Source organism: Microbacterium sp. No. 7, assembly GCF_001314225.1.
In the GTDB taxonomy this organism is placed as follows: domain Bacteria; phylum Actinomycetota; class Actinomycetes; order Actinomycetales; family Microbacteriaceae; genus Microbacterium.
In genome coordinates this window covers 2211113-2434135 of the sequence record NZ_CP012697.1, presented here as the reverse complement: position 1 = coordinate 2434135, position 223023 = coordinate 2211113, and the positions used below count along the sequence as shown (strand labels likewise).

The 223023-nt window shown below is 71.5% G+C and carries 226 protein-coding genes, 5 tRNA genes and 1 other RNA gene (1 of these 232 running past the window's edge); 153 read left to right on the top strand and 79 right to left on the bottom strand.

Translation table 11 applies throughout. The features are described from left to right. Window positions 1–515, bottom strand: partial view of an MmgE/PrpD family protein gene (locus AOA12_RS11255; RefSeq protein WP_054682783.1) — the beginning only. It extends 904 nt beyond the left edge of the window; only the first 515 of its 1419 coding nucleotides appear in the window; the start codon lies at window positions 513–515; the stop codon falls past the left edge of the window. Window positions 516–772: 257 nt separating this feature from the next. On the opposite strand from AOA12_RS11255, the gene AOA12_RS11250 reads away from it, so the two are divergent. Further along, window positions 773–1276, top strand: a complete 504-nt coding sequence (locus AOA12_RS11250) for a DUF3145 domain-containing protein (protein WP_054682782.1) — start codon at window positions 773–775, stop codon at window positions 1274–1276. Between the two features lie 192 nt (window positions 1277–1468). Here AOA12_RS11250 and AOA12_RS11245 read toward each other — a convergent pair whose 3' ends face one another. The 6 genes from AOA12_RS11245 to aceE all read right to left on the bottom strand — a co-directional run bounded on the left by AOA12_RS11245 (window position 1469) and on the right by aceE (window position 9066). Next, window positions 1469–2707: a beta-ketoacyl-[acyl-carrier-protein] synthase family protein gene (locus tag AOA12_RS11245; RefSeq protein WP_054682778.1), complete on the bottom strand. Its 1239-nt coding sequence runs from the start codon at window positions 2705–2707 to the stop codon at window positions 1469–1471. 59 nt (window positions 2708–2766) lie between these two features. Continuing rightward, complete coding sequence (locus AOA12_RS11240; protein WP_054682777.1) at window positions 2767–3015, bottom strand: acyl carrier protein; 249 nt, start codon at window positions 3013–3015, stop codon at window positions 2767–2769. Window positions 3016–3089: 74 nt separating this feature from the next. Beyond that, window positions 3090–4091, bottom strand: a complete 1002-nt coding sequence (locus tag AOA12_RS11235; protein ID WP_054682775.1) for a beta-ketoacyl-ACP synthase III — start codon at window positions 4089–4091, stop codon at window positions 3090–3092. Continuing rightward, on the bottom strand, window positions 4088–5008 hold the full coding sequence (locus AOA12_RS11230; protein ID WP_054686977.1) for an ACP S-malonyltransferase: 921 nt from the start codon (window positions 5006–5008) through the stop codon (window positions 4088–4090). The genes AOA12_RS11235 and AOA12_RS11230 overlap by 4 nt, the downstream gene beginning before the upstream one ends. Window positions 5009–5111: 103 nt before the next feature. After that, window positions 5112–6335: a PucR family transcriptional regulator gene (locus tag AOA12_RS11225; protein ID WP_054682773.1), complete on the bottom strand. Its 1224-nt coding sequence runs from the start codon at window positions 6333–6335 to the stop codon at window positions 5112–5114. A 1-nt stretch (window position 6336) separates the two neighbouring features. Then, window positions 6337–9066, bottom strand: a complete 2730-nt coding sequence (gene aceE / locus AOA12_RS11220; protein WP_054682771.1) for a pyruvate dehydrogenase (acetyl-transferring), homodimeric type — start codon at window positions 9064–9066, stop codon at window positions 6337–6339. Between the two features lie 182 nt (window positions 9067–9248). On the opposite strand from aceE, the gene AOA12_RS11215 reads away from it, so the two are divergent. Continuing rightward, window positions 9249–9321: transfer RNA gene (locus AOA12_RS11215), tRNA-Val, on the top strand. Window positions 9322–9443: 122 nt separating this feature from the next. Here the strand turns inward: AOA12_RS11215 and AOA12_RS11210 are convergent. After that, window positions 9444–10142: a helix-turn-helix transcriptional regulator gene (locus AOA12_RS11210; RefSeq protein WP_054682769.1), complete on the bottom strand. Its 699-nt coding sequence runs from the start codon at window positions 10140–10142 to the stop codon at window positions 9444–9446. Between the two features lie 50 nt (window positions 10143–10192). Here AOA12_RS11210 and AOA12_RS11205 point away from each other — a divergent pair, with 50 nt between their 5' ends. Beyond that, window positions 10193–10894 carry an alpha/beta fold hydrolase gene (locus AOA12_RS11205; RefSeq protein WP_054682767.1) on the top strand — a complete coding sequence of 234 codons (702 nt, stop codon included), beginning with the start codon at window positions 10193–10195 and terminating at the stop codon, window positions 10892–10894. Window positions 10895–10969: 75 nt separating this feature from the next. Further along, the gene (locus AOA12_RS11200) at window positions 10970–11770 is read left to right on the top strand and encodes a flavin reductase family protein (protein WP_082406170.1); all 801 of its coding nucleotides are present in this window, start codon (window positions 10970–10972) and stop codon (window positions 11768–11770) included. Here the strand turns inward: AOA12_RS11200 and AOA12_RS11195 are convergent, their stop codons facing one another. Together AOA12_RS11195 and AOA12_RS11190 are read right to left on the bottom strand one after the other, a co-directional pair. After that, on the bottom strand, window positions 11771–12943 hold the full coding sequence (locus AOA12_RS11195) for a serine hydrolase domain-containing protein (protein WP_054682765.1): 1173 nt from the start codon (window positions 12941–12943) through the stop codon (window positions 11771–11773). After that, on the bottom strand, window positions 12940–13617 hold the full coding sequence (locus tag AOA12_RS11190; RefSeq protein WP_054682763.1) for a TetR/AcrR family transcriptional regulator C-terminal domain-containing protein: 678 nt from the start codon (window positions 13615–13617) through the stop codon (window positions 12940–12942). Before AOA12_RS11190 ends, AOA12_RS11195 begins: the two co-directional genes overlap by 4 nt. Window positions 13618–13692: 75 nt before the next feature. On the opposite strand from AOA12_RS11190, the gene AOA12_RS11185 reads away from it, so the two are divergent. The 4 genes from AOA12_RS11185 to rnpB all read left to right on the top strand — a co-directional run bounded on the left by AOA12_RS11185 (window position 13693) and on the right by rnpB (window position 17827). Further along, window positions 13693–14979: an MFS transporter gene (locus tag AOA12_RS11185; protein ID WP_054682761.1), complete on the top strand. Its 1287-nt coding sequence runs from the start codon at window positions 13693–13695 to the stop codon at window positions 14977–14979. Between the two features lie 26 nt (window positions 14980–15005). Continuing rightward, window positions 15006–15737 carry a zinc ribbon domain-containing protein gene (locus AOA12_RS11180; RefSeq protein ID WP_054682759.1) on the top strand — a complete coding sequence of 244 codons (732 nt, stop codon included), beginning with the start codon at window positions 15006–15008 and terminating at the stop codon, window positions 15735–15737. Window positions 15738–15750: 13 nt separating this feature from the next. After that, window positions 15751–17457: a bifunctional 3'-5' exonuclease/DNA polymerase gene (locus AOA12_RS11175; protein WP_054682756.1), complete on the top strand. Its 1707-nt coding sequence runs from the start codon at window positions 15751–15753 to the stop codon at window positions 17455–17457. A 9-nt stretch (window positions 17458–17466) separates the two neighbouring features. Further along, window positions 17467–17827: RNase P RNA component class A (rnpB, locus tag AOA12_RS21200), an RNA gene on the top strand. Window positions 17828–17865: 38 nt separating this feature from the next. Here the strand turns inward: rnpB and ppgK are convergent. Next, window positions 17866–18624, bottom strand: a complete 759-nt coding sequence (gene ppgK, locus AOA12_RS11170) for a polyphosphate--glucose phosphotransferase (RefSeq protein ID WP_054682754.1) — start codon at window positions 18622–18624, stop codon at window positions 17866–17868. Between the two features lie 98 nt (window positions 18625–18722). Here ppgK and AOA12_RS11165 point away from each other — a divergent pair, with 98 nt between their 5' ends. From AOA12_RS11165 to AOA12_RS11125, 9 genes are all read left to right on the top strand, one after another. Further along, window positions 18723–18950: a hypothetical protein gene (locus AOA12_RS11165; protein ID WP_054682752.1), complete on the top strand. Its 228-nt coding sequence runs from the start codon at window positions 18723–18725 to the stop codon at window positions 18948–18950. A gap of 33 nt (window positions 18951–18983) precedes the next feature. Next, entirely contained in the window at window positions 18984–20321 is a 1338-nt protein-coding gene (glnA, locus tag AOA12_RS11160) for a type I glutamate--ammonia ligase (protein ID WP_054682750.1), read from the top strand. Between the two features lie 7 nt (window positions 20322–20328). Continuing rightward, complete coding sequence (locus AOA12_RS11155; RefSeq protein ID WP_054682748.1) at window positions 20329–23325, top strand: bifunctional [glutamine synthetase] adenylyltransferase/[glutamine synthetase]-adenylyl-L-tyrosine phosphorylase; 2997 nt, start codon at window positions 20329–20331, stop codon at window positions 23323–23325. Window positions 23326–23539: 214 nt separating this feature from the next. Beyond that, window positions 23540–24472, top strand: a complete 933-nt coding sequence (locus tag AOA12_RS11150; protein ID WP_054682746.1) for a diacylglycerol/lipid kinase family protein — start codon at window positions 23540–23542, stop codon at window positions 24470–24472. A gap of 2 nt (window positions 24473–24474) precedes the next feature. Then, on the top strand, window positions 24475–24870 hold the full coding sequence (locus AOA12_RS11145) for a hypothetical protein (protein WP_054682744.1): 396 nt from the start codon (window positions 24475–24477) through the stop codon (window positions 24868–24870). Between the two features lie 367 nt (window positions 24871–25237). Then, window positions 25238–26332 (top strand): helix-turn-helix domain-containing protein, encoded by a 1095-nt coding sequence (locus AOA12_RS11140; RefSeq protein ID WP_054682742.1) that lies wholly within the window; start codon window positions 25238–25240, stop codon window positions 26330–26332. A gap of 137 nt (window positions 26333–26469) precedes the next feature. Beyond that, window positions 26470–27414 carry an alpha/beta hydrolase gene (locus tag AOA12_RS11135; RefSeq protein ID WP_054682739.1) on the top strand — a complete coding sequence of 315 codons (945 nt, stop codon included), beginning with the start codon at window positions 26470–26472 and terminating at the stop codon, window positions 27412–27414. A gap of 91 nt (window positions 27415–27505) precedes the next feature. Further along, a complete protein-coding gene (locus tag AOA12_RS11130) occupies window positions 27506–28447 on the top strand; it encodes an alpha/beta hydrolase (RefSeq protein ID WP_054682737.1) in 942 nt (313 codons plus the stop codon). Window positions 28448–28480: 33 nt separating this feature from the next. Further along, a complete protein-coding gene (locus AOA12_RS11125; protein ID WP_054682736.1) occupies window positions 28481–30157 on the top strand; it encodes a flavin-containing monooxygenase in 1677 nt (558 codons plus the stop codon). A gap of 124 nt (window positions 30158–30281) precedes the next feature. Here AOA12_RS11125 and glnA (AOA12_RS11120) read toward each other — a convergent pair whose 3' ends face one another. Then, entirely contained in the window at window positions 30282–31706 is a 1425-nt protein-coding gene (gene glnA, locus AOA12_RS11120; protein WP_054682734.1) for a type I glutamate--ammonia ligase, read from the bottom strand. Window positions 31707–31858: 152 nt separating this feature from the next. Between glnA (AOA12_RS11120) and AOA12_RS11115 the strand changes: the two genes are divergently transcribed. Beyond that, window positions 31859–32263, top strand: coding sequence for an RDD family protein (locus tag AOA12_RS11115; RefSeq protein WP_054682733.1), 405 nt, complete (start codon window positions 31859–31861; stop codon window positions 32261–32263). Window positions 32264–32271: 8 nt separating this feature from the next. On the opposite strand, the gene AOA12_RS11110 is transcribed toward AOA12_RS11115, so the two are convergent. Further along, complete coding sequence (locus tag AOA12_RS11110; protein ID WP_054682731.1) at window positions 32272–32982, bottom strand: DUF4191 family protein; 711 nt, start codon at window positions 32980–32982, stop codon at window positions 32272–32274. Between the two features lie 118 nt (window positions 32983–33100). Here AOA12_RS11110 and AOA12_RS11105 point away from each other — a divergent pair, with 118 nt between their 5' ends. Next, window positions 33101–34360, top strand: a complete 1260-nt coding sequence (locus AOA12_RS11105) for a hypothetical protein (protein ID WP_054682729.1) — start codon at window positions 33101–33103, stop codon at window positions 34358–34360. Window positions 34361–34375: 15 nt separating this feature from the next. Here the strand turns inward: AOA12_RS11105 and sucB are convergent, their stop codons facing one another. Genes sucB through AOA12_RS11090 form a run of 3 tightly spaced genes read right to left on the bottom strand, consistent with a single transcriptional unit; the run spans window position 34376 to window position 39022 of the window. Beyond that, window positions 34376–36130, bottom strand: coding sequence for a 2-oxoglutarate dehydrogenase, E2 component, dihydrolipoamide succinyltransferase (gene sucB, locus AOA12_RS11100; RefSeq protein WP_054682727.1), 1755 nt, complete (start codon window positions 36128–36130; stop codon window positions 34376–34378). 52 nt (window positions 36131–36182) lie between these two features. Then, entirely contained in the window at window positions 36183–37553 is a 1371-nt protein-coding gene (lpdA, locus tag AOA12_RS11095; RefSeq protein WP_054682725.1) for a dihydrolipoyl dehydrogenase, read from the bottom strand. After that, the gene (locus AOA12_RS11090) at window positions 37550–39022 is read right to left on the bottom strand and encodes a leucyl aminopeptidase (RefSeq protein ID WP_054682723.1); all 1473 of its coding nucleotides are present in this window, start codon (window positions 39020–39022) and stop codon (window positions 37550–37552) included. Before AOA12_RS11090 ends, lpdA begins: the two co-directional genes overlap by 4 nt. Window positions 39023–39129: 107 nt before the next feature. Here AOA12_RS11090 and AOA12_RS11085 point away from each other — a divergent pair, with 107 nt between their 5' ends. From AOA12_RS11085 to AOA12_RS11060, 6 genes are all read left to right on the top strand, one after another. Beyond that, window positions 39130–40056 carry a proteasome assembly chaperone family protein gene (locus AOA12_RS11085; RefSeq protein WP_054682722.1) on the top strand — a complete coding sequence of 309 codons (927 nt, stop codon included), beginning with the start codon at window positions 39130–39132 and terminating at the stop codon, window positions 40054–40056. Window positions 40057–40295: 239 nt separating this feature from the next. Continuing rightward, window positions 40296–41645: an RNA polymerase sigma factor gene (locus AOA12_RS11080; protein WP_054682720.1), complete on the top strand. Its 1350-nt coding sequence runs from the start codon at window positions 40296–40298 to the stop codon at window positions 41643–41645. Window positions 41646–41710: 65 nt separating this feature from the next. Further along, window positions 41711–43006: a diaminobutyrate--2-oxoglutarate transaminase gene (gene ectB / locus AOA12_RS11075; RefSeq protein ID WP_197280907.1), complete on the top strand. Its 1296-nt coding sequence runs from the start codon at window positions 41711–41713 to the stop codon at window positions 43004–43006. Continuing rightward, complete coding sequence (locus tag AOA12_RS11070; RefSeq protein WP_054682716.1) at window positions 43003–43728, top strand: coenzyme F420-0:L-glutamate ligase; 726 nt, start codon at window positions 43003–43005, stop codon at window positions 43726–43728. The genes ectB and AOA12_RS11070 overlap by 4 nt, the downstream gene beginning before the upstream one ends. Next, window positions 43725–44741: a sugar-transfer associated ATP-grasp domain-containing protein gene (locus tag AOA12_RS11065; RefSeq protein WP_054682714.1), complete on the top strand. Its 1017-nt coding sequence runs from the start codon at window positions 43725–43727 to the stop codon at window positions 44739–44741. The genes AOA12_RS11070 and AOA12_RS11065 overlap by 4 nt, the downstream gene beginning before the upstream one ends. Before the next feature lie 55 nt (window positions 44742–44796). Beyond that, a complete protein-coding gene (locus AOA12_RS11060) occupies window positions 44797–45816 on the top strand; it encodes a sugar-transfer associated ATP-grasp domain-containing protein (protein WP_054682713.1) in 1020 nt (339 codons plus the stop codon). A gap of 6 nt (window positions 45817–45822) precedes the next feature. On the opposite strand, the gene AOA12_RS11055 is transcribed toward AOA12_RS11060, so the two are convergent. Next, complete coding sequence (locus AOA12_RS11055; protein WP_054682711.1) at window positions 45823–46035, bottom strand: DUF7455 domain-containing protein; 213 nt, start codon at window positions 46033–46035, stop codon at window positions 45823–45825. Between the two features lie 201 nt (window positions 46036–46236). Between AOA12_RS11055 and AOA12_RS11050 the strand changes: the two genes are divergently transcribed. Continuing rightward, window positions 46237–48309, top strand: a complete 2073-nt coding sequence (locus AOA12_RS11050) for a DNA gyrase/topoisomerase IV subunit B (protein WP_054686975.1) — start codon at window positions 46237–46239, stop codon at window positions 48307–48309. A 451-nt stretch (window positions 48310–48760) separates the two neighbouring features. Here AOA12_RS11050 and AOA12_RS11045 read toward each other — a convergent pair whose 3' ends face one another. Next, window positions 48761–51211, bottom strand: coding sequence for a DNA gyrase/topoisomerase IV subunit A (locus tag AOA12_RS11045; protein WP_054682709.1), 2451 nt, complete (start codon window positions 51209–51211; stop codon window positions 48761–48763). Between the two features lie 78 nt (window positions 51212–51289). On the opposite strand from AOA12_RS11045, the gene AOA12_RS11040 reads away from it, so the two are divergent. Continuing rightward, entirely contained in the window at window positions 51290–52423 is a 1134-nt protein-coding gene (locus AOA12_RS11040) for an alkaline phosphatase family protein (protein ID WP_054682707.1), read from the top strand. 25 nt (window positions 52424–52448) lie between these two features. Here the strand turns inward: AOA12_RS11040 and sepH are convergent, their stop codons facing one another. Further along, window positions 52449–53516, bottom strand: a complete 1068-nt coding sequence (sepH, locus tag AOA12_RS11035; protein ID WP_054682705.1) for a septation protein SepH — start codon at window positions 53514–53516, stop codon at window positions 52449–52451. 208 nt (window positions 53517–53724) lie between these two features. On the opposite strand from sepH, the gene AOA12_RS11030 reads away from it, so the two are divergent. Beyond that, a complete protein-coding gene (locus AOA12_RS11030; protein ID WP_054682703.1) occupies window positions 53725–54018 on the top strand; it encodes a DUF4193 domain-containing protein in 294 nt (97 codons plus the stop codon). Window positions 54019–54021: 3 nt separating this feature from the next. Here the strand turns inward: AOA12_RS11030 and AOA12_RS11025 are convergent, their stop codons facing one another. Then, the gene (locus AOA12_RS11025; RefSeq protein WP_054682701.1) at window positions 54022–54513 is read right to left on the bottom strand and encodes a DUF3093 domain-containing protein; all 492 of its coding nucleotides are present in this window, start codon (window positions 54511–54513) and stop codon (window positions 54022–54024) included. Between the two features lie 12 nt (window positions 54514–54525). Here AOA12_RS11025 and dut point away from each other — a divergent pair, with 12 nt between their 5' ends. The 4 genes from dut to AOA12_RS11005 all read left to right on the top strand — a co-directional run bounded on the left by dut (window position 54526) and on the right by AOA12_RS11005 (window position 59255). Next, window positions 54526–54975, top strand: a complete 450-nt coding sequence (gene dut, locus AOA12_RS11020) for a dUTP diphosphatase (protein WP_054682699.1) — start codon at window positions 54526–54528, stop codon at window positions 54973–54975. Next, complete coding sequence (locus tag AOA12_RS11015; RefSeq protein WP_054682697.1) at window positions 54972–55553, top strand: DUF3710 domain-containing protein; 582 nt, start codon at window positions 54972–54974, stop codon at window positions 55551–55553. Before dut ends, AOA12_RS11015 begins: the two co-directional genes overlap by 4 nt. Next, complete coding sequence (locus AOA12_RS11010) at window positions 55550–56284, top strand: DUF3159 domain-containing protein (protein ID WP_054682696.1); 735 nt, start codon at window positions 55550–55552, stop codon at window positions 56282–56284. Before AOA12_RS11015 ends, AOA12_RS11010 begins: the two co-directional genes overlap by 4 nt. A gap of 136 nt (window positions 56285–56420) precedes the next feature. Next, window positions 56421–59255 (top strand): aconitate hydratase, encoded by a 2835-nt coding sequence (locus AOA12_RS11005; RefSeq protein WP_054682695.1) that lies wholly within the window; start codon window positions 56421–56423, stop codon window positions 59253–59255. Window positions 59256–59258: 3 nt separating this feature from the next. On the opposite strand, the gene AOA12_RS11000 is transcribed toward AOA12_RS11005, so the two are convergent. From AOA12_RS11000 to AOA12_RS10990, 3 genes are read right to left on the bottom strand one after another with little or no spacing between them, the layout of a single operon-like run. After that, a complete protein-coding gene (locus AOA12_RS11000) occupies window positions 59259–59906 on the bottom strand; it encodes a response regulator (protein ID WP_054682693.1) in 648 nt (215 codons plus the stop codon). After that, a complete protein-coding gene (locus AOA12_RS10995) occupies window positions 59903–61873 on the bottom strand; it encodes a sensor histidine kinase (protein WP_054682691.1) in 1971 nt (656 codons plus the stop codon). Before AOA12_RS10995 ends, AOA12_RS11000 begins: the two co-directional genes overlap by 4 nt. Window positions 61874–61877: 4 nt before the next feature. Continuing rightward, complete coding sequence (locus AOA12_RS10990; protein WP_156366473.1) at window positions 61878–62552, bottom strand: hypothetical protein; 675 nt, start codon at window positions 62550–62552, stop codon at window positions 61878–61880. Window positions 62553–62655: 103 nt separating this feature from the next. On the opposite strand from AOA12_RS10990, the gene dxs reads away from it, so the two are divergent. Continuing rightward, entirely contained in the window at window positions 62656–64659 is a 2004-nt protein-coding gene (gene dxs / locus AOA12_RS10985; RefSeq protein ID WP_054682687.1) for a 1-deoxy-D-xylulose-5-phosphate synthase, read from the top strand. 54 nt (window positions 64660–64713) lie between these two features. On the opposite strand, the gene AOA12_RS10980 is transcribed toward dxs, so the two are convergent. From AOA12_RS10980 to AOA12_RS10965, 4 genes are all read right to left on the bottom strand, one after another. Further along, window positions 64714–66858: a 3-hydroxyacyl-CoA dehydrogenase NAD-binding domain-containing protein gene (locus AOA12_RS10980; RefSeq protein WP_054682686.1), complete on the bottom strand. Its 2145-nt coding sequence runs from the start codon at window positions 66856–66858 to the stop codon at window positions 64714–64716. Between the two features lie 10 nt (window positions 66859–66868). Next, complete coding sequence (locus tag AOA12_RS10975; RefSeq protein WP_054682685.1) at window positions 66869–68071, bottom strand: thiolase family protein; 1203 nt, start codon at window positions 68069–68071, stop codon at window positions 66869–66871. Between the two features lie 72 nt (window positions 68072–68143). Continuing rightward, window positions 68144–69340, bottom strand: coding sequence for a ribonuclease D (locus AOA12_RS10970; RefSeq protein ID WP_054682683.1), 1197 nt, complete (start codon window positions 69338–69340; stop codon window positions 68144–68146). After that, window positions 69333–69926, bottom strand: coding sequence for a DUF3000 domain-containing protein (locus tag AOA12_RS10965; protein WP_054682681.1), 594 nt, complete (start codon window positions 69924–69926; stop codon window positions 69333–69335). Before AOA12_RS10965 ends, AOA12_RS10970 begins: the two co-directional genes overlap by 8 nt. A 25-nt stretch (window positions 69927–69951) precedes the next feature. Here AOA12_RS10965 and AOA12_RS10960 point away from each other — a divergent pair, with 25 nt between their 5' ends. From AOA12_RS10960 to AOA12_RS10945, 4 genes are all read left to right on the top strand, one after another. Beyond that, window positions 69952–71169, top strand: coding sequence for an alpha/beta hydrolase family protein (locus AOA12_RS10960; RefSeq protein ID WP_054682679.1), 1218 nt, complete (start codon window positions 69952–69954; stop codon window positions 71167–71169). Beyond that, window positions 71166–72194 (top strand): cell division protein ZapE, encoded by a 1029-nt coding sequence (gene zapE, locus AOA12_RS10955; protein ID WP_054682677.1) that lies wholly within the window; start codon window positions 71166–71168, stop codon window positions 72192–72194. The genes AOA12_RS10960 and zapE overlap by 4 nt, the downstream gene beginning before the upstream one ends. Window positions 72195–72373: 179 nt before the next feature. Beyond that, window positions 72374–73609: an ammonium transporter gene (locus AOA12_RS10950; RefSeq protein ID WP_054682675.1), complete on the top strand. Its 1236-nt coding sequence runs from the start codon at window positions 72374–72376 to the stop codon at window positions 73607–73609. A 127-nt stretch (window positions 73610–73736) separates the two neighbouring features. After that, window positions 73737–74393: a type II toxin-antitoxin system PemK/MazF family toxin gene (locus AOA12_RS10945; protein ID WP_054682674.1), complete on the top strand. Its 657-nt coding sequence runs from the start codon at window positions 73737–73739 to the stop codon at window positions 74391–74393. A gap of 17 nt (window positions 74394–74410) precedes the next feature. On the opposite strand, the gene AOA12_RS10940 is transcribed toward AOA12_RS10945, so the two are convergent. Next, on the bottom strand, window positions 74411–74629 hold the full coding sequence (locus tag AOA12_RS10940) for a hypothetical protein (protein WP_054682672.1): 219 nt from the start codon (window positions 74627–74629) through the stop codon (window positions 74411–74413). Window positions 74630–74654: 25 nt separating this feature from the next. Here AOA12_RS10940 and AOA12_RS10935 point away from each other — a divergent pair, with 25 nt between their 5' ends. Further along, the gene (locus AOA12_RS10935; RefSeq protein WP_054682670.1) at window positions 74655–75200 is read left to right on the top strand and encodes a CGNR zinc finger domain-containing protein; all 546 of its coding nucleotides are present in this window, start codon (window positions 74655–74657) and stop codon (window positions 75198–75200) included. Window positions 75201–75275: 75 nt separating this feature from the next. Here AOA12_RS10935 and AOA12_RS10930 read toward each other — a convergent pair whose 3' ends face one another. Beyond that, window positions 75276–76316 carry an Lrp/AsnC family transcriptional regulator gene (locus AOA12_RS10930; RefSeq protein ID WP_054682667.1) on the bottom strand — a complete coding sequence of 347 codons (1041 nt, stop codon included), beginning with the start codon at window positions 76314–76316 and terminating at the stop codon, window positions 75276–75278. Between the two features lie 50 nt (window positions 76317–76366). Then, window positions 76367–77593, bottom strand: coding sequence for a M20 metallopeptidase family protein (locus AOA12_RS10925; protein ID WP_082406164.1), 1227 nt, complete (start codon window positions 77591–77593; stop codon window positions 76367–76369). 262 nt (window positions 77594–77855) lie between these two features. Here AOA12_RS10925 and AOA12_RS10920 point away from each other — a divergent pair, with 262 nt between their 5' ends. The 9 genes from AOA12_RS10920 (at window position 77856) to AOA12_RS10880 (ending at window position 88238) form a co-directional block, all read left to right on the top strand. Beyond that, window positions 77856–79397 (top strand): ABC transporter substrate-binding protein, encoded by a 1542-nt coding sequence (locus AOA12_RS10920; RefSeq protein WP_054682665.1) that lies wholly within the window; start codon window positions 77856–77858, stop codon window positions 79395–79397. Next, window positions 79394–80446 carry an ABC transporter permease gene (locus AOA12_RS10915; RefSeq protein ID WP_231637068.1) on the top strand — a complete coding sequence of 351 codons (1053 nt, stop codon included), beginning with the start codon at window positions 79394–79396 and terminating at the stop codon, window positions 80444–80446. The genes AOA12_RS10920 and AOA12_RS10915 overlap by 4 nt, the downstream gene beginning before the upstream one ends. Continuing rightward, on the top strand, window positions 80433–82094 hold the full coding sequence (locus AOA12_RS10910) for a dipeptide/oligopeptide/nickel ABC transporter permease/ATP-binding protein (RefSeq protein ID WP_054682664.1): 1662 nt from the start codon (window positions 80433–80435) through the stop codon (window positions 82092–82094). Before AOA12_RS10915 ends, AOA12_RS10910 begins: the two co-directional genes overlap by 14 nt. 1 nt (window position 82095) lies before the next feature. Next, window positions 82096–82902 carry an ABC transporter ATP-binding protein gene (locus AOA12_RS10905; protein WP_054682661.1) on the top strand — a complete coding sequence of 269 codons (807 nt, stop codon included), beginning with the start codon at window positions 82096–82098 and terminating at the stop codon, window positions 82900–82902. After that, entirely contained in the window at window positions 82899–84623 is a 1725-nt protein-coding gene (locus AOA12_RS10900; RefSeq protein WP_054682659.1) for a DUF885 domain-containing protein, read from the top strand. Before AOA12_RS10905 ends, AOA12_RS10900 begins: the two co-directional genes overlap by 4 nt. Continuing rightward, window positions 84592–85245 carry an FMN-binding negative transcriptional regulator gene (locus tag AOA12_RS10895; RefSeq protein ID WP_054682657.1) on the top strand — a complete coding sequence of 218 codons (654 nt, stop codon included), beginning with the start codon at window positions 84592–84594 and terminating at the stop codon, window positions 85243–85245. The genes AOA12_RS10900 and AOA12_RS10895 overlap by 32 nt, the downstream gene beginning before the upstream one ends. Continuing rightward, a complete protein-coding gene (locus AOA12_RS10890) occupies window positions 85242–86717 on the top strand; it encodes an amidohydrolase (protein WP_054682653.1) in 1476 nt (491 codons plus the stop codon). The genes AOA12_RS10895 and AOA12_RS10890 overlap by 4 nt, the downstream gene beginning before the upstream one ends. A 103-nt stretch (window positions 86718–86820) precedes the next feature. Then, complete coding sequence (locus tag AOA12_RS10885) at window positions 86821–87435, top strand: ECF transporter S component (protein WP_054682651.1); 615 nt, start codon at window positions 86821–86823, stop codon at window positions 87433–87435. Next, complete coding sequence (locus AOA12_RS10880; protein WP_054682649.1) at window positions 87435–88238, top strand: siderophore-interacting protein; 804 nt, start codon at window positions 87435–87437, stop codon at window positions 88236–88238. The genes AOA12_RS10885 and AOA12_RS10880 overlap by 1 nt, the downstream gene beginning before the upstream one ends. A 164-nt stretch (window positions 88239–88402) precedes the next feature. On the opposite strand, the gene AOA12_RS10875 is transcribed toward AOA12_RS10880, so the two are convergent. The 4 genes from AOA12_RS10875 to AOA12_RS10865 are packed head-to-tail and all read right to left on the bottom strand — an operon-like array spanning window position 88403 to window position 91031. Further along, complete coding sequence (locus tag AOA12_RS10875; RefSeq protein ID WP_054682648.1) at window positions 88403–89590, bottom strand: tyrosine-type recombinase/integrase; 1188 nt, start codon at window positions 89588–89590, stop codon at window positions 88403–88405. Beyond that, window positions 89590–90132, bottom strand: coding sequence for a hypothetical protein (locus AOA12_RS23135; protein ID WP_156366472.1), 543 nt, complete (start codon window positions 90130–90132; stop codon window positions 89590–89592). Before AOA12_RS23135 ends, AOA12_RS10875 begins: the two co-directional genes overlap by 1 nt. A 39-nt stretch (window positions 90133–90171) precedes the next feature. Continuing rightward, window positions 90172–90558, bottom strand: a complete 387-nt coding sequence (locus tag AOA12_RS10870; protein WP_054682646.1) for an ImmA/IrrE family metallo-endopeptidase — start codon at window positions 90556–90558, stop codon at window positions 90172–90174. Then, window positions 90555–91031: a hypothetical protein gene (locus tag AOA12_RS10865; protein ID WP_054682644.1), complete on the bottom strand. Its 477-nt coding sequence runs from the start codon at window positions 91029–91031 to the stop codon at window positions 90555–90557. The genes AOA12_RS10870 and AOA12_RS10865 overlap by 4 nt, the downstream gene beginning before the upstream one ends. 88 nt (window positions 91032–91119) lie before the next feature. Between AOA12_RS10865 and AOA12_RS10860 the strand changes: the two genes are divergently transcribed. From AOA12_RS10860 to AOA12_RS10755, 23 genes are all read left to right on the top strand, one after another. Then, a complete protein-coding gene (locus AOA12_RS10860; RefSeq protein WP_054682642.1) occupies window positions 91120–91368 on the top strand; it encodes a helix-turn-helix domain-containing protein in 249 nt (82 codons plus the stop codon). Next, complete coding sequence (locus AOA12_RS10855; protein WP_054682640.1) at window positions 91365–91580, top strand: helix-turn-helix domain-containing protein; 216 nt, start codon at window positions 91365–91367, stop codon at window positions 91578–91580. The genes AOA12_RS10860 and AOA12_RS10855 overlap by 4 nt, the downstream gene beginning before the upstream one ends. Then, a complete protein-coding gene (locus tag AOA12_RS10850; RefSeq protein WP_054682638.1) occupies window positions 91577–91792 on the top strand; it encodes a hypothetical protein in 216 nt (71 codons plus the stop codon). The genes AOA12_RS10855 and AOA12_RS10850 overlap by 4 nt, the downstream gene beginning before the upstream one ends. Then, complete coding sequence (locus AOA12_RS23130) at window positions 91789–91947, top strand: hypothetical protein (protein WP_156366471.1); 159 nt, start codon at window positions 91789–91791, stop codon at window positions 91945–91947. The genes AOA12_RS10850 and AOA12_RS23130 overlap by 4 nt, the downstream gene beginning before the upstream one ends. Next, window positions 91944–92543, top strand: coding sequence for a hypothetical protein (locus tag AOA12_RS10845; RefSeq protein ID WP_054682636.1), 600 nt, complete (start codon window positions 91944–91946; stop codon window positions 92541–92543). The genes AOA12_RS23130 and AOA12_RS10845 overlap by 4 nt, the downstream gene beginning before the upstream one ends. Window positions 92544–92551: 8 nt before the next feature. Beyond that, complete coding sequence (locus tag AOA12_RS10840; RefSeq protein WP_054682633.1) at window positions 92552–92857, top strand: hypothetical protein; 306 nt, start codon at window positions 92552–92554, stop codon at window positions 92855–92857. Window positions 92858–92859: 2 nt separating this feature from the next. After that, window positions 92860–93546: a hypothetical protein gene (locus AOA12_RS23125; RefSeq protein WP_054682630.1), complete on the top strand. Its 687-nt coding sequence runs from the start codon at window positions 92860–92862 to the stop codon at window positions 93544–93546. Next, window positions 93546–94373 carry a hypothetical protein gene (locus tag AOA12_RS10830; RefSeq protein ID WP_054682628.1) on the top strand — a complete coding sequence of 276 codons (828 nt, stop codon included), beginning with the start codon at window positions 93546–93548 and terminating at the stop codon, window positions 94371–94373. Before AOA12_RS23125 ends, AOA12_RS10830 begins: the two co-directional genes overlap by 1 nt. Then, window positions 94370–95293, top strand: a complete 924-nt coding sequence (gene bet / locus AOA12_RS10825; RefSeq protein WP_054682626.1) for a phage recombination protein Bet — start codon at window positions 94370–94372, stop codon at window positions 95291–95293. The genes AOA12_RS10830 and bet overlap by 4 nt, the downstream gene beginning before the upstream one ends. Next, complete coding sequence (locus AOA12_RS10820; RefSeq protein ID WP_054682624.1) at window positions 95290–95499, top strand: hypothetical protein; 210 nt, start codon at window positions 95290–95292, stop codon at window positions 95497–95499. The genes bet and AOA12_RS10820 overlap by 4 nt, the downstream gene beginning before the upstream one ends. Beyond that, complete coding sequence (locus AOA12_RS10815) at window positions 95496–95993, top strand: hypothetical protein (protein ID WP_156366470.1); 498 nt, start codon at window positions 95496–95498, stop codon at window positions 95991–95993. Before AOA12_RS10820 ends, AOA12_RS10815 begins: the two co-directional genes overlap by 4 nt. Before the next feature lie 29 nt (window positions 95994–96022). Beyond that, window positions 96023–96424 carry a hypothetical protein gene (locus AOA12_RS23605; RefSeq protein ID WP_197280905.1) on the top strand — a complete coding sequence of 134 codons (402 nt, stop codon included), beginning with the start codon at window positions 96023–96025 and terminating at the stop codon, window positions 96422–96424. Next, a complete protein-coding gene (locus AOA12_RS23600) occupies window positions 96421–97164 on the top strand; it encodes a helix-turn-helix domain-containing protein (protein WP_054682618.1) in 744 nt (247 codons plus the stop codon). Before AOA12_RS23605 ends, AOA12_RS23600 begins: the two co-directional genes overlap by 4 nt. Then, entirely contained in the window at window positions 97161–97481 is a 321-nt protein-coding gene (locus tag AOA12_RS10800) for a hypothetical protein (protein ID WP_054682616.1), read from the top strand. Before AOA12_RS23600 ends, AOA12_RS10800 begins: the two co-directional genes overlap by 4 nt. Continuing rightward, on the top strand, window positions 97478–98725 hold the full coding sequence (locus AOA12_RS10795; protein ID WP_054682614.1) for an AAA family ATPase: 1248 nt from the start codon (window positions 97478–97480) through the stop codon (window positions 98723–98725). The genes AOA12_RS10800 and AOA12_RS10795 overlap by 4 nt, the downstream gene beginning before the upstream one ends. Window positions 98726–98736: 11 nt before the next feature. Next, window positions 98737–98955 (top strand): hypothetical protein, encoded by a 219-nt coding sequence (locus AOA12_RS10790; protein ID WP_054682612.1) that lies wholly within the window; start codon window positions 98737–98739, stop codon window positions 98953–98955. Further along, entirely contained in the window at window positions 98952–99305 is a 354-nt protein-coding gene (locus tag AOA12_RS10785; protein WP_054682610.1) for a hypothetical protein, read from the top strand. Before AOA12_RS10790 ends, AOA12_RS10785 begins: the two co-directional genes overlap by 4 nt. After that, complete coding sequence (locus tag AOA12_RS10780) at window positions 99302–99622, top strand: hypothetical protein (RefSeq protein WP_054682608.1); 321 nt, start codon at window positions 99302–99304, stop codon at window positions 99620–99622. Before AOA12_RS10785 ends, AOA12_RS10780 begins: the two co-directional genes overlap by 4 nt. 205 nt (window positions 99623–99827) lie before the next feature. Next, entirely contained in the window at window positions 99828–100019 is a 192-nt protein-coding gene (locus tag AOA12_RS10775) for a hypothetical protein (protein WP_054682607.1), read from the top strand. Then, entirely contained in the window at window positions 100016–101341 is a 1326-nt protein-coding gene (locus AOA12_RS10770; protein WP_054682605.1) for a response regulator transcription factor, read from the top strand. Before AOA12_RS10775 ends, AOA12_RS10770 begins: the two co-directional genes overlap by 4 nt. Beyond that, a complete protein-coding gene (locus tag AOA12_RS10765) occupies window positions 101338–102000 on the top strand; it encodes a hypothetical protein (protein ID WP_054682603.1) in 663 nt (220 codons plus the stop codon). Before AOA12_RS10770 ends, AOA12_RS10765 begins: the two co-directional genes overlap by 4 nt. After that, complete coding sequence (locus tag AOA12_RS10760) at window positions 101997–102188, top strand: hypothetical protein (RefSeq protein WP_054682601.1); 192 nt, start codon at window positions 101997–101999, stop codon at window positions 102186–102188. Before AOA12_RS10765 ends, AOA12_RS10760 begins: the two co-directional genes overlap by 4 nt. Further along, on the top strand, window positions 102185–102634 hold the full coding sequence (locus tag AOA12_RS10755; RefSeq protein ID WP_054682599.1) for an XF1762 family protein: 450 nt from the start codon (window positions 102185–102187) through the stop codon (window positions 102632–102634). The genes AOA12_RS10760 and AOA12_RS10755 overlap by 4 nt, the downstream gene beginning before the upstream one ends. A 441-nt stretch (window positions 102635–103075) precedes the next feature. Here AOA12_RS10755 and AOA12_RS10750 read toward each other — a convergent pair whose 3' ends face one another. Further along, window positions 103076–103402, bottom strand: coding sequence for a DUF4429 domain-containing protein (locus AOA12_RS10750; RefSeq protein ID WP_054682597.1), 327 nt, complete (start codon window positions 103400–103402; stop codon window positions 103076–103078). 26 nt (window positions 103403–103428) lie between these two features. On the opposite strand from AOA12_RS10750, the gene AOA12_RS10745 reads away from it, so the two are divergent. The 24 genes from AOA12_RS10745 to AOA12_RS10635 all read left to right on the top strand — a co-directional run bounded on the left by AOA12_RS10745 (window position 103429) and on the right by AOA12_RS10635 (window position 125800). After that, window positions 103429–103737, top strand: coding sequence for an HNH endonuclease (locus AOA12_RS10745; RefSeq protein WP_054682595.1), 309 nt, complete (start codon window positions 103429–103431; stop codon window positions 103735–103737). Between the two features lie 294 nt (window positions 103738–104031). Then, window positions 104032–104169 (top strand): hypothetical protein, encoded by a 138-nt coding sequence (locus AOA12_RS23115; protein ID WP_156366468.1) that lies wholly within the window; start codon window positions 104032–104034, stop codon window positions 104167–104169. 118 nt (window positions 104170–104287) lie between these two features. Then, window positions 104288–104755 carry a terminase small subunit gene (locus AOA12_RS24160; RefSeq protein WP_442922238.1) on the top strand — a complete coding sequence of 156 codons (468 nt, stop codon included), beginning with the start codon at window positions 104288–104290 and terminating at the stop codon, window positions 104753–104755. Between the two features lie 103 nt (window positions 104756–104858). Beyond that, window positions 104859–106415, top strand: coding sequence for a terminase large subunit domain-containing protein (locus tag AOA12_RS10735; protein ID WP_054682591.1), 1557 nt, complete (start codon window positions 104859–104861; stop codon window positions 106413–106415). A 15-nt stretch (window positions 106416–106430) separates the two neighbouring features. Continuing rightward, entirely contained in the window at window positions 106431–108377 is a 1947-nt protein-coding gene (locus AOA12_RS10730; protein ID WP_082406156.1) for a phage portal protein, read from the top strand. A gap of 11 nt (window positions 108378–108388) precedes the next feature. Next, entirely contained in the window at window positions 108389–109135 is a 747-nt protein-coding gene (locus AOA12_RS10725; RefSeq protein WP_054682587.1) for an HK97 family phage prohead protease, read from the top strand. 22 nt (window positions 109136–109157) lie between these two features. After that, on the top strand, window positions 109158–110393 hold the full coding sequence (locus AOA12_RS10720) for a phage major capsid protein (protein WP_054682586.1): 1236 nt from the start codon (window positions 109158–109160) through the stop codon (window positions 110391–110393). A gap of 56 nt (window positions 110394–110449) precedes the next feature. Further along, a complete protein-coding gene (locus AOA12_RS10715; protein WP_054682584.1) occupies window positions 110450–110647 on the top strand; it encodes a hypothetical protein in 198 nt (65 codons plus the stop codon). A 17-nt stretch (window positions 110648–110664) separates the two neighbouring features. After that, window positions 110665–111183, top strand: coding sequence for a hypothetical protein (locus AOA12_RS10710; protein ID WP_054682582.1), 519 nt, complete (start codon window positions 110665–110667; stop codon window positions 111181–111183). Window positions 111184–111275: 92 nt separating this feature from the next. Further along, entirely contained in the window at window positions 111276–111521 is a 246-nt protein-coding gene (locus tag AOA12_RS10705; protein WP_156366466.1) for a hypothetical protein, read from the top strand. 4 nt (window positions 111522–111525) lie between these two features. Beyond that, window positions 111526–111789, top strand: a complete 264-nt coding sequence (locus AOA12_RS10700) for a hypothetical protein (protein WP_054682578.1) — start codon at window positions 111526–111528, stop codon at window positions 111787–111789. A gap of 2 nt (window positions 111790–111791) precedes the next feature. After that, window positions 111792–112220, top strand: coding sequence for a hypothetical protein (locus AOA12_RS10695; RefSeq protein WP_054682577.1), 429 nt, complete (start codon window positions 111792–111794; stop codon window positions 112218–112220). Between the two features lie 68 nt (window positions 112221–112288). Next, window positions 112289–113149 carry a phage tail tube protein gene (locus tag AOA12_RS10690; protein ID WP_054682575.1) on the top strand — a complete coding sequence of 287 codons (861 nt, stop codon included), beginning with the start codon at window positions 112289–112291 and terminating at the stop codon, window positions 113147–113149. 79 nt (window positions 113150–113228) lie between these two features. Continuing rightward, complete coding sequence (locus AOA12_RS10685) at window positions 113229–113495, top strand: hypothetical protein (RefSeq protein WP_054682572.1); 267 nt, start codon at window positions 113229–113231, stop codon at window positions 113493–113495. Between the two features lie 140 nt (window positions 113496–113635). Next, window positions 113636–113863, top strand: a complete 228-nt coding sequence (locus tag AOA12_RS10680) for a hypothetical protein (protein WP_054682570.1) — start codon at window positions 113636–113638, stop codon at window positions 113861–113863. 9 nt (window positions 113864–113872) lie between these two features. Further along, window positions 113873–116095 (top strand): phage tail tape measure protein, encoded by a 2223-nt coding sequence (locus AOA12_RS10675; protein ID WP_054682568.1) that lies wholly within the window; start codon window positions 113873–113875, stop codon window positions 116093–116095. Beyond that, window positions 116092–119226: a hypothetical protein gene (locus AOA12_RS10670; protein WP_054682566.1), complete on the top strand. Its 3135-nt coding sequence runs from the start codon at window positions 116092–116094 to the stop codon at window positions 119224–119226. Before AOA12_RS10675 ends, AOA12_RS10670 begins: the two co-directional genes overlap by 4 nt. Before the next feature lie 8 nt (window positions 119227–119234). Beyond that, window positions 119235–119738 carry a hypothetical protein gene (locus tag AOA12_RS10665; RefSeq protein WP_054682564.1) on the top strand — a complete coding sequence of 168 codons (504 nt, stop codon included), beginning with the start codon at window positions 119235–119237 and terminating at the stop codon, window positions 119736–119738. Window positions 119739–119779: 41 nt separating this feature from the next. Beyond that, a complete protein-coding gene (locus AOA12_RS10660) occupies window positions 119780–121627 on the top strand; it encodes a hypothetical protein (protein WP_054682562.1) in 1848 nt (615 codons plus the stop codon). Further along, entirely contained in the window at window positions 121617–123311 is a 1695-nt protein-coding gene (locus AOA12_RS10655) for a hypothetical protein (RefSeq protein ID WP_054682560.1), read from the top strand. The genes AOA12_RS10660 and AOA12_RS10655 overlap by 11 nt, the downstream gene beginning before the upstream one ends. A 128-nt stretch (window positions 123312–123439) precedes the next feature. Then, the gene (locus AOA12_RS10650) at window positions 123440–124783 is read left to right on the top strand and encodes a peptidoglycan DD-metalloendopeptidase family protein (RefSeq protein ID WP_054682558.1); all 1344 of its coding nucleotides are present in this window, start codon (window positions 123440–123442) and stop codon (window positions 124781–124783) included. Next, window positions 124783–125154 carry a hypothetical protein gene (locus tag AOA12_RS10645; protein WP_054682557.1) on the top strand — a complete coding sequence of 124 codons (372 nt, stop codon included), beginning with the start codon at window positions 124783–124785 and terminating at the stop codon, window positions 125152–125154. The genes AOA12_RS10650 and AOA12_RS10645 overlap by 1 nt, the downstream gene beginning before the upstream one ends. An 11-nt stretch (window positions 125155–125165) precedes the next feature. After that, the gene (locus AOA12_RS10640; RefSeq protein WP_054682554.1) at window positions 125166–125420 is read left to right on the top strand and encodes a hypothetical protein; all 255 of its coding nucleotides are present in this window, start codon (window positions 125166–125168) and stop codon (window positions 125418–125420) included. 95 nt (window positions 125421–125515) lie between these two features. Beyond that, window positions 125516–125800 carry a hypothetical protein gene (locus AOA12_RS10635; RefSeq protein ID WP_156366465.1) on the top strand — a complete coding sequence of 95 codons (285 nt, stop codon included), beginning with the start codon at window positions 125516–125518 and terminating at the stop codon, window positions 125798–125800. 38 nt (window positions 125801–125838) lie between these two features. Here AOA12_RS10635 and AOA12_RS10630 read toward each other — a convergent pair whose 3' ends face one another. The 6 genes from AOA12_RS10630 to AOA12_RS10605 all read right to left on the bottom strand — a co-directional run bounded on the left by AOA12_RS10630 (window position 125839) and on the right by AOA12_RS10605 (window position 128114). Further along, the gene (locus AOA12_RS10630) at window positions 125839–126282 is read right to left on the bottom strand and encodes a hypothetical protein (protein WP_156366464.1); all 444 of its coding nucleotides are present in this window, start codon (window positions 126280–126282) and stop codon (window positions 125839–125841) included. Beyond that, entirely contained in the window at window positions 126279–126599 is a 321-nt protein-coding gene (locus AOA12_RS10625; RefSeq protein ID WP_054682549.1) for a hypothetical protein, read from the bottom strand. The genes AOA12_RS10630 and AOA12_RS10625 overlap by 4 nt, the downstream gene beginning before the upstream one ends. Continuing rightward, window positions 126596–126991, bottom strand: coding sequence for a hypothetical protein (locus tag AOA12_RS10620; protein ID WP_054682547.1), 396 nt, complete (start codon window positions 126989–126991; stop codon window positions 126596–126598). Before AOA12_RS10620 ends, AOA12_RS10625 begins: the two co-directional genes overlap by 4 nt. Next, the gene (locus tag AOA12_RS10615; protein WP_054682545.1) at window positions 126988–127374 is read right to left on the bottom strand and encodes a hypothetical protein; all 387 of its coding nucleotides are present in this window, start codon (window positions 127372–127374) and stop codon (window positions 126988–126990) included. Before AOA12_RS10615 ends, AOA12_RS10620 begins: the two co-directional genes overlap by 4 nt. 19 nt (window positions 127375–127393) lie before the next feature. Beyond that, the gene (locus tag AOA12_RS10610; RefSeq protein ID WP_054682543.1) at window positions 127394–127729 is read right to left on the bottom strand and encodes a hypothetical protein; all 336 of its coding nucleotides are present in this window, start codon (window positions 127727–127729) and stop codon (window positions 127394–127396) included. A gap of 312 nt (window positions 127730–128041) precedes the next feature. After that, window positions 128042–128114 (bottom strand) — tRNA-Val (locus AOA12_RS10605). Window positions 128115–128273: 159 nt separating this feature from the next. On the opposite strand from AOA12_RS10605, the gene AOA12_RS10600 reads away from it, so the two are divergent. From AOA12_RS10600 to AOA12_RS10565, 9 genes are all read left to right on the top strand, one after another. Then, window positions 128274–128346, top strand: a tRNA-Gly gene (locus tag AOA12_RS10600). A 57-nt stretch (window positions 128347–128403) separates the two neighbouring features. Beyond that, window positions 128404–128477 (top strand) — tRNA-Cys (locus tag AOA12_RS10595). 28 nt (window positions 128478–128505) lie between these two features. After that, window positions 128506–128577, top strand: a tRNA-Val gene (locus tag AOA12_RS10590). A gap of 144 nt (window positions 128578–128721) precedes the next feature. Beyond that, entirely contained in the window at window positions 128722–128886 is a 165-nt protein-coding gene (locus tag AOA12_RS23110; RefSeq protein ID WP_156366463.1) for a hypothetical protein, read from the top strand. An 8-nt stretch (window positions 128887–128894) separates the two neighbouring features. Next, complete coding sequence (locus AOA12_RS10585; protein WP_054682542.1) at window positions 128895–129731, top strand: universal stress protein; 837 nt, start codon at window positions 128895–128897, stop codon at window positions 129729–129731. A 110-nt stretch (window positions 129732–129841) separates the two neighbouring features. Then, on the top strand, window positions 129842–130276 hold the full coding sequence (locus tag AOA12_RS10580; protein WP_156366462.1) for a hypothetical protein: 435 nt from the start codon (window positions 129842–129844) through the stop codon (window positions 130274–130276). Window positions 130277–130433: 157 nt separating this feature from the next. Continuing rightward, window positions 130434–132362 carry a threonine--tRNA ligase gene (gene thrS, locus AOA12_RS10575; RefSeq protein WP_054686969.1) on the top strand — a complete coding sequence of 643 codons (1929 nt, stop codon included), beginning with the start codon at window positions 130434–130436 and terminating at the stop codon, window positions 132360–132362. Then, a complete protein-coding gene (locus tag AOA12_RS10570; protein ID WP_054682539.1) occupies window positions 132359–132892 on the top strand; it encodes an HIT family protein in 534 nt (177 codons plus the stop codon). The genes thrS and AOA12_RS10570 overlap by 4 nt, the downstream gene beginning before the upstream one ends. Window positions 132893–132931: 39 nt before the next feature. After that, the gene (locus tag AOA12_RS10565; RefSeq protein ID WP_054682538.1) at window positions 132932–133540 is read left to right on the top strand and encodes a hypothetical protein; all 609 of its coding nucleotides are present in this window, start codon (window positions 132932–132934) and stop codon (window positions 133538–133540) included. Window positions 133541–133561: 21 nt separating this feature from the next. Here the strand turns inward: AOA12_RS10565 and pdxY are convergent, their stop codons facing one another. Next, the gene (pdxY, locus tag AOA12_RS10560; protein ID WP_054682537.1) at window positions 133562–134413 is read right to left on the bottom strand and encodes a pyridoxal kinase PdxY; all 852 of its coding nucleotides are present in this window, start codon (window positions 134411–134413) and stop codon (window positions 133562–133564) included. Between the two features lie 51 nt (window positions 134414–134464). After that, the gene (locus AOA12_RS10555) at window positions 134465–135799 is read right to left on the bottom strand and encodes an aminotransferase class I/II-fold pyridoxal phosphate-dependent enzyme (protein ID WP_054686966.1); all 1335 of its coding nucleotides are present in this window, start codon (window positions 135797–135799) and stop codon (window positions 134465–134467) included. A gap of 62 nt (window positions 135800–135861) precedes the next feature. On the opposite strand from AOA12_RS10555, the gene pdxS reads away from it, so the two are divergent. After that, window positions 135862–136752, top strand: a complete 891-nt coding sequence (gene pdxS, locus AOA12_RS10550) for a pyridoxal 5'-phosphate synthase lyase subunit PdxS (RefSeq protein WP_054682536.1) — start codon at window positions 135862–135864, stop codon at window positions 136750–136752. A gap of 95 nt (window positions 136753–136847) precedes the next feature. On the opposite strand, the gene AOA12_RS10545 is transcribed toward pdxS, so the two are convergent. Next, window positions 136848–137843, bottom strand: coding sequence for an Lrp/AsnC family transcriptional regulator (locus tag AOA12_RS10545; protein ID WP_054682535.1), 996 nt, complete (start codon window positions 137841–137843; stop codon window positions 136848–136850). A 187-nt stretch (window positions 137844–138030) separates the two neighbouring features. On the opposite strand from AOA12_RS10545, the gene AOA12_RS10540 reads away from it, so the two are divergent. The 8 genes from AOA12_RS10540 to AOA12_RS10505 all read left to right on the top strand — a co-directional run bounded on the left by AOA12_RS10540 (window position 138031) and on the right by AOA12_RS10505 (window position 147593). Further along, entirely contained in the window at window positions 138031–139422 is a 1392-nt protein-coding gene (locus AOA12_RS10540) for an amidase family protein (RefSeq protein ID WP_054682534.1), read from the top strand. Window positions 139423–139500: 78 nt separating this feature from the next. Next, window positions 139501–141114: an ABC transporter substrate-binding protein gene (locus AOA12_RS10535; RefSeq protein ID WP_054682533.1), complete on the top strand. Its 1614-nt coding sequence runs from the start codon at window positions 139501–139503 to the stop codon at window positions 141112–141114. A 100-nt stretch (window positions 141115–141214) separates the two neighbouring features. Next, entirely contained in the window at window positions 141215–142249 is a 1035-nt protein-coding gene (locus AOA12_RS10530) for an ABC transporter permease (protein WP_231637226.1), read from the top strand. Then, window positions 142242–143972, top strand: coding sequence for a dipeptide/oligopeptide/nickel ABC transporter permease/ATP-binding protein (locus tag AOA12_RS10525; RefSeq protein ID WP_082406154.1), 1731 nt, complete (start codon window positions 142242–142244; stop codon window positions 143970–143972). Before AOA12_RS10530 ends, AOA12_RS10525 begins: the two co-directional genes overlap by 8 nt. After that, window positions 143969–144760: an ABC transporter ATP-binding protein gene (locus AOA12_RS10520; RefSeq protein WP_054682532.1), complete on the top strand. Its 792-nt coding sequence runs from the start codon at window positions 143969–143971 to the stop codon at window positions 144758–144760. The genes AOA12_RS10525 and AOA12_RS10520 overlap by 4 nt, the downstream gene beginning before the upstream one ends. A 59-nt stretch (window positions 144761–144819) precedes the next feature. Then, window positions 144820–145917, top strand: coding sequence for a threonine aldolase family protein (locus AOA12_RS10515; protein ID WP_054682531.1), 1098 nt, complete (start codon window positions 144820–144822; stop codon window positions 145915–145917). A gap of 147 nt (window positions 145918–146064) precedes the next feature. Then, window positions 146065–146715, top strand: coding sequence for a pyridoxal 5'-phosphate synthase glutaminase subunit PdxT (gene pdxT / locus AOA12_RS10510; RefSeq protein ID WP_231637225.1), 651 nt, complete (start codon window positions 146065–146067; stop codon window positions 146713–146715). A 119-nt stretch (window positions 146716–146834) separates the two neighbouring features. Then, window positions 146835–147593 carry a YebC/PmpR family DNA-binding transcriptional regulator gene (locus AOA12_RS10505; RefSeq protein WP_054682530.1) on the top strand — a complete coding sequence of 253 codons (759 nt, stop codon included), beginning with the start codon at window positions 146835–146837 and terminating at the stop codon, window positions 147591–147593. A 529-nt stretch (window positions 147594–148122) separates the two neighbouring features. On the opposite strand, the gene AOA12_RS10500 is transcribed toward AOA12_RS10505, so the two are convergent. The 3 genes from AOA12_RS10500 to lipB form a co-directional block, all read right to left on the bottom strand. Continuing rightward, complete coding sequence (locus tag AOA12_RS10500) at window positions 148123–148824, bottom strand: hypothetical protein (protein WP_054682529.1); 702 nt, start codon at window positions 148822–148824, stop codon at window positions 148123–148125. Between the two features lie 75 nt (window positions 148825–148899). Beyond that, window positions 148900–149931, bottom strand: a complete 1032-nt coding sequence (gene lipA / locus AOA12_RS10495; RefSeq protein WP_054682528.1) for a lipoyl synthase — start codon at window positions 149929–149931, stop codon at window positions 148900–148902. Further along, window positions 149928–150629, bottom strand: coding sequence for a lipoyl(octanoyl) transferase LipB (gene lipB, locus AOA12_RS10490; protein ID WP_082406150.1), 702 nt, complete (start codon window positions 150627–150629; stop codon window positions 149928–149930). Before lipB ends, lipA begins: the two co-directional genes overlap by 4 nt. Window positions 150630–150779: 150 nt before the next feature. Between lipB and AOA12_RS10485 the strand changes: the two genes are divergently transcribed. Together AOA12_RS10485 and ffh are read left to right on the top strand one after the other, a co-directional pair. After that, window positions 150780–151355: a TetR/AcrR family transcriptional regulator gene (locus AOA12_RS10485; protein WP_054682526.1), complete on the top strand. Its 576-nt coding sequence runs from the start codon at window positions 150780–150782 to the stop codon at window positions 151353–151355. A 65-nt stretch (window positions 151356–151420) separates the two neighbouring features. Further along, window positions 151421–152977: a signal recognition particle protein gene (ffh, locus tag AOA12_RS10480; RefSeq protein WP_054682525.1), complete on the top strand. Its 1557-nt coding sequence runs from the start codon at window positions 151421–151423 to the stop codon at window positions 152975–152977. A gap of 46 nt (window positions 152978–153023) precedes the next feature. Here the strand turns inward: ffh and AOA12_RS10475 are convergent, their stop codons facing one another. Next, window positions 153024–154187 carry a glutamate--cysteine ligase gene (locus AOA12_RS10475; protein WP_054682524.1) on the bottom strand — a complete coding sequence of 388 codons (1164 nt, stop codon included), beginning with the start codon at window positions 154185–154187 and terminating at the stop codon, window positions 153024–153026. 186 nt (window positions 154188–154373) lie between these two features. Here AOA12_RS10475 and rpsP point away from each other — a divergent pair, with 186 nt between their 5' ends. From rpsP to AOA12_RS10455, 4 genes are all read left to right on the top strand, one after another. Then, complete coding sequence (gene rpsP / locus AOA12_RS10470; protein WP_054682523.1) at window positions 154374–154790, top strand: 30S ribosomal protein S16; 417 nt, start codon at window positions 154374–154376, stop codon at window positions 154788–154790. 4 nt (window positions 154791–154794) lie between these two features. Then, window positions 154795–155025: an RNA-binding protein gene (locus tag AOA12_RS10465; RefSeq protein ID WP_054682522.1), complete on the top strand. Its 231-nt coding sequence runs from the start codon at window positions 154795–154797 to the stop codon at window positions 155023–155025. 1 nt (window position 155026) lies between these two features. Continuing rightward, on the top strand, window positions 155027–155626 hold the full coding sequence (gene rimM, locus AOA12_RS10460) for a ribosome maturation factor RimM (RefSeq protein ID WP_054682521.1): 600 nt from the start codon (window positions 155027–155029) through the stop codon (window positions 155624–155626). A gap of 109 nt (window positions 155627–155735) precedes the next feature. Then, complete coding sequence (locus AOA12_RS10455; protein ID WP_054682520.1) at window positions 155736–159851, top strand: bifunctional nitrate reductase/sulfite reductase flavoprotein subunit alpha; 4116 nt, start codon at window positions 155736–155738, stop codon at window positions 159849–159851. A gap of 60 nt (window positions 159852–159911) precedes the next feature. Here the strand turns inward: AOA12_RS10455 and AOA12_RS10450 are convergent, their stop codons facing one another. Beyond that, window positions 159912–161333, bottom strand: coding sequence for an MFS transporter (locus AOA12_RS10450; protein WP_054682519.1), 1422 nt, complete (start codon window positions 161331–161333; stop codon window positions 159912–159914). Between the two features lie 162 nt (window positions 161334–161495). Here AOA12_RS10450 and trmD point away from each other — a divergent pair, with 162 nt between their 5' ends. Then, window positions 161496–162185, top strand: coding sequence for a tRNA (guanosine(37)-N1)-methyltransferase TrmD (trmD, locus tag AOA12_RS10445; protein ID WP_054682518.1), 690 nt, complete (start codon window positions 161496–161498; stop codon window positions 162183–162185). Between the two features lie 76 nt (window positions 162186–162261). After that, window positions 162262–164751 carry a glycosyltransferase gene (locus tag AOA12_RS10440; RefSeq protein WP_257720157.1) on the top strand — a complete coding sequence of 830 codons (2490 nt, stop codon included), beginning with the start codon at window positions 162262–162264 and terminating at the stop codon, window positions 164749–164751. Between the two features lie 4 nt (window positions 164752–164755). On the opposite strand, the gene AOA12_RS10435 is transcribed toward AOA12_RS10440, so the two are convergent. Beyond that, window positions 164756–165802, bottom strand: a complete 1047-nt coding sequence (locus tag AOA12_RS10435; RefSeq protein ID WP_054682516.1) for an alpha/beta hydrolase — start codon at window positions 165800–165802, stop codon at window positions 164756–164758. A 4-nt stretch (window positions 165803–165806) separates the two neighbouring features. Then, window positions 165807–166589: a type I methionyl aminopeptidase gene (gene map, locus AOA12_RS10430; protein WP_054682515.1), complete on the bottom strand. Its 783-nt coding sequence runs from the start codon at window positions 166587–166589 to the stop codon at window positions 165807–165809. Between the two features lie 52 nt (window positions 166590–166641). On the opposite strand from map, the gene AOA12_RS10425 reads away from it, so the two are divergent. The 8 genes from AOA12_RS10425 to AOA12_RS10390 all read left to right on the top strand — a co-directional run bounded on the left by AOA12_RS10425 (window position 166642) and on the right by AOA12_RS10390 (window position 171748). Beyond that, window positions 166642–167124 carry a hypothetical protein gene (locus AOA12_RS10425; protein WP_054682514.1) on the top strand — a complete coding sequence of 161 codons (483 nt, stop codon included), beginning with the start codon at window positions 166642–166644 and terminating at the stop codon, window positions 167122–167124. A gap of 164 nt (window positions 167125–167288) precedes the next feature. After that, entirely contained in the window at window positions 167289–167636 is a 348-nt protein-coding gene (gene rplS / locus AOA12_RS10420) for a 50S ribosomal protein L19 (RefSeq protein WP_054686960.1), read from the top strand. Window positions 167637–167748: 112 nt separating this feature from the next. After that, on the top strand, window positions 167749–168489 hold the full coding sequence (gene lepB / locus AOA12_RS10415; protein ID WP_054682513.1) for a signal peptidase I: 741 nt from the start codon (window positions 167749–167751) through the stop codon (window positions 168487–168489). Continuing rightward, a complete protein-coding gene (locus AOA12_RS10410) occupies window positions 168486–169142 on the top strand; it encodes a ribonuclease HII (protein WP_054682512.1) in 657 nt (218 codons plus the stop codon). The genes lepB and AOA12_RS10410 overlap by 4 nt, the downstream gene beginning before the upstream one ends. A gap of 12 nt (window positions 169143–169154) precedes the next feature. Next, the gene (locus AOA12_RS10405; protein WP_054682511.1) at window positions 169155–169478 is read left to right on the top strand and encodes a DUF2469 family protein; all 324 of its coding nucleotides are present in this window, start codon (window positions 169155–169157) and stop codon (window positions 169476–169478) included. Between the two features lie 97 nt (window positions 169479–169575). Further along, a complete protein-coding gene (locus AOA12_RS10400) occupies window positions 169576–169935 on the top strand; it encodes a YraN family protein (protein ID WP_054682510.1) in 360 nt (119 codons plus the stop codon). Continuing rightward, window positions 169935–171485: a YifB family Mg chelatase-like AAA ATPase gene (locus AOA12_RS10395; RefSeq protein WP_082406148.1), complete on the top strand. Its 1551-nt coding sequence runs from the start codon at window positions 169935–169937 to the stop codon at window positions 171483–171485. Before AOA12_RS10400 ends, AOA12_RS10395 begins: the two co-directional genes overlap by 1 nt. Then, a complete protein-coding gene (locus tag AOA12_RS10390) occupies window positions 171482–171748 on the top strand; it encodes a hypothetical protein (protein WP_156366460.1) in 267 nt (88 codons plus the stop codon). Before AOA12_RS10395 ends, AOA12_RS10390 begins: the two co-directional genes overlap by 4 nt. A gap of 10 nt (window positions 171749–171758) precedes the next feature. On the opposite strand, the gene AOA12_RS10385 is transcribed toward AOA12_RS10390, so the two are convergent. From AOA12_RS10385 to AOA12_RS23845, 14 genes are all read right to left on the bottom strand, one after another. Next, window positions 171759–172700: a sigma-70 family RNA polymerase sigma factor gene (locus AOA12_RS10385; protein ID WP_054682508.1), complete on the bottom strand. Its 942-nt coding sequence runs from the start codon at window positions 172698–172700 to the stop codon at window positions 171759–171761. Further along, on the bottom strand, window positions 172697–173962 hold the full coding sequence (locus tag AOA12_RS10380; RefSeq protein ID WP_054682507.1) for a hypothetical protein: 1266 nt from the start codon (window positions 173960–173962) through the stop codon (window positions 172697–172699). The genes AOA12_RS10385 and AOA12_RS10380 overlap by 4 nt, the downstream gene beginning before the upstream one ends. After that, the gene (locus AOA12_RS23105) at window positions 173959–174321 is read right to left on the bottom strand and encodes a hypothetical protein (protein ID WP_054682506.1); all 363 of its coding nucleotides are present in this window, start codon (window positions 174319–174321) and stop codon (window positions 173959–173961) included. Before AOA12_RS23105 ends, AOA12_RS10380 begins: the two co-directional genes overlap by 4 nt. Then, a complete protein-coding gene (locus AOA12_RS10370; protein ID WP_054682505.1) occupies window positions 174318–175682 on the bottom strand; it encodes a hypothetical protein in 1365 nt (454 codons plus the stop codon). The genes AOA12_RS23105 and AOA12_RS10370 overlap by 4 nt, the downstream gene beginning before the upstream one ends. A gap of 1 nt (window position 175683) precedes the next feature. After that, complete coding sequence (locus tag AOA12_RS10365; RefSeq protein ID WP_054682504.1) at window positions 175684–176184, bottom strand: hypothetical protein; 501 nt, start codon at window positions 176182–176184, stop codon at window positions 175684–175686. A 2-nt stretch (window positions 176185–176186) separates the two neighbouring features. Further along, window positions 176187–176600, bottom strand: coding sequence for a hypothetical protein (locus AOA12_RS10360; protein WP_054682503.1), 414 nt, complete (start codon window positions 176598–176600; stop codon window positions 176187–176189). A gap of 2 nt (window positions 176601–176602) precedes the next feature. Then, window positions 176603–177001 carry a hypothetical protein gene (locus AOA12_RS10355; protein WP_156366459.1) on the bottom strand — a complete coding sequence of 133 codons (399 nt, stop codon included), beginning with the start codon at window positions 176999–177001 and terminating at the stop codon, window positions 176603–176605. Further along, complete coding sequence (locus tag AOA12_RS10350) at window positions 176991–177314, bottom strand: hypothetical protein (protein ID WP_054682501.1); 324 nt, start codon at window positions 177312–177314, stop codon at window positions 176991–176993. The genes AOA12_RS10355 and AOA12_RS10350 overlap by 11 nt, the downstream gene beginning before the upstream one ends. Before the next feature lie 19 nt (window positions 177315–177333). Further along, on the bottom strand, window positions 177334–178947 hold the full coding sequence (locus AOA12_RS10345; RefSeq protein WP_054682500.1) for a phage major capsid protein: 1614 nt from the start codon (window positions 178945–178947) through the stop codon (window positions 177334–177336). 2 nt (window positions 178948–178949) lie between these two features. Next, the gene (locus tag AOA12_RS10340; RefSeq protein ID WP_054682499.1) at window positions 178950–180023 is read right to left on the bottom strand and encodes a phage portal protein; all 1074 of its coding nucleotides are present in this window, start codon (window positions 180021–180023) and stop codon (window positions 178950–178952) included. 105 nt (window positions 180024–180128) lie between these two features. Next, window positions 180129–180350, bottom strand: a complete 222-nt coding sequence (locus AOA12_RS10335) for a hypothetical protein (protein WP_054682498.1) — start codon at window positions 180348–180350, stop codon at window positions 180129–180131. Next, window positions 180347–181777 carry a hypothetical protein gene (locus AOA12_RS10330; protein WP_054682497.1) on the bottom strand — a complete coding sequence of 477 codons (1431 nt, stop codon included), beginning with the start codon at window positions 181775–181777 and terminating at the stop codon, window positions 180347–180349. The genes AOA12_RS10335 and AOA12_RS10330 overlap by 4 nt, the downstream gene beginning before the upstream one ends. 433 nt (window positions 181778–182210) lie before the next feature. After that, window positions 182211–182423 carry a hypothetical protein gene (locus AOA12_RS10325; protein ID WP_054682496.1) on the bottom strand — a complete coding sequence of 71 codons (213 nt, stop codon included), beginning with the start codon at window positions 182421–182423 and terminating at the stop codon, window positions 182211–182213. 152 nt (window positions 182424–182575) lie between these two features. Then, window positions 182576–182752 (bottom strand): hypothetical protein, encoded by a 177-nt coding sequence (locus AOA12_RS23845; protein ID WP_231637223.1) that lies wholly within the window; start codon window positions 182750–182752, stop codon window positions 182576–182578. A gap of 535 nt (window positions 182753–183287) precedes the next feature. Between AOA12_RS23845 and AOA12_RS23840 the strand changes: the two genes are divergently transcribed. Beyond that, on the top strand, window positions 183288–183533 hold the full coding sequence (locus AOA12_RS23840; protein WP_231637222.1) for a hypothetical protein: 246 nt from the start codon (window positions 183288–183290) through the stop codon (window positions 183531–183533). Here AOA12_RS23840 and AOA12_RS10320 read toward each other — a convergent pair. The 3 genes from AOA12_RS10320 to AOA12_RS10315 form a co-directional block, all read right to left on the bottom strand. Continuing rightward, window positions 183524–183739 (bottom strand): hypothetical protein, encoded by a 216-nt coding sequence (locus AOA12_RS10320; protein ID WP_054682495.1) that lies wholly within the window; start codon window positions 183737–183739, stop codon window positions 183524–183526. The two genes, AOA12_RS23840 and AOA12_RS10320, sit on opposite strands and share 10 nt — an antisense overlap. A 133-nt stretch (window positions 183740–183872) precedes the next feature. Beyond that, complete coding sequence (locus AOA12_RS23100) at window positions 183873–184085, bottom strand: hypothetical protein (RefSeq protein WP_156366458.1); 213 nt, start codon at window positions 184083–184085, stop codon at window positions 183873–183875. A 273-nt stretch (window positions 184086–184358) separates the two neighbouring features. Continuing rightward, complete coding sequence (locus AOA12_RS10315; RefSeq protein WP_054682494.1) at window positions 184359–185744, bottom strand: recombinase family protein; 1386 nt, start codon at window positions 185742–185744, stop codon at window positions 184359–184361. A gap of 121 nt (window positions 185745–185865) precedes the next feature. Between AOA12_RS10315 and dprA the strand changes: the two genes are divergently transcribed. The 4 genes from dprA (at window position 185866) to AOA12_RS10295 (ending at window position 188859) form a co-directional block, all read left to right on the top strand. After that, window positions 185866–187026, top strand: a complete 1161-nt coding sequence (gene dprA, locus AOA12_RS10310) for a DNA-processing protein DprA (RefSeq protein ID WP_054682493.1) — start codon at window positions 185866–185868, stop codon at window positions 187024–187026. Between the two features lie 111 nt (window positions 187027–187137). Next, window positions 187138–187560 carry a DUF6325 family protein gene (locus AOA12_RS10305; protein ID WP_054682492.1) on the top strand — a complete coding sequence of 141 codons (423 nt, stop codon included), beginning with the start codon at window positions 187138–187140 and terminating at the stop codon, window positions 187558–187560. Then, window positions 187560–187886, top strand: coding sequence for an SHOCT domain-containing protein (locus AOA12_RS10300; protein ID WP_054682491.1), 327 nt, complete (start codon window positions 187560–187562; stop codon window positions 187884–187886). Before AOA12_RS10305 ends, AOA12_RS10300 begins: the two co-directional genes overlap by 1 nt. A gap of 46 nt (window positions 187887–187932) precedes the next feature. Further along, a complete protein-coding gene (locus AOA12_RS10295) occupies window positions 187933–188859 on the top strand; it encodes a tyrosine recombinase XerC (protein WP_054682490.1) in 927 nt (308 codons plus the stop codon). Between the two features lie 40 nt (window positions 188860–188899). On the opposite strand, the gene AOA12_RS10290 is transcribed toward AOA12_RS10295, so the two are convergent. Then, complete coding sequence (locus AOA12_RS10290) at window positions 188900–189415, bottom strand: murein hydrolase activator EnvC family protein (RefSeq protein WP_082406142.1); 516 nt, start codon at window positions 189413–189415, stop codon at window positions 188900–188902. 289 nt (window positions 189416–189704) lie between these two features. On the opposite strand from AOA12_RS10290, the gene rpsB reads away from it, so the two are divergent. From rpsB to AOA12_RS10245, 9 genes are all read left to right on the top strand, one after another. After that, window positions 189705–190577 (top strand): 30S ribosomal protein S2, encoded by an 873-nt coding sequence (gene rpsB, locus AOA12_RS10285; RefSeq protein WP_054682489.1) that lies wholly within the window; start codon window positions 189705–189707, stop codon window positions 190575–190577. A gap of 97 nt (window positions 190578–190674) precedes the next feature. Next, on the top strand, window positions 190675–191502 hold the full coding sequence (tsf, locus tag AOA12_RS10280; RefSeq protein ID WP_054682488.1) for a translation elongation factor Ts: 828 nt from the start codon (window positions 190675–190677) through the stop codon (window positions 191500–191502). A gap of 106 nt (window positions 191503–191608) precedes the next feature. Then, window positions 191609–192328 carry a UMP kinase gene (pyrH, locus tag AOA12_RS10275; protein ID WP_054682487.1) on the top strand — a complete coding sequence of 240 codons (720 nt, stop codon included), beginning with the start codon at window positions 191609–191611 and terminating at the stop codon, window positions 192326–192328. A gap of 53 nt (window positions 192329–192381) precedes the next feature. After that, on the top strand, window positions 192382–192936 hold the full coding sequence (frr, locus tag AOA12_RS10270; protein WP_054682486.1) for a ribosome recycling factor: 555 nt from the start codon (window positions 192382–192384) through the stop codon (window positions 192934–192936). Between the two features lie 3 nt (window positions 192937–192939). Further along, complete coding sequence (locus AOA12_RS10265) at window positions 192940–193965, top strand: phosphatidate cytidylyltransferase (RefSeq protein ID WP_054682485.1); 1026 nt, start codon at window positions 192940–192942, stop codon at window positions 193963–193965. Further along, on the top strand, window positions 193962–194522 hold the full coding sequence (locus AOA12_RS10260) for a DivIVA domain-containing protein (protein WP_054682484.1): 561 nt from the start codon (window positions 193962–193964) through the stop codon (window positions 194520–194522). The genes AOA12_RS10265 and AOA12_RS10260 overlap by 4 nt, the downstream gene beginning before the upstream one ends. 46 nt (window positions 194523–194568) lie before the next feature. Continuing rightward, window positions 194569–195309, top strand: coding sequence for a lytic transglycosylase domain-containing protein (locus AOA12_RS10255; RefSeq protein ID WP_231637221.1), 741 nt, complete (start codon window positions 194569–194571; stop codon window positions 195307–195309). A gap of 4 nt (window positions 195310–195313) precedes the next feature. Beyond that, a complete protein-coding gene (locus tag AOA12_RS10250) occupies window positions 195314–195595 on the top strand; it encodes a hypothetical protein (protein WP_054682483.1) in 282 nt (93 codons plus the stop codon). Between the two features lies 1 nt (window position 195596). Further along, window positions 195597–196343 carry an alpha/beta hydrolase gene (locus tag AOA12_RS10245; RefSeq protein WP_054682482.1) on the top strand — a complete coding sequence of 249 codons (747 nt, stop codon included), beginning with the start codon at window positions 195597–195599 and terminating at the stop codon, window positions 196341–196343. Here AOA12_RS10245 and AOA12_RS10240 read toward each other — a convergent pair. Next, complete coding sequence (locus AOA12_RS10240) at window positions 196318–197388, bottom strand: AI-2E family transporter (RefSeq protein WP_054682481.1); 1071 nt, start codon at window positions 197386–197388, stop codon at window positions 196318–196320. The two genes, AOA12_RS10245 and AOA12_RS10240, sit on opposite strands and share 26 nt — an antisense overlap. A gap of 180 nt (window positions 197389–197568) precedes the next feature. Here AOA12_RS10240 and AOA12_RS10235 point away from each other — a divergent pair, with 180 nt between their 5' ends. Together AOA12_RS10235 and AOA12_RS10230 are read left to right on the top strand one after the other, a co-directional pair. Further along, window positions 197569–199347, top strand: a complete 1779-nt coding sequence (locus AOA12_RS10235) for a hypothetical protein (protein ID WP_054682480.1) — start codon at window positions 197569–197571, stop codon at window positions 199345–199347. Next, window positions 199344–200258, top strand: coding sequence for a tetratricopeptide repeat protein (locus AOA12_RS10230; protein ID WP_054682479.1), 915 nt, complete (start codon window positions 199344–199346; stop codon window positions 200256–200258). Before AOA12_RS10235 ends, AOA12_RS10230 begins: the two co-directional genes overlap by 4 nt. A 21-nt stretch (window positions 200259–200279) precedes the next feature. On the opposite strand, the gene glgB is transcribed toward AOA12_RS10230, so the two are convergent. The 3 genes from glgB to glgX form a co-directional block, all read right to left on the bottom strand. Further along, complete coding sequence (gene glgB, locus AOA12_RS10225; RefSeq protein ID WP_054682478.1) at window positions 200280–202445, bottom strand: 1,4-alpha-glucan branching protein GlgB; 2166 nt, start codon at window positions 202443–202445, stop codon at window positions 200280–200282. Next, window positions 202445–204412: an alpha-1,4-glucan--maltose-1-phosphate maltosyltransferase gene (locus AOA12_RS10220; RefSeq protein ID WP_054686954.1), complete on the bottom strand. Its 1968-nt coding sequence runs from the start codon at window positions 204410–204412 to the stop codon at window positions 202445–202447. The genes glgB and AOA12_RS10220 overlap by 1 nt, the downstream gene beginning before the upstream one ends. A 162-nt stretch (window positions 204413–204574) precedes the next feature. After that, window positions 204575–206677, bottom strand: a complete 2103-nt coding sequence (glgX, locus tag AOA12_RS10215; protein ID WP_054682477.1) for a glycogen debranching protein GlgX — start codon at window positions 206675–206677, stop codon at window positions 204575–204577. 67 nt (window positions 206678–206744) lie between these two features. Between glgX and AOA12_RS10210 the strand changes: the two genes are divergently transcribed. Genes AOA12_RS10210 through ligA form a run of 3 tightly spaced genes read left to right on the top strand, consistent with a single transcriptional unit; the run spans window position 206745 to window position 211526 of the window. Then, window positions 206745–207926 carry a cysteine desulfurase family protein gene (locus AOA12_RS10210; RefSeq protein WP_054682476.1) on the top strand — a complete coding sequence of 394 codons (1182 nt, stop codon included), beginning with the start codon at window positions 206745–206747 and terminating at the stop codon, window positions 207924–207926. 50 nt (window positions 207927–207976) lie between these two features. Next, the gene (gene mnmA / locus AOA12_RS10205) at window positions 207977–209074 is read left to right on the top strand and encodes a tRNA 2-thiouridine(34) synthase MnmA (RefSeq protein WP_082406503.1); all 1098 of its coding nucleotides are present in this window, start codon (window positions 207977–207979) and stop codon (window positions 209072–209074) included. Window positions 209075–209120: 46 nt separating this feature from the next. After that, window positions 209121–211526, top strand: a complete 2406-nt coding sequence (ligA, locus tag AOA12_RS10200; protein WP_054682475.1) for an NAD-dependent DNA ligase LigA — start codon at window positions 209121–209123, stop codon at window positions 211524–211526. A gap of 9 nt (window positions 211527–211535) precedes the next feature. On the opposite strand, the gene AOA12_RS10195 is transcribed toward ligA, so the two are convergent. Together AOA12_RS10195 and AOA12_RS10190 are read right to left on the bottom strand one after the other, a co-directional pair. Beyond that, complete coding sequence (locus AOA12_RS10195; RefSeq protein WP_156366457.1) at window positions 211536–212888, bottom strand: enterochelin esterase domain-containing protein; 1353 nt, start codon at window positions 212886–212888, stop codon at window positions 211536–211538. Continuing rightward, window positions 212885–214588 (bottom strand): long-chain-fatty-acid--CoA ligase, encoded by a 1704-nt coding sequence (locus AOA12_RS10190; protein WP_054682473.1) that lies wholly within the window; start codon window positions 214586–214588, stop codon window positions 212885–212887. The genes AOA12_RS10195 and AOA12_RS10190 overlap by 4 nt, the downstream gene beginning before the upstream one ends. Before the next feature lie 118 nt (window positions 214589–214706). Between AOA12_RS10190 and gatC the strand changes: the two genes are divergently transcribed. The 6 genes from gatC (at window position 214707) to AOA12_RS10160 (ending at window position 220359) form a co-directional block, all read left to right on the top strand. After that, the gene (gene gatC / locus AOA12_RS10185) at window positions 214707–215006 is read left to right on the top strand and encodes an Asp-tRNA(Asn)/Glu-tRNA(Gln) amidotransferase subunit GatC (protein WP_054682472.1); all 300 of its coding nucleotides are present in this window, start codon (window positions 214707–214709) and stop codon (window positions 215004–215006) included. Beyond that, window positions 215003–216514, top strand: a complete 1512-nt coding sequence (gene gatA / locus AOA12_RS10180) for an Asp-tRNA(Asn)/Glu-tRNA(Gln) amidotransferase subunit GatA (RefSeq protein ID WP_054682471.1) — start codon at window positions 215003–215005, stop codon at window positions 216512–216514. The genes gatC and gatA overlap by 4 nt, the downstream gene beginning before the upstream one ends. Further along, entirely contained in the window at window positions 216514–218028 is a 1515-nt protein-coding gene (gene gatB, locus AOA12_RS10175; RefSeq protein WP_054682470.1) for an Asp-tRNA(Asn)/Glu-tRNA(Gln) amidotransferase subunit GatB, read from the top strand. The genes gatA and gatB overlap by 1 nt, the downstream gene beginning before the upstream one ends. A gap of 161 nt (window positions 218029–218189) precedes the next feature. Further along, on the top strand, window positions 218190–219440 hold the full coding sequence (locus tag AOA12_RS10170; RefSeq protein ID WP_054682469.1) for a DNA polymerase IV: 1251 nt from the start codon (window positions 218190–218192) through the stop codon (window positions 219438–219440). Window positions 219441–219479: 39 nt separating this feature from the next. Next, complete coding sequence (locus AOA12_RS10165) at window positions 219480–219800, top strand: hypothetical protein (RefSeq protein ID WP_054682468.1); 321 nt, start codon at window positions 219480–219482, stop codon at window positions 219798–219800. Further along, window positions 219787–220359 (top strand): hypothetical protein, encoded by a 573-nt coding sequence (locus AOA12_RS10160; RefSeq protein WP_156366456.1) that lies wholly within the window; start codon window positions 219787–219789, stop codon window positions 220357–220359. The genes AOA12_RS10165 and AOA12_RS10160 overlap by 14 nt, the downstream gene beginning before the upstream one ends. A gap of 34 nt (window positions 220360–220393) precedes the next feature. On the opposite strand, the gene AOA12_RS10155 is transcribed toward AOA12_RS10160, so the two are convergent. The 4 genes from AOA12_RS10155 to AOA12_RS10140 form a co-directional block, all read right to left on the bottom strand. Then, window positions 220394–220870, bottom strand: a complete 477-nt coding sequence (locus AOA12_RS10155; protein WP_054682467.1) for a DUF2017 family protein — start codon at window positions 220868–220870, stop codon at window positions 220394–220396. After that, entirely contained in the window at window positions 220867–221160 is a 294-nt protein-coding gene (gene clpS, locus AOA12_RS10150) for an ATP-dependent Clp protease adapter ClpS (RefSeq protein ID WP_082406139.1), read from the bottom strand. The genes AOA12_RS10155 and clpS overlap by 4 nt, the downstream gene beginning before the upstream one ends. Continuing rightward, entirely contained in the window at window positions 221157–221498 is a 342-nt protein-coding gene (locus AOA12_RS10145) for a metallopeptidase family protein (protein WP_054686947.1), read from the bottom strand. Before AOA12_RS10145 ends, clpS begins: the two co-directional genes overlap by 4 nt. A 77-nt stretch (window positions 221499–221575) precedes the next feature. Next, on the bottom strand, window positions 221576–222307 hold the full coding sequence (locus tag AOA12_RS10140; protein WP_054682465.1) for a DUF1345 domain-containing protein: 732 nt from the start codon (window positions 222305–222307) through the stop codon (window positions 221576–221578). Window positions 222308–223023 lie beyond the last annotated feature (716 nt).

The following is a 223023-nucleotide window of genomic DNA, read 5'->3' as shown; positions in this document are numbered from 1 at the left end:
GCCGCGCTTCCGTACGCGCCGTACAGCGCGGTCGGATGCAGCCCGCGGTGCACGGCCGACATGCCGCCCGCCGCGATGCCGATGAGAGCCATCGCCTCGTTGCCGGCGGCGATCGCCTGCAGCAGGTGCCGGCTCTCGACGGGCGGACCCGGCTCGGCCGCGACCGCGAGCGCCGACGAGATGATCACCGACCCCGGATGGCTCGCCGTGGCGTTGTGCGTGTCGTCGAGCTCGAAGCCGTGGCTCGCCGTGCCGTGCGCGAGCGCGGCGACGGATGCCTCGGTCGTCCACTCCCGGCCGAGGACGGGGCTGCTGCCGCTGCCGGCGAACCGGCGCGTCCAGTCGGCGATCTCGATCGCGACGGGGCGCGTGGCACCCCACAGCGACACGATGCAGTTGTCGAGGAGGAGGCGCCGCACGGCTTCGACGTCGCGGGCGTCCAGCGACGCGTTCGCGACGTTCGCGACGTGTGCCGCGAGCCGCGCGGTCGGGCCGTTCGCCTGCTGTGCGTTCATCCGGGCTCTCCTCGGTCGTGATCTGCAGCGACGCTAGCGGGTGGCGCGAGCCGGAGGCAATTGAGGATGTCGCAACCGCGCTTCGACGCACCCGAATCCCGATGCGCGTCTGCCTGGCGGACATGACACGAACCGCTAATCACACGGTTGTCATTCATGGCGCGGATCAGTCATAATGGGCGCACAACCACATATCCCGCCAGCTCACCGGCACTCAGGTCGTAGGGGAAGACGCACCTGAAACGGACGGAGAGATGATGGCGACACCACAGGCGCGCGGAGTGATCTACATTCACTCAGCGCCACGCGCGTTGTGCCCCCACCTGGAGTGGGCGGTGGGACGCGTGCTCGGCGGTGCCGTGAACATGGACTGGGCCGATCAGCCCGTCCTCGCCGGCAGCCGTCGCGCCGAGTTCTACTGGGAGGGCCCCGCCGGCACCGGCGCGGCCCTGGCCACCGCGATCCGCGGCTGGGAGCACCTGCGCTTCGAGGTCTCCGAGGACCCGTCGCCGCGCAGCGACGGCGGCCGCTGGATGCACACCCCCGATCTCGGCATCCACTACGCGCAGACCGACACGGCCGGCAACGTCGTGATCGGCGAGGACCGCATCCGCTATGCGATGGAGATCGCGGCGGGGGATGCCGGCGAGCTGCAGCGCGAGCTGCAGGTCGCCCTGGGCTCGGCATGGGACGCCGAGCTCGAGCCGTTCCGGCACGCGAGCGACGACGCCCCGGTCGTCTGGCTGCACAAGGTCGGCTGAGGGCGGCACGAACCACAGCGCACAACTGAACACGGGCGGCGCGGCGGCGCCAGTACCGGAGACCGGACGAATCATTCCCGGGAGACGGGACCGCGTGCCGACCGCCTGACCATGAAAGAAGAGGGACCCCACCCACCGGTGGGGTCCCTCTGTCGTCTCGGTCCGTCGTCTCGGTGCGTGCGCCCGAGCGGGTCAGACCGACGCGAAGGCGACGACCGCGTTGTGGCCGCCGAAGCCGAACGAGTTGCTGATCGCCAGCTGGTCGCCCGCGCCGAGCGGCGTGGGCTCGGTCGAGAGGCGGAACGGCACCTCGGGGTCCTGTTCCGTCAGGTTGATCGTGGGGGGAGCGACGCGGTCGCGCAGGGCGAGCACGGTGAAGACGGCCTCGAGGGCGCCCGTGCCGCCGAGCAGATGACCCGTCGAGGCCTTGGTGCCCGACACGACGATCTCGTCGACGCGCGCGCCGAAGACCGACCTGAGCGCCGTGTACTCGTTGGGGTCGCCGACCGGCGTCGACGTCAGGTGCGCGTTGACGTGCGTCACCTCGTCGGCACCGCGTCCGGCCGCCTCGAGCGCGAGCCGCACGGCACGCGCGGCACCCGTGCCCTCGGGGTCGTTGGCCGTGATGTGGTAGGAGTCGGCGGTGACTCCGCCGCCGAGGATCTCGGCGTAGATCTTCGCGCCCCGGGCCTTCGCGTGCTCCTCGGTCTCCAGGATGAGCACCGCGGCGCCCTCGGCCATGACGAAGCCGTCGCGATCCACGCTGCCGGGTCGTGACGCGGTCGCGGGGGAGTCGTTGCGCCTCGAGAGGGCCTGCATCGACGAGAACGCCGCGATCGTGATGGGGTGGATGACCGACTCCGCGCCGCCCGCGATGATCACGTCGGCGAGGCCCGCGCGCAGGTGCTCGACCGCGCCCACGAGCGACTCGGTGCTCGAGGCGCATGCGCTGGCGACCGTGCGCGCGAAGGCGCGGGCGCCGAAGTGGAGCGACAGGTTGCCCGCCGCCGCGTTCGGCATGAGCATCGGCACGGTCATCGGCAGGACGCGGCGCGGTCCCTTCTCGCGGAGCGTGTCCCAGGCGTCCAGCAGCGTCCACAGGCCGCCGATGCCGGTCGCGAAGTCGACGCCGAGCCGATCGGGGTCGACGTCGGGCGCGCCGGCGTCCTCCCACGCCTCCATGGCCGCGACCATCGCGAACTGCGACGACGGGTCGAGTCGCTTCGCGACGGGGCGCTCCAGCACGGTGTCGGGCCGCACCCTGGCCTGCGCGGCGAAGGTGACGGGCAGCTGATACTTCTCGACCCAGTCGTACTCGAGGCTGCGTGCGCCCGACTCTCCGGCCAGCAGTGCCGCCCAGCTGTCGGGAGCGGTGCCGCCGATGGGGGACGAGGCTCCGATTCCGGTGACCACGATCCGCGATGTGCTCATGCTGTCTCTTTCGTGCGTGCCGGTGGGGGCGGCTGCGCCCCCACCGGATGCATAGGGGGTTACGCCTGGTTGTCGACGATGAAGGTGACGGCGTCGCCGACCGTCTTGAGGTTCTTGACCTCTTCGTCGGGGATGGTGACGCCGAACTTCTCCTCGGCGTTGACGACGATCGTCATCATCGAGATCGAGTCGATGTCGAGGTCGTCGGTGAACGACTTCTCCAGCGCGACCTCGTCGGCGGAGATGCCGGTCTCGTCGGTGATGAGCTCGGCGAGTCCGGCGAGGACCTCGTCGTTGCTGAATGCCATGGTGTTCTCCTTGTTCTCTCGGGAATCGCCGGCCCTGAGGACCGCAGTTCAGTCTAGGTGGGAGGCGCCCCGCATCACGGGAGCACGACCACCTGCGCGCCATAGACGAGACCGGCGCCGAAGCCGATCTGCAGCGCGAGCCCGCCGCTGAGCTCGGGGTGCTCCTGCAGCAGGCGGTGCGCCGCGAGCGGCACCGAGGCGGCCGACGTGTTGCCGGTCGTCTCGATGTCGCGTGCGATGACGACCGTGTCGGGGAGCTTGAGCTGCTTGGCGAACTCGTCGATGATGCGCATGTTCGCCTGGTGCGGGATGAACGCCGCGAGGTCGGACGCCTCGACGCCGGCGGCCTCGAGCGCCTGGCGGGCGACCTTCGCCATCTCCCAGACGGCCCAGCGGAACACGGTCGGGCCCTCCTGCCGCAGGGTCGGCCAGGGCGCCTTGCCGTCGCGGAACTCGATGAGCGTGTGGTTCATGCTCACGGCATCCCACTTGGAGCCGTCCGAGCCCCAGACCGACGGGCCGATGCCGGGCGTGTCGCTGGGGCCGACGACCGCGGCGCCCGCGCCGTCGCCGAGCAGGAAGGAGATCGTGCGATCGGCGGGGTCGATGATCTCGCTGAGCTTCTCGGCGCCGACGACGACGACGTAGGTCGCCGCTCCCGCGCGGATCAGCGCGTCGGCCTGGGCCACGGCGTAGGCGAAGCCCGCGCACGCGGCGTTCATGTCGTAGGCCGCGGCGGGGTTCGCGCCGATCCGGTCTGCGACGATCGCGGAGACCGACGGCGACTGGCGCGGGTTGGAGATCGTCGCGACGATGACGGTGTCGATCTGCCCGGGCGCCACGCCCGACCTCTCGACCGCCTCGGCGGCCGCCTCGGTCGCGAGGTCGATCGCCGTGACGTCGGCGCCGGCGCGCACGCGCGTGACGACGCCGGTGCGCTGACGGATCCACTCGTCGCTGGAGTCGATGGGGCCGATGATGTCGGCGTTGGGCACGGCGAACTCGCCGCGCGCGGCACCGTACGAGTAGATGCGCGTGTGCGCAGGTCCGGTGCGCTGCGTCAGGGTGATGGTCATGCGTTGTCTCCCGTCAGAAGAGCGGTGGCGGCGGCGAGGTCGTCGGGCGTCTTGACGGCGACCGCGGGGACGCCGCGCAGCGAGCGCTTGGCGAGCCCGACGAGGGTGCCGGCCGGCGCGAGCTCGATGATGCCGGTCACGGCGTGCTCGGCGAAGGATGCCATGCACAGGTCCCACCGCACGGGGTTCGCGACCTGGTCGACGAGCAGGTCGAGCGCGCGACGCCCCTCGGCCACAGGCCGGCCGTCGCGGTTGCTCCACAGGGTGAGCGCGGGGTCGGCGGGCTCCAGCGCGCCCGCGGCCTCGCGCAGGGTGGCCACGGCGGGCGCCATGAAGCGCGTGTGGAACGCGCCGGCGACCTGGAGCGGGATGACGCGCGAGCCCTTGACGGGCTCGGCCGCGAGAGCCGCGAGAGCGCCGAGCTCGCCCGCGGCGACGATCTGACCGCCGCCGTTGTGGTTGGCCGGCGTGAGGTCGAGCTCCTCGAGGCGCGCGACGACGGCGTCGGCGTCGCCGCCGAGCACGGCGCTCATGCCCGTCTCGACGATCGCCGCGGCGTCGGCCATGGCCCGGCCGCGGATGCCCACGAGGCGCATGGCGTCGCTCTCCGTCAGCACGCCGGCCGCGGCGAGCGCGGCGATCTCGCCCACGGAGTGTCCGGCGGCGCCGTCGGGACGGGCGGGCGTCGCGGCCCGCAGCGCGTTGAACGACGCGAGGCTCGCGGCCACGATGAGCGGCTGGGCGACCTGGGTGTCGCGGATGCGGTCGGCGTCCCATTCGGTGCCGGCGGCCACGAGGTCCACTCCGGCGGCCTCCGAGTACGCCTCCAGGCGCTCGCGCACGCCCTCGAGCTCGAGCCACGGGGAGAGGAACCCGGGCGTCTGCGAGCCCTGGCCCGGAAAAGCGGCGATGATCACGTTTCTATCCTTCCGATCGTCGCCCTCCACCATATGGGTGGAAGGGTCACAGTCACGAGAGGATCCTTTGTGCGCGTCGTACAACGCCGTCCGGCTTCCGCGGTCACGACGTGCGTCGTTGCGCGCCGCCGCGGCGCCGCGTGACCTCCGTGCCGATCGAGCCGATGATGAGGGCGGTCTGCAGGATGAGCGCCTCGCGAGGGCCCGTCGCGTCCCATCCGATGACGTCGGTGACGCGCTTGAGCCGGTAGCGCACGGTGTTGGGATGCACGAAGAGCTCGCGCGCGGTGGCCTCCAGCGACCGGCCGTTGTCGAGGTAGCTCCACAGCGTGGTGACGAGATCCGCCGAGTGCGCGTGCAGCGGCCGGTAGATGCGGTCGACCAGCGTCGCCTTCGCGAGCGAGTCGCCGGCGAGCGCGCGCTCGGGGAGGAGGTCGTCGGCCTCGACGGGACGGGGCGCGTGCCGCCACGCGTTCGCGACCGCGAAGCCGGCCAGCGCGGCGCGCGCGCTCTGGCTCGCGTCGACGAGCGCGGGCACCGTGGGCCCGAGCACGAGATGCCCGGGACCGAATCCGGGCTCCAGCCGCCGCGCGATCTCGGGGAACGGGAGGGGACCGTCGTCGGCCGCGGGCGCGGCGGACGACGAGCCGTCGGCGCGTCCGATCACGAGCACGAGCCGCGACCCCTGCACGCCGATGAGCACGTCGACGCCCAGCTTGCGCGCCGTGCGCCGCACCTGGTCGACGTCGAGCTGCGGCGACGTCGTGCCGACGAGCACCGCGACCTCGCCGTGTCCGTGCCACCCGAGCGCGGCGATGCGGCTGGGGAGCTCCTCGTCGGCCTCGCCCGTGAGGATCGAGTCGACGACGAGCGCCTCCAGCCGTGCGTCCCAGAGCCCGCGCGCCTCGGCGGCGCGCGCGTAGACGTCGGCGGCGCCGAACGCGACCTCGCGCGAGTACAGCAGGATGCTCTCGCGCAGCGCCTCGCCGCGGCCCGCGACGCGCTCCTCGGTCACCTCGACCGTGACGCGGATCAGCTGCAGGGTCTGCGTCAGGCTCACGCTGCGCAGCAGCTCGCGGGGCGCGGCCGCGAACACGTCGGCCGCGACCCACGGCGTCGCGTTGGGGTTGTCGTACCACTCGATGAACGACGTGATGCCCGCCTGCGCCACGAGCCCGACGGCGGACCGGCGGGCCGGCGGCATCTCGGCGTACCACGGCAGCGACTCCTCGAGCCGCTTGATCGTCGCCGTGGCGAGGTCGCCCGAGATGCGCCGGAGCCACGCCAGTGTCTCCGCCTTCTGCTCCGGTGTGGCGCGCGGTGTCACGTCAGCTCTCGCCGCCCGCGTTCCCGCTCGTCCCCGCGGTCACGTCGAGCAGGCGGTACCTCTCGATCGCCTGCGCCGACAGCGCACGGTCGACCAGGCCCTCCTCGGCGAGCGACTGCAGCGCGCGCACGACGACCGAGGGGCCGTCGATCTTGAAGTAGCGGCGTGCGGCCGGGCGCGTGTCGCTGAAGCCGAAGCCGTCGGCGCCGAGGGTGCTGAACCGGCGGGGCACCCACGGACGGATCTGGTCCTGCACGGCGTGCATGAAGTCGCTCACCGCGATGATCGGTCCCTCGCTGTCGCGCAGCTTCTCGGTCACGTACGCGGTGCGCGGCTCGTCGAGCGGGTTCAGCATGTTGTGCTCGTCGGCGGCCAGCCCGTCGCGTCGCAGCTCGGTCCAGCTCGTCACCGACCAGACGTCCGCGGCGATGCCCCAGTCGTCGCGCAGCAGCTGCTGCGCCTCCAGCGCCCACGGCACGCCGACGCCCGACGCGAGCAGCTGCACGCGGTGGCCGCCGCCGTCGCCGACCGACACGCGGTGGATGCCGCGGACGATGCCCTCCGCGTCGACGTCCTCCGGCTCGGCCGGCTGCACGAGCGGCTCGTTGTAGATGGTGATGTAGTACATCACGTTGGGGTCGGGGTGCGTGCCGCCGTACATGCGGTCGAGGCCCGCGCTCACGATGTGCGCGATCTCGTAGCCGTAGGCCGGGTCGTACGAGACGGTCGCCGGGTTGGTGGAGGCGAGCAGGTGCGAGTGGCCGTCGGCGTGCTGCAGGCCCTCGCCGGTGAGCGTCGTGCGGCCGGCCGTGGCACCCATGATGAAGCCGCGCGCCATCTGGTCGCCGGCCGCCCACTGCGCGTCGCCGGTGCGCTGGAAGCCGAACATCGAGTAGAAGATGTACACGGGGATGAGTGGCTCGCCGTGCGTCGCGTACGACGTGCCGGTCGCGGTGAACGCCGCCAGCGCGCCCGCCTCGTTGATGCCGACGTGCATGATCTGGCCCTGCGGGCTCTCCTTGTACGCCAGCAGCAGCTCGCGGTCGACCGACGTGTAGTTCTGGCCGTGCGGGTTGTAGATCTTCGCGGTGGGGAAGAACGCGTCGATGCCGAACGTGCGCGCCTCGTCGGGGATGATCGGCACGATGCGGTTGCCGAAGTCCTTCGCGCGCAGCAGGTCCTTCAGCAGGCGGACGAACGCCATCGTCGTGGCGACCTCCTGCTGGCCCGAGCCCTTCTTCGCCTGCGCGTACGCCTTCTCGTCGGGCAGCGTGATCGGCACGTGGTGCGAGCGGCGCTCGGGCAGGAAGCCGCCGAGGGAGCGGCGGCGCTCGAGCATGTACTGGATCGTCTCGTCCTGCTGTCCGGGGTGGAAGTACGGCGGCAGGTAGGGGTTCTCCTCGAGCTGGGCGTCGCTGATCGGCACGCGCATCGCGTCGCGGAACTGCCTGAGGTCGTCGAGGGTCATCTTCTTCATCTGGTGGGTCGCGTTGCGGCCCTCGAAGTGGTGGCCCAGCCCGTAGCCCTTGATGGTCTTGGCGAGGATGACGGTCGGCTGGCCGCGGTGGTTCACGGCCGCGTCGTAGGCCGCGTACACCTTCTGGTAGTCCAGGCCGCCGCGACGCAGGCTTCCCCAGATCTGCTCGTCGGTGAGGTCCTCGACGAGCTGCAGCGCGCGCTCGTCGCGGGCGAAGAAGTGGTCGCGGATGTAGCCGCCGTTCTCGGCGCGGAACGTCTGGAAGTCGCCGTCGGGCGTCGTGTTCATGATCTTCAGCAGCGCGCCGTCGACGTCCTTCTGCAGCAGCGGGTCCCACCCGCGGCCCCACACGACCTTGATGACGTTCCAGCCGGCGCCGCGGAAGAACGCCTCGAGCTCCTGGATGATCTTGCCGTTGCCGCGCACGGGCCCGTCGAGCCGCTGCAGGTTGCAGTTGACGACGAACGTCAGGTTGTCGAGGCCCTCGTTGGCGGCCACCTGCAGCTGTCCGCGGCTCTCGACCTCGTCCATCTCGCCGTCGCCGAGGAACGCCCACACGCGCGTCTTCGAGACGTCCTTGATCCCCCGGTTGGTGAGGTACTTGTTGGTCATCGCCTGGTAGATCGCGTTGATCGGGCCGAGGCCCATCGACACGGTCGGGAACTGCCAGTAGTCCGGCATCAGGCGGGGGTGCGGGTAGGAGGGGATGCCGATCGGCGCCCGCGACTTCTCCTGGCGGAATCCGTCGAGGTTCTCCTCGGTGAGCCGGCCCTCCAGGAACGAGCGTGCGTAGATGCCGGGCGAGGCGTGGCCCTGCACGAAGATCTGGTCGGCGCCGTCGGGGTGCTCCGGGCCCTTGAAGAAGTGGTTGAAGCCGACCTCGTAGAGCGAGGCCGACGACGCGTACGTCGAGATGTGGCCGCCGACGCCGATGCCCGGGCGCTGCGCGCGGTGCACCGTGACCGCCGCGTTCCAGCGGATCCAGCGGCGGTACCGGCGCTCCAGCTCCTCGTCGCCGGGGAAGGCAGGCTCGTTCTCGGGGGCGATCGTGTTGATGTAGTCGGTGACGGGGACCTGCGGCACGTTGAGGTGCAGCTCGTGCGACTTCTGCAGCAGGCTCAGCATGATCTCGCGCCCGCGGCCCGCGCCCTTCGCGCTCACGAGCTGCTGGAGCGACTCCTGCCACTCAGAGGTCTCTTCGGGATCGCTGTCCAGGGGGTCCTGCGAGTACGGATCCTTCTCGTTGACAGTCACGGGAGACCTTTCTGCGTGTGGCGGATCGCGCCAGGGGATGGGAGGACACGGCTCGATCGCTTTGTGTGGCATCGACAACGTGCGCTTCCAGCCTAGCCACTGGGATGCGTCGCGGGACAGAGCGAAGACCGAGGCAGTCGCCGCCGACAGCAGCCGGTCCGTCTCGTAGACTTGCCCCCCGAGGGCCTTTAGCTCAGCTGGTAGAGCGCCACGTTTACACCGTGGATGTCGTCGGTTCGATCCCGGCAGGGCCCACCGGAGCGCCATGCGGGGAACCCGGCGGCTGGGCCCGGCCGCGCGGCGGCCCGGAGAGCAGCTCAGGAGGGAAGCCGGATGATCGTGCGGACCGTCGCCGTGGGCGTGCTCGTCGTCGCTCCTCACCCGTCGTCCGCGACGGGTCGGGCGGTCGCCGGGGGCGTTCCGACGCTCTCGACCGGGATGTCACGGGCCGGCTCCGCCGTCGTGTGCGCGGCGGTGATGCGATCGAGGTCGAACCAGCGGATCGCGTCGCGCTCGCGGCAGTGCGCGACGAGGTGCCAGCGGCCTCCCGTGCGTGCGAGGAAGACCGGGTCGACGTGGCGGGACGTCTGCGTTCCGCGCCGGTCGCGGTAGCGCAGCGACAGGACGCGCTGCTCGTGGAGGGCCCGTTCGATCGCCCGCCGTGTCCGCGCGTCCCGTGGGGTGCCCGCCTCGTCGATCCAGATCCGGCGGCCCAGCCTCTGCGATCGCCGGCGCGTTCCGGCATCCATGACGCTCAGGACCTTCGCGAGCGCGGCGCGGGCGTGATCGTCGAACGGCTCGCCGCGGTGGGCGGCGACCGCGGCGGCCAGGCCGGAGACCTCGGCATCGGTGAAGTTCACCGGCGGCAGCGTGGCCGACGCGTCGACCGCGTATCCGCCTCCCGGTCCCGGTCGCGCCCAGACCGGGAAGCCGCCCTGCTGCAGGGCGGAGACGTCGCGCTTGATCGTGCGCACGCTGACCTCGAAGGCCTCCGCGAGCCGATCCGCGGTGCGGCCAGCCGGGCCCGCGCGCCGCAGCTCCTCGCGCAGCGCGTAGAGGCGGTCGGTGCGGTTCATCGATAAATGGTGACATGACGATGACATCCGCGCGAGGGAGGGTGGATGCCATGGGCACATCACGTCACGCGATCCTCTTCCTCAGCGGTGCCGGACTGCCCGCCTGGATATGGGACGGGGTGCGGGAGCGACTGGACGGCGCGCACGAGACCTCGGTCGCCGCCCGCCCGGCGGGCGGCTCGGCCGGGCTCCGCGAGTACGCGGCGGCCGCGATCGACTCCGTGCGCGCGGAGCGGTTCGCGATCGTCGCGCACTCCGCCGGCGGCGTCGTGGGCGCCGAGGTCTCCCGGCTCGCACCGGCACGGGTCGTCGGCCTCCTCGCCGTGAGCGCGGTCGTGCCGAAGCCGGGCGGCTCGTTCCTCACGGCGCTGCCGGCCCCGAACCGGTGGGTGCTCGGCGCGGCGATGCGGATGGCCGGCACGCGCCCGCCGGAATCGGCGATCCGCAGGACTCTCGCGCACGGCCTGGACGAGCGCACCGTCGACCGTCTCGTCGCCGGCTTCGCTCCCGAGTCCCCGGGCTTCCACCGAGACCGGATCGGCGGCCGGCCGTCGTACGGACGGCGGGGCTACGTGCTGACCACGCGCGACCGGGAGCTCTCCCCGTCGTGGCAGCGGCGCTTCGCGGCGCGGCTCGGCGCCTCCTGTCGGCACGAGCTGCCGACGGGGCATCTCCCGATGCTCGAGGTCCCGGACGCCCTGGCCGAGGTCGTCTCGTCGTTCCTGGCGTCGAGGCCGGACGCGTCGGACTGACTCCCGCGTCGCGACCCCTCCGAGCCGTCGTCACAGAGCGGCGAGGCGTCCACGGGCGGGGCTAGCGTGGGAGGCATGGCGGAACAGAGCGGTCACCGGGTCATCGAGCCGAGCGTGCTGTATGTCGGCACGCCCGTCTACCTGGTCGCGACGCGGAACCCCGACGGAACGGCGAACCTCGCGCCCGCCTCCAGCCACTTCGCGCTCGGCCGCATGATCGTGCTGGGGCTCGAGGAGGGCGGGCAGTCGCTCGACAACGTGCGCGCCCATCCCGAACTGACGGTGAGCTTCCCCGCGTCGCACCAGTGGACGCACGTCGAGAGCCTCGCGGGCGTCACCGGGAAGGATCCCGTGCCCGCCGAGAAGGCGGGGCAGTACGCGTTCGAGCCGCGCAAGTTCGAGCGGGCGGGCCTCACCGCGATCGGCTCCGACCTCGTCGGCGTGCCGCGCGTCGCCGAGGCGCCGCTGCAGCTCGAAGCGCGCGTCGCACGGATCACGCCGGGGGTCGCCGGCGTCTACGGGATGGTCGAGGCGGAGGTCGTGCGGGTGCACGCGGCGCCCGAGATCGTGGTGGAGGGCACCGACCACATCGACGCGGAGGCGTGGCATCCGCTCCTCTACGCCTACCGGACCTTCTTCGACCGCGGCGTCGAAGTGGGCTGGACCCGCAAGAACCCGCTCGCGGTGCCGCCCGCCGACGTCGAGCGCTGGGAGGTCGCGGGCGGCGAGTGGCGCGTGCGGTCGGCATCCGCGACGACCGCGACCGTCGAGCTGCGGCGGTGCGACGGGGGAGAGGTCGCCGACGTGCTGACCCTCACCGAGCCGCGCGACGTGCGCTGGGCGCGCGTGCAGCGCGCCATCGAGGGCGTCGGCTGACTACCGGCCGGCGAGGTGATCGGCGATCGCCCGCATCGCGTCGATCGTCTCGAGCTCGTCCTGCTCGGTCCCGTGGTCGCTGAGCTTCACGATCACGGTGCGCGCGTCCGGGGCGACGAAGACGTACTGGCCGTACACCCCGAGCGCAGTGACGTCGCCGTCGCTCGACGGGGCGTGCCACCACTGCGCCGAGTATCCCCAGCCGTCGACGGGCAGCTCGCCCGGGGTCGAGATGCGCGCGATCCACGCCTCGGGCACGACCTGCGCGTCGCCGACGCGACCTCCGTCGAGCACGAGCCGACCGAGGCGGGCGAAGTCGCGCGCCGTGGCGTTGAGGCAGCAGAAGCCCTTCTCGACGCCGCCTTCGCGGTCGAGGTTCCAGGACGCGTCCGCCTCCGCGCCCATCGGCGTCCACAGGTCCTCCGCGACGATCTGCGCGAGCGGGCGCCCGTCGACGCGGGTGAGGATCATCGACAGCATCTGCGTGTCGATGCTGCGGTACTCGCCCCGCGTGCCGGGGGCGAACGACACCTCGCGGTGCTCCGCGACGTACCCCGGCAGATCGGTGCTGAGCAGCAGGCGCGCGGTGCCCGTGAACGGCCACCAGGGGTTGTAGTTCTCCGACACGTCGATGCCCGAGGCCATGTCGAGCAGGTCGTGCACGGTGATGTCGTCGTACGCGTCGCCCGTGCGCAGCTCGGGGAGCAGGTCCGTCATCCGGTCGTCCTCGGAGAGGATGCCGCGCTCGATCGCCTGGCCGATCAGCAGCGACACGACCGACTTCGCGACCGACCACGACGAGAGCCGTGTCCCGGCGTCGACCCCCTCGGCGTACCATTCGTGCACCAGCCGTCCGTCGTGCAGCACGACGAAGGCCCGCGTGTGCGTCTCGTCGAGCATCTCCTGCGGCGTGATCCGGCCGCCCTTCCAGGGCACCGTCGCAGGCAGTCCGGCGTCGGCGGCCGCCTCGAGAGGACGTGCGGGACCCGACGAGACGACCGGCCGTGCGGCGAAGTCGCCGCCCTGCTCCGACGGCTCGTGGGCCTGCAGACGGACCAGGTCGTGCGGCGGAGGTACGCGCAGCGCCGCGGCGCCCGCGTACGCGGCGCCGACGACGAGCGCGACAGCGGAGGCGAGCACCGCGAGCGCGGTGCGACGACCCCGGCGGGTCATGAGCGCCGCTCTCCGGTCGCGGAGCCGGCCGGCGCGGCGATGGACTGTACGGCGCGCCACAGCGCGGCGAGCAGAGACTCGAGCACGTCGTCGTCGGTGACCGCGGCGAGCGCCGGCAGGTGGGCGGCGATGGCGGGATGCGTCTGCGCGGAGACGCCGGCGTAGACGGCGCCCCACGCGAGCAGATCGTGCTGCCGCTGCGCCGCCGGCAGGAGCGCCTGGGTCGCGCGCATGCCCGCGTAGCCGAGCACGGCGTCGGCGATCATGCGCTGCTGGTGCGCGACCTGCTCCGGCGGCACGCCGGCCTCGTCGAGCGCCCGCAGGGTGAGCTCGACGACGTCGATCTCTGCAGGCCCGCCGGTCGTGCGGCCGGCGACGAGGGCGCCGATGCCCGCGTGCCGCACGAACACGCGGACGAGCGCCCGGGCCAGCGCCATCATGCGCTCGTGCGGCACGAGGTCCGTGGGCACCTCGTCGAGCGCCAGACGCAGCAGCCGGTCGCCGGCGGCGCGCAGCAGGGCGTCGTGATCGGCGAAGTGGCGCCAGATCGCGGAGCGGTCCACTCCCAGCGCGTCGCCGAGCGTGCGCCCGCTGAGGGGCGCGTCGTCGCCGCGCGCGGCCGCGGCGATCGCGGCATCGACGATGACGGCGGGAGCGAGGGTGCGGCGAGTCATGTCACCAAAGATGTCATCAGTGATGACATCTCGTCAAGCCGAGCCGATGTCGTCACCGTGCGGGATCATCGACGTGTGACCGCGACGACCGATCCGCCCCCGCGCCCCGCCCGCACGAGGAGACGACTGCATCCGGCGTGGTGGGTCGTCGTCGCGACGTTCGTGGCGCTGTTCGCCGCGGCGGGGTTCCGCGCCGCGCCCGGCGCGCTCATGGTGCCGCTGAACCAGGAGTTCGGCTGGTCGATGAGCACGATGTCGCTCGCCGTCAGCGTCAACCTGCTGCTCTACGGCCTCACGGCGCCGTTCGCGGCCGCGCTCATGGACAGGTTCGGCCTGCGCCGGGTCATCGCGACCGCGCTCGTGCTCGTCGCGCTCGGCGCCGCCGGGAGCATCGCGGTGACCGACTCGTGGCAGCTCATCGTGTTCTGGGGCGTGCTCATCGGGATCGGCACCGGGTCGATGGCCCTCGTGCTCGCCGCGACGATCGCCGGGCGCTGGTTCGTCGCGCGGCGCGGGCTCGTGATGGGCCTGCTCACGGCGGCATCCGCGACGGGACAGCTCGTGCTGCTGCCGCCCGTCGCTGCGCTGGCCGAGAACGTCGGCTGGCGTCCCGCCTCGCTCGTGATCGCGGGCGCGGCGCTGGCGGCCGTGCCGCTCGTGCTGCTCGTGATCCGCGACCATCCGGAGGACCGCGGAACGGTGCCCTACGGCGCCGACCCCGCGACCTACGTCGCGCCGCCGCGCGCCACGGGCGGAGCCGTGTCGCGCGCGCTCGAGGGGCTCGCGTTCGCCGCGCGCCATCGCTCGTTCTGGGCGCTCGCGATCGCCTTCGCCATCTGCGGCGCGACGACGAACGGGCTGGTCGGCGTGCACTTCATCCCGTCGGCCCACGACCACGGCATGCCCGCGACGACGGCGGCCGGGCTGCTCGCCCTGGTCGGCGTCTTCGACGTCGCCGGCACGATCGCCTCGGGCTGGCTGACCGACCGCTTCGACCCGCGCAAGCTGCTGGCCGCCTACTACGGGTTCCGCGGGGTGGGCCTGCTGGCGCTGCCCTGGCTGCTCGCCGACCACGTGCACCCGAGCATGTGGGTGTTCATCGTGGTCTACGGACTCGACTGGGTCGCGACCGTGCCGCCCACGGCGGTGCTGTGCCGCCGCATCTTCGGCGAGCGCGGGACCATCGTGTTCGGCTGGGTCTTCGCCGCGCACCAGGTCGGCGCCGCCGTGGCGGCGCTCACCGCGGGCGTCGTGCGCGACGCGTTCGGCGACTACACGCTCGCCTGGTGGGGCGGTGCGGCGCTGTGCGCGGTCGCCGCGGTGCTGTCGTTCCTCACGCGGCGCGGCACTGCGGGGAGATGACCGGTGCGGCGAGATAGGTTGGAGACGTGAAAGCCAGCCCCGCCGACCAGCGTCGCCTCCTCGACCTCGCCGAACTGGACGCCGCGATCCAGCGCGCCGACCATGCGCGCCGCAATCCCGCGCAGGCGGCGCGGGTGCAGGAGCTCATCGCCCAGCGCCAGACGCAGTCGGCCGAGCTGTCGCGCCTGCTCGGCGAGCGCGACGACGCCCAGGCCGAGCTGAAGCGCCTCGAGGCCGACGTCGCCCTCGTCGCGGCGCGCGTCGAGCGCGACCGTCAGCGCCTCGCGACGACCTCGAACCCGAAGGACGCCCAGGGGCTGGAGCACGAGCTCGCGTCGCTCGCCAAGCGCACGTCCGACCTCGAGGACGCCGAGCTGGTCGTCATGGAGCGGCTCGAAGAGGCGGATGCCGCGGTGGCGGCGCAGCAGGCCGTGATCGCCACGACCAACGAGGAGGGCGCCCGGCTGAGCGCCGAGGCGAAGGCGTCCGTGGCCGAGGCGACCGCGCTGCACGAGCAGGCCACGCGCGACCGCGGCGCGATCGCGCAGTCGATCGCCGCCGACCTGCTCGCGCAGTACGAGCGGATCGCCGCGCGCGGCACCGGTGCGGGGCTGCTCGCGCGCCGCACGTGCGGCGGATGCCACATGGTGCTGTCGGGAAGCGACCTGCGCGGGCTCGCGGAAGCGGCCGACGACGACGTCGTCCTGTGCCCCGAGTGCGGCTGCATCCTGGTGCGCACCGAGGAATCCGGGCTGTGACGCGGGCGGCGCGATGAGCGCGCCGCCGTGGACGATCGTCGCGCGCGACGACGACGGAGCCGTGCTCGTCACGGTCGACGGGCGCGGTGCCGAGCAGGCGCGCCGGCGCGTCGCCCTCGCCGAACTGCCGTCGGCGCTCGGCGACGACGTGCGGCCGGTGTGGAACGACACCGCGCAGTGGTATCCCGCACTGCTCGACGCCGGCATGACGCTGGCGCGGTGCCGCGATCTCCGGCTGAGTCACGCCATCCTCCGCGACAGCGCCCTGGTGGACGCGCCGCCGCTGCGCGCGGCCACGGCGTGGGACGCCGGGCCGAGCACGGTGTCCGGCGCGCCGTCGCCCGCGCTGTTCGAGCTCGACGAGCTCGCGCCCGGGATCCCCGACCGCGTCGACGAGGTGCTCGCGGAGTTCGCCCGCCAGCAGGCGGCCGTCGACGGATCGCGCGACCCCGGCCGGCTGCGCCTGCTGCTCGCCGCGGAGTCGGCCGGCGCCCTCGTCGCCGCCGAGCTGCACGCCGCGGGGGTGCCGTGGGATCGCGGCGTGCACGAGGCGATCCTCACCGACGTGCTGGGCGGGCGGCCCGGCCCCGGGTCGCACGCACCGCGCGCGGAGGAGCTCGCGACACGCATCCGCGAGCTGCTCGGCGATCCGCAGGCGAGCCTGGACTCGCAGCCGAAGCTGCTGCGGGCGCTGCATCGCGTCGGGGTGCTCGCCTCGTCGACGAGCCGGTGGGAGCTCGCCGAGCACGATCATCCCGTCGTCGCACCGCTGCTGGAGTACAAGAGGCTCACGCGCCTGGAATCGGCGAACGGGTGGAACTGGCTCGACGAATGGGCCGGCGGCGGGCGGTTCCGCCCCGTCTACGTGCCGGGCGGGGTCGTGACCGGGCGCTGGGCCTCGTCGGGCGGCGGCGCGCTGCAGCTTCCGCGGCAGCTCCGGCCCGCCGTGCGCGCCGACGAGGGCTGGCTGCTCGTCGTCGCCGACGTCGCACAGCTCGAGCCGCGCGTGCTCGCCGCGATGTCGGGCGATCTCGCGCTCGCGGACGCGGCGCGCGGCACCGACCTGTACCAGGGCATCGTCGCATCAGGGGTGGTGGGCACGCGCCAGGAGGCGAAGATCGCCGTGCTCGGGGCGATGTACGGCGGCACGACCGGCGACAGCGGCCGGCTCGTCCCCGCGCTGCGGCGGGCCTATCCTCGCGCGATGGCGCTCGTCGACGAGGCCGCGCGCGTGGGGGAGGAGGGCGGCGTCGTCTCGACGTGGCTCGGCCGGTCGGCCCCGCCTCCGCCGGCCTCGTGGCACCGGGTGCAGCAGCGCGCCGCGGATCCCGACGCCGACGACGCCGATCGCGCCCGCGCCGTGCGGGCCGCGCGCGACCGCGGCCGGTTCACGCGCAACTTCGTCGTGCAGGGCACGGCGGCGGAGTGGGCCCTGGCCTGGCTCGCCGACCTGCGCGGCCGCCTCGCGGCGCTGCCGGTCGTGCCCGAGGACCGGCGTGCGCCGCTGTCGGGCGTCGCGCTCGGCGGCCGCGCGCATCTCGCGTTCTTCCTGCACGACGAGATCGTGCTGCACGCGCCGGAGGAGCAGGCCGAGCTCGCGGCGCAGGCCGTGCGCGATGCCGCGGACGCCGCGACCCGCCTGCTCTTCGGCACGTTCCCCGTCGACTTCCCGCTCGACCTGCGCATCTCGCGCGATGCCGGCAAGGCGCTTCTAGAATGAGGGGACGAATGGGTCGGCTGGACGGTCGCGTGGCGGGTCACCGCACCGAGGAACGTCCGGGCTCCGCAGGGCAGGGCGGTGGGTAACACCCACCCGGAGCAATCCGCGAGACAGTGCCACAGAGAGCAGACCGCCGGGGCGCGAGCCCCGGTAAGGGTGAAAGGGTGGTGTAAGAGACCACCGGGATCGTGGTGACACGATCCGCAGGGCAAACCTCGCCCGGAGCAAGGCCAGACAGGGGATGCCGACGCGGCCCGCCGAGTCCCCGGGTAGGCCGCTGGAGCGCCGCGGCAACGCGTCGCCGAGAGAGATGACCGTCGAAGGGGCGTCAGCCCCGGAACAGAACCCGGCGTACAGGCCGGCCCATTCGTCCCCGCTCCAGGCGGCCCTGCCCCGGAGCGTCGCGTCTCACGAGGCCGAGAGCGCCGCGGCGCCGATGATGCCGGCGTTGTTGCGGTGCACCGCCGGCACGATCGGCGTCTTCAGGTCGAGCAGCGGAAGGAACTTGTCGGCGTGCTTGGACACGCCGCCGCCGACGATGAACAGGTCGGGGCTGAGCAGGAACTCCAGGTGCGAGTAGTACCACTGCAGGCGCGGCGCCCAGTCGGCGAACGACAGCTCCTCGCGCTCCATCGCCGAATAGGCCGCCCAGCGCTCCGCGTCGCCCTCGAGGCCGCTCTTCTCCAGGTGGCCCAGCTCGCAGTTGGGGATCAGCCGGCCGTCGTGGAGCAGCGCGGTGCCGATGCCGGTGCCGAGCGTCGTCAGCATGACGAGCCCCTCGACGTCGCGCGCGGCGCCGTAGCGCTGCTCGGCGACGCCGGCGACGTCGGCGTCGTTGGCGAAGTGGATCTCGCGGCCCAGTCCCTCCTCGAAGAACGTCTCGGCGTCGAAGCCGATCCAGGTCTTCGCGACGTTCGCCGCCGACATCGTGCGACCGCGCTTGACGATCGCCGGGAAGGCCACGCCGAGCGGGACGTCGTCGTCGGTCACGCCGATCGTCTCGAGCACGATCTTGACCGCGGCGAGCACGTCGTCGGGCTCGGCGCCCTTCGGCGTCGGCACTTTGATCCGCTTCGTCAGGAGCTGTCCCGACTCGAGATCGACCAGGGCTCCCTTGATGCCCGTCCCACCGATGTCCACACCCACGGCGCGCGTTGCGTTCGTCATGCCAGAGAGCCTAGTCAGCAACCGGCCCGCGCTGACTAGGATCGCAGGAAGAACATCCCGTTCGCGCCCCGCGGGCGGCCGGCAGCAAGGAGCACCCCATGGGCGGCGAGGAGAAGTACTGGTACAACCTCACGACGGGCGCCGTCGAGCGAGGGTTCGAGTCGCCCTCGGTGGAGCGCGCCGGCCCGTTCGACACCGCCGAGGAGGCGGCGCGCGCGCCCGAGGTGATCGCGGAGCGGTCGCGGGCGTGGGCCGAGGAGGAGGCGCGCGAGGACGCGTGGGGCTCGGGCGGCGCGACGGGCGGAAAGGACGCCGAAGGCCGATAGTCTGAGAGTCAGTTCCGCGTCGGAGAGGGTGCCATGGACAAGCAGCGTGATTTCGTCCTGCGAATGATCGAGGAGCGAGGCGTGAAGTTCGTGCGCCTCTGGTTCACGGATGTCATCGGCACCCTGAAATCCGTCGCGATCGCGCCGGCCGAGGTCGAGGGGGCGTTCGCCGAGGGGCTGGGCTTCGACGGCTCCGCCATCGAGGGCCTCACGCGCTCGTACGAGTCCGACCTGCTCGCGCACCCCGACCCGACGACGTTCCAGACGCTGCCGTGGCGCGGCGAGGTCGACCCGACCGCCCGCATGTTCTGCGACATCACGACGCCCGACGGGCAGCCCGCGGTCGCCGATCCGCGCAACGTGCTCAAGCGCAGCCTCGCGCGCGCGGCCGAGGCGGGCTTCACGTTCTACACGCATCCCGAGATCGAGTTCTACCTGCTGAAGTCGTCGTCGTACGGCCCCGACGGCCCGGAGCCGGTCGACTCGGCCGGCTACTTCGACAACGTGCCGGGCGGCACGGCGCACGACTTCCGCCGGCGCTCGGTGCGCATGCTCGAAGATCTCGGCATCTCCGTCGAGTACAGCCACCACGAGGGCGGCCCGGGGCAGAACGAGATCGACCTGCGCTACGCCGACGCCCTCGCGACCGCGGACAACATCATGACCTTCCGCACGGTCGTCAAGGAGGTCGCGATCGAGCAGGGCGTCTACGCGACGTTCATGCCCAAGCCGATCAGCGGCCAGCCGGGCAGCGGCATGCACACGCACATGTCGCTGTTCGAGGGCGACACGAACGCGTTCTACCAGGAGGGCGCGCAGTACCAGCTCTCGCAGACCGGCCGGCAGTTCATCGCGGGCCTGCTCCGCCACGCCAACGAGGTCGCCGCCGTGACGAACCAGTTCGTCAACTCCTACAAGCGGCTCTGGGGCGGCGACGAGGCGCCGAGCTTCATCTGCTGGGGTCACAACAACCGTTCCGCCCTCGTGCGCGTGCCGATGTACAAGCCGGGCAAGGGGCAGTCGGTGCGCGTCGAGTACCGTGCGCTCGACTCGGCGGCCAACCCGTATCTCGCGTTCGCCCTGCTGCTGGCGGCCGGTCTCAAGGGCATCGAGGAGGGGTACGAGCTGCCCCCCGAGGCGGAGGACAACGTCTGGTCGCTGACGGAGTCGGAGCGGCGCGCGCTCGGCTACAAGCCGCTGCCGGCGAGCCTCGACCAGGCTCTCGCAGCGATGGAGGAGTCGGAGCTGGTCGCCGAGACGCTCGGCGAGCAGGTCTTCAACTACGTGCTCCTGAACAAGCGCCGCGAGTGGCAGGAGTACCGTGCTCAGGTCACCCCGTTCGAGCTGAAGAGCAACCTGGAGATGCTCTGAGCACGCCATGACCCGAGAACGCGCGTCATCGCGGACGCTTCTGGCACGGCTGGGCTTCGGCGACCTGACACGCGCCGACGAGCTGCTGACCGAGCTCACGGAGCTGATCGGACGCGATCGCGAGGAGATCCTCGCGCACGCCGAGCTCGCCGCCGACCCCGACGCCGTGCTCGAGGCGCTCGTGAAGGTGGCCCGGCGCGACGGCGACGTCGTGGGATACGCGGTGGCCCGACGGGGGGCGTCCCTCTGGCGCCTGCTCGGCGCCTCGCGGGGGTTCGCCGACTTCTACCTGCGCAACCCGGCCGAGCTCGCGCACCTCGCCGACGGCGACACCACCCTGCCGAGCGAGCAGGAGCTGCGCGACGAGCTGCGCGACGCGGTCGGGGCCGGCGACGACGGCTTCGCCGAGAGCGGCGCGGAGGAGGCGTGTGTCGCCCTGCGGGTGCGATACCGTCGCCTGCTCGCGCGCATCGCCGTGTTCGACCTCTCCGCGCCGTCGGCCGTCGACGTGCTCGCGGACGTCGCGGCGTGCCTCGCGGATGCCGCGGGAGCGGCCCTCGACGCGTCGCTGCACGTCGCGCGCACGAAGGTGTCGTCGAGCGGCGCGGGCATCGGGCTCTTCCCCCGCGACCAGGTGGCGGCGACCGAGCTCGCCATCATCGGCATGGGCAAGACCGGCGCACGCGAGCTCAACTACGTCAGCGACGTCGACGTGATCTTCGTCGGCGGCGCCGACGACGCGACGATCGAGTCGCTCGGCGAGAGCAGGGTCATCGACATCGCGACACGGCTCGCCGTGCAGACGATGCGCGGCATCAGCGACATCGAGCGCGAGCCGCCGCTGTGGGAGGTCGATCCCAACCTGCGCCCCGAGGGCAAGCAGGGCGCGCTCGTGCGCAGTCTCGACTCGCACATCGCCTACTACGAGCGCTGGGCGAAGAGCTGGGAGTTCCAGGCGCTGCTCAAGGCACGGCCCATCGCGGGCGACGTCGAGCTCGGCGAGCGCTACGTCGCCGCCGTGCAGCCCAAGGTGTGGACGAGCGCGGCCCGCGAGAACTTCGTCGACAGCGTGCAGCGCATGCGCGAGCGCGTCACCGACCACATCCCGGCCGACGACGTCGCCCACCAGATCAAGCTCGGACCCGGCGGCATCCGCGACATCGAGTTCACGGTGCAGCTGCTGCAGCTCGTGCACGGGCTCTCCGACGACACGATCCGCCAGCGCGGCACGCTGCCCGCGCTCGAGGCCCTGGTCGCGGAGGGCTACGTGGGCCGTGCCGAGGGCGCGACGTTCGCGCAGGACTACCGCACGCTGCGGGTGCTCGAGCACCGCATGCAGCTCGCCGGCCTGCGTCGCACGCACCTCATGCCCCGCGACGACGAGGGGCGGCGCGTCCTCGCGCGCGCGTCGGGTCTGGCCGACTCGGGCGAGGCCGTGTGGGAGCTGTGGGAGCAGATCAAGCGCGAGGTGCGCGAGATCCACGTGCGCCTCTTCTACCGGCCGCTGCTGTCGGCCGTCGCGGCACTCCCGGCCGACGAGCAGACGCTCTCGCCGCAGCAGGCGCACGACCGTCTCGCGGCCATCGGCTTCCGCGATCCCGCGGGCACGCTGCGCCACATGGGCGCGCTGACCGAGGGGCTCAGCCGCAAGGCGTCGATCCAGCGGCACCTCATGCCGGTCATGATCCGGTGGTTCGCCGACGGCGTCGACCCCGACTACGGCCTGCTCGCGTTCCGGCGCGTGAGCGACCGGCTGGGGGACACCCCGTGGTTCCTCCGCATCCTGCGCGACTCCTCGGGCGCCGCCGAGCGGCTGACGAGGGTGCTGTCGGGATCGCGCTACGTCGGGGAGCTCATGGAGTGGATCCCCGACTCCGTCGCCTGGCTCGACGCCGAGGAGCAGCTGCAGCCGCGCAGCGGCGTGCAGCTGGAGGAGGAGGCCCGCGCGATCCAGGGACGCCACCAGACGATCCGGGACGCGATGAAGGCCGTGCGCGTGCTGCGCCGGCGCGAGCTGCTGAGACTGGCCCTGACGAGCCTGATCGGCCGGATCACGATCGACGACCTCGCCGAGGCGCTGACCACGATCAGCGAGGTCACGATCCAGGCGACCCTGCGCGCCGTGCGCCGCGAGGTCGTGCCTCCCGAGGATGCCGCGCTGCAGTTCGCCGTCGTCGCGATGGGCCGGTTCGGCGGGTCGGAGCTCGGGTTCGGCTCGGACGCCGACGTGCTCTACGTCTACGATCCGAACGGGATCGATCCCGAGCGCGCGCACCAGCTCTCCCAGCGTCTCGTCGCGGGCCTGCGCGAGCACTCCGACGATCCGCGCCTGCCGTTCGAGCTCGACGCCGATCTGCGACCGGAGGGCCGCAACGGGCCGCTCGTGCGCTCCATCGAGTCCTATGCGTCGTACTACGAGCGCTGGTCGCTGTCGTGGGAGGCGCAGGCGCTGCTGCGGGCGCGGGGCGTGGCGGGCAGCGTGACCCTGATCGACCGGTTCATGCGGCTCGCCGACACGGTGCGCTACCCGGAGAACATCGCCGTCGGCGATCTGCGCGAGATCAAGCGCATCAAGGCGCGGGTGGAGAGCGAGCGCCTGCCGCAGGGCGTGGATCGCTCGCGGCATCTCAAGCTCGGCCCGGGCGGCCTGAGCGACGTCGAATGGCTGGTGCAGTCGCTGCAGCTCGCACACGCCGACCGGGTGCCGGGCCTGCGCACGACGTCGACGCTCGGCGCGCTGGAGGCGGCCCGCGAGGCGGGGCTCGTGCCCGACGCCGCGGCCGAGCGGCTCGCGACGGCGTGGCGGCTCGCCAGCCGGCTCCGCTCGGCGAACACGCTGCTGTCGGGGCAGACGAGCGACGTGCTCCCGACCGATCGCGCGAAGCTCGACGGCATCGGCCGGCTGCTCGACTACCCGCCGCGGTCGGCGACCCTCGTCGAGGAGGACTGGCTGCGCGCCGCCCGCCGCGCCCGCCGCGTGTTCGAGAAGCTCTTCTACGGTTGAGTCGTGCCGGGTCAATGCGAAGCGTTGACGCGGCACGACTCAAGATCGAGTGCCGGCGCACAGCGCCGGCGTACCGAGATCTCACAGTTCCACGCGGAGGATTCCACACCGCACCCGAGATCTCACAGTTCCGCGCGGAGGATTCCACACCGCACCCCATACCTCACGCCACCCCCATTGGCATCCCTCCCGAAGCTGAGGCACAGTGGAAGCCATGAGCACGCGGACCATCGGCATCGTCTGGAACCCCTCGAAGCTCGACGGCGACGGCCTGCGGGCCGTCGTCGACGACGTGTTCGGCGCGGACGCCGACGTGCGCTGGTGGGAGACGAGCGAGGACGACCCGGGCGCGGGGATGGCTGCCGAGGCCGTCGCCGGGGGCTGCGCGCTCGTGCTCGCCGTCGGCGGGGACGGCACCGTGCGTGCGGTCGCGGAGTCGCTCGCCGGCTCCGACGCCGAGCTCGCGATCGTGCCCCAGGGCACGGGCAACCTGCTCGCCCGCAACCTGGGCGTGCCGCTCGGCGACCTCCGCGCCGCACTGGAACGCGCCCGCGACGGGGACGCGCGTCCGATCGACCTGGGCTGGGTGTCGTACGACGGCGACGAGGGCACGATCGAGCGTGCGTTCGCCGTCATGATCGGGTTCGGGCTCGACGCGCACATGCTGGTGCAGACCGACGACGACCTGAAGGAGAAGGCCGGATGGCTCGCCTACGTCGAGGCCCTCGGACGGGCCGTGTCCGCGACCGATCTCGTGCCCCTGACGCTCGCCGTCGACGGGGGCGAGCCGCGTGAGGTCGAGGCGCACACGGTGCTGGTCGGCAACTGCGGCACGATCCAGGGCGGGCTCGCGATCCTGCCCGCGGCCGAGGTCGACGACGGCCTGCTCGACGTGCTCGTCGTGACCTCCGACGGCGTCGTACAGTGGCTCGACACGGTGCGCTCGGTCGTCTGGGACAACGGCATCAAGCGGCTCTTCGGCGGTCGTGACGAGGCCGTCAGCACCGACTCGACAGAGCATCTGTCGACCACGTCGATCGACGTCGTCCTCAGCGCGCCGCAGCCCTTCGAGATCGACGGCGAGGAGGTCGGCGAGATCTCGGCGTTCCGGGCCCGCGTCCAGCCCGGCGCGCTGCGCGTGCGCTGACGATGGAGGCGACGGAACGGGGTTCGCGCGGGTCTCTCGCGCCCTTCGTCGTGTTCGCCGTGCTCGGGGTGCCGGCCATGTTCGTCGTGTGGACCTGGTACGGCCTGTCGTTCTTCGAGGAGATGACCGAGCAGCCGAAGGCGCTGGCTGCCGGCACGACGATGGAGGGGCAGGGCATGCTGTTCGGCCTGCCGCCGCTCATCGTCGCCCATGTCGTCGGTCTGCTCGTCCTCGGCGGCTTCGCGCGTCGCGCGGCGCGTCCGGGGCGGCGGGCGATGGTCTGGGCCGTTATCGCGGTGGCGGCGGCCTCCGTCGCCGGCATCCTGCTCGCTCAGCTGGTCTGGGAGGGGCGCCTGTTCGAGATGGGCGCGAACTCGCCGCCCCCGTACGTGCCGTGAGCGTGCCGCCTGCCTGCTTGGCAGGAGCGACGACCGCCGCCGCCTCTGGACTCCGCAGGAGCTTGCCGACGACACGGGCATCCCCGTCAGGACGCTCGCGGACCGGCGGACGGAACCCGCGCGGAGCAGGGGTCTCGGATTGCCGTTCGTCGCACAACGTCCGCGACCGCGATGAGGATGTCGAGGCGTTCATCGCAGGGCGGCTCATGGTCCCGATGGACAGGGCGGCCGACTGATGGCGCGGCCGAAGCGCGCGCTCGGCGGGAACTCGGAGCGGAAGCGGCATATCCGAAACGACACCGTGTCCACGATCCGGGGTCAAGGCCTCATCCTGACCACCCATCGGCGAAACCTCTAATGTAAGTGCATGTATAACTTGTTGCTGAGGTTGTCCGCGCTCGATGCCGACGCCGCAAGCGCTCTTCGGGTTATCGGCTTCTTCGATGCATTGATCGCGCAACAGGCGGATGTCGCGACGGTGTTGCGACATACTGCAGAACTCGCCGAGGCTCCGGCAGGAATCCGGACCGCGGACGGCATTCTCAGCCAGATCGCCGAGCCCGGGGGGCTTCTGCGCGCGGGGGACCCTCCGCCCGACGCAGCCCTCCACCGCTTGGCCACAGGCGACGAACTGTGGCTCGACCGGGCGGGTGCGCCACTGCCGCTGGATGAGCTGGTCATCGAACGGTTCGGGCTGGCGGTGACTGCGGCGCTGGGGAGGAGCCGGGAGCACCAGATCGCTGAGTCGGATCCCGAGACACTGGTGCAGCAGGCCCTTCGTCCCGGTCTGCCCGACGCGGATCGGCACAGGTTGGTCCGTCGTCTCGGCCTTGACCCGGCTCGCGCCATCCGGGTGCTCGCCGTGATCGGTTCCTCCGACGCCGCTGCCGACATCTCCGCGCAGCTGAAGCCGGCACGGCATGGGGACATCGGCAAGGTGACGGCGATCGTCACCTCGGCGGCGATCGACAACCGCACGATCAGAGTGCCCGTCGGTGCGCGCTTCGGAACCTCGACCGCCCGCGACGCCGATGGCCTGCCCACGGCGTGGCGACAGGCCCAAGCCGCATTGCGGCTCAGCCTGCCCAGCACCCATCCGAAGCCCCCGTACGAGATGGAGGAAGCGGCGATCGTGCGTTACGGGCAGATGGGTGCGATCGCCGCCGTCATAGAGCGCCTGCCGAAGGCGGCTTTGGCGGACATCCCGGACGTCGATGCGCTGGATCGGCTGGCCGCGGAGCTCGGTGGCGAGGACATGATCAGGACTCTCGAGGCAGTCGCAGCGACCAAGTCGTTCCGCCGCGCCGCGGTGATGCTGCATCTGCACCACAATTCGGTGGGGCACCGCGTGACGCGGGCGGAAAAGGTGCTGGGATTTCGCATCTCGGACAAGTACGGGCACGCCCGGTTGATGGTCGCGATCATCCTGCAGCGCCTGCGCAACTCCATCGATCTGTTCTGACTCGCCGCGCCTTGTGACATATGGCGCACCGCCTGGTCGATGCTGCGCCAAACGACCCGTGACACGTATCGCGGCGCCTCATAGCCTGAAAGAGGTTTCGACAGCAACGTGGCTATCTCTCGGAGGAGACCGTGCGGATGACGTATCGCCTGGATCCAGAACTGGTGCCTTGGATCTCAATGCTGCCGCAGGTGAGCCTTCACGACATCGCCGCCGCCAGGCGAGAGCTGGCCGCGTCGCTGGGCGCGTTTCGCAGTGCGCCACCGACCGGCGACGTGCGCGTCGAGGATCGGTTCATTCCCGGTCCCATCGGTGCTCGGGACATCCGCGCCCGCATCTACACGCCGGCAGACCTTCCCGGTCCGCTCCCTGGCATGCTCTACCTCCACAGCGGCGGCTTCGTGCTCGGCAGCATCGACTATGAGGACCACGCCATCTCGACCATCGCCGACGGGGCGGGCGCGGTGGTGGTGGCCGTCGACTACCGGCTGGCGCCCGAGAACCCGTATCCGGCCGGGATGGAGGACTGCTATGCGGCCTTGATCTGGATGGCCGAGAACGCCGCTCTGCTCGACATGGACCCCGACCGGATCGGGGTCGGCGGCGCCAGCGCCGGCGGCGGACTCGCGGCGGGAGTCGCGCTGCTGAGCCGGGACCGCAACGGGCCGCGGCTGTGCCTGCAGTACCTGGACGCCCCCGAGCTGGACGACCGTATGACGACCCCCTCGATGACCGCCTACACCGACACGCCGGTCTGGACCCGGCTCCACACGCAGCTCTCCTGGGAGGCCTATCTGGCGGGCGCGGATGCTGACGGCTACGCCGCGCCCGCCCGGATGGCAGACCTGTCCGGGCTTCCGCCCGCCTACATCGGCGTGTGCCAGTTCGATCCACTGCGCGATGAGGCGATCGACTACGCGCAACGCCTGGCCCAGTCCGGCACTCCCACCGAGCTGCACCTGTACCCGGGGGCGTTCCACGGCTCCTGGCTCGTCACGGAGGCCGCAGTCTCCCGACGGATGGTCGACGACACCGTCCAACGGATTCGGGCACTGCTGAACCAGCCCACCGCGCACTCGTAGTCACTCCGCCGACACTCACGCTGTCCCCGCTGCACCCGCAGCACCCGTCGCTTTAGGGCGACGGTTTGAAGTGCCCAAAGAAAGGTCCACCATGGCAATCGACGAGGCAACGGCCGGATTCCTGGCCCAGATGGCCGCGCAGGGCGGCCCGCCCCTGCACGAGCTCGCACCCGCTGACGCACGTCAGATGATCGCGATGCTGACTCAGCTCTCGGGCCCGGGTCCCGACGTGGCGTCCGTCTCGGACCACACGCTGAGCACCCCGGACGGGGGCTCGTTCGCGATCCGGGTGCTCACACCGGAGCTCCCCAAGGCGGTCGTCGTCTACTACCACGGTGGCGGCTGGGTCCTCGGTGACATTCCGCAGGTCGACAACCTGGGCCGGCAGCTGGCCTTGCGCACGGACTCCACCGTCGTCCTGGTGGACTACCGGCTGGCGCCCGAGCACCGATACCCGATCGCGGTGGAGGACGCCTGGCAGGCGCTCACCTGGGTCGAGGAGAACCTCGACTCGATCGCCGGCGGGACGGTGCCGATCATCGTCGCGGGCGACTCGGCGGGGGGCAATCTGGCAGCGATCGTGGCCCAGCGTTCTCGCGACCGGTCGGGCCCGCCCGTCGCCCTGCAAGTGCTCATCTATCCGGTCACCGACGCCGACCTGAACACGCCCTCGTACCTGGCCGCCGAGAACCAGCTCATGCTGTCCAAAGACTCGATGATCTGGTTCTGGGACCACTACGCCGATGAGAGTCGTCGAGCTGAGCCGGACGCCTCGCCGCTGCGAGCAACGGATCTGTCCGGTCTGCCGCCGGCAGTGGTGCTGATCGCTGAGCACGACGTGCTGCGCAGCGAGGGCGAAGCCTACGCCGAGGCACTGGAGTCGGCGGGAGTCTCGGTCCGGCAGCGACTCTTCGAGGGTCAGATGCACGGCTTCTTCACGATGGTCAACATCCTCCCCGGCGCCGCCGCGGGATTGGACTACGTCGCTGACGCCATCAACGCGTCGATCGCCCCGCAGTCCGCAAACCTCTGAACGCAAGCACGGATGAAACAAGGAGAGCAGTCAATGGTGACTGAGACAGCAACTACTACGAGCCCCGCAGCCGACATCGACCAAGGCGACTATGACGTCGTCATCATCGGCGCCGGGTTCGGCGGCCTGGCCATGCTCCGCCGAGTGCGTGAGCTCGGCCTGTCCACGGTGGCGTTCGAGCGCGCCCCGGACGTCGGCGGGACCTGGTACTGGAACGCCTACCCCGGTGCTCGCTGCGACGTGGAGAGCCTGCAGTACAACTACTCCTTCGATCCCGAGCTGCGAACGGAGTATCAGAGCAAGTGGCCGGAGCGGTACTCCCAGCAGCCGCAGATCCTCGAGTACGCCCGGCACGTCGCCGACCGCTACAACCTGCGTGGCGACATCCGCTTCGAACGGACAGTGACCCGGGTCTCCTGGGACGAGGACGCAAGGAAGTGGACGATCGTGACCGATCGGGGCGATCGGGTGACCTGCACCTTCGTGCTCACCGCGGTGGGCTGCCTGTCCGACTCGAAGATCCCCGGCATCCCCGGCGTCGACGACTTCCAGGGGGAGTCGTGCCACACCGGCCGTTTCCCGCACGAAGGCGTGAACTTCAGCGGAAAGCGCGTCGTGCAGATCGGCACCGGCTCCTCGGGGGTGCAGATCGCGCCGGTGCTCGCGCGGACCGCAGCGCACTTGACCATCCTGCAGCGGACGCCGCAGTACTCGGTGCCTGCCGGAAACGTCCCGATGACCCCAGAGTTCGTTGCGCAGTCGCTCAAGGCGATCGAACAGGCCAAGGCCGCGATGGCCGAACGGCCGATGGTCCGCAGGCTCTGGGAGTCGTTGTCGACCAAGAGCATCTTCGACGACACACCAGAGGAACGGCAGGCCTACCTTGAGGCGCTCTGGGTCAGCGCCGGTGCGTACTTCCCGTTCGGCTACAGGGACACGATGACCGACCCCGCGGCGAACGAGATCATCTCCGAGTTCGCGCGGGACAAGATCCGTTCGATCGTCAAGGATCCCGAGACCGTGCGGAAGCTGCTCCCGACCTATCCGATGGGGACCAAGCGTCAGATCGTCGACACCGGCTACTTCGAGATCTTCAACGAGTCGCATGTGGACCTCGTGGACGTGCACGCCGATCCGATCGAACGGATCGTCCCCGAAGGCGTCCAGCTGGCCAGCGGCAAGGTGATCGAAGCCGACATCATCGTGTACGCCACCGGTTTCGACGCCATGACCGGTCCGCTCCTCGGGCTCAACATCATCGGCGTGGACGGGCAGCGTCTCCAGGACGCCTGGGAAGCCGGTCCGCAGACCTATCTCGGCTTGTCGACGCACGGGTTTCCCAACCTGTTCATGCTGACCGGCCCCGGCAGCCCGTCGGTGCTGAGCAACGTCATCGAGGCCATCGAGCAGCACGTGGACTGGCTGACCGATCTGCTGAGCCATCTGCGCGACAAGGGGGTCGACCGGATCGAGGCTGAGCTGCGGCCGCAGACGACGTGGACGCAGCACGTGACGGACATGGCGAACGAGTCGCTGTGGCCGAAGGCCGACTCCTGGTATCTGGGCGCCAACATCCCCGGCAAACCGCGGGTGTTCATGCCCTACATCGGTGGCAGCGCCCTCTATCAGTCCGAGATCGACGACGTCGCGGCGAAGGAGTACGAAGGCTTCACGCAGTCACCGAGCCGGATGCCGGTGGCAGCGGGCTGACGCTCACGGTCGTCCGTGAACGGCCAGAAGATGGACTGAGCCCCACACGGCGATCGCCGTGTGGGGCTCAGTCCATCTCGGGCCTCGGAGACCGGGAGTGCGGTCCCCAAGAAACCTCTCGGGATCAGACCCCGAAGTAGAGCTCGTACTCGAACGGGTGCGGGCGCGCGTTCATCGGCTGGATCTCGTTCGCGATCTTGTACTCGATCCACGTCTCGATCAGCTCGGGGGTGAACACGTTGCCGCGCGTGAGGAACTCGTTGTCGGCGCGCAGCGCCTCGAGCGAATCGAGCAGCGAGTTCGGCACCTGCGGGATGTTCTTGGCCTCCTCGGGCGGCAGCTCGTAGAGGTCCTTGTCGACCGGCTCGTGCGGCTCGATGCGGTTGACGATGCCGTCGATGCCGGCCATCAGCTGCGCCGCGAAGGCGAGGTACGGGTTGCCCGAGGCGTCGGGGGCGCGGAACTCGATGCGCTTGGCCTTCGGGTTCGAGCCCGTGATCGGGATGCGCACCGCGGCCGAGCGGTTGCCCGCCGAGTAGACGAGGTTGACGGGAGCCTCGTAGCCCTTGACGAGACGCTTGTACGAGTTCATCGTCGGGTTCGTGAACGCCAGCACCGCGGGGGCGTGGGCCAGCAGGCCGCCGATGTACCAGCGCGCCGTGTCGGAGAGCTGGGCGTAGCCGCGCTCGTCGAAGAACAGCGGCTTGCCGTCGAGCCACAGCGACTGGTGCGTGTGCATGCCCGAGCCGTTGTCGCCGAACAGGGGCTTGGGCATGAAGGTCGCGACCTTGCCCCACTCCTGCGCCGTGTTCTTGACGATGTACTTGAACTTCAGGATGTCGTCGGCGGCGTGCACCATCGTGTCGAACTTGTAGTTGATCTCGGCCTGGCCGCCGGTGCCGACCTCGTGGTGGGCGCGCTCGAGCTCGAGGCCCGCATCGATGAGCTTCAGCGAGATGTCATCGCGCAGGTCGGCCTGCTTGTCGACGGGGGAGACGGGGAAGTAGCCGCCCTTGTACGGGGTCTTGTTGCCCAGGTTGCCGCCCTCTTCGACGCGGCCCGTGTTCCACGCGCCCTCCTCCGAGTCGACGAAGTAGAAGCTCTGGTTCTGCTTCACGTCGTAGCGCACGTCGTCGAAGATGTAGAACTCGGCCTCGGGGGCGAAGAACGCCGTGTCGGCGATGCCGGTCGACGCGAGGTACTTCTCGGCCTTCTTGGCGACCTGGCGCGGGTCCTTGTGGTAGATCTCGCCCGTGCGCGGGTTGTAGATGTCGAAGAGCATGATGAGCGTCTTCGCCTCGCGGAACGGGTCGATGTACGCGGTCGACACGTCCGGGATCAGCTGCATGTCCGACTCGTGGATGTTCGCGAAGCCGCGGATCGAGGAGCCGTCGAACAGCTGGCCGACGGTGAAGAAATCCTCGTCGACGGTCGAGGCCGGGATGTTGAAGTGCTGCTGCACACCGGGAAGATCCGTGAAACGGATGTCGAGGAACTTGACGTCCTCGTCCTTGATGTACTTCAGTACCTCGGATGAATCTTTGAACATGGACTCTCCAGGATCGGGGCGGAACTTCGCCTGTGCACGCCGTGCATGGTCGTGTCGGCGTGCCAGAACTGATTCGACCGTACCGGGGAGCCATATCTCTTGGGTATCGCGAATGTTTCGGGCGTGTTACACGGGACGGATAGGCTGGGTCGGTGAGCGTAGCGGACGGTGAGAGCTCTTATCCGGGCGAGCGGCTGGGTCTGCCCGTGTCGGGCCCGAACAGCATCGCGCGGCCGGGTCGCCGCATCGCGGCGCTCGTGATCGACTGGGCCGCGGCGGTCGTGATCTCGATCGCGTTCTTCTCGTACGACTCGTTCGCGACGCTGCTGATCTTCGTGGTCGTGCAGATCGTGTTCATCCCGACCGTGGGCGGCAGCCCGGGGCACCGCCTGCTGGGCATGCGGGTCGTGCGTCTCGACGGCGCCTGGCCGGGGCTCTGGCGCCCCGTCGTGCGCACGGCGCTGCTCGCGCTCGTGATCCCCGCCGTGATCTGGGACCCGGATCAGCGCGGGCTGCACGACAAGGCCGCCGGCACCATCCTGCTGCGCACCTCGTAGGGCAGGTCTCAGCGCGGGCGCGGCGCCCGCACCTTGGTGGGGTCGATGCCCTTCGGGATCGGCAGCGACGTGAGCGACTGCGACACGGAGTCGATGCGCTTGACGACGGCCGCCATCGTTGCCCGGTCGAGTTGCTTCGGCAGCTTCTTGATCGTCTTCGCGAGCTTCGGCAGCGGCACCTCGCCCTCGCCGTGTCCCACGTAGAGCACCTCGATGTGCACGCCGGAGGCGACGCGCTGCACCTTGACGCGCTCGTCGTTGATGAGCCGCGACAGCCGGCCGCGCGCACCCTCGCCCACGACGACGACGCCGCCGCGCCCCACGACGCGGTACACGGCGTCCTGCGTCTTGGGGTTGACGCCGACGGGCATGTCGGAGGCCACCCAGGCGCGGCCGAGCCCCGTCGAGAGCACGTGCCCCGTGGCGCCCGGCACGCCGTCGATCTTCTTGTACATCGCGGTCGTGGCCAGGCGGGTCAGCAGGATCATGCCGCCGAGCACGCCGAACATCAGGCCCGAGATCGCCCAGAGGATGACGCTCCAGATCGCGACCGGCGGCACCAGGAACCCGACGAGCAGGCCGAGGCCGACGCCCAGGACGACGATTCCCGCGAGCACCCACGGCAGCCACGGGTAGATCTCCCGGGTGAACGTGAACAGCGATCCGATCTGACGGAAGAATCCGGGACGCTTCTCGGGGGAGGAACTGCGCGGCGACATGGCATCCAGCCTACCTTCGCGGCCCACTCCTCCTACACAACGCGCGAATCGCGCGGTCTGTCCACGGATCGCTCGTGCCGCGTCGCCGGCGGGCGCCGGGTCGCGCAGGCTGGTGGCCATGACCGAACCGCTTCTCGAACCCGCGACGCCGCTGCGAGAGCTCGACGGCGGCGACGCGCCGTACCCGGGCACGCTGTGCGCGGGCGATCCTCCGCTGGTCTGGACGGATGCCGGGGCCGTCCCGTCCGTCGTCTGGAGCGCGGCCCCCGGCGGACACCTCCTCGTGCCGCGCGCGCTCGCGCGCAGCCGCGACGGTCATCGGGTCGCCTTCGTGCACTGCGCGGGCAGGCTCGTCGACCGCGTCGGGACGAGCGAGGGCGCGGTCGTCACGGCGGCGGTGAGCATCGTGCGAGCGGCGGACGAGGCGCTCGCCCTGGGCGTCGACGAGGGATCCTGGTGGGTCGACCACACCGGTCGCCCCGTTCTGGCCGTCGGCGGCTCCTCGCCGTGGCGCGACGCGGCGCGCGACGTGCTCGCGGCGCGGGCCGGCGTGTGCGGTCCGGCGCTGCGCGACGCCCTGCGCGTCGTCGACGCCGCGCTGGAGACGGCGACGACGCGCGGCGGCCTCGTCGCGGCGTGCGAGGAGGCGCTGTTCGCGGCGGCCGTCCCGGGACCGCTGGGAGAGGGCACGGCATCCGGTGCGGCACCCGGGTCGGCCGTCGGCACGGCGCCGCTGTTCCCCGTCGCGGCCGGACGGCCGCCGTCGGACCGCCACGCGACCGCGATCCGAGGATGGCTCGCGCGCGTCGTCGACGACGGCTTCGCCGATCGCGTGATCCGGGTGGTCGAGGGCGTGCGGCGACGCCGGCCGCCGGCCCGAGGGCGGGAGGAGCGCGCGCCGCGCGTCCCCGTCACGAGGAGCAGGCGGCCCCTGCTGCTCGGCGCCGCCGTCGCCGCGCTCGTGGTCGCCGGCGGCGTGCTCTGGCCCGGCGGCGATGCGGAGTCGAAGGCCGAGGTGCCGGCGTCGCCCGCATCCGCTCCGGAGAGCATGGGCGACGCGCTGCCCGGGAGCGTGGACGACGGGCACGGGGCGCCGGAGGACGACGGGGACGCGGATGCGGCGCTCGTACGCGCGCTCTCGCTGTGCGCCGCCGCGCAGGACTGCGGGGAGCTGCTGGAGAGCCCGGGGCAGGCGCTGCCGCCGGGGGCGGCGACGGTGCCCTCTCCGGAGCGGTCCGTCACGCTCCTCGACGACTACGGCGGCGTGCGGGCGCTGCGCGTCGACGCGCCGGGGGAGGTGTCGCAGGTCGTCGTCGTGGCCGAGACCGCGCAGAAACGGCTGGTCCGCGAGATCTATGACCTCGCGGACCAGCCGTGACTCACGCTCCGGGGATCAGATCCCCAGCTGCGCGGCGAAGTCCGCCGCCTCCAGGCGCGCCTTGACCGCGCCGAGGAAGCGGGCGGCGTCGGCGCCGTCGACGATGCGGTGGTCGTACGACAGGGCGAGGTACACGTAGGAGCGCACCGAGATCGCGTCCTTGCCGTCGACCGAGACGACGCCGGGGCGCTTGATGACGACGCCCGTGCCGAGGATCGCGGACTGCGGCAGGAACACGACCGGCGTGTCGAAGAGCGCGCCGCGCGAACCCGTGTTGGTCAGCGTGAAGGTGCCGCCGGCCAGCTCGTCGGGCTTGAGCTTGTTGTCGCGCGTGCGCGCGGCCAGGTCGGCGATCTCGCGCGCGATCTGCGCGATGTCCTTCGAGCCGGCGTCGCGCAGCACGGGCGTGAGCAGGCCGCGCTCCGTGTCGACCGCGATCGAGAGGTTCTCGGTCGCGGGGTAGACGATGTCGGTGCCGTCCACCGTCGCGTTGACGATCGGGAACGCCCGCAGCGCCTCGGCCGCCGCGGCGGCGAAGAACGGCAGGAACGAGAGCTTGTCGCCCGTCTTCTGCAGGAACTCCGCCTTCACCTGGTCGCGGAACGCGGCCAGCCTCGTGACGTCCACCTCGACGACGGTCGTGAGCTGGGCGGTCTGCTGCATCGACGCGACGGCGCGCTCCGCCAGCACCTTGCGCAGACGCGACATCGGCTGGGTCGTGCCGCGCAGCGGCGACACCTCCAGGGGAGCGGGCGCGGCGGCGGGAGCGGCCGCAGCGGGGGCGGGCGCGGCGCTCGCGGCCTCTGCCGCCTTGAGCACGTCCTCCTTGCGGATGCGACCGCCCACGCCGGTGCCGGCCACGGTGGCCAGGTCGACGCCCTGCTGCTGAGCGAGACGGCGGACGAGCGGGGTCACGTACGCGACCGCGCCGTCGTCCGCCGCGGGCGCGTCCGCCGGTGCGGCAGGAGCCGGGGCTGCCGGAGCCGGGGCTGCCGGAGCGGGAGCCGCCGGAGCCGGAGCGGGGGCTGCGGCCGGTGCTGCCGGGGCCGGAGCCGGCGCGGCGGCGGGCGCCTCGGGCGCCGGCGGAGCGGGGGCCGCGACGGGCTCGGGGGCCGGTGCCTCCGGCGCGGCGGCGGGTGCCGGGGCGGCAGCCGGGGCGCCCGAGCCGACGCGGGCGAGGGCCGAGCCGACGGCGACGGTCTCGTCCTCGGCGACGAGGATCTCGACGAGCGTTCCCGCGATCGGCGAGGGGATCTCGGTGTCGACCTTGTCGGTCGAGATCTCGAGCAGCGGCTCGTCGACCTCGACCGTGTCGCCCACCTGCTTGAGCCAGCGGGTCACGGTGCCCTCCGTCACGCTCTCGCCGAGCTCGGGGAGCACGATGTCGCGCGCGTCGGATGCCGCGGCCGGGGCCGCAGCGGCGGGAGCCGGGGCGGGTGCGGCGGCGGGCTCAGGGGCCGGGGCGGGCTCGGGAGCGGCCTCCGGGGCGGGTGCGGCCGCCGCGGGCTCGGGAGCCGCGGCCGGCGCGGCGGAGCCGTCGCCGATGTGCGCGAGCACGGCGCCGACCTCGACGGTCTCGTCCTCGTCGACCAGGATCTGCTCCAGGACGCCGCTGATCGGCGAGGGGATCTCGGTGTCGACCTTGTCGGTCGAGATCTCGAGCAGGCCCTCGTCGGCCTGGACGGTGTCACCGACCTTCTTGAGCCAGCGTGTCACCGTACCCTCGGTGACGCTCTCGCCGAGCGCGGGGAGGACCACGGGTGTGCTCATGACTGTGTCTCCATTCAGAAGTTCGATGGTCGTTCTAGCTTAGTGACGGTGGTCAAAGGGCGTGCAACGGTTTGCCCGCCAGGGCGAGGAAGGCCTCGCCGAGGGCCTCGCTCTGCGTCGGGTGCGCGTGCAGGAACGGCGCGATGTCCTCGGGGTGCGCCTCCCAGCCCACGGCGAGCTGTCCCTCGGTGATGAGCTCGCCGACCCGGTCGCCCGCCAGGTGCACGCCGACGACCGGCCCGTCGGCCAGGCGCACGACCTTCACGACGCCGCCCGTGCCGACGATCTCGCTCTTCGCGTTGCCCGCGAGGCTGTACTCGTATGCGACGACGCGATCGCCGTGCGCGTCGCGCGCCTGCTGCTCGGTGAGCCCGACCGAGGCGAGCTCGGGGCTGCAGTAGGTGACGCGGGGGATGGTGCTCTCGGGCACGGGGACGGGATCGAGGCCCGCGATCTGCTCGGCGACGAAGATGCCCTGCTGGAATCCGCGATGCGCGAGCTGGAGCCCCGGGACGATGTCGCCGACGGCCCAGACGTGCGGCACGGAGGTCTGCAGGCGCTCGTCGACCGTGACCCAGCCGCGGTCGACCGCGATGCCCGCCTCCTCGAGGCCGAGGCCGCTCGTGGCGGGGCCGCGACCGACGGCGACCAGCAGGTAGTCGGCCCGCAGCGAGGCGCCGCTGTCGAGGGTGACAGTGACGGCGTCGTCCGCGGCGTCGGCGGCCGAGAACCGGGCGCCGAGCCGGGTCGCGATGCCGCGCTTGCGGAAGGCGCGCTCGAGCGCCTTGCTGAGGGCGGGATCCTCGGCCGGCACGAGGCGGGGGGCCGCCTCGACGATCGTCACCTCGGCGCCGAGCGATCGCCACGCACTCGCGAACTCCACGCCGATGACGCCGCCGCCGAGGATCACGACCGTCGCCGGGACCTCGGAGAGGGCGAGCGCCTCCTCGCTCGTGATGATGCGGCCGCCGATCTCCAGGCCCGGCAGCGTACGGCTCACGGAGCCGGTGGCGAGCACGAGGTCGCCGCCGCGATAGACGTCGTCGCCGACCGCGACGGCGGCATCGGGCAGCACGCGGCCCGCGCCCGTGACGACCTGGATGCCGCGGGCGGCCACGAGGCCCTGCAGGCCCTTGTGCTTCTTCGCGACGATGCCGGCGCGGTACTCGAGCGCCTGCGCGGCGTCGATCGCGTCGATCGACGCCGCGACGCCCACCGACGCCGCGGTGCGCACGACCTCGGCGACCTCGGCGACGTGCAGGAGCGCCTTGGTCGGGATGCAGCCGCGGTGGAGGCAGGTGCCGCCGAGCCGGTCCTGCTCGACGATGACGACGGAGCGTCCCAGCTCGGCCGCGCGCAGGGCGGCCGCGTAGCCGCCGCTGCCGCCGCCCAGCACGACGAGGTCGGCGGTGTGAACGGTCATCGTCCACCGCCCGCGACGAACTCGATGAGCGATCTCACCGTCGCGCCGGTCGGACCGCGGTCGGTGGCGCCGTAGCCCGCGCCCTTGTTCATGCCGACGCCCGCGATGTCGAGGTGCACCCACGGGATGCGGGGGGCGTCGGCCTCGTCGCTCGTGCGGCCGACGAAGCGGCGCAGGAAGAGGCCGGCGAACAGCGATCCGCCCGCGGGGTCGCCGATCTTCGCGTTCTGCAGATCGGCGATGGGGGAGTCGAGCTCGTCCTCCATGTGGTCGGGGAGCGGCAGCGGCCAGGCGAGCTCGCCGGCGCGCCGCGCCGCCTCCAGGTAGGCGTTCACGGTCTCGCCGTCGCCCATGACGCCGACATGGCGGGTGCCGAGCGCGACCGTGATCGCGCCGGTCAGCGTCGCGACGTCGACGATCACGTCGGGCCGGGCGCGGCTCGCGGCGACGAGCCCGTCGGCGAGCACCAGGCGCCCCTCCGCGTCGGTGTTGAGCACCTCGACGGTCGTGCCGTCGAGCATGCGCAGCACGTCGCCGGGGCGCGTGGCCCGGCCGGAGGGCATGTTGTCGGCGATGCAGAGCCAGGCCGACACCCGCACGGGCAGGCCCAGGGCCGCCGCCGCGCGGGTCACCGCGAGCGCGATCGCCGCACCGGTCATGTCGTACTTCATCCCGACCATGCTCGCGGCGGGCTTCAGCGAGAGGCCGCCCGTGTCGAACGTGATGCCCTTGCCCACGAGCGCGACGTGACGGTCGGCGCCCTCGGGCGCGTAGTCGAGGCGGATGAAGCGCGGCGGCCGGTCGGATCCCTGGCCGACGCCGAGGATGCCGCCGAAGCCGCGCTCGGCCAGCTCGTGCTCGTCGAGGACCTCGGCCTCGATGGGCAGCCCGTCGATCGCCTCGACGGCGCGCTCGGCGAAGTCCTGCGGGCCGAGCCACTGCGCCGGCGTGTTCTCCAGGTCCTTGACGAGCGCGACCGTCGCGCCGATCGTGTGCGCCCGCGACAGCTCGTCGTCGGCCGGGGCGGCGCCGCTGTGCACGACGACGTGCGCGGCGCGCAGCTTGCCCGGGTCGGTCTTGTAGCCCTCGAAGCGGTAGCCCCCGAGCACGGCGCCCTCCGCGATCGCCGACCAGAGCGCGTCGCCCGCCGTCGGTGCGGCGACGGCGAGCCGCTCGAATCCCGTCGTGGTGCGCACCGCCGCGCCGACGGCGTCGCGCAGCGCGGTCGCATCGGGCTCGGTCCCCGTGCCGACGGCGATGATCGGCAGCGCCGACGACTGCGGCACGAACACGCGCATCGTCTGGTGCAGCGTTCCCGTGAAGCCGACGGCGGTGAGCGCCTCCGCGAGGCCGGGCCAGTCGTCGAGCGCCGTCTCCGCCGCGGCGAGCGGCGGAAGCGCGAGCACGATGGCGTCGGCGTCGGATTCGCGGGGCGGCGCGGTGGAACTCGACAGCTGAGGGAACGGCATGCGTCCATCCTAGGATTCGCACGACGCCGTGCGGCCGGCGTGTCGCCGCGCGACCCGGCGCGGCCGAGCGCGGCCCCGAGCGCCGGCGGGGAACGTAAAGTGGATCCATGCCCGTGTCCGGACCCTTGTACGAGCGTGTCGCGAGCGCACCCCATGTGCCCGCGGGTCTCCCGCTGGTCATCACGATGACCGGATTCACCGACGCGGGATCCGCGGTCTCGCGCATGGTGGAGTACTTCCGCGAGGAGCTCGAGCCCGCACCCGTCGTCGTCTTCTCGGCCGACATCCTCCTCGACTACCGGGCACGGCGGCCGATCATCACGTTCGACGGCGACCACCTGACCGACTTCCGCCCTCCGCGCCTGGAGCTCTCCCTCGTCCACGACTCCCTCGGGCAGCCCTTCCTGCTCCTGCACGGCTTCGAGCCCGACTTCGCGTGGGAGGCGTTCGCCGAGACGGTGGTCGGGTTCGCCGAGGGGCTGGAGGTCTCCAGCGTCACGTGGGTGCACGCGATCTCCATGCCGGTGCCGCACACGCGTCCGCTCGGCACGACGGTGAGCGGCACGCGCTCCGATCTCACGCAGGCGCACTCGGTGTGGCAGCCGCACACGCAGGTGCCCGCGACCGCGGGCCACCTGCTGGAGTACCGGTTCGCCCAGTCGGGGGCGCGGGTCGCGGGCTTCGTGCTGCTCGTGCCGCACTACCTCGGCGACACGGAGTACGCCGCGGCGGCGATCGTGGGCCTCGACAGCGTCTCGGTCGCCACCGGGCTCGTCTTCGACAGCGACGAGCTGCGCGACGAGAACCGCGAGTACCTGGAGAAGGTCGACGCGCAGGTGGCGGCGAGCCAGGAGCTGACCGCGATGCTCCGCGGCCTCGAGGAGCGCTACGACGCCTACATGGCCGGCTCCACGCTGGGCCAGCCCATCATCCACACCGGCGACCTGCCGAGCGCCGAGGAGCTGGCGGCGGAGCTGGAGCGCTTCCTCGCGACGCGCAAGCCCGGCGACGACGACCGCCCCACGCTCGGCTGAGCGCCCGCGCGCGCGGCGCCGGGCGGGAATATCCGCCGGCCTCCCGCGGTTGTCGTACACGTGAGGCGCCGCCGCCGGCCCGTGCAGGGGGCCAGGCAGGAGGCGCAGATGTTGTATGAGACAATGGACCCTCTGACCCGTTGGCTTGTCCGCCGATCCGTCGTCTCGACGTGGCGCCGGACTTGACAAGGGTCATACTCCTGTCCGAAAACCCGGGATCCACCGGTGAAAGGCGAGACGTGACGTCAGGCACGAAGACCACCCGCACCCGCGCGGCGCAGGACACCGACGAGTCGATCGTCGAGGAGCCGAGCGGCGCGAAGAAGACCGCCGCGGCCAAGAAGCCCGCGGCGGCGGGGGCGACGGCGCGCACGTCTGCGGCGAAGAAGGCCTCCTCGGGCCGTGCCGCGGGCAAGGGCTCTCGAAAGGCGTCGTCGGACGACGACGTCGACGAGAACGAGGACATCGACGCCGAGGACCTCGAGGATGTCGCGGTCGACGACGACAGCGACGGCGACGCGCCCGCGTCCGGCGGCAAGAAGGACGACGAGGACGACGACGAGGACGACGCTCCCGCCAAGCCCGCGTTCAGCGAGCCGCTGCCGACGGGCGCCATCGTCATCTCCTCCAGCGACGAGGACGACGTCCCCGTCTACTCGACGCAGATCACGGGCGCCACGGCCGACCCGGTCAAGGACTACCTGAAGCAGATCGGCAAGGTCCCGCTCCTGAACGCGGCCGAAGAGGTCGAGCTCGCTATGCGCATCGAGGCCGGGCTGTTCGCCGAGGAGAAGCTGTCGCACATGACGGCCTCCGAGAAGTCCGGCCAGCTGGGCCTCGACCTGCAGTGGGTCGCGCGCGACGGCCAGCGCGCCAAGAGCCACCTGCTCGGCGCGAACCTGCGCCTCGTCGTGTCGCTGGCCAAGCGCTACACGGGTCGCGGCATGCAGTTCCTCGACCTCATCCAGGAGGGCAACCTGGGCCTGATCCGTGCGGTCGAGAAGTTCGACTACACGAAGGGCTTCAAGTTCTCCACGTACGCGACCTGGTGGATCCGCCAGGCGATCACGCGCGCCATGGCGGACCAGGCGCGCACGATCCGCATCCCCGTGCACATGGTCGAGGTCATCAACAAGCTGGCGCGCGTCCAGCGCCAGATGCTGCAGGACCTCGGTCGCGAGCCCACGCCCGAAGAGCTGTCCCGCGAGCTGGACATGACGCCCGAGAAGGTCGTCGAGGTGCAGAAGTACGGCCGTGAGCCGATCTCGCTGCACACGCCGCTCGGCGAGGACGGCGACAGCGAGTTCGGCGACCTCATCGAGGACACCGAGGCCGTGGTCCCCGCCGACGCCGTCGGCTTCACGATGCTGCAGCGTCAGCTGGAGTCGCTGCTCGACTCGCTCAGCGAGCGCGAGGCGGGCGTCATCCGCATGCGCTTCGGCCTCGGCGACGGACAGCCCAAGACGCTCGACCAGATCGGCGACACGTTCGGCGTGACGCGCGAGCGCATCCGGCAGATCGAGTCCAAGACGATGGCCAAGCTGCGGCATCCGTCGCGCTCCCAGTCGCTGCGCGACTACCTGGAGTGATCTCCGCGCGCCCGGCGGATGCCGAGGCGGCCGAGAACTATGCTTGACACGCCGTAGGGCCCCGCATGGCGCTGAGCGGGAAATCCAGAAGAAAGGCCGAAACCGTGGATCTGTCCGTTTTCTCTGCACTGGAATCCGAGGTACGGAGCTACGTCCGCGCGTTTCCCACCGTGTTCGACTCCGCTCGCGGCTCGATCCTCACGGACGTCGACGGACGCGAGTACATCGACTTCTTCTGCGGTGCCGGCTCGCTGAACTACGGGCACAACAACCCGCTGATCAAGACGCACGTCATCGACTACCTCGCGTCGGACAAGATCCAGCAGGGCATGGACATGGCCACGAGCGCCAAGGGCCGCTTCCTCGAGCTGTTCCGCGACGTCGTCCTCGAGCCGCGCGGTCTCGACTACAAGGTGCAGTTCACGGGACCGACGGGCGCCAACGCCGTCGAGGCCGCGTTCAAGCTCGCGCGCCTCGCGACCGGACGCCGCACCGTCGTCGCCTTCACGCACGGCTATCACGGCCTCTCGCTCGGCGCGCTCGCGGCGACGGCGAACTCCTGGTTCCGCGACGCGTCGGGCGCCCCGCTCAACGACGTGGTCTTCCACCCGTTCGACGGCTACTACGGTCCCGACATCGACACGGTCGCCATGCTGCGCACGCTGATCGAGGACCCCTCGAGCGGCCTCGACCTGCCCGCGGCGGTCATCGTCGAACCCGTGCAGGGCGAGGGCGGCGTCAATGTCGCGAGCGCGCCCTGGCTGCGCGCTCTGCGAGAGCTGTGCACCGAGCACGGCATCGTGCTCATCGCCGACGAGATCCAGATCGGCGTCGGCCGCTCCGGCGACTTCTTCGGATTCGAGCAGGCGGGCATCGCCCCCGACATGGTCACGCTCTCGAAGTCGATCTCGGGCTACGGGTTCCCGATGTCGCTGCTGCTCATCCGGCCCGACCTCGACGTCTGGAAGCCCGCGATGCACACGGGGACCTTCCGCGGCAACTCGGTGGCCTTCGTCGGCGCCGCCGCCGCGCTCGAGCACTTCTGGGCCGACCCGGGCTTCGCGGCCGGCATCGCGCATCGCTCCGAGATCGTCGTGGCCCGCCTGCAACGGATCGCCGAGCGTCACCCGGGCGCCTTCTCGGTGCGCGGACGAGGCCTGCTGCAGGGTCTCGCGGGCGTCGATCGCGAGGTGGCGCGCCGCATCTCGCGCGAGTCGTTCTCGCGCGGCCTGATCGTCGAGACGGCCGGCGCCCACGACGAGGTGCTCAAGCTCATGCCCGCCCTCGTGGGCGATGACGAGACGCTGCAGCGCGGATTCGACATCATCGACGAGGCCGTCGAGGCGGCGGTCGCATCGTGACCGGCGCCGCCGAGGGTCAGCCGAACGAGGGCAAGGCGCTGACGGTCGAGGTCGACGGCCTTCGGCTGTCGCGCATCCCGCTGCGCACGCGCGTCGTCATGCCCGACGACGACATCGCGCAGATCGTGCGCGAGTACGCCGCCGAGCACGTGCGCTCGGGCGACATCCTCTTCGTCACCGAGAAGATCGTCGCGATCACCCAGGGCCGCTCCTACCCCCTCGACGCGATCCGGCCGCGCCGGCTCGCGGTCTTCCTCTCCCGGTTCGTGACCAAGACGCCGTACGGCATCGGCCTGGGCATGCCCGAGACGATGGAGATGGCGCTGCGCGAGTGCGGGACGCCGCGCATCCTGTTCGCGGCCGCCGTCTCGGCCGTGACCAAGCTCTTCGGTCGCAGCGGCGACTTCTACCGCATCGCGGGCGAGAAGGCGCGGGCGATCGACGGCCCCACCAGCGGGACGATCCCGCCCTACAACGCCTCCGTGGTGCTCGGTCCCGACCGTCCCCGCGAGGTCGCGGCAGCGCTGCAGCGGCTGCTGCCCGCGGACGTCGACGTCGCCGTCGTCGACATCAACGACATCGGCGGCAACATCCTGGGCTCGACGCTTGGCAAGGCGGGCGAGGACCGCCTCGTGCGCGTGCTGAGCGACAACCCGCTCGGCCAGGGCGTGCAGTCGACGCCGATGGGCATCGTGCGCCCCGCGGCGGAGCCCGCCCGATGAGGTGGTTCACGGCGAAGGTGCGCTACGTGCTCGAACGGGCGACGCGCATCTCGCCGACCCGCATCCTGGGCTTCGCGCGGCAGGCGCAGCGCATCACCCCGCGCACCCCGCTGCCGTTCATCATCGTCGACATGTTCTTCTGCGTCGTGCGCTACCAGACGACGTTCGAGCACTACGCCCAGTGGGACTACCGCATCCTCAAGGGCCGTGAGCGACGCACCTTCATGACCGAGCCGATCTCGGCGATGCTGTCGCGCCGGCTCAACTCGCAGGCCAAGCGGGCGATCTTCGACGACAAGATCCGGTTCGCCCAGCACTTCCCGGACGACATCGGGCGCGACTGGCTCGACGCCCGCTCGGCGAACGCCGACCAGGTCTCGGCGTTCCTCGCGCGGCACGGCCGGGTGCTCGCGAAGGACCCGGGCGGCGTGGGCGGCGACGGCATCTCGGTGTACGACGCCGAGACCTGCGCCGACCCGAAGGCGCTGCGGGCCGAGGTCATCGCCGACGGCAAGCCGCTGCTCGAGGAGTTCCTGCAGCAGCACGAGGAGATGTCCCGGCTGTACCCGGGCAGCGTCAACACGCTGCGCATCGTGACCTACCGCGACCCGAGCGACGAGGTGCACGTGCTCGCGCGCGTGCTCAAGATCGGCAACGGCGGCTTCATCGACAACTACTCCGGCGGTGGCATGTACACCATGGTCGACGAGAGCGGTCGTGCCCTGCACGCCGCCTACGACGGCGCGGGCACCGTGTTCGACCGGCATCCGTCCAGCGGGGTGCACATCGAGGGCTTCCAGGTGCCGCTGTTCGACGACGTCATCGCCTTCGCGAAGGACCTCGCCACGCGTGTGCCCGAGATGCCCTACATCGGATGGGACATCGCGATCACGCCGACGCGCCCCGTCGTGATCGAGGGCAACCACAACACCGGCGTCTTCCAGTCGCGACCGGCCGTCACGGGCACGCGCGAGGGCCTGCTGCCCGTCTACCGCGCCGCGATGGACTTCTGACGCCGCGCCGAGCACACTGACCAGCATCGATCCACCAGCCCTGGGAGTACGCACCGTGGGACAGTCCGGCATCCGCCTCGGTTATCTCGTCGAGCGCGCCGCGTCGCTGCGCGTGGGCAACCTCGTCGAGTTCGCGCGCCAGTCGCGACGCGTGACCCGCAAGCCCGTGCCGCTGCTCATCGCCGACATGCTGTGGTGCTCCACCCGATACGAGCTGGGGTTCCGCGACTACGCGATGTGGGACTTCGCGACGCTCTCCCGCGCCGAGCGCGCGACGTGGATGACGCACCCGAAGTCGCACCGGCTCAACGTCGCCGTCAACGCGCCCGAGGAGCGGGTGTGGTTCAGCGACAAGGTGCGCTTCTACGAGAGGTTCGCCGACGTGATCGGGCGCGAGTGGCTCGACCTGCGCGTCGCCGGCGACGCGGCGCTGCGCGACTTCGTCTCGCGGCACGCGCGTGCCGTCGTCAAGCCGTCCGACGGCGTCGGCGGCGGGGGCGTCGAGCTCATCGACATCCCCGCGGGCACCGACCCCGAGGCGCTGCGCCACGAGCTCGTCGAGCGCGGGCAGGTGCTCATGGATGCCGTCATCGCGCAGCACGAGACGATGTCGGCGCTCTACCCGGGCGCCGTCAACACCGTGCGCATGATCACGTTCCTGGCGCCCGACGACCGGCTGCACGTGCTCGCCGCGGTGCTGCGCATCGGCAACGGCGCGGCTGTGGACAACTTCGCGAGCGGCGGCATGTTCACACTGCTCGACGAGAACGGCGTCGCGCCACTGCCCGCCGTGGACAAGCGCGGCACGGTGTACGACCTGCACCCCGTGACCGGGACGCGCATCGCGGGCTTCGCCGTGCCGCACTTCGACCGCGTGCTCGCACTGCTCGAAGACGCCGCCCGTCGCGTGCCGGGCGTGCCGTACGTCGGCTGGGACATCGCGATCACCCCCGACGGGCCGGTGCTCATCGAGGGCAATCACAACTCCAGCGTCTTCCAGACGCCGCCGAGCGTGTCCGGCGTCAAGACCGGTCTGCTGCCGGTCTATCGCGCGGCGACCGGCGTGGACCTCTGACGGACCTCAGTCCAGCAGGCGCGCCGTCTCGTCGTGCCAGCTGGTCGCCACCGCGCGCAGCTTCTCCTCGTACTTGCGGCCGTGGTGGGCGCAGAACAGCAGCTCGCTGCCGCTCACCTCTGCGGCGATGTACGCCTGTGCGCCGCACGAGTCACAGCGATCGGTCGCGGTGAGCCGGTAGGCGAGGGGGGCGGTCTCCGTCGTCGTTGAGATGCTCATGGGGTGCCTCCTCGGGTCGGGCGGTTGCAGGACGTTCGACTAGATACAACCATGCGCGCACCGGGTGCATGCCCGGCGGAGGGCGCATTTCGCTCTGCGCGTACCGCTACGGGTGTCGAGGACCGTCTGCGCCGTCCGGCTTGCGCGCGTCGAGTGTGTCTGCCGGACCGGCGCCGCGCCCCGAGGTTACGCTTGGAGATCGTGACCGCCGAATACTCCGCCCACCACCTGCAGGTGCTCGAAGGCCTCGAGGCCGTGCGCAAGCGCCCGGGCATGTACATCGGGTCGACCGACTCCCGCGGACTCATGCACTGCGCCTGGGAGATCATCGACAACTCGGTCGACGAGGCCCTCGCGGGACACGGCGACCGCATCGACATCGTGCTGCACGCCGACGGCAGCGTCGAGGTGCGCGACCGCGCCCGCGGCATCCCCGTCGACGTCGAGCCGCGCACGGGCCTCACAGGCGTCGAGGTCGTGTTCACCAAGCTGCACGCGGGCGGCAAGTTCGGCGGCGGCTCGTACCAGGCCTCGGGCGGCCTGCACGGCGTGGGCGCCTCGGTCGTCAACGCCCTGTCCGAGCGCCTCGACGTCGAGGTCGATCGCGGCGGCAAGACCTATGCCATGTCGTTCCGGCGCGGCGAGCCCGGCATCTTCGACGGGCCCGCGCCCGACTCGCCCTTCACGCCGTTCGAGCGCGAGAGCGAGCTGCGGATCGTCGGCAAGGCGCCGCGGGGGGCGACGGGCACCCGCATCCGCTACTGGGCCGACCGGCAGATCTTCACGCGCGACGCCGCCTTTCATCTCGACGAGCTGGAGCAGCGCGCGCGGCAGACGGCGTTCCTCGTGCCCGGTCTGCAGATCGAACTGCTCGATGAGCGCGGCGAGGAGCACGTCTCCACGAGCTTCCGCTACGACGGCGGCATCTCGGAGTTCGCCGACTACCTCGCCCCCGACGGGGCGGTGACCGACACGTGGCGCCTGACCGGATCGGGCACGTTCACCGAGACCGTTCCCGTGCTGCAGCCGAGCGGTGCGATGGTGCCGACCGAGGTGTCGCGCGAGTGCGTCGTCGACATCGCTCTGCGCTGGGGCACCGGCTACGACACCGTCACGCGATCGTTCGTGAACATCATTGCCACGCCCAAGGGCGGCACGCACGTCGCGGGCTTCGAGCAGGGCGTCATGAAGGTGCTGCGCGACCAGGTGCAGCAGAAGGCCCGCTCGCTCAAGGTCGGCGCGGGGGAGAAGCTCGAGAAAGACGACATTCTCGCCGGTCTCACCACGGTGCTCACCGTGAGCCTGCCCGAGCCGCAGTTCGAGGGGCAGACGAAGGAAGTGCTCGGCACGCCCGCGGTCCGGCAGATCGTGTCGAACATCGTGACCCGCGAGCTCTCGGCGCGGTTCACGTCGACCAAGCGCGAGGACAAGGCGCAGACGGCGCTCGTGCTCGACAAGGTCGTCTCCGAGATGAAGGCGCGCATCTCGGCGCGCACGCACAAGGAGACGCAGCGCCGCAAGAACGCGCTGGAGTCGTCGTCGCTGCCCGCCAAGCTCGCCGACTGCCGCACGAACGACGTCGCCGAGTCGGAGCTGTTCATCGTCGAGGGCGACTCGGCGCTCGGCACCGCGAAGAGGGCGCGCAACAGCGACTTCCAGGCGCTGCTGCCCATCCGCGGAAAGATCCTCAACGTGCAGAAGGCGACGATCAGCGACATGCTGGGCAACGCCGAGTGCGCCGCGATCATCCAGACCATCGGCGCCGGGTCGGGCCGCTCGTTCGACCTCGACGCCGCGCGCTACGGCAAGATCATCCTGATGAGCGACGCCGACGTCGACGGCGCCCACATCCGCACGCTGCTGCTGACCCTCTTCTTCCGCTACATGCGACCCCTCATCGAGGCCGGCCGCGTCTACGCCGCGGTGCCGCCGCTGCACCGCGTCGTCGTGGTGAACCCGGGCTCGAAGCCGAACGAGACGATCTACACCTACAGCGAGCAGGAGCTGCACGCGCTGCTGGCCCGGTTGTCGAAGGGCAACAAGCGCTGGCAGGAGCCCGTGCAGCGCTACAAGGGACTGGGCGAGATGGACGCCGACCAGCTCGCCACCACGACGATGGAGCGCGCCGGCCGCACGCTGCGCCGCGTGCGCGTCGAGGACGCCGAGGCCGCGGCCACGGTGTTCGAGCTGCTCATGGGGAGCGACGTGGCCCCGCGCCGCGACTTCATCGTCGACGCCGCCGCCCGCCTGGAGCGCGAGCGCATCGACGCGTGAGGATGCCGGGGTGGGGTGTGCCGGTGGATGACGCGGGTTTCGATACGCCCGCTCCGCGGGCTACTCAACCAGCGGCCGGATGAGCCCGCGTGGGGGCTTCACTCCGCTGGGTGAGGGCTTCACTCCGCCGGGTGGGGGCGTGACTCCGCTGGTTGTGTAGCTGTCGCGGAGCGGCAGCGTATCGAAACCCGTATATCGGTCCGGTACGCCGTGCACGCGACGACGGCGCCGATGCGTGAGGATGCCGGGGTGGGGCGCACCGGTGGATGACGCGGGTTTCGATACGCCCGCTGCGCGGGCTACTCAACCAGCGGTCGGATGAGCCCGCGTGGAGGCTTCACTCCGCTGGGTGAGGGCTTCACTCCGCCGGGTGGGCTCTTCGCTCCGCTGGTTGAGTAGCTGTCGCGGAGCGGCGGCGTATCGAAACCCGTGTACCGGTCCGGTGCCCGGTTCACGCGACGACGGTGCCGACGGCCGAGACGACGGCGTCGAGGGCCGTGCCCGAGGCGTCGCGCTTCGCGCCGGCCTCCGGGAGCGCGCGCACCGCGCCGTCGGCGGCGACGGCGCGCGGCTGCGTGCCGACCCAGGCGACCGTGAGCGTGTCTTCTCCCTTGAGGAAGCGCTGGGCGCGCACGCCGCCCGTGGCGCGCCCCTTGGCGGGGAACTCAGCGAAGGCCGAGACCTTGGCCGACCCCGCGTCGGTGCCCGCGATCGCCTGCGACGAGCCGGCGACGGTCACGACGACGGTCTCGTCGGATGCCGTGAGCGCGGTGAACGCGATGGCCCGCTCTCCCGGCGTCACGCGCACGCCGGCCATGCCGCCGGCGGCGCGGCCCTGCGGGCGCACGGCCGCGGCGTCGAAGCGCAGCAGCTGTGCGTCGGAGGTCACGAAGACGAGCTCCGCGGCGTCGGGCGCGACGGCGGCGCCGACCACGCGGTCGCCGTCCTTGAGCGCGATGATCTCGACGTCGGGCTTGTTCTGCAGCTCGCTCGCCGACACGCGCTTGACGACGCCCTGCGCGGTGCCGAGCGCGATGGGGCTCTCGCCCGTGAGCGGGACGATCGCGACGACATGCTCCGCGCCCGACAGGCCGAGGTACTGGTCGGCGCCCGTGCCGGCGGCCGGCTGCACCGAGTTGCCCGGGACCGACGGCAGATCGACGGGGGAGAAGCGCACGAGACGGCCGGCGCTCGTCACGGCGCCCACGTCGCCGCGCGTGGTCGTGTCGACCGCGGCGCGGATCGCGTCGTGCTTCGAACGGCGCGCGGGCGTCACGATGCCGCCGCCGGCATCGTCGGAGAGCTCGGCCCGCACCATGCGTCCCGTCGCCGAGAGGAAGACGCGGCACGGCGCGTCGGCGATCTGCAGGTCGGCCGGCGCGGCGGCGCGCGTGCGGGCGGTCACGGGCGATCCGTTGAGCAGCAGCGTGCGTCGCGGCGTGCCGAACGTGTCGGCCGCGGCCTGCAGCTCGCGCGCGACCTGGCCGCGCAGCAGCGCGTCGCTGCCGAGCAGCTCCTCGAGCTGTGCGATCTCGGCGAGCAGGGCATCGCGCTCGGCCTCCAGCTCGATGCGCGAGAACTTGGTGAGCCGGCGCAGGCGCAGCTCGAGGATGTACTCGGCCTGCGGCTGGGAGAGGTCGAAGACCTCCATGAGGCGCGTGCGCGCCTGCTCGCCGTCGTCGGAGGTGCGGATCACCTGGATGACCTCGTCGATGTCGAGGATCGCGATGAGCAGTCCCTCGACGAGGTGCAGCCGTTCCTTGCGGCGCGCGAGGCGGAACCGGCTGCGCCGCGTCACGACCTCGATGCGGTGGTCGAGATACACCCGCAGCAGCGCGACGAGGCCGAGCGTCTGCGGCTGGCCGCCGACCAGGGCGTTGTTGTTGATGCCGAAGGAGTCCTCCATCGGCGTGAGCCGGTAGAGCTGCTCCAGCACGGCGTTCGGGTCGAAGCCCGTCTTGATGCCGATCACGAGCCGCAGGCCGTGCTTACGGTCGGTGAGATCGGTGACGTCGGAGATGCCCGCGAGCTTCTTCGCGTTCACGGCATCCTTGATCTTCTCGATCACGCGCTCGGGACCGACCATGTAGGGCAGCTCGCTGACGACGATGCCGGTGCGGCGCGGGCCGAGCGACTCGACCTGCACCTTCGCGCGGGTGCGGAACGTGCCCCGTCCCGTCGCGTAGGCGTCCTTGATGCCGTCGAGGCCGACGATGACGCCGCCGCTGGGCAGGTCGGGGCCGGGGACGAACTCCATGAGCTCGTCGAGCGTCGCGTCGGGGTGCTCGAGCAGGTGGATCGCGGCGGCGACGACCTCGATGAGGTTGTGCGGCGCCATGTTCGTCGCCATGCCCACCGCGATGCCGGTCGCCCCGTTGACGAGCAGGTTGGGGAAGGCGGCGGGCAGCACGTCGGGCTGCTGGAACTGGCCGTCGTAGTTCGGCACGAAGTCGACGACGTCCTCGTCGAGGTTCTCGGTGAGCGCGAGCGCCGCCGGAGCGAGCCGCGCCTCCGTGTAGCGCGGCGCGGCGGGGCCGTCGTCGAGGGATCCGAAGTTGCCGTGGCCGTCGACGAGCGGCACGCGCAGCGCGAAGTCCTGCGCGAGGCGCACGAGCGCGTCGTAGATCGGCGCGTCGCCGTGCGGGTGCAGCTTTCCCATCACCTCGCCGACGACGCGGGCGCTCTTGACGTGGCCGCGGTCGGGGCGCAGGCCGAGCTCGGCCATCTGGTACAGGATGCGCCGCTGCACCGGCTTCAGGCCGTCGCGCGCGTCGGGGAGGGCGCGCGAGTAGATGACCGAGTAGGCGTACTCGAGATACGACCCCTGCATCTCGGCGGCGACATCGATGTCCTCGATGCGTCCGTGGTCTGCGGGCGTGGAGTCGGAGCGCGATGCGGCCATGGATCGGTTGCTGTCCTCGGGTGCGGAACGGGATGACGAAGAGGTGCGGGTCGGGCGCGATGTGCGAGACTGACCCCGATGACCGCCAGCCTACCCGCGCCTCCCGCACCCGGCCGGAGCCTCACCGGTGTTCTGCCCGACATGCTGTCGGCACTCGGCGGGACCTCCGCCCGCCTGGCGCCCGCCCGCTCCGCGATCGCCGTGGTCGTCGACGGCCTCGGTCGCGCCAATCTCACGGCGCGCAGCGGCCATGCGCGCTTCCTCACGCAGCGCATGGGCAAGCGCGACACCGTGCGCACCGTCTTCCCGTCGACGACGGCGGCGGCCCTCACGAGCCTGCTCACGGGGGAGGAGCCCGGCGCGCACGGCCTCGTCGGGTATCGCGTGCGCGTTCCCGGCACGGATGCCACGCCCAACCTGCTGCGCGGCTGGGAGACCGACGGGCTGGACCCGCTCACCTTCCCGCGCGCCGAGCCGCTGTTCGCGCGCGAGAGCGCGCACGGCCGGCCGTGCTTCGTCGTGACCAAGAGGCTCTACGAGGGCACGGGGTTCACGGCGGCGACCCAGCGCGGCGCCGCGTTCGTCGGCGAGGACGACCTCGTCGCTCGGCTCGCCGCGGCGGCCGACGTCGCCGCGCGGCACGACGGCGCCCTGGTCTACGCCTACGTGCCCGAGCTCGATGCGATCGGCCACGCGCGCGGCTGGCAGAGCGACGAGTGGCTCGCGGCACTGGAGCTCGTGGACGACGCGGCGCGGGCGATGGACGCGGCGCTGCCGGCCGACGTGGGCGTGCTCGTCACCGCCGATCACGGCATGGTCGACGTGCCCCGGCACCGGCAGATCCTGCTGGGCGACAGCGATCCGCTGCTGGAGGGCGTGCGGCTCATCGCCGGCGAGCCGCGCATGCTGCACCTCTACGCCGATCCCGGCGCCGAGGCCGCCGTGGCGGCACGCTGGCGCGAGGCGGAGTCGTCGCGCGCGTGGGTGCTCACGCGGGCGGAGGCGATCGGCGCAGGCCTGTTCGGCGACCGGGTGGATGCCGAGGTGCTGCCGCGCATCGGCGACGTGCTCGTCGCCGCGCGCGCGGACGTCGTCTACTACGACGATCGGCTCGCCGACAAGAAGCCGCAGCGCATGATCGGCCAGCACGGCTCGCTCACCGACCAGGAGCAGATCGTTCCGCTGATCCGCCTGGGCGCGTTCGCGCGGTAGGCGGTCGCGGACCGCCGGCTCGGCGTCAGCCGCCGTTGTCCTCGCTGCGTGCGCCGAAGACGATCTCGTCCCACGAGGGCATCGACGTGCGGCCGCGCTTGCGGCTCGGCTCCGGCTGCGGCGTGTCGTCGGCGGGACGGTTGGCGTGCTCGCGCGCCGGTTTGGGGGCGACGGCCTCCTCGTCGTCGAGCGCGTCCTCGTCGAGCGTGTCGAAGAGCGCGAGGAAGGCCTCGTGCTCCTCGTCCCGACCGTCGTCGTGCTCGTCGTCGTCATGGGGCATGGGCTCGCGCTGTCCGCGCCGCCGCCGCAGCGCCTCGAGCAGGTCGGCCGTCTCGGCCGAGGTCGTGACGTCGTCGCTGGCGCGCTTGATCGCGGCCTCCTGCACGGCGGCCGAGACGGGCACGGGCGCCTCCGGGACGACGGCGTCGGCATCGGGGGCCGGCGTGCGGCGCGGCCCGAACGCGCCGCTGTCGAATCGCGAGGTGTCCTTGGCGGGCGGCGCGTCGAGGGCGCGCAGCCGCGGGATGAGGCCCTCGGGCAGCGACCCCTGGCGCGACAGCTGGATCGCGTCGTGGTTCTGCGGCGTGAGGCTCGTGTGCTTGGGGTCGAAGCCCCAGCGGGCGTCGTGGTGCACGTCGTCGGCGACGAACTCGAGCTTGATCGTCCAGCCCGACTCGTCCTTCCAGCTCGTCCAGCGCTGGTCCGACGCGCCCGCCTCGGCGAGCTTGGCCTGCACTGCGGAACCGAAGGTGGGCTGCGCGTCGGGCTCGAGGTCGGCGCCGAGCAGCACGGGGATGGAGAGCGCCTGTCCCACGATGTGCTCGCGCTCGGCGAGCACGGGGGCCTCGTAGCGGCGCACGTCGTCGATGCCGACGCCGAGCACCTCGGCGACCTCCTCCGCCGACAGGCCGGCACGGATGCGCGACTGGATGTCGCGCGGGTTGGCGCGGGCGCGGCGGGGCTCGGCGGCGCGCTGCGACGCGCGGAGATGCCGGCGGAGGGCGTCGTCGACCGCGAGCGAGAAGCGATCTCCCGACTCGTTCACGAGAACGAGCGCGCCTTCCTCGGTTCCGACGACTTTGAGCTGTTCCATGGCAAACGCCCCTCCAGATCGGCGTACGCGCCCATGCTGTCACAGCGCACCGGCAGTGCCGGGAATGCCACGGGCGTGCCGTGGGTTTACACGGGCGCATCTCGCACGCGGAGGCTTCATTTGCGAAAAGCTTGCGTGTCGTGCAAACTAACGCCGCCGCCGGGGAACGGCGCCGCAGACTCACCAGGGAAGCAGAGACCGACGACTCATGGCCACCGACTACGACGCACCGCGTAAGACCGAAGACGACAGCGAATCCATCGAGGCGCTCAAGGAGCGCGTTCCCGACAAGCTGTCCGGCTCGGTCGATGTGGAGGACGCCGACAACCCCTCGGGTTTCGAGCTTCCGGGCGCCGACCTCTCGGACCTCGAGCTCGACGTCGTCGTGCTCCCCCCGCAGGAGGACGAGTTCACGTGCATCGAGTGCTTCCTCGTGAAGCACCGCACCCAGATCGACCATGAGACGGCGAACGGCGCCATCTGCACGGAGTGCGCGGGCTGACGATCAGCCCGTTCGGCGCCCGAGGCTGATCGCCGCGACGACGCGCTCGGGCGTGCGCGACGAGAACACCCATTCGCCGACCGGGTCGCGATCGTCCTCGACCGGCACGCGCACGACGCCGTCGATGCCGCCCCGCAGCAGGTGCCAGGCGTCGCGCCGCAGTCCCGGGCCGCGCGCGGTGCGCGCCTCCTCGCCCTCGAGGGCGACGGGCGTGCCGAGCAGGTCGAGCCCGATGTGCGCGCGTCCGACGCGGAGCTCGCCGTCGGCGACGGTCACGACGGGGGAGCCGGCGACCAGCAGCACCACGACGAGCAGGGCCGCCGCGAGGCCGATGGCGACCGCCGGCAGCGTGCCGATGGGGGCGAACACGACGGCGAGCATCGGGCCCGCGAGGGCGGCGCTGACGACCATCCACAGCGACGGGCTGAGGCGCTCCCGGTACGGAGCCGCGGCTTGCCTGGGAGCGGTGCTGGCGGTGGCATCGGAGATGTGCATTAGCCTCGTGGGGTGATCGATTCGGTGGACCTCCCCATTATCGCGCCGCATCTGCCCGTGTACGCCCATCCGGGGGACGCGGGAGCGGATCTGGTCGCGACGGAGCCGGTGCGCCTCGAGCCCGGCCAGCGTGCGCTCGTCGGCACGGGCGTGCGCATCGCGCTGCCCGAGGGGTACGCGGCCTTCATCGTGCCGCGCAGCGGCCTCGCCGCCCAGCACGGCATCACGATCGTCAACGCGCCGGGAACGGTGGACGCCGGATACCGCGGCGAGATCAAGGTCGCGCTGCTCAACACCGACGCCGCCGAGGCCTTCGACATCGCGCCCGGCGATCGGATCGCGCAGATGATCATCATGCCCGTGACGCGGGCACGGTTCGTCCCGGTCGACGAGCTGCCCGGAAGCGATCGCGGCGAGGGCGGGTTCGGTTCGACCGGCTATCAGTCAGGAGCACACTCATGAGCGAGATTTCCACGGCCAAGTCGGCGCCCGCCGACCGGGCCAGCGACGGTCCCTTCGACGAGTCCGAGGCGAACCCGGTTCGCCCCTACATCGACGTCGGCGGCATCAAGGTGCTGCCGCGCGAGGGGCTCAACCTGCGGCTCGAGGTGGAGGAGCAGTCGAAGCGGATCGTCGCCGTCGGCCTCGACTACGCCGGCTCGACGCTGCAGGTGCAGGCGTTCGCGGCGCCGCGCTCGTCGGGACTGTGGCACGAGACGCGCGACCAGATCGGCCAGCAGATCCGCCAGCAGGGCGGACGCGCGGAGGAGCGCGAGGGCCCGCTCGGCCCGGAGCTCCTCGCGGAGGTGCCCGTCGCCGGCGAGGGCGGGCCGGGCAAGCGCGTCGCGCGCTTCGTCGGCGTCGACGGGCCGCGCTGGTTCCTGCGCGGCGTGATCGGGGGCGCCGCGACGACCGAGCCGGCGGCGGCCGCCCAGGTGGAGGACCTCTTCCGCTCGCTCGTCGTCGTGCGCGGCAGCGCGCCCATGCCGCCGCGCGACCTCATCCCGCTCAAGATGCCCGTGGCGCCCGGCGTCGCATGAGCGACGAGCGGCGCGCGGCGGACGACGACGCCGGGTCGCCCGGCGAGGCGGAGCCCACGGCATCCGAGCTGATCGGCCAGGCGCTGGGGCAGGCCGCCCGCAGAGCCGGCCTCGACCCCGCCAAGGAGACGCAGGCGGGCGCCGTCGTGTGGTCGGCGATGGGCGGCTGGCGCGGCGTGGCCGAGGCCGTGCTGCCCGGGCTCCTGTTCGTCGTCCTCTACACGATCACCGAGGACCTCGTCCTCTCGCTCGCGGTCTCGGTCGGCTCCGCCGCGGTCTTCACCGTCGTCCGGCTCGCGCAGCGGTCGCCCTTGGGCTCCGCGCTCGGCGGCCTGCTCGCCGCGGCCGCCGCGGCGGCGCTGGCGCTGCTCACGGGCCGCGGCGAGGACAACTTCGTGCCGGGCCTGATCACGAACGCGGTGTACGGGACGGCCTTCCTGGTGTCGGCGTTGATCGGCTGGTCGCTCATCGGCCTGGCCGCCGGCTTCCTGATGAACGAGGGCACGGCCTGGCGGCAGGACCCGGGCAAGCGGCGCGTGTTCTTCTGGCTGGCCATCGCGTGGGCGGGACTGTTCTACGTGCGGCTTGCGGTGCAGCTGCCGCTGTACCTCGCGGGCGACGTGACGCTGCTGGGAACCCTCAAGCTCGTCATGGGGCTGCCGCTGTTCGCCCCCCTCGTCGCGGTGACGTGGCTGGCCGTGCGGTCGGTCTACGCGAGAGACCGTGCGTGATATATTTATCTTGACATCGAGATAAATCCTCGCGCTTTTCTGGTTAGGCGTACCTCACTGGCAGGACGTGCCGCGGGCGAGGAAGATGGCTGGAAGGGGCGTGCGCCCTCGAGCCCGCCGACGAAGGAGAGCAGACGTGTCCACTGTTGACAGCTTCGGAGCCAAGAGCACCCTGACGGTGGGTGGTACCGACTACGAGATCTTCCGCATCGACACGGTCGACGGCTATGACAAGCTTCCGTTCAGCCTGAAGGTCCTCCTCGAGAACCTGCTGCGCACCGAAGACGGCGCCAACGTGACGAAGGCGCAGATCGAGGCGCTCGGCAACTGGGATGCCGCGGCCGAGCCCGACACCGAGATCCAGTTCAGCCCCGCGCGCGTCGTCATGCAGGACTTCACCGGCGTCCCCTGCATCGTCGACCTCGCCACCATGCGCGAGGCGGTCACCAACCTCGGCGGAGACGCGGCGAAGATCAACCCGCTCTCGCCGGCCGAGCTCGTCATCGACCACTCGGTCATGGCCGACCTCTTCGGCACGCCGAACGCGCTGGAGCGCAACACCGAGATCGAGTACGAGCGCAACGGCGAGCGCTACCAGTTCCTGCGCTGGGGCCAGACGGCCTTCCAGGACTTCAAGGTCGTCCCCCCGGGCACGGGCATCGTGCACCAGGTCAACATCGAGCACCTCGCGAAGGTCATCTACGACCGCAACGTCAACGGCGTGCTCCGCGCCTACCCCGACACCTGCGTCGGCACCGACTCGCACACCACGATGGTCAACGGCCTCGGCGTGCTCGGCTGGGGCGTCGGCGGCATCGAGGCCGAGGCGGCGATGCTCGGCCAGCCCGTCTCGATGCTCATCCCGCGCGTCGTCGGCTTCAAGCTGACCGGGTCGATCCCGGCCGGCGTGACCGCGACCGACGTCGTGCTCACGATCACCGACATGCTCCGCAAGCACGGCGTGGTCGGCAAGTTCGTCGAGTTCTACGGCGCGGGCGTCGGCTCGGTGCCGCTGGCCAACCGCGCCACGATCGGCAACATGAGCCCCGAGTTCGGCTCGACGGCCGCCATGTTCCCCATCGACGACATCACGCTCGACTACCTGCGCCTGACCGGCCGCGACGAGCAGACGGTCGCCCTCGTCGAGAAGTACGCCAAGGAGCAGAGCCTCTGGCACGACGCGGCGAACGAGCCGAACTACAGCGAGTACATGGAGCTCGACCTGTCGACGGTCGTCCCCTCGATCGCCGGCCCCAAGCGCCCCCAGGACCGCATCCTGCTGTCGGCCGCCAAGACCCAGTTCGAGAGCGACATCGTGAACTACGCGACGCCGTCGACCTCGACCGACATGACCGATCTCGAGGGCAAGCACTCGTTCCCGGCATCCGACCCCGGCCCCGTGCCCGGCGAGGAGGACAACGACACCCGAGAGGTGCACATCAACAGCGGTGCGCCGGCGGCGTCGTCCAAACCCGTCAAGGTGACGACCCCCGAGGGTCAGACGTACATCCTCGACAACGGCGCCGTGGCTCTCGCGGCGATCACGTCGTGCACCAACACCTCCAACCCCTCGGTCATGCTCGCGGCCGGCCTGCTCGCGAAGAAGGCCCTGGAGAAGGGCCTCAAGCGCAAGCCGTGGGTCAAGTCGACGCTCGGCCCCGGCTCGAAGGTCGTCACCGACTACTACGAGAAGTCGGGCCTCGACAAGGCGCTCGAGGGCCTCGGCTTCTACACCGTGGGCTACGGCTGCACCATCTGCATCGGCAACACCGGTCCGCTGATCGAAGAGGTCTCCGCCGCGATCAACGACAACGACCTGGCGGTCACCGCCGTGCTGTCGGGCAACCGCAACTTCGAGGGCCGCATCAGCCCCGACGTGAAGATGAACTACCTCGCCTCGCCGCCCCTCGTGGTCGCGTACGCGCTGGCCGGCTCGATGCACTTCGACTTCGAGACCGACCCGCTGGGCAAGGACCCCGAGGGCAACGACGTCTTCCTGCGCGACATCTGGCCGACGCCCGAAGAGGTGCAGGCGACGATCGACACGTCGATCTCGCGCGAGCAGTTCATCAAGCAGTACGCGACGGTCTTCGACGGCGACGAGCGCTGGAAGAGCCTGCCGACCCCCGAGGGCCCGGTGTTCGAGTGGGACGCGAACTCGACCTACGTGCGCAAGGCGCCCTACTTCGACGGCATGTCGATGGAGCTGACGCCCGTCAAGGACATCGTCGGCGCACGCGTCATGGCGACGCTCGGCGACTCGGTCACGACCGACCACATCTCGCCCGCCGGCAACATCAAGCCCGGCACGCCCGCGGCCGACTACCTCGTGGCGCACGGCGTCGCGCCGAAGGACTTCAACTCCTACGGCTCGCGCCGCGGCAACCACGAGGTGATGATCCGCGGCACCTTCGCGAACATCCGCCTGAAGAACGAGCTGGTATCGGCGGTCAACGACGGCAAGATCGTCGAGGGCGGCTACACCCGCGACTTCACGCAGCCCGAGGGACCGCAGTCGTACATCTTCGACGCCTGCTCGAACTACCAGGCGCAGGGCATCCCGCTCGTCGTGCTCGGCGGCAAGGAGTACGGTTCGGGCTCGTCGCGCGACTGGGCGGCCAAGGGCACCAACCTGCTCGGCATCAAGGCGGTCATCACCGAGAGCTTCGAGCGCATCCACCGCTCCAACCTCATCGGCATGGGCGTCGTCCCGCTGCAGTTCCCCGCGGGCGAGAGCTGGAAGTCGCTGGGCTTCGACGGCACCGAGGTCATCTCGATCGAGGGCCTCGAGCAGCTCAACGAGGGCGTCACCCCGAAGACGGTCAAGGTCACGGCGACGCCGAGCGAGCACTCGCCCGCCGGCAAGCAGACCATCGAGTTCGACGCGGTCGTGCGCATCGACACGCCCGGCGAGGCCGACTACTACCGCAACGGCGGCATCCTGCAGTACGTGCTCCGCTCGCTCGTCTGAGCGTCACCGCACCTCGCCGAGGCCGGCAGCGCGAGCGCGCTGACCGGCCTCGGCCCTGTCGCGGGCACGGAGCTTGGCGAGCACCGTCGCGACGTAGTTGTAGACGGTCTTCTCGCTCAGGCCGAGACGACGCGCGATGGCGGCCGTGCCGAGGTCGTCGGCGAGGAGGGCGAGCACGTCTCGTTCGCGGTCGGTCAGCTCGGGAAAGGCGTCGGATGCCGGGATGCCCGGCGCCGTCGCGAAGTGCGCCGTGAGGCGGCGGGCGACGGCCGGGCCGAAGATCGCCTCGCCGCGATGCACGGCCGTGACCGCGCGCACCAGCTCGTCGATGCCGGCATCCTTCAGCAGGTACCCGCGGGCCCCCGCGCGCAGCGCCGCGAACACCGACTCGTCGTCGTGCATCGTCAGCACGAGCACCGGCAGGTCGGGATCGGCGGCGCGGAGCCGGCGGATCGCCTCCAGGCCGCCGATGCCCGGCATCGCGAGGTCCATGACGACGACGTCGGGGTTCTGCGCGGCGACGAGGTCCACGGCATCCTCGCCGCACGACGCCTCGGCCATGATCCGCACTCCGAGGCTCTCGTCGGAGAGCATCGCACGGATGCCCTCGCGGTAGAACGGGTGGTCGTCGACGAGCAGCACGCGGATCACGGCCGGCTCCCTTCCGGGTCGGGAAGCGGAAGCACCAGTTCGACGACTGTGCCGGGATGCCCGTCCCGCAGCGTGACGCGTCCGCCGAGGCCCTCGGCACGCTCGCGCATCGTGCGCAGCCCGTTGCCGCCCGGCGTGGACCTCGCGCCGCCTCCGCCGTCGTCCTCGATGCGCATCCTCAGCTCGGCGCCGCTCCGCTCGAGGGTCACGTGGCAGGTCCGGGCCCCGCTGTGCCGCGCGGCGTTTCCCACGGCCTCCATCGCGATGCGGTAGGCCGCGATCTCCGCGGCAGGCGAGAGCGTGCCCGGATCGCCCCGCACGCGGATCACGGGACGCTCCGCGTCGGCCCACGCGGCCCGCAGGGCCTCCGCCAGGCCGAGGCTCTCGAGCGCGGGAGGACGCAGCCCCGCGACGATCGCGCGCACCTCGTTCATCGCGTGCTCGATGCCCTCTCCGGCGGAGGCGAGCAGCGCATGAGCGGTGCCCGGCTGCCGAGGGGCCAGGTCACGAGCCCGGCGAATCCGCTGGGCGACGCTCGCCAGGGTGGGGCCGACGCCGTCGTGCAGCTCGCGATGCAGGCGCCGGCGCTCGTCCTCCCTCGCGACGACGAGCGCCTCGCGTGAGCGCTGCAGCCGCAGATCGGCGAGCGCGGCGCGCACGGCGATGCCGGCCGCGTCTCCGATCTCGCGCAGCATCCGCTCGTCGCCCGCGGTCAGCCGTTCGCCCTCGTGCGGCCACACCGTGATGGTGCCGATGACCTCGCCGTCGGCCGACAGCGGGGTCTCCGCCCGCGGTGCGCCCGAGCGCGCCCCGACGAGGGCGGAGGAGCCGTCGACGGCGCGCGTCTCGACGGCGGCAGCGCGCAGGGCCGCGGCCAGCGCTGTGCTGACGCGGTCGAGCACGGCATGCAGCGCGCCATCGCGCCCCAGGTCGCGGGCGAGCCGTGTGAGGACGACGGAGGGGTCGTCGCGGTGACCGTACAGCCAGCGATTCACCCGGCGCCGCACGAACCGGTGCACGGGCGCGAGGCCGAGAGCCGCGACCGCGGTCGCGGCCACCGGCAGAACGACAGGGGTGCCGGTGGGCCAGACCAGTCCCACGGCGCCGACGACCAGGAGGTAGCTGACGAGGACGAAAGCGGTGGCGGCGGCGTAGACGATGCCGCGCCCGATCACGAGGTCGACGTCGAACAGCCGGTAGTGCAGCATCGCGAAGCCGATCGTCACCGGGAGCACGGTGCTCGCGATGGGCCACAGGAGGCCGAACAGCACCGTGAGCACCGGATCGCGCCCGACGGAGCCGGCGGGAAGGGCGATGATCGCGAGCATCATCGCCGCGATGAGGAACAGCGCGAGCATCACCCACTTCTGCTGCTGCCGCTCGATCGTCGACGAGGCTCGGCGGTACCGGACGACCTGGCAGGCCACGACGGTGCCGATCAGCGCCGCGCCCGCTGCCGCCAGGACGACGAGCGCCGCGTCGGGGAACGGGTCCCACGGGAACGAGAGGGTGAACACGCCCAGGGCGAGCCACGCGGGCACCAGCCGGCGTGACCACCCGGGCACCGCGCGGCCCGTGGGAAAGAAGTAGCCGACCGGGAAGAACCCGAACACCGACACGACGATCGTCAGGCGCTCCACCCACGCCAGGCCCTCGGGGAGCACCTGCGCGACGCTGCCGGCCGTCCCGCCGGCGACGAACAGGGTGAGCGACAGCGAGAGATAGGCGGAGAACGGCGTGAGCGGCACGCCGAAGACGATCATGAGGGCGACGACGGTCGTCGTGACGAGCGGCACGAGGGCCGCCGCCAGCAGCAGCGCGGCCGTCGCGGTCGAGGGCCGGGCGGTGAGCGCGGCGGCCGCGGCGGCGGCCGCGGCGATGCCGACGATCGCCGCCGTCAGGACGCCGCGGAGCGGGCGAGCACGTGCGTGTCGCGCCCGCCCGCCTTCCGCGGCGACGGCGGTCATGGCCTCACGATAGCGATGCGCGGCGGCGCTGTCCCGCGAGCCACGAGATGCCGATGGGACACGCGAGCAGCGCGACGACGAACGGGGGGACGAACGCCGCGGCGAACGCGACCACGATCAGAACGGCGAGGGAGAGCACGCCCATCACGAGACCCGTCTTCCGACGGGTCCGGCTCAGCCACAGCAGCACGCACAGCAGCAGGATCTGCACCACGATGGCGCCGAACGCCCAGGGCAGCAACGCCTCGCTGCGCATCCACGCCGGGTCCTCGCCCAGCGTCGTCGTCGTGAAGCTCTCGGCGGCGAGGCCGTCGACGAGGCCGAGCACGCCGGCCGCGAGGTTGACCGCGGCGAGCACGACCGTCGCGCGCGCGACGGCTCGCGCGGCGGGCGGGGATGCGTTCCGGTGCGCCCAGGCGACCAGGCCGGCGCCGATGACGACGATCCCGAAGGCGGCCGCGACGATGGCGCGATTCGCCGCCCACGCTCCGCCGAGCGCGTCCATCTGCGTCCGCGTGATCTCGGCGAACGTCGAGGTGCCGATTGTGCGGCCGAACACCCCGGCCATCAGCACGATCAGCGCCGCGAAGCCGAGCGGCGAGAGCGCCATCAGCCAGCCGCCCGCCCGGCCGCCGGTCACCGTGCGAGCCGGCGATGTCTCGTGATGCGTCGTGATCATGTCCGTCACCCCTTCCAGGAACAGCACCGACGATGCCGTTCCCGGCATCCCGGGGGCCAGGGAAAGCCCCGGGAAACGCGGTCGCCACGCGTAGACTCGGGAGATGAGTCTGCTGGCTTCGATCAACGGTCCTCGTGATCTCGACGCGCTCACGCCGCGGCAGCTCCGCGAGCTCGCCGCGGAGGTGCGCGAGTTCCTCATCGCGAACGTGTCGCAGACGGGCGGGCATCTCGGCCCGAACCTGGGCGTCGTCGAGCTGACGATCGCGATCCACCGCGTGTTCGACTCGCCGCACGATCCCGTCATCTTCGACACGGGACACCAGTCGTACGTGCACAAGCTGCTGACCGGGCGACAGGACTTCACCGGCCTGCGCTCGCGCGGCGGCCTGGCCGGCTACCCCCAGCGCGGCGAGAGCGTGCACGACGTCGTCGAGTCGTCGCACGCGTCGAGCTCGCTGAGCTGGGCCGACGGCATCTCCCGCGCCCTGACGCGCACGGGCCGCACCGATCGTCATGTCGTCGCCGTCGTCGGCGACGGCGCGCTCACGGGCGGGATGACGTGGGAGGCGCTGAACAACATCTCCGACGACAACGAGCGCAACCTGGTCATCGTCGTCAACGACAACGGGCGCTCGTACGCGCCGACGATCGGCGGCATGGCGCGGTTCCTCAACCGCGTGCGCACGACCGAGGGGTATGTGGACCTGCGCCGCCGCTCCGACCGGCTGTTCCGCCGGTTCGGCCCCGCCGGCCGCGCCCTCTACCGCGGCGTGCGCGGCGGCACCCACGGATTCCTGTCGCGCTTCGTCGACAACGAGGCGCTCTACTCGAACCTCGACATCAAGTACCTGGGGCCGATCGACGGCCACGACGTCGAGACGCTCATCGAGACCCTGCAGCAGGCGAAGGAGTACGGCGCGCCCGTCATCGTGCACGCCATCACCGAGAAGGGCCGCGGCTACGACCCCGCCCGCAACGACGACGCCGATCAGTTCCACGCGGTCGGCAGGATCGACCCGGTCACGGGCGAGCCGGTGGGCGGATCGGATGCCGCCGACTGGACCGGCGTGTTCGCCGAGACGCTCCTGCAGGCGGGGGAGCGGCGCGAGGACCTCGTCGCGATCACGGCGGCGATGCTGCGTCCCACCGGGCTGCTGCCGTTCGCGCAGCGGTTCCCCGACCGCGTGCTCGACGTCGGCATCGCCGAGCAGCACGCCGTGGCGTCGGCGGCCGGGCTCGCCTACGGCGGGCTGCATCCCGTCGTCGCGCTGTACGCGACGTTCATGAACCGCGCCTTCGACCAGGTGCTGATGGACGTCGCGCTGCACCGCGCGGGCGTCACCTTCGTGCTCGACAGGTCGGGCGTCACGGGGCCCGACGGCCCGAGCCACCACGGCGTGTGGGACCTCGCGATGCTGCAGCTCGTGCCCGGCATCCGCATCGCCGCGCCGCGCGACGCCGCGCGCCTGCGCGAGGAGTTCGACGAGGCGATCGCGGTGCACGACGCCCCGACGGTCGTGCGCTTCCCGAAGGGCGCCGTCGGCGCGGAGATCCCCGCGGTCGAGCGCCTGCCGGACGGCGTCGACGTGCTCGCGCGCGAGGGCGCCCGCGACGTGCTGCTCATCGGCATCGGGGCGATGGCGCGGGTCGCCGTCGACGTCGCGGCCCGGCTGGGCGCGCAGGGGATCGGGGCGACCGTCGTCGACCCCCGGTGGGTCGTGCCGGTCCCGGCATCCGTCGTCGCCCTGGCGCGCGCGCACCGCCTCGTGGTGACGATCGAGGACGGCATCCGCGTCGGCGGCATCGGCACGCGCGTGCGTCAGGTGCTGCGCGAGGCGGGCGTCGACACGGCGGTCGACGAGCGCGGCCTGCCCGACACGTTCATCGAGCACGCGACGCGCGACGAGATCCTCGAGGACGCCGGCCTCACGGCGTCGCGCATCGCCCGCGACGTGGTCGCCCAGGTGCTGGGCGCGCGGATCCCCGCGGCCCGTCCGCACGCCGACGGGACCTGGACGCCCCAGACCGCCATGACGGAAGAGACCGCCACGACCGACGGGCCCGCCGCGACGGACGAGTCGGCCGAGGACGCACGCCGCGCATGAGACACGTCGGCCCGGTGACTCGGAGGAGCCACCGGGCCGGATCGCGTGCGTCGATCAGCTGTTCACGCCGCGGATGGGCGGATGGTGGAACGTCGTGCCGGTCGCCCGCTCCGACGCGCCCTCCCGGTCGAGGTAGGCCGTCGCGCCGCCGTCGATGAAGGGCCAGCCGGCGCCGAGGATGAGGCACAGGTCGATGTCCTGCACCTCGGGGACGACGCCCTCGTCGAGCATGATCCTGATCTCCTGCGCGAGGCCGTCCTGCACGCGGCGCAGGATCGTCTCGGCCGACGCGGGCGTGGAGCCCGCGGCCTGCTTGACGATCTTCTCCGCGGCCTTCGTGAGACCCGTCACCCGGCCGCCCTTGTCCTTCTCGACGATGCGGTCGAGCTCGGCGAGCGCGTGGAAGTTCTCGTGCGCGTAGAAGCGGTCGGGGAAGGCGCCCGCCATGGTGTCCTGCACGTGCGCGGCGACCTTCCAGCCGACGAGGTCGATGAGCTGGAACGGCCCCATCGGCAGGCCGATGGGCGCGTAGGCCTTCTCGACGTCGGCGATCGGGGTCCCCTCGTAGAGGGCCCGCGCCGCCTCGCCCATGACCTTGGCGAGCAGGCGGTTGACGACGAAGCCGGGGGCGTCGGCCGTGAGCACGGCGTTCTTGCCGAGGCCCTTGGCCACGACGAACGCCGTCGACAGCGCCGCCTCGTTCGTGTGCGGCGTCTTCACGATCTCGATGAGCGGCATGACCGCCACCGGGTTGAAGAAGTGGAAGCCGACGAGGCGCTCGGGGTGGGCGAGCCGGGAGCCGATCTCCTCGACCGAGAGCGACGAGGTGTTGGTCGCGAGGATCGCGTCCTCCGCCACGATGCCCTCGATCTCGCCGAACACGGCCTGCTTGACGCCGACCTCCTCGAACACGGCCTCGATCACGAAGTCGCAGTCGGCGTAGAGGCTCTTGTCGGTCGTGCCGGTCACGAGGCCGCGCAGCTTGTTGGCGCCGTCGGCGTCGAGCCGGCCCTTCGCCTCGAGCTTGCCGATCTCCTCGTGGATGTAGGCGACGCCCTTGTCGACGCGGGCCTGATCGAGGTCGGTGATGAGCACGGGCACCTGCAGGCGCTGGACGAACAGCAGCGCGAACTGGCTCGCCATGAGGCCGGCGCCGATGATGCCGACCTTGGTCACGCGCTTCGCGAGCGCCTTGTCGGGCGCGCCCACGGGACGCTTCGCCCGCTTCTGCACGAGATCGAAGGCGTACATGGACGCCGCGAACTGGTCGCCCGTGACGAGCTCGGCGAGCACCTCGTCCTCGCGCTCGAAGCCCTCCGCCTTCGAGCCGCCGCGGGCGCGGTCGAGCAGGTCGAGGGCCGCGTAGGGGGCGCGCGGCACGGTGCCGAGCTTCGACTCGAGCATGCCGCGGGCCATCTTGATCGCGATGGGCCACTTCGTGAGCCGCTCGATCTTGCCCGGCTCGTTCTTCCGCTCCACCTTCACGGTGCCGCTGAGCACGCCGTCGGCCCACGAGAGCGACTTCTCCAGGAAGCTGGATGCCGGGAAGACGGCATCCATGATCCCCAGGTCGAACGCCTGCTGCGGCTTGAGCATGCGGTTCTGCTTGAGCGGGTTGGAGATGACGACCTCGAGGGCGTTCTCGATGCCGATGAGGTTCGGCAGCAGGTACGCGCCGCCCCAGCCCGGGACGATGCCGAGGAACACCTCCGGCAGCGCGAGCGCGGCCGCCGAGGCGTCGACCGTGCGGTAGTCGGAGTTCAGCGCGATCTCGAGGCCGCCGCCGAGCGCGAGGCCGTTCACGAAGGCGAACGAGGGCACGCCGAGCGTCGACAGCTTGCCGAACACGTGGTGCCCGAGCTGCGCGACGAGGCGGGCGTGGTCCTTGGAGCGGACCCGGCTGATGTCGCTGAGGTCGGCGCCGGCGGCGAAGATGTACTTCTTGCCCGTCACGGCGACGCCGTGGATCTCTCCCGCGGCGGCGCGGGCCTTCAGCTCGTCGAGCCGTTCGCCGAGTTCGACGACGGTCTTGGGGCCGAGCGTGTTGGGGCGGGTGTGGTCGCGGCCGTTGTCGAGCGTGATCAGCGCCAGCACCTTGCCGGACGGCAGCGTCACGTCGCGGACGAGCGAGTGCGTCACGACCTCGTCGCCGGCGGCGTCGAGCAGGGGCGTGAAATCGATGGATGCGTAGTCGGTCATCGTCGTCTCCCTATCGCTTCTTGCCGTCGTAGTGCGGGTTCTCCCAGACGACCGAGCCGCCCTGGCCGAGGCCCACGCACATCGCGGTGAGGCCGTAGCGCACGTCGGGCCGCTCGGCGAACTGCGCCGCCAGCTGGATCATGAGCCGCACGCCGCTCGCCGCGAGCGGGTGGCCGACCGCGATCGCGCCGCCCCACTGGTTGACGCGCGGGTCGTCGTCGGCGATGCCGAAGTGGTCGAGCAGGGAGATCACCTGGATCGCGAAGGCCTCGTTGAGCTCGAACAGGCCGATGTCGGAGATCGTGAGGCCCGCCTTGCGCAGCGCCTTCTCGGTCGAGGGGATCGGCCCGATGCCCATGATCTCGGGCTGCACGCCCGCGAACGCGAACGAGACCATCCGCATCTTGGGGGCGAGGCCGAACTCCTTGACGGCGCCGCCGCCGGCGAGCAGCGACATCGTCGCGCCGTCGGTGAGCGGCGAGGAGGTGCCGGCCGTCACGCGGCCGTGCGGGCGGAACGGGGTCTTCAGCGTCGCGAGGCCCTCGAGCGTCGTCTCGGGCCGCCGCCCCTCGTCCTCGGTCGCGAGGCCCCAGGCGCCGTCGGCGTCCTTGACGGCGACCGGCACGAGGTCGGGCTGGATCCTGCCCGCGTCGTAGGCGGCCTGCGCCTTGTGCTGGCTCAGCATGCCGAAGCGGTCGGCGCGCTCCTTGGTGAGGTGCGGGAACCGGTCGTGGATGCGCTCCGCGGTGACGCCCATGTTCAACGCGTCGGCCGCGACGAGCCGCTCCGCGACGAAGCGCGGGTTCGGGTCGGCGTTGCCGCCGATGGGGTAGTGGCCCATGTGCTCGACGCCGCCGGCGAGGGCGATGTCGTACATCCCCGAGCCGATCGCTCCGCCCACCATCGCGACGGTGGTCATCGCACCCGCGCACATGCGCTCCAGCGCGAAGCCCGGCACCGTCTGCGGCAGCCCGGCCAGCAGCGCGACCGTGCGGCCGAGCGTGAGGCCCTGCTCGCCGGTCTGGCTCGTCGCGGCGATCGCGACGTCGTCGATGCGGTCGCCCGGAACACCGCCGTTGCGCTCCAAGAGGCCGATGGTCGCCCGGACGGCGAGATCATCGGCCCTCGTGTTCCAGTACATGCCCTTTTCGCCGGCTCGCCCGAAGGGCGTGCGTACGCCGTCGACGAAATAGACGTCCGTGAGTTCGGCCACTTTGCCTCCAAAATCTGAGATCGAGTCCAGCCTATGGTGACACTCAGTATCGCGGAAACTCTTGGTCGAGTCCTATGAACCCGTGTCGTCGCCGTGGGCCGTGGATTGAGTCGATGCTACAAAGGCATCGACGATCGAGGGCGCGGTCTGCGCGATCTGCCAGCCGCGCGCGCCGAGCGCGGCGAGCGCCTCCGAGACGGATGCCACGGTGAGCGGCTCCGGCGGGCTCCACGCGACGCGGCGCAGCGAGTCGGGGGTCAGCAGGTTCTCGACCGGCATCCGCAGCTCGATCGCGAGGTTCTCGATCACGGGACGCGCGGCCTTGAGCCGTGCGTCGGCCTCGGGGTTGCGATCGGCCCACGCCCGCGGCGGGGGCGGCGCGTCGCTCGGGACGCGCTCGACGGGCGGCCGCGTCTCGCGGCGCCCCGCCTCGATCGCGGCCCACCAGCGGTCGAGCTGGCTGCGGCTCGCGCGGCCGTGGAACTCCTTGAGCGCCGCGAGGTCCTGCTTCGTCGCGGGGTCGGCGCGCACCGCGGCGACGATCGACCGGTCGGGCACCAGCCGCCCCGGCGCGATGTCCTGCTCGCGCGCGAAGTCCTCGCGCGCCGTCCACAGCGACCGTGCGACCGAGAGCGCGCGCCGGCCGCGGATCGCGTGCAGGCCGCTCAGGCGCCGCCAGGGCTCCTCGCGCGCCGGCTTGACGGGCCGGGTGCGCGTCGCCTCGAACTCCTCGGCGGCCCACTCCGTCTTGCCCTGCTCGGCGAGCTCGGCCGCGAGGGCGTCGCGCACGTCGACGAGGTGCAGCACGTCGAGGGCCGCGTACTCCAGCCAGTCGGCGGGGAGCGGGCGGGTCGACCAGTCGGCGGCCGAGTGCGCCTTGGCGAGGCTGATGCCCAGCGTGTGCTCGACGACGGCGCCGAGGCCGACGCGCTCGTGGCCGAGCAGGCGCGCCGCGAGCTCGGTGTCGAAGATCCGGGAAGGGTCGAGGCCGTCCTCGCGCAGCGACGGCAGGTCCTGGCTGGCGGCGTGCAGGACCCATTCCTCCGCGCCGATCGCGTCCTGCACCGACGAGAAGTCGCCGATCGCGGGCGGGTCGAGCAGGAACACGCCGGAGCCGCGGCGGTACAGCTGGATGAGATAGGCGCGCTGCGAGTAGCGGAAGCCCGACGCGCGCTCGACGTCGACGGCGACGGGGCCGGTTCCCGAGGCGAGGGCCTCGGCGGCCTCGCGTGCTCCCGTGAGATCCGCGATGACCTGGTATTCAGCCATGCGCGGCCTTCCGCGCGCCGAGCACGGCGATGTCCTCCGACCCCGGCGGCAGTCCCGCGAGCATGCACACGAGCTCGGCCCACGCGTCGAGGTGCGCCGCGAGCTCGCCCGACGGCGACCACGACGCCCTGAGCTCGATCTGCGCGCCGTCGCCCTCGTCGGCGAGGGTGCCGAAGCCCTTCGACAGCGTCTTGGTCGCGGTGCCGGAGGCCGAGTGATACGTCGCCTGCCGCGCCCGCAGGGCGTCGACGAGCCACGTCCAGGCGACGTCGGAGAGAAGGGGGTCCGTGCCGATCTCGGGCTCGAGCGGCGCCTGCGCGAAGCACACGATGCGCCAGGCGCCGTTCCACGCGTCGGGCTCCTCGGCGTCGTGGAGCAGCACGAAGCGCCCCGTGCCGAACGGCGAGTCGGTCGCGTGGCTGTCGGGGCGCACGTCGGCGGCGAACGCGATCGCGTGCGGCGCGAGGGACGCCGGGGCCGTGATCTCCCGGACGACGAGGTCTGCGCGGAAGGTCAGCGCGCGCAGCGTGTCGGCGATGTCGGCGAAGGCCGAGGCGTCGTCGTCCGGGCGTCGGGGTGCGTCCACGTCGACAGACTAGAGTGAGGCCACGATGAACCAGCCCAGGCGCGCCGACACCGGGGGCGCATTGCTTTCGCTCGGTGCCCTCGTCCGCGTCGCGGCCACCATCCTCAGCGGCGCGCTCGCGGCGGTGACGACCGCCCTGGGGCTCGTGGCGGTGCGGATGGCGCGCAAGGTCGTGACGCCCGCGACGCGCGTCGCCGACACGCGCATCCTCGACGTCGACGTCGCCGCCCAGACGATCACCCTGAGCCGCTCCGCCGACACCGTGCTGCCGGGGCGGTACGGGCTGTTCACGAGCGGCACGGCCGACTACCTCAAGCTCGGCTCCGTGCTGCGCAGCGACGGCACGAGCGTGACGCGGAAGCTGCTCACGCAGGTGTCGTCGGACACGCGCCTGTCGGCCGCGTCGACGTTCAGCGGGTGGTACTACGAGCGGCCCGAGGAGCTGCACCTGCCCTTCTCGGCCGAGCTCGTGGCGTCGGCGGTGGGGCCGTGCCCCGCCTGGCTCTTCCCGGCCGACTCCGACACCTGGGTGATCCAGATCCACGGCCGCGGCGCGCAGCGGCGCGAGTGCCTGCGCGCTGTGCCCGTCTTCCACGCGGCGGGCATCACGTCGCTGATCGTCAGCTACCGCAACGACGGCGAGGCCCCCCGCAGCCGCTCCGGCATGTACGGCCTCGGCTCGACCGAGTGGCGCGACGTGGACGCCGCGATCGGCCGTGCGCGGAAGGCGGGCGCGAAGCGGATCCTGCTGATGGGCTGGTCGATGGGCGGGGCGATCGCGCTGCAGGTCGCCCTGAGGTCGGCGCACCGCGACCTGATCGCGGGCGTCGTGCTGGAGTCGCCCGTCATCGACTGGCGGATCGTGCTCGACTACAACGCGCGGCTGCTCGGCCTGCCGGCGCCCGTCTCCCGGCTCGCGATCGCCGTGCTCGGCAGCGAGTGGGCGACGCCGCTCACCGGCCTCGACCACGCGATCCCGTTCGGCGCGCTCGACATCGTGGCGCGCGCCGGCGAACTGCGCCAGCCGGTGCTCATCCTGCACAGCGACGACGACGGGTTCGTGCCGTCGGACTCCTCGCACGATCTCGTCGTGGCGCGTCCCGATCTGGTCGAGTTCCAGGTCTTCGACACGGCGCGGCACACGAAGCTGTGGAACTACGACCAGGACCGCTGGGTCGAGGTCATCGCGCAGTGGCTCGAGCGGCACGCGCTCGCCCCCGCGCGCTCTACAGTTGAGCGGTGACCACTGTGCCCACGACCGCCGTACAGCTGACCGACCGCCATCCCCAGGTCACCGGACCGGAGATGGTCGCCGCGCTCGTCCCGCCGCCGCAGTTCGACGCGGCCCGGTTCGACACCTACCGGGCCGACGAGCGGTTTCCGTCCCAGCAGCAGGCGAAGGACACCCTCATCGCGTTCTGCGGCGGGGGAGCGCCGCCGGCGCGCGGGGGGCTGTTCCGCCGGGCGCCGAAGCTGCCCGAGCTGAAGCCGGGCGTCTACCTCGACGGCGGGTTCGGCGTCGGAAAGACCCATCTGCTGGCATCCGTCTACCACGCGATGCCGGCGCGGAGGAAGTACTTCGGGTCGTTCATCGAGTACACGGCGCTCGTCGGGGCGCTCGGCTACCAGCAGACCGTCGCGCTCTTCACGGGCGCCGACCTGCTGTGCATCGACGAGTTCGAGCTCGACGACCCGGGCGACACGATGGTCATGACGCGGCTGCTCGGCGAGCTCGTGCCGAAGGGCACGAAGCTGGCGGCCACGTCGAACACGCCGCCGAACGCGCTCGGTGAGGGACGCTTCGCGGCGCAGGACTTCCTGCGCGAGATCCACGCGATGTCGTCGAGCTTCCAGACGCTGCGCATCGACGGCACCGACTATCGTCAGCGCGCCGTCGACGGCAGCGCGGCCGTGCTCGGCGCGGACGAGTACGCGGACGCCCTCGTCGCCGCCGCGGCGGGCGCGACGGCATCCGACGACGTCTTCTCCGATCTCGTGCGGCACCTGGCCACCGTGCACCCCTCGCGCTACATCCGGCTGATCGAGGGGATCGGGGCGATCGGCCTGCGCGACGTGACGCCGTTCGACGACCAGTCGGCGGCGCTGCGCTTCGTCGCCTTCGTCGACCGCGCGTACGACGCGCAGATCCCCGTTCGGGCGACGGGGACGTCGCTGAGCGACGTGTTCACGGCCGACATGCTCGCCGGCGGATATCGCAAGAAGTACCTGCGCGCGATCTCGCGTCTCGTCGCCCTCACCCGCTCTTAGAGCGTGATCCCGGCTCCGCGAAACCCGATGTTCACACACATGCCTCACGCGTAACGTCCGCGAAACACAACCTGCCCTCTGTGGGAAACAGCCCCTCGGGAAACTAATCGCACCCGACGGCCCATGCCGGTGCGACCGCGCCCGGACCGGCCGGCACATCCCACACAGGAGAGGTAGTGATGGAACCCACCGAACTCACGCCGTCCAGCATCTGGATCGTCACCAGCGCCGCGCTGGTGCTGCTCATGACGCCCGGACTCGCGTTCTTCTACGGCGGGCTGGTGAAGGCGAAGAGCGTCGTCAGCATGATGATGATGAGCTTCGGCTCGATCGCCCTGATCGGCGTGCTGTGGATCCTCTACGGCTACATGATGTACACCGGCGCGGGCGGTGACGGCGGATACTTCGACGGCGCCGCCGGCCTGATCCCGGGCTTCGTCGGAAACCCGTTCGCCGGCTTCGGCCTCACCGCGGAGGGCATCGACCTGATCGACGTCGCCTTCGGAGCCACCTTCGCGATCATCACGGTCGCGCTCATCTCGGGAGCGATCGCCGACCGCGCGAAGTTCGGCGCCTGGCTGATCTTCGCCGGCATCTGGGCGACGCTCTCGTACTTCCCCGTCGCCGGCTGGGTGTGGGGCGGCGGCTGGATCCAGTCGTGGGAGCTCAACGGCTACGCCGTGATCGACCTCGCCGGCGGCACCGCGGTGCACATCAACGCCGGTGCGGCCGCCCTCGCCCTCGCCCTCGTGCTCGGAAAGCGCGTCGGATTCCAGAAGGGCATCCAGAAGCCCCACAACGTGCCGTTCGTGCTGCTGGGCGCGTCGATCCTGTGGTTCGGCTGGTTCGGCTTCAACACGGGCCTCTCGGGCGACCAGGAGGGCCTGGGCCTCAGCTTCCTGAACACGATCGCCGCGCCGGCCGCGGCCGTGCTCGGCTGGCTGATCGTCGAGAAGCTCAAGGACGGCAAGCCCACGTCGGTGGGCGCCGCCTCGGGAGCCGTCGCCGGCCTCGTCGCGATCACGCCCTCGGCGGGCAACCTGACCCCCGGCTGGGCTCTGCTGCTCGGCGTCATCGCCGGCGCCGTGGCCTGCCTCGCGGTCGAGCTCAAGTGGAAGCTCGGCTTCGACGACTCGCTCGACGTCGTCGGCATCCACCTGGTCGCGGGCCTCATCGGAACGATCTACCTCGGCTTCGTGGCGACCGACGTCGGCCTGTTCTTCACGGGCGACTTCTCGCAGCTGATCCTCCAGACGGTCAGCGCCGTCGCGGTGATGGTGTACTCGTTCGTCGTGGCCTTCGTCGTCGGCTTCGTGATCGAGAAGACGATCGGCTTCCGCGTGCACAACGAGGACGAGATCGCCGGCATCGACACGGTCGTGCACGGCGAGGAGGGCTACGCCCTGGCCGACTGAGCGCAGTGGGACGTCCTACGGGTCTGAGGGCGCCGTGACTCCGGTCACGGCGCCCTTCGGCGTTCCGGCGCGCTGCGCGCGCTCCGGGGACGATCGCGGGTTCGGCGGCGGCGAGTAGGGTGGCAGGATGAGCCGATCTCAGGGGGAGGGGCTGCTCCTCGGCCTCGTGCGCGGACTGCTGGGCCTGCTGACGAGCCGGGGCACGACGCCGGACCAGCGGGCGGACGCGCCGCGCGGCGCCGCGACGACGCCGAGGCTGCGCACCGACGTGCCGCGTTCCGCGCCGGCGACGCGGCTCCCCGGCGCGGCGACGGCCGGGAACGCGAAGGAGACCCCGCGGGCCGCGGAGAGCACCCGGCGTGCCGCCGACGACACCACGACGACCGAGGTGGACCCGCCGGGCCCCGACGGCCTGACGATCGTGTACGCGCCGGAGCGCGACGGCGAGCCGGATGCCGGGGAGGTCGTCTGGACGTGGGTTCCCTACGCGGAGAACGACGGGCGCGGCAAGGACCGTCCCGTGCTCGTGATCGCCCGGCAGAGCGCGCACCGCGTGTATGCCGTGAAGCTCACGAGCAAGGACCACGACGGCCGCCGCGACTTCCTCCCGATCGGGCCGGGCGCATGGGATCCCCAGGGCCGCCCGTCGTGGGTGGACATCGACCAGCTCTACAGCGTGCACGCCGACGGCATGAGGCGCGAGGCCGCGGCGCTCGACCTGAAGCGGTTCGCGGTCGTCGCGCAGGAGCTGCGCCGCCGCTTCGGCTGGCGGATCGGGGACTGACGCGCGGCCGGCCCCGGTCACCCGGTCGCGGTCTTCCGCAGCTCGGCGCTGAGCGCCGCGGGCGGCCGGTCGGCGTGCTCCTGCACGTCGACGCGCCGCGCCCCGCAGACGGCGCAGCGCACGTAGAGCACCCGTCCGATCGACGTGGCGTGTCGCGACTCGACGTACCAGCCGTGCTCGTGCGCGGTGGACGGTGCGGTGCTCCGCTGCGGGAGGCCGGTCTCTGCGGGGGTCATGCAGCCATCGTGATGTAATGCTCTTATGCATCTCAACCCTTACGGCGAGTATGCGGTGCTCCTCGCCGCCGCGCTGGCCAACGACTGGCCCGCCGACCGGGCCGGCATCGTGGCCCGCGCCCGGGAGGCCGGGATGACCGTCGAGTTCCCGGAGGAGGCCGACGACCACGGTCGCGTCCGCCGCGTCATCGACGACTGGCTCGTCGTCGTGGACGCCTCCGAGCCCCGTGAGCGGGCGCGCCTCCTGAACGCGCACATGGCGTCGGCGACCGCCTACCCGCGCCTGACGGACCACGACGACGAGGGCTGGCACCTGCACTATCGCGACGACGACGCCAGGTCGCTGCCGCGCGTGCTGTTCGCCGTGATCAGCGTCGGCACCGCGCTGCACCTCACGACCCGCGGCATGCATCGCCTTCATCGTTGCGCGGCGGGGGAGGCGCCCGGCGATCCGTGCCGGGCCGTCGTCGTGGACGTCACGCGCAACGGCCGGCAGCGATACTGCTCGGTGCGCTGCGCGAACCGCGCGGCCGTGCGCCGGCACCGGGCGCGCGCCGGGGCGGGCGGATGAGTCTGCGCGCCCCGCAGTGCTCGAGACCTCTGAGCCCGCTGTCGGGGGCGATCCCCGGCGTGCGGCTCGGCGTCCTCAGCCGGGCGTCACCCGTGGGAGCAGCAGCGACACGTAGCCGCTTCGCCTCCCTTGCGCGTCGAAGAGCGTGCCGAGTCGTTTCACGACGCGTGGCAGCATCCAGCGATCGGACACGCGGACATCGGGGAAGAGATGCCGCAGCCTGACCTCGATGCCGTCCAGCTCGTCGAGCTCGTGCAGCCACAGTGTGACGGCGAGGTTGGCGGGCCCGAGCGTGGAGGCGCACAGCCGCACCGACGGGTTGCGGGACAGCTCTGCGGCCACGGAGTCGAGCGCGTGCGGGGGCACGACGAGCCACAGCACCACCGACGCGTGCCAGCCGACCACCTCGTGAGCGAAGTCGGCGCGCATGCGCACCCAGTCCGACTGGGCGAGGCGTGCGATCGTCCTGCGGGCGAGGGGCACGGAGACGCCGATCTCGTCGGCGACCTCGGCGGCCGGTCGGCGGACGTCGGGCTGGAGGGCCCGGATCACCTGCTCGGTCAGCTCCGACGGCGGCGTGGGGCCGACGCCGCTGCCCGAGCGCACGGTCTCGTCGAGCGCGTGGCGCTGTGAGGCGCTGAGCATGTCGAGCTCGTACTCGGAGCCCTCGCGGTAGATGCGTCGGATGAAGTGCGTGCTCGTCGCCGTCACGCCCGGCAGCACCGAGATCGCGGTGGACACGTACTCATCGATCTGACCGGGGGTCGACGCGGCGATCGTGACGGCGAGCTCGCGCGGACCGGAGGTGCATTCGATGGTCATCACCGCCGCCTCGCGCGCGATGGCGTCGGTGACCTGGGAGCGCCTGCCGGCTTCGCAGCGGATCTCCACCAGCGCGCTGCTCGCGCGCAGCCGCTGTCCCGTCGGGGAGTGGGCCTGCATCCGCTCCGGCAGCACGTAGGCCGTCGTCCACGCCAGCCCTTCGCGGGTCAGGCGCGTCCATCGTCGCGACAGCGTCGACGGGTCCGTGCGCAGCACCGGCGCAAGCGTGCTCCAGGAGGCGCGCGGAGCGATCTGCAGCGCATTGAGGAGCTGGAGGTCGAGGCTGTCGAGCACACCTCTATCCTCGTGCGTCACGCGCCAGACGGCGCGGGGGTCTCGCGTGATCATGGCACCGCGGCGCCGGAACGGGCGACGGTCGATCGCACCGTGCCGTGCGCCGTGCGCCGCCAGGCGAGCTCGGCGAGGGTCGCGGCCTGCCGGGCCATGACGGCCTCGTCGAAGAGCGCCCCCGCCGAGTGCATCGCCGCGGGCGCGCCGGGGCCCTCGACGCGTGCGCCCAGGAACGCGAGCGTGCCCGGGACCTCGTCCAGCACATAGGCGAAGTCCTCGGACGCCATGGAGGGAGCGGCCATGCGCGTGACCGCGGACGGGCCGTAGAGATCGGCGAGGGCGCGCAGCACGAGCTCCGTCTCGTGCTCGTCGTTGTTCGTGACCGGGTAGGAGTCGATGAACTCGGCGTCCACGACACAGCCGTGCGCGTGGCCGATCGCGGATGCCAGCGCCGGAAGCTCGACCCTGACGAAGTCGAGCGTGGTCGAGGACAGGGTCCGGATGTTGACGTCGATCTCCACGCGTGCGGGGATGACGTTGACCGCGGCCGAGTCGCCGTCGATGCGCACGACCGACACGATGGCGGGGTCGGTCGCCGGCACGCGTCGCGCGGTGAAGGACTGCAGCGCCAGCACGATCTCGGCGGCCACCGGCACGGGGTCGATGCCGAGGTGCGGCCAGGCGGCGTGACCCCCGTCGCCGGACACCACCAGCCGCATGCCGCTCGCGCTCGCCATCACCGCTCCCGCTCTCGTCGCGAACCGCCCGGCCGGACGGGTGCAGTCGACGTGCAGCGCGTAGGCCGCGACGGGGCGGTCTCCGGCGGCGTCGAGGAGGCTCTCGCCGAGCATCTTGCGCGCTCCGTCGTGCCCCTCCTCTCCCGGCTGGAACATGAACACCACGGCGCCGGACAGCGCCTCCCGCCGCGCGGCGAGCAGCCGGGCGGCGCCGACGAGCCCGGCCATGTGCAGGTCGTGGCCGCACGCGTGCATCGCGCCGTTGGCGGAGGCGAAGTCGAGCCCGGTCTCCTCCGTGATCGGCAGGGCGTCCATGTCGGCCCGGAGCAGCACCGTGTCGCCGGGCGCGCCGCCGTGCAGCACCGCGGTCACGGAGCTCAGGGCGGTGCCGAGCGTCACCTCCAGCCCCAGCCCCTCCAGGGCGTCGAGCACCGTCGCCCGGGTGCTCGGCAGCTCCAGGCCGACCTCCGGTGTCGAATGCAGCCTCCGGCGCAGGGCGATCAGGTCGGGCAGCAGACGGTCGGCTTCGCGCGTAAATGTCATGGGTGTGCACCTCCAGCGGTCACAGTACGAACAATGCCGGCGACGATCCCCGGTTTTCCGCCGATGGCGCACGAAAGCGACGGCAGGAGGCGGGTCGATGCATGCATCGACCCGCGGGGGAGCCTTCGCGTGTGCTTCGTGCATCGAACGGCGGGTCGCGTCCGTTCTCGTGCAGATCGCGGCGGAAAGGGCGGGATGTTCCCCGAACGGTTCGATCCTGTTGCCACGCAGTCAACGATGTGTTCCCGAACGGAGACTCCACATGGCCAGAATCCACCGCGCCGCCGCGGTGCTCGCCACGCTTGCACTCCTCACCGGCTGTTCCGCAGCCGTGGGGCCGGCGCCGACGCCGACCGACGTCAAGACGATGCTCACCGCCGACCCGACCACCTTCGATCCCGCGAGGGGACTCGCGATCGACGACTACCTCATCGCCCGATACCTCTTCGACTCGCTCCTGAGGCACGACGACGGCGGGATCACCGGTGCGCTCGCGGAGTCCTACGAGGCCGACTCCGCGTCCGAGTACCGCTTCGTGATCCGCGACGACGCCACCTGCGCCGACGGCACGCCCATCACCGCGAGCATCGTCGCGGACTCCCTGGAGTACTTCGCCGCGCCCGACACCGGCTCCACCTTCCGGGTGCTCGTCTTCGGGGTCGGCGAGCCCACGATCACCGCCGACGACGCGTCGCGCACGGTCTCCATCTCGCTCAGCGAGCCCTGGTCCGACCTTCCCGCCGGGCTGACCCTGGCGCAGACGGGGATCATCTGTCCCGCCGGCCTCGCAGCGCCCGAGGAGCTCGCCGCGGGCACGGTCGAGGCCGCCTTCTCGGGTCCCTACACGCTCGCCGACGCCAACCCCGGGGTCGGCTACCGCGTCGAGCTCCGCGAGGGCTACACCGCCTGGCCGGACTATGCCGTCCCCGTCGAGGGGACGGTGCCCGCGGCCGTCGGCTTCGCCCTCGCCTCGGATCCCGCGACGGTCGCCAACCAGCTCCGGTCCGGCGACCTCGACATCGGCATCCTCGCCGACGACAACCTCGACCGGTTCGCCTCCGACGACGCCTTCGAGCTCCTCCTCACCGACGGGGTCGGCACGTGGCTGGTGTTCAACGAGCGGGAGGGCAGCGTCTTCCACGATGCCCCCGAGCTGCGTGCCGCCGTCGCCTCGGCGATCGATCGCGCGGCGCTGAACACCGTCGTCAGCAGCGGTCGCGCCGAGCTGTTCGACTCGATCGTGTCGCCGCAGATCGAATGCGCGCTGGACGGCGGCGATCTGCTCCACCCCTTCGATCCCGAGGCGGCCCGTGCGCTGGAGGGCGTGCGCATCCGGCTCATCGGCAGCAACACGATCGGTCCCGCCGGCTCCGGCAACGAATACGTGCAGTCCGCGCTGCGCGAGGCGGGGGCCGACGTCGAGCTGCGCAACACGGATCCCGGGACGTGGGTGAACAACCTCGTCGATCTCGGCTGGGATCTGACGATGTACGGCGACGCCAACCAGACTGGAACGGTCTCGGCATCGCTCAGCCGCCTGCTGTGGACACCCGCCGAGAGCGGCGGCCGCAGCGTCGGCGCCGCCGACAACCCCGAGGGCACCGAGCTGATGTGGCAGGCGCTCGCGACCTCCGATCCGGCGGAGCGGTGCGACTACCTCGAGCGGGCGCAGCGGACCGCTCTCGAGCGCACCGACGTGATCCCGCTGTTCTCGGGGTCGCCGACGGTCGTGGTGCGGGACGGCTTCGCGGCCGGCACCTACGCGGGCTACTACGATCCGACCTCGATCCGAATCCTCCCGTGACCCTGATCGGACAGGCGACGGCCGTCGACGGCGCCGTTCTCGGAGGGCCCACGGGCTCTCCGAGAACGGCGGCGCGCCCGCGGACGCGATCGCCCTGGACGGGATTCGCGCTGCGCCGCGCGGCGACCCTGCTCGTCTCGGTGCTCGCGCTGGTCGTCGTGACCTTCCTCATCGTGCAGCTGATCCCCGGCGACCCCGCGATCTCGATCGCCGGACCCGACGCCTCGCCGGAGCGCGTCGCGCAGATCCGCGCCGAGCTCGGTCTCGACCTGCCGGTGTGGCGGCAGTTCCTCGACTACGCGGCCGGACTGCTGGCGGGCGATCTGGGCGACTCGTTCAGCTGGGGCGTGCCGGTCTCGACCATCATCGCCAACCGGATCCCGTACACGCTCACGCTGGCACTCGTGTCCATGGCCGTCGTCCTCGTCGTCGCGATCCCCGCGGGGCTGGCGGTGACCGTCCTCACCCGAGGGGGCCGGCGCCGCGGTCTCGACCTGGCGTTCGGCGCGATCACGGGGCTCTTCTCGGCGGTTCCCGGCTACGTCACGGCCACGCTGCTGGTGGTCGTGTTCGCCATCGCCGTGCCCCTCCTCCCTCCTGCCTACACGGCCGGCGCGGGATGGCGAGGGCTCGTCCTCCCCGTCGTCGCGCTCAGCCTCGGCGCGACCTGCACGCTGGCCCGGGTGGTGCGGCGCGACAGCGCCGCCGCCCTCGAGCTCGACTACATCCGCACCGCCCGCGGATGGCGCCTCCCCGCCCCGCGGATCTACCTGCGCCATCTGCTCCCGAACGTCATCACCGCCACACTCACGCTCAGCGGCCTGCTCCTGTCGGGGATGTTCGCCGGAGCGGTCGTTGTCGAGGTGGTCTTCGCCTGGCCGGGGCTGGGCTCGGCGGTGGTGAAGGCGATCGTCTCGAGGGACTACCCGGTCATCCAGGGGATCGTCCTGGTCGTCGGCGTCCTCGCCATGCTGGTGAACCTCGTCGTCGACGTGCTGCTCGGCACGATCGACCCCCGGAGCCTGAAGGGACGACATGTCGACGTCTGACCCCGCCATCCGCCGCCGCTGGAACGCCTCCGTCGTCGTGGGCGTCGCCGGGCTGTCCGTCATCGTCGTGGCGGCGGTGTTCGCCCCGGTGTTCCTCACCGGCCCGGCCGAGGCTCTCGGCGGTCGGGCGAACCTCCCGCCGTCGCCGGAGCACTGGCTCGGCACCGACCGCTTCGGGCGGGACATCCTCGCCAGATCGCTGGTCGCCGCGCGGCTCTCGCTCACGTTGACGGTCATCGCGTGCGCCATATCGGCGGTCGCCGGGACGCTGATCGGCACCGCGGTGTGGTTCGCTCCCGCCCGCATCCGGGAGGTGGGCCTGCGTGCCATCGACATCGCCGTGGCCTATCCCAGCCTGCTGCTCACCCTCGTCGTCGCCGCGATCCTCGGACCCGGCTCGGTGTCGGCCGTGCTGGCGATCGGGATCGGCGGGATCCCGGTCTTCGCGCGCATCGCGGCGAACCTCGCCGGCGCCGTCGTGCGCCGGGACTTCGTGGTCGCCGCCGAGCTCCTCGGCGTCACCCCGCTGCGCGTGCTGCGCCGGCACGTGCTTCCCAACATGGCCGAGTCCTTGCTGGTGCTGACGGCGACCTCCTTCGCCCTGGTGCTCGTGGAGCTGTCGGGGCTCTCGTTCCTCGGGCTCGGCGTGCAGCCGCCCGACTACGACTTCGGCTCGCTGCTGAGCGCGAGCCTCGCGACCATCTACACGCAGCCGTACCAGGTCATCGGACCGGCGGCGATGATCGTGATCACCGGGCTGTCCGCCATGCTGATCGGCGACGGGATCGCCGCCGGGGCCGACCCCCGGTCGTCCCGGAAGGCCTCCCGCCCCACGCACGCCCCGGTCGAGCGCCGGGCTCCGCGGAGCACCGTCGTGGCGGACGTCGAGGGGCTGCGGATCACCGCCGATGACGGGACGGTGCTCGTCGCCGACGTGTCGTTCACGATCGGGCCCGGGGAGATCGTGGGGATCGTCGGCGAATCGGGGTCCGGAAAGTCGCTCACCGCGATGGCGATGGCGCAGCTGCTGCCCCCGGAGCTGACCGCGTCGGCGAGGTGCCTGGCGGTGGGCGGACTGGACCTCGCGGTGCCCGTGGAGCCCCGAGCCCTCGTCGCGGCGCTCGGGCTGGTGTACCAGGATCCCTCATCCTCGTTCAACCCCGTGATGCGCATGGGCGCGCAGCTGACCGAGGTGCTGCGCGTGCATCGCGGCCTCGGACGGCGTGCTGCCCGTCAGAGGATCGCACGCGGCCTCGAAGCGGTGCATCTGCGGGAGCCGGAGCGGATCATGGCCCAGCATCCCCACCAGCTCTCCGGGGGGATGAGGCAGCGGGCCATGATCGCCGGCGCGCTGTCCACCGACCCCCGGCTGATCATCGCCGACGAGCCGACCACCGCGCTCGACGTGACGGTGCAGGCCGGGATCCTGCGCGAGCTCGCCGCGATGAACGACAGCCGAGGCACGGCGATCATGCTCATATCGCACGACATCGGCGTCGTCGGCGCGCTCTGCAGCCGGGTGCTCGTCATGAGATCGGGAACCATCGTGGAGGAGCTCGCCGCCGCGGACCTCCGCCGCGGCGCCTCGACGCACCCGTACACGAGGAAGCTCATCGCCGCGGCAGCGGTGACGCGAGGGGAGGCCTGAGATGGGACAGGAGGCACTGGCGATCGACGTCCGCGCGGCGACGGTCAGATTCGGCGGTCGTGCGGCGCTGGACGGGATCGACCTCGCCGTGCGGGCGGGGGAGACCCTCGGCGTCGTGGGCGAGTCCGGCTCGGGCAAGTCCACTCTGGCGAAGCTCCTCGTCGGGCTCGTGCGCCCCGATGAGGGAAGCGTCCTCGTCGGGGGTGTCGACCCGCGCGGAGTCCGCGGCGCCGACGCGGTGCGGCAGCGGCGACGGGTGCAGCTGATCCCGCAGGACCCCTACGGCTCCCTGAGCCCTCGCCGCACCGTCGCGGAGACGCTCGCGGAGGCCCTGGATCCGCGGAGCGCCGCCGTCAGGCGCCACAGGGACGAGATCGTGCGATGGCTGGAGCTGGTGAGGCTGCCGGCGGCCGTCGCCGGGAGCTATCCGCACGAGCTGTCCGGAGGGCAGCGCCAGCGGGTGGCCGTCGCCCGCGCTCTGATGGTGGGCCCCGCGGTGGTGATCGCCGACGAGATCACCTCCGCCCTGGACGTCTCCGTCCAGGCGGACGTGCTCGCGCTGCTCGGCGACCTCCACCGGCGACTCGACTTCACCATGGTGTTCATCTCGCACGACCTCGGCGTGGTCCGCGCCGTGAGCGACGAGCTCGTCGTGATGCGCGGCGGCCTCCTCGTGGAGCGTGGTCGCGCCGGGCAGGTCTTCGCGTCTCCCGCGTCGCCGTACACGCGCGAGCTCCTCGACTCGATCCCCGGGCGACCGGGATTCACCATCCGCCGACCCCGTACGCCCGTCAAGGAGACACCGTGACATCCGAATCCACGACATCCGAGTCCACGCGCGCCTGGACCGACATCGACCGACTCGCGGAGCGGTGGCTGGCGGCGTTCGCCCTGCTGTGCCCGACGACCGCCGGCTATCGTGGCGTCGGAGCGGCGGACCCGTCCCGGTGGGACGACTACAGCGTCGAGGGCCATGCACGGGTCGCTGCCGAGCAGCGGCGCGTGCTGAGCGAGCTGGAGCGTCTCACCCCCGTGGACGAGACGGACCGGGTCACCGCGGCGGAGCTGCGCTCCCAGCTGACATCGGCGGTGGCACGGTACGACGCGGGCTTCCACTATCTGGACGTCAACGTCGTGTCGTCGCCGGTGCAGGCCTTCCGTCTCGCGATCGAGGCCATGCCCAAGGGCGCCGCGGAGGACTCGGCCGCGGTGTCCGCGCGCCTGCGCGATCTGCCGGCGGCGGTCGCCGCCTACGGGGCGACCCTTCGCGACGGGCTCGCGCAGGGATGGCGACCGGCGCGACGACAGGTGCTCGCCGCGGCGGGGCAGGCCAGGCGCGCCGCCGCCGACGGCTCTCTCGATCGGCTCGTCGCCGAGTCGGCGGCGGCAGGCGCTGACGACCGGGAGGTGAGCGCCTCCGCGGACGCCGCACGATCGGCCTTCTCCTCCCTGGCGGCGGCTCTCGACGACCTGGTGCCGGGGTGCGGCGACGACGACGCGGCCGGTCGCGAGCGGTACGCCCTGGCGTCCGAAGGCTTCCTCGGAGCCAGGATCGACCTCGACGAGACGTACGAGTGGGCCCTCGACGAGCTCGAGCTCCTGACGGCCGAGATGGAGGGCGTCGCCGCCCGAGTCCTGCCGGGCGAAGACGTGCGCTCCGTGATCGCCCACCTCGACGCGGATCCTGGGCGACGCATCCGCGGGCGCGAGGCGCTGCGGGACTGGATGCAGCGGACGAGCGACGAGGCGATGGCCGCCCTCGACGGGACGGCCTTCGACATACCGGCCCCCCTGCGAAGGCTGGAGTGCATGATCGCCCCGAGCGCGACGGGGATCATCTACTACACCGGGCCGAGCGACGACTTCGAGCGCCCGGGCCGGATGTGGTGGTCGGTGCCGGACGGCATCGACGAGTTCTCGACCTGGCGCGAGCGCACCACCGTGTTCCACGAGGGCGTTCCCGGGCACCATCTGCAGATCGGCACCGCGGTGCTCAATCACGCGGACCTCAACGCGTGGCGGCGACTGCTGGCCGGCTCCTCCGGCCATGCCGAGGGCTGGGCGCTCTATTCCGAAAGGCTGATGGACGAGCTCGGCCATCATGCGGACCCCGCCGATCGGCTCGGGATGCTCGGAGCCCAGCGCATGCGCGCCGCGCGGGTCGTCATCGACATCGGGGTGCATCTCCGAAAGCGCCGACCGGACGGCGCGGGCGAGTGGGATCGGTCGTTCGCCCGGGACTTCCTCGCCGCGAACGTGCCGCTCGACCCGGCCTACATCGAGTTCGAGATCGACCGCTACCTCGGATGGCCGGGCCAGGCGGCGTCCTACAAGGTCGGCCAGCGCTGCTGGGAGCAGCTGCGCGCGGAGGCGGAGACCGGCCCCGGTTTCGACCTGAGGCGCTTCCACGGGCGTGCCCTCGCCCACGGCGGGCTCGGGCTCGACACGCTCCGCTCCGCTCTGCGCCGGGACGACGTCGAGGGGGAGGAGGCGGGACGTGCGGCACAATCCGGACTACGAGCTCACTGAGCTCGCCGCGGTCCGCGCGCTCGTGCGGGAGAACCCGTGGGTGACGATGGTGAGCCACGTGCCCGGTGCGGGGCTGGTGGCGTCGCACTGCGCGGTGCTGCTCGAGGAGGACGCCGAGGGTCTCGTGCTCCTCGGTCACCTCGGGCGCCCCGACGAGAGGCTCCACGGGCTCGGCCGCCACGAGGTGATGCTGATCGCGTACGGCCCGCAGGGCTACGTCTCGCCGGGCTGGTACCGGACCGCGCCCGCGGTGCCCACCTGGAACTTCGTCGCCGCCCATCTGCACGGCACCCCGGAGATCCTCTCCGACGCCGACAACCTGGAGGTGCTGGATCGGCTCGTGCGGCGCCTCGAAGAGCCGATGCCCGAGCCGTACCTGATGGGCAGGACGTGCGAGAACGCGGAGTACGCGGGCAGGATCGCGCACGGCACGGTCGGCTTCCGTGTCGCGGTCTCCCGGTTCGAGGCCAAGGAGAAGATGAGCCAGGACAAGCCGGCGGAGGTCGTCGACCGGGTCATCGAGGCACTGCGTCGTCCGGGCCCCTATCAGAACGACGCGCTCGCGCACCGGATGGCGCTCGTGCGGGACCGGCGTGCCCGTGGATTGAGGGGCGAGGCGTGACCGGGCCCGCGGCCGACCTCACCATCCGGCGCGCGCGGCCGTACGGCGGAGACCCTGTCGACATCGTGGTCCGCGGCGGCCTCATCGACCGGATCACGGGAGCGGGCCGGGCGGAGGCCGTCGGGGAGGTCGTCGACGCCGACGGACGCTGGATCGGCCCTGGCCTGTGGGACGCGCACGTGCACTTCACGCAACACGTCAGCCGGCACAGGAGGGTCGACCTCACCGGCACCGCCAGCGCGCGAGAGGTGCTCGACGCCGCCCGCGCGGCGCGCTCACGGGGATGGCCGCTGCAGGGCGGCTTCCTCGTCGGATACGGGTTCCGCGACGTGCTCTGGCCCGACCAGGCGACGCTGAGCGACCTCGACCAGGCCGTCGCCGACGTTCCGGCGGTGCTCATCAGCGGCGACCTGCACTGCGGATGGCTGAACTCCGCGGCCGCCGCCCGGCTCGGCGTCGCCGTGGACCGTTCGGGCCTGCTCCGTGAGACGCCGTGGATCGATGCGCTGCACCTTCTCGACGACCAGGGATCCACGCCCCTCTCCGCCTTCGCCGAGGCCGCGGAGGCGGCGGCGTCCAGGGGCGTGGTCGGCGTGGTCGACTTCGAGAAGGCCGACAACATCGCCGAGTGGGCCGATCGCACGGCGCAGGGCGTGACCGCACTCCGGGTGGTCGCCGCGATCTGGCCGGACCGGCTCGACCGCGTCATCTCGGCCGGGCTGCGCACCGGCGACACCGTCGACCGCTCCGGCCTCGTCTCGGTCGGTCCGCTGAAGGTCATTGTGGACGGCTCCCTCAACACCAGGACCGCCTGGTGCTGGGAGTCCTATCCCGGCGCCGATGCCGCCGATCCGCTCGCCGCCGGCGTCGAGAGCGTCCGGATCCCCGACCTGCGCGCCCTTCTCGCCCGCGCTCGTGCCGCGGGCATCGAGGCCGCCGTGCACGCGATCGGGGATCGGGCGAACAGCGAGGTGCTCGACGTCTTCGCGGCGCTGAGGATGCGAGGCGTGATCGAGCACGCGCAGCTGGTCCGGGAGGACGACTTCGCACGGTTCGGGCAGCTGGGCGTCGTCGCGAGCGTCCAGCCCGAGCACGCCATGGACGATCGTGACGCCGCCGAGCACCACTGGGCGGGCCGGACCGGACGGGCGTTCGCGTTCGGCTCCCTCCATCGAGCGGGTGCTCGGCTGCGGCTGGGGTCGGACGCACCGGTCGCGCCGCTCGACCCCTGGATCGCCATCTCCGCCGCGACCGCGCGGAGCCGCGACGGCAGATCCCCCTGGCACCCGGAGCAGCGGCTGCCGGTGGACGTCGCGCTCGCCGCATCCGCGCGCACGACGCTCCAGACCGGCCAGCCGGCGGATCTCGTCGTCGTCGACCGCGACCCGCGGGCGTCGGACGGGCAGGAGCTTCGCACGATGCCGGTGTCCGCGACGCTCCTCGCCGGCCGCTTCACGTGGCGCGACTTGTGAGGCGCGCGCAGCGGCGCGCGCCGGCATCCATGATTGCCCGGGACCCGGGAGACGACCTACGATCGGTGAGGGTTGCCTTACCGGCGTCCGGCTGGAGGAGACCATGACCACACGGCTGCTGCTGACGTGCGCCGCGATCGGCGTCGCGGGCGGTCTGGCGAACATCGGGAACGCGTACCTCTTCAACATGCTGGTCGTCGTCGCCCCGATGCTGCTGGGCGTCGCCGCGGGCCTCTACTTCCTCCCCGGAGTGGTGGCTCTCGCCGCCCTGCGACGCGGCGGCGTCGGACTGCTGACCTCGGTGATCGCAGGCCTCGTGCAGGTGCCGTTCGTGCCCACCGGGATCATCAGCGTCTCCGTCTTCGTGATCATCGGCGTCCTGATGGAGCTGCCCTTCCTCCTGGGCGGCTACCGCTACTGGCGTCCCTGGCTGTTCTTCGTCATGGCGCTGTGGGCGGCGGCGTTCTACAGCGTGTACTGGTTCTTCGCCTACGACCTCGTCTCCTCGACGGTCGTGCTGCAGATCGGCCTGCCGCTGATCCTCGCCGTGGTGCTCCTGCTCACGGTCCTGATCGCCCAGCTCCTCGCCGCCCAGCTCGCCCATGTCGGCGTGCTCCGCGGCGTGCAGCTCGCCGAGGACCGTCGTCGCAACGGCCGACGGTCCGCCGCGGGCACGGGGGCGACGGACGCCGCCGGCGACGCGGAGCCGCGTCTCTGATGGCTCGCGATCACAGCCGGCCCGTCAAGCCCGCCGTCCAGCGGATGCTCCGCGGCGAGGTCCTCCGGCGGGAGCAGGTGTCGCCGCACGTGCTCAGGATCACGATCGGAGACGGCGAGCTGGACGCGTTCGCGCCCATGGGGTTCGACCAGTGGTTCCGGTTCTTCTTCCCCCGCGACGGGCAGGCCGAGTTCCGCCTCCCCGGCCGCGGCGACCTGATCGGCTACGCCCAGTTCCTCGCCACCCCGGCGCGCGTGCGCCCGCACATGCGGAACTACTCCGTCCGAGAGCTCCGCCGCGAGGGCTCGGGGACGCGGATCGACATCGACCTCGTGCTGCACGCGGGAGGCGTCGCATCCGGCTGGGCGCGGTCCGCCCGGCCGGGGACGCAGATCGCGGTGCTCGACGAGGGCATCGGGTTCGCCCCGACCCCCGACGCCGCCCGCTTCCTGCTGGTCGGCGACGAGACGGCGCTCCCCGCGATCGCCGGCATCTGCGCCTCCCTGCCCGACACGGCCCGCGGGGTCGCGGTGATCGAGATCCCCGATCCGGCCGACCGCCAGGACCTCCGCGCGCCGCAGGGCGTCGAGATCCGCTGGCTGCCGCGTGCGCCAGGGAGCCGGCCCGGAGCGTCGGCGCTCGCCCACGTCGAGCACGACGACGGGCTCTCCTCGTCCGGGACCTACGCGTTCGCCGCCGGCGAGGCGTCGCTGGCCACCGGGGTGCGCCGGCACCTCGTCGCCCGGGGCATCCCGAAGGCCGATGTCGCCTTCTGCGGCTACTGGCGGTCGCCCGCACGCTGAGAGAGGCCCGGAATCCGCGACTCACGCGTGATTCCGGGCCTCTTCCGGTGGGCGATACCAGACTCGAACTGATGACCTCTTCCGTGTGAACCCGCTTTCGGGGGTGTAGCGGGGTGAAGCGCAGTGTAGCCGGGTGTAGCTTATGGCTGATCAGGCGGCGATTCTCATGTAACCGCGTGTAGTCCCGTGTAGCCGCGTATTGCCGAGGTCTGCCCCACGTTTGCCCCACGCGGGTCGCGCATCGCGTGCGCGATATCGGTCGCCGTCGTCGGCAAGAAGTGCGCGTAGATCTCCGTCGTCGTGATGCTCCGATGCCCGAGCAGGTCGGCGATCCTCCCGAGCGGCACGCCATCCATCGCGAGCCACGACGCGTACGTGTGGCGGAGGTCGTGCAGCGTGAGATCGAGATCCCCGAGCCCTGCCGCTTTGAGGGCGGGCTGCAGCACGCGCTGCGTGAAGTTGCGGTCGTCGCGCACGCCGCCGCGCGCGGCAGGGAACACGAGCCCGGAGGGGCAGGAGCGCTCGTGGCGGTGCTTCACGCCGCACGGGCGCGGGTCGGGCACGACGAGCTCGTCGACGGCCCACTGGAACAGCGGCACGCGGCGCGTGCGCCGGCCCTTCGGGTAGGGCTTGATCTCGGTGCCGTCGGTGACGTCGGAGACCGTGACCATCGCGTGCTGCAGGTCGAGGTTGTGCAGGTGGAGGGCGCAGGCCTCGCCCCAACGCAGTCCGGTGCCGACGAGGAAGTCGAGCAGCGCCCGGTCTTGGCTTCCTGGTACTGCGGCCGAGAGCGCCGCGTACTGCTCGCGGGTGAGGAACACCGGAGGCTGTGCGTGGGTCGGGGGCAGCTTGATGCGCACGGCCGGATTCGCGACGATGATCTCGGCATCGACCGCGGCCGTGAGCGATGACACGAGCACGTTGAGGATGCGGCGCACGGTCGCGGGCTTGCGGGTGCGTGGCTCGTCCTCGTTGACCTCACCGTCCTTGCGAGCGACGTTCTCGACGAGCAGCTGCGTCGCCCACGCCTGCACGTCGTGTCGGCTGATCTCCGCGAGCGGCGCGTCCTTCCACCGCGGCATGATGTGGTTGCGGATGATCGACTCCTCGGACGCCGCGGTCTGCGGCTCGATCGCGCGCGACGGCCACCAGATGTCGCACCACTCACCCCACGTCGTGAGACCGACGCGCGGATCGCGCCACCCGGGGCGCTTCACCTTGCCCTCGGCCTCGACGGCGGCGTCCCTCGCGGCCTTCTTGTGCGCGTGCGTGCCCGCCGAGCGCTTCTCGCCGTTCGGGAGCCGGTACATGCCCCGGTAGCGGCCCGAGGGGAGCTTCTCAGTCCACGCCATCAGGCACGGTCCCGGATCGCATACCACCGGTGCGCGATTGAGCCGAACCGCTTGATCTCATCGGCATCACGGTTCATCTCCTGAGCCAGCTTGTACGCACGCCACCACATCCTCCCGTGCTCGTTGGCCTCCTGGGGTGTTGCTTCACCGTCAGCAGGAGCGATCGGCGGGTATCCCTGGGGTGCCGTGCGCCGTCGCGTCGATGAGGGGAGGCCGGCTGCTTTCCGGGCCATCTCCAGCCACGCTGTCGCCTCATCCATGTCATGAGCGTGCGCGGCGGTGATCTCCTCAGGTGCGACGATTCGCGAGACCGCCTTCAGATCGACGCTGCGGGGCACGGTCACGTCGACTTCAGCGACGACCGCTGGCGCTGACTTGCCGTCGCCGCCAGGAACGATCACACGCATGCCAACGACTGGCGACTCGGGCAGTTCCCAAACGTAGGCGTAGGCACGCTCGGGGTCTGCTGGTGTCGTTGATGTGAGGCTGCGAAAGGACACGGATACGATCCGGGCCTTCGGTTTGCGACTGAACCACGACATGGTTCCTCCTAAGGGTGTCTCGCTGCTGGTGTCCAGTCGTCACGCGGCAAGGCGAATTTCGCCGCGGTGGATGGCCTTCCGGTAGGCCTCGACGATGCGCACCGTGACGCCGAGCTCGCGCGCGATGTACCAGGCGTTGTCGCTGAGCCGCTCGGCTGCGGCGTAGGCCCGCTCATCGATGAGCAGCTGCGCGGCGGTGCGCCATGCCCGCCATTCGACGGCGGGATGCCGGGTGCGGTCACGGTAGAGCGCGTGGGCGTACTCGTGGGCGAGGGTCTCCTGCTCCAGCGCGCCGCAGAGCGACGACCGGAGGAGGATGAGACGCTCGTCATCGAGGTACGCGCCAAGGCGCTCCGGCGGCAGCCCCGTCGTCGTGTACTCGACGCGCACGCCGAGCTCGCCGATCAGCGCATGCAGATCGATCATTCCGCCTCCGCCTCCTGGCGTGCCTGCCAATCCGGATCGTCCGACGCAGCCAGAGCGACGCTCTCGCGCGAAGACTCGTTGTCAGGAGAGCGTTCGGCGCCGAGCCTGGCCTGAACGATGCTCGATGCCTTGTCAACCGCCTCACCAATCGGTGCGTCAAAGAGTGTGGACGTAGGGGAGAGCCCCAGACGTCGGCCGATCTCGAGGGTGAGCTGCGCCTCTGACGCTGCTCGCAAAGCACTCTCAAGCGAGTCGACACCAACATCTGCGGGGGTGAGATGCCCTAGCCGCACCAGATCGGCAAGTACGGGACGTCTGTACTCGCGGGCGATGTCGCGGGCCGTTTCGAAGGTGACCTGGCCGAGATTGAGCTGACGGTTGAGTGTGCCCTGGTTCATGCCGACTCGGCGCGCAACCTCGCGGATGGAGTCGGATCCGCGCACGTCGTCGATCCATCGCATCGTCTCGTTCATGTCTCAAGGATGACTCACCGATGACTCATTCGCAAGTCATTCGTCCGATGAGCTTGACAGCATGACCCGCGAATCGGACACTTGACTTATGAATCGGACAGATGAGCAGCAGGTGAGGATCCGTCCCGGCCTGCTCGATCGCCTCAAGCTCAACTCGGGCGTGAAGAGCGACGACGCCTTCGCCCGGATGATCGGAGTCAGCCGCTCCACGCTCTCTCGACTTCGCGCGGGCGACGAGCCCACGATCCGGACGGCTTGGAACATCGCTGACGCGTTCGGTCTCGGTCTCGGCGAGGTAGTCGTCGCGGTCGATGCCCCCGAGGCGGTGTCGAGGTGAGCGCGCGTTTGACGGTCGCGGAGGTCGCGGTCATCGCTCGGAAGCACCCCGTGACCGTGCGGAAGGCCCTCGAAGGCAAGAAGTTGCACGGCACGCAGGCGAGCACCGGAGGCCGGTGGAGCGTTCGCGAGGACTGCCTTGAAGCCTGGCTGGATGGCGAGAAGTGCGTCCACCAGGCCGCGAAGATCACGCCGCTGAGGAAGGCGTCGTGATCGCCCGCCTGGTCCTCGCCGTGCTGATCGTGGCGGCCGCGGTCGCGTCGACGCCCGCGGCTCTCGCGCCGGGCATCAACTCGGCCGACCTGATCTGCGCGAGTGCGCCGATCGCGCTCGCCGTCGTGCTGCTGCGTCGGCGCCCTCAGTCTCCCGCCGCCGGCGACCGTCTCCCGTCGCCGGCGGGATCCTCCCCGGAGGTGTCGGAATGAACCTTGAGCCCGTGTCGGCGCAGGAAGCCGCAGGAGCCCCTATGCCGGTCGAGTTTCGCGAAGACACCCTGACACGCGTCGGCATGGTGGTTGGCGCGTCCACCGGTCTGGTGGCGCTGATCGCGGCGGGTGTGGGTCTGGCGGTGATCCTGTGAGCGTCGTTCTCGGGTTCGATACGTCGCTCACGATCAGCGGGTGCGTGCGCTTGGAGCTCGGCGTCGGGGCTGAGGGGCAGGTCGAGCCGGTCCGGTGGGAGTGGTGGCGTGCACGCACGACGGCGCCGGAGCAGTCGGGTGTGCGGTCGATGCGTCGTCGCATCCGGTTGATGCTGACGGAGATCCTGGCGCTCTGCCCTGAAGAGCACGACCTCGCGGTCGTCGAGGGGCCCGCGATCGGTGCGAGGCATGCGGCGCTCGCGGATGAGCGTGCGGGGCTGCGCTGGTTGCTGATCGATCAGCTCCTCGCGCGTGGGCCGGTGGCGGTCGTGCCGCCGAAGACGCGAGCGATCCTCGCGGGCTCGGGCAATGCGCGCAAGGAGGCGGTGCACGCAGCTGCCTCGCAGCTGTTCCCGGCGGCGGGAGTGCCGGCGTACGGCGCGGGGCGGTTCGACGTCGCTGACGCGGTGGTGCTCGCCGCGGCGGGCGGGGTGGCGCTGGGGATGTCGTGGCCAGGTGGGCTCACGGCGAAGCAAGTTTCGGCGCACGGCAAGGTGCCGTGGCCGGTGGGAGCGGGCGCGAGCTCGCAGGGATGAGGGAAGCGATGGACATCAAGCCGACGAGTTTCGCGAGGGGTGTGCCCCCGGAGGAGCGGAACGGGTTCTACGGGCTCGAGGAGGAACTGATCGAGCAGGCGGGGTCGGCGCAGCCGATCGTCGCGATCGTGACGTACACGCTCGACGAGGTCGTGCAGAAGGTCGTCGCGGGCGAGCAGTACCCGGTGGTGAAGGCCTTCTCGATCGAACCTCTGCACGACGAGAAGGCGATCGCGCAGGCGGTGAATCTGCGGGACGCGGCGCTCAAGGAGCGCACCGGCGTTGAGCAGCTCGACCTCCCGGAGGTGGACTGATCATGGCCGAGCGCAGCTACGAGTTCACGGGCATTGAGAAGGTCAACGCCTGGGGCATCACAGTCCGGCAGATCCGGGCGACAAGGGACATTCCGCGTCACGGCGTGAAGGCCGGCGAAGTCGGCGGATGGGTCGAATCCGCAGATCTTCCATCCGGCGACGCGCGGATCTTCGGCGACGCGTGGATCTTCGGCGACGCGCAGATCTTCGGCGACGCGCGGATCTTCGGCGACGCGCGGATCTCCGGCGACGCGTGGATCTTCGGCGACGCGTGGATCTCCGGCGACGCGCGGATCTCCGGCGACGCGCGGATCTCCGGCGACGCGCGGATCTCCGGCGACGCGCGGATCTCCGGCGACGCGCAGATCTCCGGCGACGCGCGGATCTCCGGCGACGCGCAGATCTCCGGCGACGCGCAGATCGATCGCGCGTGGCAGTGCCTGGTCGTCGGCCCCATCGGGTCGGAGAACGTCTACGCGACGCTCTACCGCACAGCCAACGGGCGACACAGGCTCCACGTGGGGTGCTGGGAGGGCACGCTCGGCACGCTGATGGCCGAGGTCAAGCGCCGCCGGCTCCGGTGGACCGCGGACGAGGCCACGCAAGAGCTGTGGGTCGCGCAGTACCGGGCGCTTCGACGTCTCGGCAGGGCAACGGTGGTGCGCTGGGCTGAGGCGGAGGGCCAGTGATGGCTACGCGATCGCAGGCGACTCTCGCTGGTGTCTCGGCGGGTCGTTTCCGTCGCCGTAACTACGGCCGCAACCACGGCTACCTCCTCGATGGGCAGAAGATCATCTCGGTCACGAAGATCCTCAGCCTCGGTATGCCGAAGCCGGCGCTGATCAACTGGGCGGCCGGCGAGGCTGCACAGCTTGCGTGGGAGAAGCGCGACGAGCTCGCGACGGCGCCGTACACCGAGTTCATCCAGACGGTGTCGAAGGCGCACGAGCGGAAGCGGAACAGTGCCGCGGTGAAGGGTACCGCGGTCCACGCCTATGGTCAGCGGCTCGTGCACGGTGAGCGCGTCGAGGGCATCCCGGACGAGGTCGCGAAGAAGGTCGACCAGTACGTGCGGTTCTTGAACGAGTGGCAGGTTGTGCCGGTCGTAACGGAGGCCGCGATCTGCAACCTCGATGCACCGTACGGCGGGACGCTGGACCTCATCTTCACGTCGCCTCTGTTCCCGGGACGCGTGTTCCTCGCGGACATCAAGACGTCGCGTGCGGTGTACGGCGAGACGGCGCTGCAGCTCGAGGGCTACGCGCGTGCCGACTTCTACATCGGTGAGGGCGGCGGCGAGGTGGACCTCGCGGGCATCGGCATCACCGACCACGTCGTGATCCACCTCGAGGAGGAGCGGTACCACGTCATCGAGATGGAGAAGGGCGACCTGGTCTGGTCGATCTTCCACGCGGCCCTTGGCGTGGCGCGCGCGATGGACGGTCCTCGCGGTGAGTCGGAGATGGATGCGCTCGTGATCGGTGAGCTGTACCGGCCTGGGGAGGCATGGCTGTGAGCACCGCAATCGCCGAGCACCTCGCGACCAAGCGCATCGCGCCGAGGCAGATCGAGGATTCCCTCGCGCTGCCGACGACTGCCGACCCGGAGCTGTGGACGGATGACCAGAAGGCGTTGCTGGATGCCGCCGGCCTGGTGAAGCGTCCGAAGAACGGTCCGGCCGAGCCGGCGCCGAGATCGACGGTGGTCGCGTTCCTCGCGCACTGCCAGCGCACCGGCCTCGATCCCATCGCGAAGCAGATCTACGCGATCGAACGTGGTGGGAAGTGGACGATCACGGTCAGCATTGACGGGTTCCGGCTCGTCGCGCAGCGGTCCGGGCAGTATGCCGGGCAGACGCCGATCGAGTGGACCGGTGATGGTGTCACGTGGGTCGACGTGTGGCTCGCCGACGAGCCGCCTGCCGCGGCGCGCGTCGGTGTGCGGCGGCGCGGGTTCGACGAGCCGCTGTTCGCCGTCGCGCGGTGGAAGTCGTACGCGGTGACGGTGCCTGAGTGGCAGAACCGCCAGATCGTCGGGGAGAAGCTCTCACCGATGTGGGAGCGCATGCCGGACCTGATGCTCGGGAAGGTCGCCGAGGCGCTCGCGCTGCGGCGTGCGTTCCCGATGGAGCTCTCGGGCCTGTACACGGAGGAGGAGGTCGACTACGAGATCTCCGCCGAGCCGGCGCCGCGTGCGCCGCGTGCTGCTACTCCGTCGCTTGAGCCGGGCACCCGGTCGGCGCAGCGCGACCCGCTCCCGGGCGAGCACGTCGCTGAGGAGCGGGGAGATGCCGACGACCCGCCCGTCGCTGCCCGCGCAGAGCAGGGCGGCGTGTGCGCTCGCTGCCGGGAAGACGGCGACGTGTTCGTTGACAACGGCCTCTGCCAGGTGTGCGACCGCGAGGTCGCCGCAGAGTACGCGAGCGAGGCGTCATGAGCACGACGAGCGTGCGGCGCCTGATCGCAGTCCCTGTCGAGAGCGTCGTCGTCGGCGACGAGATCGATAGCGTCGGGCCCAGGCCCGAGGTCACGGCCCGCGTGAGTGGCGCGAACGGGCAGCGCTATCTGGTGACGCGGACCGCTGGCAGCGCCGAGGTCGTGCGCGAGTTCGACCGGCGTCAGATGGTGAGCGTCTGGCGATGAGCGACATGTCGACGATCGAGCACGGCGCCGCCGAGCCGCCAGTCCATTCGCCCGCGGAGATCGAGGAGTGGGCGGAGCTCGTGCGTCGCCGAATCGTTCGGCAACCGCCGAGACCCGGGACCGTGAAGACGCCGGACTCGATCATCGAGGACCTCGAGCATCTGAAGTACGCGGCGGGGCAGAACGTCGTGATCTTGCGGGAGGCGGAGCGGATGCGGTCGGCGGCGCGGCGGGCGCTCGCGAGGGCGCAGGCCGCGGCGCAGCGCACAGCTCGCGAGGAGGCGAAGACGGAGAAGCTGACCGTCGACGAGAAGGCCGCGCGTGTCGAGGAGCTCACCGAGGCTCTCGCGGATGCCGTCGAGGTCGCGGAGATCGCATACAACTACGCGAGGCGTGTCGCGGAGTTGACGGAGTCGGCGAAGTCGACGACGCAGACGCAGTCGAAGCAGGTCGAGATCACCTATGCGCTCGCGGGTAGCCGGCGGGGTGCGTGATGGGTGCGGGGGACTTCACAGTGCGGACGGTGCGGCTCGTGTTCTTCGAGCGCGACGGGGAGGCGTGCTTCTTCTGCCGTCGGCCGCTGCGGTGGGAGGAGCGCGGGTTCGGCTGGTCCGCGCACCATCGGCGGCCGCGCGGCCGCGGCGTGCCGCAGCGGCCGCGCGATGCACGTGTCGTCGCCGAACTGCATCGCCTGACGTCGCCCGCGAACTGTCTGATCTTGCACGGTTCTGGGACCACGGGGTGTCACGGCTGGGCGGAGCACGAGCGTGCGCGCGCGATCGAGATGGGGTTGCTGATCTCGCGGACAGCGACGACGGAGGAGTTCTGGCCGGAGCGCGTGCCGGTGCAGCGGATGGACGGGACGTGGTGGCTGCTGACCGATGGTGGCCGCGCAGTCGAGGTAGACGGAGGGATGAGCCGATGAGCAGGGCTGAGGGGTTCGCAGCGGTGCCGAACTGGATGATCCGCGAGAAGAGCGTGCCGCGCAGTGCGATCCTCGTGTACGCATCGCTGTCGTCGCGTGCTGGGATGGGGTCGATCTTTCCGTCGCAGGCGAAAATCGCTGAGGAATCTGGCCTCAGCGAACGCACGGTCCGCCGGATGATGAAGCACCTCGAGGATCTCGGGGTGATCGATCGGCACTCGCGACGCGGCTCTGAGGGGCGCGCGACCAGCAAGACGGACGGCTACACGCTGCATCCGAACGGACGCTTCGAGGGATCGGGCAATCTGTCCGGTCGCTCGAAGGGACCGGACACGGAAGGGCAAGCGACCGGCCAGGAGCAGCAGTGGGCTCCTCTTATAGAGGTAGATAGAGAAGAGGTAGATAAAGCCTCTTGCTCATTCGACGACTTCTGGGCCGTCTGGCCGAGGAAGGATGCGAAGAAGAGCGCACAGGCTGCGTGGGCGCGCGCGATCAAGAAGGCCGCGCCGGAGACCGTCGTCGCCGCCGCCCGCGCGTACGCCGAGTCACCTCATAGGCCGGAGAAGCAGTTCGTGCCGTACGGCGCGACGTGGCTCAACGGCGAGCGGTGGAACGACCCCACGCCCGAGCCGCGCGACATCTCGACAGCGGTCGGCGCGAACACCCGAGTGCTTGTCGGGCTTGAGATGGGCGCCCGTATGCAGGCCGCGTTCGACGCGCAGCGGAGGGAGATTCCGTGAACATCCAGGAGACCGCGGCGCTGCTGACGCGGATTCAGATCATCGACAACCGTCGGTTCGAGGAGGCGACCGTGCTCGCGTGGCACGAGCTCGTCGCTGATCTCGACTATGGGCTCGCTGTCGAGGCGGTAGGGCTGCACTTCCGCGAGTCGACGGCGTATCTCGCGCCAGCGCATGTGCGTGACGGTGTTGAGCGGATGCTGCTCGCTGCGCTCGGGGAGCGGGAGGACGAGTGGGGCAACCGCGTCGACGCGGACCCTGTCGCGCTGGCTGCCTATCGGCGCGCCGTCGCGCGCCGGACGGAGATCGAGTCGTGAGCGACTTCGACGATGTCCCACCGGACGACCCGTACGCGCCGGCGCCGCAGCAGCCTGATCCGGCCGTGCTGATCGAGCAACGCGTCATCGGGGAAGCGATGCGCTACCCGCACACGATCCCCGAGCTCGCGCGCGTCGTTAGCGGAGGCGACTTCCACGACATGCGACTCGGCGTGATCTTTCGCGGCATCGTCGAGCTCCACGCCGCCGGCGGGCCCGTCGACTACCTCGCCGTTTGGGACCGGCTCGCCGCGTGGGATGTTCGTGGCGTCGATCTCGGCGACCTGTCGCGCTGGCACGACACCGCGACCAGCGGCGGTGGCAGTTACTTCGCCGCGCGGGTGCGGGAAGCATCGGTGCGGCGTCTGCTGGCCGACGTCGGGCAGCGGCTCGTGCAGGGCGCTGACGACCCGGGCGTGATGATCGCGCGCGCGCAGCAGGATCTCCGCACGATCACCGACATGCGCTCCGCTGGCGGCGCGGAGGGCGTCGTGTGGCTGCGGGACATGCTCGCCGTGCCAGAGGAGAGCGACGCGTACGACTGGGTGATTCCCGACCTGCTGGAGCGGCAAGACCGGCTCATGCTGTCCGCGTCCGAGGGGGCGGGTAAGAGCGTGATGCTGCGTCAGCTGGCGATGCTCAGCGCGGCGGGGATTCACCCGTTCCGGTTCTCGCCGATCGATCCGGTCCAGGTGCTCGTCGTCGACGCCGAGAACAGCGCACGGCAGTGGCGGCGGTCGGCGCGCCGTCTCGCCGATGAGGCCGCAATGCGCGGCCGCCGCGACCCCCGCAACCACGTCGCGCTGCGCAACGAACCTGTGATGGACATCACCCGTCCCGACGACATCGGCCGCATCCACAGATGGATCGACGAGGCCAAGCCCGATCTGGTCGTCCTCGGCCCGCTGTACCGCATGACAGGCGGGTCGCTGAACACTGACGAGGACGTGCAGCCGGTGCTGAAGGCGCTCGACAGTCTCCGCGAGCGGGACGTCGCGATGCTCATCGAGGTGCATGCCGGTCATGCCCGCTCGACGTCGGGAGAGCGAGAGCTGCGTCCCCGTGGCTCGTCGGCGCTGCTCGGCTGGCCGGAGTTCGGTCTGGGGCTGAGGAGGGACAAGCAGAGGGAGGGCCGGTCGCCGACGTTCTCGCTCGTGCGGTGGCGTGGCGACAGAGACAAGCGGGAGTGGCCCAGGCAGCTCGTGCGCGGGCAGGTCTGGCCGTGGGAACCGACGTTCGGATGAGAGGAACTGGCATGGCAACGAAGACACGGCGTCTGGTGGACGCCGTCGACGACCTGGCGCGGGAGATCCGCGTCGGGAACGAGATCGCGGCGCTCGCGTTGGGGACGGCGGCGCTCGACGACGTCGACACGGCGAAGTACGCGAACCAGGTGTCGGCGCGACGGCAAGAGCGTCTGAATCGGCTGCGCGCGAGCATCCGCGCGGGCCTCGACCTTGAGGAGGCATCGTGAGCATCGAGACGGAGATCGTCGTCACGATCGCGACGGTGGACGTCGCGGACGACTACCGCATCGAGGTGACGGTCACGGACATCGACCACTGGGGTCTGGAGTCGACCGTCGCGCTGACGTGGGGGCAAGCCGAGCAGTTGATCGGGGAGCTGCAGCGTGCGCTCGTCGACGCGGAGGCCGCGCTGCGCGAGGACCGTCCCGAGTCGGTCTCGCATGGGTTCGATGCCGACGGTCCGGTGCATCCGGAGTGTGTCGCGGGCAAGTGCGGCAACTGCGATGGACAGGTGCTTACCGTGCACGACACGTGGGCGCCGTGCGGGCACCCCTGCCACACGGCAGGTGCATCGTGAGCGCCCCCCTGCTGACGCCGCTCGACTCGCCGATCTTCGACGACGACGTGATCTCGGAGATGGAGGAGCACCTCAACGACGCGGCCGCATGCGAGACGGACGAATGCGTGCGCGGCGCCGAGGTTCGTGCGGTCGCAAGGTGTTGTGGCCGCACCACCTTGCTGTGCACGGAGCACCTGCACCTCGCCCGCCGGAGTGTGGAAGCCACGCTCGCGCTCTGCTGCATCGTCGGCCGCCCCTCCTCGTGCCTCGCCTGCGGTGCGCGATTCCCGGCGGGGACCGTGTTCAACGAGATCTACGAGGTGCACCCGATATGAGCGAGGGGCCGGTCAAGGCGTGGCGGGATGGGCACCGGGCCCCGAGGTCCGCGAAGGCATCGGAGCGCGTCTGCGCGCCGGGGAGTGGCGCGACCGCGGGCCGCGCGTACTGCGGCCGGAAGAGCACGACGAGAGCACAGGACTGGAAGGGCGTCACGTGCGTGGATTGCCACGCGATGCGCCGCGCCGACATGGAGGCAACAAGATGACGATGACCGAGGTTCCGCGCCCGAAGACGTTGACGTGGGAGGTCGGCGACGTCGTGCAGTGCGGCAGCGTCCGCTGGGCGCTCCGCACCATCACGGGTCAGGCGGTCGAGCTCGAAGCGATGAACGTGCCGCACGGGATCTGGTGGCGCACCACGCTCGGCGAGCTCCCCGCGAAGGCGACGTCATGAGCGCGACGTTGACGATCCTCGAGCTCGACGTGCACGGCACTCCCGCCGGGTGGCGCGGCGGATGCCGGGGCGCGCACTGCCCCGCGCCCGTGTCATGCCGTGACGTGTACCGCCGCTACTCGGGCGACTACGGATTCCGGCGCCGCGTCGACGCCGGCGAGACCCCGGCGCAGGTCATCGCCGAGGAGATCGCCGAGGCGGCCGCCGTGCGTGAGCGCGACCGGGAAGCCGCACGCCGCGAGAAGGCACAGGCCGCCGCTGCCGCACGCGAGAAGACCCGCAAGGCTGAACAGCGCACGAGACCCCCCAAGCGCGAACCGAAGCCACAGGCACCGTGTCCTGAGCCCCGCGCTACCGCGATCCGTGACGCCCTGACGCGTCTCCACGCCGACGGGCGTACCGACGCGGAGATCGCCGACGAGCTCGACGTCGCACGCCACACGATCGCGCACGCACGCCGCAAAGTCGGCCTGCCCGCCAACCGGCTCACACGCGAAACCCACCCGAACCTGAGCCCGAGTCCTCGCGTCGCGCTCCACGCGCGCGTCGCCGAACTGCACGCCGCCGGCCTCAACGATCTGCAGATCGCCGAACAGGTCGACAAGTCACGCCGAGCGGTCGCGCAGATCCGCCGCCGTCTCAACCTGCCAGCGCACCCCGTGCCGCGCAGCGAGCGTGCACCGCGGCGCGAGCGTCCCGACCGGCTCCCCGACGTCGTCCGCCTCCATGGCGAGGGGAAGACTGATCGGCAGATCGCCGACGAGCTCGACATCACGATCGGGTGGGCAGCCGAACTGCGCCGCAAAGCCGCCCTGCCCGCGCGCAGGTCCGTGCGGTCACGGTGGGACGGCGCGACGCTGCAGCCCCACGGCACGAACGCGTGCCACGCGCGCGGATGCCGGCGCCCCGAGTGCATCGACGCGCACCGGGCATGGCACCGCGCCTACGTTGCTCGCCGTCGCGCCGAAGGCCCGCGGCAGCACCACGGCACTGCGTACGGTTACCAGCTCGGATGCCGCACCGAATGCCCCGCGACGCCCTCGTGCACCGACGCGATGAACGCCGCCGACACCGCCCGCCGTCGCGCCGCAGGCGCTCCCGCCCGAGAGCTCATCGACGCGGCCCCCGTGCAAGCGCACATGCGCGACCTCATGCACGCGGGCCTCACCGTCGCCGACATCGCCACCGCATCCGGCCTCTCGTTCGCCAGCACCCGCAAGATGATCCACTCCCAGGGGAAAGCCCGCGGCATCGTCTCCCACGTGCTCGCTGAGCGCGCCGCCGCCGTCCTCGCCGTCCCCCTCCCGGAGGCCAACCCGTGAGCATCCCTCTCGACGCGATCGACCCCGACCAGGCAGCACGCCGCTTCGCCGACGAACTCGAATGGCACCTCGACATCGTCCCGCCCCTCATGGACGCGATGATCACCATGACGATCCCCGCGATCGCCGCACACCGACAAGACCAGACCCGCGTCACCGGCGGAGGCTACGTCGACAACCTCACCATCCTCGACCACCTCGACGTCACCACCGAAGGCACCATCACGGCGAAGGGCGCGGCTGTCGACGCCACCGACCTCTGGGCCATGCTCGTCGATCTCCTGGGCGCCGTGCACGCGTGGATCCAGCCCGACACCGCCCCGCCCACCCTCGATCCCCGCCCCGACGCCGACCCCCTCACCGCCCGCACCCTCGCGCTCACCGCGATCGCATGGCTCATCGACCACGGCGAACAGATCCGCACCATCCACGAGCTCGACGACTACCGCGACGCGCTCTACGCCCTCATCCGGCGCCTCCGCGCCCGCTACGGCGTCCACCCCCACCCCCGACGCGCCCGCCTCCGCCACTGCGCGACCTGCGGTGAGCGGGCCGTCGCCCTCACCTGGGCCGACAACCCCAACGGCTCCCCGAGACCGATCCGCATCGCCCGATGCCGCACCTGCGGACAGACCTACACCGAGGAAACAGCAGCATGACCGGATACTTCGACCAAGACAGCGAGAAGATCGCCCGCGTCACCGCCCGCTACGGATGCGCCGAGCCCGGCCCATACGGCACGGTCTGCACCGAAGACGCCGGCCACCGGTACTCCCACTACGACGCACAGGACGACTCATCATGGCAGGACGACTGGCGTGAACACGGGCCCAAGGACGACGGATGACCCTGCGCATAGTCCCGGTCGACCTGAAGCATGCGCGCGACTTCGTCGCCGTGCACCATCGTCACCACCTGCCGCCGCGCGGCCACAAGTTCAGCATCGGCGTCGCGCGCGGCACACTCCTCGTCGGCGTCGCGATCATAGGTCGCCCCCGATCCCGAGTCATCCAATCCGAGGGGGCAACGCTCGAGGTGATCCGCACTGCGACGGACGGCACCCGCAACGCCAACTCCATGCTCTACGGCGCCGCTCGGCGCGCGACGTTCGCGCTCGGCTACGACCGGCTCATCACCTACACGCAGGACGGTGAGACGGGCGCGAGCCTGCGTGCAGCTGGATACCGCGTGATCGCTCAACGCCCACCACGCTCCGGATGGGACACGCCGAGCCGTCCCCGCGAGAACCGCAATGACGGCATCGCACGCACGCTCTGGGAGACCGTCCCATGACTGTCTGGCTGAGCTACCGAGAAGCCGCCCACCGCGTCCACCGATCCCGCCGCACGATCGGCCGCTGGCGGAAGAACGGCATGCCCATGAGCTGGGACACCCGCGACGGGCAACGCGTCCGGGTCGTCGACGAAGCCGTACTCCTCGCATGGTGGCGTCAGAGGCTCCGGAACGACCCAGCACACCGATACCGCCTCCGCGCCCTGCGAGCGCGGGAGACAGGCGCACACGGGCCGACACGCCGAGATTCCGACACGACTTGACCCCGGAGTGCTGTCGCCCCCTAATCTCAAAGTTGCACACGTGTCCGACAGGGACACGCGAAGGCCGGTCAGCCGCCCCGAACCCATCCCCGGGGCAGCGCAGACCGGCCTCACGCATTCCCCGGCCGGGAGTCGAGCCCACCAGCGCCCGACTCAGCGCCGCTCCTCCCGGCCGGGGTCACCCCAGCAGGGCACGATTGATCGCGTCAGCGACCGCCTCGAACTCAGCGTTCTTCGACGCCCGCGAGAACTGAACCGCATCCGAATCCAGCTGCATCTGCTGCGCCTTGTTCCGCACCTTCCCGAACCCGCCGACCGTCGGCGCCGCCGACCCCGCCACGCTCAGACGGATATGCCCCGCCGTGAGCCCCGCCTTCTTGAACTCCACCCCCTGAATACGATCCAACGGAATCGTCTTCGACGACCCCTTCGTCTTGATCACGACGCCGTTCCCGAGGAACTCGATCGAACCATTCAGGGACTCAGCCTTGATGCTCTCGCTCATGGCCGAAGCGTATCGGGGGGCCGCCGATGACCGCCAACCTGATCCACTCCCACGAGTACCGCACCCTCCGCGCAACCCTCAAGGCGGGCTGGCAAGCCCTCAACGCCCCGTGCGCGCTCTGCGGCCAAGCCGACATCCGCTACGACGGGCCGAAGAACGAACCCGGCAGCTTCGAACTCGACCACAAGATCAGCCGGAAACGCTGCATCGCCATGGGCCGACCCGACCTCATCCTCGACCCCACGAACTGCCAGCCCTCACACGTCCGCTGCAACCGCTCCAAGCAGGAGGGGGACGCCCGCCCCGACCTCGGCGAGACCACCGAAGCCTGGTAGGGGGGCACCCGGCGAGGGGGGACCCCGCCCCGCCATCCAAGGGGGAGGGGCCTCACGCACCAGGGGGGTGCGACCGGAGGGGGAGGGGCACCCCGGCACCGGCAACACCCCACCCCGTCCAGAGGGGGCCCTGCCGCGACGCACCCCGACCGCAGCCCGTGCCCCGCGGCACGAGCAGCCCACCACCTCACCGCGCGCGCGAGGGCCACAAGCCAAGCGCTGCAGGGATCACGATCCCTCAGCGGCGACCGGGCAACGAGAAGCACCCGCCACCCCGACACGAGGAACCCGACCATGCCCCGCCACCCCACCAACCACCGCAGCATCGCCTACCGCATCGGCTACTACATCGTCGCGCCGCTCATCACCGCACTCGCCGCAGCCGCGACCCTCTGGCTCACCATCACGATCGCAACCACGATCACGAGGTAGGGGCGTCCGAATCTCCACGACCGTCGAGCCGAGGTCATTCCGCCGGCAGTGATTTCCCCCACCGGGGTGCGGGGGTGCGTGGACGTCTTGTCCGCGTCCGTCTGATCGGAGGTGCGTGATGGCGTTGAGCTCTGATGAGCGGCGTGCTCGTGACGCTGAGCGGAAGCGGCGTGTGCGGGCGGCGGAGCGTGAGGCGCGTGAGGCTGCTCGGTTGGCTGGGCGGACGTCGGCGGAGTCTGCGGCGTCGACGGCGACGCGGGATGCGGTTGAGGCGACGATCGCTGCGGCGAGGTGGTTGACGGCGGCGGATGCGGCGTCGATCGCGCAGGCGCGGACGCTCGCGAAGCGCATTGATCTGCTGGAGCACGCGGACGAGACGACGCGGGCGTTGTCGGCGCATCGTGCGTTGTCGCAGGTGCTGAACGATCTGGGGGCGACGGCGACGAAGCGGTTGCAGTACGAGTTGCGGTCGCGTCGTGTCGCGCCGGCGGAAGACGGTGATGATGAGCGGGAGTCGAGCGAAGGCGGAGCGACGCCGGCCAACGTCACGAAGCTCGAGCGCCCGCCGAAGCGCCGCACGTCCTAGGCGCCTGCTCGGCTGCCAGACGCCGCGGATCTTCACTCCGCCGAAGCGTGAGCTCACGCCGGAGACGTCGCTGGGGTTCGAGGTCATCGAGTTCTGGGACTGGATGCGTGATCGGCTCGAAGAGCTCGACGCGACCCGGTCGCCGGAGGACGACACAGACTATCTGGGGCTGCTGCCGCGCGCGCTCGAATGGCAGCGGTGGCTGTTGATCCACGCGCTTGAGCTGCTGGACGTGCCGGGGTGCGTGTTCCGATTCCGGACGGTGCTGCTGCTCGTTGCGCGGCAGAACGGCAAGTCGACGCTGCTGACGGTGCTGATCCTGTGGCGTCTGTTCCAGGACGGCGCCCGGATGGTGCTGGAGACTCACGCGACGACGGAGCATGCGCGCGCGGCGTGGGAGGAAGCCGTCGCGGTCGCTGAGGCGATTCCCGAGCTCGCCGACGAGATCGCGAAGGTGCAGGAGGGGAAGAACAGCGAGCTGCTGCTGCTCGATGGCGGTGAGCGGTTCAAGATCGCGACGGCGAACCGTCGTGGCGGTCGTGGGTTCCGCGGCGATTTGGTGATCTTCGACGAGCTGCGTGAGCATCAGGACTGGCGTGCATGGTCGGCGACGTCGAAGACGACGATGGCGCGGCGGCGCGCGCAGGTGTGGGGGGTGTCGAACGCCGGCGACATGTCGTCGGTCGTGCTGCGGCATCTCCGCAAGGTCGCGATCGGCAACATCACGGGGAAGGCGCTCGACGGCGTCCCGCCTGAGATCGCTGGGCAGATCGATCTGGACAGCATCGGTCTGTTCGAGTGGTCGGCGGGGACCGTGGATGGCACGGAGGACGGCGCGCCGGTTGGCATCTGGGATCGGGAGGGTTGGGCGCGCGCGAACCCGTCGCTCGGCTACACGGAGCTCGATGAGCGTGCGATCGCCGCGGCGGCTGGTGTGGACCCGGAGTGGGAGTTCCGCACCGAGGTGCTGTGCCAGTTCGTGAACATGTTCGGCGCCGGGCCGTTCCCGAACGGGTCGTGGGCGGGGCTGCTCGACGGGAAGGCCGCGCGCGCGGAGCGCGGCGTGACCCGCGATACCTCGCGGCCGGCGTGCTACGGCATCGACATGTCGCACGATCGCACGGTCGTGTACGTGGCGCTGGCGTTCTGGGACACCGAGGGCCGGATCCGCGGGGAGCTCGTCGCGCACCGCGCTGGACCCGACTGGGTGATTCCGTGGCTGCTGGCGCCGTCGAGGAAGGTCGCACCGGACCATGTCGCGTTCCAGCGCAGTGGCGCGCCGATCTCGTCGATGTGGGAGGAGTTCGAGCGCGCGGGCATCGATGTTCACCCGTGGGGTGGGTCCGAGCTCGCTGGGTGGCACGGCAGCGTGTACGACCTGATCCGCGTGGCCGCCGCCGATGAGGCGCCGGACGGCGAGATCGCTGAGGAGTTCCGCGCGCGCGTGCGCTTGTCGCACGGCGTGCAGCCGCTGCTCGACGTTGCGGCGTCTTCGGCGCAGATCAAGGCGATCGGCGACGGCTGGGTGATCGACCGGAAGGCGTCGCCGCATGACGCCGCACCGCTGCTCGCGTTCATCGCTGCAGTCGGGCTGCTGCTGACGAACCCGAAGCCGAAGTTCGTGTCGGCGTACGAACGCGAGGGGCTCCTCGTGGTCTGAACGTGAGGAGGCCTGGTGGCTATTCGTGATGCACTCGCCCGCCTGCTCGGCCGTGAGGCCACGATCGAGCGGATCGAGTGGCTTGGCCCGACGTTCCGGAACATGGTTATGGGCCTCACCGCGGAGGAGCTGTACCGCACTCAGCCGCACCTGCGCATGGTGCTCAGCTTCGTTGCCCGCAACGTCGCGCACCTGGGCCTCCACGCGTACTCCCGCACGTCTGACACCGACCGGCGGAGGCTGCGAGACGAACCGCTCGCGCGGCTCCTGCGTCGCCCGAATCCGTCGATGACGCAGTACGAGCTGCTTGAGACGCTCGCGTCCGATCTCGGCCTGTACGACATCGCCTACTGGGTCGTGCACCCGGACGTCAACGCGCCGTCGGGATGGGTGATCCAGCCGATCCCGCCGTCGTGGGTCGTCGAGTCGAGGGGCGGGACGTTCTTCGAGCCCGCGAAGCACATCGTCCAGAACCCCGGTGGTACCCGCGTGGAGATCTCCGCGGACGACATGGTCGTGTTCCACGGGTGGAACCCGGGCCAGCCGAAGCGTGGCGCTGCGCCGGTCGAGACGCTCAAGCAGATCCTCGCCGAGCAGGTGCAGGCGTGGGCGTACCGGCAGCAGGTGTGGCAGCGCGGCGGCCGCGTCGGCGCCGTGATCACACGCCCCGCCGGCGCTGAATGGTCTGAGGCTGCACGCAACCGCTTCATGACCGCGTGGCGCGAAGCGTGGACCGGAAACGACGGCCCGAAGGCGGGCGGCACACCGGTGCTCGAAGACGGCATGACGATCAGCCGTCTCGGCTTCTCTGCCCGCGAGGACGAGTGGGCCGAAGTGTCGAAGGTCGCCCTGTCGACGGTGGCGGGGATCTACCACGTGAACCCGGTGATGGTCGGCATCCTCGACAACGCGAATTTCTCCAACACGAAGGAGTTCCGCAAGATGCTCTACTCCGAGACGCTCGGGCCCACGCTCGCCCGCCTCGAGGACCGCATCAACACGTTCGTCGTCCCTCGCATCGGTGGGGAGCACGACTACGTCGAGTTCAACATTGCGGAGAAGCTGCAGGGCGACTTCGAGGAGCAGGCGACCATCCTGTCGAGCGCCGTCGGCGGCCCGTGGATGACCCGCAACGAGGCCCGTGCACGGCAGAACATGCCGGCCATCGAAGGACTTGACGCGCCGATCGTTCCGCTCAATGTGATCGCTGGCGGTCAGGCATCGCCTCGCGACGCCGGGTCGCAGAACCGCAACGCCGGGATGCCACGGTCGAAGTCGGCGCTGTCGGTGCGCGCACGGGTGAAGTCGTCCGAGACCTACGAGGCGAAGGCTGACGAGGTCGTGCGGGCGTTCTTCGCCCGGCAGGAGCGGTCGGTGCGCTCGGCGCTCGGGTCGAAGGATGCTGGCTGGTGGGACGGTGACCGGTGGGACGACGAGCTCGGCACTGACCTGTTCAAGCTGTCGCTGGCGGTGACGGAGCAGATCGGACGCGACACGGCCGCCGACCTCGGATTCGATCCCGATGCCGGGTACGACGCCGCGCGTACCGAGGCGTTCCTCCGTGAGGTCGCGAAGTCCCGCGCGTCGGCGATCAACTCGACGACTCGTGACCAGATTCAGGCGATCCTCGACGGCGACGGGCCCGAAGGCGTTGAGCCGTCCGACGCTGCCGGGCATGTGTTCGAACTCGCCGCGGACTCCCGCTCGTCGGTGATCGCCCTGACTCTGACGACCACGTTCGTCGCGTTCGCCGTCGTCGAAGCGGCACGGCAGAACGGCGCCGGGCAGAAGACCTGGATCGTCACCTCGGGCAATCCGCGTCCCGAGCACGCCGCGATGAACGGCGAGACGGTCGACATCGACGACACCTTCTCGAATGGCGCGAAGTGGCCGGGTGATCCGGTGCTCGGCGCCGATGGCGTCGCAGGGTGCACCTGCGATGTCGAAGTGACCTGGGGCTGAAAGGAGCCGCCATGAAGATCAAGAGCCTGCCGGTAGCGTTCAAGGCGGGACCGGACGACGGCCTCGCCGAGGGCGAGTTCATCGTCTACCCCTCGACGTTCACCCGCACACCGGATGCGTACGGCGACGTCGTCGCGAAGGGTGCGTTCGCTGAGGGCATCGCCCATCGACGCGACGCCGGCATTCACCTGCCCGGCCTGTTCGGCCACCGCATGGACGACCCCGACTACTTCGTCGCCGCGGCGATCGAAGAAGACGAAGACGACCATGGGTGGCGGGTCAAGGGCGCGTTCGACATGGACGCCCCGAAGGGCGCTCAAACGTACCGGCTCGTGAAGTCCGGCCGAGTGCGCGAGCTGTCATTCGCGTACGACACGCTCGAAGAGGCGCAGGTCACCCTCGACGACGGCACGAAGGCGAACGAGCTCCGCAAGCTCGACGTGTTCGAGTTCAGCTTCGTGCCCATCGGCGCGAACCGTGACACGTCGGTCGTGGCGGTGAAGTCCGCGACCGTCGCCCTGCTCGACGGGCTCAAGGCGGGGCGTGTCCTCGCGCAGAAGCACATCGACTCCCTGCGGTCAGCGCAGGAGGCCATCGGCGCGGTCATCGCCGCGGCGGAGGCAGACACCGACCAGGAGAAGGCCGGCGGTAGCGCCGGCGCCAAGGACGAGGGCGCCGCTGGCGTCAAGTCCGAGGGCGTCGCCGTGAGCCCGTCCCGTCGACTGCTGGCGATCAACCAGTTCATCCAGTCCCTCTGAGAGGGAGAAAGGCGGCCACATCGTGAACCGCAAGGAACAGCTGCTCGCCCTGCAGAAGGCGATGCAGGCAATCGTGGACGGCGCGAAGGCGTCCAACCGCGAGCTCACCGAGGCTGAGATCACCGATCTCGAGGCCAAGACCGCGGAGGCGCTCGAGCTCAAGAAGCAGATCGAGCACGCCGAGAAGTCGACCGCCACCATGGCTGCCGTCGCGGGTGTCGTCGAGTCGGAGCCTGAGGGCCCCGCCGCCGACGGCGCGCAGGCGAAGTCGCTCGGCGAGCACTTCGCGAAGAACGCCGGTGAGGAGCTCGTCGCCAAGAAGGGCGTCAAGGGCGCCTCGGTCTCGGCGCCTGAGTACCAGGTCAAGGCGGCATCCGACACGCACGTGATCGGTGGAGTTTTCTCTCCGGTGCTCACCGAGGTCGACCGCACCATCGTGCAGGGCGTCCGCCCGCCGCTCACGATCGCGAGCCTGCTCGGGTCCGGGTCGATCAGCGGCAACGCGATCAGCTACTTCGTCGAGGGCGCCCTTGAGGGCGCGTTCACGACGGTCGCTGAGGCGGGCGCGAAGCCGCAGCTGCACGTCGTGGACCCGACGATGGTGACCGACGCGCTGAAGAAGATCGCGGGCTGGATCAAGATCTCCGACGAGATGATCGAGGATCTCGACTTCGTCGTGTCGGAGATCAACAACCGGCTGCTGTACGAGCTCGCGAAGTTCGAGGAGGCGCAGCTGCTCAACGGCAACGGCTCCGGCTCGAATATCCGCGGCATCCTGCAGCGGTCGGGCATCCAGACGGAGGCGCGCGGCACGCTCGTGTCGGGTGACACCGTCGCGGACACGATCTTCCGTGCCATCACGAAGGTCACCACCGGCGCAGGTCTGGACGCGGACGGACTGGTCATCCACCCGTCCGACTACCAGTCGCTGCGGCTCGCGAAGGACGACAACGGCCAGTACTACGGCGGTGGCTTCTTCTCGGGCGCGTACGGCAACGGCGGCCTGTCGGAGCAGCCGAACGTGTGGGGTCTCCGCACGGTCATCACCCCGGCGATCGCCGCCGGCACGGTGCTCGTGGGCGCGTTCCAGCAGTCCGCGACGGTGTACCGCAAGGGCGGCGTCCGTGTCGAGTCGACGAACTCGCACGCGTCGGACTTCACGTCGAACCTCGTGACGATCCGCGCGGAGGAGCGTCTCGCGCTCGCCGTGCGCCGTCCCGCGGGCTTCGTGGCGACCACCATCACGCCCGCAGCGTGACCACTGGCGGGAGCGGCCCTCGCGGTCGCTCCCGCCGCCCACCTGAGGAGGGTGCGATGAAGCAGTACGAGATCCAGATCAACGGCATCCCGCACACGGTCCTGCTCGACGACGAGGACGCCGCGGCACGCGGGCTCACCGCGAAAGCCGCGAAGCCCGCTGCGAACAAGGCGCGCCGACCGGCGAACAAGGCCGCGAAGCCGGCGCTGTCGCCTGACGTCGAGGACGCGTCCGACCCGGACGCCAGCGAGTAACGAAGGGAGGTGGCGGGATGGTCTCGTTCGGAACACCCACCGACATGGCGGACCGGTCGCAGGGCGAGATCCCCGCCACCCGCCCGTTCCTGCAGAAGGAGCTCGACGCGGCGACCACCGCGATCCGCAACGCCTGCGGATGGCACATCGCCCCGTCGGAGACGGTCACCTATCGGCGTGTCCGTCCGTTCGCCGAACAGGTGTGGCTGCCCGCGATGCGCATCGTCAGCATCACGACGGCGACCGTCGACGGCGCGACAGTCGCCCCCTCGTCTATCGAGTTCGATCCCGACACGGGGTGGACGTCGCTGTGCGGCCGCCGCGTCGACGTCGAGTTCGTCGCCGGTTTCGCCCCGGTGCCGGCTGACCTGGTGACGCTGACGCTTGAGCTCGCCGCCGGAGCGCTCGGATCCCCGCTCGGCATCAGCAGAGAGCAGGCCGGCGCCGTGTCCCTCTCGTACACGCGCACATCGGGCGCCCTGACGCACGCCGATCACGCCCGTCTCGCGCCGTACAAGCTCGGCTGGCTGCCGTGATCACCGGCAGGGTAGCCCGGCACACCCTGAGCCGGGAACGGCCCGTCATGCGCCCTGACGGGCGCGGCGGCGTCGAAGCAGACTTCACCGGCGTGACCGCTGTGCCCATGCCCGGGTGGGCGCTCGACGTCGGCACGACGATCGCCGACGCGCAGAACCGCGACGGCGCGTCGATCGCGTACACCGCGCGCGGCCCGTACACGGCCGACGTCGAACGCCATGACCGGATCCTCGTCTACGGCGAGCAGTTCAAGATCAGCGGGGGAGTGCGCCGGCAACCCGGCCCGACCGCGACGACGTCGCACACGATCCTGCTGCTCGTGCTCTGGGAGGGATAGACCCATGGCCACCGTCAAAGGCCTCCGAATCCAGATCAACTCCGACGGCGCGAAAGCGCTGCTGCAGTCCGCGGCGGTGCAGGCTGACCTGATGGGGCGTGCGCAGTCGATCGCTGCGGCCGCGGGCGGCGAGGAGGCAGGTTTCGTCGCTGAGCCGTCCGTGTCGCCCGACCGCGCGTCGGCGCAGGTCATCACGACGACCTACGCCGCGCGCGCCCGCGAGGCGCGCGATCGGACGCTGACGCGCGCGATCGACGCGGGGAGGTGACCGTGCCGCTGCTGGTCCCCGCCGACGCCGAGGTCGCGGCGCTCACCGAACTGTCGGCCGAGCTCCCACCGCGCGGCTTCGCCCTCACCCTCGTCAACGGGCTCCTCGGCACGAAGCTCCCCACGGTGACACCGAAGCCGCCGGCGTTCGGTCGAGTCATCACGACGGGCGGCGTCGCGCGCGATCGCGTCACCGACAGTCCGACGCTCGTGCTGGAGGGCTACGCGACGAGCGAGCAGACCGCACGCGACCTGTGCGCGCTGATGGTCGCGATCGTCGACGCCGCCGCGACCGCCGGGACGCTCGGCGGCATCCCCTGCTACCGCGCGCGCGGCTTCTCCCTCCCCGCGAACCTCCCGCACCCGAACGTGCCGACGCACTTCCGGTTCACCGCGACGATCTCCGTCGACCTGCGCCGCACCACCGCATAGACCGTTCCCCGCTTCCCGCCGCGCCCCGCCCGGGGCGATGGCTCATCCCTGCCTGAAAGGAGCGCCCCATGGGCGTTGATCCCAAGAACGTGTTCGTCGGTGCGCCCGATCAGAAGGTGACCGGCGCGATCCTCACCGGCCCCGAGACCGACACCATCCCCGCGACGATCGACGACTTCAACCCCGCCGGCCTGCTGGAGTCCGGCTACGTCAGCGACGGCGGCGTCACGATCACGCCCTCCGAGTCGACGACGTCGATCAAGGACTGGTCCGGCGCGGAGATCCGGCGCCTGCTCACCGAGTTCACCGGCGACATCGCGTGGGCGCACCTGGAGCTCAACCCCCAGTCGGCGCGCAACTACTTCGGCGACGACCAGGTGCAGGTCACTGCCGCGACGCTGTCGAAGGGCACGCAGATGCGCATGGCGCTCGGCGCGCACGTGCAGCCCCGGAAGTCCTGGTGGTTCAAGATCAAGGACGGGTCACGCCGCGCCTTGGTGATGGTCCCGCATGGCAGCGTGTCGCAGCGAGGTGAGATCCCGCTGAACTCGACGGCCCCGGTCACTCTGCCGGTCACGCTCGCGACGTTCCCGGACGTGAACGGCAACAACATCTACATCTTCACCGACAACGGTGTGTTCGCCGCGACGGCGACGAAGACCGGCTGGGCGGTGACCGTCACCGGCGCGCCGACCGGCGGCACCTACTCCCTCGCCATCAACGGCACCCCGACCGCGGGAATCGCGCACAACGCCGCCGCGGCGGCCGTCGCCGCGGCCCTCAACGCCCTGTCGGGTGTCACGGGCATCAGCGGCATCACGGCGTCCGGGTCCGCGCCGATCACGGTGACGTTCCCGAGCGCTGTCGCGCTGACCGGCAACGGTGCGGGCCTCACCGGCGGCACCAGCCCCGGCGTGACCGTCGCGTGATCTGAGACCAGTGCCCGGGGATGCGGGGAACCATCCCCGGGCACTGCCACCCCTGTTCCCCACCTGCGAAAGGTTCCTCATGCTGGAGAAGTTCCACCACACCCTGCCCGACGGGCACCAGATCACCCTGCCCCGATTCGAGAACGTTCCGGTCGGCCTCATCCGCCGCACCCGCAAGCTCGTCGGCGTCGACCAGGCGTTCACCATCCTCGAAGAACTCCTCACCGAGGACGACCTCACACACCTCGACCTCCTCGACCGGAACCAGTTCAACGAGCTCGTGACCGCGTGGCGTGATGGGTCGGAGATCGAGCTGGGGGAATCTACGGCCTCCTCGAGCTCGTAGAGCAGCACCAGGAGGCCGTCGAACTGGAGCTGCTGCGCACAGGCCGCAGGCTCCGCGATCTCGGCACCGACGCCCTGAACTGGCGCGACCTGTACGTGCTGATGATCGGGTGGGCGCGAGAGCCCGGCAATGGCGTGTCCATGTCGGTGCACGGGTACGCGCTGTGGACGGTCGGCGAACAGCTGCTAGCCGACCTGATCGACATCCTCAACCTCGCGAACTGGCAGCGCGGCGGCGACAAGCATGCCCCGCGCCCGAGGCGCCTCACGCGCCCGTGGGAGACGCGGGACGGCGTGCAGGTACTCGGGTCCGACCCGATCCCGATCAGCGAGTTCGACGACTGGTGGAACGCGCAAGCCCTGAAATGAGGTGCGGTTATGTCCGAAGGCGTTGAGCTCGCAACCGCATGGGTGCGTCTGGTCCCGTCCGCTGAGGGGATCACCGACAGCCTCGTCGAGGCGTTCGCGCCGGGAACGAAGGCCGCGCAGGACGAGGGCGAGAAGGCCGGCGCGGGCTGGGCGTCGAAGGTCAAGGGCGCGATCGGCGTCGCGGCGATCGGCGCCGGCGTGGTCGCAGCGTTCAAGGGGCTCTACGAGGTCGGCGACATCTTCGATGCCGTCGCCGACACCATCCGTGTCGGGACCGGCGCGACGGGTGAGGCGCTCGACGGGCTCGTCGACTCCGCGACCAACGTGGGCCTGCGCGTGCCGGCCGAGTTCGAGAAGATCGGGCCCGCCGTCGCCGACATCAACACCCGGATGGGACTCACCGGCGACACGCTGGAGACCGTCGCCTCCCAGTACCTCGAAGCGGGGCGCATCCTCGAGACCGAGGTCGACATCGGCAAGACCTCGGCGGCGTTCAACGCCTTCAAGATCGAGGGCGACGGCGTCATCGACGCGATGGACACCCTGTTCCAGGTGTCGCAGGCCACCGGTGTCGGGATGAACGAGCTCGCCGCCGGCGTGCAGGTCGCTGCGCCGGCGCTGCAGAACCTCGGCTTCGGGTTCGAGGAGAGCGTCGCCCTGCTCGGCTCGCTCGACAAGGCTGGCCTGAACAGCACGGCCGTGATGGCGTCCATGTCGAAGGGTCTGGTGACCCTCGCGAAGGACGGCGAGGAGCCGCAGGAGGCGTTCCGGCGAGTCACCTCCGAGCTGCAGGGCTTCGTCGACGAGGGCAACACCGCGGCCGCGCTCGACCTGGCGTCGCAGGTGTTCGGCACCCGCGGTGCCGCGCAGTTCGTCGGGGCGCTGCAGTCCGGCGTGCTGAACATGACCGACCTCATGGCGGCGACCGGCGCCACCGGGGACACCATCCTCGGCGTCGGCGAAGAGACCATGGACTTCGCCGAGCGGTGGCAGCTCACCATGAACACCGCGCTGGTCGCGCTTGAGCCCCTCGCCACCGCGGTGTTCTCCGCCGTCGGCGACGGGCTGACGTCCGCGCTGCCGCTGCTGCAGGACCTCGGCGCATGGGTCGGTGAGAATGTCGAGGTCATCGGCGTCATCGCCGGCGTCATCGGGGTGACCCTCGTCGCAGCGTTCGTCGCATGGACGGCATCGATCTGGGCGGCCACGGCGGCCCTACTCGCCAACCCGATCACGTGGATCATCGTCGGCATCGTCGCGCTGATCGCCGCGATCGTCGCGCTCGTCATGAACTGGGACCAGGTCGTCGCCTTCATCCTCGACATCTGGGCCGGATTCATCGGGTGGCTCACCGACGGCATCAACGCCTTCGTCGAGTGGTGGAACGGGATCTGGGCCACCGTCGGCGCGGCGTTCCGCCTCGCGTGGGACGCCCTGACCGCCTGGGTGCGCGGCATCTGGGCGGGCTTCGTGACGTGGCTGGTCGGCATCGTCATGGACCTGCAGCGCAAGTGGGATGCCGTCTGGATGGCCGTGCGGATGACGATCGACGTCGTCTGGAACGCGATCCTCGGCGTGCTGCGCGCCGCCGTCGACTACATCGTCGGCGGGTTCGTCGCCGCATGGTCGATGCTCACCGGCTTCTTCTCAGACCTGTGGAACGGGATCGTCACCGGCATCACCGTGAAGTGGAACGAGGCGATCACGTTCCTGCGCTCGATCCCCGATCTGGTGCGCGGGTTCTTCGCCGGCATCGGGACATGGCTGGTCCAGTCCGGGCGCGACCTGATCCAGGGGTTCGTCGACGGCATCGGCGACATGATCGGCGCCGTCGGAGACGCTGTCGGCGGCGTCCTCGACTTCGCCCGCGGGTTCTTCCCGAGCTCGCCCGCGAAGCGCGGCCCGTTCTCCGGTGCGGGCTGGATCCAGCTGCTCACATCTGGCGAAGCGATCGGCGAGCAGTGGGCCGCCGGCGTGCTCGCCTCACGGTCGACGATCGCCGCGGCACTGGCGGCGACGCTCGCCTATGACCCGTCGATAACGGGCATGGCGGGCACCGCGGGCGCGCTGATGCTCCGCAGCGTCGCGACACCTGCGGAGATCGACTACGAGAAGTTCGCGGACCTCACCGGCGATCGCGTCGGGGATAAGGTCTCCCGAGGGATCACGCTGGGGTCGCGGAAGACGGCCGCGCGTGGCGCGGGGAGTGTGTATGAGGGGCGGCCGAGATGATCGCTGGCGCGTGGTCGCAGTCTGCGGCGGATCTGCCGTCGGGGTGGGCGCCGGGTCAGCTCGCGGTCCTGATCGAGGTGGTGCCGGCGTTCGTGCTGCAGCTGCCTGCGGTGCCGGATGGGTGGATGCCGCAGGGCGCGACCCCGTTGACGCAGGTCGCGGGCATGGCGTGGACGTGGCTGCGGGTCTCGACACGTGCTCTGCGTGCCGGGGATGCGGGGCCGGTGGCGCCGCAGGGCGCGGCCGGATGGTCGGGCCGTGTCGTCGTCGATGAGAACGGCGCGCCGGGTGTGCGGGTCACGATGGGCGCGGCGCGGGTGAGCGTGCGCGATGGCGCGTCGGGCGTGGTCGTGGGCGCTGCGAGCCAGGACGTGAACCCGGCAGGGTCGGGTGTGTCGTGGCTGCCGGGGCGTGCGGTGGTCTCGCCGACGTCGTGGTGGGGTCCGAGCATGTGGGTCACCGTCGGGGAAGCGACCGAGGGCACCGCTGGTGCAGCGACGGTCCCGGGCCTCGGGGTCGAGTTCCTCCCGCCGGTGGGTCCGCGCCCGCCGGTGCTGACCGCCCCGGGTGCGGGGGAGGAGATCAACGCCGCGGCGGACACCGATTTCTCGTGGCAGCATCAGCCGGCCCGCTCCGGCGGCCGGCAGGGCGGCTGGTCCTGGCGCATCAGCAGCGCGTTCGGGTGGTTGTACTGGTCCGCGTCGTCGAGCTCGCTGACCGGCACCGAGACCCTGAACCCCGGTGACGCGACCCGTGTCACCCTCCCGGCGGGGTCGCTGGACAATCTCGGCACGGCACGGTCGTGGACCGCGCGCACGCAGGAGGCTCTCGACGGTCTCCTGTCGCAGTGGGCGGCGGAGCGTCAAGTGACGCCGGTCACGCCTCCGATCCTGAACGTGTCGGTCGTGACCGCGCATGGTGACTTGTCGCCCACGATCGTGGGGAGTGCGACGATCACGAGGCCGTCGTCGACGGTGACCGCGTCGCACTGGCAGATCCGTGACACGGCCGGCGCGGTCGTGTGGGACTCGGGAGTGCTCGGCGGCGCCGGCCTCACTCGTGACGCGCCTGCGTCGACCCCGTGGGTCAACGGTGCGAGCGTCACCGCGTGGGGGCGTGTGCAGCAGACCGGTGGTGCGTGGTCGGCGTGGTCGTCGTCGGCGCCGTTCGTGGTGTCGTGGACCGCGCCGGCGACGCCGGTCGTGAACGCCGGCACCCGGTACACGGCGTGGGCCGAGCAGGCCCGCAACTACGAGGTGAACCCTTCGGCCGGGACCGCGGGTGCGACTGTGACGATCGTCACGAACCTGTGGTCGGACCCGTTGCCGAACGGTGTCGGTCTGGGCAACGGTCAGGCGCGGTGGTCGGGAACGATCGGCCAGGTGTCCGTGTCGATGGACGGCGGGTGGGTGCGTGCCGAGGCGGTCAGCGCGTCGGCGGACAAGTCGATCATGCGCTCGTCGAACTGGGGCTCCAACGCACTCCCGATCGCTGGCAGCACTCTGTACCGGCTGTCGTTCGAGCTGGAGCGCAAGGCCGGGTTGGCCGATGTGATCTTCCGCCGGTGGGAGTACAACGCGGCCGGTTCGCTCGTCGTCAACGACGCGAACCTGTGGCTCGACACGGATGCCGCGACCGGGCGCCGGTACGCCGAGTTCACGTCGCACGCGGACGCCGTGTTCATCGTGATCGCCCTGTCGTCAGGCGGCGGCAACCTCGAGGTCGGCGATTGGTGGCGGGTGCGGCGCACGATGCTGGCCGTGCCGATCCTCAGCCCTGGAACGTTCGTCGGGGGCGGGATCTCGAACGACCCCGACCTGACGGGTGTCTGGGCGGGGACCGCGCATCAGTCGTCGACGCTTGTGCAGGGTGTGAGCGTGCCGGGGGTGATCTCGGGCGGGAACGCGGTCGCTGTCCGGTCCACGAGGTGGGCGAAGAACGGCACGCATTCGGTGCGGATCATCCCCAACAACCCATCCGACGGCGACAGCTATATCGAGGCGTCCGTGCCTGCTGTGGGCACGCTGCGGTCTGCTGCGCGGGCGGTCGGCGCCCTGCATCTGGAGGGCGCGCAGGGTGCGCCCGGTCAGCATGCCAGGGCGCGGCGGATTCTCGCGGGCTGGCCGGAGGTCCGTGGCACGCAAGCGGCGAACACGGCGGGCGACACGGACCACGATTTCACCTGGTCTGGTGCCGGCGGGCACAACATCGTCCGCTTCTACAACGGTGCCGCGCGGGGCCAGGGTGAGGTCTGGTGGGATCAGATCGGCATCTTCGACCCCGCCTACACGGGGCCGTGGTTCGACGGCAGCAACCTCCCTGCGGGGCTGGACCCCACCTTGTGGCGGGTCCGGTGGGCCGGCACCCCTGGTAATTCCTTCTCGGTCCTCGAGTCTCGTCAGGTCGTCCCGCCGTCCACGGATGCGGGCACGGACGTCACGATCGATGGCCTCACACCGGGTGCGGAGGTCACCGTCTGGTCGTCCGTCGACGACGGGCTGACGTGGGAGCTGGTGGAATCGTTCACCGCGGTGTCGAGCTCGGCGGTCCTGTCGGATCCGCTGCTCTCGCATGGCCAGCCGATGCGGTGGTCCGCGATCCAGCACCAGATCGTCGACGGGGTGCGGCTGCCGTCGGAGCGGGGCGTGTCCGACCCGGTCGTGCCGACCTCGCGGGCGGGCATCCTGACCTCGGCGCTCGCACCGGCATCACGGTGGGTGCGGGTGCATGTCAGGACCGTGGACCCGAACGTGTGGCCGCGGCCGTCGGGCGTGCACCAGCTGCTCCGCGAGAAGTACGCGCTCGTGCTCCGCGGCACCGAACGGGGCCGGCGGGGCGCGCTGATCCTGCGCGCCGACGACGAGGCGCAGCGGGCGATGCTGCACGAGCTCACGCAGTGTGGTGACCCGCTGCTACTGATGATGCCGCCCGAGGCGGACTGGGCGCAGACCAGCATCGCACCGGGGGAGCGCGTCACGATCCGTGTCGTGTCCGAGCACTCCGAGCCGCGGATCGCGCAACTCCCGTGGCAGGCCCGTGAGGTGCCCGTCGTGTGGGTCGAGGCCCGCACGCCCGCCGTGGGCGAGGCGCCCTCGCAGGCCCCGGTCACGCACCCGATCATCCACCTGTAGGAGGAACCATGCTGAACACCGATCATCCCCGTGTTGCGGGGCACGTGGCGTGGGTGCTGACCCGCGCCGATGGCACCACGGAGACTGGTGAGGCCGACAACCTCGTCACCCTCATGGGCCTGCGACGGTACGCGGAGGCCGGCGCCGACATCGGCGGCGTGCCGCCGGCCGCGACGGGCATGAAGCTCGGCACCGGCTCGACGGCCCCCGCGACGACCGGCGCCGGGGCAGCGCTCGCCACGTACCTGTCCAACTCGCATCAGGCGCTCGCCGGGACGCCCAGCGCCTCGACGGTGAGCGGGAAGCGGCGCATCACCTACGTCGCGACGTGGGGGGCGGGGAAGGCGACCACGGGCTCGGCGATCACCGAGGTCGTCATCGTGAACAACAGCCTGTCGGATGCGACGAGCCCGGAGGCGTCCACGCTCGCCCGGGTGCTGCTGTCGCCCAGCGTGCCGTCCAAGGGCGCGCTGGACACGCTGCAGGTCACCTGGACGCACGATCTCGGCTGAGAGATGCCCCCCAGGCCGTGACGTAGTCGAGGAGGTACCGCATGCCCACATGGACCGGCGGTGCGCCTGCTGAGAGCGGGCGGTGGGACAACGTCGCGTGGTCGACGACGTTCGCGTTCGGGGGACTGTCGACGAGGTCTGCCGGCGCACGGTGGACGGGCGTGGCGATCCCGCAGGGCGCCGTGATCGACGCCGCGACGCTCACGTTCACGATCTCGGGCTTCATCGACAACGCCCGCGCCGTCGGCATCCACCAGGTCGACAACGCGCCCGCGCTCGCGGGTGGGCAGCGAGGGACCGCGAACACGCCGACCGGCACCTGGTCTGGGGGCGCGGGGTCGAAGTCGGTCGATGTGGCCGCGGGCATGCAGGCGCTCGTCGACCGTCCCGGATGGTCGAGCGGCAACGCCCTCACGATCCGCTGGGATGGTACGACCAGCGACGTCTCCGACAAGACGCTCACCGCCGTGTCCCTCACGGTCGACTGGCACGACCCGTTCACCAACTACGAGCGCACCGCCGAAGACGCCGTCGGTGTGGTCGACGCCGCGGCCGCGGGCGCCGGGTGGGCGCGCGACGGTGCCGACACGGTCGGGATCGCGGATGCCGCCGAGCACCTCATGCCGACCGTCCGCGACGGCTTCGACACCGCGACGGTGTCGGACGCGGCCGCCGCGACCCTCATCCCCGGCATCAGCCGCGGCACCGCCGACAGCGTGCCGGCCATCGATCAGGTCAAGGCGTCGATCGTCCGGTTCGACCCGCCCCCGCCGCCCTGGCAGGACGTGCTGACCCTGCCGGAGTTCTGGGAGGCGGTCGTCGACCCGCACCGGGTGTCGGACTGGAGCGCGGAGATCGTCAACCCCGACGAGGTCGTCCTCGACGAGCTGCTGCCGTTCGAGGACGGGCAGGTGGTCGTCGAGTCCGAGCGGGCGCACTGGTGGTCGGTCACGTTCGACGTGCCAGACGCGGCCTGGTATCCGCGGCGGGAGACCGATCCGCTGCACGCCCACAGCCGGCACACGATCCAGCTGTGGTTCCACCTGTGGCTGCCGCGCAGCATGCAGTGGGTGCGGATCCCGTGCGGCCGCACCTACCCGCGCGTCGGGGAGATCTCCGCCGACGGCGACCTCCCCCCGGGCGGTTTCGACGTGACCGGGGTGTCGGCGTTGGCGACGATCCGCCACTACCTGACCCCGATCGACGTGTCGGGCATGCGCGCGCACACCGCGATCGAGACGATCCTGTCGGCCGTCGCGCCGACGCTGCGCCGCGACCTGACCCCGTCGATGCATTCCCTCCCGCCCGAGTACATCCTCGGGGAGGTGCACGCCGGCGACCCGGTCGCCGACATGCACAGCATCGCCCAGGCCGCCGGGATGGTCCTCTACGAGGACCGGGTCGGGGTGATCCGCCTCGACCCGCACCCGGACGCGACGGTCGTCGCGGACTGGTCGCAGGGTGTCGTGCAGTCGATCTCGGTCCGCTCGGTCGACGCCGCCGTCACGGTCAACAGCCTCGTCGTCGCGTCGGGGTCGCGGGAGGTCGACCCGCCCGTGATGGCGGTCGCGCAGATCACCGACCCCACCGACCCGATCTCGGTCACCCACGGCATCTTCTACCCCGACAAGCTGGTCCTGGACGAGGTGACCACGGAGGCGCAGTGCGCGCAGGTCGCGGCACTGCGGCTCGCGACCCTGCGTGAGGAGACACGAGAGGTCAACCTCGTCGCCCTGTTCCAGCCGCACATCGACCCGCTGCGGGTCGTGGCCCTGGGGGAGGCGGAGTTCGACGCGGTCGGGCCGCACCGGGTGACCGGATGGTCGACACGGCTGGACACGGACGGGCTGCAGGCCGTGCTCGCGAGAGGAGTGGTCGGTGACCGATGACAGCCGCTCCCAGGTCGCCGAGGCGGCCCTGCAGGCCGAGGAGATGCGCCGGGCCCGTGCGGAGCGCCAGGCCCCGCCCGCGTCGACTGGTGCCGTGCAGGGGCGGCTGGCGACGGTGGTCGAGATCGTCGACACGAACCGGTTGCGCATCGACATCGACGGGACGATCGTCCCCGCCGCGATCGACCGGTCCCTCGGCGCGGTGCGCGTCGGCGACATGGTCGACGCCGTCCACCAGGGCGGCAGCTTCCATGTCGTCAAGATCATCACCTGGCACGAGCCCGAGCCCGTGCTCACCAAGGCCGACCTGCCGCCCAAGCCGTCGGTGACGGTCCCGGCCGCGCCCACCCCGCAGACCGGGTTGAGCGACCTGAGCATCAACCTGATGCCCGCGTACCCGTCGGGCGCGAACATCGCCGACCTGCGGTACGACGTGGAGCAGCTGTGGCAGTTCACGAACGCGTCCGTGCGCAACAACCTCCTCGAGATCCAGCAGCAGTGGAAGGGCAAGCTCGACACCGCGATCCAGAACGCCGTGTCGGCGCGCACCGCGGCACGGCAGACCGCGCAGGAGCTCGGCGGCACGGTCGACTACGCCGAGGCCGCCGGGACGGCCGCCGAAGGCGCCCTGGAGTCGTCGGGCAACGCGGCCGTGGAGGCCGGCACCGCGGTGCGGGTGCAGGGCCTGTCCATCAGCGAGATGCCCGAGAACCTCGACCGCGCCGGTTACGAGGCGTGGAACCTGCCCACGCAAGCGCAGGCCACCCGGATCCTGCAATGGCGGGTGCGGACCATCGTCGACCTGCGCGCCGCGACCAACCGTGCCCTGACCTACCAGGGGCAGGCGGAGATCGCCGCGTTCCCGACGCCGCCTGACGTCGTGATGGACGACCTCGACTGGGGCACCGCGGCGAACAACCTCGAATCGGTCGACAACTGGTGCCGGGACCGGATCGCTGCCCTCACCCCGGCGATCAACCGGGTCCGCACCAAGGAAGCCCTCGGCCCCGGCGCCTACACGGGCGGCACGACGATCTGGTCGGGCGCGTCCTACGAGGCCGCCAGACAGCAGATCATCGTCTCGATGCGCAACTTCAGGATCCGCATGTCCGAGCTCGGCACGGCCCTCAAGGAACCCGTGAAGATCATCAACGCACAGCAGACCCCGAACACGCCCGCCGAGCCGCAGAAGAAGATCGTCGGCATCGCCCTGTCGGGCATGCCCGACAACATCGACAAGACCGAGTACGCGGCCGACACGCTCACCACGCGCGCGCAGATCGGCCGGATCCTCGCGTGGCGGATCCGTGCGGTCATCGACCTGCGCGACGCGACCAACCGTGCCCGGGCGCACTTCTCCCTGCCCCCGCAGGGCGCCCCGTCCTCCCCACCGGACCCGCTCGTCGACGACATCACCTGGTCGGCCGCGGTCACCAAGATCACCGCGGTCGACACGTGGACCGGGGGAGTCCTCAACGCCCTCGTCACCAACATCAACCAGGTGCGCGCGCAGGCATCCCGGGGCAACGGGTCGTGGTCGGGTGCCTCGCTGACCTGGAACGGGACGACGTACGCGGCCGCGCGGCCGACGCTGATCGTCTCGATGCGGAACTACCGGATCCGCTGCCAGGAGACGCAGACCGCGCTCATGGACGTCGTCGACAGCGTCAACGGCAAGACCTGACCCACCTGCTTCCCGGGGGCGCGTCAACGCGGCCTCACCCATTGCCCGCGAAGGGCCTCACCACGCGCCCACCCCAGGGCGTGAGGCACCTGCGCGCCCCCGGGAACCGTCCACGAGAGGAGCCGCTGATGACAGCGACGTATCCGGGCGCCGCGTTCTTCGTGCAGTCGCCGAACTGCGCGCCGCGACGTGCAGGGGCGCGGATCACGCATGTGATCCTGCACCTGACCGGCAACCTCGCTGACCATACGGCGTACTTCTCGCGCCGCAACGAGCGCAGCGTCGCCCCGCACCTGTACCCGCGGCCCGACGGGACGCTGACGCAGTTCGTCCGGTTCGGGTGGCGGGCGTGGACGACCGCGGTGCCGCTGGACGAGACCGCGATCACGTTCGAGATCGAAGCGGTCGGTGACGCGACCCCCGCACAGTACGAGGCGGTCGCACGGTTCATCGCGTGGCTCGCTGACCAGACCGAGGTCGACGGCATCCCGGTCGATTTCGAGATCTCCCGGGCCCGGGTCATCGGGCATCGGGAAGCGCCCGGGGTGACCAGCGGCACCGCATGCCCGGTGAACCTCGACATCGACCGGATCGTTGCTCGCGCCCGCGAGCTGAGAGGGGTACGCATGCTCTGGCCCAACGGCACCACGACCGAGCCCCGCCGCAGCGACGGGTACGGTCCGCGCAAGTCGATCCTGACCAGCGCCGGGTGGACGAGGCCGTTCCACGTCGGCACCGACTGGTACTCGATCGGCACGATCCGCTCGGTCGCCGCGGGCACGGTGATCGAGTCCGGGTGGATCGACTGGGCCGGCAACCAGGTGCTGATCTACCACGGCGAGATCGACGGGGTGCGGACGTGGTCGCGCTCCTGCCACCTCGCCGCACCGTCCCCGCTGTCACGTGGTGATCAGGTGGCTGCCGGCGCGGTGGTCGGCGCCGAGGGCGCGACCGGGCAAGCCGCCGGCCCCCACCTGCATTTCGAGCTGTACCGCGGCCGCGTCGATCGCGGCACCGGTAGCGACCCCGGCGCGACGGTCGACCCGCGCGCTTTCATCCTCGCCCGACTGGGCACGACCCTCACGGAGGCCGACATGGACAAGATCAACGAACTCTGGCAACGTCTCCTGCCCGGCGAGGCGGGAAAGAAGACCGCCGGCGACGTCTACCTGACCTTCCTCGACCTGGTCTCCCGGGTCAAGGGCCTGGCCGCGACGGCCGCGAAGACCGTGTGGGAGACGCCGGTCACGCGCGGCGACAAGAAGATCAGCGCCCTGCAGGAGCTCGCCGACGCGAAGACCCTCGGACAGACCGCGAACGCGAAGCTGGACCAGCTGCTCGCGCGGCCGGTGTCGGAGATCTCCCTCACGCCCGAGCAGATGGGCCGGCTCGCCGAAGCCATCGGCTCGGCCGTCGCGCTGCAGGTCGCGCCGGCCGTGCTCGACCAGATGGCCAAGCGGCTCGAGTCGTGATGCCTCAGTGGCTTGTCGTCGCGCTGCTCAGCTTCGGCGCCTCCGCGCTGATCGCCGTCGGCGCGCTGATCGGCAACCTGCTGTCGTCGCGCGCGCAGAAGCGCGCCGCCGAAGTACAGGCGGAGGCGAACGCCGCCACGCGCGAGAACCACCTGATCGACCAGCTGCAGGAAGAGCTCGCGACGTCGCGCGCCGAGCAGGCCGCTCGGATGCTCGCGCAGGAGGAACGGATGACCGGGCTCGAGGAACGCAACGGCCTCCTCGTCGACCGCAACGACCGCTACCGCGACCTGCTCCACCGACACCGGGCACACATCTGGGACGGCAAGCCCCCGCCCCCGCCCGAATGGCCCGACGACCTCCCCCGATGAAAGGAAACACCATGCCCACTCCCAACCTGACGCCGAACGTCGTCATCGAGAACCCGAAGGCCCGCCGCATCGCCCGCACGACGCTCGACATCGTCGGCGTCGCGCTCGGCACGCTCCTGGTCGTCGACGCGGCGACCGACGCGTTCGACGCGGTCGCGTTCACGACCCCGTTCCTCGCCGGCTGGACGTACCTGCGTCTCGCGTTCGGCCTCGCGATCGACAACCCGAACACGCCGCGCACCGAGTCGGACCCCTACCGCCCCTGACCCCCTCGACGCCTCCCGAACCGCCCCCGCCCGAGCCTCACGGCCCGGGCGGGGGCGGTTTCGTCGTGTCCGTGGCCGGGTGCACACTATCCCGCATGGACCCCCTCCTCACGACTCACCTGCTCGCCCCGGCATCGCGCCGCCGCCTTGAGCGTCCCCGCTGGGAAGTGCGCTACGACGGGCGGCTCATCGGCTGGGTGCAGGAGCGCCGGCTCGGCCGCGCCGCGTCGACGTTCTACGAGGGCATCGTCCGCATTGACGGCCAGGCGATCAGCCTTGAGCTGTCCATCGACTTCGAGGAGCGGTGCCAGAAGGTCTTCGATGCGTGGAGGGATCCGAGCTCGTCGCCGCACACAAGGCGCTGGCTCCGGCTCGAGTAGCGCGTATCCCCGCGGGGGCGGGGCATGCGGTCACGCTATTAGGGGCCTGGCTCGAATCTCACGGTCGCCGGTCGCCGCGGCCAGGACCGGCGCACGGGGGCGGGGTGCTCTCGTGGCTCTTCGGTGAAGCGCGGCCGGCGGGCTTTGCGCTCCTCGTGCTGCGCTGCCTCGATGATGCGTCCGACCGCACCAACGGTCAGGCCGTGCCTGCGGGCGAGCTTCCAGTGCGGGATGCCTTCGGCGGCGCCCTTCACGACCGCCGCGTCACGCGCGGCCTCGATCGACGCGCGGGAGCGCTTCGTCGGTGCACCCGCGGCCTGGTGCCGTGCGATCGCGGCCGGCACGTCGCCGGCGGCGTAGACCTTCTCTGTCCATTCCCGGTCTCCGGCCTGGTAGGTGATCTGCCACGTGTCGCGTGCCCCGATCGCGTGGGCTTTCGCGGGCCGGTAGCGGACCGTGTACCCGTCAGGCAGGTCGCTCACCACGCCACCCCGACGTCGATCCCCTGGGCGCGGAGCGTCGCGATGTACCCGTCGATCCACTCCCGCGCACCCTGCTGCGGGTCGTCGGCCTCGTAGATCGCCCAGGTGAAGGGCCCGTAGAAGACGGTGTCGTCCACGGCACCCGCGTGCCACGCCTTGACGAGCTTGACGGCGGGCTCGTGGATGTCGGCGAGCCGGCGGAGGATGCTGGCGATCTCGCGATGCGCGCCTTGTCGACTCAGCCCGCCCGGGCCGATCAGCGGGCGCACGATCGCGTCGTCAGGGATGACCTCCACCTGCAAGTAGTTCCAGCTCATGTGCCCTGCTCCAGCAGCTCCATCGGATCGTGCACGGGTGCGGGCTCGTCGATGTAGACGATGCGGGTGCCGTGCTCTTGGTGGCACTCCGCGGCGATCATCCGGTGCCACCGTGCGGGCCTGCCCGTCGCGTCCCATGAGGCGTCGTTGTCGGCCTGCCCGCCCCGCCACACCTCGATCTTGGCGGGCGCGGCAGTCAGCGCAGCGTCACGGGCGTCGGCGTATGCGTCCTGCAGCGCCCGCACCTTGTCCGCCGTGGCGGGGCTGACCGGCGCGGTGCCCGCTTTCATCTTCTGGATCATCGCCCGCGACAGCGACAGCGCACGCGCCGCGTCCGTGTCGTCGCCGTGCGCGCAGGCCTCCAGAATCGACCGGAACTCCGCGCCGCTCATGCGGCACCTGCGAGGAGCTTGCGGGTCAGGGGGTGCTCCCCGACGTAGATCGCGCAAGGCTGATACCCGTCGGGTACCTGCGAGGCGTAGTACCGCACCCACTGGTGCATGGTCGGGAACCCCGAATCCGACCCCGACAGCCACGAGGTCAGGGTGATCTGGACCGTGTCGGGCTCAGCCAGCTCGGCAGGACTGTGGAAGACCTCGGCCGCGCTCAGCGCGCCCGCCCGGGTGGCGATCTCGCGCTTGCTGAGGTCGGAGCGGCACAGCAGCCGCCACTGCACATTCTTGCTGCCAGGGTGGAGCTGCCCCCACCGGATCCGGTCCTCGGTGATCCCCGCCTCATCAACGAGGGCCTGAATGGCGTCATGCATGGTCGTCATGATGTGATCCTCTCTGCGCTCACAGGTACCGGCCGGCGTCACTGGCGCGGACATAGGCGCCGCAGGCGTAGCAGGTGCCGTGCGCGTCGGTCTCGTAGTGGTCGCAGCGGCGCCCGTTGTCGAGGGAGACAGCGACCTTGACGACATCGTGGCCATCGATCTCGGTGCGCCCGATGATGCCGGTCGGGCGAGCGTCCACGCCCGTGCCGTCCTTCTTGAACGCGCGGACCACCGAGCGCGGGCGCCCGGTCATCGAGTTCAAGATGCTGCTGGCGAAGCCCGTCGCGGCGAACCCGCTCGCGTCCTTGGTGAGGACGATCTCTCCGGCGAGGATGCGGCTGGTGATGCTGTCCATGGTGACCTCCTGGTCTCGCGAGGCTTGCCCTCTGGCTTCCTCCGATACCCCCATAGTACACACATTGTGTAACCGATGCAAGCGGGAATCCGAAGATTCTCGCCGCCCCTCTCGATGCACGGAACGCGGCGATCGCCGAGGCCGTCGGCCTCTCGCGCATGCAGGTCAGCCGCATCATCAAGACCGCACGCGAAGCCGGATAGGCCCCGCGGCGGGCGGTGTCCGCCGGTCTGCCCCACGTCTGCCCCACGCCGCACGAACGAACGCGAAACGCCCCGTCAGGATTTCGGTCCTGACGGGGCGTTTTCTCGGTGGGCGATACCAGACTCGAACTGATGACCTCTTCCGTGTGAAGGAAGCGCGCTACCAACTGCGCCAATCGCCCAGGGCCTTGTGGGGCCGAGAACCCACGATAGCGCATGCGTCGTCCGACGCCCAATCCGAGGAGGGGCGGAGACGGTGCGACACGCCCGGGTGGCCCGGTTTTGCATCTCATGAATAGTCGGCTAAAGTCTTTCAAGTGCCCGGGTGAAACCGGAGACACGCGGATGTAGCGCAGTTGGTAGCGCATCACCTTGCCAAGGTGAGGGTCGCGAGTTCGAGTCTCGTCATCCGCTCGAGTGCGGGGATCTCTTTTCGGAGAGATCACGACACGTGGGTTCGAAACCTCACGCGGTGGCGTGGCCGAGAGGCTAGGCACCGGCCTGCAAAGCCGTTTACACGGGTTCGAATCCCGTCGCCACCTCCACTCCCGGTCCCGGCCGGAAGCATGTCCCGGGCGATTGGCGCAGCGGTAGCGCGCTTCCCTGACACGGAAGAGGTCACTGGTTCGATCCCAGTATCGCCCACAGAGCAGAGCCCCTGAGAGATCAGGGGCTTTCGTGCGTCCGGGCGGCATCGCGCCGCCGTCTCGCTTTTTCCCGGTCCTGAGGGGTCCTGCCGGCACGGACCTGCACCGGTACGATCGAGGTGCAGAGACCCGGAGGTTTGCGATGTTCATTCTTTTCATGCTGTTGTTCGTGCTCGGCATCTACATGTTCGGCGCGGGCATCACGCTCGGCTCGGCGCTCATCTTCTGCGGCGGGCTTCTCGCCGTGTGCGTCGCCGTGGCGCTCATGTTCTACCTGCCGTCCGCCACGAAGCGCAGCCACGGCTGAGGCCCGTCATGGCTGAGCGGATTCTGGTCGCCGTCGACGGGCGGGCCGCGGGCGACCGCGCGGTCGAGTGGACGGCGGCGCGGGCGGCACGCACGCACGCGCATGTCACGGTCTTCCAGGCGGTCGAGGTGCCGGCGGTCCTGCGCAGCACCGAGCACCGCACGGCCATGCACCGCGTGGCCGACAGCATCGCCGCGAACGCGCTGGCGACCCTGGGCGCCGCCGCCCCCGGCATCGTCGTCGAGGCGCGCACGGAGGAGGGCGACCCGGTCGACCTCCTCGAGCAGGTCTCCGCGGACGTGGATCTGATCGTCGTCGGCACGAACGGCTCGCGCGGTCCCTTCCAGCCGTCGACGCGCGCCGTGCGGATCGCGGCGTCCGCGGCCTCGCCGGTGGTCGTCGTGCCCGACGCGCCGCTCGACGGACGCGAGGGCGTCGTCGTCGGCGTCGACGGCTCGGAGAGCTCCGCGCACGCGCTCGCCTTCGCCGCCGCCGAAGCGGATGCCAGGGGAGAGCGGCTCATCGCCCTGACGACCTGGCGCCAGCCGGTGTACCTCGGCTACGAGGGCGCGTGGCCGGTGGACCTCGCGAGCGATCTGGCCCAGTACGCCGAGGAGCAGGCCGCGATCGAGCTCGCCGGTCTCGCCTCGCAGTACCCCGACCTGGTCGTCGAGCGCCGCATCCTCGAGGCCAGCGGCGCCGAGGCCCTCGTGGCCGCGAGCGAGGACGCCTCGCTCGTCGTCGTCGGCAGTCGGGGGCTCGGTCCCGTGCGCCGCCTGCTGCTGGGATCGGTGAGCCACGCGCTCGTGCAGCACGCGCGCGGGCCGATCGCCGTCGTCCGCTGATCGGCGCTTCGCTGCCGGGACCGTTCACTTCGTGCGGCTAGGCTCGTCGAGGCATTGACGTGCCGGAGATCGAACATGCGCGCCACTCGGCGCTGAACGAACGGAATCACATGCGTACCAAGCACACTCTCTCGCTCGCCCTGATCGCGGGCCTCGGCATCGCGTCGCTCACGGGGTGCTCCGGCGGCGGTGGCGCCCAGACGGTCGCCGAGGCGTGCGACACGGCCGAGTCGGTCATGTCCGAGGTGCAGTCCGAGATGAGCTCGCTGAACTCCGAGGTCGCCGCCGGTGACTTCTCGTCCCTCGTCGAGGGGCTCGACCTGCTCGAGGGCAAGCTGGGCGAGGCCGTGGGCAAGGTGACCAACGAAGAGGTCAAGTCGGCGCTCTCGAAGCTGGAGACCAGCGTCGCGGACTTCGCGGCGATCTTCGACGGCGTCGAGGACGGCGACCTCACCGCGCTGGCCGACAAGGGCGACGAGCTGCAGACGGTGGTCACCGACATCCAGGAGGCGGGCACCGAGCTCGGCACGCTCTGCTCGGCCTGAGCCGGGATCACGATCGGAGGGCGGGATGCGCGGCATCCCGCCCTCCGGCGTCGCCGGGGTCGTGATGCCGGGGCGTTGTCGGGGGCGTGCCCCGCGAACATAGGATGGATCGGTGACCACCGGATTCGATCTGTACCCTGACAAGAACGTCGTCGCGATGCGCGTCGACGGAGAGCTCGCCGACCTCGCGACCGAGGTGACGGGCACGCAGGCGACAGAGCCGGTCACGATCGACAGCCCCGACGGCCTCGCCATCCTGCGCCACTCGACGGCGCACGTGCTCGCGCAGGCCGTGCAGCGCATCCGGCCGCAGGCGAATCTCGGCATCGGCCCGCCGGTCACCGACGGCTTCTACTACGATTTCGGCGTCGACGAGCCCTTCACGCCCGACGACCTCAAGGCCATCAAGAAGGAGATGGAGCGCATCGTCCGCGAGGGCCAGCGCTTCGTCCGCCGCGTCGTGAGCGACGACGAGGCGCGCGCCGAGCTCGCCGACGAGCCGTTCAAGCTCGAGCTGATCGGGCTCAAGGGCGGCGGGGCCGAGAAGACCGAGGGGGCGTCCGTCGAGGTCGGCGCCGGCGAGCTGACGATCTACGACAACGTCGGCCGCGACGGCGAGACCGTCTGGAAGGACCTCTGCCGCGGCCCGCACGTGCCGGGCACGCGCATGGTCGGCAACGGCTGGGATCTCATGCGCGTCGCGGGCGCCTACTGGCGCGGCAGCGAGAAGAACCCGCAGCTGCAGCGCATCTACGGCACGGCGTGGCCGACGAAGGACGAGCTGCGCGCCTACCAGCACCGCCTCGAGGAGGCGGCCAAGCGTGACCACCGCAAGCTCGGCCGCGAGCTCGACCTGTTCTCGTTCCCCGACGAGATCGGCTCGGGCCTGTCGGTGTGGCATCCCAAGGGCGGCATCGTCCGCGGCGAGATGGAGCAGCACGCGCGCCGCCGGCACATCGAGGCCGGCTACACCTACGTGTACACGCCGCACATCTCGAAGGAGGACCTCTTCCTCACCTCGAACCACCTCGTCACGTACCGCGACGGCATGTTCCCGCCGATCCGCATGGACGAGGAGGTCGACGAGCACGGGCACGTCACCAAGCAGGGCCAGGACTACTACCTCAAGCCCATGAACTGCCCCATGCACATCCTCATCTACCGGGAGCGCGGCCGCAGCTACCGCGAGCTGCCGATGCGTCTCGCCGAGAACGGCACTGTCTACCGCAACGAGCTGTCGGGCGCCCTGCACGGCCTCACCCGCGTGCGCGGCTTCACGCAGGACGACTCGCACCTGTTCGTGACGCCCGACCAGCTCGAGGCGGAGGCGACGCACGTGCTGGAGTTCGTCATCTCGATGCTGCGCGACTTCGGCCTCGACGACTTCGAGCTGGAGCTGTCGATGCGCGACGACGAGAAGTCGAAGTGGATCGGCACCGACGAGTTCTGGGAGTACTCGACGAACGCGCTGCGCAACGTCGCGGTCGCGAGCGGGCTCAAGCTGACCGAGGTGCCGGGCGAGGCGGCCTTCTACGGCCCGAAGATCGACCTGAAGACGAAGGATGCCATCGGCCGCACCTGGCAGCTCTCCACCGTGCAGGTCGACCCCAACCTCCCCGAGCGCTTCGGCCTCGAGTACACGGGGCCCGACGGCGAGAAGCACCGCCCGATCATGATCCATCGCGCGCTGTTCGGCTCGATCGAGCGGTTCTTCGCGATCCTGCTGGAGCACTACGCGGGCGCGTTCCCGGTATGGCTGTCGCCCGTGCAGGTCATCGGCATCCCCGTCGCCGACGAGTTCGCGCCGTACCTCGACGGCATCGTCGAGCGCCTCCGTGCCGCGGGCGTGCGCGCCGAGGTCGACCACTCCGACGACCGCATGCAGAAGAAGATCCGCACGCACACGACCCAGAAGGTGCCGCTCCAGCTCATCGCGGGCGAGCAGGACCGCTCGGCGGGCACCGTGTCGTTCCGCTTCCGCGACGGGACGCAGACCAACGGCATCCCGGTGGACGAGGCGATCGACCGGATCGTGCGCGCGATCGCCGAGAAGACGCTCGTGAACACGGCCGAGGACCTCCCGTGACCGAGCTCGACGACGCCGCGCAGCTGGTCGGCGTGCCCGACGAGTTCCAGCGGCTGTGGACCCCTCACCGGATGGCGTACATCAAGGCGGGCCCCCAGCCGCTGCGGGACACCTGCCCGTTCTGCGCGGCGCCCGCGGGCGCCGACGCCGACGGCCTCATCGTGCACCGGGGGGTCACGTCGTACGTGCTCCTGAACCTGTTCCCCTACAACTCCGGCCATCTGCTGATCTGCCCCTACCGGCACATCGCGACGTACGACCAGGCGTCGCCCGAGGAGGTGGCCGAGATCGGCGAGCTGACGCAGACGGCGATGCGCGTGCTGCGCGCCGTCTCCCGGTGCGACGGCTTCAACATCGGCATGAACCAGGGCCAGGTCGCGGGCGCCGGCGTCGAGGAGCACCTGCACCAGCACATCGTGCCGCGCTGGACGTCGGACGCGAACTTCTTCCCGATCATCGCCAAGACCAAGGCGCTGCCGCAGCTGCTCGGCGAGGTGCGAGAGGCGGTCGCCTCCGCCTGGCCCGCGTAGCCCCGGGCGATCGCGGAGCGACGAGAGGAACGGCCTGAGATGACGACGACGCGCACGTGCGGCGCCCTTCTCCTCGCCGCGGCCGGGCTCGCGGTGCTGACGGGGTGCGGCACGTCGTCCGCGCCCCCGTCCGAGACCGCCGCGTCGTCGCCGGGCGCGTCTCCGGACGGGGGAGCGTCGCCGGAGCCCGACGGGGACGGCGCGACGTCGCCTCCCGACGACGCGTTCGCCGACGCCTTCGCGGAGCGCGAGCGGTTCTTCGCCGATCAGCAGCAGCGCCCCGGCGTCGACGAGCTGGTGCCGCGCACCGAGGCGCAGCGCGCGCTCGTGGACGCGCAGCAGGCCTGGGTCGAGGGCAACGGCGGCACGTGGGACGCGCAGTCCGAGCGGATCACGCTCGCCCTCGCCCTCGACGCGTGCGAGACGTCGATCCTGAACCAGCACCGGGTGTCGGCGGAGACCTTCCGGGTGCACGTGGCGACGTCGTCGCTGTTCATGTCGCTGCTGGAGTCGCTCCCGGAGGAGCAGCGGGCCGAGGGCGAGGCGAACGTCGCCTCGATCATGGTGTTCGGCACCGACTACCTCTGCCCCGACGACGCGCCGCAGTGGCAGGCGGCGTTCGACGAGGTCTACCCCGACCGGGGGTAGCGGAGACCGGTGCCGGGGCGCTCAGCGCACCCGCGCGACCTCGAACTGCAGGCGGGGGTGCGCGTAGAACTCCTGCGACTCGACGAGCCGCAGCTCGCGCTCGCCCGAGTCGTGGGTGGCCTGGAGCAGGTCGAACACGCTCGACGTCGTGCGCGCCAGCGCCGCTGCCGCGTCGCCCGTGGTGCGGAAATGGGCGGTGAACAGGGCCGCGGCGACGTCGCCCGACCCGTTGGCCTTCATCGGGATGCGCGGCGTCTGCACGATCCACGCCCCGTCGTCGGTCACCGCGAGCATCTCGATCGTGTCGTCGGGCCTGTCGGGGCGCTCGACGCTCGTCACGAGCACCGTGCGCGGGCCGCTCGCGCGCGCGAGGTCGGCGGCGGCGAGCGTCGAGGCGAGGTCCGACGGCTCCGTCTCGGTGAGGAAGCCCAGCTCGAACTGGTTCGGCGTGATGATGTCGGCCGCGGGCACCACGCGGTCGCGCAGCAGCACGGGGATCGCCGGCGCCACGAAGCATCCGCTCTTCGCGTTGCCCATCACGGGGTCGCACGCGTAGACCGCGTCGGGGTTGGCCCGCTTCACGCGGGCGACGGCGTCGAGGATGACGTCGGCGATGCCCTCCCCGCCCTGGTAGCCCGACAGCACGACGTCGATCTGGCCGAGCACGCCGCGCTCCTCGATGCCGGTGATGACCTCGCGCACGTCGTCGGGCGCGATGAGCGGCCCGCGCCAGGCTCCGTAGCCCGTGTGGTTCGAGAAGTTCACCGTGTACACGGGGAGCACCTCGACGCCGATGCGCTGGAGCGGGAAGACGGCCGCGGAGTTGCCGACGTGCCCGTAGGCGACGGCGGACTGGATGGAGAGGATCTTCACCGCTCGATCATCCCATCTTCACCGGCGCGTCATCGTCGCCCGGCGTCGCGGTCAGCCGTCCGCGCGGGCCTCGTCGACGGCCTCGGCGATGTCGCCCGCGAGGCGGCGCGCCTCCTCGTCGTCGAGATCGTGCACCGTGAGGCGCAGGCGCCGGCGCGCGTCGGCGCCCTCGAGCACGAACTCGTCGCCCGTGCGGGCGAGCCATCCGCGGCGCATGAGCCGCACCGCGACGGCCTGCGCGGGAACGGGGAGGGGGACCCATAGGTTGAGTCCGTCGCCGGCCTCCGCGTCGATGCCGCGCTCCCGCAGGAGCCCGGCGAAGGCCAGGTTGCGCGCGGCGTAGTGACGGCCGGCTGCCGCGATGCGCGCGGCGATCTCCTCGTCGTCGGCGAGGGCCGCGACGAGCCGCTGCAGCAGGTGGCTCACCCATGTCGTGCCCGGGCTGAGCCGGAGTGCGAGGCGATCGGCCGTGTCGGGGTCGGATGCCGTGACCGCGAGGCACATGTCGGGGCCCAGGAACTTCGACACGGAGCGCACGAGCGCCCACCGGCGATGGTCGGGGCCGATGAGGGAGTGGTAGGGCCGCTGCGACAGCATCGAGAAGTGATCGTCCTCGACGACGAGCACGTACGGGTGGTCGGCGAGCTCGGCGCGCAGCGCGGCGGCGCGGCGAGCGCTCAGGCTCGCGCCCGTCGGGTTCTGGGCGCGGGGCGTGCAGACGACGGCGCGCACGCCGGCCGCCAGCGCGGCACGGAGCCCGGCGGGGGTCATGCCCTCGGCATCCACCTCGACCGGCACGGCGCGATAGCCGCCGAGGCGCACGGTCTGGATGCTCGCGAGGAAGCACGGGTCTTCGAGCGCGACCGCGTCGTCGCGCGTGAGCGCCTGCGCGAGCAGGCGCTCGACGGCGTCGACGGCGCCGCCCGTCACGGTCAGGCGCGAGGCCCGGCCGGCGGGGACCGCGTCGGCGATCCAGCGCGTCGCCCAGCGCTCGAGATCGCGATCGACGACGGGCTCGCCGTACAGCACGGGGCGCCCGCCCACGCGGTGCAGGGCCGGCGTGGGATCGGGGATGAGCGACGGGTCGGGGTTGCCGGTTCCGACGTCGCGCAGCACGGTGGCCGGGGCGAACCCCTCCTGGGGCGTGCGGGAGCGCTCCGCCACGACGGTGCCCGCGCGGCCGCGCGCGATCACCAGGCCGGCGTGCGCGAGCTGGCGATAGGCCGCCATCGCGGTGTTGCGGTTGACGCCCAGGCTGTCGGCGAGGGAGCGCACGGGCGGCAGCGCGTCGCCCGGGGCGAGCACGCCGCGCTCGAGCAGCTCGCGCACGCTGTCGGCGATCTCCGATGCGGACGATCCGCGGATCGCCGGGTCGGTGGTGGTCATGTTCGCAGTGTAGGAGACAGACATGATAGTTTTTGGCCTAGGACATAAGAGAGAGGTTTTCCGTGAGCGAAGCGACCACCGGATCGGCGCGCGTCAAGCGCGGTCTCGCCGAGATGCTCAAGGGCGGCGTCATCATGGACGTCGTCACCCCCGAACAGGCGAAGATCGCCGAGGACGCCGGGGCCGTCGCCGTCATGGCGCTCGAGCGCGTGCCGGCGGACATCCGCGCGCAGGGCGGCGTGTCGCGCATGAGCGACCCCGACATGATCGACGGCATCATCGAGGCCGTCTCGATCCCGGTCATGGCGAAGGCGCGCATCGGCCACTTCGTCGAGGCCCAGGTGCTGCAGCAGCTCGGCGTCGACTACATCGACGAGTCGGAGGTGCTCTCGCCCGCCGACTACGTCAACCACATCGACAAGTGGGGCTTCCAGGTGCCGTTCGTGTGCGGTGCGACGAACCTGGGCGAGGCGCTGCGCCGCATCACCGAGGGCGCCGCGATGATCCGCTCGAAGGGCGAGGCCGGCACGGGCGACGTCTCCGAGGCGACCAAGCACATCCGCACGATCCAGGGCGAGATCAATGCGCTGCGCGCCAAGACGAAGGACGAGCTGTACGTCGCCGCCAAGGAGCTGCAGGCGCCCTACGAGCTCGTCGCCGAGGTCGCCGAGACCGGCAGGCTCCCCGTCGTGCTGTTCGTCGCCGGAGGAGTCGCCACGCCCGCCGACGCCGCGATGATGATGCAGCTGGGCGCCGACGGCGTGTTCGTGGGCTCGGGCATCTTCAAGTCGGGCGAGCCCGCGAAGCGCGCCGCCGCGATCGTCAAGGCCACGACGTTCCACGACGACCCCGCGGTGATCGCGGAGGTCTCGCGGGGCCTCGGCGAGGCGATGGTCGGCATCAACGTCTCCGACCTGCCCGCGCCGCACCGCCTGGCGGAGCGCGGCTGGTAGACGCCGGCCCGAACCTCGAAGGCGCCCCGCGGAGAGATCCGCGGGGCGCCTTCGCCGTCGCGGTGCCCTGCGATCCGCGGCGGCGACGTCGGTGCTCAGTAGTCCATCGGGATGACCTCGGTGACCCGCCCGTCGTCGCCCAGCAGCCTCCCCGCGAGCTTGAGGACGCGCAGCTGCACGGCGCGATCGCCGACGATGATGCCCGGTGCCAGGCGGACGAGCTGCGTCTCGAAGTCGGGAAGCTCGGACGGATGACGCAGCCACGCCACGAGGAAGAGGTTGCAGGGGCCCGTGAGCGTGAACACGGCGCGGATCGAGGGCGCGTTGGTCATCGCCTGCGCCGTCGCGATGAGGCGCTCCGGCGGCACCCGCAGCCAGAACGCCGCGAGCGCCTCCCGCTCGGCGACCGCCGGGCTGATGTCGCACCGGATCTCCACCGTCCCGCTCTCGAACAGCGGCTGCAGCCGGCGCCGCACGGTGTTGAGGCTGATGCCGAGCTCCTGCGCGAGCAGCGTGGCGGAGGCTCGTCCGTCTCGGCCCAGGGCGCGGACGATGCGCTCGTCGAGCTCGGCGAGCGGGCGCGGAGGCTCGCGCGGCGGCGTGGGGGCGAGGGCGTGCACGGCGCGGATCTGGGCCGGTGTGAGCGCGTTCAGCCGCCACTGCGCGGCCGTCGCGAACAGCCGCGTCACCACGTTCGACTGGATCCTCTGCACGCCGGAGAGGTTCCGCAGCCCGCGGATGAACGCCGCGGCCTCGGCCACCGAGCGGGTGCGCACCGACACCAGCAGGTCCGCCGACCCGGACATCTCCCGCACCGTCGCGGCCTGCCGTGCGCGGGCGATCGCCGCGGCGACCTCCTCCACCGCGCTGGGCGTGCAGCTCACCTCCAGCATCGCGGCCCCGCCGATGCGGCGCGGATTCGCGTAGGCGGTGATCCGCGCGTCCCCGCGCCGCGTGATGTCGCTCCAGCGCCGCGTCAGCGTCGCCGTGCTGATCTCGAGGGGTCCCGCCAGCCGGCGCCACGGCGCCCGGGGTGCGATCTGCAGGGCATGGATGATGCGCAGATCGATCTCGTCGTAGGTCTCACGCATGACCGTTCCTCTTGTTCGCTTCGTCGCGCGGATATCGACTTTGTTTCATCATCCTCCGATTCTTGGAACAGATCCGACATCTTCTCCGGCTGAGAGGGTCCAACGATACCTTCGGATCACCCGAGCGGACCCCGGCGCATCAACACGACCGCCGACCGCCCCATCGGCTCAGAGAGGAGCAGGATCGATGTCATCGACGACGCCTGCAGGAGGAATCGCCGCGCTGTCCCAGGCCTTCTCGGCGGGACGGCTGACTCCCACGGAGGCGCTCGAGCAGAGCCTGGCGAAGATCGCCGGCAAGGATCCGGTGCATCGCGCGATCGCGGAGCGGAACACGGACGACGCCCGCGCCCGCGCCGCGGCGAGCGACGAGCGCTGGCGCCGCGGCGCGCCCCTCGGGCCGCTCGACGGCGTCCCGGTGACGATCAAGGAGCGGCTGTCCATGACGACGATGCCGCGCACCTACGGGAGCCTGGCCTGCACGCCGACCCTGCCCGCGCAGAACGAGCCCTCCGTCGACCGGATGCTGGAGGCCGGCGCCGTGGTCGTCGCGAGCACCAATGTCCCGGACTTCATGGGAACGGCATCCGGCGTCTCGACGAGATACGGGGTGGCGAGGAACGCGTGGAACCCCGCCTGGAACACCGGCGGCTCGTCGGCGGGCGCCGGATCGGCGACCGCGCTGGGGTACGCCCCGCTGAACCTCGGCACGGACATCGGCGGATCCATCCGGGTGCCGGCGGCGATGAGCGGCGTCGTCGGCTTCAAGCCGTCCTTCGGACGCGTGCCGTTCTGGAACGTCTACTTCGGCCGCGTCGCGGGGCCGATGACCCGGTCCGTCGAGGACGCCGCGCTCGCGATGCGGTTCCTGTCGCTCCCCGACGCGCGCGACTGCTTCGCGATGCCCTATCAGGACCTGCCCTGGACAGACCTCGACATCGACGTCTCCTCGATGCGCATCGCCGTGTGCACCGATCTGCAGGAGGGCAAGCTGGTCGACCCGGAGATCGTGGCGGCCGTCGAGCGTGCGGCGCGCGTCTTCGAGGCCGCGGGCGCACGCGTCGAGGCCGTCGGCCCCTATCTGTCGCACGACTACGTGTCGCAGGGACAGGCCGTCTTCCAGGCCGCGAACCGGTGGACGGCCGTGCACGACGACCCGATCGTCACCGACCTCGACAAGGCCGATCCGCAGCTGCTGCGATCGGTCGCCGGCACCGAGTCGCGGTCGGCCGTCGATCTCATCCGCTCGATCAACATGGTCATCCCGCTCGTCCGGGAGACCTGCGCGCTGCTCGACGCCTACGACGTCGTGCTGTCGCCGACGATCGGGTTCCTCCCCGGCCCGGCCGAGAGCACGCAGCTCGAGGAGACGTCGCGGCACGCCATCTTCACCCGTCCGCTCAGCGCCGCCGGGGCGCCCGCCGTCTCGGTCAACTGCGGGTTCTCGGCGGAGGGCAAGCCCATCGGCCTGCAGATCGCCGCGTCGCGATGGGAGGACCTGCGCGTGCTCAGGGCGGCGCACTGGTACGAGCAGCATCGCGGCGCCGAGGCCACCCCGGACTGGAGCGTCCTGGACTGACGGATCGACGCCCCGCCCCCAGAGCCGCGAGCGCGAAGAGGCGCTCGCGCATCAGATCAAGATCAGGAGGAAGAACTCGTGAACGACAAGAACGACGGAACACCGAGACGCATCGGCCGCCGACGGCCGGCGGGTCTCGCCGGCCTCGCCGGCCTGGCGCTCGGAACGATGCTCGTCGCCGGCTGCACGACCGGCAGCGGAGGAGGAGGGAGCGCGGGCGCGGACGGCGAGCACGCGACCGACACGATCCGGATCTCGGAGATCTCGGACCCCAACAGCTTCAACCCCATGAAGGCGAGCGGGGGAGCGGCCTACAACGTGGCCTCGCTGTTGTACGAGACGCTCCTCTACCAGGACGCGGACCACGCCACCGCCGGCGGGCTCGCGGAGGAGTGGGACATCGCACCGGAACGCGCGGTCTTCACGATCCGCGACGGCGCCACGTGCTCCGACGGCACCGCGGTGACGCCGACCGTGGTCGCGAGCTCGCTGCGTGCCTTCGCCGACACGTCCGGGACCAAGGACATCGTCATGGGACCGGGTGACGTCGCGATCACGGCGGACGACGACGCGGGCACGGTCACGATCGACCTGGAGGTGCCCTGGGCCGACCTGGAACGCGGGCTGACGCTCCCGGAGACCGGGATCGTCTGCCCGGCCGGTCTCGACGACCTCGACGCGCTGAACATCGGCGAGGCCGACGGCGCGTACTCCGGGCCGTACACCCTCGCAGCGTTCCAGCCGGGAGCCATGATCACCCTCGAGCTGCGGGACGGCTTCCGGTTCCCGGAGTTCTCCGAGCCGCTCGAAGGCGTGCCCGCGCAGACCGTGGAGCTGCACATCCTGAACGACACGGCGGCCGCGAACGCGCTGCTCACGGGATCGCTGGACATCGCCCGCCTCATCTCCGACGCCATGAACCGCTTCGAGGACGGGGACGGATTCCGCACCGAGCGGTTCACCGTCTCCAGCGCGTTCATCATCTTCAACCAGCGCGAGGGACGGTTCTTCGCCGACGAGGCGAACCGCCGAGCGGTGGCGCAGGCGGTCGACCGCGCCGCCTTCGAGTACGCGACCTCGCAGGGCACGGGCAACCTGCTCGTCAGCTACATGCCGGCGGAGGGCGCGGAATGCGTGCTCGACGACGAGTCGGCGCTCGTCCCGCGGGACGCCGACGCCGCGGCCGCGGTCCTCGGCGGCGCCCAGCTGAAGCAGGTCGGCTCGCAGACCGTCGGCCCGCCGAACGGCGCGGGCAACTCGTACATCGCACAGGCGCTCGAGGAGCTCGGCGCCCAGGTCGATCTGACGAACTCCGACGCCGCGACGTGGTCCACGACGCTCGGCGAACGGCCCGACGCGTGGGATCTCACGGTGCAGAGCGTCACCAACCCGGGCCGCACGCACCTCGGAGCGCTCAGCCGATTCGTCGGGACGGTGAGCGACGAGGGCGGGCGCAACTACTCGGGCGACCCGCGGGAGGACGTCTTCCAGGCGTTGCTCGCCGCATCGGCCGAGGGCGACCAGGCCACGCGATGCGCCATGTACGAGCAGATCCAGAGGGACCTCGTCCAGTCGGCGGCCTTCGTGCCGCTGGCGGACAAGCCGGCCCAGGCGACGACGCGCGACGGGTTCTCCGTGCGGGTCTTCAACAACAGCACCATGTCCCTCGTCACGATGCGCATCACCGGGTGATCGCACCGGACACCTCGGATCGGGTGGCGTCGTCCCGGCGGGCGGCGCCACCCGATCGCCCGACGCGACGAGGCCCCGCTCGAGAAGGAGAGAGCAGACGATGATGGCGACGGTGAACGCGGGAGCGGTCTCCGGCCTGGCCGGGGACGGAGCCCCGCCCCGCACCGGGAGACGCGTCCGTCACCCGTGGACGCGGTTCCTCCTGCGCCGGGCGGGCGGGCTGCTGCTCTCGCTGGCGATCCTCCTCGTGGTGACGTTCCTGATCGTTCCGCTGCTGCCGGGCGACCCCGCCGTGGCGGCCGCCGGCGAGGGCGCCTCCCAGGAGCAGATCGAGCGGACCCGCGTGGCCCTCGGCCTCGACCAGCCGCTGCCCGTGCAGTTCTGGCGGTACCTGGTCGGCGTCTTCACCCTGGACATGGGACACTCGTTCGCCTCGGGCACCTCCGTGACGTCGGCGGTCTTCTCCCGGCTGCCGTTCACGGGCGAGATCGCCCTCCTGGCCATCGCGGCGACGCTGATCATCAGCGTGCCGGCCGGCATCGTCGTGGCACTGATGACGCGGGGCGGACGGCGCAGCTGGCTCGACCACGTCTTCAACGCCCTCACGAGCCTCGTCTTCGCGGTGCCCAACTACGTGCTCGCGACGGTGCTGATCTTCGTCTTCGCCATCCGGCTCGGCTGGTTCCCCTCGGGCGGCGCGGCGACCCTGGGCTCGCTCGTCCTCCCGACCGTCGCGATCATGCTCGGGCCGATCTGCGTCATCTCCCGCGTGGTCCGCCGCGAGGCGGCCACGATCCTGGAGCAGGACTACGTGCGCACCGCGCGCGGCTGGCGCCTCAGCCCGCTCCGCGTGAACCTCCGCTACGTCGTGCCCAACCTGCTCACGACGACGCTGACGCTGTCGGGCCTGATCCTCGCGGGGATGCTCGGCGGCGCCGTGGTCATCGAGACGGTCTTCGGCTGGCCCGGCCTCGGCAAGGGCGTCGTCGACGCCATCCTCTTGCGGGACTACCCGGTGATCCGGGCGATCATCCTTCTCCTCGGGCTGCTGGCGACCCTGCTCGTCATCCTCGTGGACATCGTCCTCGCGGCCGTCGACCCGCGCAATCTGACCGGAGGGGAACGTCATGGCTGAACGACGCCGCCGTGCTCTCGGCCCGGCCCTGATCATCGGGGCCGCACTGCTGCTCATCGTCGTCGCGGTCGCCGTGGTCGCCCCCGCCTTCGTGTCGGGGCCGGCGAACACGCTGACCGAGAACCGCGGCCTGCCGCTGTCGCGGGAGCACTGGCTGGGGACGAACGTCTTCGGCCAGGACAATCTCTCCCGGGTTCTCGTGGCCACGCGCCTCACGCTGGTCATGACGCTCGCCGCCTCCGCGATCTCCGTGGGCTTCGGCATCGCCGCCGGCATCATGATCTGGCTCGCCCCGGTGCACGTGCGCGAGTGGTGCCTGCGGATCCTGGAGACCGCGGTCGCCTACCCCACGCTGATCACGGCGCTCATCATCGCCGCGATCCTGCTGCCGGGCGCGACGACCGCCGTGATCGCGATGGGCGTCGCGGGGATACCGGGGTTCGCGCGCGTGACCGCCAACCTCGCCCAGCGCGTCTCGCACAGCGACTACTTCCGCACCGCACGGTTCCTCGGGGTCTCGCCCCGGCACCTGGCCACGCGGCACATGATCCCGTCCATGGCGGAGCCGCTGCTGATCCTGTCGGCGACGGTCTTCGCCGCCACCCTCGTCGAGATCTCGGCGCTGTCGTTCGTCGGCCTCGGCGTGCAGCCGCCCGCGTACGACCTCGGCTCGCTGCTCAACGACAGCCTGGACGCGCTGTACACGCAGCCCATCGAGGCCGCCGGGCCGGCGGTGATGATCGTGCTCATCTCCATCGCCGCGATGTTCGTCGGCGACGGCCTCGCCGCGGGCGCGAACCCGCAGGCCGCGCGGAGCTGGACGCCGCGCAAGCCCGATCCGAGCCCGGTCAGCCGCCCCGCTCCCGGGGACGAGGCGCTCGTGCGCGTGAGCGACCTGCGCATCGCAGGTCGCGGGGGAGAGGGGCCGGTCGATCTGGTGCACGGCATCGACCTGCACATCGACCGCGGCGAGATCCTCGGCATCGTGGGCGAGTCGGGATCCGGCAAGTCGCTCACGGCGATGTCGGTCGCCGGTCTCGCGGCCGACGACCTGAGCATCTCGGCCGACACCCTCCGCGTCGCCGAGCTGAACATGCTCGGAACGCCGTCGGCCACGACGCTGGCCGAGACGATCAGCATCATCTACCAGGACCCGGGCACGACCTTCAGCCCGTCGCTGCGGATGGGCACGCAGCTCACCGAGGTGATGCGCGTGCACCGGGGCTGGTCGCGCACGAGGGCGCGCGCCGTCATGATCGACGCGCTCGAGAAGGTCGGGATCACCGAGCCTGCGCGGCGCATGCGCCAGTACCCGCACGAGCTCTCCGGCGGGCAGCGCCAGCGCGCCATGATCGCCGCGGCGCTCGTCACGCAGCCGGCGCTGCTGATCGCCGACGAGCCGACCACGGCGCTCGACGTCACCGTGCAGGTGGAGGTGCTGCGTCAGTTCGCCCGCCTCCGCGCGGAGCACGGCACGGCGATCCTCTTCATCTCCCACGACATCGGAGTGGTGCAGGAGCTGTGCGATCGCGTGCTCGTGATGCGTGCGGGCCGGGTCGTCGAGGAGCTCACGCCCGGCGACATCCGGCGCCGGGACGTCCGGCATCCGTACACCAGGACCCTGCTGGACGCCGTGCCGCGGCTCACGCTGTCGGCCGCGCCGGCCGGTGCGCGCACGGACGTGCATACCGGCGGGCACACGGGAGAGGAGGGAACGCGATGACCGGTGACGACCGCGGCGACGCCGCGCACATCGTGTCGTGCCGCGACGTGCAGCTGCACTTCGGCGCCGCCCACGTGCTCAAGGACGTGACGCTCGGCATCCCCGTGGGACGCACGGTCGGCCTCGTCGGCGAGTCGGGCTCCGGCAAGTCCACGCTGGCGAAGGCGATCGTCGGGATGAACCGGATCTCGTCGGGGAGCCTCGTCGTGGCCGGCCACGACATCTCCCGGCTGCGCGGTCGGGAACGCCGGCGCCTCTTCCGCGAGGTGCAGTACGTCCCGCAGGACCCCTACTCCTCGCTGAACCCGCGCCGGCGCGTCGGGCAGACGCTCGCCGAGGCCATCGACCCGTCGAGGGCCGACTTCCGACGGCACCGCGAGGAGGTCGAGCGGATGCTGGAGGCGATGTGGATGACGGCGTCCGACGCCGGGAAGTACCCGCACGAGTTCTCCGGCGGCCAGCGCCAGCGGATCGCGATCGCGCGGGCGCTGCTCGTGCAGCCACGGCTCATCGTCGCCGACGAGATCACGTCGGCGCTCGACGTCTCGGTGCAGGCCGAGGTCGTGCGCCTGCTCCAGGAGCTCCGCGGCCGGCGGGAGCACTCCATGCTCTTCATCACCCACAACCTCGCGGTCGCGCAGGAGGTGTGCGACGACGTCGTCGTGATGCTCAGCGGACGCGTGGTCGAGACGGGCCCGGTCGAGAGCGTCTTCAACGATCCACGGCACGAGTACACCCGCCGGCTCCTCGACTCCGTGCCCGGAGCGCCCGGCTTCTCGCTGGCGTGAGCGTCCGCGCGCGTGGTCGCGCCCGGCAGGATGGAACCCCCGACAGAAAGCGAGCCCCCATGCACGATGCGTCCCCCGCCCGCCCCGGAGCCACGCGGCACGATCCGGCCGTGCGCGGCTTCGCCTCCGACAACAACGCCGGCATCCATCCCGAGGTGCTCGCCGCGATCGCGCAGGCGAACGGCGGACATCAGAAGGCATACGGCGCCGATGTCTACACCGCACGACTGCAGGAGGTGTTCCGCGACCACTTCGGCGACGCGGCAGAGGCGTTCCCCGTGTTCAACGGCACGGGGGCGAACGTCGTCGGACTCCAGTCCATGCTGCCGCGCTGGGGCGCGGTGATCACGGCATCCACCGCCCACGTGAACCTCGACGAGGGCGGGGCGCCCGAGCGCGTGGGCGGCATGAAGCTGCTGCCGGTGCTCGCGGACGACGGCAAGCTCACCCCCGAGCTGGTCGACCGCGAGGCATGGGGCTGGGGCGACGAGCATCGCGCGCAGCCGCTCGTGGTGTCGATCTCGCAGTCCACCGAGCTGGGCACGGTCTACACGCCCGCAGAGATCCGCGCCCTCGCCGATCACGCGCACGAGCGCGGCATGCGCCTGCACATGGACGGCTCGCGGCTCGCGAACGCCGCCGCGGCGCTCGACGTGCCGCTCCGCGCCCTCACGACCGATGCCGGCGTCGACGTGCTGAGCTTCGGCGGCACGAAGAACGGCGCGATGCTGAGCGAGGCCATCCTGGTGCTGGGCCCCGAGGTCGGGGAGGGGCTCGTCTACGCGCGCAAGTACGCGATGCAGCTCGCGTCGAAGATGCGCTTCGTCTCGGCGCAGCTGCTCGCGCTGCTGGAGGGCGACCTGTGGCTGCGCAACGCCCGGCACGCGAACGCGATGGCCGCGCGGCTCCGCGGCGCCGTCGAGGCCGGACTCGCCGACGGCTCGATCCGCGGAGTCGCCTTCACCCAGCCCACGCAGGCCAACGGCGTCTTCGCGACGCTGCCCGAGGGCGTCGCCGACCCGCTGCGCGCGACGTTCCGGTTCTACGACTGGCGTGCCGAGCACCGGGAGGTGCGCTGGATGTGCAGCTTCGACACGACCGAGGACGACGTCGACGCCTTCGTCGCCGAGATCGGGCGCCTGACCCGGGGAGCCTGATGGAGGCGCGCGGGCCGCGCGGCGTGACTGACATAGGCTGACATGCGAATCGACTCGCGCGCTCGGAACGAGGAGGATGTCGTCCGGGTCCCGGCCGTCACCGGTGCGCATCGGCGGAGAGAAGAAGCAGAGAGAAGAGGTGCCCGGGTGAGCCTGACCGCGTCCGGCGAGGGAGATCACGGCGTCGACGCGACGCGTCCGAGGGTCGGCGTCCTCGCCCTGCAGGGCGACGTGCGCGAGCACGAGCGCGTGCTCGCGCAGCTCGGCGCCGACGTCGTGCGCGTGCGGCGCGCCGAGGAGCTGGCATCCGTCGAGGGTCTCGTGATCCCCGGCGGCGAGTCGAGCGTGATCGACAAGCTCTCCCGGTCGTTCGGCCTGCAGGCACCGATCCGGGCCGCGATCGCGTCGGGCCTCCCGGTGTACGGCACGTGCGCCGGTCTCATCATGCTCGCCGACCGCATCGTGGACGGCATCGAAGGGCAGGAGAGCTTCGGCGGGCTCGACATCGCGGTGCAGCGCAACGCGTTCGGCGGTCAGATCGAGTCGTTCGAGACGGAGCTCGACGTGCCCGCGCTCGGCTCCGCGCCGGTGCCCGCGACGTTCATCCGGGCGCCCGTCGTGCGCGAGGCCGGCGCCGGCGTCGAGGTGCTCGCGCGGCTGTCGGACGGGCGCATCGTCGCGGTGCGCCAGGGCGGCCTGCTCGGCACGTCGTTCCACCCCGAGGTGGCCGGGGAGACCCGGTTCCACGCGCTGTTCCTGGACGCCGTGCGGCAGCGAGTCGGCGCCGCGGCCGCGTAGGCGCGCACCCCGCGCGGGGCGCACGTTTAGAATGGAGCGTTGCGCGGGCGCGTGCCAGTGCCTGCGCGCCGTCGTCAGCCGCGGGTCGACGAGACGTCCCCGCCAGGAAGGAAGCCCGTATGTCCGGTCACTCCAAGTGGGCCACGACCAAGCACAAGAAGGCCGTCATCGACGCGCGTCGCGCGAAGTCGTGGGCCAAGCTCATCAAGAACATCGAGGTCGCCGCGAAGCTGGGCGGCCCCGACCTGCAGGGCAACCCGACGCTGTTCGACGCCGTGCTGAAGGCGAAGAAGACGTCGGTCCCGAAGGACAACATCGACCGGGCGATCAAGCGCGGCGCGGGCATCGGCGGCGAGTCGGTCGAGTACTCGTCGATCATGTACGAGGGGTACGGGCCCAACGGCGTCGCCCTCATGATCGAGTGTCTGACGGACAACAAGAACCGCGCCGCGGCGGAGGTGCGCACCGCCCTCTCGCGCAACGGCGGCAGCCTCGCCGACCCCGGCAGCGTCGCGTACAACTTCACCCGCAAGGGCGTCATCGTCGTGTCGGGCGAGGGCACGACCGAGGACGACGTCATGATGGCGGTGCTCGAGGCGGGCGCCGAAGAGGTCGAGCCGCACGCGCAGGGCTTCGAGGTCATCACGGAGGCGACCGATCTCGTGACCGTGCGCAGCGCGCTGCAGGACGCCGGCATCGAGTACGAGTCGGCCGACGTCGAGTTCGTGCCGAACCTGAAGGTGGAGGTCGACGCCGACACCGCCCGCAAGGTGTTCCGCCTCATCGACGCCCTCGAGGACAGCGACGACGTGCAGAACGTCTTCAGCAACTTCGACCTCACCCCCGAGGTGCAGGCGGAGCTCGAAGCCGACGACTGAACCCGCCCTGCCGGTCGCGGGCGGACGCATCGATGCTCGGTGCAGCGGTCGACGACACGGATCTCGATACGCCCACGGCTGCGCCGCGGGCACTCGATCAGCGGAGTCTGGGGCGAGCCTCACCCCACTGGTCGGTGGCTGTCGTCTCCGCTGGTTGAGTAGCCGCCGGAGGCGGCGTATCGAAACCCGTGTCATGGTTCGTGGGAGGGATCTCGATACGCCCGCGGCTGTGCCGCGGGCACTCGATCAGCGGGGTGTGGTGCGGGGTGGCTCGGGTGGCTGGTTGGCGGCGGTTGTTGCCGCTGGTTGAGTAGCCGCCGGAGGCGGCGTATCGAAACCCGTGTCATGGTCCGTGGGAGGGATCTCGATACGCCCGCGGCTGCGCCGCGGGCACTCGATCAGCGGGGTGTGGAGTGTGGCTCGGGTGGCTGGTCGGGGGCTGTTGCTGCCGCTGGTTGAGTAGCCGCCGGAGGCGGCGGATCGAAACCCGTGTCATGCTCCGAGACGTTGAACCGCGGCCCCAGGGCTCCTAGCGCGGCACGCGCGGGTAGTCGGCGAGCGGGACGAGCCGCAGGCCGGCCGGGTCATCGAGCGCGGCGTACACGGCGCGCGTCTCGGCGTCGTCGTGCTCTCCCATCGTCTCGACGAGAAACGTCCGCACGGCGGCGGTCTCGTCGAGGGTCAGCGTGCGCGGCAGCGGCGCGGACACCGCCGCGCCCAGCACGGACAGCAGCAGACCGTGCACACGGGGCATCCCGTCCGCGACGGGCGGCTGGTAGTAGGGCATCGCGAGCGCGCCCGCCCCGCGCCTCGCATAGAACGCGAGGCGGCGCGCCGGGTCGCCGTGGTCGGGGTGCGCCGGAAACAGGTCGGGACGCTCGATCTCCGCGAGCACGATCTGCACGCCGGGCCGGGCGAGCCAGCGGGAGAGCCCCGCGGCGACGAGAGCCGAGCCCGTGCCGGCGCCGCGGGTGACGCCGCCGACCGCCAGCCACACGACGAGCACGGCCGCGCCGTGACGCGAGCCGACGATCGCGCCCGCGAGGCCGCTGTCCGTGCGCGCGGCGAGGACGTCGAGACGATCGTCCCGCGCCTCGGCCACGAAGACGTCGCGGGCGACGAGCTCGGTCACGGGAAAGCTCGGCGCCAGGATCTCGTCGTAGACGCGCTCGAGGTCGGCCACGGAGCGTACGGGCGTGACGTCGGGCGACGGGACGTTCTGTGCGGGCACGGGGCTTCCTTCCGGGCCGGATCGTGGCCGGCTCCCGCTTCTACGTTACGCGCGCCGCCGCCGGGCGGTGCGGCGTCACACCGCCTGCAGGAAGCCCTCGCGCTGCGCGTCCTCCGCGAGGTGCGCGAGCGCCGGGGGCACCTCGCGCCCCTTGGAGAGCATCGACTGCGCCCACAGGCGCCCCGCGCGGTACGACGACCGCACGAGGGGACCGGCCAGGACCCCGAGGAAGCCGATGCGCTCGGCCTCCTCCTTGAACTCCACGAACTCCGCGGGCTTGACCCACCGCGCCACGGGCAGGTGCCGCGGCGTCGGGCGCAGGTACTGCGTGATCGTGACGATGTCGCAGCCGGCGCCGCGCAGGTCGCCGAGCGCCTGCACGACCTCCTCGGGCTCCTCGCCCATGCCGAGGATGAGGTTCGACTTGGTGATGAGACCGGCATCCCGCGCCTGGGAGATGACGTCGAGGGAGCGCTCGTAGCGGAACGCGGGACGGATGCGCTTGAAGATGCGGGGCACCGTCTCGACGTTGTGCGCGAACACCTCGGGTCGCGCGTCGAACACCTCGCCCAGCAGCGCCGGCTCGCCGTTGAAGTCGGTCGCGAGCAGCTCGACGCCCGTGTTCGGGTTCAGCTCGTGGATCTTCCGCACCGTCTCGGCGTTGAGCCACGATCCGCCGTCGGGCAGGTCGTCGCGGGCGACGCACGTGACCGTCGCGTAGCGCAGCTGCATCCGCTGCACGCTCTCGGCCACGCGTCGCGGCTCGTCGATGTCGTAGTCGGCGGGCTTTCCCGTGTCGATCTGGCAGAAGTCGCAGCGACGCGTGCACTGCGAGCCGCCGATGAGGAACGTCGCCTCGCGGTCCTCCCAGCACTCGTAGATGTTGGGGCAGCCGGCCTCCTGGCAGACGGTGTGCAGCTCCTCGGTCTTCACGAGGGTCTGCAGCGCCTTGTACTCGGGTCCGAGGCGTGCCTTGGTCTTGATCCACTCGGGCTTGCGCTCGATCGGCGTCTGGGCGTTGCGCACCTCGAGGCGCAGCAGCTTGCGCCCGCCCGGCGCCGTTCCCGGTGTGCTCTGCGATGCGTCGCCCGCTCCGCAGGCGCTCATGCCGCGACCTCCTCGGCGACGCGGCGGGCGGCGCGGAACGCGTCGGCGACGGCGTCGGCGACCTCGGCGGGGGAGACGTGCGCGCCGATCACCTCGCTCAGCGTCGTGACCCCGGCATCCGAGATGCCGCACGGCACGATGTGCGAGAACGGCGCGAGCGCGTTGTCGCAGTTGAGCGCGAAGCCGTGCATCGTGACGCCGCGCTGCACGCGCACGCCGATCGCGGCGATCTTGTCCTCCGAGAGCGGCCGCCGCACCCAGACGCCGCTGCGGCCCTCGACGCGGTAGCCGTCGACGCCGTACGCGCCGAGCACGCCGATGAGCACCTCCTCGAGGTGGCGCACGTGCGCCACGACGTCGAGGGGCTCGGGGAGGCGCACGATCGGATAGCCGACCAGCTGACCGGGGCCGTGCCACGTGATCTTGCCGCCACGGTCCACCTTCACGACAGGAGTGCCGTCGTCGGGGTGCTCGCGCTGCAGCGTGCGGGCGCCCGCGGTGTAGACGGGCTCGTGCTCGACGAGCAGCAGCGTGTCGGGCCGGGTGCCGGCGACGACGCCGGCGTGCACCTCGCGCTGCAGCGCCCAGGCGTCGTGATAGGGGACATAGTGCGGCGCGAGGCCGACCGTCTGCACATCGAGCACGGGATCTCCTTGTCTGCGGGATCGTCTTGTCTGCGGTCTCGCCCGCGACGGCATTTTGGACTGCGTCCAACAATACGCCGAATGGTCGCCGGCGTCACACACCGCGTGCAGTTCTCAGGAAGAGTCGCGCGCGACCGGGCGGATGCCGGCCCTGGCATCCGGTTCTCCTGAGTCGTGCACAGCCGCGCTGGGTACGCTGGCGTCATGAGCAGCACCGGCCGGCCGCGCGCGTCGTCGCGCGAGACGCTCGCCGAGGCGGCCTGCGAGCTGTTCCTCGAGCAGGGCTACGAGCAGACGACCGTCGCGGACATCACGCAGCGCGCCGGCGTGAGCCGCTCGAGCTTCTTCAACTACTTCTCCTCGAAGGCCGACGTGCTGTGGGCGGGCCTCGACGAGCGCATCGCGGCGCTGCGCGCGCGGCTCGAGGCCGACGACGGCGCGGATGCCGCCGACGCCGTGCGCGCGGCGCTCGACACGCTCGGCGAGGACTTCGCTCCCGACAGCCTCGCGCTTGCGCTCGTCAACGCCGAGGCCATGGGCCTGGGCGATGAGCTGCAGCGCGAGGCCGCCGTGCGCAGCGTGCGGGTCGCGGCAGCGGTCGCGGCGCGGCTGCGCCGCGCGGGCGTGAACGTGCTCCGCGCCGACGTCGCGGGCGCCGCGCACGGCGGCGCGGTGCTCGCCGCGATCGTGGCGTGGGCGCGCGCCGGCGCCGGGCGCACGCCGCTGTCGTCCGTGCTGCACGAGGCGCTGGACGCCGCCGCGGCGACCCTGCGCCGCTGACGTCCGCGGCGCTCGTCGTGCGGCATCGGCGGCGAGCCGCCGTCGCCGCGTAGAATCGGGGGATCATGGCGACTTTCGGCACACTCTCCGACCGGCTCACCGAGACCTTCCGCAATCTGCGCACCAAGGGCAAGCTCACGCCCGCCGACGTCGACGGCACGGTGCGCGAGATCCGGCGCGCGCTGCTGGACGCCGACGTCGCGCTGGCCGTCGTGAAGGAGTTCACGGCGAAGGTGCGCGAGCGGGCGCTCGGCGACGAGGTCAATCGCGCGCTCAACCCCGCCCAGCAGGTCGTGCAGATCGTCAACGAGGAGCTCGTCGCGATCCTCGGCGGCGAGCAGCGTCGCCTGCAGTTCGCGAAGAACCCGCCGACGGTCATCATGCTCGCGGGTCTGCAGGGGTCGGGCAAGACCACGTTCGCCGGCAAGCTCGCCAAGCAACTGGAGAAGGACGGCCACACGCCGCTGCTCGTCGCGTGCGACCTGCAGCGCCCGAACGCCGTGAACCAGCTGCAGGTCGTCGCGCAGCAGGCCGGCGCGGCGATCTACGCGCCCGAGCCGGGCAACGGCGTCGGAGACCCCGTGCGCGTCGCGCGCGACGGCGTCGAGCACGCGCGCCGCCACCTGCACGACGTCGTCGTCATCGACACCGCGGGCCGCCTCGGCGTCGACGCGGAGCTCATGCAGCAGGCCGCCGACATCCGTCGTGCGACCGACCCTGACGAGGTGCTGTTCGTCATCGACGCGATGATCGGACAGGATGCCGTGAACACGGCGAAGGCGTTCCTCGAGGGCGTCGACTTCACCGGCGTGGTGCTGTCCAAGCTCGACGGCGACGCCCGCGGCGGCGCCGCGCTGTCGGTCGCCTCCGTCACCGGCCGTCCCATCATCTTCGCCTCGACGGGCGAGGGCCTCGACGACCTCGAGGCGTTCCACCCCGACCGCATGGCGAGCCGCATCCTCGACCTCGGCGACATCCTCACGCTCATCGAGCAGGCCCAGCAGGCCTTCGACGAGGACGAGGCGCGCAAGGTCGCCGAGAAGCTCGCGAAGGAGCAGTTCACCCTCGAAGACTTCCTCGACCAGCTTCAGCAGATGAAGAAGATGGGCTCGATGAAGAAGATGCTCAGCATGCTGCCCGGCATGGGGCAGATGAAGGAGCAGCTCGACAACTTCGACGACCGCGAGATCGACCGCACCGAGGCGATCATCCGCTCGATGACCCCGGCGGAGCGGCGCAACCCCAAGATCCTCAACGGCTCGCGGCGCCTGCGCATCGCGCGCGGCTCGGGCATGACCGTCACCGACGTCAACCAGCTGGTGCAGCGCTTCGACCAGGCGGCGAAGATGATGAAGACGGTCGCGCGCGGCGGCGTGCCGAACATCCCCGGCGTCGGCCCCGTCGGCGGCCGTCCCGGCGCGTCGGCCAAGCGGGGCAACAAGAAGGCGAAGCAGTCGGGCTCGCGCTCGGGCAACCCCGCGAAGCGCGCGGCCGAGAACGCGGGCATCGCGGCGGCCGCCGCGTCGGCGCCGACCGGCTCGGGCTTCGGGCTCGGCGGGGCGTCGGCGCAGCCGAGCGAGGCCGATCTCGCCGAGATCCAGAAGCTCTTCGGCAAGGGCTGAGCCCGCCCGGCGAGCGCCGGTCCGGGGCCGCGTCCGTCGCGCCGGGTCAGTGCCCCAGGCTCGCGAGGTGCTCGCGCAGCGTGGGGCCGGCGCGGAACTCGCGGATGAGGTGCCGCACGACCTCGTGCAGGTCGCCCTGCGCGGCCTCGGCCACGAGCACCTGGCGGGCGTAGCTCGCGCCCTGCGCGACGATCGTGCGCAGGCCCGCGAACTCGCGGGCGCAGTGCAGCTCCTCGGCGATCGGCGCGATCTGCTCGATCGTCTCGAGCAGATGATCCACGACGGGGCGCTGCGTGCCGGCGGCGTCCACGATGACGCGCGCGTCGAGCCCGTAGCGGGCCGCACGCCACTTGTTCTCGCGCACGAACCAGGGCGGGATGCTCGGCACCGGGCGCCCCTCGTCGAGCTCGCGCGAGAAGTGCTCGGTGAGCACCTGCACGAGCGCGGCGACGGCGGCCAGCTCGGGGAGGGTCGACATGCCGTCGCACGCGCGCACCTCGATCGTGCCCCAGCGCGGCGCGGGGCGGATGTCCCAGCGCACCTCGGTCGCGTCCTCCATCACGCCCGTGCGCACCATGTCGTCGAGGTAGCCCTCGAACTGCGACCAGTCGGTGAGCGGCCACGGCAGTCCCGCGGTCGGCAGCTGCTGGAAGACGAGCGAGCGGTTCGACGCGTAGCCCGTGCGCTCGCCCGCCCAGAACGGGCTGGACGCCGACAGCGCCTGCAGGTGCGGAAGATAGACCGAGAGCGCGCCGATCAGCGGGAAGACCTTGTTCACGTCCTCGACGCCGACGTGCACGTGGATGCCCCAGATCATCATGTTGCGCCCCCACCACTGGGTGCGCTCGATGAGCTTGTGATAGCGGGTCTTGTCGGTCACCTGCTGGCGGTACCACTGCGCGAAGGGATGGCTTCCCGCGCACAGCAGCTCGATCTCGAGCGGGTTGGTCACCGTGCGCACGGAGGCGATCGCGTCGGCGATGTCGTCGACCGCGGCGGCGACCGTGTCGCCGACGCCGCTCGTGACCTCGATCGTGTTCGTGAGCAGCTCGCCCGTGATCGTGTAGCGCTCCAGCGCCGTCGCCTCCTTCAGCGCCGGCAGGAACTCGGGGGCGCGGGGAACGAGGTCGCCGGTGTCGCGATCGGCGAGCATGAGCTCCCACTCGATGCCCACGGTCGAGCGCTCGGAGGAGGCGAAAGTGATCGTCACCGGCACAGTCTGACACGCCGGTCCGGTCGGGTTCGCAGCATGCGTCACGATCTGGCAAAATAGAACGCTGGATCACGTACCCGACCCTCTATCCGGTTCGTCGGTCCGACCATTGAGCTTCCGCCGGGTGTGCACCCCACGCTCCAGGCGACGTTCGTTCGCTTACACACACCATTCAGGAGAATCGTGGCTGTCAAGATTCGTCTCAAGCGCCTGGGCAAGATCCGGGCGCCCTACTACCGCATCGTCGTCGCCGACTCGCGCACCAAGCGCGACGGCCGCGTGATCGAGGAGATCGGCAAGTACCACCCCACCGAGAACCCCTCGTTCATCGAGGTCGACTCGGCGCGTGCGCAGTACTGGCTGTCGGTCGGCGCCCAGCCCACCGAGCAGGTCACCGCGATCCTCAAGCTCACGGGCGACTGGGGCAAGTTCAAGGGCGACAAGAACGCCGTCTCGACGGTGCAGGTCGCCGAGGGCCGCGCCGAGTTCGCCGTCGACGCGTCGAAGAAGTCGGTCATCAGGCCCAAGGCCGAGAAGAAGGCCGAAGAGCCGGTCGCCGAAGAGCCCGCTGCCGACGAGGCCGCGGCCGACGCCGAGTAATCCGTTGCTGACCGCCGCGCTCGAACACGTCGTCAAGGGGATCGTCGATCACCCCGACGACGTCGTCATCCGTTCCTCCTCGTCGCCCCGCGGCGAAGTGCTCGAGGTGCGCGTGCACCCCGACGACCGGGGCCGGGTGATCGGGCGCGGCGGCCGCACGGCGAAAGCCCTGCGCACGGTGGTGTCCGCCCTGGCCGACGGTCAGCGGGTGCGCGTCGATGTCGCGGATGACTGAGATGACGGCATCCAGACCGGCTCGTACGCAGCTGCGCGTGGGCCGTCTCGTGAAGGCGCACGGTCTGAAGGGCGCGCTCAAGCTCGAGCTCTACACCGACGATCCCGACGGCCGGTTCGTGCCCGGGGCGGTGTTCACGCTGCAGGTGCCCGAGTCGTCGCCGTGGCACGGCAAGACGGTGACGGTGCGCGAGTTCAAGTGGATGAACTCCCACGCCGTCGTCTTCCTCGAGGGCATCGACGACCGCACCGCGGCGGAGTCGATCGTGCGCGCCATCCTGTGGATCGACCAGGACGTGGCGGAGCCCGACGAGGACGACGCCTGGTACGACAACCAGCTCACGGGCCTGGAGGTCGTCCGCGAGGGCGAGGTCGTGGGGCGCGTCGTGCGCGTCGACCACCTGCCCGCCCAGGACCTGCTCATCGTCCGCACGGGCGACGACCGCGAGGTGCTCGTGCCGTTCGTCAAGGCGATCGTCCCCGAGGTCGACGTGGCCGGCGGCCGTGTCGTCGTCACGCCGCCCGCCGGCCTGTTCGAGGACCTGCCGGCCGATGAGCCCGAGGCCGCGCCCGCCGGGGGCGACGAGCCCGCGGCGTCCTGAGGCGCCGGAGCCCGACCTCACAGCGGCCGATCGGTCGTTTGAGGATGATGTGACCTGCGGGTAACCCCGCCGGAAAGGCCGCGGAACGCGCACCTCCGATGATCGGAGGGTGGCAGCACCCGCGACGTCCTCACCGCCGGCGGCATCCGCGTCGGCGACGACGCGCACCGTCTGCTCCTACTGCGGCGTCGGCTGCGGCATCGCCGTCACGGCGACCGTCGAGGGGGACCGCCGCGTCGTCGCCAGGACGGTCGGCGACAAGCAGCACCCGACGAACGCGGGACGGCTGTGCACGAAGGGCGCGACGCACGCCGAGCTCATGCGCGCCCCCGGGCGCATGGCGACCGCGCTGGTGCGCGCCGAGCGCGGCGGCGAGCCCGCGCCGACGCCCTGGGACGACGCCGTCGCGCAGGCCGGCGCGCGACTGCGCGCGATCGTCGACGCGCACGGACCCGACGCGGTCGCCGTCTACGTGTCGGGCCAGATGTCGATGGAGGCGCAGTACCTCTCGAACAAGCTCGTCAAGGGGTACCTGCGCGGTCTGCACATCGAGTCGAACTCGCGGCTCTGCATGGCGTCGGCGGGCGCGGGGTACAAGCAGTCGCTCGGCGCCGACGGGCCGCCCGGATCGTACGAGGACCTCGACCGGGCCGACCTGTTCTTCGTCATCGGATCGAACATGGCCGACTGCCATCCGATCCTGTTCCTGCGCATGGCCGACCGGCTGAAGCAGGGCGCGCGACTCATCGTCGTCGATCCTCGGCGCACGGCGACCGCCGACCGCGCCGACCTCTACCTGCCGATCGCGCCGGGAACCGACCTGGCGCTGCTGAACGGGCTGCTGCACCTCCTCGTCGAGAACGGCGACATCGACGCGGCCTTCATCGCGGCGCACACAGAGGGCTGGGATGCGATGCCCGCGTTCCTCGCGGACCATCCGCCCGCGCGCGTCGCCGCGCTCACCGGCCTCGACGAGGACGACATCCGCACCGCCGCGCGCTGGATCGGCGAGGCCGGCGAGTGGATGACGCTGTGGACGATGGGCCTCAACCAGTCGACGCACGGCACCTGGAGCACGAACGCGATCTGCAACCTGCATCTCGCCACCGGCGCGATCTGCCGGCCGGGCAGCGGGCCCTTCTCGCTCACCGGTCAGCCGAACGCGATGGGCGGGCGCGAGATGGGCTACATGGGCCCGGGACTGCCCGGCCAGCGCGCCGTGTTCAGCGCGGACGACCGCGCGTTCACGGAGGCGATCTGGGGGCTCGAGCCCGGAACGATCCGCGCCGAGGCGGGCACGGGCACGATCGACATGTACCGCCGGATGGCCGAGGGCTCCATCAAGGCGGCGTGGATCATCTGCACCAATCCCGTGGCATCCGTCGCGAACCGGAGCCGCGTGATCGCGGCGCTGCAGGCCGCCGAGCTCGTCGTCGTGCAGGACGTCTACGCCGACACCGCGACGAACGCGTACGCCGACATCCTGCTGCCCGCGACCCTCTGGGTCGAGTCCGACGGCGTGACGGTCAACAGCGACCGCACCCTCACGCTCGTGCAGCGCGCGAGCGATCCGCCCGGCGACGCGCAGCCCGACTGGCTCACCATCTGCCGCGTGGCCCAGGCGATGGGATACCGCGAGGGCTTCGCCTTCTCGTCCAGCGAGGAGGTCTTCGACGAGATCCGCCGGTTCTGGAACCCGCAGACCGGCTGGGACGTGCGGGGCGTCACCTACGATCGCCTGCGCGAGGGGCCCGTGCAGTGGCCCTGCCCGCCCGGCGACGCGGAGGGCCGGCATCCGATCCGCTACCTCAACGACGGGGTCAGCCAGACGCCGCACGCCGACGCCGACGGGACGACGCCGCGTCTCGCGTTCGCGACGCCGTCGCGCAAGGCGCAGTTCTTCGCGCGGCCGCACATCGACCCGGCCGAGATGCCCGACGACGACTTCCCCTGGGTGCTCAACACCGGCCGTCTGCAGCACCAGTGGCACACCATGACGAAGACGGGTCGCGTCGAGAAGCTGACGAGGCTCACGGGCGACCCGTTCGTGGAGGTGCATCCGGCGGATGCCGAGGCGCAGGGCATCGGCGAGGGCGACCTGGTCGAGGTGGCGTCCCGGCGCGGACGGTTCGTGGTGCGCGCCGTCGTCACCGACCGCGTGCGACCGGGAAACCTGTTCGCGCCGTTCCACTGGAACGACGAGCACGGGACGGACCTCGCGGTCAACGCGGTCACGAGCGACGCGGTCGACGAGCTCTCGCTGCAGCCCGAGTTCAAGTACGCGGCGGTGTCGCTGCACCGCGTCGGGCCCGCCGCCGGAGCCGGGTCCGCGAAGGAGGACGCCGCGCCGTCCGGTCCCGGCATCCGTGCGGTGCTCGCGGCCGGCGGCGTGCAGACGATGCAGACCGCGCCCCCGCTGTCGGAGCAGGAGCGCGCCTACGTCTCCGCGTTCGTCTCCGCGCTCGAGCTCGCACCGCCGGCTCCGGGGACGGCGCCCGTCGTGCCCGTCTCCGCGCCGCTGGGCCCATCGCAGCGCGCCTGGTTCGACGGCCTGCTCGCGGGAACCTACGCGCGTGCCGCGCTGGGCGCCGTGCCGGATCAGCCGGGCGACGACGCGGCGCGGGGCGACGAGGTCGTGGTGCTCTGGGGCTCGCAGACCGGCAACGCCGAGGAGGCCGCGGCGCAGGCGGCGGCGACGCTCGAGGCGCGCGGCCTCCGTCCGCGTCTGGTGAGCATGGGCGAGGCGCGTGCCGCCGAGCTGGCCGGCGCCGAGCGCCTGCTGGTGATCACGTCGACGTTCGGCGACGGCGGCCCGCCCGACAACGGCAGCGACCTGTGGGGCGAGCTGAGCGCCGACGGTGCTCCCGACCTGTCGGGTCTGCGCTACTCGGTGCTGGCGCTCGGCGACTCGAGCTACGACGACTTCTGCGGGCACGGCCGCAGCGTCGACGAGCGGCTCGCGGCGTTGGGCGCCGTGCGCCTGCACGACCGTGCCGACTGCGAGCCGGATTTCGAGGACGCCGCCGCGGCGTGGCTCGACGGCGTCGTGCGTGCTCTCTCGCCCGAGGCCGGGGCGGCCCCCGCGGCACCGTCGGCGCCGGCCACCAGGAAGCTGTTCACGCGCGCCAACCCGATCACGGCGCCCCTGGTGACCAACACGCTGCTCAGCGGGGCCGGCTCGCAGAAGGAGGTGCGTCAGTTCGGCTTCGACCTCACCGACACGGGCGCGAGCTACGAGGCCGGCGACGCCCTCGGCGTCGTCTGCGTCAACGGCGACGCGGTCGTGGCCGAGTGGATCGAGGCGACCGGCTGCGCGCCCCGCACGGTCGTTGAGGTCGACGGACAGGAGCACACCTTCGCCCACGCGCTGCGCACCAGGCTCGACGTGGCGCGCGTCACGCCCGAGCTGCTGGCCCTCGTCGCAGAGCGCAGCGGCGACGGCCGCCTCGCGACGCTGCTGAGACGCGAGAACGCCGAGCGCCTGGAGCAGTTCCTGTGGTGCATGCAGGCGATCGACGTGCTGCACGAGTTCCCCGCGCGCGCGACCGCCGAGGAATGGGTCGGGGTGCTGCGGCGTCTGCAGCCGCGGCAGTACTCGATCTCGTCGAGCCCCAAGACCGACCCCGACGAGGTGCAGCTCACGGTCTCGGTGGTGCGCTACCGCACCGAACGCGATCGCGCGCGCGGCGGGGTCTGCTCGACCTTCCTGGCCGACAACGCCGCCATGGCGCCGCTCTTCCTGCAGAGGTCGCCGCACTTCCGTCCTCCGGCCGACGGCGCCGCCGACATGATCATGATCGGGCCCGGCACGGGCGTCGCTCCGTTCCGGGGCTTCCTGCACGACCGGCGCGCCGACGGCCACACGGGCAGGAACTGGCTCTTCTTCGGCGAGCAGCACGAGGCGACCGACTTCTACTACCGCGACGAGCTCCTCGCCATGCGCGACGACGGGTTCCTCACGCGTCTCGATCTCGCCTTCTCGCGCGACCAGCGGCAGAAGCTGTACGTGCAGGACCGGATGCTCGAGCACGGCGCCCAGCTGTGGCGCTGGCTCGACGCGGGGGCGCACGTGTACGTGTGCGGGGATGCCGCGCGCATGGCCAGAGACGTCGACGCCGCGCTGCTCGACATCATCCGCCGGCACGGCGGGCTCTCCGAGGACGCCGCCGCGGAGTACAGGAAGCAGCTGTCGGCCGCCGGTCGCTACGGCCGCGACGTCTACTGAGCGCACGGCGGAGGGCGGGTCGCACCGGGTGGTGCGGCCCGCCCTCCGCCGTGCATGCGGTCAGATCCGCTGACGCCCGAGCGCGTTGCGCGGGATCATGTAGGCGAACACGGTGATCACCATGAGCACGAGGTACGCGATCACGAAGCCGAGGAACGCCGACGTGTACTCGCCCGTCGCGAGCTGCGACGCGTTGAGCACCTGCGGGATGACGAAGCCGCCGTAGGCCCCGATGCCGGAGACGATGCCGAGCGCGGCCGCGGCCTTGCGCTGCACGCGCAGCCCCTCGGGCGTGCCCGGGTAGGCGCCCTGCGCCGCGCCGCGCGCCGTGAAGATGCTCGGGATCATGCGGTAGGTCGATCCGTTGCCCATGCCGGTGGCGGCGAACAGCGCGAGGAAGCAGAGCAGGAAGACCCAGAAGCTGCGCAGCGGCATCGTCGCGACGAGCGCGAGGGCGCCGGCGGCCATCGCGGCGAAGGCCGCGACCGTGATGCGGGCGCCCCCGAGCCGGTCGGCGAGCCTGCCGCCGTACGGGCGGGCGAGCGAGCCCACGAGTGCACCGAGGAACGCGAGCGACACGGCGGCCTGGCCGACCTGGAACGTGGAGAACTCCGGGAACTGATCGGCGATGAGCTTGGGGAAGACGCTCGCGAACCCGATGAAGGAGCCGAAGGTGCCGATGTACAGCAGCGACACGAGCCAGAGGTGCGGCTCGCGCAGGGCCGCGATCGAGCCCGCGAAGTCGGCCTTGGCCGACGAGAGGTTGTCCATGTACCGCCACGCGCCCCACATCGCGACGAGGATGAGCGGCACCCACATCCAGCCGGCGAGCGGCAGGTTCAGTGCCGCGCCCGCGCCGATCGTGACGACGATCGGCACCGTGAACTGCGCGATCGACGTGCCGAGGTTGCCGCCGGCCGCGTTGAGCCCCAGCGCCCAGCCCTTCTCGCGCTGCGGGAAGAAGTAGGTGATGTTCGCCATCGAGCTGGCGAAGTTGCCGCCGCCGACGCCGCCGAGCGCCGCGACGAGCAGCAGCACGCCGAAGGGCGTCTCGGGGTCGGAGACGACGACGCCCAGCAGCACGGCCGGGATCAGCAGCAGGGCGGCGGAGATGATCGTCCAGTTGCGGCCGCCGACGATCGCGACCATGAAGGTGTAGGGGAAGCGCAGCGTCGCGCCGACGAGGCTCGGCACCGAGATGAGCCAGAACATCTCCGAGCTCGACAGCGTGAAGCCCGCCGCGGGCAGCATGACGACGACGATGCTCCACAGCTGCCAGACGATGAAGCCGAGGAACTCGGCGAAGATCGACCAGCCGAGGTTGCGGCGGGCGACGGCACGGCCCTCGGCCTCCCAGAAGCCGGCGTCCTCGGGGTCCCAGCCGTCGATCCAGCGGCCGGGGCGGCGCACGATCGTCGTGCGCGCGGAGACGAGCGGGGCGTCGGCGGCCTGGGGTGCCGACGTCGTTGCGGTGGGGGACATGGGATCTCCTCAGTGACGGTGATCTCACGCTAGGGATGCCGTGTTTCCGCGACGCGAGGCCCGCATTGCACCTCGGTCACGGCTCGATCACCCTCGTGCGGGGCGCGCGGTGAGTGCCGCGACACACGGGCGAAACACGCGGGAGTGCCTACACTCGAGCGCATGCGCATCGACGTCGTCACGATCTTCCCGGCGTTCTTCGACGTGCTCGAGGTCTCCCTGCTGGGCAAGGCCCGCGGCAAGGGCCTGCTCGACGTCCGCGTCCACGACCTGCGCGACCACGCCACCGACCGCCACCGCACCGTGGACGACACGCCGTACGGCGGCGGCGCCGGGATGGTGATGAAGCCCGAGCCCTGGGGTCTCGCGCTCGACGGGATCGTCGCCGACGCTACGGCCCCGCCCGTCTTCGTCTTCCCGTCGCCCGCGGGGGAGCGGTTCACGCAGGCGACGGCGCGCGAGCTGTCGCAGCGCTCCCATCTCGTCTTCGGCTGCGGCCGGTACGAGGGCATCGACGAACGCGTGTTCTCGTACGCCGCGACGCTCGGCGAGGTGCGGCTCCTCAGCCTCGGCGACTACGTGCTCAACGGCGGCGAGGTCGCGAGCATGGCGATGATCGAGGCGATCGGCAGGCTCGTCCCCGGCGTCGTGGGCAATCCCGACAGCCTCGTCGAGGAGTCGCACGAGGACGGCCTGCTGGAGTATCCCTCGTACACGAAGCCCGCGACGTGGCGCGGCCACGACGTGCCCGAGGTGCTGCTGAGCGGCCACCACGGCCGCGTCGCCGCGTGGCGTCACGAGCAGCAGGTGCAGCGCACCCGGGAGCGACGCCCCGACCTCCTGCCGGAGTGACCGCCGGCGCGGTCGTTGCCGAGACGTGACCTTGCGCACCCCCGGCGGGCGGGAGGATGCCACATACAATCGCAGGGTGACTTCTCGACCCCTAGTCCGCTTGCGCAGCTCTGTCAAGGGGGCGGTCAGGTCCCTCGGACGAGCAGCCCGGTCGGAGCGCCTCGCGTTCCTGCGCTCGCGCCCTCTGCGCCCACACGTCGTGTTCTACGAGTCGTTCGCGGGCAACGGCGTGCTGTGCAACCCGGAGGCGATCTTCCGGGGACTGCTCGCCGACCCCGACCTCGCGCACCTCGAGCACGTCTGGGCGATCGCCGACCCGGCGGCGCGCAACGCGTTCGTCGCCGAGTTCGTCGGTCACCCGCGGGTCCGCTGCGTCGAGCGGCTCTCGGACGACTACTGGCGGGAGCTGTCGACGGCGGGCACCGTCGTGAACAACGCCACGTTCCCCGCGCAGTTCGGCAAGCGCGAGGGGCAGGTCTACCTCAACACGTGGCACGGCACGCCGCTCAAGCACATGGGCTTCGACATGCCCGACGGCGCCGCGGACTCGGCCAACACCCTCCGCAACCTCCTCATGGCCGACTATCTCCTGGCGGCCAACCCGTTCATGGCCGAGACGATGTACGAGGACGCCTACCGGCTGCGCAATGTGTACCGCGGCACGCTCATCGAGACCGGCTACCCGCGCATCGACCACCAGTTCCACGGCGACGGCTCCGACGTGCGCGCGCGGCTCGCCGCGGCCGGCGTCGCCGTCGGCTCGCTCCCCGTCGTGCTGTTCGCGCCGACCTGGCGCGGGTCGACGTTCGCCGCCCCCGACGACGACCTCGATCATCTCGGGGAACAGGTCGCGGCGATGCAGGAGGCGGTCGGACCCGACGCGATCGTGCTGCTCAAGACGCACCAGGTCGTGCACGCAGCGGCGGTCGGGCATCCGCGGCTTCGCGACGTGCTCGTGCCCAACACGATCCCGACCAACGCGCTGCTGGGCGCGGCCGCGGCGCTCGTCACCGACTACTCGTCGATCTTCTTCGACTACCTCGCGTCGCGCCGGCCGATCGTGTTCTTCACGCCGGACGCCGACGAGTACGCACGCGATCGCGGCACCTACTTCGCCCCCGACGAGCTGCCCGGCCCCGTGACCGGCGCCGCCGGCGAGGCCGGCGCCCACGTGCGACGACTGCTCGCGGACGGGCCGTCGGAACGGGTCAGCGCCTGGAGCGCGCGGTTCACGCCGTGGGACGACGGGCACGCCACGCAGCGCGTCATCGACGTGGTCTTCCGGGGCGGCGCCGACGGCACCCGACGCGTGCGGCGCGACGATCGCACCCGCATCCTGCTGCACGCGGGCGGGATGCGCTCGAACGGCATCACGACCTCGCTCGTCAATCTGCTGCGCGCGCTCGATCCCGAGCGCTACGACGTCACCCTGCTGCTGCAGATGCAACGCACGCCCGCGGCCGTGATGAACCGCGCGCGCGTCCCGGCGACCGTGCGACAGGTGTTCCGCATCGGCGGGATGAACGGCTCGAAGGCGCTGCAGGCGCGTCGCCGGCTCAGCAACGTGCGCGGCCGCGTGCACGCCCCGCGGCATTCGCGCAGCCAGGACCGGCTGTGGCGCGACGAATGGGACCGGATCTTCGGCTCGGCGGAGTTCGACTGGGTCGCCGACTTCAGCGGGTACGGGCACTTCTGGCCGTCGCTCCTGCTGCGCTCGCCCGACGCGCCGCGCGCGATCTGGCTGCACAACGAGATGGCATCCGATCGCCTGCGCACGATCGACGGCCGCGCGCCGATGAAGCGCTCGCTCGGCCTCGTGTTCGAGCAGTACGGGTCCTTCGACCGGCTCGTCTCCGTGTCGCCGAGCCTCACGCGACTCAATCGCGAGGAGCTCTCGGAGTACGCGCCGCCCGACCGGTTCGTGACCGTGCGCAACGTGCCCGACATGGAGCGTGTCGCGCTCGGCGCCCAGGAGCCCCCGGAGTCGGTGCTCGACGAGGACGAGCCCGCGCCGGCGTGGCTCACGTCGCTCGCCGCGCCCAGGCGCGACGAGCGCTGGTTCGTCACGGTCGCACGGCTCTCGCCCGAGAAGAACCAGGCCCGGCTCGTGCGCGCCTTCGCGGGCGTGCACGAGCGCGACGCCCGCGCCCGACTGCTGATCGTCGGCGGCGGGCCGCTGCGGCGGGCGCTGCAGGCGCAGATCGACGCCGCGGGCCTCGGCGACGTCGCGTTCCTCGCGGGGGAGCGGCGCAACCCCTTCGCGCTCATGGCCGCGGCGGACTGCTTCGTGATGTCGAGCGCCTACGAGGGACAGCCGATGGTGCTGCTGGAGGCGGCCGTCTGCGGCCTCCCGATCGTCTCGACGGCGTTCGCCTCGGTCGGCGACGCACTGCCGGGCGACACGATCCGCGTCGTCGCCCAGGACGACGACGCGCTGCGCGACGGCATGCTCGCCTACCTGGCGGGCGAGGTGCCGGCCAGCGCGCTGGACATCCCCGCCTACATGGCCGAGGTGACGGCGGAGTTCGACGCGGTCGTCGCCGAGTCGCTGGCGGAGCGCCGGTAGACGCTCAGCGATGCAGCAGGCGCAGCTCGGCGACGACCTGCTCGTGCCAGCTGCGCGCGGCGGGCAGGGCTCCCGCGAACAGCGGCACGTCGTGCGTCACGCCCTGGTAGCGCACGACTGTGGCATCCACTCCGGCGGCGCGCAGCGCGGCGCCGTAGGCGTCGCCGTTGCGGCGGAGCGGATCGTACTCGGCGGTCATGATGAGCGCCGGCGGCAGCCCCTCGTGGCTCGCCGCGCGCAGCGGCGAGGCGTACGGCTCGCGGGCCTGAGCGAGGTCGCCGAGGTACGTGCGCGCGACCGACCGCAGCTCCCGGGCCGCGACGAGCGCCGGAACGCCCATGGCCCACGTGGGCCGGAAGTCGATGTGCCGGGCGGTGAGGTCGGTCACCGGGACCTCCAGCAGCTGGCGCCGGATCGGATGCCGTGCGCGGTCGCGGTTCGCGAGCGTGACCGCCGCTGCGATGGCGCCGCCCGCCGACGTCCCCCCGATGCCGATCCGCCCCGCGTCGACGCCCAGGGCGTCGGCGCGCGCGAAGACCCAGTCGAGCGCCGCGTAGCCCTGCTCGACCGCCGCGGGGTACCGGTGCTCGGGGGCCAGGGCGTAGTCGACGGCGACGATGACGACGCCGGCGTCGGCGGCGCGGCGCCGCGCCGCGGCATCCGTCGTCGGATAGTCGATGCCGCCGATGCGGAAGGCGCCGCCATAGAACGAGACGAAGGCGGGCATCGGTCCGTGCGTCTGCGGCGGCCGGTAGAGGCGCACGCGCACGTCGGGGGCGACGGCGACGGGCACCGTGTGCTCCTCGATCGCGACCTCGGGCCCCGGAACGCCCACGTTCGCGAGCTCGGCGCGATCCCACGCGCGCGCCGCGCGCCGGTGGCGCTCACGAGGCGGGAGCGCCGCCCGCCCGGCCGGCGCGGGCGGGGCGTCGGCCGACGAGCGCGCGGGGACGACGGCGCTCCACCGCGCGCGCCACGCGGCGATCGCCTGCCCGATCAGATATCGGCGATGCGTGCGCAGACGATCGGCGAAGAACGGATCGAGCGGCACCGCCTCAGTCCGCCCCGAGGAACGACCGGTCGGTCAGCACGATCGGGCCGTCGGCCGTGATCGCCACGGTGTGCTCGCTGTGGGCGCCCCGCGATCCGTCGGCGCTGCGCAGCGTCCAGCCGTCGGGATCGGTGACGAGCTCGTCGGTGGTCTGCAGGAACCAGGGCTCGAGCGCGACCACCAGGCCCGCCCGCAGCGGATAGCCGCGACCGGGGCGGCCGTCGTTGGGCACGTGCGGATCGCCGTGCATGACGCGGCCCACGCCGTGACCGCCGAAGTCGGTGTTGATGGAGTATCCGTCGGCGCGCGCGACCTGCGCGATCGCGTGCGAGATGTCACCGACGCGCCCGCCGACGACCGCGGCGGAGATGGCCGCGTCGAGAGCCCGCTGCGTCGTGTCGATGAGGGCGAGGTCCTCGTCGCGCGCCGTGCCGACGACGAAGGAGACCGCCGAGTCGGCGACCCATCCGTCGACCGAGGCCGCGAAGTCGAGGGTGACGAGGTCGCCGTCGCGCAGGACGTAGTCGTGCGGCAGGCCGTGCAGCACCGCGTCGTTGATGGAGGTGCAGACGACCTTGCCGAACGGGCTCGCCCCGAACGACGGGTGGTAGTCGATGTAGCACGACTCCGCTCCCGTGCGCCGGATCATGTCGTGCGCGCGGCGATCGATCGCGAGCAGGTTCGTGCCCACCTTCGTCTCGTCTCGCAGCGTCGCCAGGACCTCCGCGACGAATCGTCCGGCCGGACGCATCGCCTCGATCTCGGCGGGGGTGCGCAACTCGATCATCCTCATCCTTTCCTCGGCTTCCATTGTCCCCGACCGGCGTACCATCGAGAGCATGGGGCTCCGACACTTCTTCTATCGCTGGCTGATCCCGGCGGCGTTCGTGCTGCCGCTGTGGCTGCTGATCGGCTGGATCGTGTTCGGCGCCAACCCCTGGGCGCTGCTGTGGGTCTTCATCTCCGGGCCGATCGTGCTCGTGTGGCAGCTCGTCGTCACCCTCCTCGTGCGGGCGCGCGGCACGGTGCGCGCGGAGCGCGCCGTCTCGTGGACGGACGTCGCCCTGTTCGGCGCCTGGCATCTCGCGATCGTCGCCCTCGGCGTCTTCGACGCGCGCTGGTGGTGGCCCGTGCTGGGGCTCACGATCGTCCTCGGCATCGCCCTGCTCTGGGTCGCGCTGTGGCAGCTGCTGCGCGAGGCCCGGCCGTCCGTCGTGCTGAGCACCGTGGAGGGGTACATGTCCGTGCCGCCGCAGCGACCCGCCCGGCCGTCGTCGGCGCACGACGTCATCGTGGTCGAGGAGACGCGGCACGACTCGTGAGCTCCTTTTGCTCGCGGCCCCCTTTCGTGGCAGAATGGTCGTTTGTGCCCTGACACGTCTCTGCCTCAGGGGAGCATGGTGCCGATCGCGGCGCCGCGGGCACGCACTCCACGTTCCTCTTGACTCTCGCGATCGACCTGGGGCGGTCGCAGGAAGTGACGATCATGCAGATCCTCGACGCCGTCGACGCGGCATCGCTCCGCTCCGACATCCCCGACTTCGGCCCCGGCGACACCGTCAAGGTGCACGTCAACATCACCGAGGGCAACCGCTCGCGCATCCAGGTCTTCCAGGGCGTCGTCATCGGCCGCTCGGGCGACAGCGTGCGCGAGACCTTCACCGTGCGCAAGATCAGCTTCCAGGTGGGCGTCGAGCGCACCTTCCCGGTGCACAGCCCGATCATCGACCACATCGAGGTCGTCACCCGCGGTGACGTCCGCCGTGCCAAGCTGTACTACCTGCGCTCGCTGCGCGGCAAGAAGGCCAAGATCAAGGAGAAGCGCGACAGCTGATCGCGCCGACACCACGCCGAGGCCCCGGGCAGCGATGCCCGGGGCCTCGGCGTGTGTACCGTGGTTGACACCGGCCGTCCGGCTTCCCCACCCGCTCTCGCGCGAGGATCCTATGAGTTCAGACACCGCCTCCGGATCGGAGGCCGCGCCGCGGCGCGCGCGCCGCAGCGTGTGGCCGCTGCTGCGCGACATCGTCGTCATCGTGCTCGTCGCGATCGTCGTGTCGTTCGTGGTCAAGACGTTCGTCGTGCGGTCGTTCTACATCCCCTCCGGCTCGATGCAGCAGACCCTCGAGATCGAGGACCGCATCTTCGTCGACGAGCTCACGCCCCGCTTCACGGGCTACGACCGCGGCGACGTCGTCGTCTTCCGCGATCCCGGCGGCTGGCTCCCCGTCACGCCGCGCACGCAGCAGACGCCGTGGGAGGGCGCCGTCGACTGGCTGCTCTCGCTCGTCGGCCTCTCCGCATCCGACAGCAAGGACCATCTCGTCAAGCGGGTCGTGGGCCTGCCGGGCGACCACGTGGTGTGCTGCAACCCGATCGGCCAGGTCATGGTGAACGACGTCCCGATCGACGAGACGCCGTACCTCAACCTGGACCCGGGGCAGAGCGTGCCCGCGAAGAAGGAGTTCGACGTCACGGTGCCCGAGGGCGCGCTCTGGGTGCTCGGCGACAACCGCGACCATTCGCGCGACTCGCGCTACAACGTGGACCAGCCGACGCACGGGTTCGTGCCGCTCGACAACGTCGTCGGCCGCGCATTCCTCATCACCTGGCCGCTGAACCGGATCGGGTTCATCGACGGCCACCACGACGTGTTCGCGGGCGTCCCCGCCCCGGCGGACGGATGACCGTCGTCGTCCCCACCCTGCGGATCGAGCGCGAGCTGCTGCGGGAGCATCCGATCGTCATCGCCTGCGACGAGGTCGGCCGCGGCGCGCTCGCGGGCCCCGTCGCGGTCGGCGCGGCGGTCGTCGACGCGCGCGCCGTCGGCGAGGGGATGCCGGAGGGGCTGCGCGACTCGAAGCTCATCGCCGAGCCCCGGCGTCCGCTCGTCGCCGTGCGCGCAGCGGCCTGGACGACCGCCTCGGCGATCGGATGGGCGGACGCCGCGGAGATCGATCGCATCGGCATCGTGCGCGCGCTCGGCCAGGCCGCCGCCCGCGCCCTCGAGGCGCTGCACGAGCAGGGGATCGACCTCGCCCGCGCGGCGGTGGTCCTCGACGGCAACCACGACTACGTGTCGCCGGCGTCGGGGCGGGCGCTGCGGGTGACCCCGGTCGTGAAGGCCGACCGCGACTGCGCGAGCGCCGCCGCGGCGTCCGTCCTCGCGAAGGTCGCCCGCGATGAGCTGATGCGCGCGCTGCACGACGACGCTCCCGTCTACGAGTGGGCGCGCAACAAGGGATACGCGAGCGCGGCGCATCGTGCCGCGATCCGCGCGCACGGCCTCAGCGCCCACCACCGGGCATCGTGGGCCATCTCCGGCGCGGACCGACCCTAGGATGGAGTCACCATGGATGACGAAGTGTTCGAGGACTACGACCGCGAGCTCGAACTCGCTCTGTTCAAGGAGTACCGGGACGTCGTGACGCAGTTCCAGTACGTCATCGAGACGGAGCGCCGGTTCTACCTCGCGAACGAGGTGAACCTGGTCCGGCGCGACACGGAGCACGACTTCTACTTCGAAGTGACGATGAACGACGTGTGGGTGTGGGACATCTACCGGGCCGACCGCTTCGTCAAGTCGGTGCGGGTGCTGACGTTCAAGGACGTCAACATCGAGGAGATGCAGCGCCGCGACTTCCAGCTGCCCGAGGAGCTCTCGCTCGACAGCTGAGCGCGAGTCCTCGTCCCCAGCGGACGGATCCCGCGAACTGTCCACCGATCGCCGCTTTCGCGGTTCGTGAGGATGCCGGACCGGCGACGATGCCGGTATGGCTGACAAGGACGAACGGGGCAGGGCGGGCGAGCAGCGCGCCGTGGAACATCTGACGGCGCACGGGTACCGGATACTCGATCGCAACTGGCGGTGCGCGCAGGGCGAGCTCGACATCGTGGCGGCCCGCGGGACGCATCTCGCCGTCGTGGAGGTGAAGACGCGGCGCAGCGAGCGGTTCGGGCACCCCTTCGAGGCGGTCACGGCGCGCAAGCGCGCACGGCTGTGGCGTCTCGCGTGCGCGTGGACCGTCGAGAACCCCGCGGCCGCGCGGGGCAGGCGCCTGCGCGTCGACGTCATCGGCATCACCGGCGACGACCCGGCGACGGCCGTGCTCGAGCACCTCGAGGACATCTGATGGCCCCCGCGCGCACCTGGGCCGTCGCCCTCACCGGCCTCGCGGGCGACCTCGTCGAGGTCGAGGCCGACCTGTCGAACCAGACCCCCGACTTCCACGTGATCGGCATGCCCGACAAGGCGATCGGGGAGGCCCGCAAGCGCGTCCACAACGCCTGCGCGAACAGTGAGCTGCCGCTGCCGCGTCGCTGCGTCACGGTGAGCCTCTCGCCCGCCGCGCTGCCCAAGCACGGCTCGGGCTTCGACGTCGCGATCGCGATCGCCGCGCTGGCGACGTCGTACGAGGCCGACGCCGCGTCGCTCCAGCGCACGGCGCACGTCGGCGAGCTCGGGCTCGACGGCCGGCTGCGACCGGTTCCCGGCGTGCTCCCGGCCGTCGTCGCCGCGGCCCGGGCGGGCGTGGCACGCGTCGTCGTGCCGTTCGCGAACCGGGCCGAGGCGGCGCTCGTCCGCGACGTCGACGTCGTGGGCGCCGCGAGCCTGCGCGACGTCGCACGGCTGCACGGCATGGAGGTGCCCGACGGCGCGGACGAGCCGGTCCCGCTGCTCGCGCAGACCGCGCCCGCGACGGGGGAGACGCGTCTCGACCTCGCCGACGTCGTCGGCCAGCGCGACGCCGTCGACGCCCTCGTCGTCGCCGCCGCGGGCGGGCATCACCTGCTGATGAGCGGGCCGCCGGGCGCGGGCAAGACCATGCTGGCGCGCCGGCTGCCCGGCATCCTCCCGGGGCTCGACGACGCGGCTGCACTGCAGGTCGCGTCGATCAGGTCGCTGGCGGGGGCCTCCGTCGCCGACCTGCCGCGCGAGCCTCCCTTCGAGGCGCCGCACCACAGCGCGAGCGTCGCGGCGCTCGTCGGGGGCGGCAGCCGCGTCGTGCGGCCCGGCGCGATCGCGCGCGCGAGCGGCGGCGTGCTCTTCCTGGACGAGGCGGGCGAGTTCTCGGCGCACGCCCTCGACAGCCTCCGGCAGCCGCTGGAGTCCGGGAGCATCGAGATCCACCGCGCCGGGTTCCGCGCGGTCTTCCCCGCCCGCTTCCAGCTCGTGCTCGCGACCAATCCCTGCCCGTGCGGCAACTACGGCGTCCCGGGCGCCGAGTGCGTCTGCCCGTCGATCGCGATCCGTCGTCACCTCGGCCGCCTCTCCGGGCCGCTGCGCGACCGCATCGACATCGAGCTGTCGCTCCAGCGGGTGGCGACGGCCCATCATCCGCCGGGGACGGCGGCCGGCACGACCACGCGCGAGGCGCGTGAGCGCGTGCGGGCGGCGCGGGCCCGCGCCGCCGAGCGGCTGACGGACACGCCCTGGCGGACCAACGCCGAGGTCGCCGGCACCTGGCTGCGCACCGGGCCCGTCGCCCCCGCGCCCGCGGTGCGCCGGCCGCTCGACGCCGCGCTCGCGCGCGGATCGCTCACGCTGCGCGGCTACGATCGCGTGCTGCGCGTCGCCAAGATTTTGTTATCTCGTATTTCGGTGATGTCGGAGGTCGGTGGGATGCTCGCGGCATGCCTAGTCAACCTCTCGACCCCGACACGGCGCTTGATGTGCGCTTGAGCGCGATCATGGGACGCAACCGGTTCACGAAGGAGCCGGGGCCTGTCGTTGCCGAGCTGATCGAGGCGGCTGGTGAGCGCACGGAGATCCTGCGTTCGGCCGTCGGCCGGTGGATCGGATCCCGCGAGGACCGCTATACGGTCACGCTGGCGACGGCGTTGCGGGAGGCGTTCGGGCATCTCGGTCTTGAGGATGCGATCCGGCTTGGTCAGGAGCGGGCCGCGGCCCCGGTGCATACGAGCCAGGGCTTCCACCGGGACTGATCGCGTCGGCTCAGGCGGTGCGGCGGCGGAGCGCGGACCAGACGCCTCCGGCGGTTCCGCCGTAGTCGGCGGCGATGTCCTTGAGGCGTTCGCCTGCGTGGAAGCGGCGGGTCATCTCGGCGACGTCCTCGTCGGTGTACTTGCGGCGGGGGTTGGTGGTCGAGCGGGAGACGGCGCGGCCGGGACCGAGGAGCGCGCAGAGGTAGGTGACGTCGCTGCGGAGGGCGTGGGCGAAGCGGGCGTGCCAGGCGTCGAGGGTGAGCCCGTGTGTGTCGTTGAGATAGCCGCGGAGGGTGTCGGGCGGGGTCCAGGGGTAGCCGCGGCGGTCACGGGGCGGGGTGGTGGTCTCGCTGACCTGGGCGTGGGCGTAGGCGCGGATGTCGGCGAGGGCCAGGCCGGTGCGCCGGTTGATCGCGGCGGCGCCCAGGCCGAGCACGTCGCCTGCGTGCTGCTGGGACAGCTCGTCGTAGTAGCGGAGGGCGAGGACGGTGTAGTCGCCAGGGGGCTGGGCGATGACGTAGTCGGCGATGGTGGTTTGGAGGGTGGGGTCGGTGTCGCGGACGGAGATCGCAGTGCGGACGGCGGGCGCAAGGGTGCCTTCTTCGCGGTACTGGTCGAGGTCGGCGTCGAGGGAGCGGGACAGGGCGCGCTGCTCGTAGCGTTCGACGTCGCGGGCGTAGGCGTGGATGTGCCAGCGGGCGCGTTCGACGAGGAGCGTCCAGGTGAGGCCGTGCGCTTCGACCGGGTCGGCGGGGTAGCCCTTCTCCTGCACGTAGGTGGGCCACGTGTCGGCGAGGTCAAGGAGGGCGAGGCAGGCGACCTGTTCGAGGTCATCGACCGTGGTGAGGACACCGCCGCGGGCCATCCATCCCCAGCGGATGGTGACGGTGCGCACGAGCGTGCCGTGGAACTGCGCGATCATGCGGTCGACGAGGGCGGGGTCGGCGGTCATCGTGCGCTTCGGCGGAGGTCGCGGATCTGGGTGGTGGTGACGCCGCGGATGTCGGCGGGCGTGGGGATGGTGCGGGCGATCTGCTCGGCGCGGGCCAGGGCGGTCGTGGCGGTGGGGGTGGTGCCGCGGTCCTCGGTGGCGTCGATGGCGGGGGTCGTGATGGCGTCCTGCGTGGTGATCGTCACGAGCCCGGCGGGGAAGTCCCAGGAGACGGCGGAGACGGTCGCTTCGAGGGTTTCGCCCCGGAGGTGGGCGCGGAGGGTCATGCCGGGGAGGATGTCGAGGCGGGCGCGGGCGGTGATCTGTAGGTCGCGGCCCTTGCGGTAGGCGCGGGCGAGCACGGTGGCGGCGTAGTTGCCGCTCGCGGGGGTGTAGGGGACGTCGAGGACACGCCCCTTGGTGGGGCCGTCGCAGTCGAGCCCTGCGAGGGTGGCGGTCTGCTGCCACCACTGGGCGGCGCCGGGGATGCCGAGGCGGACGAGGAGGCCGTCTGACCAGTCGCCGTCGCGGGTGATGGTCTCGTAGAGGTCGGTGATGGCCGGGTCGACGTCGGGGTCCAGGTCGGACGAGTCGTGGGAGGCGAGGGCGATGACGCGGGGGTCGCCGTGCTCGTCGAGTGAGCCGGGCGGGCGGTCGCGGTCGGCGACCCACCATGTGCCGAGGAGGTCGTAGAGGCGCAGGCCCTGCGCGTTCAGCTCGGTCTCGATGATGTCGGCGACGGTCCGGCCGGGCGGCATGTCGTGCGTGAAGCGGGAGCTGAGCTGCATGGCGCACTCGGCGGCGTCGTCGATGAGCACGTCGGGCGCGGTGCCGAACACGTACGCGAGGCCGCTGTCGACCAGGCCCGCCCAGGTGCCGGTGCTGAGGGTGAGGGGGCGGCCGGTGAGGTTGGTCTTGTCGTCGACGAGGGTCTCGCCGCCGTGCAGGGTCAGGTGGGCGGAGGTCAGGCGACGGGTGAGGCTGCGCGGCCACTGGTAGGCGTAGCCGGTGTCGGGGAACGTGTCGACCAGAGTGCCGCCGGCGGTGTAGCGGGCGATGCGCCACCGGACGGGGGCGGGGCCATGAGGGTCGATCTTGCGGGCGTCGAGGAAGGCGATCATGTCGAGGGTGAGCGCGGCGAGGGCCACGTCGGTGATCGCGTACGGCACCCGGTCCTTGTCGATCGTCGGGGTGATGCCGGTGACCGGGAGCGGGAGCCACAGCCCCGTGTCGGGGTCGAGCACGTCGGCGTCGTACTGGTAGCGGTGCGAGGCCTCGCTCACTCCAGCACTTCCTTCCAGGGGGCGCGGACGGCCCAGGAGCCGGTGAGTTCCTGGGTGATGGTGATCTGTCCTCCGGTGACGACGAAACGCCCGCCTGCCTCGGCGGGGGTGGTGGTGAGGGTGTATTCGGCGGGCGCGGCGAGGAAGTCGGCGATGTCGTGCGCGTCGGCGGAGCTGGTGCAGCGGATGAGGATGGTGCCCGCGCGCGGGCCGGGCGGCAGGAGCGTGAAGAGGTTCTTGGAGGATTCGAGGAGCTGGTGGGCGACCGATCGCGTGTCCCGCGCCGACGTCCAGGGGGCTTCGACGAACAGGCCGGTGCGGGCGGCCTCGGGGGTGGTGTGACAGGTGATGGTGCTCACGGGAGCGTCCTTCCGCCGTGGGTGACGTGGACGGTGGTGTACTTCGGTTCGGGCTGCCACCGGTCGTAATCGGACGAGTCGACGCGCACGCGGACGGTCTTCTCGGCGACCTGGCGGCGCTCGAAGGTCTCGATGTCCTGGTAGGCGGTCTGGGTCTCGGCGTTGATGACGATCTCCTTCCCGTCGGGCAGGCGCAGAACGGCGTTGCCGAGAGTGTCGGTCTCCCCGGTGGCGACGCCGTTCGCGGTCGCGAAGTCGTAGAGGGCCTTGGCGGCGTTGAGGGCCTGCTCCTGACCCATCGCCATCGCCTCGGACTGGCGTTCGAGGGCTTCCTTCCCGGCGATGACCTGCGCCTCCGACGCGCCCATCTCCCCGGTCAGCTCTTGCACGGCGCGGGTGTAGTCCTCCAGCGGTCCCTTCTCGGCGTCGCCGGTCACACGCGCCCATTCCTCGACACGCTTCGTGGCCGATTCCTGCGCGGTCCCGTACGCGGTGACGTCGCCTGCCATCGCGAGCATGGCCGTGCTGACGTCGACGCCCCAGGCGGTGGCGTTCTCGGCGGCGGTCTTGTACCGTTCGGGGTCGGTGGCGATGGCCTGCACCTCGGCGACGATGTGGGCGCTGTCGATGATGCGGCCCGCGCTGGACTCATACGCGCCCGCCCAGTCCGCGGCGGCCTGTTCCAGCTCTTCCTGCTTCTGCTTGGCCTCGTCGAGCGCTCCGACGACACCGCCCCAGCCGATCGCGGCGGCGGCGAGCCCTGCGGCTCCGACCATCCCGGCCGGGCCTGCTCCTGCCATCGTGGCCGCGAGCCCGCCGAGGGTGTCCTGCCCGACCTGCGCAAGGTCCGACATGTCACCGGAGAACGAAGAGACGGCCTCGCCGAGGTTCTGCCCGATCTCCTGCTGGAGTTCCTGGGCGCCTTCCTTGACCTTCCCGAACCCGTCACGGCCCGCATCCCCGGCCTCGCGGTACGCCTGCCGGTATTCGCGTTCGATCGCGTCGGCGGTGCGGCGGGTGTCGTCGGCGAGGCGTTCGGTCTCGTCCTGCGCGTCCTTGAGCGCCTTCTCCAGCTGCTCGGGGCCGTTGCTCTTGCCGAGGTCGCCGGTCTCCTTCGCGGCGTCCTGGAGGCTGTCGGCGAGCCGGTCGGACGCCTTCTGCGCGTCGCCTGCCTGGTCGGCGAGATCGCCGAGGGCGTCGGCGGCCTTGTCGGCGGAGCGGTCCAGGTCGTCCAGGCCACGCGCACGGCCGAGCTCGACCAGCTCGCGCTGGGCGTCTTCGAGGGGCTTGATGACGCCGGAGTCGATGCCCTGCTTGAACGCCTTGGTCTCGCTGTTGATGCCGATCGAGTACCCGGCCATGTCAGTTCCCTGCCTTCTCGATGGTCTCGGCGATGGTGCGGTACGCGGTCTGCCACCACAGCGACGCGACGCGGGGGATCGCGGCGCGCACGGTCGGGAAGAACACGTACCCCTTGCGGCGCGGCGGGCCGAACACGTTGCCCATCCGGCGCGTGTACTGCCTGCCCCGCCGGGAGCGCTGCGTGACGGTCTTCGACGGTGACATGCCGAACTCGGCGGGTCCGGCGAGCTGGGAGGCCTTCGCGCCGGAGGACACCTTGCCGACCTGGGCGGTCTTCAGGGTGATCTGCATATCGGTGACCGAGACGCGGGCGGTGTCGGTCAGGACACGGTTCTGCAGGCGGGTGCCGGTGTGCTGGGCCAGCTCGTCCTTCCACAACGGCTGCGCGACCTGCTTGGTATGGGCGCGGAGCTGCTTGCGGACCTCGGGGTCCAGGGAGCGGACCGCCTCCACGAGCACCCGCATGTCTCGGGAGACGAGGAGGCTGATCCGCCCCGACATGGCTACGGCTCCTCGGGCGTGCCGAAGATCGGCTGCCCGGTCACGCCGAGGTTCAGCGTCGCGGTGGGCACCGACCCGGCCCCGCCGCCGATCTGCGACGGCTGGAACGTCACGGTCACCGTGACCGGTGCGGCACCGGTCTGCGGCGTGTAGACGAGGGTCTTGGTCTGCCCGGCCCACTCGATCGACTTCTTCGACAGCGACGCGGCGGTCGTCCAGTCCTGCGCGAAGGTGATCTGCGCGACCCACTCCGGGGTGCCCGCGAACTGCTGCACGCCCCCGCCGATGTCCACGTGCTTGGCGGTCGGGGTGGTGGGCACGAGCGCGAACGAGGACACGCCGGAGGTGTAGTCGTCGGAGGCGATGGTGATCGTCCCGGCCTTCTGGATGTAGGCGACGTTGGTGATCGTGGGCATGGTCAAGCCTCCTCAGGCTCGGGGTCCGGCTCCGGGTCCGGCTCGGGGTTGGTGATGACGGACAGGGTGAGATCCCACCCGAAGTACTGTCCGTTCTCGGTGACGACCTTCTCGGCCGACACGAAGCGGATCTGCTCGCTCGCGTCGATCTCCTGCACGAGGGTGGTCACCGCGTCGTCGAGGGCGTCTTCGGCGTCGCCGACGCGGGTGTGCGGGGCGAACACGGACAGCACGACCTCGTGACGGAGCTGCCCGATCGAGCCTTCTTCGAGGGGTTCGATGCGGGTGTGCTTGGTCGCCACGGTGGTCTTGGTGATCACGTCCGGGAGGCGCTGCTCATCGATCCACGCCCACCCGGCGGGCACGGTCAGCTCGTCGCGGAGCCACGTTCTAACGGACACGGGGTCGTCCCTTCTTCGGTCGGATGAGCTGCTTGACGTGCCAGTCGAGGGGGTGTGGGGTGATTTGGAACGACTCGCCGTCGCCGATCCCGCCGCCCGCGTCGACCACGGACGCCCGCCACAGGTTCACGGCCTGCCGCACCTGCGCGAGCACATAGTTCGCGGGCGGGTCGCCGTCGGGCAGGGCGGGGGCGTAGGCGAGCACCTGGCCCTGAGCGACGTCAAGGAGCGTCTGGACGACGTCAGGATCGATGCCGTCCAGGTCCGGCCACAGGTCGGCCGGGACGGTCTCGGCGGTGTACCACTCGGGCATGCCTACGCCCCCTCCCGGGTCAGGCCGCGACGGTGACGGAGCGGATCGCGGCGGCGTTGTTGACCATGACCGCCCAGTAGGCGAACACGGCCGGGTCGAACGCCCCGTGGTGGGGGTCGATGCCCTCGACGCGGATCGGGGCCTCGCCGCCGAGCTCGTAGAAGGTGAGGGCTTCCTTCGCGCCGACCATGACCTTGCCGGTGCCGACCGTGCCGGGCAGGATCTTGAATCCGGCCGCGGAGCCCTCCTCCAGGCCGAAGCCCGCGTTGAGGTAGGCGAGCACGTCGTCCTTGGGCGAGAGGATGATGTCGCGCCACAGCTCGGGGGACACGACGGCGAACGCCGGGGCGTTCTCGGTCGCGATCACGCCGAGCGCGCCGTCGACGATCGCCGCGAGTCCCTTCGCGATCCCGGTCGGGACGGTGCCGGGCGCGGTCGTGGTCGCGTTGGCGATGATCGCGGCGAGGGCCTTCGCGTCGGTCTTGCGGGAGGTGTCCTCGGTCATGTGGTCGAAGTAGGACGCGATGACGCCCTGGTCGTTGAAGTCGAGGTAGCGGCGGTCGATCTTGTGGCCGCCGGCGATGCGCTGCGCATCGGTGGAGACCTGCTCGGTGTCGACCGCGCCCGAGGGGATCTCGGCGACGTTGCCCGCGTAGTCGCCGACCTCGGGCTCCTTGCCGTCGGTCCACCGCCATCCGATGACCTTGTGGCTGGTGAGGGTGGCGTGCGACAGGAGCGGCACGAATCGGCGCTGGTAGCGGCGGCGCTTCCACAGCTCGCCGACGTAGTTGGGCACCTGCACGTCCGCGCCGATGGTGACCGTCGTGGGGCCGGAGTGCTGGATGTTCGAGATCGCGAACAGGGCGTCGCCGCCCGCGTACGCCTTCACGGCATCGACGTTGCCGCTCTTGACGGCCGCGACCGCGGCGAACAGGCCGTGCGCGGTGGTCTCGTCCTTCTTCGGGTTCGCCGGGGCGTTCAGGCCGACCGGCACGACAGCGGGTGCTGCGCTCATGTTCACTTCCTTCGGTTCGGCCTCGGACGCGATGTCCTCGGCGGTTTCCTCGACGGCGGTCGCCGCTTCGGCAGGGGTGGCATCGGGCAGGGCGTTCATCGCCTCGGCGACGGCATCGGCCACGATGGTCTTCAGGTCCGCGATCTGGGCGGGGGTGGCGTCCTCGATCGGGTCGAGGGCGGCGAACAGCGCCGCGGAGGCGAACGCGCCCTGCGGGACGACCGCTGCGCCCCTCAGGGCAGCGGAGACGGCGTCCGCGCCCCGACGGACGAGGCTGCGCAGTTCGGCGCTCAGGCGCGGCCTTGGGCTCTGCTGCGCCCGCTCCAGGAGCGCGTCGCCCTCGGGGGTGCGGGCGATCTCGAACTCGGCCACGATGCCCGCCTCGGTCTCCTCGATCGCCACGGCACGCCCGCGCACGTCGGGGATGAGGTTGTCGGGGCCGGGGTGGCCGTCGCTGAGCGACACGACCGACGGGTCGGCGGGGAGGGTGACCACGCCCGCGGAGAACATGACCGGCTCGGTGCCGGACACGGAGGGGCTGGACAGCTCGCCGAAAGGGAGCAGGAGGCCACGGATGCGGCGGGCGGCCACGTCCACGGCGAAGAAGGCATCGGTCATGGTCAGTCGTTCCTCGGTTCGGTGACGGGTTCCTGCTCGACGCTGACCAGCGCGGAGCGGTCGAAACGGATCACGCGGCCCTTCCCGCTCACGTCGTCCAGCGACAGGCGCGCCTCGATCGGGTCGGTCCACGCGGGGATGGTGTAGGTCGCGAACTCGTTCTGCTTGCCCTGCGTCGTCGAGTACGTCAGCGACGCGGTCGACATCGAGCCGTCCAGGAGCGCGGCGGGCATGTTCAGCAGGCGGGCGATGTCCAGCACCGCCGCGTTGCGGCCCTCCACGAACAGGTCCGCGGTCGTGGTGCCGTGCGTTCGGACCTCGATGTTGTGCGGCGTGTACCCGACGGCACCGTTGGGCGAGAGGCGGGCGGCGGCCCACTCGTCGATCAAGCGGCCGATCTCGTCGTCCTCGGCGTCATCGTCCCCATCGGTCAGGGGGTCGTCGCTGGTCTGGTGCAGCTCGACGAGCGGGATCGGGTTCTGCGCCCGCCCGGTCCAGGACCGCTCCAACGCCCGGTACCCCTTGATCGTCGTCGCCCCGGTCGCGAGGATGCCACCGGACCCGTTGCCAGGGAACACGACGATCTCCTCCGCCGACACCACGTTCCCGTCAACGGTGACCACGCCGGTGTAGTCATCGATCGCCCACCGCTCGTACGGGATGCGCACAGCGTCGACGATCGTCCCGCCGCTGTCGCGCTTGACCGTCCACGCCGACCAGTCGTAGAAGATCAGGTCGTCGATCGTCGCGGCCATCCGGTGCCACGGGCTGATCCCTGACGCCGAGTTATGCAACCAGTCCGGCGTGACCTCGGCCCCGCCCTCGAACTCACGCAGAGGCATGCCCGCGACCGTGCCGACGAGGATGTCCCGGCCACGCTTGAGCGGCGGGATCATGAGCGCACCCTCACGGGTGACCTCGGCGATCTCCCCGGCGAAGAACTCGCTGAACACGACGCGGCTGATCTGCGATGTCGAGCCCGCGAGCGGCGACACCAACGGCGCGGTCAACGCCGGACCGCCGAGGGTGCGTTCGGTCACGCGCACCGAGCGCATGAGCCTGTCGAGGAGTGCCACGGGGCCAGGATCGGCCCGGTTTCACAGATTCCGAAGCCCGCCCCGCTCCCGGTGAACAGAGTATGCGGGCCGCCGCGCGCCGAGGGGCGGGGCGGGCTTCGGGGCCTAGCTTGCGACGGGGTTCACAGATTCCGAAACCCGGCGCGCCCCGTCGTGGTGGGCCAGGGCGTTCGACGCCTGGCGGGCGCCGGGATGGACGCGCTGCTCGTGATCGCGCGCGGCGGCCCACCCGTCCCGCCGCGTGAAGCGGAACGCGAACCACTCCGGGCATTCGGTGCAGACAACGACCGCGCCCGTCTCGGCGGAGTAGTCGACTCGGAGCGTCATGATGCGACCCTTCCGCGCGCGCGACGCTTCGGCTTCGTGGTGTCGTAGTGCAGCAGCGCCATCGCCCACGCCTCGGCGGGGGTGATGTCGTCGTCGGGCTGCTTCGGGTGCCGCCCCAGGAGCCACCCGCGGTCCCCGGCCTTGCGGCGGACCGCCTTGTGGATCGCCTCGTTCAGCTCGACCTGCCGGGACCAGTGCCGCACGTTCTCCCGGTCGACCTCATCGACGATCAGACTCGCGGCCCGCTTGACGTCGGGGAACCGATACGGCTCGAACTTCACCCGCACGCTGCGGTTTCCATCGACCTTCTCGCGGATGAGCTGCGCGACCTGGTTCCCGCCGTCGTAGACCACCGGCACCCGGTACTTCCGCCACAACCGCGCGAGCGCTGGCGCCGCCCCGTCGATCCCCTGAATGCGGTCCAGGAGCAACGCGACCGCGCGGCCGTCCTCGTCACGCCACGCCGCCACGATCGACACGGCGAGCTGGTCGGGGTGCGGGGCGAACGCGAGCGACCATCGCTCGGGCGGGGTCACGACGGACGGGTCGTCGTCGGTGCCACCGCGTGCCCACTTCAGCGGATCGAACAGCGCCGTCGCGCCGCCCTCGTCGCCGAACAGGCCGCCGTACTCGCGCAGGAACACCTCGCGCGGCAGGGTCTCGTAGTTCCCGCGCACCTGCTCGGCCGTCGTCAGCGTCCCGATGCCAGGATGCGCGGCGAGAATCGACGCCTCGATCGCCTCCCACGTGTGCACGTCCTCGTCCTGCACGTCGTCGGGCAGGGCGTACTCCACGATGCCCGCACGGCCCTTGCGGCCCAGCTCCAGCCAGTCCCACAGCAGGTTCCCGCCGCGGTACTTGCCCGCCGTGCCCGCCGCGACGATCTGCGCCCCCGGCCGGGTGTCCAGCGTCGGCAGCGCCGCCGCGAGGGTGTCTTCCACCTTCTGCCGGTCCGCCTCCCCGGCCTCGTCGAGGACGATCAGGTCGAACGCCTCGCCGCGCAGGTCGTCGATGGTCGACAGCCACGCCACCGAGCCGCCCGACTCCTCGAACAGCACACGCTCCTGACCCGCCGCGCGCACCACGTGGTAGCCCTCCACGCCCGAGCGCTCCAGCGCGGGCACGACATCCTTGAGGAACCGGGACCGGCCCGCCTTGCCGGTCGTCATCGTCAGCACGCCGACCCGGTAGTCCTCCCGCGCCTCGGCACGGCCCAGCCCGGTCGCGATGAGCGTTGTCGACTTCGCCGACCGGCGGGGGAGCAGGACGGCGTTGCGCGACGCGCCCGCCGCCAGCGCGTCCACAACCACGAGCTGCTGAGCCTTCGGCTCCCGATTTTGCATCGCCCGGTCACCGTAGAACCGCAGCATCGTCGCGCCACGCAGGAACTCGTGGCGGTCCTCAGCCGTCGTGACCAGCTCGGACACGCACCGCGGCGCCAGAGCGCGCGCACGCAGGGCCAGCCACCCGCCGCGGTCAGACAAAGACGCGACTGTGTGAGCCGTAGCGGGGGGCGTAGCGACCTCGCTCAAAAGATGGTCGTGCGGGTCGTTGGTGGTCACCACGACGGCAGTCCTCTCGATCGGCGCGACGTTCCTCGCGTGTTGTTCGTCCTCATTGCCCCGAGCCGCCCCCCGGCACGGCGGTTCTCGCCCCGATGCTGCGGGCCGAGGTTGCCTAGCTCGTGGGCGCCGCCACGGGAGGCGTCGACGCGGTGACCAACGTCGAACCGTTGTCCCGGCTGTATCGCCCGCCCGCACCCGATGCAGGCCACCGCCTCCCCGCGTGCATGCGCGGCGTTCACGTTCTTGCGTACGATCCGGGCGTTGCGCTGGTACACCGGGTCGCGGTGGGCGGCGGTCACAGTGTCCAGCCGTTCGCGTCGTCGCCGCCGAAGAGGGGTTCGCGGTCGAGGGCTACGACGTACGTGCGCCTCGGGGGCCTCCGCTTGCCGAGGGGGGCGATCGCGAGATGGGCGGTCGCTCGGCGTTCGGCGGCGCGCTCGGCGTCGTACCGGCGGTGGCATGGCCGACACATGGGCACGTAGGCGTCGAGGTCCGTGCTGAATGTCACGCGGCGACCCTCGGAGTTCTGGCCCGTGGCGAGGCTTGAGTCTTCAGCGATGCACGCCCAGTCGCGGGCCCGGCGACCGCAGTGTACGCACGCGCGTGCGGATGCCGGACCCCGCGTTCGGTGCAGCCGATGGTGCGTGGTGCTATAGCTGCTCACGCGCCCTCCTCGTCACAGTCGCAGGGCGCACGCTTCGCGCGGAGGTACGCGCTGCCTGCGGCGACAACGTGACGCATGCCGTCGGGCCCCGTGAGTTCGAGCCATGCGGCGAGAGCGGTGTCGATCTCGACGAATGCGGCGGCGGCGGCGTGTGTCCAGTCCTCGCGGATCACGATGCGACCTCACTCGGTGCGGCCCACTCTCCTGGCCTTCCGGCGATTCGCGTTGACCACCCGGCGCCGACCTCGCGACGGGCTCGGGCGAGGTCGTCGGAGAGGCGGTCGGGCAAATGCGCGCGCGCGTACTGTGGTTGCGCTGGGACGTCCGCATGTCGCGGTGGTGGCGTGGCTGGGTCGCCCCCTCCGCCCCATCCGGGGGAACCTCCACGCCTGACGGCGCGGAGGAGCGCGATTCGCCTTCTTGATCTCTGCTTTCGTCTTCAGCGGCGCGTAGCGCCTGCGAGCCGGAGGGCCGGGCAGGCCCGGAGCGAGCCAAGCTCGGCAGACCCGGTTCCGTGAGTCTCTTATTACTCTTGTGACGCTGCGTCACATCTGGATCGGATTTCAGATGCCCCCGCTGCGTCACATCTGGATTCGCTTGTAGGTGTGACGTAGCGTCACATCTGACGGGCGTCAGCTTGGCGTCGACGTTGCGATGCAGGTGTGACGTGGCGTCGCATCTGACGGTGATCTCGATGAGAGCGGCTTTATGCTGACGCCCAGGCTCGACGATACGGATGATGCTTCGCTTAGCGAGCCGATGAATGATGCTCCCGATACGTTCCCGCGAGATGCCAGTGCCGTCCGCGATGGTCTGCTGGGATACTCGGATGCCCTTGCTTCCGTCGTACGAGGCGAGCGCCATGAGCACGATCGCCTCGGGCGGCTTCAGGTCAAGGCTCTTCATGCCGCCACGCAGCACGCACAGCTCTCTGATGCGTGGCATCAGTCGTGAGCCTGCAGCAGGTCGTCGAGCCTTGCCGCGGCGTACTGCAGCGCCGCCTTCGCGAGATCGTCGAACAGCTCGGGGCTGGGGGCGGGCGCGTCCAGGTGGGCGAGTCCGTAGGCGCCCGCGGCCGTGCGCAGGTCGTCCTCGGCCGAGGCGAGCGTCACGTCGCGGGCCAGGCGGTTCGCGATCCACCCGAAGTTCGATGCACTCATCGGGCACCTCCACGGAGGAGCGCGGCGAGCCTATCCCGCTGCCGATCGGTCAGCGGCGGGGCTGTGGCGACGACGCGATCGACGTGGCGGCGAAGCTCGACCTCCGCTGTCGGGCGGTGGTCGGTGCCGCGGCTCATCGCGTGTCTCCGCGGACGGCGGCGGCGAGCCGATCACGCTGCTCGGACGTGAGCGGCGGCAGGTCACGCAGGATCGCACGCGCGGACGCGGCGATCTTCGCTTCTGCAAGATCGAACCGCCGGGCGGCGATGACGTCGGGCGAGCGCTTGTAGCGGTAAGCGAGGGCCAATGCCGACCGCGCGGCGGTCGGTGTGAGTAGAGCAGCCATGTGACGGCCTCCGGTGCGAGGTGACGCACTCGGGCGAGCGCGCCACGGCCGTTCCATCCCGTTCGCCGTGCCTGGGGGCTGCCCGTGAGCGCCGTCCGGCACGGCTCACGCCTCGGGCGGGCCGTCGTCAGCGTCGAGGTCGCGAGCCTCGCGTCGGGCGGACCCGAGCGCCGTGCTTGTTTTTGCTTGATCAGCAGCCTAGCACGAACGCGCTGAATTATACCGTTGACCTGGGCTTTATGCCTACAGTATAGGCATCGCGCAGTGTCTAGGTCATGACAACCAGTCGATCACCACGCTCTCGGGCCGGAACGTGCGCGTCCCTCGCCCGACCGGGTGAACGACCACGCGCGCCAGCTCGCGGATGATCTCGCGCCGCCGGTCGGTCGAGTAGCCGTCCCAGACCTCGCGCACGTCGTCGGCGGCGATCAGCTCGCCGAGCTTGTCGACCTTCCCCGCGTCGGCGAGCGCCACGTCCAGCTCGGCGAGCCGGGCATTGGCGCGTTCGGTCCCGGCGAGCATCTGCGCGCGGCTGAGCAGGCCGTCCGCGAAGTCGGCGGCCAGCGCGGCGAGCCGTTCCCGGATCGCGACTGCCTCGATGTGCAGCGCGGTCGTGTCGACCGTCGACGGCGCCGCGAGAAGCTGGCGGGCGTCCGGACGCGCGAGCCTCGCCACGATCACGGCCTCGACGAACTCGTCGATCGGGTCCGCCTTGCGGGAGATGTGCCCGAGCGAGCCGCGGCACCGGTACGTGCGCAGGCGCTGCGCAGTGTTGGCACCGCCGTGGACGGTCGCCTCGCACCCGGCGACCCCGCATACGGCCAGGCCGGTGAGCAGGGCCTGCGGGCGGCGTCCGGGCTTCCGGCGCGAGGGGTCGGAGAGGATGGCCTGGACGCCCTGATATGTCGCGTCGTCGACGATCGCGGGCCACTTGGCGGGCGTCGACATGATCTCGCCGCGGTAGCGCACGAGCCCGACGTAGCGGGGGTTGGTGAGCACGAGCCGGACGCTCTGGGCGGTCCACGGTGAGGGCTCGCCCGCGTGACCGCTGCGCGCCTGGCGCTGCTGGCCGGTGACGAAGCCCTGTTCGTTCCACGACCGCGCCACCGCCGCGAGCGGGATGCCGGTCAGGATGTCCCGGAAGCCCTGGCGCACGGCGTCCGCCTCGGCGGGGCGCACGGTCACGCCGTCGGCCTCGAACCCGAACGGGCGGCGCCCGCCGACCCAATGACCGGCGGCGGCACGGTGGGAGTTCGCGCGCACCTGTCGCTCCGACTTCCGGCGCACCTCGAACCGTGCCACCGAGGCCAGCACCGACGCCCGCAACTCACCGTCCGCGCTGGCCAGGTCGATCTCTCCGTCGACCGTCACGAGGGCCAGGCCGTGGTCGATGAGCGTGTTCAGGTCGCGAGTCGAACGGGCGATGCGATCGAGATCCACGGCGACCACGACGTCGAGGCGGTCGGCCATCGCGAGCATGCGGCCCCACGCGGTCGCGGCCCCACGCGGTTTGCTCGCCGAGATGTCGTTGTCCGTGAACGTCGCGGCGACCGTCCAGCCGCGGGCGGCGGCGAGGGAGCGCGTGCGCTCCTCCTGGCGGTCGATCCCCTCGTCGTCAGCCTTGGACTGGCGGAGGTATAGGGCGGCGCGTTTCGTCATGTAACTAACGCTATAAGCTTATGCTGCGCGTCGCCTGGTCGGTGTGCGACCTCGCGGGGCGGGAACGCCTGTCGGCCGACGACATCGGACGTGCCCTGTACCTGAAGCGAGGAGTGGCCGCATGAGCGCGTTCGACCTGTCGCCCGACGACGCCCGCGCGGCCGTCGACGGCCTCACGGACGCCGACGTCGATCCCGCGGAGGTGGTCGCGCGCGCCGCATGGAGCGCGCTGGCCGAGCCCGGCGACGGCGTCGCCGGGCTGCTCGTCGGCCGCCTCGGCGCGGCCGCCGCGCTGCGGGCCGCGCTGACCGACCGGATCCCCGCGCTCGACGAGCTCGACCCGCGCGACGGCGTCGCCGCGCGCGCGAGATGGATGCCGCGGGCCGCCGACGCCGCCGAGGCGCTGCGGGCCGGACGGCGGGCCGGCGCGCGCATCGTGGTGCCCGGCGACCCGCTCTGGCCGGCGCGCGCCGACGATCTGGGGCCGCACGCCCCGCTCTGCCTGTGGACGGTCGGGGATCCCGCGGTCCTCTCGGCGCCCGCGGTCGCGATCGTCGGTGCGCGCGCCGCGACGGCGTACGGCGAGCACGTCGCGATGGAGCTCGGCGCCGAGCTCGCCGCCCGAGGGCTCACGGTGATCTCGGGCGGCGCGTACGGCATCGACGGCGCGGCGCACCGTGCCGCGCTCGGTGCCGGCGGGGCGACCGCCGCGCTCATGGCCGGCGGCGTCGACCGGCTCTACCCGCAGGGGCACCTCTCGCTGTTCTCGCGCATCGTCGAGGCGGGCGTCGTCGCGAGCGAGCTGCCGTGCGGATCGGCGCCGACAAAGTGGCGCTTCCTCTCGCGCAACCGGCTCATCGCCGCCCTGAGCGATGCGACGATCGTCGTGGAGGCCGGCGCGCGCAGCGGCTCGATCAACACGGCGCACCACGCGGCGACGATCGGACGGCCGCTCGGCGCGGTGCCGGGCCCCGTGACGAGCGCGACCTCGGCGGGCTGCCACCGGCTCATGCGCGAGGCGGGCGCGGTCTGCGTCACCTCCGCCGACGACGTGCGCGATCTCATGGGGCTCCTCGACGACGGCGCCCTGATCCCGGTCGAGGCCTGCACCGCCGGGGGAGTGCGCGTGCTCGACGCGCTGAGCGCGCGGGTCGCGCGGCTGCCCGAGGACATCGCCCGGCGCAGCGGGCTGTCGGTCGACGAGACGACCGCCGTCCTCGGCGTGCTGGAGCTCGACGGCCGCGCCCAGCGCCTGGCCCACGGGTGGAAGCGGGCGGGCTGAGCGCGGCGGCGGGACCCTCGCTCGCGGGGACCCGGGCGTCGTCGTCTCCTCCGATCGTTTGACACGGCCGCGACGGTGTGCGCGCACGGGGCCGCGCACTACCCTGGGAGCATGGCGACGACGACCTACTGCGGACCGATCGACGTGCTCGTCGTGTCGGTCTCCGACCCGGAGCACCTGCGCGCGGGCGTGGGGGCGCTCCTCGACCGCGTGACGGCCGGGCTCATCGAGATCCTCGATGTCGAGCTGATCGCGCTCGGCGACGACGGCGGCGCCCGGCGCATGCCGATGGACGAGGTGCCGGCCGGCGGGGCGCTGGCCGCGTTCGCGGGCGCCGAGACCGACATCCTCGCTCCCGAGGACCTCGACGCGATCGCCGACGCGCTCCAGCCGGGCGACTCCGCGCTCGCGGTCGTCTACGAGGAGCGCAGCATGGCCGCGGTCGTCGAGGAGTGGACCGGCGCGGGAGCCCGGCTGCTGTGGTCGAACGCCGTGGAGATCGACGAGATCGCACGACAGATCGAGGAGGACTGATGGGACTGCTCCGTACCGCCGCTCGCGCGGCCGTGGCGACGCGCGTCGTGGGCAGCGTCCACCGGCGTCAGCAGCAGCAGTGGGCCGCGCAGGACGCGATGGCGCAGCAGGCGGCGCAGGCCGCTCAGCCGGTCGCCCCCGCGCCGGTCGCGGCCGCGGCGCCCGCCCCTGAACCGGTCGCCCCTGTGCCGCCCGCCCCTGCCGCGAGCACTCCCGCTCCCTCCCTGCTCGATCAGCTGACGCAGCTGGGAGCCCTGCGCGACAGCGGGGTGCTCACCGAGCAGGAGTTCGCGGCGCAGAAGCAGCGCATTCTCGCGGGCGGCTGACGCGCCCTCACCGGTGCAGAGAGTCCCGGGCGCTACGCTCGGGGCCATGGATCTCGGGACCGCGAACGCCGGGCCGACGCTGTCGGCCGCGGCGGAGCGGTTCTGCGCGCACAGCGCGCAGGTGCGCCGCCTCGCGGACGCGACCGTGCGGGCGTACCGGTCGGACCTCGCCGACCTCGTCGCCGCGACCGGCGACCTGCCCGTCGGAGAGGTCGGCCTGGAGCACCTGCGCGACTGGCTGTGGCGCGCCACGCAGCGCGGCGACGCGCGATCCACCCTGGCGCGCCGCGCGGCCGCCGTGCGCGGCTTCTTCTCCTGGGCACGGGAGACCGGACTGATCGAGGCCGACCCGAGCGTGCGGCTCGTCGCTCCAAAGCGCGGGCGCACGCTGCCCACGGTCGCGTCGGCGCGCACGATGGCCGCCGTGCTCGACGGTGCGCGGGAGGCGGCGTCTCAGGGCGATCCCCTGGCGCTGCGCGACGCCGCGATCGTGGAGCTGCTCTACGGCGCGGCCGTGCGGGTCTCGGAGGTCTGCGGACTCGACCTCGACGACCTCGACCGGAGCGCGCACACCGTGCGCGTCGTGGGCAAGGGCAGCAAGGAGCGCGTCGTCCCCTACGGCACGCCGGCCGCCCGCGCCGTCGACGCCTATCTCTCCCGCGCGCGCCCCGTGCTCGCGGCGCGCGGCACGGGCGGGCCCGCGCTCTTCCTGGGCGCGCGCGGTGCGCGCCTCGGCCCGCGCGCCGCGTACGACGTCGTCTCGCGCCTGCTGGGGCCGGAGATCGGCGCCGAGCACGTGGGCCCGCACGCCCTCCGGCACTCGGCGGCGACCCACCTGCTCGACGGCGGGGCCGATCTGCGCGCGGTGCAGGAGATGCTGGGCCACGCCAGCCTCGGGACGACGCAGATCTACACGCACGTGTCGGTCGACAAGCTCACGGCGGCATACCGGCTGGCGCACCCGCGCGCGTGACCCGTCCGGCGGGCCGCGTGGTGCCGTGTCATGCCGCGCGTCAGCAGCACGGCAGCAGGATCGCGCGCGGAACCCCGCCGACGAAGAGGCGCGGGTTCACGTACTCGCCGTGCACGCGGACGCCGAAGTGCACGGCGCCGGCGGCGGTGTGCCCGCCCGTGGCGATCTCGCCCACGGGATCGCCACGGGCGACGACGTCTCCGGGCGACAGCGCCGAGGCGACCGGCTCGAGCGTCGTCACGGCCCCCTCGCCGTGGTCGATCGTGATCAGCGGCCGGTCGACGACCGTGCCGACGAACGCGACCGTGCCGGCGGCGGGGGCGCGCACGACGGCTCCGGGCGGCGGCCGCAGGTCGATGCCGCGGTGGCCCGGGCCGTACCGGTGCGCCGGTGCGCGCCAGTCATCGACGATCTCGGCGTCGTCGACCGGCCACAGCCAGGGCTCGTCGGCGCCGGACGGGGAGGCGGCGAGCAGAAGCGCGGCGAGGAGGAGCACGGACCGGGGGAGCGCGAACGGCCGCAGGGAGGGGTGGGACGAGGGGCGAGGGAGACGCATGCGCAGAGCATGGCCGACGTCCGGCTCGCGCGACGACGATTCCCGCGGATCGGTGGACAGATCCGCGGATCCGCGAGCGGGGGACGAGGACTCGTCGGCTGGTATGCTTGTCCTGCACCCCGCGCGTCGGGGTGACTACGCGTGCCCAGAGCGCCGATCGCCTTCGTGATCGGCGCGGCATCCATCTCCCTGCGGTCTCGTCCCACGGCGAGCGGGAGTGTGCCGGGCACCAGGCCCGCCCGGCCGTCGGCCCGGCGAGAATCAACCCACAAGAAACAGGAGAACGACCATGGCCGTCGTCACCATCCGCCAGCTGCTCGACAGCGGCGTGCACTTCGGACACCAGACCCGTCGCTGGAACCCGAAAGTGAAGCGCTTCATCCTCACGGAGCGCAGCGGCATCCACATCATCGACCTGCAGCAGTCGCTGTCCTACATCGACCGCGCCTACGAGTTCGTCAAGGAGACGGTCGCCCACGGCGGCACGATCCTCTTCGTCGGCACGAAGAAGCAGGCCCAGGAGGTCATCGCCGAGCAGGCCACGCGCGTCGGCCAGCCCTACGTCAACCAGCGCTGGCTGGGCGGCCTCCTCACCAACTTCTCGACGGTCAGCAAGCGCCTCGCGCGCATGAAGGAGCTCGAGGAGCTCGACTTCGACAACCCCGCCGAGAGCGGCTTCACCAAGAAGGAGCTGCTGCTCAAGAAGCGCGAGCTCGACAAGCTGCACAAGTCGCTCGGCGGCATCCGCAACCTGCAGAAGACCCCCTCGGCGATCTGGGTCGTCGACGCCAAGCGCGAGCACCTCGCGATCGACGAGGCCAAGAAGCTCGGCATCCCCGTGATCGGCATCCTCGACACCAACGCCGACCCCGACGAGTTCCAGTACCCGATCCCGGGCAACGACGACGCGATCCGCTCGGTGGGCCTGCTCACGCGCATCGTCGCCGACGCCGCGGCCGAGGGCCTGATCCAGCGTCACCAGCCGGCCGGCGAGGCCGAGGCGGCCGAGCCCCTGGCCGAGTGGGAGCGCGAGCTGCTCGAGCAGGGCGGCACCGAGGCGCCCGCCGAGACGGCGCCCGCCGAGGCCGCCGCCGAGACGGCCCCCGCCGCCGAGGCGGAGGCGCCGGCCGAGGCCGCTGCCGAGGCGCCCGCCGCCGAGTAACCCTTCCCATCGATCTGCGGCTCCGGCATCCATCGCGCACGCGTGGATGCCGGAGCCATCGACACCAACCTCGATACCAATCAAGGAGCCGCCACTCATGGCAAACTTCACCATCGCCGACATCAAGGCGCTGCGCGAGCAGCTCGGCACGGGCATGGTCGACACGAAGAAGGCGCTCGAGGAGGCCGACGGCGACCTCGAGAAGGCCGTGGAGATCCTCCGTCTCAAGGGCGCGAAGGGCAACGCGAAGCGCGCCGACCGCTCGACGAGCGAGGGCCTCGTCGCCGCGACCGAGCAGGGCGGCAAGGTCACTCTCATCGAGCTGAACACCGAGACCGACTTCGTCGCGAAGAACGAGCGCTTCATCGCACTGGCCGACCAGGTGCTCGCCGCCGCCGCCGCCGTGGGCGCCGACTCGGTCGAGGCCGCGCTGGCCGCCGACGCCGACGGCAAGACCGTCGAGACGCTGATCTCGGAGGAGGCCGCGATCATCGGCGAGAAGGTCGAGCTGCGTCGCGTGCGCACGCTGTCGGGCGACGCGTTCGAGGTCTACCTGCACAAGACCAGCAAGGACCTGCCCCCGCAGATCGGCGTCGTCGTGGCCTACAGCGGCTCGGACGCCGAGACGGCGCGCTCGATCGCCCAGCACATCTCGTTCGCCAACCCGTCGTACCTCTCGCGCGAGGACGTCCCCGCGGCCGAGGTCGAGAAGGAGCGCGAGATCGTCACCGAGATCTCGCGCAACGAGGGCAAGCCCGAGGCCGCCCTCCCGAAGATCGTCGAGGGTCGCGTGGGCGCGTTCTTCAAGCAGGTCGCGCTGCTCGAGCAGGACTACGCGAAGGACAACAAGCTGTCGGTCGCGCAGGTCGCGAAGGACGCCGGCATCTCCATCACCGACTTCGCCCGCTTCAAGGTCGGAGCCTGACACGTGAGAGGGGCTCGCATCCGCAGGATGCGGGCCCCTTTCGCATGCGTACGGCGATCCGCCCGCGCGCTGAGATAATCGGCACACGCCACGAGAGGAACCGACTGTGACCAACGAACGCACCGACCGCCGACGCGTCCTGCTCAAGCTCTCCGGAGAGGCCTTCGGCGGGGGACAGCTGGGCGTCAACCCCGATGTCGTCAGCCAGATCGCACGCGAGATCGCCGCCGCCGTCGGGCGCGTCGAGATCGCGGTCGTCGTCGGCGGCGGCAACTTCTTCCGCGGGGCCGAGCTCAGCCAGCGCGGCATGGACCGCGGCCGCGCCGACTACATGGGCATGCTCGGCACGGTCATGAACGCCCTCGCCTTGCAGGACTTCCTCGAGCAGGCCGGTGCCGCGACGCGCGTGCAGTCGGCGATCTCGATGACCCAGGTCGCCGAGCCCTACATCCCGCTCCGCGCCGTGCGCCACATGCAGAAGGGCCGCGTCGTGATCTTCGGCGCCGGCGCCGGCCTTCCGTACTTCTCCACCGACACCGTCGCCGCCCAGCGCGCCCTCGAGATCCGCGCCGACGAGGTGCTGGTGGCCAAGAACGGCGTGGACGGCGTCTACACGGCCGACCCCAAGCGCGACGCGTCCGCGCAGCGCATCGACGCGATCACCTACATCGACGCCCTGCAGCGCGGGCTGAAGGTCGTCGACTCGACCGCGTTCAGCCTCTGCATGGACAACGGCATCGACATGCGCGTGTTCGGCATGGAGCCCGCGGGCAACGTGACGAAGGCCCTGCTCGGCGAGACGATCGGCACGCTCGTCAGCGTCTGAGCCGTGCCCGCCGATAGACTGTTCAGACGTATCACCACGACAAAGGAGCACCCGTGATCGCGGACGTTCTGACCGAAGCCGCCGCCCGTATGGACCGTGCCGTCGAGTCGGCGAAGGAGGACTTCGCGACCGTGCGCACCGGCCGTGCGAACCCGCAGCTGTTCCAGCGGGTCCTGGTGGACTACTACGGCTCGCCGACGCCGCTCGCCCAGCTCGCCTCGGTGGGGAACCCCGAGGCCCGCACCGTCGTCATCACGCCCTACGACAAGTCGGCGCTGAAGGCGATCGAGGACGCCATCCGCGACATGCCCAACCTGGGCGCCAACCCGACGAACGACGGCGCGCTCGTGCGCGTGACCATGCCCGAGCTGACCGCCGAGCGGCGCAAGGAGTACGTGAAGCTCGTCCGCTCGAAGGGCGAGGACCACAAGGTGCACCTGCGCGGCATCCGGCGCAAGGTCAAGGACGAGCTCGACGCGCTCACGGGCGAGGTCAGCGACGACGACATCGCCCGTGCCGAGAAGGAACTCGATGCCCTGACGCGCACCCACGTCGACGCGATCGACGAGGCGCTCAAGCGCAAAGAGGCAGAGCTCCTCGAGGTCTGAGGCGTGACTTCCGACTCCTCCGATCCGGACGCCTCGCGCGCCGACGACGCGTCGCCGGACGACGGAAAGCACGACGACGCAACGGCGCACATCGACCTGCCCGGGCACGTCCGCGCCGTGCGCAGCGAGATCGAGCACCAGATCGAGCGCGCGCGCGCCGACTTCGAGCACGTCAACGAGCGCATCAACGAGCGCAGCGGCCGCAATCTGCTGATGGCGATCGCGATCGGGCTGGCGATCGGCATCATCGTCATCGCCTCGCTGATCTTCATCAAGGAGCTCTTCCTGCTCTTCGTCGTCCCGGTCTGCCTGCTCGGGATCTTCGAGTTCTCGCGGGCGCTGCAGGCCAGCGGCCGCCGCGTCGACATCGTGCCCCAGCTCGTCGCGGCGCTCGCCCTGCTGCTCACCGCCTACTTCCTGGCCGCCGACACCGCGTGGGTCATCACGTTCGCGGTCGTCACGTTCGTGGTCGTCTGGCGCCTGATCGTGCAGATGGCCTCGCACGACGGGCGGCGCTACGCCGACGTGATCGCCGACGTGCTGGTCGCCGGGTTCGTGCAGATCTACGTCACGTTCATGGGGTCGCTCGCGCTCGTGCTGCTGCGCCAGGAGCACGGCGAGCTCTGGCTGCTCACGATCATCTCCGTCGCCGTCGCGACCGACACGGGCGCCTACGCGAGCGGCGTGATGTTCGGCAAGCACCCGATGGCGCCGCGCATCAGCCCCAAGAAGACCTGGGAGGGCTTCGCCGGTGCGGCGATCGCGAGCATCGCCGTCGCGACGGCGATGGCGGCGCTGCTGCTGCACCTGCCGTGGTGGACGGGCCCCATCGTCGGCGCGGCGATCCTGGCCTCGGCGACGATCGGCGACCTCGGCGAGTCGATGATCAAGCGCGACCTCGGCATCAAGGACATGAGCTCGTGGCTTCCCGGCCACGGCGGCGTGCTCGACCGCCTCGACTCGCTGCTGCTGTCTATGCCCGCCGCGCTCGCCCTCTACATCGTGCTGTACCCCCTGACGGTCGCATGAGCGGCTCCTCGCTGTTCCCCCGCGACGAGCGCGGACGAGGCTACGACCCCGCGGCCGTCGACGCGTACCTCGAGCGCGCCCGCGCGTCGTTCGAGGCGGACGAGGGCGACGAGGCGCGCCGCGAGGTCGACGCGGCCGCGGTGCGCGCCGTCGGCTTTCCGCTCGTCCGCGGCGGATACAGCGTCGACGCCGTCGACATGGCGCTCACCCGCATCGAGGAGGCGTTCGCCGCGCGCGAGCGCGAGGAGGCGCTCGCCCGCGCGGGCGCCCGCCCGTGGGTCGCGCGCTCGCGCGGGATCGGACAGGAGATCCTCGACCGGATGAGCCGCCCGGAGGGCGCGCGCTTCCGGCGCGCGGGGCTCCTCCGCTACGGCTATCGCGTCGACGAGGTCGACATCGTCGCCGATCGCATCGCCGCCTATCTGGAGACCGGCGCGCCGCTCACCGTCGAGCAGGTGCGCACCGTCGCGTTCCGCATGCAGCGCCGCGGCTACGACGAGGCGCAGGTCGACGCGGTGCTCGACGCCCTCATCGAGATCATGCTGGCAGTGCGATGAGAGTGATCTGCGGCCGGAGCGTGAGACGGGTAGAATCGGGGGCACTGTGACCTCCGACCTGCAGCAGACATCGCCGACCTCCCGCGCCCTGGCGAAGCGTGCGCAGCCCCCGGCTCGCCGCCGTTCGCGTGGTCGCGGCGTCAAGAGCACCCTGGCGCTGCTCGCCGTCGCGGGGCTGAGCGTGGCCTACATCGGACCGATGAGCGGCATCATCGGGACGCCGGAGGAGGCCGTCGCCGCGCCGGTCACGCTCTACGTCGCGACGCTGAAGGACGCGCAGTCCTATCAGACCGGCTCGCGCCACACCGAGGTCGGCGATCTGGGCCGCGGCGACATCACCTACACCGTCGAGCTGATCCCCACCCCGACCCCCACGCCCACGCCCGCACCGGCCTCCTCCTCGTCGTCATCGTCGTCATCGGATTCCTCCGGCTCGTCGGACTCGGGGGAGTCGAGCTGGGCGCCGCCCTTCGTCGCCCCCGACCCCGGGTCGGCGCAGGCCATCGCGTACGACATGGTGCTCTCGCGCGGGTGGGGCGACGACGAGTTCTCCTGCCTGGTCGCGCTGTGGAACCGGGAGTCGGGCTGGCGCGTGAACGCGTACAACGCGTCGAGCGGCGCCTACGGCATCCCCCAGTCGCTGCCCGCGGAGAAGATGGCGTCGGCGGGAGCGGACTGGGAGACCAACCCGGCCACGCAGATCAGCTGGGGCCTCGGATACATCGGCGACCGCTACGGCACGCCGTGCGGCGCGTGGGGCCATTCCGAGAGCTACGGCTGGTACTGACCCCATGCCGCGGTCTCACCGTCGTCGTCCCGAGCGCGCCGACGACTCGTTCGAGCGGCTCCTGAGCGGCTGGAAGCGCACGGAGACCCGCCGCGGCCAGGAGTGGACGGTGCAGCCCGTGAGCGCGGCGCAGGCGCAGAAGGCGTACACGTGCCCGGGCTGCGGTCGCGAGATCGCGCCGGGCGTCGCACACGTCGTCGCGTGGCGCGCCGACGGGGTGCTGGGAGACGCCGCGGACCTCGCGGCGCGACGACACTGGCACGGTGCGTGCTGGAAGGTGGGCTGACGTGGAGATTCGCGGACCGATGCTGCTCCCCGCGCGACGCGAGGAGGTCGAGCTGCGCACGCGCGACGGCCTCACGCTCGTCGGCGAGCTCGCCGTGCCCGCCGACCGCACGCCCGTCGCGACCCTCGTGACGCTGCACCCGCTGCCGACGGCCGGCGGGTTCATGGACTCGCACATCCTGCGCAAGGCGGCGGGCCGCCTGCCGGCGCTCGCGGACCTCGCCGTGCTGCGCTTCAACACCCGCGGCACGACGTCGCCGCGGGGCACCAGCGAGGGGACGTTCGACGGCGGGCACGCGGAGCGGCTCGACGTCGAGGCCGCCATGGACCTCGTGCGCGAGCGCGACCTGCCGGACCCCTGGCTCGTGGGATGGTCGTTCGGCACCGAGCTGGCGCTCAAGTACGGCCGCGAGCACCCCGTCACCGGGGCGATCCTGCTGTCGCCGCCGCTGCACCGCGCCTCCGCGGAGGAGGTCGCGGCCTGGGCCGACGACCCGCGGCGTCTCATCGCGGTCATCCCCGAGCTCGACGACTATCTGCGCCCCGACGAGGCGAGGGAGCGGTTCGCGTCGGTCCCCGGCGCCACGCTCATCGCGGTCGCGGGCGGCAAGCACCTCTGGGTGGGCGAGACGCAGACCCGGCGCGTGCTCACCGAGATCGTCGCCGCCGTCCATCCCGCGGCGCTCCCGCTCGCGACCGAGTGGCACGGCGAGGCGGGGGAGGCTACCTCTCGTTCTGCTGCGGGATGATCACCTGGCGGTAGATGATGAGGATGCTCGCCGCCACGGGGATCGCGATGAGCGCTCCCAGCAGCCCGAGCAGCGAGCCGCCCGCGAGCGCGGCGATGACGACGACCGCGCCGGGCACCGAGACGGCGCGGTTCATGATGCGCGGCGAGATCAGATATGCCTCGACCTGCATATAGATGACGTACCAGATCAGCGCGACGATCGCGGTGAGCGGCGAGCCGAGCTGCGGGATGAGGCAGACGAGCACGATGATCGTCGAGCCGGTGAGCGTGCCCACGAGCGGGATGAGGGAGAAGAAGAACGCGATCACGGCGAGCACGGCCGGGAACGGCGCTCCGATGATGCTGAGGAAGATCGCGCTCAGCACGCCGTTGATCGCGCCGAGCGACACCTGCCCCATGACGTAGTAGCCGACGGATGCCGTGATCTGCTCGGCGAGGTCGATGAAGCGCGGGCGCTTCGAGGCCGGCACGAGCTGGTACACCGCCGCCTTCAGCGACGGCGTCGAGGCCGTGAAGTAGATCGTCAGGATCAGGACGATCAGCGCCCCCGTGAGCCCCGAAACGATCGCCGAGCCCACGCCGATGAGCAGCCCGCCCACCGAGCCGCCGAGTTGCCTGACGTCGAGCGAGTTCCAGGCGTCGTTCAGGTACTGCATCACGAGCTCGACGTCGAGCAGCGGGAAGGTCGTCCGCAGCCAGTCGCTGAGCGCGCCGATCGGGTCGAACGTGCCCGAGAGCACGAGCTTCTGGATCTCGTTCACGAACTGGGTCACCTGACCGACGATGATCGGGACGACCATCAGGATGATGCCGGCGAAGACGGCCAGCACGGCCGCGAAGGTGACGAGGAGGGCCGCCCAGCGGGGGAGCCCGCGCCGGGAGAGCCAGGTCACCAGCGGATCGAGCCCGAGCGACAGGAAGAGGGCCGTTCCCACGTAGAGCAGCACCGTCGAGAGCGTCTCGAGGCTCGTGATGAGCATGAGGCCCACCCCGACGCCGAGCGTGGCGATGAGCGCGGTGCGGAAGGGATGCTGGATCTTCACGGACGAGCCTTCTGTGCGAGCCTTCGATGCGGGGGTGCGGTGCGGGGGTGTGGTGTCAGGATACGCACGCCGTCGTCGCATCCCGTGTCTCCCGGGCCGCTTTCAGGTCGTGTCGGCTAGTCTGGACAGTCGGATCCGTGTCGTCCTGCGGCGTCTGCCGTCGCAGAGAGGTGTCATTTCGTGCGTTTCGTGTGGGCAGTGGTCGCCTTCGTGCTGGCTACCGTGATGATCGGTGCGGGAGTGGCGCAGCGGACCGTGCTGCAGGGGCCGCGCACGGAGAGCCGGGCGATCGAGATCCCCGTCGACAGCCCGTACGTCGTGATCGACGGCGAGGTGCTGACGAGCCACTCCGGATCGCAGACCCTGCGCGCCCGGGGCGACGGCGAGATCCTCGCGGTCTACGGGCGCACGACCGACATGACCGCCTGGCTGGCGCGCAGCGACTACGTGCAGGTGACCGTCGACGACGGCGAGATCGTGAGCCGGGCCGTCGCCGCCGAGCCGGGGGCGACGACGGACGGCGCTGCCGAGATCGCGCCGCTCGACCCGCTCTCCTCGGACCTCTGGCTCGATGTCTTCCGCCAGGACGACCTGCTCATGACCTCTGTGCAGCTGCCCTCCGACATGAGCCTGCTCGTCGCGACCGACGGCGTCGAGCCGGCGCCGTCGGACCTCACGCTCACCTGGCCGACGGGCGTCACGACCCCCTGGGCGGGCCCGCTGATCGTGGGCGGCGGCATCCTCATGCTCATCGGCCTCGTGCTCTACTACCTGGGCGTGCGTCATCTGCGCCGTTCGCGCGGGCCGCGCCGCAAGGGCACGCCGCTGCCGCCGACGGAGCCGATCGAGATCTCGGCCGCCGACAAGGGCGTCATCAGCGCCACGCCGCGCCGGCGCGGCATCGGCTCGGGCCGGCGCACCCTCGTCGCCCTGCCGATCGCGCTCGTCTCGGCTCTGGCGATCACGGGATGCTCGCCCGACGCCTGGCCGGATCTGGCGGGGACGCCGTCGCCGAGCCCGAGCGAGACGGTGGTCGCCCCCGAGGGCCAGGGCGCCCCGGCCGTGACCGAGGCGCAGGCGCAGCGCATCCTCACGCGCATCTCGGAGCAGGTTGCCACCGCCGACGCCGCGATCGACGCCACCGCGGCCGCGGAGCGCCTCGAGGGCGCGGCCCTCGCCGCCCGCGAGACGAACTACCGGCTGCGCACGGCCCTTCCGGACCAGAGCCAGCTGCCGGCGATCCCCGCCGAGGAGCTGCAGTTCCTCCTGCCAGAGGCCTACGACGGCTGGCCGCGCGTGTTCTTCGCGGTCGTCGAGCCGACCCCCGACGATCCCGCCGTCGTCATGTCGATCGCGCAGCAGGATCCCTGGTCGAACTACAAGCTCACCTACATCGCCACCCTCGGGTCGGAGACGAACCTCAACCTCGCGCCGGCGTACGTGGGCGCCCTGCGCATCGACCCGGCGTCGCCCTTCCTCCTGCTGCCCCCCGCGCAGCTGGCGGCGGCGTACGCCGACGTCCTCGACAAGGGCGACGACAGCGAGTACGCGCCGTACTTCGACCGGCAGTCGGACTCGTTCCGCACGCGGGTCGAGGAGGACCGCGCGCGGCGCCTGGAGGACTTCAACAGGACGGGTGCCGAGACCGGCGAGCTGACGCATCAGGCGACGCCCGGCGAGAGCGACCCCGTCGCGCTCGCGACGCTCGACAGCGGTGCGATCGTCGCGGTCACCGTCTACGAGCACGACACCGTCACCTCCACGAACGAGGACGCGGTCATCAAGCTCGAGGGCAACCTGGTGGTCAGCACGCTGGCCGGAGTGGAGCAGTCGCCGAAGGGCTTCACGACCACCTACCAGGACCAGCTGTTCTTCTTCATTCCCGCGCAGAGCTCGACGGAGCTGATCCAGTTCCTCGGCGTCTCTTCGCAGATCCTCGATGCCAAGGAGATCGAATGACCGACGTGAACCCCGGCGCCGTCATCCGCGGTGCCGTCGACCTCTCATCGCTGCGCAACGCCCCGCCCGCGAACGCGCAGCCGCAGGCCGGCGCCCCGTCGCTCGTCGTGGACGTCACCGACCAGACCTTCGCGCAGGTGCTGGAGCTCTCGCGCTCGGTGCCCGTCGTTGTCGACCTCTGGGCCGAGTGGTGCGGCCCGTGCAAGCAGCTCGGCCCCATTCTCGAGCGCGTCGTCACCGAGCTCGCCGGCCGCGTCGTGCTCGCCAAGGTCGACGTCGACGCGAACCCGCAGGTGGCGCAGGCCTTCCGCGCCCAGTCGATCCCGCTCGTCGTCGGCCTCGTCGCGGGCCAGCCCGTGCAGATGTTCACGGGCGCCGTGCCCGAGCAGCAGGTGCGCGAGGTCGTCGACCAGTTCCTGCAGCTGGCCGCACAGCACGGGGTCACGGGCACCGTGCCCGCCGGCGACGCCGCCGCCGACGAGGGCTCCGAGCCGCCGCTTCCCCCGCTGCACCAGGCCGCCTACGACGCGATCGACGCCGGTGACCTCGCCGCCGCGGCCGCGGCGTTCGAGCAGGCGATCGCGGAGAGCCCGCGCGACGATCAGGCGCGTGCGGGACTCGCCCAGGTGCGCCTGCTGCAGCGCGTGCAGGATGCCGACCTGCAGGCCGCACGGGCCGCGGCCGCCGCGACCCCGCACGACGTCGGCGCGCAGCTGGCGGTCGCCGATCTCGACATCGCCGGCGGGCATGTCGACGACGCCTTCGGGCGCCTCCTCGACCTCTTCGCCGAGCTGCCGGCCGACGAGCGCGGTCCCGTGCGCGAGCGCCTGCTCGAGCTCTTCCTGCTCGTCGGCGACAGCGACCCGCGCGTGCTGCGGGCCCGCGGTCGCCTGACGTCGCTGCTGTTCTGAGGCCTTCTCCGCCGCCCGGGCTCATCCCTCCCGGGCGGCTGATCCCTCCGGGGCGGTGCGGTGGCTCAGCCACAGCACGCCGAGGGGCGGGAGCACCATGCGCGCGCGGCGGTACTCGTCGGCGTGCACGGCGCCGAGGTTGCCGACGCCCGAGCCGCCGTACTCCTTCGCGTCGGAGTTGACGACCTCGGTCCACGTGCCGCTCTCGGGCAGCTCCAGCTCGTAGTCGTACACGGGCGCGCCGGAGAAGTTGCAGACCACGGCGACCGTGTTGCCGTGGTGGTCGGTGCGGGCGAAGGCGATGACGTTGGGGTTCCACGTCGGCGCGCCGAGCCGGCGGAAGGCGCCGCCGTCGCTGTCGCGCGACCAGAGCGGCGCGTGCGCCGTGTAGGCGCGGTTGAGGGCGCCGACGAAGTCGGCGAGCTCGCGGTGCGCGGGCTGGTCGAGCATCCACCAGTCGAGGCTGCGCGACTCGGACCACTCCGACATCTGGCCGAACTCCTGGCCCATGAACAGCAGATGCTTGCCGGGGTGGCCCCACATGTACGCGAGATAGGCGCGCATGTTCGCGAGCTTCTGCCAGTGGTCGCCGGGCATGCGGCCGAACAGGCTGCCCTTGCCGTGCACGACCTCGTCGTGGCTGATCGGGAGCACGAAGTTCTCGCTGAACGCGTACACGAACGAGAACGACAGCTCGCCCTCGTGGTACGAGCGGTACATGGGATCGCGCGAGATGTAGACGAGCGAGTCGTTCATCCAGCCCATGTTCCACTTGAAGCCGAAGCCGAGCCCGCCCTGCGACGTGGGCGCGGTCACGCCCGGGTAGCTCGTCGACTCCTCGGCGATCATCGCGATGCCGGGGTAGCGCTTGTACGCCGTCGCGTTGACCTCCTGCAGGAAGCTGATCGCCTCCAGGTTCTCGCGGCCGCCGTGGACGTTCGGCTCCCACTCGCCGTCGTTGCGCGAGTAGTCGAGGTAGAGCATCGAGGCCACGGCGTCCACGCGCAGCCCGTCGACGTGGAACTCCTCGAACCAGTAGAGCGCGTTCGCGACGAGGAAGTTGCGCACCTCGGTGCGCCCGTAGTCGAAGATGTAGGTGCCCCAGTCCTTGTGCTCGCCGCGCCGGGGGTCGGGGTGCTCGTAGAGCGGTCGGCCGTCGAAGCGGGCCAGCGCGAACGCGTCCTTCGGGAAATGCCCGGGAACCCAGTCCATGATGACGCCGATGCCTGCCTGATGCAGGCGGTCGATGAGGTAGCGCAGGTCGTCGGGGGAGCCGAAGCGGCTCGTCGGCGCGTAGTAGCCGGTGACCTGGTATCCCCAGGAGCCGCCGAACGGGTGCTCCGCGAGCGGCATGAACTCCACATGGGTGAAGCCCAGCTCCGTCACGTAGTCGATGAGCTGGTCGGCCGCCTCGCGATAGCCGAGCCCCGGCCGCCACGAGCCGAAGTGCAGCTCGTAGACCGACATCGGGTGATCGAGCGGCGAGCGCTGCGACCGCGCGGTCATCCACGCCGAGTCCGACCAGGTGTGCGACGCCTCGGCCACGACGGACGCCGTCGCGGGGGGCGTCTCGGCGGCCTTCGCCATCGGATCGGCCTTCTGCAGCCAGTGGCCGTCCTGCGTGAGGATCTCGTACTTGTACGTCGCGCCGGGGCCGAGGCCGGGGACGAAGATCTCCCACACCCCGCTCGAGCCGAGCGAGCGCATCGCGTGGCCCTGACCGTCCCACGCGTTGAAGTCGCCGACCACCCGCACGGCCCGGGCGTTCGGCGCCCACACCGCGAAGCTCACGCCGCTGACGCCGACGAAGTCATGGAGGTTCGCGCCCAGCACGTGCCACAGCTGCTCGTGACGGCCCTCTCCGACGAGGTGCAGGTCGATCTCGCCGCACGTGGGCAGGTGCCGGTACGGGTCGTCGGCGCGGTGCTCGGCGCCCTCGTCGTAGGTGGTCACGAGCTCGTACGCCGACGGCTGCTCCGCGACCTCGCCCTCCCAGATCCCGGAGCGGACGTGGCGGAGCGCCGCCTCGGTGCCGTCGCCGAGCACGGCGGTGACGGTGCGGGCGAGCGGGCGCCGGGCGCGGATCACCCAGCCGTCGCCGTCGTGGTGCGGGCCCAGGACATCGTGCGGGGCGTAGTAGGCGCCTCCGGCGACAGCGTCGAGAACATCGTCGTTCGGACGGGCCATCACTGCTCCTTCACATGCAGGACGTGCACGGGCTCGACGAAGGCGTCGAGGCGCACGAAGTTGTTCGAGGACGACCACGTCCACCGCTGCCCCGTGATGAGGTCTTCCACGTCGAAGCCGCCGTCGGCGGGCATGCCCCAGGCGGTCGGGTCGAGGTGCACGAGCGTCTGCCGGGCGGAGTGCGGATCGACGTTGGCGATGACGATGATCGTGTCGGACGAGCCGGTCGGCGACACCGCCGCGGGCAGGTGCTTCGAGTACACGAGGATCGCGTCGTCGTCGCTCCAGTGCAGCCGCAGGCCGCGCAGCTGCCGCAGCGCGGGGTGCGCCCGGCGGATCGCGTTGAGACGGCGCAGGTAGGGCGCGAGCGAGTTGCCCGCCGCCTCGGCCCTCTCCCAGTCGCGGAACTTGTACTCGTACTTCTCGTTGTCGATGTTCTCTTCCGAGCCGGGGCGCGCGACGTTCTCGAACAGCTCGTACCCCGCGTACACGCCGTAGGTCGCGCCGGTCGTCGCGGCGATCGCCGCGCGGATCTTGTAGGCGGGCCGTCCGCCGTACTGGAGGTACTCGGTGAGGATGTCGTGCGTGTTGACGAAGAGGTTGGGCCGCATGAAGTCGGCGGTCTCCTGGGTGATCCAGGTGAGGAACTCCTCGAGCTCGGCCTTGGTGTTGCGCCACGTGAAGTACGAGTAGCTCTGCTGGAAGCCGCTCATCGCGAGCGCCTTCATGGGGGCCGGGCGCGTGAACGCCTCGGCGAGGAAGATCACGTCGGGATCCTCGGCGTTCACCTCGGCGATGAGCCATTCCCAGAACTGCAGCGGCTTGGTGTGCGGGTTGTCGACGCGGAAGATCTTCACGCCCTGCGCCACCCAGTGCCGGATGATGCGCAGGCACTCCGCGTAGATGCCCTCGGGGTCGATGTCGAAGTTGATCGGATAGATGTCCTGGTACTTCTTCGGCGGGTTCTCCGCGTAGGCGATCGACCCGTCGGGCAGCACCGTGAACCACTCGGGGTGCTCGGCGACCCACGGGTGATCGGGGGAGGCCTGCAGCGCGAAGTCGAGCGCGACCTCGAGGCCCTGCTCCGCCGCGGCGCGCACGAACGCGCGGAAGTCCTCGGGCGAGCCGAGGTCGGGGTGGATGGCGTCGTGCCCGCCGTCGGGCGAGCCGATCGCGTAGGGCGAGCCGGGGTCGCCGGGGACGGCCGTGAGCGTGTTGTTGCGCCCCTTGCGGTTCGTCGTGCCGATCGGGTGGATGGGCGGCAGATAGACGACGTCGAACCCCATGCCGGCCACGCCCGGAAGGCGGTCCGCGGCCGTGCGGAAGGTGCCGCTGCGCACGGATCCGTCGGGCAGCCGCTCGGCGCCCTCCGACCGGGGGAAGAACTCGTACCAGGCGCCGACGCCGGCGCGCTCGCGTTCGACCAGGAGCTCCCGGTCCTCGCCGACGGTCAGCAGCGACTGCAGCGGGCGTTCGGCGAACAGCCGCGCGATCGAGGGATCGCGCACGATCACCAGCGCGGCGTCGTCGTCGACGTCGTCATCGCGCAGCGCCGTGGCCGCGGCCGTCAGCGCGGCGCGGTCGGCGGCAGGACGCGCGGTCTCGGCGACCGCCCGGTCGAAGAGCAGCGCACCCGACTCGCGCATGAGCGCGGCATCCACGCCCGCGGCGATCTTGAGGTCCGCCGCGTGCTGCCAGGTGGCGAAGTCGTCGGCGAACGCCTCGAAGCGGAAGGTCCAGACGCCCTGCTCGAGGGGGGCGATCAGCACGGTCCAGCGGTCGTGCCCGTCGAGGAGCGGGCGCAGGCGGTGCAGGGTCTCGATCCCGCTGGGCGAGGTGAGCCGCGCGTGCACGCCGATGATGTCGTGGCCCTCGCGGAACGCCGTCACCGTGAACGGCACGGCCTCGCCCGAGAAGGCGGAGGGCGCGAAGCCGTCGCCGGGGACGCTCGGCTGCGGCAGCGTCAGGGCGATGCGGCCGTTGACGGTGTCGAACGGGCCGGAGAAGGGCGCACCGGCGTGCGGGGGGATCTGCGCGTCGCTGCGGAGCACGGCCGGGGGAGTCGGAATCGTCTTGGTGACCACACCACGAACCTACCGGTGTCATGCCGCCAGCGGTATACCTCGCGATCAGTCCGCGCGGAACAGGTGCAGGGCCGTGCCGGGGAGGTGGATGCGGTCGCCGGGGGCGAAGCTGCGGCACTCCTCGTCGGGGCGCTCGTCGACGCTCGACCAGAGCGAGACGTAGTGCTGCACGCCGTCGATCTGCGGCAGGGTCACGTCGATCGGGCGCTCGCTGCCGTGGATCACGAGGAGCACCCGATTGGCGGCGTCCTCCTCGGGAGTGGAGGTCGCGGCGTACTGCAGCGTGCGGTGTCCGGGATCGGTCCATTGCTCGACGGTCATGGTCTCGCCGCGCTCGTCGTACCAGTCGATGACCGACGCGCTGGGCACCGTGAACTCCGCGTGCGCGAAGCGTCGCGGGCGCAGCGCGGGGTTCTCGGTGCGCAGCCGGATGAGCCGCTGGACGTGGGCGAAGAAGTCGCGCTGCCACGCGTCGTGCTGCCAGTTCAGCCACGTGAGCGCGGAGTCGTGGCAGTAGGCGTTGTTGTTGCCGCGCTGGGTGCGGGCGAACTCGTCGCCCGCCGTGATCATCGGCACGCCGGCCGACAGCAGCAGCGTGCCCATGAGGTTGCGCATCGCCTTGCGGCGCGTGGCGAGGACGTGCGGGTCGTCGGTCGGCCCCTCCGCGCCGTGGTTGAACGAGCGGTTCGTGTCGGTGCCGTCGCGATTGTGCTCGCCGTTGCCGTAGTTGTGCTTGACGTCGTACGAGACGAGGTCGCGCAGCGTGAAGCCGTCGTGCGCCGTCACGAAGTTGATGCTCGCGAGCGGTCCCCGCTCGTCGCTGAACGTGTTGGACGATCCGGCGAGGCGCGTCGCGAACCCGCCCACGCTGACGGGGGAGACGCCCGCCCGTCGCGCGTAGTCGACGTCGCTGAGCCAGAAGTTGCGCACCCGGTCGCGGTAGCGGTCGTTCCACTCGTGCCACCCGGCGCCGAAGTTGCCGGTCTGCCAGCCGCCCATGCCGACGTCCCACGGCTCGGCGATGAGCTTCACGCCCTGCAGCACGGGGTCGTCCGCGATCGCCCGCAGCAGCGGATGCTCGGGGGTGAAGGCGTGCGTCTCGTCGCGGCCCAGGGTCGTGGCGAGGTCGAACCGGAAGCCGTCGACCTGCACCTCGTCGGCCCAGTAGCGCAGCGAGTCCAGCACGAGCCGGGCCGCCGCGTCCGTCGTCGTGTCGACGGAGTTTCCGCATCCGGTCACGTCGATGTACGTGCCGTCGTCCTGCTGCCGGTAGTAGTGACGGTTGTCGATGCCGCGCAGGCTCGTGTAGGGGGCGCCGAGGCCCTCCTCGCTCGTGTGGTTGTACACGACGTCGAGGATGACCTCGATGCCCGCGCGATGCAGCGCCTTGACCATCCCCTTGAACTCGCGCAGCACGGCGGCGGGGCCGGCGGCGCGGTTCTCGGCGGTCGCGTACGCCGCGTGCGGGGTGAAGAAGTTGAGGGTGTTGTATCCCCAGTAGTTGGTGAGGCCGAGTCTCTTCAGGTGCTGCTCGTCGACGAACGCGTGCACGGGGAGCAGCTCGACGGCGGTGACGCCGAGGTCGCGCAGATGGCCGATCATGGCGTCGTGCGCGAGGGCGGCGTACGTGCCGTGCAGCGCGGGGGGCACGTCGGGGTGCCGTTTGCTCAGGCCCTTGACGTGGCCCTCGTAGATGACCGTGCGGTCCCACGGGATCGCGGGCTTGGCGACGCCCTCCCAGTCGAACGAGGTGTCGGTCACGACCGATCGCCACTGCCTGCGCCCGTCGGTGTCGAGTCCGCGCGAATAGGGCTCGATCAGCAGCTTCTCGGCGTTGAAGTTGTGGCCGGCGCCGGTGGGCCCGTCGACGCGGATCGCGTAGCGGGCGCCGGCGACGAGCACGGGCGTCGTGACCTCCCACACGCCGTCGCCGACGTGCTCGAGGGCGATGGTCTCGACGATCCAGTCGAGATCGGTGGCGTCGAAGACGACCAGCTCCATGCTGGTCGCCGACGCCGACCAGACGCGGAGCGTCGCGACGCCGTCGTGGAGCCGCACCCCCAGGTCGTCGAGCCGTGGGCCGACGAAGCCGGGGCCGAGGGAGGACGCGTCGCTCGTGCGGTCGGCGGGCAGAAGGGCACGGGGCATGCGCTCTAGAGTAGTAATCCCGCCGGTCTCGCGGCGACATTCCCGCCTCCTTCCCTTCGGAACCCGCATGTCGATCTATCTCGATCACGCCGCCACGACGGCGCTGCGCCCGGAGGCCCGCGACGCCTGGCTGCACGCGTCGCAGCAGGTCGGCAACGCCTCGTCGGTGCACGCGGCGGGCCGCGCGGCACGGCGCCTGCTGGAGGGCGCGCGCGAGGAGGTGGCCGCAGGGCTCGGCTGCGAGCCCATCGAGGTCGTCCTCACCTCGGGCGGCACGGAGTCGATCAACCTCGCGCTCAAGGGGCTGTGGTGGGCCTGGGGCGGGAGCGTGGTGCTGCCGGACGGCGAGCACCACGCGACGCTGGAGACGGCGGAATGGCTGCACGCCCAGGGCGCTCCGATCCGGCGCGTCGCGCTCGACGCGCACGGCGCGATCCCCGTCGCGGCGTTCGCCGAGGCGCTGGCCGCCGGCGCGCGGGATGCCGGCGACGGGCCCGCGCCGGGCGTCGCGACGGCCGTCGTCGCGAACAACGAGGTCGGCACGGTCAACGACGCCGCGGGCCTGGCGGCGGTGAGCGCCGCGGCCGGCGTGGCGCTGCACCTCGACGCGGTCGGCGCGGTCGGCCAGACGCCCGTCGACTTCGCGGCCTGGCGCGCCGGCGCGCGCGGGGGCGCGGGGCTCGTCGCGCTGAGCGTGTCAGGACACAAGCTCGGCGCGCCGGCGGGGACGGGGGCGCTCGTCGTCTCGCGTCATGCCGAGCCGGTCGCGCTGCTGCACGGCGGCGGACAGCAGCGGGGCCTGCGATCGGGGACCCCGGACGTCGCGGGCGCGGTCGCGCTGGCCGCCGCGCTGCGGGCGGCGGTCGCGGAGCGCGAGCACACGGCGGCGCGCCTCCGCGCGCTGCGCGACGAGCTCGTCGCCGGCGTGCGTCGTGCCGTGCCGGATGCCGTGCTGCTCGGCGACCCGGAGCGGCGGCTGCCCGGCAACGCGCACTTCCTCTTCCCCGGCGCCCGCGGCGAGACCCTGCTCTTCCTCCTCGACGCGGCCGGCGTCTCGGCGTCCACGGGAAGCGCGTGCCAGGCGGGGATCGCCGAGCCGTCGCACGTCGTGATGGCGATGGGGCACGACGAGCACGACGCGCGCTGCGTGCTGCGCTTCACCCTCGGCCGCACGTCGGATCCCGGCGATGTGACGGCGCTGCTCGCGGCCCTGCCCGATGCGGTCGCGCGCTCCCGCGCCGCGGGCTAGCCGGTCGACGGCGCCGCGCCGTGTCCCCGCGGGGTTCGTAGACTGGGGTGATGCGCGTGCTGGCGGCGATGAGCGGCGGGGTCGACTCCGCGGTGGCCGCCGCGCGCGCCGTCGACGCGGGGCACGACGTCGTCGGCGTGCACCTGGCGCTGTCGCGCGCGGGCGGCACGCTGCGGGCGGGGAGCCGCGGCTGCTGCACGATCGAGGACGCGCTCGACGCCCGTCGCGCCGCCGACCTGCTCGGCATCCCGTTCTACGTGTGGGACTTCTCCGAGCGGTTCCGCGACGACGTCGTGGCGGACTTCATCGCCGAGTACCGGGCCGGCCGCACGCCCAACCCGTGCCTGCGCTGCAACGAGAGGATCAAGTTCGCCGCCCTGCTCGAGCGCGCGATCGAGCTCGGGTTCGACGCCGTGTGCACGGGTCACTACGCCCTCCTCGTCGACGGCGCGCGCGGGCGCGAGCTGCATCGCGCGTCGGACGCCGCGAAGGACCAGTCGTACGTCCTGGGGGTGCTGACGGCGGGCCAGCTCGCGCACACGTACTTCCCGCTCGGCACGACGCCGTCGAAGGCGCACGTGCGCGCGGAGGCGGCCGAGCGCGGGCTCACGGTCGCGCAGAAGCCCGACAGCCACGACATCTGCTTCATCCCCGACGGCGACACGCGCGGCTGGCTCGCCGAGAAGGTGGGCACGGCGCCCGGCGAGATCGTCGACCGGTCGGGCGCGGTCGTCGGCGCGCACGAGGGCGCGCACGCCTTCACGGTCGGCCAGCGCCGCGGCCTGCACCTGGGCGTGCCGGCGCCCGACGGCAAGCCGCGGTTCGTGCTCGAGGTGCGGCCCGTCAGCAACACCGTGGTCGTCGGTCCGAAGGAGGCGCTGGCGATCGGCGAGATCTCGGGCGCGCGGTTCTCGTGGGCCGGCGCCGCCCCGCTCGAGCCCGCGTTCGCCTGCGAGGTGCAGATCCGGGCGCACGCCGAGCCGGTGCCCGCGCAGGCGCGCGTGTCGGCGACCGGGGTGACCGTCGTGCCCGCGACGCCGTTCGACGGGGTGGCGCCGGGACAGTCGGCGGTGCTCTACGCGGGCACGCGCGTGCTCGGCCAGTTCACGATCGATCGCACGGTGTCCGCCGTGCCCGTCGAGGCGTAGCGCGGGGCACCCTGACGACGTCGGCGGTCGCTCGTAGACTGACCCCGTGCCGGAGAACGAGATCTCGCTGGATGCCGCCCGCGTCGAGGCCGAGGAGCTGACCTCGCGCATCCTCGAAGCCAAGGACGCCTACTACGGTCGCGACACCTCGCTCGTCGACGACGCGACGTACGACGCGTGGATGCGCCGGCTCGAGGCCCTCGAGCGCCTCCATCCCGAGCTGCAGGGCCAGGACTCGCCGACGCAGATGGTGGGCGCGGCCGAGGCGAGCGGGCTCGCGGAGATCGAGCACGCCGAGCGGATGCTCAGCCTCGACAACGTGTTCTCGGTCGACGAGCTGCGCGAGTGGGCGGACAAGACCGTCGCCGCCGCCGGGCGCGAGGTCGCGTGGCTTACGGAGCTCAAGATCGACGGGCTCGCCCTCAGCCTCCGCTACGAGAGCGGCGTGCTCACGTCGGCCGCGACGCGCGGCACGGGCCGCATCGGCGAGGTCGTCACCGAGAACGCCCTGCGCCTGGCCGACATCCCCGAGCGCCTGAGGGGCGAGGGCCACCCGCCGCTGATGGAGGTGCGCGGCGAGGTGTTCATCCCCGTGGCCGCGTTCGAGGAGCTGAACGCGGCGCAGGCCTCGTATCGCGAGCGCGCCTACGCGGAGGCGTGGGACCGGTGGAACGCGCGCAAGGCGCCGGGGCGCGACTTCGACGAGGAGCGGGCGCGCACCGCGGCGGCGCGGCGCTTCCCCGCCTTCGCGAACCCGCGCAACGCGGCCAGCGGCGGGCTGCGGCAGCAGCTCGACAAGAAGAGCGGGCTGGAGCTCGAGGCCGGGCTGAAGCGGATCGCGTCGCTGTCGCTGTACGTGCACGGCATCGGCGCGTGGCCCGATCCGCCGGTCGCGGCGCAGAGCGAGGTGTACGACCTGCTCGCCGCGTGGGGGCTCCCCGTGAGCCCGCACACGCGCGTGTGCCACGGCATCGGCGAGGTGGTCGCCTTCGTCGAGCGCTTCGCCGAGCGCCGGCACGACGTCGAGCACGAGCTCGACGGCATCGTCGTCAAGGTCGACGAGCTCGCCCTGCACGCCGAGCTCGGCCAGACGAGCCGTGCGCCGCGCTGGGCGATCGCCTACAAGTACCCGCCCGAGGAGGTGCACACCCGCCTGCTCGACATCGTCGTGTCGGTCGGCCGCACGGGACGCGCGACGCCGTACGCGGTCATGGAGCCCGTCCACGTCGCCGGCAGCGTCGTGCGCCAGGCGACGCTGCACAACCAGGACGTCGTGAAGGCCAAGGGCGTGCTCATCGGCGACACCGTCGTGCTCCGCAAGGCGGGCGACGTGATCCCCGAGGTGCTCGGCCCCGTCGTCGACAAGCGCGACGGGACCGAGCGCGAGTTCGTGATGCCGGCCGACTGTCCCGAGTGCGGCACGCCGTTGCGGCCGATGAAGGAGGGCGACATCGACCTGCGCTGCCCGAACGCCCGTTCGTGCCCCGCACAGGTGCGCGGGCGCGTGGAGCACATCGGCTCGCGCGGGGCCCTCGACATCGAGGTGCTCGGCGAGGTGACCGCCGCGGCGCTCACCCAGGCGGAGCCACCGACCGTCGCGCCGCTGGAGACGGAGGCGGGCCTCTTCTCGCTCGTGCTCGACGATCTCGTGCCGATCACGGTGCTGGTCCGCGACGCGGAGACCGGTGAGCCCAAGGTCGACGACGAGGGCGAGCGCGTGCGCCGCTCGCCGTTCCAGAAGCTGGGGCCGGCGACCTACCCGCCCGGCACCGAGGGGATGGATGCCGCGGAGCGCCGGCGGCTCGGCATCCGCAAGGACCACCGCGAGGTGCTGCCCTCCGAGGCGGCGCTAAAGCTGCTCGTGGAGCTGGAGCGGGCGAAGACGAAGGAGCTCTGGCGCCTGCTGGTGTCGCTGAACATCCGGCACGTGGGCCCCGTGGCCGCGCGTGCGCTCGCCCAGTGGTTCGGCTCGCTCGACGCGATCCGCGCCGCGAGCATCGAGGAGCTCGCGGCCGTCGACGGCGTCGGGCCCATCATCGCCGAGTCGATCCAGGAGTGGTTCGAGGCCGACTGGCACCGCGAGATCGTGGAGCGGTGGGCCGAGGCGGGCGTGCAGTGGAGCACGCCGGGCCATCCGGGACCGGGCGCCGCCGTCGCGGCCGGGGGAGTGCTCGAGGGGCTCACGGTCGTCGCGACCGGCACGCTCGAGGGCTACACCCGCGAGGGCGCGCAGGAGGCGATCATCCAGGCGGGCGGCAAGGCCGCCTCGAGCGTCTCGAAGAAGACCGACTTCGTCGCGGCCGGCCCCGGCGCGGGCTCCAAGCTGGCGAAGGCGGAGGAGCTCGGCATCCGCATCCTCGACGCGGCGCAGTTCCACGTCCTCGTGACGGAGGGGCCCGGGGCGCTCGACGCACCCGAGCCGGAGGGGGAGGCTGAGCCGGAGGGAGCCTGAGCCTCGGTCTCAGCGGGTCGCCCGCAGCAGCCGCGGCAGCGACACCTCCCAGCAAGCCTCGTCGTGCCCGCCGTCGAACTCGCCGTAGACGAGCCGCTCGCACGACCCCTCGAGCGCGGCGCGCAGCCGTCGCGTGGGCTCGAGCAGGACCCACTCCTGCAGCCCCACCTCGAGCGCGACGGTTCCGAGGCGGATGCCGCTCGACGCGATCGCCCAGGTCAGCCACTCCGCGCGCCCGTCGGCGTCGGCGCGGGGCCACCAGAACGATCCCGACTGACAGACCGAGACGCCGAAGCGCTCGGGCGCGGCGCACTGGGCGTAGAGCGCGGTGAGGGCCCCCAGGCTGTGGCCGACGATGCGAGTGCGTCGCGGGTCGCGGGTCAGCGGCGCGCCGAAGAGCTCCCGTGAGACGGACGCCGGGACGTCGAGCACGCGCACCAGATCGGCGAGCAGGTCGGGCGAGCAGGTGAGGTCGGCGACGCGCTGCTCCAGCGACCCCGACCCGACGAGCAGCGTGATCGACGGGGGGACGACGTCGGACGCACGCCACGCGTCGAGGACCTCGCCCTCCCGCAGGCGGCGCTGCCCGTCGAGCAGCACGAGCACGTCCCACTCCTCGGGCGCCGGTCCGGCGGGAAGGTGCCACCACAGGTCGGAGCGGCGGGCGTCGCCGACGGGCACGATCCGGCCCGGTCCCGCCGCCGGTCGCAGCGCCGCGGCGCGCGGGGCGCGCGGGCCGGACGCGACGGACGACAGGCGACCGCCCGGCCGTGCCGACTCGCGGGCCAGCGGATCGGCACGCGCGCGATGCATCAGCTCGTACCAGTCGTGGATGCGCGCGTGATGCCCCGGATCCGACACGGCGAGCGATCGCGCGCGCCGCTTCTCCAGCGTCTCGGCGGCCGGTCCCGAGACGGCATGCGGCGTGTCGTCGAGGACGGCGATCGCGTAGCTGCCGCGCCACGACGTGCCGAGCCGCATGCTCAGCCACCAGACGTCCGTGCCCGGGACCTGCGCGAAGAGGGCGTGCTCCATCGTCAGCGCGTCGGCCATCTTGTTCGCGATGAGCGCGACGCGACGGGTGCCGGGGGTGCCGCGGTGCACGAAGGTGTAGGTGCACGCGTGTCCGTCGTCGTCCTCGATGAGCGGCGTGCCGGCGGCCGCGACCTCGTCCCAGAACGCGGCGAGCGCGTCCGCATCCCGTCCGGAGCCCAGCCGGTCGCGCAGCGCGCCGATACGGGGGCTCTCCGCGCGTGCGATGGGGACGGGGCGGGCGGCGTGCGGCGGCACGGTCCGGGTGACCGCCTCCGACCGCGGCGGCGGATCGGGGAAGCCCATCACGCGCTCATGCCGTCCGCTCACTCGCCCGAGGAGAGGGCGAGCAGGCGGTCGCGCACCTGGCGGCGCAGGACCTTGCCGATGAGCGAGCGCGGCAGCTCGTCGACGACGTAGACGCGGCGCGGCACCTTGTAGGGGGTGAGGATGCCGCGTGCGAACTCGCGGATGTCGTCGACCTCGGTGTCCTCGCCGTCCTCGGCGAGGACGACCGCCGCGACGACCCGCTCGCCGCTGTGATCGTCGGGCAGGCCGACGACCGCGGCATCCGCGACGCCCGGGTGCTGACGGAGGGCGTGCTCGACCTCCGTGGGCGCGACGTTGAAGCCGCCGGTGATGATGAGCTCCTTGATGCGGTCGACGATGCGCACGAACCCGTCGTCGTCGATCGTGACGATGTCGCCCGTGCGGAACCAGCCGTCGACGAACACGGCCTCCGTCTCCTCGGGCCTGCCGAAGTAGCCCTGGAACACCTGAGGTCCGCGCACGATCAGCTCGCCGCGCTCGCCCGGCGGGACATCGCGGCGCGGGTCGTCGGGGTCGACGACGCGGCACTCCGTGCCGGGCAGGGGAAGGCCGATCGTGCCGGCCTTGCGGCCCGCGGCGACCGGGTTCGCCATGAGCACGGGCGAGCACTCCGAGAGTCCGTAGCCCTCGACGAGGAAGCCGCCGGTGGCCTCCTCGAACGGCACCACGAGGTCGTGCGGGAGCGCCATCGCGCCGGAGATCGCGATGCCCGTGCCGCGCAGCGACACGCCCTGCGCGACGGACGCCGCGAGCAGCCGCTCGGCGATCGGCGGCACGAGCGGGAGGAACGTCGCCGGATGCCGCTTCGTCACCTCGAGCACCAGGTCGGGATCGAACCGCGGGAACAGCACGAGGCGGGCGCCCATCGACATCGCGAAGGTCAGGCACAGCGTGAGCCCGTACGCGTGGAACATGGGCAGCACGGCGTAGACGACGCATCCCTCGCCGCGCGTGATGGAGGGCACCCAGCACTGCGCCTGGCGGGCGTTGGCGAGGAGATTGCGGTGGGTGAGCACGGCGCCCTTCGGCGTGCCGGTCGTGCCGCTCGTGTACTGGATGATCGCGACGTCGTCGGTGGCGGGTGCCGGGACGCCCGGCGGCATGACCGACGACTCGAGCAGCAGATCCCACGAGATGGCGCCGCGCACGCGGGTCGTCAGCGCGTCGCGCGCCTCCCGGGCCTTGGCCACCGGCAGGCGCAGCGCGAGGCGCTTCGACAGCGGCAGGGCGCGGGTCACGTCCACCGAGATCAGCTTGTGCACGGCGAGGTCGGCCGGAAACGCCTGGATCTCGCGGACGACCTTGCTCCAGACGATCGCGACGCGCGCTCCGTGATCCTCGAACTGCGTGCGGAGCTCGCGGGGCGTGTAGAGCGGGTTGTGCTCGACGGCGATCGCGCCGAGCCGGAGGATCGCGTAGAACGCGACGATGTGCTGCGGGCAGTTGGGCAGCACGATCGCGACCCGGTCGCCCTTGCGCACGCCGAGGTTGCGCAGGCCGACGGCGACGCGCTCGATCTGCTCGACCAGCTGGCGGTACGTCGTCGTGCGCCCGAAGAACTCGAGCGCGGGCGCGTCGGGATGGTCGCGGGCGGATGCCTCGACGAGATCGAGCAGGTTGCCCGAGACTGGCGGCGGGTCGGCGGGAACCCCGTCGGCGTAGCTGCGCGTCCAGGGCCGCGGCGGGTCGTAGGTCGTCACCCGTCCAGCCTATGGCGCGGCTCCGCGCGCGTGGCGGTCGCACGGCGACGGGGCGCCGCCGTCGCTGCGGCAGCGCCCCCGCGCGGGGGTCGCAGGGCGACCGAACTAGACTGTTCGGGTGTCTGAAATCACCCCCGATCTCGTGCGCCATCTCGGCGTGCTCGCCCGGATCCAGCTGGACGACGAAGAGGTGGAGCGCTTGACCGGCCAGCTCTCCGCGATCGTCGACAACATCGCGAAGGTCTCGCAGGTGGCCACCCCGGACGTGCCGGCGACGAGCCACCCGATCCCGCTGGAGAACGTCTTCCGCGCCGACGAGCCCGGAGACATGCTCTCCGTCGAGCAGGTGCTGCAGAACGCGCCGGACGCCGCCGACGGCCGCTTCCGCGTCACCGCGATCCTCGGAGAAGAACAGTGACCGATCTCACCCGCCTGACCGCCGCCGACCTCGCGGCCCGCCTCGCCTCCGGCGAGGTCTCCAGCGTGGAGGCGACGCGCGCGCACCTCGACCGCATCGCGGCCGTCGACGCCGACGTGCACGCCTACCTGCACGTGAGCGACCACGCGCTCGACGTCGCCGCCGACATCGACCGCCGTCGTGCGGCGGGCGAGCGGCTGGGCGAGCTTGCGGGCGTGCCGCTCGCGATCAAGGACGTGCTGGTGACGACCGACATGCCGTCGACGAGCGGGTCGAAGATCCTCGAGGGCTTCATGTCGCCGTACGACGCCACGGTCGTCGCGCGCTCCCGCGCCGCCGGCCTCGTGCCGCTCGGCAAGACGAACATGGACGAGTTCGCGATGGGCTCGTCGACCGAGCACTCCGCCTACGGCCCCACCCGCAACCCCTGGGACCTCGACCGCATCCCCGGCGGCTCGGGCGGCGGCTCCGCCGCCGCGGTCGCCGCGTTCGAGGCGCCGATCGCGCTCGGCTCCGACACGGGCGGCTCGATCCGCCAGCCCGCCCACGTCACGGGCACCGTCGGCCTCAAGCCCACCTACGGCGGCGTCAGCCGGTACGGGGCGATCGCGCTGGCATCCAGCCTCGACCAGGTCGGTCCCGTCTCGCGCACCGTGCTCGACTCCGCGCTGCTGCACGACGTCATCGCCGGGCACGACCCGCACGACGCGACGTCGCTCGACGAGCAGTGGCCGTCGTTCGCGGCCGCGGCGCGCGAGGGCGCGACCGGCGAGGTGCTCACGGGGCTTCGCGTCGGCGTCATCCGGGAGCTGCCCGACAGCGGCTTCCAGCCCGGCGTCGCGGCGTCCTTCCACGCCGCGCTCGCGAAGCTCGAGGCGCAGGGGGCCGAGATCGTCGAGATCTCGACGCCGCACGTCGAGTACGGCGTCGCCGCCTACTACCTGATCCTGCCCGCCGAGGCGTCGAGCAACCTCGCGAAGTTCGACTCCGTGCGCTTCGGCCTGCGCGTCGACGTGCCCGGCGGCACGGTCGAGGACGTCATGGCCGCGACGCGCGACGCCGGCTTCGGCGACGAGGTCAAGCGTCGCATCATCCTCGGCACGTACGCGCTGTCGGCCGGCTACTACGACGCGTACTACGGCAGCGCGCAGAAGGTGCGCACGCTCATCCAGCGCGACTTCGCGTCGGCGTTCGCGCAGGTCGACGTGATCGCCACGCCGTCGGCGCCCACCACGGCGTTCCGCCTCGGCGAGAAGGTCGACGACCCGCTGCAGATGTACCTCAACGACATCACGACGATCCCCGTGAACCTCGCGGGCGTGCCCGGCATCTCGCTGCCGTCGGGGCTCGCCGACGACGACGGCCTGCCCGTCGGCATCCAGTTCATCGCGCCCGCGCGCGAGGACGCGCGCCTCTACCGCGTCGGCGCCGCGCTGGAGGCGCTGCTCGTCGACGAATGGGGCGGACCGCTGCTCGATCGTGCCCCGCTGCTCGGAGGGAACCGCTGATGGCCAAGGACAAGCTGATGGACTTCGACCGGGCCCTCGAGCTGTTCGAGCCGGTGCTCGGCTTCGAGGTGCACGTCGAGCTCAACACGCGGACGAAGATGTTCTCGCCCGCGGGCAACCCCGCGCACCCCGACAACCACGACGCGGCGCCCAACACGCTCGTCGCGCCCGTGGACATGGGCCTCCCGGGGTCGCTGCCGGTCGTCAACGAGACGGCCGTGCGGCACTCGATCAGCCTGGGTCTCGCGCTCGGATGCCGGATCGCCGAGACCTGCCGCTTCGCGCGCAAGAACTACTTCTATCCCGACCTCGGCAAGAACTATCAGATCTCGCAGTACGACGAGCCGATCGCGTTCGAGGGACGCGTGGAGATCGAGCTCGAGGACGGCACGCTCGTCGAGGTGCCGATCGAGCGCGCGCACATGGAGGAGGATGCCGGCAAGCTCACCCACGTGGGCGGCTCCACCGGTCGCATCCAGGGCGCCGAGTACTCGCTCGTCGACTACAACCGCGCGGGCGTGCCGCTTGTCGAGATCGTCACGAAGCCGATCTTCGGGGCGGAGGAGCGCGCGCCCGAGGTCGCGAAGGCCTACGTCGCGGCGATCCGCGACATCGTGCGGGCGCTCGGCATCTCGGAGGCGCGCATGGAGCGCGGCAACCTGCGCTGCGATGCGAACGTGTCGCTGCGCCCGCGGGGGCAGGAGAGGCTCGGCACGCGCACCGAGACGAAGAACGTCAACTCGATGCGGTCCGTCGAGCGCGCCGTGCGCTACGAGATCCAGCGTCAGGCCGCGATCCTCGAGGCGGGCGGCACGATCACGCAGGAGACGCGGCACTGGCACGAGGACACCGGCACGACCTCGCCGGGCCGTCCCAAGTCGGATGCCGACGACTACCGCTACTTCCCCGAGCCCGACCTGCTGCCGGTCGCGCCGTCGCGCGAGCTGGTCGAGCAGCTGCGTGCTGCGCTGCCCGAGGCGCCCGCCGCGCGCCGTCGCCGGCTGAAGGCGGAGTGGGGCTTCGCCGACATCGACTTCCAGGGTGTCGTCAACGCCGGCCTGCTGAACGAGGTCGAGGCGACGATCGCCGCGGGCGCGACGCCCGCCGCCGCGCGCAAGTGGTGGACCGGCGAGATCGCCCGCATCGCGAACGCGCAGGAGGTCGAGGCCTCGTCGCTCGTGGACCCGGCATCCGTCGCCGCGCTGCAGGCGCTCGTCGACGCGGGCACGCTCACCGACAAGCTGGCCCGTCAGGTGCTGGAGGGCGTCATCGCCGGCGAGGGCACGCCGCAGGAGGTCGTCGACGCCCGCGGGCTCGCCGTCGTCTCCGACGACGGCGCCCTGATCGCCGCGATCGACGAGGCGCTGGCGGCCCAGCCCGACGTGCTCGCCAAGATCCGCGACGGCAAGGTGCAGGCCGCCGGCGCCGTCATCGGCGCCGTGATGAAGGCCATGCGCGGCCAGGCCGACGCCGCCCGCGTCCGCGAGCTCATCCTCGAGCGCGCCGCGCACTAGCCGCCCCGCTGTTCACATTCCCGCTTCCCCGCGAGACTGCACGGGTGCGACGAGACTGCACGTCAGGATGGCAGTCTCGTCGCACCCGTGCAGTCTCACTGTGTTGAGGGGTGGAGAGGGAGCGTGGTGGGAGTGTCGGGGGTCGGGGTGAGAATGGGGCTATGGGACGTGGGGATGGGCGGGGGCGGGTCGTGTCGCCGGAGGGGGCGGACGACACCGAGACGCGCATTCTGCATGTCGACATGGATGCGTTCTATGCGGCGGTCGAGGTGCTCGACGACCCGTCGCTCGCCGGCAGGCCGCTGATCGTCGGCGGGCTGGAGGGCCGCGGCGTCGTGTCGAGCGCCTCGTACGAGGCGCGGCGGTTCGGCGTGCGATCGGCGATGGCGATCGGCCAGGCCCTGCGGCTCTGCCCGCACGCGATCGTGGTGCCGCCGCACTTCGAGCGGTACGCGACACTGTCGCGCGAGGTCATGGCGATCTTCCACGAGGTGACGCCGCTCGTCGAGCCGCTCTCGATCGACGAGGCGTTCCTCGACGTCGCCGGGGCACGGAGGCTGTGGGGGAGTCCGGGACAGATCGCCCGCCGCGTGCGCGCGACGGTGAAGGAGCGCACGGGGCTCACGTGCAGCATCGGCGTCGCGGCGACCAAGCACGTCGCCAAGATCGCCTCCACGCTCTGCAAGCCCGATGGGCTGCTCATCGTCAGCGGCCCCGAGACCGCCGCCTTCCTGGCCGCGCGTCCCGTCGGCGCGATCTGGGGGATCGGCCCGAAGTCGGCCCAGTCGCTCGAGGCCCGCGGCATCCGCACCGTCGCCGACATCCTCGCGACCCCGCGCGCCGTGCTCGACCGCACGCTCGGCGCGGCGGCGGGGGAGCGCGTATGGCAGCTCGCGCACGGCGTGGACCCGCGCGACGTCGAGACCCGACGGGTCGAGAAGAGCGTGGGGCACGAGGAGACCTTCCGCGAGGACGTCGCCGACCCCGCGGTGCTGCGCTCCGAGCTGCGCCGCCTCGCCGATCGCGTCGCCGCCCGGCTGCGCGACCACGGCTGGGAGGCGACCACGGTCGCGCTGAAACTGCGCTTCGCCGACTTCACGACCCTGTCGCGGGCGCACACCCTCGCCGAGCCGACCAACGTGGGCCAGCGGATCGGCGACGTCGCGATCGACCTGTTCCAGCAGATCGATCTCGTGCAGCCCGTGCGGCTCATCGGCGTGCGGGGCGAGCGGCTGCGACCCGCCGCGGGCGCCCTGACCCTGTGGGACGACGACGCCGACTGGCGCCGCATCGACGAGGCTCTCGACGACGCGCGGGCGCGGTTCGGCCGCGGCGCGGTGACCCGGGCGAGCGTCCTCGGCCCGCGGCGCGACGTGAACGCGCTCCCGACGAACCCGCGGCTGCCCGATTGACCCCGCGCGTCGCGCCCTCGCGCGCTGTACGGTGAGAGCATGGCCAACCTCGTGAATGAACTCGGCAAGCAGGCCGCCTCGCTCGGCGTGAAGAGCGTCTACGGCGAGCAGCAGGACGTCGACGGCGTCCGCTTCGTTCCCGTCGCGCTCTCCTGGAGCGGCTTCGGCGGCGGCGAGTCGGCGGAAGACGGCAGCAACGGAGGGGGCGGGGGCGGCCTCGCGGTGCCGATCGGCGCCTACATCCGCCGCGGCGACGACCTGCGCTTCGAGCCGAACCTGATCTCCCTGGTCGCCGTCGCGATCCCGTTCGTCTGGGTCGCCGGTCGCGCGCTCCGGTCGATCATCCGTGCCTTCCGCTGAACCGGCGGACGTCCTCGAACACGCCGCGACGGCGATCCTCGACGCGGTCGACCGGGCGCCGACGGGCGCGGCGCTCGTCGTCATCGACGGATGCTCGGGAGCGGGCAAGTCGTCCCTGGCGCAGCGGCTCGTGTTCCGCTGGCGGGACGTGCGCGGCGTGCAGCTGATCGCGCTCGACGCGGCATGCCCCGACTGGGACGGGCTCGCCGACGGGGCGCGCATGATGGCGGACGGCGTGATGATCCCGCACCACGAGCGGCGAGAGGGCCGCTGGCGCCGCTGGGACTGGAACGAGCACCGGTGGGCGGAGACGCACGTCGTGACGCCGGACCTGCCGCTCATCGTCGAGGGGTCCGGGGCGCTGACGCCGGCCGCGGCGGCCGTCGCCGACGTGTCGGTGTGGCTGGACTCGCCCGCCTCGTCGCGTCAGGAGCGCGCGTTCGCGCGCGACGGCGATGGATACCGGCCCTACTGGGACCGCTGGGCCGCGCAGGAGCGTGAGCACATCGCGAGGAACGACCCCCGCTCGCTCGCGCATCTGGTGTTCGAGGTCCCGTAGACCGACGGCATCCCGTCCTGCCGGCAGCGCGCCGTCAGCTCATCGCCTGGACGAGGCGGTCGAGGCGGTAGCCGAGCCAGTCGTACACGGTGAAGCGCGGATCGGCGGGATCGTGCTCGTCGTTCGTCTCGATGCCGAGTCGCGACGCGAGGACGAGCCGGATCGCCGAGAGCGTGCGCAGCCACGCGTCGGCGTCCTCCGCTCCGAGCGTCAGGACGAACGGATGCAGCGCGTCGTCGGCGTCGAGGACGTCCGCGGGCGCGTCGTCCGGGTCGGCGGGGAGGGTGCCGAGCATGCGCTCGGCGGCCGCGCGGCGGCGCTGCAGAGCCTCGATCTCGGTGAAGCGGCGGAACTCCCGCGCGGCCGCCGCGTCGTCGGGGTAGGCGTCGGGAGCGAGTCGCGCGAACGCCGCGTCGTCGGTCGGCACCGCCGTGTCGAGCAGATCCGTGAACTGCCGCACCAGATCGGCGAGGTGGGCCGCCTCGACCCGGGTGAGCTCGACGCTGGTCATGAGGTCGCCTTTCGCAGGGTGGCCCAGAGGCCGTAGTCGTGCATCGCCTGCACGTGCAGCTCCATCTGCTCGCGCGCGCCCTCGGCCACCACCGCGTGCCCCTCGTGATGCACCGTGAGCATGAGCCGCTCCGCGTGCTCGCGGGTGTAGCCGAAGTACTGCTGGAAGACGTGGGTCACGTAGTTCATGAGGTTGACCGGATCGTCCCACACGACCGTCTGCCACGGCGCGGAGTCGACGGCGGTCAGCTCGCGCGCGACGCGCTCCACGGGAATCACGGATGCGATCATGCCCAGCCCAGCTCGTGCAGGCGCTCGTCGTCGATGCCGTAGAAGTGCGCGATCTCGTGCACGAGCGTCGTGTGCACCTCGTCCCGCAGCTCCGCGGCGTCGTCGCAGGCGTGCAGGTGCGGCTCGCGGTAGACGATGATGCGATCCGGGAGGTCGCCGAAGCCGTACCGGTCGCGCTCGGTGAGGGCGAGCCCGTCGTAGAGGCCCAGCAGATCGAGGCTGCCGTCCTCCGGGCGGTCTTCGACGACGAAGACGACGTTCTCGAGCCCGTCGAGCATCGCGGCGGGCAGGAGCTCCAGCTCGTTGGCGACGAGGTCTTCGAAGGCTTCGGCATCCATCTCGATCACGGAAGCGGCTCCTGTCGGCGGTCGGGCTGCCGGCGGCGGGCCGGCGCGCACGTCATCATGACTCCAGACTATGACGACGCCGTGATGACGCCGGTGACGAGGGACACCACCATGGCGACGACGAAGGCGTTGAACGCGAACGCGAGCGCCGTATGGCTGCGTACGGCGCTCAGGCTCGCGCGCGTGCGCGGCGTGCCGGCCGACAGGGCGCCCACCGACGAGACCATGACGGCCATCGAGACGAAGTCGATGAAACGCGGCTCCTCGTCGATGTCGAACTCGATGCGCTCGCCCGCCGCATGCAGGCGGAAGTACCGCAGGGCGAACGCGTAGGTCATCGTCGTCCACGCCCCCGCCGTGGTCATGACGATGAGCGCCGGCATCCAGAGCTCTCCCGACCGCGGAACGACGAGCGACCCCACGATGGAGACGAGAAGGGCGAGGGATGCCGCCCCGAGGGCCCAGTCGAGCGTTCCGCCGAACCCGAAGAAGCTGGCCAGCGGACCGGGCTCACGATCGTGCTGCCGGGCTGCGATGCGCGCCGCCTCGGCAGGGTCGGCGCGCGCGAACAGGCGGTGCGTCCACACGATGTAGACGGCGAAGAAGGTCGACAGCGCGACCGCCGCCGCCGCGAACAGGGTCGTCAGATCGGCGTCGTCGCCGCGCAGCGTCGTGCCTTCGAGGGCCGACACCACGACGATCACGAGCGGGGCCACCAGCGCGACGAGCGACGCCATGTGGCCGCGGAAGTTGTCGTCGTAGCGGAGCGGGATCTCCCCGGGCCTGCGTCGATGCCACATCCGCCGATTTTAAGCGGCAGAGCACGGTGCGCCGGAGGACGGCGAACGGGGCGTGCAGCCGTCGTCATGCCGACGACCACTGCACGCCCCGTTCCGCTGCGCGCTCTTGGGGTCCCTACGTAGCACGTTCGCCAACTTTGCCCCGCGACTAAACACCCTGGTCACACGGTGGAAGCGGGGTGTCTACCGGGTCTCGCAGAGGCCGGAAAACGGCTCGATTCGGGACTCCCGAGGCCCCGTGGTGCGGAGGACTGAAAATCTTCAAACTTTTCCACCGCCTCCGAGGTCGACCGTCTCGTGGACAACTATCGCAGCGGAGCGAGTGTCAACGAGCTGGCCGAGCGGTACGGCGTGCACCGAGCCACGGTGTCAGCACACCTGACCCGCCGCGGGGTGTCGAGGCGTCGTCCGGGCCTCGGAGTCGAGGAAGCGGCGGAGGCGGTCAAGCTCCACCTCGGTGGTGTCTCGATGCGAGCGATCGCGCGAAGCATGGGCGTGGACCGGAACTCGATACGTCGCGCCCTGGTCGAAGCATCCGCGATCAGTGCGTGAGTTGAGGGTGGCCCGTCGTCCGCCTCGGCTCGCCGACTCCAGCTTCTCCTTAGCTCATGTCGACCTCCATCGTCATGTCGAACTGAACCGCCCACAATGGAGCAGGGTTTTCGAATGCGGATCGACCGAGGGGCGGTGCGTAGAGCTCTGTTGTACTCAGGAGT

What these genes read in the sequence shown, in the direction of transcription:
- AOA12_RS10710 (WP_054682582.1), top strand. Translation starts at nt 110,665, where the DNA reads ATGGTCTCGTTCGGAACACCCACCGACATGGCGGACCGGTCGCAGGGC.
- AOA12_RS11045 (WP_054682709.1), bottom strand. Translation starts at nt 51,211, where the DNA reads ATGGCCGCATCGCGCTCCGACTCCACGCCCGCAGACCACGGACGCATC.
- AOA12_RS11195 (WP_054682765.1), bottom strand. Translation starts at nt 12,943, where the DNA reads ATGACCCGCCGGGGTCGTCGCACCGCGCTCGCGGTGCTCGCCTCCGCT.
- AOA12_RS11085 (WP_054682722.1), top strand. Translation starts at nt 39,130, where the DNA reads ATGCCCGTGTCCGGACCCTTGTACGAGCGTGTCGCGAGCGCACCCCAT.
- AOA12_RS10960 (WP_054682679.1), top strand. Translation starts at nt 69,952, where the DNA reads ATGAACCAGCCCAGGCGCGCCGACACCGGGGGCGCATTGCTTTCGCTC.
- mnmA (WP_082406503.1), top strand. Translation starts at nt 207,977, where the DNA reads ATGCGCGTGCTGGCGGCGATGAGCGGCGGGGTCGACTCCGCGGTGGCC.
- AOA12_RS10865 (WP_054682644.1), bottom strand. Translation starts at nt 91,031, where the DNA reads ATGAACGAGACGATGCGATGGATCGACGACGTGCGCGGATCCGACTCC.
- glgB (WP_054682478.1), bottom strand. Translation starts at nt 202,445, where the DNA reads ATGGCCCGTCCGAACGACGATGTTCTCGACGCTGTCGCCGGAGGCGCC.
- AOA12_RS10875 (WP_054682648.1), bottom strand. Translation starts at nt 89,590, where the DNA reads ATGGCGTGGACTGAGAAGCTCCCCTCGGGCCGCTACCGGGGCATGTAC.
- AOA12_RS11155 (WP_054682748.1), top strand. Translation starts at nt 20,329, where the DNA reads ATGACCCGAGAACGCGCGTCATCGCGGACGCTTCTGGCACGGCTGGGC.
- trmD (WP_054682518.1), top strand. Translation starts at nt 161,496, where the DNA reads ATGCGCATCGACGTCGTCACGATCTTCCCGGCGTTCTTCGACGTGCTC.
- AOA12_RS11090 (WP_054682723.1), bottom strand. Translation starts at nt 39,022, where the DNA reads ATGCCGTTCCCTCAGCTGTCGAGTTCCACCGCGCCGCCCCGCGAATCC.
- AOA12_RS10555 (WP_054686966.1), bottom strand. Translation starts at nt 135,799, where the DNA reads ATGACCACCACCGACCCGGCGATCCGCGGATCGTCCGCATCGGAGATC.
- AOA12_RS10365 (WP_054682504.1), bottom strand. Translation starts at nt 176,184, where the DNA reads ATGTCGGGGCGGATCAGCCTCCTCGTCTCCCGAGACATGCGGGTGCTC.
- AOA12_RS23110 (WP_156366463.1), top strand. Translation starts at nt 128,722, where the DNA reads ATGTTCATTCTTTTCATGCTGTTGTTCGTGCTCGGCATCTACATGTTC.
- AOA12_RS10335 (WP_054682498.1), bottom strand. Translation starts at nt 180,350, where the DNA reads ATGACGCTCCGAGTCGACTACTCCGCCGAGACGGGCGCGGTCGTTGTC.
- AOA12_RS10745 (WP_054682595.1), top strand. Translation starts at nt 103,429, where the DNA reads ATGACCGCCAACCTGATCCACTCCCACGAGTACCGCACCCTCCGCGCA.
- lipB (WP_082406150.1), bottom strand. Translation starts at nt 150,629, where the DNA reads ATGCCGTCGCGGGCGAGACCGCAGACAAGACGATCCCGCAGACAAGGA.
- AOA12_RS10210 (WP_054682476.1), top strand. Translation starts at nt 206,745, where the DNA reads ATGTCGATCTATCTCGATCACGCCGCCACGACGGCGCTGCGCCCGGAG.
- AOA12_RS10830 (WP_054682628.1), top strand. Translation starts at nt 93,546, where the DNA reads ATGGCTACGCGATCGCAGGCGACTCTCGCTGGTGTCTCGGCGGGTCGT.
- AOA12_RS11025 (WP_054682701.1), bottom strand. Translation starts at nt 54,513, where the DNA reads ATGCACATCTCCGATGCCACCGCCAGCACCGCTCCCAGGCAAGCCGCG.
- AOA12_RS10425 (WP_054682514.1), top strand. Translation starts at nt 166,642, where the DNA reads ATGGGGCTCCGACACTTCTTCTATCGCTGGCTGATCCCGGCGGCGTTC.
- AOA12_RS10525 (WP_082406154.1), top strand. Translation starts at nt 142,242, where the DNA reads ATGGCTGAACGACGCCGCCGTGCTCTCGGCCCGGCCCTGATCATCGGG.
- AOA12_RS10980 (WP_054682686.1), bottom strand. Translation starts at nt 66,858, where the DNA reads ATGACCGACTACGCATCCATCGATTTCACGCCCCTGCTCGACGCCGCC.
- AOA12_RS10790 (WP_054682612.1), top strand. Translation starts at nt 98,737, where the DNA reads ATGGCAACGAAGACACGGCGTCTGGTGGACGCCGTCGACGACCTGGCG.
- AOA12_RS10545 (WP_054682535.1), bottom strand. Translation starts at nt 137,843, where the DNA reads ATGCGTGAGACCTACGACGAGATCGATCTGCGCATCATCCATGCCCTG.
- AOA12_RS10950 (WP_054682675.1), top strand. Translation starts at nt 72,374, where the DNA reads ATGGAACCCACCGAACTCACGCCGTCCAGCATCTGGATCGTCACCAGC.
- AOA12_RS10290 (WP_082406142.1), bottom strand. Translation starts at nt 189,415, where the DNA reads ATGCGTCTCCCTCGCCCCTCGTCCCACCCCTCCCTGCGGCCGTTCGCG.
- sucB (WP_054682727.1), bottom strand. Translation starts at nt 36,130, where the DNA reads ATGAGCACACCCGTGGTCCTCCCCGCGCTCGGCGAGAGCGTCACCGAG.
- lpdA (WP_054682725.1), bottom strand. Translation starts at nt 37,553, where the DNA reads ATGACCGTTCACACCGCCGACCTCGTCGTGCTGGGCGGCGGCAGCGGC.
- lepB (WP_054682513.1), top strand. Translation starts at nt 167,749, where the DNA reads ATGAGTTCAGACACCGCCTCCGGATCGGAGGCCGCGCCGCGGCGCGCG.
- AOA12_RS10370 (WP_054682505.1), bottom strand. Translation starts at nt 175,682, where the DNA reads ATGGCCGGGTACTCGATCGGCATCAACAGCGAGACCAAGGCGTTCAAG.
- AOA12_RS11065 (WP_054682714.1), top strand. Translation starts at nt 43,725, where the DNA reads ATGAGGTGGTTCACGGCGAAGGTGCGCTACGTGCTCGAACGGGCGACG.
- AOA12_RS10345 (WP_054682500.1), bottom strand. Translation starts at nt 178,947, where the DNA reads ATGACCGATGCCTTCTTCGCCGTGGACGTGGCCGCCCGCCGCATCCGT.
- map (WP_054682515.1), bottom strand. Translation starts at nt 166,589, where the DNA reads ATGATCGAGTTGCGCACCCCCGCCGAGATCGAGGCGATGCGTCCGGCC.
- AOA12_RS11165 (WP_054682752.1), top strand. Translation starts at nt 18,723, where the DNA reads ATGGGCGGCGAGGAGAAGTACTGGTACAACCTCACGACGGGCGCCGTC.
- rimM (WP_054682521.1), top strand. Translation starts at nt 155,027, where the DNA reads ATGACGGCATCCAGACCGGCTCGTACGCAGCTGCGCGTGGGCCGTCTC.
- AOA12_RS10885 (WP_054682651.1), top strand. Translation starts at nt 86,821, where the DNA reads ATGACCACACGGCTGCTGCTGACGTGCGCCGCGATCGGCGTCGCGGGC.
- glnA (WP_054682734.1), bottom strand. Translation starts at nt 31,706, where the DNA reads ATGTTCAAAGATTCATCCGAGGTACTGAAGTACATCAAGGACGAGGAC.
- AOA12_RS11030 (WP_054682703.1), top strand. Translation starts at nt 53,725, where the DNA reads ATGGCCACCGACTACGACGCACCGCGTAAGACCGAAGACGACAGCGAA.
- AOA12_RS11015 (WP_054682697.1), top strand. Translation starts at nt 54,972, where the DNA reads ATGAGCGAGATTTCCACGGCCAAGTCGGCGCCCGCCGACCGGGCCAGC.
- rplS (WP_054686960.1), top strand. Translation starts at nt 167,289, where the DNA reads ATGCAGATCCTCGACGCCGTCGACGCGGCATCGCTCCGCTCCGACATC.
- AOA12_RS10735 (WP_054682591.1), top strand. Translation starts at nt 104,859, where the DNA reads ATGCGTGATCGGCTCGAAGAGCTCGACGCGACCCGGTCGCCGGAGGAC.
- AOA12_RS10670 (WP_054682566.1), top strand. Translation starts at nt 116,092, where the DNA reads ATGATCGCTGGCGCGTGGTCGCAGTCTGCGGCGGATCTGCCGTCGGGG.
- AOA12_RS11150 (WP_054682746.1), top strand. Translation starts at nt 23,540, where the DNA reads ATGAGCACGCGGACCATCGGCATCGTCTGGAACCCCTCGAAGCTCGAC.
- AOA12_RS23130 (WP_156366471.1), top strand. Translation starts at nt 91,789, where the DNA reads ATGAACCTTGAGCCCGTGTCGGCGCAGGAAGCCGCAGGAGCCCCTATG.
- AOA12_RS10645 (WP_054682557.1), top strand. Translation starts at nt 124,783, where the DNA reads ATGCCTCAGTGGCTTGTCGTCGCGCTGCTCAGCTTCGGCGCCTCCGCG.
- AOA12_RS10145 (WP_054686947.1), bottom strand. Translation starts at nt 221,498, where the DNA reads ATGGATGCCGAAGCCTTCGAAGACCTCGTCGCCAACGAGCTGGAGCTC.
- AOA12_RS10485 (WP_054682526.1), top strand. Translation starts at nt 150,780, where the DNA reads ATGAGCAGCACCGGCCGGCCGCGCGCGTCGTCGCGCGAGACGCTCGCC.
- AOA12_RS10260 (WP_054682484.1), top strand. Translation starts at nt 193,962, where the DNA reads ATGAGCGGCTCCTCGCTGTTCCCCCGCGACGAGCGCGGACGAGGCTAC.
- AOA12_RS10690 (WP_054682575.1), top strand. Translation starts at nt 112,289, where the DNA reads ATGGGCGTTGATCCCAAGAACGTGTTCGTCGGTGCGCCCGATCAGAAG.
- AOA12_RS23100 (WP_156366458.1), bottom strand. Translation starts at nt 184,085, where the DNA reads ATGGCTGCTCTACTCACACCGACCGCCGCGCGGTCGGCATTGGCCCTC.
- clpS (WP_082406139.1), bottom strand. Translation starts at nt 221,160, where the DNA reads ATGATCGCATCCGTGATTCCCGTGGAGCGCGTCGCGCGCGAGCTGACC.
- AOA12_RS10540 (WP_054682534.1), top strand. Translation starts at nt 138,031, where the DNA reads ATGTCATCGACGACGCCTGCAGGAGGAATCGCCGCGCTGTCCCAGGCC.
- AOA12_RS10405 (WP_054682511.1), top strand. Translation starts at nt 169,155, where the DNA reads ATGGATGACGAAGTGTTCGAGGACTACGACCGCGAGCTCGAACTCGCT.
- AOA12_RS10940 (WP_054682672.1), bottom strand. Translation starts at nt 74,629, where the DNA reads ATGACCCCCGCAGAGACCGGCCTCCCGCAGCGGAGCACCGCACCGTCC.
- AOA12_RS10320 (WP_054682495.1), bottom strand. Translation starts at nt 183,739, where the DNA reads ATGAGTGCATCGAACTTCGGGTGGATCGCGAACCGCCTGGCCCGCGAC.
- AOA12_RS10610 (WP_054682543.1), bottom strand. Translation starts at nt 127,729, where the DNA reads ATGGACAGCATCACCAGCCGCATCCTCGCCGGAGAGATCGTCCTCACC.
- glgX (WP_054682477.1), bottom strand. Translation starts at nt 206,677, where the DNA reads ATGCCCCGTGCCCTTCTGCCCGCCGACCGCACGAGCGACGCGTCCTCC.
- AOA12_RS11110 (WP_054682731.1), bottom strand. Translation starts at nt 32,982, where the DNA reads ATGTCGCCGCGCAGTTCCTCCCCCGAGAAGCGTCCCGGATTCTTCCGT.
- ectB (WP_197280907.1), top strand. Translation starts at nt 41,711, where the DNA reads ATGGCGCTGAGCGGGAAATCCAGAAGAAAGGCCGAAACCGTGGATCTG.
- AOA12_RS10505 (WP_054682530.1), top strand. Translation starts at nt 146,835, where the DNA reads ATGTCCGGTCACTCCAAGTGGGCCACGACCAAGCACAAGAAGGCCGTC.
- AOA12_RS10870 (WP_054682646.1), bottom strand. Translation starts at nt 90,558, where the DNA reads ATGATCGATCTGCATGCGCTGATCGGCGAGCTCGGCGTGCGCGTCGAG.
- AOA12_RS10620 (WP_054682547.1), bottom strand. Translation starts at nt 126,991, where the DNA reads ATGAGCGGCGCGGAGTTCCGGTCGATTCTGGAGGCCTGCGCGCACGGC.
- AOA12_RS10675 (WP_054682568.1), top strand. Translation starts at nt 113,873, where the DNA reads ATGTCCGAAGGCGTTGAGCTCGCAACCGCATGGGTGCGTCTGGTCCCG.
- AOA12_RS10515 (WP_054682531.1), top strand. Translation starts at nt 144,820, where the DNA reads ATGCACGATGCGTCCCCCGCCCGCCCCGGAGCCACGCGGCACGATCCG.
- AOA12_RS10615 (WP_054682545.1), bottom strand. Translation starts at nt 127,374, where the DNA reads ATGACGACCATGCATGACGCCATTCAGGCCCTCGTTGATGAGGCGGGG.
- AOA12_RS10665 (WP_054682564.1), top strand. Translation starts at nt 119,235, where the DNA reads ATGCTGAACACCGATCATCCCCGTGTTGCGGGGCACGTGGCGTGGGTG.
- AOA12_RS10295 (WP_054682490.1), top strand. Translation starts at nt 187,933, where the DNA reads ATGGATCTCGGGACCGCGAACGCCGGGCCGACGCTGTCGGCCGCGGCG.
- AOA12_RS10990 (WP_156366473.1), bottom strand. Translation starts at nt 62,552, where the DNA reads ATGATCACGACGCATCACGAGACATCGCCGGCTCGCACGGTGACCGGC.
- AOA12_RS10530 (WP_231637226.1), top strand. Translation starts at nt 141,215, where the DNA reads ATGATGGCGACGGTGAACGCGGGAGCGGTCTCCGGCCTGGCCGGGGAC.
- AOA12_RS10400 (WP_054682510.1), top strand. Translation starts at nt 169,576, where the DNA reads ATGGCTGACAAGGACGAACGGGGCAGGGCGGGCGAGCAGCGCGCCGTG.
- dprA (WP_054682493.1), top strand. Translation starts at nt 185,866, where the DNA reads ATGAGCGCGTTCGACCTGTCGCCCGACGACGCCCGCGCGGCCGTCGAC.
- AOA12_RS10715 (WP_054682584.1), top strand. Translation starts at nt 110,450, where the DNA reads ATGAAGCAGTACGAGATCCAGATCAACGGCATCCCGCACACGGTCCTG.
- AOA12_RS10925 (WP_082406164.1), bottom strand. Translation starts at nt 77,593, where the DNA reads ATGACATTTACGCGCGAAGCCGACCGTCTGCTGCCCGACCTGATCGCC.
- AOA12_RS11240 (WP_054682777.1), bottom strand. Translation starts at nt 3,015, where the DNA reads ATGGCATTCAGCAACGACGAGGTCCTCGCCGGACTCGCCGAGCTCATC.
- AOA12_RS10395 (WP_082406148.1), top strand. Translation starts at nt 169,935, where the DNA reads ATGGCCCCCGCGCGCACCTGGGCCGTCGCCCTCACCGGCCTCGCGGGC.
- AOA12_RS10315 (WP_054682494.1), bottom strand. Translation starts at nt 185,744, where the DNA reads ATGACGAAACGCGCCGCCCTATACCTCCGCCAGTCCAAGGCTGACGAC.
- sepH (WP_054682705.1), bottom strand. Translation starts at nt 53,516, where the DNA reads ATGGAACAGCTCAAAGTCGTCGGAACCGAGGAAGGCGCGCTCGTTCTC.
- rpsB (WP_054682489.1), top strand. Translation starts at nt 189,705, where the DNA reads ATGGCCGTCGTCACCATCCGCCAGCTGCTCGACAGCGGCGTGCACTTC.
- AOA12_RS11190 (WP_054682763.1), bottom strand. Translation starts at nt 13,617, where the DNA reads ATGACTCGCCGCACCCTCGCTCCCGCCGTCATCGTCGATGCCGCGATC.
- AOA12_RS10935 (WP_054682670.1), top strand. Translation starts at nt 74,655, where the DNA reads ATGCATCTCAACCCTTACGGCGAGTATGCGGTGCTCCTCGCCGCCGCG.
- AOA12_RS10685 (WP_054682572.1), top strand. Translation starts at nt 113,229, where the DNA reads ATGCTGGAGAAGTTCCACCACACCCTGCCCGACGGGCACCAGATCACC.
- AOA12_RS10905 (WP_054682661.1), top strand. Translation starts at nt 82,096, where the DNA reads ATGGGACAGGAGGCACTGGCGATCGACGTCCGCGCGGCGACGGTCAGA.
- AOA12_RS11200 (WP_082406170.1), top strand. Translation starts at nt 10,970, where the DNA reads ATGGCGGAACAGAGCGGTCACCGGGTCATCGAGCCGAGCGTGCTGTAT.
- AOA12_RS10945 (WP_054682674.1), top strand. Translation starts at nt 73,737, where the DNA reads ATGAGCCGATCTCAGGGGGAGGGGCTGCTCCTCGGCCTCGTGCGCGGA.
- AOA12_RS11040 (WP_054682707.1), top strand. Translation starts at nt 51,290, where the DNA reads ATGACCGCCAGCCTACCCGCGCCTCCCGCACCCGGCCGGAGCCTCACC.
- AOA12_RS11055 (WP_054682711.1), bottom strand. Translation starts at nt 46,035, where the DNA reads ATGAGCATCTCAACGACGACGGAGACCGCCCCCCTCGCCTACCGGCTC.
- AOA12_RS10880 (WP_054682649.1), top strand. Translation starts at nt 87,435, where the DNA reads ATGGCTCGCGATCACAGCCGGCCCGTCAAGCCCGCCGTCCAGCGGATG.
- AOA12_RS10140 (WP_054682465.1), bottom strand. Translation starts at nt 222,307, where the DNA reads ATGTGGCATCGACGCAGGCCCGGGGAGATCCCGCTCCGCTACGACGAC.
- AOA12_RS11210 (WP_054682769.1), bottom strand. Translation starts at nt 10,142, where the DNA reads ATGAACCGCACCGACCGCCTCTACGCGCTGCGCGAGGAGCTGCGGCGC.
- AOA12_RS11105 (WP_054682729.1), top strand. Translation starts at nt 33,101, where the DNA reads ATGACCGAACCGCTTCTCGAACCCGCGACGCCGCTGCGAGAGCTCGAC.
- AOA12_RS10450 (WP_054682519.1), bottom strand. Translation starts at nt 161,333, where the DNA reads ATGTCCCCCACCGCAACGACGTCGGCACCCCAGGCCGCCGACGCCCCG.
- AOA12_RS11135 (WP_054682739.1), top strand. Translation starts at nt 26,470, where the DNA reads ATGACGTATCGCCTGGATCCAGAACTGGTGCCTTGGATCTCAATGCTG.
- AOA12_RS10250 (WP_054682483.1), top strand. Translation starts at nt 195,314, where the DNA reads ATGCCGCGGTCTCACCGTCGTCGTCCCGAGCGCGCCGACGACTCGTTC.
- AOA12_RS10350 (WP_054682501.1), bottom strand. Translation starts at nt 177,314, where the DNA reads ATGCCCGAGTGGTACACCGCCGAGACCGTCCCGGCCGACCTGTGGCCG.
- AOA12_RS11125 (WP_054682736.1), top strand. Translation starts at nt 28,481, where the DNA reads ATGGTGACTGAGACAGCAACTACTACGAGCCCCGCAGCCGACATCGAC.
- AOA12_RS10910 (WP_054682664.1), top strand. Translation starts at nt 80,433, where the DNA reads ATGTCGACGTCTGACCCCGCCATCCGCCGCCGCTGGAACGCCTCCGTC.
- AOA12_RS10230 (WP_054682479.1), top strand. Translation starts at nt 199,344, where the DNA reads ATGACCGACGTGAACCCCGGCGCCGTCATCCGCGGTGCCGTCGACCTC.
- AOA12_RS10625 (WP_054682549.1), bottom strand. Translation starts at nt 126,599, where the DNA reads ATGAGCTGGAACTACTTGCAGGTGGAGGTCATCCCTGACGACGCGATC.
- AOA12_RS24160 (WP_442922238.1), top strand. Translation starts at nt 104,288, where the DNA reads ATGGCGTTGAGCTCTGATGAGCGGCGTGCTCGTGACGCTGAGCGGAAG.
- AOA12_RS10520 (WP_054682532.1), top strand. Translation starts at nt 143,969, where the DNA reads ATGACCGGTGACGACCGCGGCGACGCCGCGCACATCGTGTCGTGCCGC.
- AOA12_RS10920 (WP_054682665.1), top strand. Translation starts at nt 77,856, where the DNA reads ATGGCCAGAATCCACCGCGCCGCCGCGGTGCTCGCCACGCTTGCACTC.
- tsf (WP_054682488.1), top strand. Translation starts at nt 190,675, where the DNA reads ATGGCAAACTTCACCATCGCCGACATCAAGGCGCTGCGCGAGCAGCTC.
- AOA12_RS11145 (WP_054682744.1), top strand. Translation starts at nt 24,475, where the DNA reads ATGGAGGCGACGGAACGGGGTTCGCGCGGGTCTCTCGCGCCCTTCGTC.
- ppgK (WP_054682754.1), bottom strand. Translation starts at nt 18,624, where the DNA reads ATGACGAACGCAACGCGCGCCGTGGGTGTGGACATCGGTGGGACGGGC.
- AOA12_RS10585 (WP_054682542.1), top strand. Translation starts at nt 128,895, where the DNA reads ATGGCTGAGCGGATTCTGGTCGCCGTCGACGGGCGGGCCGCGGGCGAC.
- AOA12_RS10660 (WP_054682562.1), top strand. Translation starts at nt 119,780, where the DNA reads ATGCCCACATGGACCGGCGGTGCGCCTGCTGAGAGCGGGCGGTGGGAC.
- AOA12_RS10410 (WP_054682512.1), top strand. Translation starts at nt 168,486, where the DNA reads ATGACCGTCGTCGTCCCCACCCTGCGGATCGAGCGCGAGCTGCTGCGG.
- AOA12_RS11250 (WP_054682782.1), top strand. Translation starts at nt 773, where the DNA reads ATGGCGACACCACAGGCGCGCGGAGTGATCTACATTCACTCAGCGCCA.
- AOA12_RS23600 (WP_054682618.1), top strand. Translation starts at nt 96,421, where the DNA reads ATGAGCAGGGCTGAGGGGTTCGCAGCGGTGCCGAACTGGATGATCCGC.
- AOA12_RS11235 (WP_054682775.1), bottom strand. Translation starts at nt 4,091, where the DNA reads ATGACCATCACCCTGACGCAGCGCACCGGACCTGCGCACACGCGCATC.
- AOA12_RS10820 (WP_054682624.1), top strand. Translation starts at nt 95,290, where the DNA reads ATGAGCACGACGAGCGTGCGGCGCCTGATCGCAGTCCCTGTCGAGAGC.
- AOA12_RS23115 (WP_156366468.1), top strand. Translation starts at nt 104,032, where the DNA reads ATGCCCCGCCACCCCACCAACCACCGCAGCATCGCCTACCGCATCGGC.
- AOA12_RS23125 (WP_054682630.1), top strand. Translation starts at nt 92,860, where the DNA reads ATGGCCGAGCGCAGCTACGAGTTCACGGGCATTGAGAAGGTCAACGCC.
- dxs (WP_054682687.1), top strand. Translation starts at nt 62,656, where the DNA reads ATGAGTCTGCTGGCTTCGATCAACGGTCCTCGTGATCTCGACGCGCTC.
- AOA12_RS10565 (WP_054682538.1), top strand. Translation starts at nt 132,932, where the DNA reads ATGACGACGACGCGCACGTGCGGCGCCCTTCTCCTCGCCGCGGCCGGG.
- AOA12_RS11140 (WP_054682742.1), top strand. Translation starts at nt 25,238, where the DNA reads ATGTATAACTTGTTGCTGAGGTTGTCCGCGCTCGATGCCGACGCCGCA.
- thrS (WP_054686969.1), top strand. Translation starts at nt 130,434, where the DNA reads ATGCGCGTCGACGGAGAGCTCGCCGACCTCGCGACCGAGGTGACGGGC.
- AOA12_RS10165 (WP_054682468.1), top strand. Translation starts at nt 219,480, where the DNA reads ATGGCCAACCTCGTGAATGAACTCGGCAAGCAGGCCGCCTCGCTCGGC.
- AOA12_RS11205 (WP_054682767.1), top strand. Translation starts at nt 10,193, where the DNA reads ATGGGCACATCACGTCACGCGATCCTCTTCCTCAGCGGTGCCGGACTG.
- AOA12_RS23840 (WP_231637222.1), top strand. Translation starts at nt 183,288, where the DNA reads ATGCTGACGCCCAGGCTCGACGATACGGATGATGCTTCGCTTAGCGAG.
- AOA12_RS10650 (WP_054682558.1), top strand. Translation starts at nt 123,440, where the DNA reads ATGACAGCGACGTATCCGGGCGCCGCGTTCTTCGTGCAGTCGCCGAAC.
- gatB (WP_054682470.1), top strand. Translation starts at nt 216,514, where the DNA reads ATGGCCAAGGACAAGCTGATGGACTTCGACCGGGCCCTCGAGCTGTTC.
- AOA12_RS10155 (WP_054682467.1), bottom strand. Translation starts at nt 220,870, where the DNA reads ATGACCAGCGTCGAGCTCACCCGGGTCGAGGCGGCCCACCTCGCCGAT.
- AOA12_RS10360 (WP_054682503.1), bottom strand. Translation starts at nt 176,600, where the DNA reads ATGCCCACGATCACCAACGTCGCCTACATCCAGAAGGCCGGGACGATC.
- AOA12_RS11175 (WP_054682756.1), top strand. Translation starts at nt 15,751, where the DNA reads ATGAGCGCGCCGCCGTGGACGATCGTCGCGCGCGACGACGACGGAGCC.
- AOA12_RS10750 (WP_054682597.1), bottom strand. Translation starts at nt 103,402, where the DNA reads ATGAGCGAGAGCATCAAGGCTGAGTCCCTGAATGGTTCGATCGAGTTC.
- AOA12_RS10300 (WP_054682491.1), top strand. Translation starts at nt 187,560, where the DNA reads ATGGGACTGCTCCGTACCGCCGCTCGCGCGGCCGTGGCGACGCGCGTC.
- AOA12_RS23135 (WP_156366472.1), bottom strand. Translation starts at nt 90,132, where the DNA reads ATGTCGTGGTTCAGTCGCAAACCGAAGGCCCGGATCGTATCCGTGTCC.
- AOA12_RS10700 (WP_054682578.1), top strand. Translation starts at nt 111,526, where the DNA reads ATGGCCACCGTCAAAGGCCTCCGAATCCAGATCAACTCCGACGGCGCG.
- AOA12_RS10770 (WP_054682605.1), top strand. Translation starts at nt 100,016, where the DNA reads ATGAGCGCGACGTTGACGATCCTCGAGCTCGACGTGCACGGCACTCCC.
- AOA12_RS10775 (WP_054682607.1), top strand. Translation starts at nt 99,828, where the DNA reads ATGACGATGACCGAGGTTCCGCGCCCGAAGACGTTGACGTGGGAGGTC.
- AOA12_RS11010 (WP_054682696.1), top strand. Translation starts at nt 55,550, where the DNA reads ATGAGCGACGAGCGGCGCGCGGCGGACGACGACGCCGGGTCGCCCGGC.
- AOA12_RS10860 (WP_054682642.1), top strand. Translation starts at nt 91,120, where the DNA reads ATGAATCGGACAGATGAGCAGCAGGTGAGGATCCGTCCCGGCCTGCTC.
- AOA12_RS10995 (WP_054682691.1), bottom strand. Translation starts at nt 61,873, where the DNA reads ATGACCGCCGTCGCCGCGGAAGGCGGGCGGGCGCGACACGCACGTGCT.
- AOA12_RS10635 (WP_156366465.1), top strand. Translation starts at nt 125,516, where the DNA reads ATGGACCCCCTCCTCACGACTCACCTGCTCGCCCCGGCATCGCGCCGC.
- AOA12_RS10840 (WP_054682633.1), top strand. Translation starts at nt 92,552, where the DNA reads ATGGACATCAAGCCGACGAGTTTCGCGAGGGGTGTGCCCCCGGAGGAG.
- lipA (WP_054682528.1), bottom strand. Translation starts at nt 149,931, where the DNA reads ATGAGCGCCTGCGGAGCGGGCGACGCATCGCAGAGCACACCGGGAACG.
- AOA12_RS10760 (WP_054682601.1), top strand. Translation starts at nt 101,997, where the DNA reads ATGACCGGATACTTCGACCAAGACAGCGAGAAGATCGCCCGCGTCACC.
- AOA12_RS10580 (WP_156366462.1), top strand. Translation starts at nt 129,842, where the DNA reads ATGCGTACCAAGCACACTCTCTCGCTCGCCCTGATCGCGGGCCTCGGC.
- AOA12_RS10680 (WP_054682570.1), top strand. Translation starts at nt 113,636, where the DNA reads ATGTCGGTGCACGGGTACGCGCTGTGGACGGTCGGCGAACAGCTGCTA.
- AOA12_RS10170 (WP_054682469.1), top strand. Translation starts at nt 218,190, where the DNA reads ATGGGACGTGGGGATGGGCGGGGGCGGGTCGTGTCGCCGGAGGGGGCG.
- AOA12_RS10640 (WP_054682554.1), top strand. Translation starts at nt 125,166, where the DNA reads ATGCCCACTCCCAACCTGACGCCGAACGTCGTCATCGAGAACCCGAAG.
- AOA12_RS10815 (WP_156366470.1), top strand. Translation starts at nt 95,496, where the DNA reads ATGAGCGACATGTCGACGATCGAGCACGGCGCCGCCGAGCCGCCAGTC.
- AOA12_RS10970 (WP_054682683.1), bottom strand. Translation starts at nt 69,340, where the DNA reads ATGGCTGAATACCAGGTCATCGCGGATCTCACGGGAGCACGCGAGGCC.
- AOA12_RS10385 (WP_054682508.1), bottom strand. Translation starts at nt 172,700, where the DNA reads ATGACCGCCGACCCCGCCCTCGTCGACCGCATGATCGCGCAGTTCCAC.
- AOA12_RS10755 (WP_054682599.1), top strand. Translation starts at nt 102,185, where the DNA reads ATGACCCTGCGCATAGTCCCGGTCGACCTGAAGCATGCGCGCGACTTC.
- glnA (WP_054682750.1), top strand. Translation starts at nt 18,984, where the DNA reads ATGGACAAGCAGCGTGATTTCGTCCTGCGAATGATCGAGGAGCGAGGC.
- AOA12_RS11245 (WP_054682778.1), bottom strand. Translation starts at nt 2,707, where the DNA reads ATGAGCACATCGCGGATCGTGGTCACCGGAATCGGAGCCTCGTCCCCC.
- AOA12_RS10305 (WP_054682492.1), top strand. Translation starts at nt 187,138, where the DNA reads ATGGCGACGACGACCTACTGCGGACCGATCGACGTGCTCGTCGTGTCG.
- ffh (WP_054682525.1), top strand. Translation starts at nt 151,421, where the DNA reads ATGGCGACTTTCGGCACACTCTCCGACCGGCTCACCGAGACCTTCCGC.
- AOA12_RS11130 (WP_054682737.1), top strand. Translation starts at nt 27,506, where the DNA reads ATGGCAATCGACGAGGCAACGGCCGGATTCCTGGCCCAGATGGCCGCG.
- AOA12_RS10725 (WP_054682587.1), top strand. Translation starts at nt 108,389, where the DNA reads ATGAAGATCAAGAGCCTGCCGGTAGCGTTCAAGGCGGGACCGGACGAC.